This window comes from Mesorhizobium sp. 131-3-5 (assembly GCF_016756575.1).
GTDB lineage: Bacteria > Pseudomonadota > Alphaproteobacteria > Rhizobiales > Rhizobiaceae > Mesorhizobium > Mesorhizobium jarvisii.
In genome coordinates, this window is record NZ_AP023254.1 from 5,366,010 (window position 1) to 5,593,818 (window position 227,809).

Genomic DNA, 227,809 nt, shown 5'->3' on the forward strand with positions numbered 1-227,809 from the left:
GACGATGCGGGGGTCGGGTCCCTGGGTCGGGGCGGCATCCGTCTGCCCGGAATTCGTTTGCCCAGAATTTGTCTGACCAGAATTTGTCTGGAGGGACACCGGAACGGCGGCCTGCGTATCCGGGCGCGGCTGCGGTTTGGGCACGGAGGCAGTCTTCGGCGTTGCACCAAGCTGATCGAGCAACAGGGCATCGATCTCGCCGGAAGCGTTGAGGCCGACCTTCTGCTGGTAGGCCTGTATGGCCTTGCGCGTGTTGGGGCCGGAAATGCCGTCGACCGTGCCGGAATAGAAGTCGAGGTCCTTCAATATGCCTTGCACCTGCTCGACCACCGGATCACCCTTCATCGGTGCGGGGGCCGCATTGGGCCGCACGATGTTGATCGTCGTCTCCGGCTCGTCGGAGGCAGTGTGCGGAAAACCCTGGAAATTGCGGGTGGCGAAGAACGCCCCGGCATGCGGGAAAGGCTGATACCACAGCGCATTCGCCGAGACATAGAACAGCGTCACCAGGAATGCCGTCGACCCGCCGACCAGGACCGGATTGCGCGAAATCATCCCGCCGACGGCCATGGCGCCGTCCTGGAAGGCGTTGCTGCGGCGTTTGACCGCCTTAGGCTGTTTTGCGGAGCGAGCCATTTCTGTCCCCTTTCGCCCTCGTCACCGGCATCGTCAGCACCCCTGCCTCGTTCGCCGGACGCCCCTTCGGCCCGTTGACCGGCAGGCTGATGGTCACCGTGGTGCCCTCGCCCGGCATGCTTTCGATCGACATGGTGCCTTCGTGCAGCGCCACCAGCCCCTTCACCAGCGACAGGCCAAGGCCGGTCCCCTCGAAACGGCGCGTATAGTCGTTCTGGATCTGCGTGAAGGGCTTGCCGAGATTGGCGAAATCCTCCTCGGCAATGCCGATGCCGGTGTCCCTGACCCAGAAATGCAGGCGCGAACCGATCCGCTTGGCGCCAACGACGACATCGCCGCCGTCGGGCGTGAACTTGATCGCATTCGAGACGAGATTGATCAGCATCTGCTGCACGGCGCGGCGATCGGCATTTATGTCGCCGGCGTCGGGAGCGATCTGCGTCTGCAAATCGATGTTCTTGGCCTGCGCCTGCAGCCGCATCATCGACTGGCACATCTCGACGGCTTCCATGAACCGGAACGGCTCCGGGTCCGCCGTGTAGGCGCCCGATTCGATCCTCGACACGTCGAGTATGGACGTCACGACAGCCAGAAGATGCTGGCCCGAATCCCGCACCAGGGTGACATATTCCTTCTGGCGCGGATCCTTGAAGGCGCCGAACATCTCATGCAGCAGCATGTCCGAGAAGCCGATGATGGCGTTCAGCGGCGTGCGCAGTTCATGGCTGACCACCGCCAGGAACCGGCCCTTGGCCACTTCCGCGGCTGCCGCCGTCTCATTGGCCTGCGCCAGTTCCTCACGCAGGCGGGCAGTCTCGTCATTCTCGCGCAGCACCAGCGTGAAGACGTCGCTCTGCTCCTCGCCACGCAGCAGTTCGAGCAGGAATGGCCGGTAATTGTCGGCCATCAAGCGACTGTCACTTTGGCGCGTATCATTCTGGCCGTTGCCGTTCTGGGGCAGCCTGACGCGCAATTCGAGGCGGCGCGAGGCAGCACCATCGCGCATATCCGCCAGGGCGCTGAGATAGGAGACACGGTCCGACAGGTGGACACGGTCGAACAAGCCGGTTCCGGAAAGCAGTTCCGGCGGCAATTTCAAAAGCGTGCGTGCCTTGGCGGACGCATCGAGCACCTCGCCATGGCGGGCGACGCGCAGGATCACCGCGTCGATGATGTCTTCCAGCCGGTCGCCGGTATCGAGCGTATCGGCCGCACCGGCGCTATCGCGAAACGCCGACAGGCGCGGGATCAGCGTCAGCGCCCAGGCCAGCGGCACCAGCCAATGCCAGGCAGCGATCTGCGCGCCCGCGAAGGGCAAGAAGGCCGCAGCCAGAGGCTGAAGGGCGATGGCGGCAATGGCCGAGACCGCTCCCCACAGGACCGCACGCCGCGAAGCGCCGATCCACCAGGCTTCGAAGGGCAGCGCCACGGCAAGCACGGCGACGGGAGAACTCAACCCGCCGGCGGCGGCGATCAGACCGCCAAGCGCAACGGCCGCCATCGCCAGGGCAACCGGTGCCGCCACGGGCATCTTGCCGGTAGCCGCCACCAGCAAGGCGACGAACCAGCACAGACCGAAGGCGGCGAAGATAGCGGCCATGGTCACAGCGGCGCCCATGCCTGATGTGACCAGCGTGACCGCGGCACCCGCGGCGAAGAATGGCGCTGCCAGCATGACACCGATGAAACGGCGTTGGCGCTCGCGGCCGCTCTGCCCGAGAATGGAGGGATGGACCATACGTTCGCAACCGGCGGCAATCGCGCCAGGCAATTCAGCGTATCTGGCCTTGATCGGCATCAACTCAACGCACTCGCACTCGTCGTGAACAGCTCTGCTTTTGCAGATTGTTTTGATTGGCTCCGAAACTCTCATCCAGCGTTTAAGGAATGGATAAGGCAGGGCCGACCAAAGCCCGGCCCGTGGCAAATATCGGGATCGCAACGGTCGAAAACCCGGGCAAATGCCGCCATAGTAAATGGAGGGTTATCTGCGAACGCCTGCCGTCGCCGGATCATGGACGAGGTGAGAACCGACTGAATTCCAGAAAAATTCAATGGAAACAGCAGGATAAACGGTTATCAAGAGATAACGAAAATCGTCCCGATATGAAACAAATCCATGGCAAAACGCTTCGTTTCGAATTTGCCTAAAATTTGAGGAAAATTGTCGCTGTGCGCGCAAGCCGTCCTTTGTGCCTGTGTGCCAACATCCTGCCCATAAAAGAGGTCATGCCATATGATGCATGATCCGGTCACGACAAGAGGCAGGCATGTTCTTCCTGATAAGAATGGCTTTCTGGTTTTCACTGGTGCTGCTGGCGCTGCCGCTGGGTGTCGGTTCCGACGAGCCGGGGCAGGAAAGCGTCGGGCCGATCCAGGCCCTGTTCGCGGCACGCGACGCGGTGGGCGACATTGCCGGCATCTGCGAGCGCAAGCCCGACGTCTGTGAGACGGGCAAGTCGGCGATGCACACCATCACCGCGCGTGCCAAGGAAACCGCCAAGATCGCGGCCGCCATGCTGGACGACAAGTCCACCGGCCCCGATACCTCGACAATGACGGGCAGCGTGGCGGAAGAGATCGTCCTGCCCGAGACCGTCAACCTGCCGGTCAAGAATTAAGCCGTCTCGACGGCGCACCGCGGGCCGTCTGCCCTCTCGACGCCCGCGGTGTCCTTGTTTTTTCCGTGACGCGGGGCCGCCGCGTGACTATATCCGGGTCATGACGACCACGATCCAGACGATCCGCGACGACTTCTCCTTCCTTGACGAATGGGAGGACCGCTATCGTTACGTCATCGAGCTCGGCGAGGCGCTGCCTCCCTTTCCCGATGAAGAGCGCAATGCCGCCAACAAGGTCCCGGGTTGCGTCAGCCAGGTCTGGCTGACCACCGAACAGGGACCGGGCAGCGATCCGGTCATCACTTTCACGGGGGATTCGGACGCCCATATCGTGCGCGGTCTGGTCGCGGTCATGCTGGCGCTGTTTTCCGGACGGACCGCCAGCGAAATCCAGAAAACCGATGCGGAAGCCACGCTGAAGGCACTCGGCCTGGACGAGCACCTGTCGCCGCAGCGCGCCAATGGCCTTCGCTCGATGGTCAAGCGCATCAAGCGCGATGCCGAGATGGCACTCAAGCAGACCGCCTGACGCCCTCCGGCCAGCCTGTTCCCCAAAATCAAACGGCGCCCGAAGGCGCCGTCGATGTCGGGTCGACCTGAGGGAACAGCGACTACCGCGCCTTGCGCTTGCGGCCAAGGCCCATCTTCTTGGCGAGCTGAGAGCGGGCTGCCGCATAGTTCGGAGCAACCATCGGATAGCTCGGGTCGAGATTCCACTTTTCGCGATACTGCTCCGGCGTCAGATCATAGTGGGTCATCAGGTGACGCTTGAGCGACTTGAACTTCTTGCCGTCTTCAAGGCAGACAATGTAGTCGTCATGAACCGAGCGCTTCGGGTTGACAGCCGGCTTCTGCTTGTCGGCGGGGGGCTGTTCGGCGGTTCCGCCCACACGCCCGAGAGCGGCATGGACATCGGATATGAGGTTCGGCAATTCGCCGACCGGCACGGGGTTGTTGCTGACATAGGCGGCCACCACATCGGCGGTCAGCTCGATCAGCGCATCGTTGTTTCTGGAAGGTGTTTCGACAATATCCATGGTCTTCAGGCCCCAACAAGAGTTACGTCGATATGCGCCCTTTTTTACAGGCAGGGCATCGCACGAATTTTGAGCAGGTAGTGTTTCTACGATTCGTGTCGTGGGCACATCAATGCGACCATGGAGCAAGTAAGTCAATTCGCCCTTTGCATTATATTTAGGAAAGCTGATCAACTATTCGCCAGTCAGCTTCAATCTTTCGTGCATCATGTAATTTTTCGATATTTCGTTCGCCAAACCGGCACTGCCTGACGTTAGGTCAGCTGATCGTTACATTCGCGATAACTCACAAAGCAATTCTCAATGCTCTGGTTTGCTTTGTCAGGGCGCCGTCAATCTTGGTTGTTCACAACTGTGCACAAAACCATAGGTTGCCGCTCATCTTTTCGCAGACAACGAGGCGACCTGTCCCACCGGCCGCATCACAATCAATCGACGACCGTCAATCAATACGGGGTGATGTACTTCCCATAGGCCCAGCCGGTGACGAAAGCGCCGTTTTTGGCCGGGTCGTGCCAGACCTCACACCAGTGATAGCGAACCGTCTGGTGTTGCTTCCATGCCGGCTGATTGGCGATGTCGAGCAGGTTTACGCCGCCGGTGCATCGCCCGGTCATCTGCAGGACGGTGCCGTTCGGGTATGCGGCCTGCTTCTGGGAGGTGCCGGACGGATACTTGCGCACGTTGAGCGTGTCGCCGAACGGCACATTGGCCACTTGCCAAGCCGCGAATACGGTCGCATGAGACTGGCCGGCAAAGACCAGAGTCAGCGAAGCGACGGCGGAAGTCGCAGCGATCCGAGATCGAATGGTCATCATCTTCCTCCCGACCCACCTCATGGAGCCGACACCACCTCTAGGTTACGGCCCTTGAACCCACCCTGATCGGCGTGTTCACTCATCATTCAAGATATTCCCAAGCGAGACGCAATGACCAATACTTCCGGATTTCCGATCGTCAGCCCGCCGACACCGCAGAAGCGGCCGGTTTTCGACACGCATCACGGCATCACGCGAACCGATGAATATGCCTGGCTGCGGGCCGACAACTGGCAGGAGATGTTTCGGGACCCGTCCCTGCTCGATGCGGGCATCCGCGCCGAACTCGAAGCCGAGAATGCCTACCAGTCGAAGCTGATGGCCGACACTTCAGACCTGCGGAAGCAGCTTTTCAAGGAGATGAAGGGCCGCATCAAGGAAGACGATTCTTCCGTTCCGATGAAGGACGGGCTCTATGCCTATGGATCTTCTTTCAAGCTCGGCGGCGAGCAGCCGCGCTATTTCCGCATGCCGCGCGACGGCGGAACCGAGCAGATCCTGCTCGACGGCGACCTCGAGGCGGAAGGCAAGGCGTATTTCCGGCTCGGCGGTGTCGACCATTCGGCTGATCACCGCAGGCTGTTGTGGGCCTTCGACGACAAGGGGTCCGAGTTCTACACGTTGTGCGTGCGCGACCTTGCCGATGGCAAGGACCTGGCGGACCAGATTCCCGCGACAGGCGGCTCGGGCGTATGGGACGCGGGCAATGACGGATTCTTCTACACGCGTCTCGACCCCAACCACCGGCCCTCGAAAGTGCTGTTCCACGCGCTTGGACAAGACCATGGAACCGACCGCCTGATCTATGAGGAAACCGATCCCGGCTTCTTCATGAATGTCGACGGCACCCGCGACAACCAATGGATCATGATCGGCATCAACGACCACGAGACCTCGGAATATCGGCTGCTGAGCGCCAGCGATCCGTTTGCCGAACCCAGGCTGGTTTGTGCGCGCGAGACCGGCCTTCAATATGAGCTGGAGGAAGGCGGCGACATCTTCTTCATCCTGACCAATGCGGACGGCGCCAAGGACTTCAAGATCATGACGGCGCCGGCAAGCGATCCGGTCCGCGCCAACTGGCAGGAGCTGGTGCCGCATGAACCGGGCCGGCTGATCCTGTCGGTGATCGGCTTCAAGGACCATATGGTCCGGCTTGAGCGCAAGGAGGGGCTGCCGCGCATTGTCGTGCGCGACCGCACCAGTGGCGAAGAGCATCTTCTGTCTCTCGATGAGGAGGCTTTCTCGCTCGGCCTGTCGGGCTCCTATGAATACGACACCGAGATCATGCGCTTTTCCTATTCGTCGATGACGACGCCGGCGCAGGTGTTCGACTACAATATGCGCACTCGCGAACGTGTGCTGCTCAAGACCCAGGAAGTTCCGGCCGGTCATGATGCGGACCATTATGTCACCAGGCGGCTGATGGCGCCCGCCGCCGACGGCGAGCTGGTGCCGATCTCGCTTCTGCACCATCGCGACACGCCGCTCGATGGATCAGCACCTTGCCTGCTTTACGGCTACGGCTCGTACGGCATCACCGTGCCGGCGGCCTTCAACACTAACTGCCTGTCGCTGGTCGACCGCGGCTTCGTCTACGCCATCGCTCATGTGCGCGGCGGCAAGGACAAGGGCTACGGCTGGTACGATGACGGCAAGCGGGCGCACAAGATGAACACGTTTACGGATTTCATCGCCTGTGCGCGCCACCTCGTTGCCGAGCGCTATAGCGCGCATGACCGCATGGTCGCGCAAGGCGGCTCGGCCGGCGGCATGCTGATGGGCGCCATCGCCAATATGGCGCCGGACTGCTTTGGCGGCATCGTCGCCGAGGTTCCCTTCGTCGACGTGCTCACCACCATGCTCGACGCGACCTTGCCGCTGACACCGCCGGAATGGCCGGAATGGGGCAATCCGATCGCGTCGGCCGACGACTACCACACCATCGCCGCTTACTCGCCTTACGACAATGTCGCGGCCCTCGACTATCCGCCGATCCTGGCGCTCGCCGGCCTAACCGACCCGCGCGTCACCTATTGGGAGCCGGCCAAATGGGTCGCACGGCTGCGCGACCGCAAGATCGGCGACAATCCGGTGCTGTTCAAGATCAACATGGATTCCGGCCATGCCGGCGCCTCCGGCCGGTTTTCAAGGCTGGAGGAGATCGCCTATACATATTCCTTCGCGCTGAAGATTACAGGCAAGGCGCAGCTTATCGAGGAGACCCTCCGATGATCGATCTGTCGGCATTGATCGCCTACATCGCCGTCGTGCTCGGCTTTGTCTTTATTCCGGGTCCGGCCACGCTGCTGACGATCGCCCGGGCAACGAGTTCGGGAACGAAGGTCGGGATCGCGACCGGCGCCGGGATCGCGGCCGGCGACATTTTTCACACTGTCATGGCGATGCTCGGCATCTCGGCGATCATCGCCACCTCGGCGACGCTGTTCAGCATCGTAAAATATATCGGTGCGGCCTACCTCGTTTATCTCGGCATCCGCGCCATCATTGAGAAAACGCCGGCCGATCCCGCTGCCGGCGCGCTCGCGATCTCGGCTGACAAGGCGTTTCGGCAGGCCGTCCTGACCGAAGTGCTCAACCCCAAGACCGCACTGTTTTTCCTGGCATTCCTGCCTCAGTTCGTACGGCCCGAAAGCGGAACGGTGATGCTTCAATTGGCCGTGCTGGGAATTGTCTTCGTCGTGCTCGGCCTTTTCAGCACGATCGTCTTTGCCGTGAGCGCCGGTCGTCTGGGCTCTTTCCTGCGCCGAAATCCGACCGTGCTGAAATGGCAGGGCAAGGTTGTCGGCGGAATCTACTGTGCCTTGGGCGTGCGCCTGGCCTTGCAGCAACGCTGAGGCTCCGGACAGCACGTTCACTTTTGGGTTCAGCGATCATGACTTTTTGAATTCCGCATTGCTCATTTCCACTCGCAATTGCGATGGTCGCGCGTTACCCCTGCACGACTTTCCCGGGCGATGAAGCCCGCACGCGCACAAGGGTCCATTATGCTGCTCGTCGACGTCTATCTCGACAAATCGCCGATCCAGGGCATCGGCGTCTTCGCCAAGCACCACATCCCCAAGGGCACGCTGATCTGGAAGCTCGACCCCCGCTTCGACCGGATCATCGACGTCGAGACCTATGAGGGCGAGAGCGGGCCGGTGAAGAACTATCTCGACCGCTATTCCTACCCGGACCGGCGCGATCCGGCCTATATCGTCTTCGAAGCCGACGACGCCCGCTACATGAACCACGACGACGAGCCGAATTGCGATGTCTCGTCACCTGAGGAAACCTATGCCTTGCGCGACATCGCACCCGGCGAGGAACTGACCTGCAACTACAACCATTTCTTCGAGACGGGCTTCGATTTCCTCGGCGATCGGCACCTCTAGTCTGAAAATGGGCATGGCCCCTAGAAGCCGGGGCCGGAGACTTCGATTGCCCGGCCCCTGTCTGGGCTGCTAGTTTGGGTCCTGATAAATTAGAGCCCAAAAATGCTGCGGTCATTCGAGCAACTGCGCGACACGGCAAAGGCCGATCTTCTGATCGCGGCCGACGAGGAGCACGCGGCTTTGGCCGGCAGTGGCGCCTACGCGATGCCGTGGCACTGGCACGATTGCCTGATGTTCATCCTACCAAGCCATGGAACGGTCGAGCTCAAGCACGAAGACCAGCGCGAAGGGACGTGGCTGTCGCAGGACCGGTTCGCCGTTGTGCCGCAGAACAGAGCGCATGAGACCCGCGCCGGGATTGGCGCGCATCGCCATGTCGCCATCTATGTCACCGGCGCCATTCTGCGCCGGTGACATAGATGGCGATGCGCGGGTCTGCGATGTCCTCGACATGCGGGTGAGCCTGGATTTCGAGGAGATCTATCACGATCCGCGCGGCCCCTACGCGCGCTATCGCCGGGCCGGCCTGCTGGACCCCTCCGAACCCGGTGAGGAGCCCGAGACGGTCGTCGGCTTCATCGCCGGGCTGAAAAAAGGCCGGGGGACCACGGCGGCGTCTATCACTACGCCTCCCCCAACTCCGATGTTCTGGGCCTCGTCATCCAGGGCGCTTCCGGGCGGCGCTTTCCTGATCTTGCTTCGGAGCGCCTGTTTCAGCCGCTCGGCGCCAGGCAGGATGCCTATGTCACGGTCGATCGAGCCGGCACGCCGCGCACGGGCGGCGGCATCAACATGACGCCGCGCGATCTCGCGCGCATCGGCGAGATGATGCGGCAGGGCGGCGTCGCCAATGGACGCCGCATCGTCTCGCAGGCCTGGGTGAACGACACCACTACCGGCGGCTCTTCCAAGGCCTGGTCCGAAAGCACTTCCGCGAGCTGGCTGCCGAAAGGCCGTTACCACAACAAATGGTACCAGACAGGCAACGCCTTCTTCGCACTCGGCATTCATGGCCAGTGGCTCTATGTCGATCCGCGGGCAGAGATGGTTCTCGCAAAGTTTTCATCACAACCCGATGCCATCGTCGACGACGCCAAGGATTTCAATCTCACTCTGTTCGACGCACTGGCAAAGATCGTCTGAGCCTGAACGCTCAATTCGCAGCCTGCTTGCGCGCGGGATAGCCGTTCGGGTGCGGCGGCACAGCTTTGAGATAGGCGGCGATCGCAGCCCGGTCCCCTGCTGTCAGCTCGGCCATGTTGCGCTGGACGTCGACCATCGCGCCGCCAACGGAATCGAAATTGGGCGTGAAGCCGGTTTCGAGGTAGTTGGCGATGTCGGCTTCGGACCAGTTGGCGAGGCCGCCCTTGCCCGATGTGATGTTGGGCACGATGCCCGAGCCCTCGGCCGCCACGGCCCCCGCCAGCCATTCGCCTTTCTTCGTCCCCCCTGCGAAGTTACGCGGCGTGTGGCATTCGCCGCAGTGGCCCGGCCCCTCGACCAGATAGCGGCCGGACGCCACCGGATCGGGCGCGCCATCGGCCAAGGCAACAACAGGCTGGTCGCTGAGATAGAGGCGCTTCCACAAGCCGATGCCACGCCTGACGTTGAACGGGAACGCAAGCGAATTGCCCGGCGCCTTGCCGGCGACGGCGGGCAGCGTCTTCAGGAAGGCATAGAGATCGGCAACGTCCGACGGCTTCATGCGGGCGTAGGACGCGTAGGGAAAGGCCGGATAGAAATGCTCGCCGGACGGTGAAACGCCCTTGAGCATGGCGTTGGCAAGGTCCTCGACCGACCATGCACCGATGCCGTCCTTGGGGTCTTGCGAAATGTTGGGCGGGACAAAAGTGCCGAACGGCGTCTTGAGTTGAAGACCACCGACCAGTTGAAGCCGAGCATCGCCCTGCGAACCGGGCTTCGCGTGGCAGGAGGTGCAACCGCCGGCATAGAAAATGCGCTTGCCCTTGGTCGCGTCGCCCGGCCCGAGTTGCGCCAGGGCCGTCGCGTCCAGCTTGACCGGTGCCGACAGCAGCCAACCACCGGCCGCGCCGACGCTGCCCAGTATGAGGGCCGCGCCGACCAGCTTCTTCAGCCATGCCATGTCAGGCAATCAGCCCTTCTTGATCCTGTAACCCTGATGGCAGGCGCCGCAATCCGAACCGATGGCGCCGACTTGCGCTTTCAGCGCGTCGACATCGGCGGGAGCCGCCGCGACCGCGGCCTTGACGTTGGCGAGATACTTGTCCTCGGCGGCCTTGAAGCCGGCCGTGTCTTCCCAGATTTTCGGCCCCGCCGTGGTGTCGCCGGCATCGCTGCCTTTCGGGAACAAAGCGTCGACGTCGAACTTCTCGGCATTCACCTGCAGCGCCTGCAACTGCGTCAGCACGGCAGCGGCATCAAAGGAGTCCTCGCCCTTGGCAACTTTCGCCAAGCCGCCGACGATCTTTCCGCGTTCCTTCATCAGAGCCTGCCGGTCGATGATCGGATCGGCAAAGGCCGCCGAACCGGCGAAGGCGAGCATTGAGATGGCGATGACAAGCTTTCTCATTCATTTGGCTCCGTGATGAAGGTATTTGGGACACGACGTTAACGGATGCGGCGGACGGAATATTCCCTGTCCTCGGATGGTTTTTTCCGGGCCTTCGCAGCCACTGATATCGATACGGAAAAAGAAAGGCCCCGGGATTGCCGGGGCCTTTCTGACTGTCGATCACTTCGCCTTTTCGTAAAGTTTCAGCACATGATCCCAGTTGATCAGGCTGTCGACGAAGGCCTCGAGATATTTCGGGCGGGCGTTGCGGTAGTCGATGTAATAGGAGTGTTCCCAGACGTCGACACCGAGGATCGGCGAGGCGCCATGAACGAGCGGGTTTTCGCCGTTCGGGGTCTTCGAGATCGCCAGCTTGCCGTCCTTGACCGAAACCCAGGCCCAGCCCGAACCGAACTGCGTCGTGCCGGCGGCGACAAAATCAGCCTTGAACTTGTCGTAGCCGCCGAGATCGCTGTCGAAGGCCTTCTGCAGCGCGCCCGGCAGCTTGTTGCCGCCGCCGCCCTTCTTCATCCACTTCCAGAAATGGATGTGATTGTAGTGCTGCGCGGCATTGTTGAAGAGACCTGCATTCTTGCCGAACGACTGCTTGACCACCTCTTCGACCGACAGATCACCCATTCCGGCCTCGGCAGCCAGCTTGTTGCCATTGTCGACATAGGCCTTGTGATGCTTGTCGTGATGATATTCCAGCGTCTCTTTCGACATGTAAGGCTGCAAGGCCTCATAGTCGTAGGGCAGAGCGGGCAATTCAAAAGCCATGGGTAGTACTCCCTCGTGGAAAAAATCCGGTATGGATACCGGATTAAGATAGGACTGGATTGAGCTGGAACAACTCCGGAAGTGAAGCGCCGGTTCCCTTTCTAAGCGGGTTCCGGAAAACTGTCACACGGTTTTCCTGCGGCCAAGCGCGCAGCGACAAAAAGGCCGAAGCGGCGCGTCAGCCGGCCGACGCCGAATGCGCCCAATCCCAATAGAGCTCGCGCGCCTTCTTGGCCACAGGGCCGGGTTGCAGATCGCGATCCTCGATGCGCGTGATCGGCACCACCTTGGAGTGGTTGCCGGTCGAGAAGATTTCGTCCGCTTCGAGGAAATCGCGCACCGACAGCGTCTTTTCCGTCGTCTTGAATCCGTACTCGCCCAGCAGCGTCATCGTGCGCGAGCGTGTGATGCCGGACAGGAAGGTGCCGTTCGGCGCCGGCGTCAGCACGTGGCCATCCTTGACCAGGAAGATGTTGGAGCTTCCGGTCTCTGCGACGTTGCCCAGCATGTCCAACACCAAAGCATTATCGAAGCCGCGCATCTTGGCTTCGAGGATGGCGCGGCCATTGTTGGGATAGAGGCACCCGGCCTTGGCGTTGGTCGGCATGGTTTCGATCGTCGGGCGCCGGAACGGCGATACCGTCACCGAAAACCCGGTCGGCGAGATCATCGGCGATTCATAAAGGCAGAGGCAAAAACGGGTCGAAGCAGGATCGGCCGGCACGCCCATGTAGCCGCCATGCTCGGCCCAGTACATCGGCCTGATATAGACCGCCGTCTTGCCGTCGAATTTCTTCAATCCGTCCCAGGTCAGCCCGACGATCTGTTCGGGCGACATGTTCGGCTTGAGGCCGAGCGCGATCGCCGAGGCGTTCACCCGCCTGGCGTGCAGGTCGAGGTCGGGCGCCACGCCCTCGAACCAGCGCGCCCCGTCGAACACGCTGGTGCCGAGCCACATGGCGTGGCTGCGCGGGCCCAGAATGGCGATATTGCCCTCGTACCAGTCGCCGTCGACGAAAGTCCATGTCGCGGATTGCGCCGCTGCCGCCAGTGTCATCGCGTTATCCCATTCCGATCAATCTTGTGTGACAACATTGGATGATGCTTTGGCCGCTGCCGTCAACGGGCATCGGGGAGTTTTGTTGAGGCCAGCGGGGCCGCGATGCAATCAAGGCTTGCACCTTGCCCCGCCTCGCCTCAAAACTGTCGCCATGCAATACGCCGCCTATGTTTTCGACGCCTACGGCACATTGTTCGACGTGCACGCCGCCGTGCGCCGGCATGCCGACCGGATCGGCCCGGACGGCCAGTTGCTGTCCGAAATCTGGCGCGCCAAGCAGCTCGAATATTCCTGGGTGCGCTCGCTGATGGGCGCCTATGCCGATTTCTGGCAACTGACCGAACAGGCGCTCGACTTCGCCTTGCGCAAGGTCCCCTCCGCCGATCCCGGCCTCAGGACAAAACTGCTGGAAGCCTACTGGCGGCTGGACTGCTACCCGGAGGTACCGGCCGTGCTGAAGGCGCTCAAGGCCTCTGGAGCCAGGCTGGCGATCCTCTCCAACGGCTCGCCCGAAATGCTGGAAGCGGCGGTCAAATCGGCCGCGCTCGACCATGTTCTGGACGACATCTATTCGGTCGATACGGTGCGGCGCTTCAAGACCGATCCGGCGGTCTACGACATGGTCGCCACCGGCTGGCGCCTCTATCCCGGCGCGGTGTCCTTCCAGTCCTCCAATCGCTGGGACATAGCCGGCGCCACCAAATTCGGCTTTCGCACCGTGTGGATCAACCGCTCCAACCAGCCCGAGGAATACCGGGACTTTCCGCCGGCCTTGATCCTGCCGACCCTCGAAGCGCTGGTCACCGCCTGAGCTGTCCAGCTGTGACCCTGGCGCAACAGTGGCGGCGCAGTCACAGCTTCGCCTTTGTTTGTCCACGTTCGGGCCAGAATCGGAACCGCCTATCGCCTCAGGTGTTGTCAGGCACCCGCATAGCGGCAAGCGTATTCACGCTTTGTTGCAATTTGAGTCCTAAAGAAGGCAGCCATGTCCATAGCCGAAATCGAATCCTATCGCCTGAGCCGTCGCGGCTTCCTCAACGCCGCAGCATTGGGCGCCGCATCGATCGCGGTTTCCGCATGCGCCACCACCGGGCCAGGACCGGTCGAGCCTCCGCAGCCAACCTATGTCGAGCCGCCGCTCGCCGACTATGCGTCGATGTACGCGGCTGTCAGCGATGGCGGCTTCGACCTGCCGGCCATCCCATTCGACAGGATCGATCCACAGTTCCTACGCCAGATCGTTCCCGATCCGACCGGGCAGAAGCCCGGAACGATCGTCGTCGATACGACAGGCCATTTCCTCTATCTGGTTCGTCCGGGTGGCCAGGCCATCCGCTATGGCGTCGGCCTCGGCCGCGCCGGCTTCGAATGGTCAGGCGACGCCGTCGTCCAGTGGAAGCAGAAGTGGCCGAAATGGACGCCGCCGGATGAGATGATCGCCCGCCAGCCGGAATTGAAGCCATACAGCGCCGACAATGGCGGCATGCCCGGCGGGCTGAAGAACCCGCTCGGTGCCCGCGCGCTCTATCTCTTCCAGGGCAATGTGGACACGCTCTATCGCCTGCACGGCTCGCCGGAATGGAAGTCGATCGGCAAATCGGTGTCGTCGGGCTGCGTGCGCCTGATGAACCAGGACATCATCGACCTCTACGACCGCGTGCCGTCGAAAACCCCTGTCATCGTGACCAGCGACGCCAGCCAGCCGATGGCGGCGGCAGCGACGGCCAACCACAAGGCCATCCCGATCGACGCCGGCGTGCCGGACGGATCGGTGCTGCTCGGCCCAGTCAAGGCAGTGACGAACGCGATCTTCTGAGTTTGTCGAAGGAGCGGCGGACAGTCGCCGCTCCTTCCATGCATGTCGGTGCCGCAGCCTAAAACGATTTCAAGGGCGGTATCCGTCAGAGGCCAAGCGGGGCCCTGAAGGCCGCGAGTTCTTCGTCGGCGATCGAGACGACGTGCTGCGGCTCGGGATAAGTGCCGGTCTTCACATCGGAGATGAACTCGCGATAGGCGGCGATGCGCTCGCGCTGCAGTCGCTCATACTCGGCGGCGAAGTTGCGGTAGGTCTTGGCGTGGCGTGGCCTGTGGCCTGAGGTGTGGCCGAGTACGTCCTCGCTGAACAAATACTGCGCATCGGCATGCGGTCCGGCGCCCATGCCAAGCATGATCATCGGCGTGCTTCTGGTGATCAGTTCGGCAATCCGGTCCGGCACCACTTCCAGCTCGGCGCCGAAGCAGCCGATGGTTTCAAGGCGCTTGACGTGATCCCACACCGCACGCGCGCTCTCGGCCGTCCTGCCGACGGCCTTGAAACCGCCGGTCCAGGTGCATTGCGAAGGGATCAGGCCGACATGGGCGACGACCGGCACGGCGTTGTCGCACAGCGTCTTCTGGATATCGAGCGAGGCGGCGCAGTAGAAGCAGTCGCCGCCGATGCGCATGAAATGGTAGGCGGTTTTCAAATAGTCCTCCGCCGTAACCAGATTGCCGGCTGGGCCGTAGGGAAGCCCGACCTGCACGAAGCAGCGGCCGGCCGCCTCGCGCATCTCGGGCGAGAAGAAGCGGCCCTCGATCGAAAGCATGTCGACGCCGGCCGCGTCGGCCGCCGCCGCCTCTTCGAGCGAGGTGACGTAGAGCATGGAAATCTTCTGCCCGCGGCCCTTCATGGCGCGGATGTCGGCGACGGTGGGCCGGGTATTTTTGCTGACCATTTTGTTCCCTCAGATGGTGAAAGCTTCGCGGAAGGCTTGCAGGGCGGCCTCAGGATCGCCTGAGGCGAACGCCTCCATGCCCACCGGCCCGCGGTAGCCCATGTCCTTCAGCGCATGGGCGATACCCCGGTAATTGATCTCGCCGCTGCCGGGCTCCATGCGTCCGGGGACGTCGGCCACCTGGACCTCGCCGATCCAGGGCAGGCAGGCGCGGCACAGCTCGATCAAATTCCCTTCGCCAATCTGCGCATGGTAGAGGTCGAGGTTGAGACGCAGACCGGGCCGGTTGACATCAGACACTAGCGCTAACGTGTCTTCCGCTCGTCCAAACGGCACGCCGGGATGGTCGACCGGCAGGTTCAAATTCTCCAGCGTGAAGGTCACGCCTTCCGCCTCGGCGAGGTCGGCGATGCGGTTCAGCGTGTCGCGCGCCTTGAGCCACATGGCACCGGTGACAGCCTCGCAAGGAGTGACCGGCAGGCCGCCTTCGCCGAGCCCCGTGCCGTGCAGATTGAGCCGCGCGACGCCGAGACGCTTGCCGACCGCCACCGTCTCCTTCGCCGTCTTCAACAGTTCGGCAGCGCCCTCGTCATCGGAAAGCCTGCCGCTGAGGTAGCCGTTCATGATCGAGAAGGTCGCGCCGGATCTTTCCAGCATCGCTAGGTCATGGTCCGGCCAGTTCCAGAGGCCGACCTGGAAGCCCAACTCGGTGAGGCGCTCGACGCGCCATTCCATCGGCCGGTCGCGCCACAGCATCTCGACACAGGCCGCAAGGGTGAAGGTATCGGACATGTCAGACCTCGATGTACACGCGGCCATCCTCGACCTTCGTGTTGTAGGTTTTCAGGTTCACGCAGACCGGTGCGCGCAGCGCTTCGCCGGTCCGGTAATCGAACACGCCGCTGTGCTTCGGGCATTCGATCCTGTGTTCCATAACCAGCCCATCGCTCAGATGCACCTTTTCATGCGTACACAGCCCGTCGGTGCAAAAGAATGCATCGTCGGGGCTGTGGTAGATGGCGAATGTCCGGCCCTCGTGATCAAAGCGGATGACGTCCTCTTCGTCGATGTCATCGGTCGCGCACGCATCAATCCATTTTGCCATTGTCACTTTGCCGTCTGTTCTTTGGTTGGTCGAAAAGGCGGCCGGCGGGATCCCGCCGGCCGCACCGGAAGATGCCGGGGAGGAGGAGATGGGCACCTTCGCTGATCATACATGGGTCGCACCGCGCGGCGCATGCCCGTCATCAGCCGCCGAGAAGCTCTCGATCTCGGCTTCGAGCTCGGCCATTTGCTCGCCGCCCGCCATCAGGTCGGTGATCGCCTCGCGGCTTTTCTCGCCCTTACGGAAGTCGGCGGCCTTGGAGCCTCTGATGAGCACGGCGAAGTGATCGCCGACGGTCAGCGCATGGACGACATTGTGGGTGATGAAGATCACCGCGATGCCCTTGCGGCGCGCCTGGAGCACGATGCGCAGCACATGCGCCGCCTCCTTGACGCCGAGCGCCGCTGTCGGCTCATCGAGGATCAGCACGCTGGCGCCGAAATGCACGGCGCGTGCGATCGCCAGCGCCTGGCGCTCGCCCCCGGACAGCCCGCCGACGAGGCGATCGCCGTCGTCGATGCGGGTGATGCCGAGCTGACGCATCTCGGTGACGGCGATCTCGTTGGCCCGCTTGCGGTCGTAGATGGTGAGCGGCCCCCAGCGCCGCGTCGGCTCGGCGCCAACGAAGAAGGACCGACCGATGCTCATCAGCGGGAACGTGCCGCCGAACTGGTGGACGGTGGCGATGCCATGGTCACTGGCATCGCGGGGGGTGTCGAAGGCGACCGATCTGCCGTCCATTTCCATCGTGCCCGATGTCGGGCGGTGGACGCCGGAGAGAATCTTGATCAGCGTAGACTTGCCGGCGCCGTTGTCGCCAAGCAGGCAAAGCACCTCGCCTCTGTAGACCTCGAGCGAGATGTCGTGGAGCACGTCGATCGGGCCGAACGACTTGTTGATTCCAGTCAGCCTGAGCAGAGGCGTGGTCATCGGCGTGCACTCAGTTTGGTGCGCGGCGCGTAGGTCAGGGCCATGGTGCGGAAGGTGTTGTTCATCAGCACGGCCGCCAGCAGCAGGACACCGATGATCAGGCTCGCCCAGTTGGCGTCGAAGCCGGTGTAGAAAATACCCTGGTTGACGATGGCGAAGGTCAGGGTGCCGAGCACGATGCCGACCACCGAACCATAGCCACCGGTGAGCAGCACGCCGCCGATGACCACCGCGATGATCGAATTGAAAATGAAGGACTGCCCCGCGGCCACCTGGGCGCTGTTGTATAGGATGGCCTGCGACATGCCGACGAAGGAGGCGCACAGGCCGCTGCTCATGAACAGCGCTATGGTCACCCGGTCCGTCGGTATGCCGGCATTGCGAGCGCTGACGGCGTCACCGCCCATGGCCAGGATCCAGTTGCCGAACCGCGAGAAATTCAGGATGAAGCCGACGATCAGGATGGCGGCGATCCACCAGAACAGCGTCACCTCGAACTTGCCGCCGAGATAGTCGCCGAACAGGAGTTTGGCGATCGGCCCGCTCTTCAGCGCGACGCTGGTGCTGCCGGACAGGATGACCGAGAGGCCGAGTGTCAGGCCGGCCAACGCGAACAGCGTGGCCAAGGTGACGACGAAGGACGGCACCTTGGTGCGAATCACCAGCACGCCGTTGACGAAGCCGACGGCGAGCCCAAGGCCGAGCGCGGCGAGGATGCCAACGATGATCGGCAGGCCGTAATGGCCCGACAGGATGGCAATGGTCATCGAACTGGCGGGGACCATCGAACCGACGGAGAGATCGAGATGCCCGGCGATCATCAGCAACCCGATGGGAAGCGCGATGATGCCGAGTTCCGAGGCGACGTTGAGCCAGCTCGCGGCCCCCCCGGACGACATGAAGTTGGCGCCGCCGAAGATCGAGAAGAAAACCAGAACGGCGATCATGCCGATCAGCGAGCCGACTTCGGGCCGGCGTACGAGACTGCCGATCGAGGGCATCGAAGAGCGCTGAGAGAGCGGCGCGGTAGGTGCCGCGGCGAGTTGGTCGTGGGCTTGGGATGTCATCGAAATGTCCCTGGCTTGAACAATGGAGAGCCTGGCGCGGGGCAGAAGATGTCCGGCCCTCGGATGGGCCGGACAGCAATCCGCGCAAGCTAGCGAGCGCCGGCTGCGGCACCAGCCATTGTCGCGTCGACATTGGCAGCGTCGACGATCCCCGGTCCGGTCAGCACCGGCTTGGTCGGCAGGTCCAGCCCATAGTTGGCGAAGCCGTTCAGCAGCGAGACCGCGAGATAGCCCTGCAGATAAGGCTGCTGGTCGACCGCGAACATCTGCGTGCCGGCCTTGATGCGCTGCAGGCCGGTCTCATCCATGTCGAAGGAAGCGAGCTTCACCTTGTCGCCGGCATTGGCCTGGCTGATGGCGTTGGCTGCGCTGTTGGCATCGCCGGCGCTGATGGTGATGACGCCGTCGATGGTGTTGTCCTTCAGCACGGCCGCCTTGATCGCCTCGGCGACCGCGGTCGGGTTGCCGAAGCTGGACGAGGGCAGCGGCAATTGGGTCGATTTGCCGCCGCTCTTGGCAATGGCGTCGGCAATGCCCTTGCAGCGGTCTTCGGTGTTGGTGGCACCCGGCAAAGTATTGACGCACAGCACGTTCTTGGAACCATGGCTGCCGTAGTAGGTGCCGCCGCCTAGACCTGCGGCGTATTCTTCATTGCCGACATAGTTCATGGCGCCGAGCCGCTTGGCCGCGTCCATGCCACCGGAATTGTAGATGATGAGCGGAACTCCGGCGGCAACGACCTCCTTGAAGGCGTCGTCCATGGCCTCCGGCACCCAGTCGGGGCCGACAATGGCGCTCGGCTTCTGGCTGAGCGCGGTGCGGATCAGCTTGGCCGCGTCGGGGCCGAGATTGTCGTAGTTCTGCGGGCCGAGCCAGGTCACCGAGCCGCCGGTCAGTTCGGCGACCTTGCCGGCGTCGTCGGCGCCCTTCTTGACCTTCGACCAGAACGGATCGTCCGCCTTGCCGCCGATGACGAAGATCTTCGCCCCGTCTGCCATTGCCGACGTGGCCGATGTTGCCGCCACGCCCGCAAGCATGATCGCCGTCAGCAGTTTCGTGATCGTTTTCATTTCATTCCTCCCGGTTGCCGTCGTCAGACGGATTAGAAAAACAGCTGCTTCGTCGCTCCATGCGCGCCTCTCTCCCGATTGCGCGTCACGAATGCTTCGCCTCGGTGTTGCTCACACCCTGGCGTTCATGCGTTCTTTCTTTTTCTGGAAGCGGGCGTCCATCATGGCTTCACCCTCTCGGGTGCCGTCGTGCCAGGTGCCGAACCACTTATCGAGCGGGATCAACCCGTCGCCGCCATAGTTCACCTCGAAATATTTGTGGTGCAGGTAATGTGTGTAGGCATGGCTGTTGACGGCCGTGTCCTTAGTCACTTCCAGCTTGTCGAAGCCGAGATGGCCATTGACGGCGCCGAAGCCAGCAACATGCAGCTGGAACAGCGCGACGATCGGATTGGACGGGATAACGAGGTGCCAGAAGGCGACCGCGTGGTAGAGGAACCCTTCCACCGGATGCATCGACAGCGACGACCAGGGCGACGGGTTGATCGAATTGTGATGGACCGAATGGATCCAGCGATAGAGCGGTCCCCAGTGGATCAGCCGGTGAATAAAGAAGAAATGCACCTCGTGGATGGCCGGCGCGATGAGCACCAGTGCGGCGAGGTACACCGGATGATCCTGCCAGCCGACCCACGGCACGTAGCCATTGGCAAAGCACCAAAGGAAGATGACTTCGACCACGGTCCATAGCGGAATGGTGATGAAGAACGAGCGCAGGAAATTGTCGAGGTTCTGGCTCTGGAACCAGAAGACGTCGGAGGGCGCATCGGCTGGGAATTTGTGGTTGTACTTGAAGCGTGTCGCCTGGGCGCGCTTGATGTAGTAGCGCAGCTCGAAGATGCCGTAGAAGACGAGGATCGCCGCGGCGTTGACGGCATAGAGCCACAGTGCCCAGCCCCAGATGATCGTCTTCATCGTCTCTACGCTCGGCACGATATAGAACCAGTAGAGCAGCGCCGTAACCATGTGGAAGGCATTCCACGGCCAGATGTAGCCCGGCAACCACGCCAGGATCTTCGGCAGCCTGGGCGGCCAGTTCCATAACGGCGCGCCCTCGATGCGTCCGTTCGGCTTCCAGTCGCCGCGCTTGTCGCGCACGCCGTATTTGAGATCGTCCATGCAATTTCTCCACCCGCAATGCCGCACCCGCAACGCCTTGGAATGGGCCGCACGCTCGCGCTGCCTCGCACCGTTTGAGAGCGGTGGGCGAAAACCTGTCTGCGCTGTGCTGCTGCTATCCCTGGGCTGGCGGTGCGTCCGCCTTGCTTGCTTTTGACGAGATAAACATCTTGATCCAAAATGAATCAAGAATAGAATTTTTGTTCCAAATTGATTGTGTCATTCATATCAATCTCGCATGGACAATGATATTTTTGTATCAGATGCGACAGGCTGATGAGATAAAATGGATCAGGGCAAGCGGCCAACGATCAAGGATGTAGCCGCCGAGGCGAATGTTTCGGTGGCCACCGTCAACCGGGTGCTGAGCGGCTCGGGCGCCGTTCGCCAGGGCATGCGAGAGCGTGTCCGGCTGGCGGCCGAGCAAATCGGTTTCTACGGCATGGGCGCGCTGCGCAGCCGCGTGGCGGCCGCCCGGCCGCGCTACCGGTTCGGTTTCCTGCTGCACCAGCCCGGCCGCGCCTTCTACCGCAACATGGCCGAGGCGCTGCGCCTGGCAACCGAAGCGGTGCCCGATTGCGAGATCGAGCTGCGCACGGAGTTTCTGGACGATCTGTCACCGCAGAATGTCGCATCGCGGATGCTGGCGCTCGGCGCCGAATGCGACGCCGTTGGCGTCGTCGCCGCGGTTCATCCCCTCGTCACCCAGGCGGTGGACACATTGCATGCCCGCAACGTGCCGGTCTTTGCGCTGATCTCGCAGATTTCGGCGACCGGGCATGTGCGCTATATCGGACTGGACAATTGGAAAGTCGGGCGCACCGCGGCCTGGGTGTTCGAGCATGTCTGCCGCGCACCCGGCAAGCTCGGCATCCTTGTCGGCAACCACCGCTATCGCTGCCAGGAGATGAACGAGAGTGGCTTTCGCTCCTATTTTCGCGAGCACGCGCCTGGCTTCACGCTGCTCGAGCCGCTGCTGACTTTCGAATCCAGCGCCATTGCGCAGGAGATGACCGAAAAGCTGCTGAACGAAAATCCGGACCTGTCTGGGCTTTATGTCGCCGGGGGTGGCATCACCGGCACTATTGCGGCCCTACGCTCCACCGGCAGGGCCGGAAGCCTCGTTGTTGTCGGCTATGAACTGATGGAGTCGACCCGCCCGGCGCTGCTCGACGGCACCCTGACCTTCATCATCTCGCACCCCCTCGCCCGCATTGCGCAAGAGACCTTGGCCGGCATGATCCGCGCTGTCTCAACACCGAACGAAGGCGGGAATTTTACAAACATCCTGCCCTTCGAGATCTACACCCGCGAAAACATCTAGCAGGTTGCGCCCGACTTGCTACCGGCCCTGGCGCGGCTCAGCGGCCTCTCGACAGGCTCCCCAGGATCCCGCGCACGATGGCGCGTCCGACTGACGAGCCGACCGAGCGCACCACGGACTTGATCGCGGCCTCGGCCACAGTCTGGCGACTGGAAGGGCGCGGCGCCGGCGCGCGGCGGCCACCGGACGGCGGTGCGGGATCGTCATTGCCGAAGCCCGGTATGGTCCAGCGCGAGCCGCCTGTGCCTGCCTGCTGCGCCTGCTGCTCGGCGTCCTGTGCGTCCTTGGCCTTTTTCTGCAGCATCTCGAAAGCCGAATCGCGGTCGATGACCTGGTCGTACTGGCCAGTGACCGGACTTTCCGCGATCAGCATTTGCCGCTCGGCGGGGGTTATGGGTCCAAGCCGCGAGGATGGCGGCCGGATCAGCGTACGCTGCACCATGGACGGCACGCCCTTGGCCTCCAGCGTCGAGACCAGCGCCTCACCGGTGGCGAGCTGGGTGATGGTGGTGGCGCAGTCGAAATCGGGATTGGGGCGGAACGTTTCTGCCGCTGTCCGAACCGCCTGCTGCTCACGCGGCGTATAGGCGCGCAGCGCGTGCTGGACGCGGTTGCCGAGCTGGGCCAAGACCTTTTCCGGAATATCCAGGGGGTTCTGCGTGACGAAATAGACGCCGACGCCTTTCGAGCGGATCAGGCGGACCACCTGCTCGACGCGGTCGATCAGCACCTTCGGCGCCTCGTCAAACAGCAAATGCGCCTCGTCGAAGAAGAACACCAGCTTCGGCTGGTCGGGATCTCCGACCTCGGGCAGTTCCTCGAACAGCTCCGACATAAGCCAAAGCAGGAAGGTCGCGTAGAGGCGCGGATTCATCATCAGCTTGTCGGCGGCCAGCACGCTGACGGCGCCTCGGCCGTCACGCGTGGTGCGCATGATGTCGGAGATGCGCAGAGCCGGCTCGCCGAAGAAGTTGGCCGCGCCCTGTTGCTCCAGTACCAGCAGCGTGCGCTGGATGGCACCCACCGATGGCTTGGTGACATTGCCGTAGCGCGCGCTGATCTCCTCGGCGCGCTCGGCGATGTTGGCAAGCAAAGCCTGCAGGTCCTTGAGATCGAGAAGCAGCAGGCCCTCCTCGTCGGCAATGCGGAAGGCAATGTTCATGATGCCCTCCTGCGCGTCGGTCAGGTTCATCAGCCGCGACAGGAGAAGCGGTCCCATTTCAGAAATGGTCGCGCGGATGGGATGGCCCTGCTCTCCGAACAGGTCCCAGAAGATGACGGGGAATTCCTGGAAGTCGTAAGGGTCGAGCTTGACCTGCGCGGCCCGCTTGACCAGGAAATCCTGCGCCGTGCCCATCATCGCGATACCGGACAGGTCGCCCTTGATGTCGGCGCAAAACACCGGAACGCCGGCATTCGAAAAACCTTCAGCCAGGATCTGCAAGGTGACGGTCTTGCCGGTGCCGGTGGCACCGGTCACCAGGCCATGGCGATTCCCATATTGCAGCAGCAACTGCTCGGGGCGCTGATAGCTGTCGTCGGGCTTGCGGCTGGCGCCGATGAAAATACTGGTGTCGTCAGCCATATATCCGATCTCCGCAAACTGATAAGTCAAAAGCCAGCCTTTGCCCGAAGGTATAGTGAGGCTGTCGCACAGCGACAATGCCAATTGTCCAGAGCGGGGCCAATCGTCCCAATCAGGCCTGTCGTCGAAATCGGATTTTGGAACTTGCGGATTTTGCTGGTGTTTGGCAATCGTTCATGGTTCGTCCATTCAAGCCGACCTATATCTGATGGATCGAATTCAGGCTCGGGATGCGCATTGCGATAACCGACCGGGAACCGTAGAGTGAACCGCCCGGCTGGTGCGGCCATATGAACGAGGAAGATGGATGGGCGCCGGAGCCTTGACCAAGGATGTTGAACCAGTTGGCGCCGAGCGCCAGCGATGGCTGGCCCTGGCGGAAAAGGCACTGGCTGGCGCGTCCTTCGAGGAAAAGCTGGTTTCGCACACCGACGACGCCATCCGCATCGAGCCCCTTTATGACCGCGCGACCGGGGCCGAACCGCTCGTGCGCACGAATCCCCGATCGCCCTGGATCGTCAGCCAACGCGTCGACGACCCCAACGTCGATCGCGCCAAGGCCCAGGTTCTGGACGATATCGCGCAGGGTGCGACAGGACTGTCGCTCGTCTTCGAAGGCGCCCCGAACGCTTTCGGCTACGGTCTGCCGAGAACCGCTCAGGCGCTGGAAACGGTGCTGGAGGGCGTGCCTCTCAATCGGATCCAGATTCGCATCGACACGCACCCGTGGAGCCGCCCGATGGCCGACTGGCTGGTGGCGTTCCTGAGCAAGCGCCGCTCCGATCCGGCAAAGCTCAACCTGTCCTTCGGCATCGACCCGGCGGCGATCCTTGCCGGCACCGGCCGGCTGCGCATGTCGATCGAAGCGCTGCAGGAATCGATGCCCCAGTCGCTGGCGCACTTCTTCTCGATGGGCGTTCCCGGTGTGCTGCTGGAAGCGGACGGTCGCGTTTTCCACAATGCCGGCGCCACGGAAGCGCAGGAACTCGGCATCATGCTGGCTTCGGCGGTCTCGTATCTCAGAATGTTCGAGAAGGCGCGGCAGCCGCTTGTCTATGCCGCGCCGCATATCGGCTTTGCGCTCAGCGTCGACCAGGACCAGTTCCTCTCCATGGCCAAGGTGCGGGCCTTGCGCAGGCTGTGGGCACGCGTGCAGGAAACCTGCTCGATCCCCAACTCCACGGCCAACATCCATGCCGAAACGTCATTCCGCATGATGACGGCGCTGGATCCCGAAACCAACATCCTGCGCACGACGATCAGTTGCTTCGCCGCGGCGGCGGGTGGAGCCGATTCGATCTCCATCCTCCCGCATACGATCGCGCACGGCCTGCCGGCGCCTTTTGCCCGCCGCGTCGCGCGCAACGCCCAGCTGATCATGGCCAATGAAAGCCATGTCGATCATGTCGCCGATCCCGCCTATGGGTCCGGCGCGGTCGAAGCGCTGACGGCGGACCTTTGCGAAGCCGCGTGGGCGGAGCTGCAGGCGATCGAGGCCGAAGGAGGCGTATTGTCGAGCCTTCGGGACGGACACATCCAACAGCGCGTTCGCGCCGCCGCCGCCCGGCGCGACGCAGCCTTCAAGGCCGGTGAGCGGGCCATCATCGGCACCACACTCTATCCGCAGAAAGGTGAACGCCCGGTCGAGACGCTGGATGCGGAGCAGCGGCCTGCCTTCACCGAAGGCGTCGTGCTGTGCGAAGCGCTGTTCCCGGCCCGCATCGACCAATCCATCGAGGCTGCCTCTTGATCCCGGATTTCAGTCAGGTCGGCTGGGCGCCGCCGCGCCGCGCGTCGGTCGAGGTCAAGGGCCAGCGGGTGACGCCGGAAGGGCTTGTCGTCAAGCATCTGTACAATCAGGGCGACCTCAAGGGCCTGCCGTATCTCGACACCTATCCAGGCTTGCCGCCCTTCGTGCGCGGCCCCTACCCGACCATGTATGTCCAGCAGCCGTGGACGATCCGGCAATATGCTGGCTTCTCCACGGCCGAGGAGTCCAACGCCTTTTACCGGCGCAATCTTGCCGCCGGCCAGAAAGGATTGTCGGTCGCCTTCGATCTCGCCACGCATCGCGGCTACGACAGCGACCACCCGCGCGTAGCCGGCGATGTCGGCATGGCGGGTGTCGCCATCGATTCCATCCTCGACATGCGGCAGCTCTTCGACGGCATTCCGCTCGGCGACATGACGGTGTCGATGACGATGAACGGCGCGGTGCTGCCGATCATGGCGCTTTACATCGTCGCGGCGGAAGAACAGGGCGTCGCGCAGAAGGATCTGGCAGGCACCATTCAGAACGACATTCTGAAGGAGTTCATGGTCCGCAACACCTACATCTACCCGCCAAAACCCTCGATGCGGATCGTGTCGGACATCTTCTCCTACACCTCGAAGAACATGCCGAAGTTCAATTCGATATCGATCTCCGGCTATCACATGCAGGAAGCCGGTGCGACGGCCGACCTGGAGCTCGCCTATACGATCGCCGACGGCATCGAATATGCCCGCGCCGGCGTCGCGGCGGGCCTCGACATCGACCGCTTCGCGCCGCGCCTGTCCTTCTTCTGGGCGATCGGCATGAACTTCTTCATGGAAGTGGCCAAGCTCCGGGCCGCGCGGCTGCTGTGGGCGACGCTGATGAAGAAGAATTTTGCGCCGAAGGACGAACGCTCGCTGTCGCTGCGCACCCATTGCCAGACGTCCGGCTGGTCGCTGACGGCGCAGGATCCTTATAACAACATCATCCGCACCATGATCGAGGCGATGGCGGCGACCCAGGGGCATACCCAGTCGCTGCACACCAACTCCTTCGACGAGGCGATGGCGCTGCCGACCGATCATTCGGCGCGCATCGCCCGCAACACGCAGCTCATCCTGCAGAAGGAATCCGGCACCACGCGCATCATCGACCCGTGGGGCGGCTCGGCCTATCTTGAACGGCTGACGCATGATCTCGCGGCGCGCGCACTGAGCCATATCGAAGAGGTCGAGGCTCTCGGCGGCATGGCCGCCGCGACCGAACAAGGCATTCCCAAGCTGCGCATCGAGGAAGCGGCGGCGCGCACGCAGGCGCGCATCGATTCGGGCGAGCAGATGCTGGTCGGCGTCAATGCGCATCGCCCCGAGACCGACATCGAGGTCGACGTACTGAAGATTGACAATGCCGAGGTCAGGGCCCGGCAATTGTCCAAGCTGCAACGGCTGAAGGGCACGCGCGATGTCGCTGCGGTGGAAAGCGCGCTCGATGCGCTGACGCGCGCCGCGCAAGGCAATGAGAACCTTCTGGAGTTCGCCATCCGCGCCGCGCGTGCGAATGCGACCGTCGGCGAGATCTCGTTCGCGCTGGAACGGGCCTTTGGCCGCCACGTCGCTACGGTGCAGACCATTTCCGGCGTCTATCGCAAGGCGCTTGGCGACAGCCCCGTGGTCGACGGGCTGCAGGACAAGATTAGCGCTTTCGAGAAGAAAAACGGCGGCAAGCCGCGCATCCTCGTTGCCAAGATGGGACAGGATGGCCACGACCGTGGGCAAAAGGTGATCGCCACCGCCTTCGCCGATCTCGGCTTCGACGTCACCGTCGGCGCGATGTTCCAGACGCCGGAAGAGATCGCCAAATTGGCCGTCCAGCATGACGTCCATATCATCGGCGCCTCATCGCTGGCGGCGGGACACCTGACGCTGATCCCCGAATTGCGCGACGCGCTGAAGAAACTCGGTCGGGGCGACATGCTGATCGTGGCCGGCGGCGTCATCCCGCCGCAGGATTATGATGCGGTGCTGCAAGCCGGCGCGGCTGAAATCTTCCCGCCGGGCACGGTCATTCCGGAAGCGGCGGACCGGCTGATGGATAGGCTGCTGGCAGCCAACTAGGCTATGCTGCTCTAACTGTCCGACAGCTTGACGATTTCCCATTCCTTGCCGTTGACCGCGGCCACGTCGCCGACCTTCTTCCCGAACAGCGCGACCGCCATGGGCGAAACATGCGAAATGCTGCCCTTGGTGGGATCGGCCTCGTCCTCGCCGACGATCTTCCAATGCACCTTCTTGCCATCGTCGCCTTCCAGCGTGACGCCCATGCCGAAGCGGACGACGTCGCTGCCGGGCTCCGGCACGGACAGTTCGGCGTTTTCGCGCCGCGCCGTCCAGTAGCGCAGATCGCGTGACACCACCGCGATGCGCTCGCGGTCTGCCTTCCTCTCGGCTTTCGCCAGAACGTCGCGCAGATCGGCCAGATTCTCCTCGATCTGCGCCAGGCCGCGTTCCGTCACAAGGTTGCGGTGCGTGCTGATCGGCCGCTCGCCGACGCCGGCAATGGCATTCTCGCTGTCTTCTTCGCGGGTAAAAGCTCTGCTCATTGCCTGAACCTAGGCCTCGAGCGGCTGCTCGACAAGTCATTGTGAAAAGGAACGGAACGTTTGGCACGATTCCTGCGACGTCAGGTTGAACGCTGGGATTCTGTGCCGATGTTGAACAGACGAACGCTGCTAACCGGAACCGCCGGCTTTGCCGTTGTGGGCCTTGCGCTCGGCAAAGCGGCGGCCGCCGGCCTGACCGGTATCGAAAAAGCCTCGATGCGCGGTTCCATCAATGCCACCGAACTCGGCGTACAGCCCGGCACATTCGACGACCAGAGCAAGGCCTTCGCCAAGCTGCTGCGCGACGCGAACAGCCGGGACATGCCGGTGTTCCTGCCGGCGGGCACCTATGTGGTGTCCAATCTCTCGCTGCCCGGCCGCGTGCGCCTTTCCGGCGTGCCGGGCGCGACGCGGATCGTCTATGGCGGCGACGGCCATCTCTTCATGGCCGAACAGGCCGACCATATCGAACTGAGCGGGCTGGTCTTCGACGGTTCGAACCGCTCGATGGGCGACTATGCGCAAGGGCTGCTCGATCTGCGCCGGGTCGGCCATCTCGTCGTCGACAATTGCCAGATAACCGGCAGCGGCAAGAACGGGCTGGCGCTGGAACATGCGACAGGCCGCATCGAACGCTCCGACATATCGGGCGCGGCGGACGCCGGCATCTATTCGGTCGAGGCGGCCGGACTGACGATATCAGGCAACACGGTCTCCGACTGCGCCAATGGCGGCATCCTCGTGCATCGCTGGCAGGCGGCCGAAGACGGCACGATGGTGACCGGCAACCGTGTCGAACGCATCGGCGCGCGCAGCGGCGGGACCGGCCAGAACGGCAATGGCATCAACGCCTTCCGCGCCGGCAACGTCATCATTTCGGGGAATGTCGTCTCGGATTGCGCTTTTTCGGCGATCCGCGCCAACAGCTCCAGCAATCTGCAGATTTCCGGCAATACCTGTTCGCGCTCGGGCGAGACTGCGGTCTATTCCGAATTCTCGTTCGAGGGTGCGGTCATCAGCAACAACATCGTCGATGGCGCGGCCAACGGCATCTCGATCGTCAACTTCAACGAAGGCGGCCGCATGGGTGTCTGCTCCGGCAACATCGTGCGCAATCTGTCGACCAGCGGCCCCTACACAGCCGATCCGCCCGGCTTCGGCGTCGGCATCGGCGTCGAGGCAGACACCATCGCTTCCAACAACGTCATCGAGAACGCGCCGCTCTACGGCATGTCGATCGGCTGGGGACCGTATCTGCGCAATGTAGTGGCCACCGGCAACATCATCCGAAAGGCCGGCACAGGCATCGTCGTCAGCGTGGTCGAGGGTGCCGGCACGGCCGTCATCTCCGACAACGTCATCGACGGCGCGGTGAACGGCGCCGTCATCGGCCAGCGCTGGGCCGAGCCGGTAACAGCCGACCTGACCCAGTTAAGCAGCAGCGGTTTTGCGCATTTGACCGTTGAGCGCAACCGCGTCAGTTGAGGGCGGCAGTCGGCCTCACCGCGCCTACCTTGGCTCCGATCCGGCTTTGGATCGGCGCGTTTGCCAGTTCAATGAGCCTCGCCGCCAGGGCCTCGTCCGCACACAGCAGCTTGGCGAGGACGGCGGCGACCATGGCTTCACTGGCGCGGTGGGCGCCATCATCGCATTTGAGCGCGATACCGAGGCCAAGCTCCGGAATTGCGGCACAATGGACACCTTCGGCGCCGCCTTTCGCAAAGATCCGCCCAGGTGCTGCTTCCATCAGCGCGACGTCTTCGCGGCCGGTGCCGGCGACAAAGAACGGTTCCGCCATGCAGGCCGCCAGCAGCCGCTTTGCCGCCTTGGCCCGCTCGGGGCCGAAGCCATTTGTCGTGGCCATGCGGGCAAAGCCGAGCGCGAAGCTCCTGAGCGGCACCGCATAGGTCGGGATCGAGCAGCCGTCGGTCGCCCGCTCATCGGCACCATGGACAGCACCTGTGACCGACTGCATCGCGTCGCGCACCATCTCTTGCAGTGCGTGCCCCGCCTTGACGTAGCCACTGTGCGCAATGCCGGAATGGACGCAGGTGCAGAGGAAGCCGGAATGTTTTCCTGAACAGTTGTTGTGCAGCGCATTCGGAGAACCGCCGGCACGCGCGAGTGCGATCTCGGCGGCATGGTTCGAGGGCCAGTGTGCGCCGCATTCGAGCGCGGACCCGTCGAGCCCGGCCCTGGCCAGCATGGACCGCGCCAGTTCGACATGCTCCGGTTCGCCCGAATGGGAGGCGCAGGCCAGCGCCAGCTCACGGTTGCCGAAGCCATAGGCGTCGGCAGCACCGGTTTCCACCAGCGGCAAGGCCTGGATTGCCTTGACCGCCGAGCGCGGGAACACCGGCTTCGAGGTGTCGCCAATCTCCAGGACCGGTTTGCCGTCGGCATCGAAGACCGCGACAGCGCCGCGATGCGCGCTCTCGACGATCGCGCCGCGCAGAACCTCGATCAGAACCGGATTTGCCATGCCACCTCCCGCAGGGCATGACCTCGAAAATCGAAATCGATTCTCGAGGTCATGCGCAAAATCAAAGTGTTACAGCGTCCTTTGCGCACCCCAAAAGGCGCGCGGCGCTGTAATGTCGGGGCGGTTTACCTGATCCGGTCGAGAATGGAAACGTAGTTGGCGACCGCCGCGCCGCCCATGTTGAAGATGCCGCCAAGCTTCGCGCCCGGCACCTGGATGCCGCCGGCTTCGCCGACAAGCTGCATGGCGGTCAGGACATGCATGGAGACACCGGTGGCGCCGATCGGGTGGCCCTTGGCCTTGAGCCCGCCGGAGGGGTTGACCGGAAGGCGGCCGTCCTTGGCCGTTGTGCCATCCAGCGCCAGCTTCGCGCCCTCGCCGGGCCTAGCCAGGCCCATGGCCTCATATTCGATCAGTTCGGCAATGGTGAAGCAGTCATGCGTCTCGACAAAAGACAGGTCGTCGAGCGTCACGCCGGCGTTCTTCAGCGCGCGGGTCCAGGCCTGCTCGCAGCCCTCGAAAGCCAGGATATCGCGCTTCGACATCGGCAGGAAATCCTGCACATGCTCGTTGGCGCGGAAGGCGACGGCGCGGCGCATCTTCAGCGCGGTTGCCGTGTCGGCAAGGATAAGGGCGGCGGCGCCGTCTGAAACCAGCGAGCAGTCGGTGCGCTTGAGAGGACCGGCGACGAAGGGGTTCTTCTCGCTCTCCTGCCGGCAGAAATCATAGCCGAAATCCTTGCGCATCTGCGCATAGGGATTGTCGACGCCGTTCTTGTGGTTCTTGGCGGCGATCATGGCGAGCGCATCGGACTGGTCGCCATAACGCTGGAAATAGGCCTGTGCGATCTTGCCGAAGACACCGGCGAAGCCAGCGGGTGTCTCGCCGTCTTCAGGCAGATAGGACGCTTTCAGCAGGTTCTTGCCGATCTCGGGTCCGGGCGTCGTCGTCATCTGCTCGGCGCCGACCACCAGCACGATGCGGGCAGCGTTGGCGTCGATTGCACGGATGCCTTGCCGGACCGCCGCCGATCCCGTCGCGCAAGCATTCTCGACTCGCGTTGCCGGCTTGAAGCGCAGCCGGTCGTCGGCCTGCAGCACCAGGCTCGCGGTGAAATCCTGCGCCGAGAAGCCGGCGTTGAAATGGCCAAGCACGATTTCATCGACCTCGTCCGGGCCGATGCCGGCATGGTCGAGCGCATCCGTCGCGACCTTGACGATGAGGTTTTCGAGCGTCTCGCCCTCGAGCTTGCCGAAGCGCGAATGCGCCCAGCCAACGATGCATGCGGTCATGGCGGTCTCCATCCTTGACGCCAGCCTAGCATACCGGGCTCATGGCGCACTTCGCCTTTATTGTTCAAAGATAAACATTCTCGCCCAGACCGTGAAGGGCCGGAACAGGACAATCGCTTGGTGCAGGTCGCGCTCACGTCGATTTTTTGTTGATTGACCCGTCAATAAAAAATAATCTCCGCGCAAAAATCGGGAACAGCATGCCAAAAGTCGGAATGGAGCCACTGCGCCGCAAGGCGCTCATCGACGCGACGATCTCGGCGATCGGCGAGCGCGGCTCGCTTGACGTGACCATGTCCGAGATCGCCGGGCGCGCCGGTGTGTCCTCGGCCCTTGCCCACCACTATTTCGGCGCCAAGGACGAATTGCTGTTCGCGACGATGCGGCACATCCTCGCCGAACTGGCCATCGACATGCGCCGCGCCCTGCAATCCGCCAGGTCCCCGCGCGAACGCGTTTCCGCCGTGGTCGCCGTCAACTTCTCCGACATCCAGTTCCAGGCCGAAACCATCGCCGCCTGGCTTGCCTTCTATGTCGAGGCGCAGAAATCATCGGCGTTGCGCCGATTGCTCAAGATCTATGCGCGGCGGCTGCATTCGAACCTGATGAGCGGGCTGACGGGCATCCTGCCCAGGGCCGAGGCCGACCGCGCCGCCGAAGCGACAGCGGCGATGATCGACGGGCTCTACATCAGGCGTGCGCTGAAGGATGGCGTGCCCAACGCCGCGACCGCGATCGCGCTGGTCGAGGACTATCTCGAAACCAAACTCGGCGAGCGGCAAAAACAGTGACAGCGAAGCGACCCAATTTCCTGATCGTCATGGTCGATCAGCTCAACGGAACCTTTTTCCCCGATGGGCCCGCGGATTTCCTGCATGCGCCAAACCTCAAAGCGCTCGCGGCGCGGTCGGCACGTTTCAGGAACAATTACACCGCCTCGCCGCTCTGCGCGCCAGGCCGCGCCTCGTTCATGAGCGGCCAGTTGCCGTCGCGCACCGAGGTCTATGACAACGCCGCCGAATTCGCCTCGTCGATCCCGACCTTTGCCCATCATTTGCGCGCCGACGGCTATCACACCGTGCTGTCGGGCAAGATGCATTTCGTCGGACCGGACCAGTTGCACGGCTTCGAGGAGCGGCTGACCACCGACATCTATCCCGCCGATTTCGGCTGGACGCCGGACTACCGCAAGCCCGGCGAGCGCATCGACTGGTGGTATCACAATCTGGGCTCGGTGACCGGCGCCGGCGTCGCCGAAATCTCGAACCAGATGGAATACGACGACGAAGTCGCCTTCCACGCGGTGCAAAAACTCTACGATTTCGCGCGCATCTCCGACGATGCGGCGCACCGGCCCTGGTGCCTGACGGTTTCCTTCACCCATCCGCACGATCCCTATGTGGCGCGGCGGCAGTACTGGGATCTCTATGGGGATTGCCCGGCGCTGGAACCCGAAGTGGGTTTCATCCCCTATGACAGCCAGGACCCGCATTCGCAGCGGCTCTACAAGGCGTCCGACTACGACAGTTTCGACATCACGGCAGAACAAATCCGCCGCTCGCGGCGCGGCTATTTCGCCAACATCTCCTATCTCGACGACAAGGTCGGCGAACTGCTGTCGGTGCTGGAACGCACGCGCATGCTCGACGACACGATCATCCTGTTCTGCTCAGACCATGGCGACATGCTCGGCGAGCGCGGCCTGTGGTTCAAGATGTGCTTCTTCGAGGGCTCGGCGCGGGTGCCGCTGATGATCGCCGGCAAGGACATTCCCGCCGGCCTGATCGAGGCGCCGGTCTCCAATCTCGACGTGACGCCGACGCTGTGCGATCTCGCCGGCATCGACATGAGTGCGATCGCGCCATGGACCGACGGCCAGTCGCTGCTGCCGCTGCTGAATGGCAAGCCGCGCACCGCGCCGGTGCTGATGGAATACGCCGCCGAGGGCTCCAACGCACCGTTGGTGGCGATCCGCGAAGGCCGCTACAAGTTCGTCCATTGCGAGATCGATCCGCCGCAACTCTATGATATCGAAGCCGACCCGCATGAATTGAGCAATCTTGCCGCCGATCCGGCACATGCCGATCTGGTGACGGCTTTCCTGGAAAAGCTGCGCGCACGCTGGGACATGGCAGCTTTCGATGCCGCAGTGCGCGCCAGCCAGGCGCGGCGCTGGGTGGTCTACCCGGCGCTGCGCAACGGCACGCACTACCCCTGGGAGTTCCAGCCGCTGCAGAAGGCCTCGGAACGCTACATGCGCAACCACATGGATCTCAACGTGCTCGAAGAGCAAAAACGCTTTCCGCGAGGCGAATGATGACAGACCTTCTCGTCCCTTCGCTGGCCCATCTCAAGCAGGCCTATGCCGTCACCTCCAGGGCGACGCAGATCACGCCGCTGCTGGAATCGGCCGCACTGGCCAGGGAGACCAGTGCGGCCCGCGTCTTCGTCAAGCCGGAATCGCTGCAATGGGCCGGATCCTTCAAGATACGCGGCGCCTATTGGCGGCTGAAGCGGCTGTCGGCCGACGAGGCGAGGACCGGCGTCGTCGCCTATTCCTCCGGCAACTTCGCGCAAGGCCTGGCGGCCGCCGGCCAGGCGCTCGGCATTCCCGTCACCATCGTCATGCCGATCGATGCGCCGGCCGCCAAGCGTGACGCGTCGGCGGGCTATGGCGCGCGCGTGGTGCTGACCGATCACGGCGAGCGCGCGCGCGAAGAGGTCGCCGCCGCCAAGGCGCGCGAGATCGCGGAAACGGAAGGGCTGGCCCTGCTGCATCCCTTCGACGATCCGGAGATCGTCGCTGGCCAGGCTGGCGCCGGCCTTGAAGCGCTCGACCAGCTTGAGGCCAAGGACGCCAGCGCCGACCTGCTGTTCTGCTCGGTCGGCGGCGGCGGGCTGATCGGCGGCGTTTCGCTCGCCTTCCACTATCTGTCGCCGGCGACAGAGATCATCGGCGTCGAGCCCGAAGGTTTTGATGGCATGGGCTCATCGCTGGCGCATGGCAGCATCGAGACCATGCCGATAGGCCCGAAGTCGATCTGCGACGGGCTGATGTCGCGACGGCCGGGCGACGCGCCGTTCGCGGCGGTCAAGACCGCAGGTGTTCGCGGCATCACCGTCGACGATCAATCGGTGCGGCGTGCCATGCGGATCGCCTTCGAGCGGATGAAGCTGGTGCTGGAGCCGTCCGGGGCTGCGTCGCTGGCGGCGCTGCTCGGCGGCAAGGTGGACGTGGCGGGTAAGACCGTCCTTGTTGTGGCTACCGGCGGCAATGTCTCGCTCGCCGATTTTATGGCGCATATGAACCATGCTTGAAGCGGATTTCGTTATCATCGGCTCCGGCTCGGCCGGCTCGGCCATGGCCTATCGCCTGTCGGAAGACGGCAAGCATTCGGTCATCGTCATCGAATACGGCGGCAGCGATATCGGGCCGCTGATCCAGATGCCGTCGGCGCTGTCGATCCCGCTCAATATGAGCCTTTACGACTGGGGTTTTGCCAGCGAGCCGGAACCGCATCTCGGCGGCCGCGTGCTCGCGACGCCGCGCGGCAAGGTGATCGGCGGTTCGTCCTCGATCAACGGCATGGTCTATGTGCGCGGCCATGCCCGCGACTTCGATCATTGGGCCGAAGAGGGTGCAACGGGTTGGGGCTTCGCCGACGTGCTCCCCTACTTCAAGCGCATGGAGGACAATGACGGCGGCGAGGACGGCTGGCGCGGACATGGCGGGCCGCTGCATGTGCAGCGCGGTTCGCGTAAAAATCCGCTCTACGGCGCCTTCGTCGAAGCCGGCCGTCAGGCCGGGTTCGAGCTGACCGACGACTACAACGGCTCCAAGCAGGAAGGTTTCGGGCCGATGGAGCAGACCATAAGCGGTGGCCGCCGCTGGTCGGCTGCGTCAGCCTATCTGAAGCCGGCGCTCAAGCGGAAAAACGTGAGTCTGGTCAAGGGCTTTGCCCGTCGGGTGATCATCGAGAATCAACGCGCCATCGGCGTCGAGATCGAGGCTCACAAACAGATTCAGGTCGTTAAGGCGCGACGTGAAGTGATCGTCGCCGCCTCGTCGATCAATTCGCCCAAAATCCTGATGCTGTCCGGCATCGGACCGGCCGAACATTTGCGCGAAAACGGCATTGCCGTGGTCGCCGACCGGCCCGGCGTCGGCCGCAATCTACAGGACCATATGGAGCTTTATATCCAGCAGGAATCGACCAAGCCGATCACGCTGAATTCCGTGCTGAACCCGTTCTCCAAGGCACTGATCGGAGCACAGTGGCTGTTCTTCAAGTCCGGCCTCGGCGCCACCAACCATTTCGAGGCCGCCGCCTTCGTGCGCTCGCGCGCCGGCGTCGATTATCCAGACATCCAGTACCACTTCATCCCGGCGGCAGTGCGCTATGACGGCAAGGCGGCGGCGAAGTCGCACGGCTTCCAGGCCCATGTCGGGCCGATGCGGTCGAAGTCGCGCGGCGCGGTGACGCTGCGCTCGCCGGATCCGAAAGCGAAGCCGGTGATCCGCTTCAACTACATGTCGCACCCGGACGACTGGACCGAGTTCCGCCACTGCATCCGGCTGACCCGCGAAATCTTCGGCCAGTCGGCGTTCGACGCTTTTCGCGGCCAGGAAATCTCGCCGGGCAGCCATGTGCAGTCGGACGATGATCTTGACGTCTTCATCCGCGACCATGCCGAGAGCGCCTACCACCCCTGCGGCACCTGCAAGATGGGCCGCGCCGACGATGTGATGAGTGTTGTCGATCCGGAATGCCGGGTCATCGGCGTCGACGGGCTGCGGGTCGCCGATTCCTCGATTTTCCCGCGCGTCACCAACGGCAATCTCAATGCGCCGTCGATCATGACCGGCGAGAAGGCGTCCGACCACATCCTTGGCCGCACGCCGCTGGCGCCGTCCAACCAGGAGCCATGGATCAATCCGCGCTGGCAGGTGTCGGACAGATAGAGCATGATCCACCTGTCAGATTGAGCCGTCCCTAGATTGAGCCGTCCCTTTTGGGGCGCAGACATTCGGAGACTACCCATGCGCGCCCAGCCCACGGCATCGCACTATGTCAACGGACGCTACATCGACGACGAGCAAGGGGCGCCGTTGCCGGTCATCTATCCGGCCACAGGCGAGACCATCGCCATGCTGCGTTCGGCGACGCCGAATGTGCTGGAGCTCGCCATCGAGGCCGCACGCGCCGCGCAACCGGCATGGGCGCGGCTGAAGCCGGTCGAGCGCGGCCGCATCCTGCGCCGCGCAGCCGACATTCTGCGTGCCCGCAATGCCGATCTCGCCCGCATCGAGACGCTCGACACCGGCAAGGCCATCCAGGAAACGCTGGTGGCGGACGCACCGTCGGCCGCGGACTGCCTTGAATATTTCGGGGGCGCGGTCGCCGCCTATAATGGCGAGGCCGTCGATCTCGGCGGTCCCTTCGCCTACACACGGCGCGAGGCGCTTGGCGTCTGCGCCGGCATCGGCGCCTGGAACTATCCGATCCAGATCGCCGGCTGGAAATCCGCACCGGCGCTGGCCATGGGCAACGCCATGGTGTTCAAGCCGTCGGAAAACACGCCGCTGTCAGCACTGGCGCTGGCCGAAATCTACAGCGAGGCCGGCCTGCCCGACGGGCTGTTCAACGTCGTGCAGGGCTATGGCGATGTTGGCGCGGGCCTTGTCGGCCACGATGTCGTCGCCAAGGTTTCGGTCACCGGCTCGGTGCCGACCGGGCGCAAGGTGCTGTCGCTTGCCGGTTCGAAGATGAAGCACGCGACGATGGAGCTCGGCGGCAAGTCGCCGCTGATCGTCTTCGACGATGCCGACATCGAGAACGCTATCGGCGGCGCCATGCTCGGCAATTTTTACTCCACCGGCCAGATCTGCTCGAATGGCACGCGGGTCTTCGTGCAGAGCGGCATTCATGACCGCTTCGTCGAGCGATTGGTCGAGCGGACGAAGAAAATCCGCATAGGCGACCCGCTCGATCCCGAAACGCAGATGGGACCGCTGGTCTCCAAGGCACAGCATGAAAAGGTCGTCGGCTATATCGCGGTCGGCAAGCAGGATGGCGCTGTTCTGGCCTGTGGCGGCAACGTGCCTTCGCTACAGGGTTTCCAGGGCGGCTTCTTCGTCGAACCGACGGTGTTCACCGGTGTCACCGACACGATGCGCATCGCCCGCGAGGAGATTTTCGGACCTGTCATGAGCGTGCTGAAATTCGACGGCGAGGACGAGGTGATTGACCGCGCCAACGACACCGAATTCGGCCTCGCCGCCGGTGTCTTTACCCGCGACCTGCCGCGCGCCCACCGCGTTATCGCCGAGCTGCAGGCCGGCACCTGCTGGATCAATGCCTATAATCTGACGCCGGTGGAAATCCCCTTCGGCGGCTTCAAGCAGTCCGGTATCGGCCGCGAGAATTCGCTGGCGGCGCTGGCTCTCTATTCGCAGCTGAAGTCGATTTATGTCGAGACTGGGGACGTGGCGAGCCCTTATTGAGCCGAACCTAGACCGCCTTCTTCGCCGTCCCATCCAGATACTGCGTCAGGGCGGAGACCAGATGATAGAAGATGCTGGCCGGCACATCGGTCGCCAGCGAACGGCCGCGTTCGTCGATGCGATCGATCCAGAGGCCCAGCGGCGCCGGGTCGATGTGCCAGCGGAAAAGCCGGCCGACACGTGCTTCGATCTCGGGCTTCAGGTCGGGACCACCTGAGCCGTCCAACGCGATCGCCGCCTTGATGGCTTCGGCCTGCGGCCAGCTGCGCGAGATCAGGTCGAGCGGCAGGCCCTGCCTGGAGACGGCGCCATAGGCAAGGCCGGTGGCCCGGTTGAGGCCGTTGGCGATGGCCGAAGCGTAAAGTTTCCTGGCGAAGCCACTCAGTTCGGCCTGGCCGCTGCGTTCGGCGAAATCGACCAGGAGCGAAGCCCATTCGAAATGATGGCCTGGCTCGGTCCAGCCCCCTTTTTCGCCGGCGGCCGGTTTCCATTCGGCATCGAAGTATTCGCCGAGCGTCCAGCTCTCGGCGTCGAAGAAATGGCTGCGGAAGAGGTCGATGATGCGAGCCGCGCGGCGCAGATGGGCGCGCTCGCCGGTCGCCTGATACCAGGCGAGGAAGGCCTCCAGCAAATGCATGTGTGGGTTTGAGCGCCGCTCACCCTCTCCGTCCGACGTCTCGAGGAAGCCGGTCATGCGGCTGTCCTCGAGATGTGCGTCGAGGAAGGCGAAGGTTTCCTCACCGAGCCGCAAGGCATCGGGATTGCCCGACATATGCGCATGCGCCAGCGCCAAGAGCACGCAGGAATGATCGTAGGCGTCTTCCGTGGCGTCGGCGACAGCGCCGTCGACGTTCAGCGTGCGCACCCAACCGCCGCGTTCGGTGCGGCCCTTCCCTGCCATGAAGTCGATGCCATGCGCGATCAGACGCTCGGCCGGGCCAGTCCAGCCGCGCTCCTTGGCAACCGCAAAGGCATAGACCTGACGGGCCTGCGTGCGCATGCGCTTCGGCTTCATCAGCGGGGAGCCGTCGAAGCCAAGCGCTTCATGGAAGCCGCCATGGCGCTCGTCGACGCCCGAGGTCGACCACAGCGGCAAGGTTTCCTGGAACAGCCAGTGGTGCACGCGCCGCCGCCAGGCGCCGCTTTCGATGACGCGATTGTGCGCCGGGGTGAACCGGGTTTCCAGCCGGCCCGATTTCTCGAGCTGCTCGACCACCTTCTTGACATGCTGGCTGTGGCTGACCGGGGCGACGAAAGTGGCATCGGCCGTCGAAACGATGGCGACGTCCTTCATGCCGATCGCCGACAAGAGGCGCCCTTCGCTGCGGATGTAGGAGTTTTCGCAATCGATGGCGACGACATCGCCGACAATGACATTGCCCTGGTCGTCGGCAGGGCCGACATCGAGCAGCGACTGCCAGGAGCCGAGATCGTTCCAGCGGAAACCGGCGGGCACCATAGCGATGTCCCGCGCCCGCTCCATGATGGCATAGTCGATCGAATTGGACGGGATGGCCGCGTAGAGCTCGAGCGGCATATAGAGGCCGGACAGATCCGATGTCGCTGCGTTGTAAGCGGCTTCGGTCGCCTGCCAGATGTCCGGCTGGAACACAGCGAAAGCGTCGCGCATGGCAGCGGCGCGAAACAGGAAGATGCCGGTGTTCCAATAGAAGTTTCCGGCTTCGAGATAACCCTGCGCGGTCGCCAGGTCCGGCTTTTCAACGAAGCGCGAAACGTCTGATACCCCGCCCTTCTCGGCGGAGACCTCGATATAGCCATAGCCGGTTTCGGGTTGCGTCGGCTTGATGCCGAACACAACGAGCCGGCCGGCGCGCGCCGCCTCGGCGCCTGCCTCGACGCTCTGCCAGAATTGCCCTGCCGTCGATATTTCGTGATCCGACGGCACCACCAGCACTAGGCTGTCGCCGAATTCGGACAAGGTGCGCAGCGTTGCAAGGGCCACCGCCGCGGCGGTGTTGCGCCCTGTGGGCTCGAACAGCGGACCGCCGCCGGCAAGATCGAGGCCGGCGAGATCGGCATGGACGCGGTCGGCGTGACGCTCCGAAGCGATCAGGAAGATCGGAGTTTGACCGTCGGGCCTTGCCGCCAGGCGGCGCAAGGTCTTGGCCAGCATGGAGCCATCACCCGAAAAATCGTGAAACTGCTTCGGATTGTCCTCGCGCGACAATGGCCAGAGCCGCGAGCCGACGCCGCCGCTCATGACAAAACTGACGATGCGCTGACTCATTGGGGTCTCGCTGAGAAGTGGGTCGGAGGTAGCAGACATGCTTAAGCCGTGTTCGCCCGATTGGAAATCCGCTCGACCGCCAGGTCGATGAAGGCCTTGACCAGGGGTGAAAGGTGCCGGCTGCTGGGAAAGAGAACGTGCAGGCCGCCGGCCGGCGTCGTGTAGCCGTCGAGAACGCGCCGCAACCGCCCCTCGTTGATCAGCCCGTCGGCCATCGGCTGGGGCAATTGGGCGATGCCGAAACCCGCGAGCGCGGCCGCCACCACCGCCTGCATCTCATTGGCGGCGAATCGCCCGGCGACCACGACAGTTTCCTGGCCTTGTGGTCCATCCAGCACCCAATGAGCGCCTGAGACCGACGGGCCCGCGATGACGCATCGATGGCGGGCAAGATCGGCCGGGCCTTCCGGCATCCCGTAACGTGCGAGATAGTCATGGCTGGCGCAGAGCAGCCTGTGCGTGGAACCCAGCTTGCGAGCGATGAGCGTCGAATCCTCAAGCCTTCCGGTGCGGAAGGCGAGGTCGATGCCGTCTTCGATCAGGTTGAGCTTGTCGTCGGTGAGGCGCAGCTCGACATTGGTCTTCGGGTACAGGGTCAGAAAGTCGACCACGGCGCGGATGAGGAAGTGACCGCCAAAACCAACCGGGGCCGAAATGCGGATCGTGCCCGAAGGCTCCGCCCTCGCCTCCGCAAGACGCAGGTTCGCCTCCTCGATCGTCCGCAGCCCCTGGCTGCTTTGCTCATAGTAGAGACGCCCGGCATCCGTCAGGTTGAGGCTGCGTGTGGTGCGCTGCAGCAGCCGCACACCGACCTCACGCTCGAGCGCGGCGACACGGCGGCTGACGGTTGTCTTGGGCATGGCCAGCAGGCGAGCTGCAGCGGTGAAGCTGCCGGCTTCGACGACGCGGGCAAATACGACGACATCGTTGAGATCGACCATTGTATTCATTATCGAGACAACATTTCCCAATTATAGGCAATTACGCATCAATGAGATAGAACCTAATTTTGCTCCTGACAAACCGACAAGGAGCAAAATGAGATGACCAGCAAACGAAGCATTCTTGTGACCGGCGCCACAGGCCAGCAAGGCGGCGCCGTTGCGCGCGCCCTGCTGTCCAGGGGCCATCGCGTCAAGGCTCTGACGCGCAAGCCCGACAGCGATGCAGCACGGCAACTGGTCGGGGCGGGAGCCGAGGTCGTAGCCGGCGATCTTGCCGACGCAGCCTCCATCGTGCAGGCCGCAGAAGGCGTCGACACCATGTTCCTGATGGGTAACAGCTACGAGGCCGGACTTGAGGAGGAGACCCGTCAGGGGATCCTTGCCGCCGACGCAGCGAAGGCCGCCGGCATCGGACACCTGATCTATTCATCCGTCGCCGACGCCGACAAGCAGACCGGAATTCCGCATTTCGAAAGCAAGTATCTGGTGGAACAACATGTCAGGCAGCTTGGCATTCCCCATACGATCAGCGCGCCGGTCGCCTTCATGGAGAACGCCGTCGCACCATGGTCGACCGGTGCGCTCAGCCAAGGCACTCTTGCCTTCGCCATGCCGCCGAAGCGTGTCCTCCAACTGGTTGCGCTGGCGGATATCGGCGCCTTCGTCGCCGCGCTCGCAGAGCGGCGGGAACAGGTGTTCGGCAAGCGCTATGACTTCGCCGGGGACGAATTGTCCGGCGAGGAGCAGGCAAAAATCCTGACCGAGGCCATCGGCCGTCCGATCCGCTATCAGGAGATCCCGATCGCTGCAGCCCGCCAGCAGAGCGAGGACGCGGCACTGATGTTCGAATGGTTCGATCGCGTGGGTTACGACGTCGATATCGCTGCCTTGCGCAGGCAATTTCCCGAGGTGCGGTGGCACGGTTTTGCCGACTGGGCGCGCGCGTTCGACTGGAGCGCCAGCGGCCTGCGCAGCGAAAGCTGATGAAATGCGACAGAAGCGCTGCCATTGCCGCTTGCAGGAATGAAGTGTGGCGGCTATAAGCCCGCCGTCTGGTCACGGAGTGTAGCGCAGCCTGGTAGCGCACCTCGTTCGGGACGAGGGGGTCGCAGGTTCAAATCCTGCCACTCCGACCAGAAAAAACAGATACTTAAATATCTGTTTCTCCCGATACCCCACAGGTTGGTATCGCGTTTCGCGCCCAGCGGGAGCGTAACCCTATTTCCTTCCTGCTCTCTGCAATGCTGCTCTGCGGTGTGCCGATCGTTCTGGACGGCGACACGATCGTGCTCGATGGGACGCGTGTCCGAATCGCCAGTATCCACGCCGTGAGATCCATCACTTCCATTGCGATGCGGAGCTGCCGCTTGGGTCAACGTCATCGCCGCCACCGCCCGGCCTTACAGCCAATACCGTGCTGACGCATGATAGGTTGCGGGGCAGTTTGGTGCCGCAAGCTCATCTGCCGCGCTGGGTCTATTTGACCCGCATCAAAGCTGGCCGATCCCCGTTTGCACTACCATGGCCACGTCCTGCTGTTTTGGGGATCGACCATGGATCAGAAAATCAGAGACACAATTCTCAATCTGTTGAGCACGCACCGTATCATGACGGTTGCCACTTTACGGCCTGACGGCTGGCCCCAGGCCACCACCGTGGGATATGTGAACGATGGCTTGACCCTCTATTTCCTGTGCGGTCTTGAGAGTCAAAAGGCCAAGAATCTGGCGAGGGACAACCGGCTTTCCCTCACGATTGACCATGACACCGCCGATCTGATGGCGATCACTGGCCTGTCGATGGCAGCCCACGCCGAACCCGTGCTGGACCGTGCCGAAGCGGAGAAGGTTCTCAGCATGTTGCCGTTGAAATACCCGGACGCCCCGCCCTTGCCGATGAAGATGCCAGGCCCGGATGAGGTTCGGATATTTCGGGTGATGCCGACGATCGTTTCGGTGCTCGACTACACCAAGGGCTTTGGACACACGGACCTTGTCGCCTACTGACGCAACGCCTTCCTGCACAGTTTGGACATGAACATGCCATTCGGTGTCGAACAGTTCTTTGCGGTCTTCACCGCTTACAACAGGGCGATCTGGCCGACCCAGATTGTCGCCTATGCCTTGGGCGCGTTTGCCGTCGGTGCGATATTGAGCGGTCGTTCTCCTGCCCGCGAAAGGATCGTTTTCGCTGTCCTGTCATTTCTGTGGGCATGGAATGGGGTGGCTTATCAGTTGCTGTTCTTTTCGCCGGTCAATCCGGTGGCAAAAGTATTTGCCGGGCTGTTCATTGCCCAGGCCGCTCTCTTCGCTATGTATGCCGTCATCGGTCCTCCAGAACTCAGGTTCGAGCTTCGATCGGGCTGGCAATCAATTGCCGGCTTAGCGCTGATCCTATATTCGTCGCTCGTCTACGAAATTCTTGGGATAGCGGCCGGCCATGGCCTGATGAACGGACCGTTGTTCGGAGTGGCGCCGTGTCCAAGCACGATCTTCACGATCGGCTTGCTGTTGCTGCTTAGAGGTCGATCTGTGGTGCCGCTGTCGGTGATCCCTGTCATCTGGGCCCTGATAGGCACCGGTGCGGCGCTGATGCTTCAAGTCCGCGAAGATTTCGGCCTCGCAATAGCGGGCCTTATTCTAAGCGTCAGTCTCACTTCCGACTGGCTGCGATACCCACAATCGTGATGAGTGAAAGCTTCGCCGCCCAGCGCGCGAGCCGAGCGGAAACAAAACTGCCGCTGTGAACAACACATGGCGGCAACCAAGGAAGCCCGGAGCAGCGCCCTCCGGTTATCGCCCACGCATTGCGGCAGGTGGGGTTGTTGAAAACGCCGACGCATTAGGCCGCTGCAGTCTGTCGGTCATCGGGAATGAATTTTCATTCGCCGCGCGGCATTCAACAACGCCGCGCCATTTGCCTCGATCCTGTCTACGAGTTCGCTGGCAATAACCTCCTTGCCATCGTTTTGCTCTTCTGCCGATAGCCCGCGGCGCTTTCGCATTGTCCGCTTCGGCGACGGAGGGTCGATGGACATAGCTGACGTCGCGCTTATCGCAGGCCGAAGAAGCTCAATATCGCTATGACGATGACCACCGCTCCGACGAGCCAAATGATATTGTTCATGATCTTTCTCCGTTGCCTGGAAAAGCCCGCGCCTGTGGTGGAGGAGCGTTGGCCGACCAGCCGTTCCCGACTGATCTTCAGGAGACCCCAAGGGATGGTGTCTCCTGCAAGGGAGAACTATTAGGCAAGCCTAATGTTCCATCGCTTGGCAAGATCGAGAAATGGCCCTGCAATTGCTTTTATATTAGCTGCGTTGCATGTTTCTCTGAGGAATGCCAGAACGCCGGTGACATCGGAGCCGATATGAAAGGACTGGTTTTCGCAGCAGCGGTATTTGCATTTGCCTGCCATTGCGCGCCCTCTCGGGCGGACGATGAGCGGTCATGCCAGATCATGGCAGCCGCAGCCCTGCTTTCCGGGAAGACCAACTGCAGAGACGGCGACATCGCCACCATCTCCGGCGTCACCACCAAAGAGGTGCCGGAAGCGATAGCCAGGTATTGCGATTTTTGGGCACAGATCGTCGTGCTGCCCGGCGCGAGCGCGTCCGATGCATCGAGCCATTTCGTCCTTTGCAAGTACCGTCAGCGAGAGGCGGCCCCTTCCCAGCCTTAGCCCATACGCTTCGTCCACTCGGTCTGCCGCAGGCGGTTCGACGGTCCTGGGATACCCGGAACCAAAGGGCCTAGCAGCAGTTATCCAACGAAGGGCTAATCAAGGGAACGGAAAAATTGCAATGAAATCAATGATCATGTGCGCTTTGGCGCTTTCCATCGGGTTGCCGGCTGTCGCTTCGGCGGCCGAAGCCGACGTGATCATCAGGACTCACCATCGCCACCACAGCAACGTCAGGATCATCAACGAGGACGGTCAGCGACTGCATCACCGCCACCATGGTACGGTGGCTTTCTACGATCACGGCCGCCGGCATCATCGCCCCGACGCCGTCGTTGTTACGAGTTCGGTCTACAAGCACCATCACCGCCGCCCCGTGGTGATCCAAAACAACGATTACTGATCGACCCAAGGCCCGGCTCGTTATAGCCGGTCCTTCTGCATGAAATCTGACATGTCGCTGGTGACCTGGCGTGCCGACACACGGAATCATCAACGGACCGTCGTGTGAATACGATGCCATTCAGCCTCTCCGAAAAAAGGTCGAGGAATCTCGCCACGTAGGCTGGAATGCCGGCTACGGCGCCTGCAGATATTTAGGGTTCGCCCGCCTCGCGAACGTGGCGGGCGAACCCTATTGGCGCAGGAAGGGACGTAGCTGCGCCAATCTGCCAAATACTGTCGGATGGTCAGCCAAAGGCTATTCCAATCGCCATGAAGGTGATGGGCATGGCGAAGATCACCGCGAGCAACCAGCGCGCTTGGCCAACACTCTTGTCCATCAGCTTCCTCCCGAACGTGTAGCCGACAACGGCCACGAACGGTGGCTGTTCCAAGCAGCACCACAGGCAGGACCATTGCATTTTGCAGCCGGACCAAAGTCCGGCTCTCTATCGGACCGAAGCCCAGCTAGGGAACGTTTTCGCTGCGACCCTGTTTCAAGTGGTTGGGCGCGGGGACGATCAAACGAGGAAGCGAAACTGGATGAACGTCACCATGTCTGGCAGTGAGGCCATACAATCCGATGTCATGGGGGTGCGAGTAGCTGACCTCAAGGTCAGAATGCGGCAGGCCCGGATTACCATGAGCGAAATGAAGACCTTCCAAAAGGTCGCGGCCATGATGGTCGACGGACGAGGCAGCATTGACGGCGACGACTTGATCGCCGCGTCCTTCGTTGCGGACATGTCCCTGGACGAGAAAACGTTCTGAGACCATGCGGACAATCAGCAAGCTTTTTGATTCCCACGCCGAAGCCGCCCAGATTGCTGGAGAGCTGGTGGCGGTCGGTGTTCCTCGCGTTCAGGTTGCCATTATCGGGCCCTACCAGGACGAACTAACAGTCCTAAGGTCTCCAAGTGTCATCCTTTGTGCCGTCGGTGCGGCATTGGCTTGCCTGAGCGCCCTCGCGGTCTACGGCGTCAGTTCTGTTCCGGCCGGACTGCCGGCAACAGCACTGGTTTGCGCGGTCTGCGGCGGCGGCGCCGGCGGGCTGCTCGGTGCCTTCTTGACCACAGCGGCAAGGTCGGATGATCGGAGCGTTGCCGAGGGCATCGTCTTGGTGACGGCGCATGTCGATGAAAATGAAACCGGCATCGCCCAGGCTGTGCTGGGCGGTTGCGCTCCCACCGCATTCATCGCCGAAGCAGCCTGACTTTCAGGCAGGCTGAACGAACGGCGCGGCAGGACGGCCGGGCGCCACAGCAGCGCGAGCCGCTGAGATCGCGCCGGGGCAAGGATCGAGGAAAGGCCGCCCCGGCGTCAACCGGGGCCGACTCTCTTCGTTTCCAGTGATTGAAATTAGACACTCGACGGACACCAACTTCAGGTGGCCGAGAACGTTCCCACATCGGCTGGCCCGGTGGTCCCACGCCCGTAGGGCTCCTTTCGCGAGCCCAATCTTTGACGAAATAATCGTCGGCTCCAGATAGTTCGGTGGATATGATGAAGCCAGTGAAACGGTGAGCCGGGTGTGGATATGAACTTGATCGCGACGACGACCTCGACCCCGACTCTTATGCTTGCAGTGCTTCTCGTTACCGGCTGTTCGTCGATCGGCAGGACCGCCGATCCGGCGACGTACGATAAGATGAGCTGCGCCGAGCTCAACAGCGCGCTGGGTGAGAACGCCATCGAAATCTCACAAACCGCCATCACCCGCGGCAAGGTCGCCAACACCAGTGTTCCGCGCTGGCTGCTTGGTGGTTCGCGCGTGAAGACCGCCGTCGCCAATCGTGAGACCGCCAGGATCGATCGGCTGAAACAGCGGCAGGATGCCATTGGCGCCGTGCGGGCGCGCAAATGCTCCAGGTCAGCGGGCTGAGCGAACGGACGCCGCCGTGATGATTGCCCTCACCTGAAGCGACGTCTCAGGCGCTCAGCCGAAAGCGCGTCACATCGATCGCCGCATTCATCAGCGTCTGCGTGTAGGGCGCTTGCGGGTTGCTGAAGATTGCCTCGGTCGGCCCCTCCTCGACGATCTTGCCCTGCTTCATGACGATGATGTAGTCGGCCATGGCGCGCACCACGGCGAGGTCGTGGCTGATGAACAGGTAGGACAGTTCATGGTCCGCCTGCAGCTTGCGCAGGAGTTCGACGATCTGTTTCTGCACCGAGCGGTCGAGCGCCGAGGTCGGTTCGTCCAGCACGACCATTTTGGGCTTCAGGATCATGGCGCGGGCAATGGCGATGCGCTGCCGCTGGCCGCCGGAGAATTCGTGCGGATAACGGTTGCGGGCGTTGGGATCGAGGCCGACTTCAAGCAAGGCCTCGACCGCGCGCTGGTCGCGCTGCTTGCCTGAAAGGTTGGGCTCATGCACCAGCAGCCCTTCGGTGATGACTTGGCCGACGGTCATGCGCGGCGACAGTGAGCCGAACGGATCCTGGAAGACGAGTTGCATCTGGCGCCGCAGCGGCCGCATCGCCTGGCGGTCGGCGGTCGAAATGTCGCGATCGCCGAAACGGATCAAGCCATCGCTCGGCAGCAGCCGCAGCAGGGCGCGGCCAAGGGTCGATTTTCCCGAACCGGATTCGCCGACAATGCCGATGGTCTGGTTACGCTGCAGCCGGATCGAAATGTCGTCGACGGCGCGCAGCATCAGCGGCTCGCCGGCCAGAAACCCGCCGCCGATCCTGAATGTGACCTCGACATGCCTGCCTTCGAGCACCACGGGGGCATTGGCGGGCGGCGGCGCCTTGCTTCCCGTCGGCTCGGCCGCCAGCAGCATCTTGGTATAGGCGTGCTGCGGGTTGGCGAAGATCGCTCCCGCCTCGCCCTCCTCGACCACCTCGCCCTGGCGCATGACATAGACGCGGTCGGCGAAGCGCCGGACGATGCCGAGATCGTGGGTGATGAAGACGATGGCCATGCCGAGCTTGCGCTGCAATTCGGCGAGCAGCATCAGGATCTGCGCCTGAATGGTCACGTCGAGCGCCGTGGTCGGCTCGTCGGCAATCAGGATGTCGGGATCGTTGGCGAGCGCCATGGCGATCATTACCCGCTGGCGCTGGCCGCCGGACATTTCATGCGGGTAGGATTTCATCCGCCGCTCCGGATCGGGAATGTGCACCAGCCGCAAGAGCTTGAGCGCCTCTTGGCGCGCTTCGGCGGCATTCAAGCCGCGATGCCTGCGGATCGGTTCGATCAGCTGATTGCCGATCGAATAGAGCGGATCGAGCGAAGTCATCGGCTCCTGGAAGATCATGCTGATCTTGGCGCCGCGGACCTTATTCAGGTCGGATTTGCTCAGCGTCAGCAGGTTGCGGCCACGATAGTCGACGCTGCCCGTGGCCTCGCCGTTCGAGGCGAGCAGGCTCATCGCCGCCATCATGGTCTGGCTCTTGCCGGAACCGGACTCGCCGACCACGGCGACGGTCTCGCCCGCATTGACGTGGATGTTGATGCCCTTCACCGCTTCGACCGCGCCGTCGAGCGTGCGGAAGCGGACGCGCAGGTCCTTGACGCTGAGGATCGTTTCGGGAGTGGCCATGTCAGCGGTGCCCATCTTTATCGATCTCTCGGGTCGAGCGCGTCGCGCAGGCCATCGCCGACGAAGTTCAGCGCAAACAGCGTCGAAACGAGGAAGAAAGCAGGAAACAGGAGCAGCCAGTTGGCAGTGCCGATGTTCTTGGCGCCGACCGAAATCAGCACGCCCCAGCTGGTCATCGGCTCCTGGACGCCGAGGCCGAGGAACGACAGAAAACTCTCCAGGATGATGACCTGCGGCACCAGCAAGGTCATGTAGATGACGACCGGGCCGAGCAAATTGGGAATGACGTGGCGCAGCAGGATGCCGCGCTGGCCGACGCCCATGGCTTCCGCCGCCTGGACATATTCCTGGCGGCGGATCGACAGCGCTTGGCCGCGCACGATGCGCGCCATGTCCAGCCACAGCACCGCGCCAACCGCCAGGAACATCAGCACGAAGTTGCGGCCGAAGAACACCACCAGCATGATGACGAAGAAGATGAACGGCAAGGAATAGAGCACATCGACGATGCGCATCATCACCTCGTCGATCCTGCCGCCGGAGAAACCCGCGGCGGCGCCATAGATCACCCCGATCACTACCGCCACGACACCGGCGAGCAGGCCGATGGCCAGCGAGATGCGCCCGGCCATCAAAGTGCGCGACAGCAGATCGCGGCCGGTGTTGTCGGTGCCGAACAGGAAATATTGCTGCTTGACCGACGCGCTCATGGTCGCTTCGAGCCCGTCGGGCGACTTGCTCTCGATCTTGGTGTCGTCAAAGGCATCGGAGCGGTCGAGATAGCGGATATTGCGGTCATCGATCGGCTTGGTCGACTTGACCGTGACGAAGACGTGATCGCCCTCCTGGTGCCATTCCTTGATATCGACCCGCATGCGCTTGATCGCATCATTGAGCGCGGACTCGATCATGTCGGGCTTCGGATAGGCTGACAGGCTTGGCGGCATGCGTACATAGTCGGCATAGATGGTCGTGTACTGATGCGGCACGAACCAGGGGCCGAACACGCTGACGAGCCCGATCAAGGCGAGGTAGTAGAGGCTGAACATGGCGGCGCGGTTGGCCTTGAGGCGCGCCCAGGCATCGCCCCACAGCGAACGGCCGACGATAGCGGGAGCAGTGGCTGCGATGTCAGTCATAGCGCACCCTCGGGTCGACGACCGCGTACATGACGTCGACGATCAGGTTGAAGACGATGGTGAAGATGGCGATCACCACCACCGTTCCCATCACCAGCGTGTAGTCGCGGTTGAGCGCGGCATCGACGAAGTAGCGGCCGACGCCGGGAATGGAGAAGATCGTCTCGACGATGACGGAGCCGGTCAAAAGGGCCGCCGCCGCCGGGCCAGTGAACGAAACGATCGGCAGGATGGCGCCGCGCAAGGCGTGTTTGACCACAACTGACCAGTCGGAAAGGCCGAGCGCGCGGGCGGTGCGGATGTGATGGGAGCGCAGCGATTCGATCATCGAGCCGCGCATCAGGCGGGCGACGATGGCGATCTGCGGCAAGGCAAGCGTCAGCACCGGGCCGACCTTGTTGATGAAGGCGCCATCGCCCCAGCCGCCGATCGGCAGGAGCCTCCAGGTCAGCCCGAAGAGAAGCTGGATCACCGGCGCGATGACGAAGGTGGGGATGGTGCTGCCGGCCGTGGCCAGAGCGATCACCGTATAGTCACCAAGCTTGTTCTGGTTGAGCGCGGCAATGGTGCCGAGCACGGAACCGAGCAGCAGTGCCAGGATCAGCGCCGAGGCGCCGAGCTGCACCGAAATGGGCAGGCCCTTGGCGAACAGTTCGGTGACGGTGAAATCCGGCATGTTGTAGCTCGGGCCGAAATTGCCACGCAAGAGATTGCCGAGATAGTGGACATATTGCAGCCAGAGCGGATCGCTGAGGCCGAACTGGGCTTCAAGATTGGCCTTGATCTCGGGGCTTAGCCCCCGCTCCTGGTTGAACGGCCCGCCCGGCGCGACGCGCATCAGGAAGAACGCCATCGTCACGATGACGAACAGCGTCGGTATGGCGGTCAAAAGCCGCCGGAATACATATCGCAGCATAGGTGCCCCACTTGATCCGGAACACGCCTGTCCGATTGGACCATTGTGCTCCAGCCTTCAAATCTTCGCACCGGATTTTCCGAGAATCGATTGCGCTTCCCGGCCGATGCGATGGCAAACCAGCACCGCCGCGCACGAAGTGCGCGGCGGCTTGGCCAGGGATCAATCCTTGCTGACGAAACGCGACGGATGGACGTCCATTACATTGTCGACGAAGCCATGCAGCTTCGAGGACACGATGTCGTGGTAGCTGTAGTAGAGCAGCGGGATCTGGCCGACATCGTCGACGAGAATGCGCTCGGCCTCGGAGAGCTCCTTCATGCGCTCCTCGGGCTTGCCGCCGGCGGCGGCTGCCTTGTCCATAGCTGCTTCATAGGCCGGGCTGTTGTAGTTCGAGTAGTTGTTGCCGCTCGCCTTGCGGGAGATGCCAAGGAAGGTTTCCGGATCCTTGTAGTCGGCGATCCAGGCGGCACGCGCCACGTCATAGTCGCCCTTCTGCTCGAGGAAGGAGTAGTGCGTCTTGGTGTCGGTGTTGAGCAGCGTGACGTCGACGCCAAGCGGCTTCAGCTGTTCCTGGATGGCGACCGCGGTGTTCTTGTGGTTCTCCGAGGTGTTGTAGCGGATTTCCATCTTCAGTGGATGTTCGGGCGTGTAGCCGAGTTTCTCGAGGATTTTCTTGGCTGCGTCCTCGCGGTCTATCTGCGGCATGTCGGCATATTTGGCCATTGCGGGCGTGTACCCCTCGATGCCGGGAGGCACCATCGAATAGCCGGGCAGCATCGAGTTCTGCCAGACCTTTTCGGCAATGAAGTCGCGGTCGATCGCCATCGAGATGGCGGTGCGCAGTTCAGGATTGTTCCAGGGCGCCTTGTCGGTCTTGATCGCATAATAGTAGGTGCCGAGATACGGGCCGACATGGATCTGGTCGCCGAACTTGGTCTTGAGGTCGGCGAGCTGCTCGGTCGGCAGATCGTCATAGCTGTCGAGTTCGCCTGCCTCGAAGCGCTTCATCGCCGATGAGCGGTCTTCGGTCGGGATGTAGTTGACCACGTCGAACTTGACGGTCGCGGCGTCCCAGAATTTCGGATTCTTGACCAGCTTCATGTGGTCGTTGGGAACCCATTCGGCCAGCGTATAGGCGCCGTTCGAGACCAGCTTGCCGGGCTTTATCCAGTCGGCGCCGAGCTTTTCGATCGAGGCCTTGCTGACCGGATAGGTCGCCTGGTGAGTCAGCATCTCCAGGAAGTAAGGCGTCGGCGCTTTGAGCGTCACTTCCAGGGTGGTGGCGTCGATCGCCTTGACGCCCATGTCCTCGGGCTTGCCCTTCTTGGTGTTGACGTCCTCGGCACCCTTCACTGGATACAGCATCGAGGCATATTCGGCGCCGGTCGCCGGGTCTTCCAGCCGGTGGAAGGCGTAGACAAAGTCGTCCGCCGTTACCGGGCTGCCGTCCGACCACATGCCGTCCTTGCGCAGCTTGAAGGTGTAGACAGTGCCGTCATCCGACACCGTCCAGCTTTCGGCGGCGCCCGGAATGAGGTTGGCCTTCTGGTCCTGCATGACCAGGCCCTGGAACAGGTCACGCAGCACATTGGCTTCATAGACCGTCGAGGTCTTGTGCGGGTCGACCGATTCCGATTCGGCGGCGGTGCCCCTGTTGTAGACGCTCTCGGCGAACGCCGGCGAGTAGAATGCGCCGGCGGCTACCGCCATGGTGGTGGCGAATACCGTCGCCTTCAGCATGTTTTTCAGCATGAAGTTCTCCCTGTCGGCGCTGCCGTGGGCGCGCCTTTGAGTGTTGACGCCCCGGAACCGATGCCTGGTTCCTTTGAGCGCGCCGCCGGTTCCCCCCGGCAGCTGGTGGCAGGAGACTAGACAGGAGGTAAGCTCTTTTCAACCGAGTACTGATTGACCCTAAGTCAATCCTCAGAATCGAAGAAGCAACAGCTAAATTAGAGCGGCCTTTTCAATCGCACGCATCTGCAGGTTGCACCGAGAGTTTTCGCTTTCTGCATGCGAACTTTGGCATGTTGGTATCATGGTTCAGAAGCTCATTTCCATGCTCCGAAGACGCGCGTTCCGAACAGACAATTCGGGGACGTCGGCGGTCGAGTTCGCCCTGCTGTCGCCGATTTTTATCCTTCTTCTGCTCGGAATGGTTGCGTACGGTATTTATTTTGGTGCCGCCAACTCGATCCAGCAGATCGCGGCGGATGCCGCCCGGACGGCTATAGCCGGGCTGAACCAGACCGAGCGGCAGACGCTCGTGGCCGCCTTCCTCGCCAACAATGCCGGTGGATACCCCTTCGTGGACGCCAGCAAACTGACCTACCAGGCCAATGACAGCGTGGCCGACGGCAGCCAGTTCGTGGTGTTGATTTCGTACGATGCGCGCAACCTGCCGATCTGGAATCTCTTCCCGGGCATAGCCTTGCCGGGGACCACCATCAAGCGTCAGTCAACGATCAGGGTTGGGGGTATCTGAATGCTGCAGCGTGCCGGCAAGGGCATCGGCCGGCTTGCACGGTCGATGATGGGGGACAGGAGGGCGAACTTCGCAGTGATGACCGCGCTGAGCGCGCCGGTCGCGCTGGCTCTGGCGGCTGTGGCCATCGATGAGGCCTCCATATACTCCGAGCGCCGGCAGGCCCAGGCGATGGTCGATCTGGCGGCGATCACCGCCGCGTCGAACATCAACAATGTCAACACCGCGGTCGTCACCACGCTCACCGACAACGGCATGCCGGGTGTCGTCGTTCAAGCCTCTGGCCAGACCATTGCCCCGGCCGTCGGCAAGACGGTGGTGACGGTCACGCAAGGCCGATACGCCTCGACGACCACCAATGTCACCCAGCGCTTCCAGGCGGGCGTGACGCCCTACAATGCGGTGCGTGTCACGCTGGCGAAAGTGCCCGCCCGCTATTTCGCGAGCTCGCTGATCCCCACTCCGGTCATCGGCACCCAGGCCACGGCCAGCATGACGCCGCAGGCGGCATTCTCGGTGGGGTCGAGACTGCTCAGCGTCAATGGCGGGATCCTCAATGCTTTGCTGAGCGGGCTCCTCGGCGGCAACATCTCGCTCAGTGTCATGGACTATAACGGGCTGATCTCGGCCGATGTCAGCGTCTTGTCGTTCATCAGTGCGCTCGCCACACAATTGAACATCACCGCCGGCACCTATTCGGACGTACTGGCCTCGAAAGCGACTGTCGGCCAGATCGCCACCGCCATGGCCAACGTCCCTGGCCTTGGCAACACGGCCAAGGTTGCCCTGCAGACCATCGCCTCCAAGTCGACCAGCACGGTCAAGATCCCACTCTCCAGCCTTGTCGATCTCGGCTCCGTCGGCAGCCTGGGCCTCGGGCAACAGCCGTCCGGCTTCGGCGTCGATGCAAGCGCCATGGGAATGCTGACCGCCGCCGCTGTGCTCGCCAACGGCACCAACCAGGCCGCGGTCGATCTCGGCGCCACCATCCCGGGACTGCTCTCGACCAAGCTCAACATCGCCATCGGGCAGCCGCCGCAATCCTCGCCGTGGCTCGCGGTCGACGGCATCGGCACTGTCGTGCGCACCGCCCAGACGCGCATCAAACTGACGGCCTCCGTCGGTGTCGGCACGCCCGGCCTCGGCGGCGGCATCAGCCTGCTCGCCGTCAACCTGCCGCTCAATGTCGAAGTCGCCTACGCCGAAGCCAAGCTGACCGACATCACCTGTCCGGCAGGGCCTTCCAGCATCAGCGTTTCGATCGCGGCGCATCCGGGCGTTGCCCAACTGAACCTCGCCAACAGCAACAATCCCTCCGGCTTCGCCGATTTCAGCCAGCCGCAGACCTTCACCGATGCCGACATCGCGGATGTGAGCCTCCATCTGCTGCTGATCAACATCCCGCTGATCCAGGTGATGGGATCGGCCGCGACCGCGATCACCAACAACAGCCCACAGACCTTGACCTTCAACGCAACCGACATCGCCAACAAGACGGTGAAAACCGTTTCGACGCGCAACATCTCGCAGTCGCTCACCACGTCGCTGGTCAACAACCTGTCGCTTTCGGCCAATGTGCTTGGTCTCGGTATTGATCTCAGCTCCCTGCTCGGAACGGTCAAACCGGCAGTGGTGACCCTGCTCAACACCGTAACGGCGCCTGTCGACGACTTGCTCTACAATGTGCTGTCAGCGCTGGGAGTCGGCGTCGGCCAAGCCGACGTGCGCGTCACCGGCGCGACCTGCGGTCGGGCGGTGCTCGTTCAGTAAGGTTTTCGTGGCCAAGCGGGTCGCCTGGCCAAGGCGCGGTCGAGCGGCCAGTCAGTCGAGCCGGCCAAGGAAGCAACCGAGAGCCGGCAGCGAAAGCGCTTCCTCCTCGCCTGCAGCGGTGCCAGCCAGGACAGCAGCGACAGCGCCAATATCCGGTGGCAAGGGCCAATTCGCCGGCTCTCCAGCGAAATTGAAGACGCAGAGCAGTCTCTGCCCGCCGCCTTCCCGAATGAAGGCCAGCACGTCGCCTTCGGCGTCGAGAAAGCGGATCGAACCGCTGACCAGCGCCGGATGCCGCCTGCGCAAGGCAAGCGTGGAGCGGTAGGCGGACAGCACCGATTGCTCGTTGCCGTTCTGCACATCGGCGGCGCGGGCGCGATGGCTGGCTGGGACCGGCAGCCAGGGTTTTCCTGTCGAGAAACCCGCATTGTCGGCGCCGGCATCCCAGACCATCGGCGTGCGACAGCCATCCCTGCCCTTCACACCGGGCCAGAAACGGATACCGACGGGATCGCGCAGATCCTCATAGACAAGCTCCGCCTCCTCCAGGCCGAGTTCCTCGCCCTGGTAGAGGCAGATCGAACCGCGCAGGCAGGCGAGCAGCATGATCGCGAATCTGGCCACCGCGTCGGCATCGCCATCCGGCCCTGTCCAGCGACTGACATGGCGCACCACGTCATGATTGGAAAACGCCCAGCAGACCCAGCCGTCGGCAACCGCATGTTCGAAGGCCTCGACACAGCCGCGCACGTGCGCCGCCGAAAATTGCGGACCGAGCAGGTCGAAGGTGTAGGACATCTGCAGCTTGTCGCCGCCGGAGGTGTAGGCTGCCAGCGTCTGCAGCGAGCGGCCCTCATCGCCGATTTCGCCGACGGCGGCGCGGTCTGGATATTCGTCGAGCAGCGCGCGGAAACGCCTGAGGAAAGCCAGGTTCTCCGGTTGCGTCTTGTCGAACAAATGCTCCTGGTAAAGGTAGGTGTTGGTCTCGCCATTGGTGCCGGCGACGCTCGACGCCAGAGGTGGATTGCTGCGCAGCCAGCGGTCATGGACATAATAGTTGACCGTATCGAGCCGGAAACCGTCGACGCCACGCTCGAGCCAGAAGCGCACCGTGTCCAGCAGCGCGTCCTGGACCTCCGGATTGTGGAAATTCAGATCGGGCTGCGAGGCAAGGAAATTGTGCATGTAATATTGCCGGCGGGTCGAATCCCACTCCCAGGCCGGGCCGCCAAATACGGACAGCCAGTTGTTGGGGGCATTGCCGTCGGGTCTCGTATCGGCCCAGACGTACCAGTCGGCCTTGGGGTTGTCGCGGCTGGCGCGGCTTTCGATGAACCATTCGTGTTTGTCGGATGAGTGGGACAGCACCTGGTCGATGACGATTTTCAGGCCCAGCCGGTGCGCCTCGGCGACCAGAGCGTCGAAATCCTCCAGCGAACCGAACATCGGATCGACGTCGCGATAATCCGAAACGTCGTAGCCCATGTCAGCCATCGGCGACTTGAAGAAGGGCGACAGCCAGACGGCATCGACGCCGAGCGAGGCGATGTGGGCAAGCCGCGTGGTGATACCCTTGAGATCGCCGCTGCCATCGCCGGTCGTGTCCTGGAAGGAACGCGGATAGACCTGATAGATGACGCAGCCGCGCCACCAGTCGGCCCCCTGCCCCGCCCAAGGGTCGGCATTGTTGTCGGCCATCACGAACCCTTCCTGGCGCGGCTCTTTGTAGTACCGCGCTCAAGCATGAAATGGACGCTTCGGCCCGGCAGCGGCCGTGCAAGGTCGATCGCCTGCGTCTCGATCGCCGGCTGCCATTGGAAGCCGTCCCGCGCGGGCAAGGTGAAGACGCATTGCCGACGATCGCCGTTGATTATGATAGCAAGGCGGCCGCCTGCGTCACCCAACAGCATGACGAGGCGGTGCCGGGCGGGGTCGTTCCAGTCCGCCTCGGCAAGCAGCATGCCGGTCTCGGTCAGCCAGGCGACATCGGGGATGCCGGAAGCATCGGCCGGTTGTCCCGTCAGGAAATGCGTGTCCGACAGAGCGGGGACGGTACGGCGAAGGATGCCGAGCGCCGATGCGTGGCGCTCCAGCGCCTGGTCGCGGCCGGCCCAGTCGAGCCAGGTGATGGCATTGTCCTGCGCATAGGCGTTGTTGTTGCCCTTCTGCGAGCGGCCGAACTCGTCGCCCGCTGTCAGCATGATGGTGCCGCGCGAGGCAAACAGCGTCGCGAGCAGCGCGCACTGGTCGTCGAAGCGCGCCTTGGTGATCGCGGCGCTGTCCGTCTCGCCCTCGGCGCCATTGTTCCAGGACAGATTGTCGTTGTGGCCGTCGCGGTTCTGCTCGCCATTGGCCTGGTTGTGCTTGCGCTCATAGGCGACGAGATCGGCCAGCGTCATGCCGTCATGGGCGGCGATGAAATTGACCGTGCGGCTGGCCGGCTGGCCGGCCTTGCCAAAAACATCGGACGAACCGGCAAGCCGCGTCGCCAGCGCTCCTACCGCGCCGGCATCGCCACGCCAGAAGCGCCTGGCATCGTCGCGATAGCGATCGTTCCATTCGAGGAAGCGCGGCGGGAAGTTGCCGAGCTGGTAGCCGTCAGGACCGATATCCCAGGGTTCGGCGACCAACACGCGATCGGCCAGCATGGGATCGCCGGCGATCGCCGCGAGCAAGGGCGCCGCGGGATCGAACACGCCGTCGACGCGGCCCAGCACCGGCGCCAGGTCGAAGCGGAAGCCGTCGACGCCGGCATTGCAGACAAAATGCCGGAGCGTGTCGAGCACCATGTCCCGCACCGCCGGATGATCGCAGGCGACGGTGTTGCCGGTGCCGGTGTCATTGACCAGCCTGCCATCCGGTTGGTGCCGATAGTAGGCCTGGTTGTCGAGGCCGCGCAGCGACAGCGTCGGCCCCAGCCGGTCGCTTTCGCCCGTGTGGTTGAAGACGAGGTCGAGGATCGTGCCGATGCCGGCCTTGCGCAGCGCCGCCACGGTGTCGCGCAATTCCTTGAGGCCGCCGGGCGCGAGACGCGGGTCGAGCGCCATGAAGGTAACGGGATTGTAGCCCCAGGCGTTGCTCAGGCCCAGCGGCGGCAGGTGCTGCTCGTCGATCGACGCCGTCACCGGCATCAGTTCGACGGCCGACACGCCGAGCCTTTGCAGATGCTCGATGACGACAGGATGAGCAAGTGCCGCGATCGTACCGCGCTGCGCTTGCGGAATGTCGGGATGCAGCTTCGTGAAGGCGCGCACCGGCACCTCGTAGATCAGGCCGCCTGGGCGGAACAGCGGCGTCAGCACTGGCATCGCTTTGGGCAGTGCTTTCGCCACGGTCTTGGGCATCAGCGGCGCGGTGTCGGCGCCCTCGTTGCGCCGCGCGGCGAGCCGCCAGTGATAGGCATAGGGTCGGTCGATTTCGACGGCGTAGGGATCGGTGAGCAGCTTGTCCGGGTCGAACCACAACCCGCGCTCGGGCGCATAGTCGCCATCGGCGCGAAAGCCATACCGCGTGCCCGCGGCAAGGCCGGGAACGACGAGCGCATGCACCCCCGCGCCTTCCGGCTGCAGCTCCAGTCGGTCGAGTTCGCGGTTTCCCTGCCCGTCGAAGATCGAGACCCAGAGGCGACGGGCCGACGAGGACCAGGCGGCAAAGCGGATGCCTTCGCGGGTGACGGCTGCGCCGAGCTGGGTCATGCAGGCTCCCCCTTCTCCCCTTGTGGGAGAAGGTGTCGCCGAAGGCGACGGATGAGGGGTGCTCCAGCTTGGGAAAGACGGCGATCCGTCACGCACCCCTCATCCGTCTCGGCGCTGCGCGCCGATCCACCTTCTCCCACAGGGGGAGAAGGAAGAGCGCGCACCGCCACCCTCAAGTAATCACGCTCGGCTTGTTGCGGCCGGTGTGGCTCTTGATCCCGGCAATGTCGTCGGCGGCCGCGATGAGGTCGGCAAGGGCTGCCTGCGTGTCGAGGTCGTGCCTGGCCTTGTCCGGCTCGTAGCGCTCGATGTAGACGCGCAGTGTCGCTCCGGACGTGCCAGTGCCGGAAAGCCGGAAGACGACGCGCGAGCCGCCTTCGAACAGGATCCTAATGCCCTGGTGCTCGCTGGTCGAACCGTCGACCGGGTCGTGATAGGCGAAATCGTCGGCCTTGGCAATCTTCAGGCCGCGCACGCTGGTGCCGGGCAGCGAGCCGAGCTTGGCCCTGAGTTCGTCGACCAGAGCGTTGGCGCGGTCGCTCTCGACCTCCTCATAGTCGTGGCGCGAATAGTAGTTGCGCCCATAGGCCGCCCAGTGCTCGGTGACGACCTGCTTGCAGCTCTCGCCGCGCGCGGCAAGGATATTGAGCCACAACAGCACCGCCCACAGCCCGTCCTTTTCGCGCACATGGTTGGAGCCGGTGCCGGCGCTCTCCTCGCCACAGATCGTCGCCATGCCGGCATCGAGCAGATTACCGAAAAACTTCCAGCCGGTGGGCGTCTCATAGATACCGATGCCGAGTTTTTCGGCGACACGGTCGGCGGCGCCACTGGTCGGCATCGAACGGGCGATGCCCTTCAGCCCGTCCTTGTAGCCGGGCGCCAGACGGGCATTGGCGGCAAGCATCGCCACCGAATCCGACGGGGTGACGAAAATGCCCTTGCCGATGATCAGATTGCGGTCGCCGTCACCGTCGGAAGCGGCACCAAAATCCGGCGCGTCCGGTCCCATCATCTCGTCATAGAGATGCTTGGCGTGCACCAAGTTCGGATCCGGATGATGGCCGCCGAAATCCGGCAGCGGCTTGAAGTTGCGGCAGGTGCCGCTGGGCGCGCCGAGCCGGTTCTCGAGAATTTCCTTGGCATAGGGACCGGTCACCGCATGCATGGCGTCGAAGCGCATGCGGAAGCCCGATTTGAACAGTCTGCGCAGCGCGTCGAAATCGAACAGGCTTTCCATCAACTCGGCATAATCGGCCACAGGATCGATGATCTCGACCGTCATGCCGGCGGCAGTGACGGTGCCTGTTGTATCGATGTCGATCGGATCGATGTCCGATGTCTTGAAGCTCGAAATCGCCTTGGTCTTGGCGAAGATCGCGTCGGTCAGCTTTTCCGGCGCCGGGCCGCCATTGCCGGCATTGTACTTGATGCCGAAATCCTCATGCGGGCCGCCGGGATTGTGGCTGGCCGACAGGATGATGCCGCCGAAGGTCTTGTACTTGCGGATGACATGTGAGGCGGCCGGCGTCGACAATATACCGCCCTGCCCGACCATGACCTTGCCGAACCCGTTGGCGGCCGCCATGGCGATGGCCTTCTGGATGACCTCGCGGTTGTAGAAGCGGCCGTCGCCACCGATCACCAGCGTCTTGCCCTTGAAGCCGTCCAGCGCGTCGAAGATCGACTGGATGAAGTTCTCGGCATAGTGCTCCTGCTGGAACACGGGCACCTTCTTGCGCAGGCCCGACGTGCCGGGCTTCTGGTCTGAATAGGGCTTGGTGGGGACGGTCCGTATCATGCTTCAGGCAACCCTTTTCGAAAGCAGCAGGCGATAGAGTTCAAGATATTTTTCCGCGCTCTTGTGCCATGACACATCGGCCTTCATGCCTTGGCGCTGGATGGTCTCGAAGGCCGCGGGGTCGGCGTAGGCATCGACCAGGCGGCGTATGGCGTGCAGCATCGCGCTGCCATTGTTGGGAGCAAACTGGAACCCTGTCGCCACGCCGGCGGCCATAGCCGCTTCGTTGGCGTCGATGATGGTGTCGGCAAGGCCGCCGGTGCGGGCGACCACCGGCACGCAGCCGTAGCGCAGGCCGTAGAGCTGCGTCAGTCCGCAAGGTTCGAAGCGCGACGGGATGATGATGGCATCGCAGCCGCCCTGCATGGTGTGCGACAGCCCTTCGTCATAGCCGATGACCACGCCGATGCGGCCACGGTGGCGTGCGGCGGCGGCAAGCAGCGCGCCTTCGAGGCCGGCATCGCCCGAGCCCAGCATGGCCAGCCGCGCCCCGGTCGCGACGAGGCCGTCGATCACCGTCGCCAATATGTCCATGCCCTTCTGCCAGGTCAGCCGGCTGATGACGCAGACGATCGGGCTGTCGTCGCGGTCGAGGCCGAAACGCTCCTCCACGGCCGCCCTGTTCGGCGCCCGTGCCTTGAGCGTTGCGGCCGTATAGTTCGACACCAGATGCTTGTCCGTCTCCGGATCCCAGATGGCGGTGTCGATGCCGTTGACGATGCCATAGAGATCGCTGGAGCGCATGTTGATCAGGCCGTCGAGACCCATGCCGAATTCCGGCGAACGGATCTCCTGCGCATAGGTCGGGCTGACCGTGGTGATCGCCCAGGCCGCCTGCAGGCCGGCCTTGAGGAAGCCGACGCCACCATAATATTCGACGCCGTCGAGCGCCATCGCCACCGCCGGCAGGCCGAGTTCGCCGAAGATGCCGGCGCCGAACTGGCCCTGGAAGGCGAGATTGTGGACGGTCATCATCGACGGCGTGCCGACGGCCTTGCCGTAGCGCATATAGGCCAGCGTCATCGCCGACTGCCAGTCATGGGCATGGACGATGTCGGGCAAGTAGCCCGAGATGGCGCCGCCGGCGATATCGGCGCCGGCCTGGCTCAGTGCCGCAAAACGCCGCCAATTGTCCGGCCAGTCGGCGCCCGAAGCGTTGCCGTAGGGACCGCCCGGGCGGTCGAAGAGATGCGGCGCGTCGAGCACGAAAAGGTCGAGCCCGGCGATCTGGACAGCATGGATCGAAGCCTTGCCGCCCTGCAGCAGCGGGTATTGGTAAACAGCCTTCTTTTTCTTGAAGGCATCCATCACCACGGGAAAGCCTGGAATGAGCGTGCGCATGGCCACGCCCTTGGCCGCCAGCGCGACGGGCAGCGCACCGGTCACGTCGGCAAGCCCGCCGGTCTTGATCAGCGGAAAGATCTCGGGCGTGACCGACAGAACCTGCATGCGTCTATCCCGATCCTGTCCAATTCTTCGTTTCCAGGCAATTCCCGGATGGAAACCCGTTTCGCACTTTTCGCAGAATTGCTCTAGAGCCCGAGTTTGTTGATCATATCCTGTGTGATCAGGCAGATGCCCTTCTCCGAAACGCGGAAGCGCTTTGCGTCTAGCGCGGGATCCTCGCCGACGACCAACCCCTCCGGTATCCTAACACCATGGTCAATGACGACGCGCTTCAACTTTGCGTTCCGGCCGACATGAACGTCGGGCAGCATGACGACCTCTTCCAGCGTCGAATAGGAATTGATGCGCGCGCCGGTGAAGATCAGACTTTTCTTCAGTGAAGCGCCCGAGACGATGCAATCGCCCGAGACCAGCGAGGAAACGGCCGAGCCGCGCCGGCCATCCTCGTCATGGACGAATTTTGCCGGCGGTTTCAACTCGGCATACGTCCAGATCGGCCAGTCGCGGTCGTAAAGGTCAAGCTCCGGCGTGATATCGGTCAGGTCGATATTGGCTTCCCAATAGGCGTCGACCGTTCCGACATCGCGCCAATAGGCTTCGTTCTCGGCGGTCGAGCGCACGCAGGATTTGGTGAAACGGTGCGCGATCGCCTTACCGTGCTGGACGATATAGGGGATGATGTCCTTGCCGAAATCGCGGCTTGAGCCCGGCTCGGCGGCGTCGCGGCGCAACTGCTCCATCAGGAACTTGGTCCTGAAGACATAGATGCCCATCGAGGCCAAGGCGAAGTCCGGATTGCCCGGAATGCCGGGCGGATCGGCGGGCTTTTCGACGAAGGCGATGATGTTGTCCTTGGCATCGACATGCATGACGCCAAAGCCTGTCGCCTCCATGCGCGGCACTTCGAGGCAGCCGACGGTGACGTCGGCATTGGCGTCGACATGCTGACGCAGCATCATCTCGTAGTCCATCTTGTAGATGTGGTCGCCGGCCAGAATGACCATATATTCCGGGCCATAGGCCTCGATGATGTCGATGTTCTGGTAGACGGCGTCGGCCGTGCCTTCATACCACTGCGTTTCCGAGACGCGCTGGCTGGCCGGCAGGATGTCGAAGCTTTCGTTTCGTTCCGGCCGCAGGAAGTTCCAGCCGCGTTGCAGGTGGCGGATCAGCGAATGTGCCTTGTACTGCGTGGCGACGCCAAGGCGGCGAATGCCGGAATTGAGCGCATTGGAGAGCGCGAAATCGATGATGCGCGTCTTGCCGCCGAAATAGACCGCCGGCTTGGCGCGACGGTCGGTCAGTTCCTTGAGGCGGCTGCCACGGCCGCCGGCCAGTACATAGGCCATGGCATCGCGCGCCAGCGGCTGGGTCCGTTTCAAGTCTGCCATTTCTACCCTCCCAAGTTACTCAAGTCTCGCCCTGTTAGTCCGCCTCGGTCACGAGTTCGAGCATGATTGTCGACAGCGGCGGCAGAAGCATCGTTGCCGAGATGTTCTTGCCTTCCGCCCTTGCCTCGACCATGCCGCCATTGCCCATGCCGGAACCGCCATATTCGGATGCGTCGGTGTTGATGATCTCCCGCCACTTGCCGGCCTTTGGCAGCGGCACACGATAATTGTCGCGCGGCACCGGCGTGAAGTTGGAGATGACGGCCACCGGGCTGCCGCCCGGCGCGTTGCGCACCCAAGCGAAAACCGAATTCTGGCTGTCGTCGACGATCAGCCAGGAAAACCCTTCCGGTTCGCAGTCGCGGCCGTGCAGCGCCGGGCGCGACCGATAGAGATAGTTGAGATCGCGCACGGTCTGCCAGACGCCGCGATGCGGGCGGAAATCGAGCAGGTTCCAGTCGAGCGCGCGCGCCTCGCTCCATTCGCGGCGCTGCGCGAATTCCTGTCCCATGAACAAGAGCTTCTTGCCGGGATAGCCCCACATGAAGCCGTAATAGGCGCGCAAGGTCGCGAATTTCTGCCAGTCGTCGCCGGCCATCTTGCCCAGCAGCGTGCCTTTGCCGTGCACGACCTCGTCATGCGAGAGCGGCAGCACGAAATTCTCCGAGAAGGCGTAGGTCAGGCCGAACGTCAGGTCGTTGTGGTGGTGCTTGCGGAAAATCGGCTCCTTGGAGAAATACTCCAGCGTGTCATGCATGAAGCCCATGTTCCACTTGAAGCCGAAACCCAGCCCGCCTTCATGCACCGGCGCCGAAACCTTCGGCCATGAGGTCGATTCCTCGGCGATGGTCATGACGCCGGGATGGTGGCCGTAGACCTCCTTGTTCATCTTCTGCAGGAAAGAGACCGCCTCGAGGTTCTCGCGGCCGCCCTTCTCGTTGGGGATCCACTCGCCGGCCTTGCGCGAATAGTCGAGGTAGAGCATCGAGGCGACCGCATCGACGCGCAGACCGTCGACATGGTATTTCTCGGCCCAGAACAGCGCATTGTTGACCAGGAACGACACCACTTCGCGGCGGCCGAAATTGTAGATCGCGGTGTTCCAGTCGGGGTGAAAACCCTTGCGCGGATCGGCATGTTCATAGAGTGCGGTGCCGTCGAAATGAGCCAGGCCGTGCGCGTCGACCGGGAAGTGCGCCGGCACCCAGTCGAGGATGACGCCGACGCCGGCGCGATGCGCGCCATCGACGAAACGGGCAAAGCCGTCCGGATCGCCGAAACGGGCCGACGGCGCATAGAGGCCGGTCGTCTGATAGCCCCAGGACGGGTCATAGGGATGCTCGGAAATCGGCATGAACTCGATGTGGGTGAAGCCGGTCTCGACCACATAGGGGATCAGCCGGTCGGCCATTTCGTCCCATGACAGAAACGTGCCGTCGTCGTGAAGCTGCCAAGACCCAGCGTGGACTTCGTAGATCGAGACGGCTTCGCGCCGGGGATCGGCATTGCGCCAGTAGTTGCGATGCGCCTCGTCGCCCCACTCATGCGCCGGCGGCACGGCGACAACCGAAGCCGTGGCGGGACGCAGTTCGGATTTGAACGCAAACGGATCGGCCTTCAGCGGCAGCCTGACGCCATCGGGTCCAATGATCTCGTATTTGTAGGGTCGCCCGGCACCTATGTCGGGGATGAACACCTCCCATATGCCGGTGTCGCGGCGATCGCGCATCGTGTGGCGGCGGCCGTCCCAGTCGTTGAAATCGCCGACCACCGAGACGCGTCTTGCGTTGGGAGCCCAGACGGCGAAATGCACGCCGGTGGCGCCTTCGTGCTTGATGACGTGCGCGCCAAGCTTGTCGAACAGCCTGAGATGCGACCCTTCGGCGATATAGTAATCGTCCATCGGCCCGAGCACCGGGCCGAACGAATAAGGATCGGTCAGCCACCAGTCACCGCCGGCATTACGCGCGTGATAGCGCAGCGGCTGCCGCTTCCTGATCGACAGCTTGCCTTCGAAGAAGCCGGCATCGTCTCGCCTAGACAACGCACCGGCCTCGATGCCCGTCAGCGTATAGGCAGTGACGGTCTCGGCATGCGGAACGAAACAACGGGCAAACAGGCCTTTGCCGACCTCATGGACACCGAGGACCGCGAACGGATCTCCGTGCGTGCCGGCGACAATCGCCGCAACATCGCTGGCTGGCGCCAGTCCGTCCGGCCCGCTTGTCGCAGCGGTCACGCGTGGCTTCCTCATCAGGCAGTGTCCCTCCCAGGGCACCAGGTGTCTATTTCTGGTGATGTGAGTTGGCATTCAACCCAAATCACCGGGACCACATTGTTCGTGGCCTCATGCAATCACATCAGGCAGGCACGTTCCAGATTTCTTTCGCGTATTGGCGGATGGTGCGATCGGACGAGAACCAGCCGACGCGCGCGACGTTGCGGATTGCTCTGGCATACCAGTCCGGGCTGTTGCGCCAGACAGCGTCGACATCACGCTGGGCGGCGGCGTAGGCGTCGAAATCGGCGGCGACCATGAACCAGTCGCTGGTGTAGAGGCCGTTGATGAGGTCGCGGTAACGGTCCGGGTCATCAGGCGAAAAGACGCCCGAGGAAACGGCCGAGACCGCCTGCGACAGTTCGGGCGAGCCCTCGATCACGGCACGCGGGTTGTAGCCATTGTTGCGCCGCTCGGCGACTTCGGCCGTGGTCAGGCCGAAGATGAAGATGTTGTCGTCGCCGACACATTCCTTGATCTCGACATTGGCGCCGTCGAGCGTGCCGATGGTCAGCGCGCCGTTGAGCGCGAACTTCATGTTGCCGGTACCCGACGCTTCCATGCCCGCGGTCGAGATCTGCTCGGACAGGTCGGCCGCCGGCATCATGACTTCGGCGAGGCTGACATTGTAGTTCGGCACGAACACCACCTTCAGCAAGCCGCGCACCGCCGGGTCACGGTTGATGACCCTGGCGACGTCATTGGCGAGTTTGATGATCAGCTTGGCGTTGTGGTAGCTGGGCGCCGCCTTGCCGCCGAAGAATTTTACGCGCGGCATCCAGTCGCGCTCGGGATGCGAGCGGATCTGGTCGTAGAGCGCGATCGCCTCGAGGATGTTCAGAAGCTGGCGCTTGTATTCGTGGATGCGCTTGACCTGGATGTCGAACAGCGCCGACGGGTCGACCTTGATGCCGAGCCGGTCGGCGACGAGATTGGCCAGCCGCGCCTTGTTCTGGCGCTTGACGCCCGCGAACTTCTCCCGGAACGCGCTGTCATCGGCAAAGCCGTCGAGCCCTTTGATGGCGTCGATGTCGTCGAGAAAACGGTCACCGATCGCCTCGCGGGCGAGAGAGGTCAGGCCGGGGTTGCACTGGATCAGCCAGCGCCGCGGCGTGATGCCGTTGGTCTTGTTGTTGATGCGATCGGGATAGAGCTTGTGCAGGTCGGCAAACACCGTTTCCTTCATCAGCTCGGTATGCAGTGCCGAGACACCGTTGATCGAATGCGAGCCGACAAAGGCCAGATTGCCCATGCGCACGCGGCGGTCGCCATTTTCCTGGATCAGCGAAATGCGGCTGATCTGATCATCCGAGAACTGGTCGGTGGCGCGAGCCTCCAGAAGCACCTGCGCATTGATGGCGTAGACGATCTGCATATGGCGCGGCAAGAGCCGCTCGAACAGCGGCACCGGCCAGCTTTCCAGCGCTTCGGGAAGAAGCGTGTGGTTGGTGTAGCCGAAGGTGCGTTTGGTGATGTCCCATGCGAGATCGAAGTCCATGCCGTGGACATCCATCAACAGCCGCATCAGCTCCGGCACGGCAATCGCCGGATGGGTATCGTTCAAGTGGATCGCCGCCTTGTCGGGCAGCGACTTCAGGTCGCCATACTGGCTGAGATGGCGTTGCAAAATGTCCTGCAGCGAAGCGGTCGAAAAGAAATACTCCTGCCGCAACCTGAGCTCCTGCCCGGCCACGTGGGAATCTGCGGGGTAAAGCACGCGCGACAACGCGTCCGCCTTGTTGCTTTCGGCGAGCGCGCCGATGTGGTCGCCGGCATTGAACTTGTCGAGCAGGATCGGATCGACCGGCATGCCCGACCACAGCCGCAGCGTGTTGACGCGGTTACCCCGCCAGCCGACGACAGGCGTGTCGTAGGCGACAGCCAGGACATGTTCCGTCGGCTTCCAGACGTGACGCTCGAGCCGGCCGTCCTTTGACGTGATGGACTCCACCGAACCGCCGAAGCCGACTTCGAAGGAGCGTTCGCGCCGTTCGAACTCCCAGGGGTTGCCGTGATCGAGCCAGGTCTCGGGCAGTTCCACCTGCCAGCCGTCGTGAATCTCCTGGCGGAACATGCCATTGGCGTAGCGGATGCCGTAGCCATGCGCGGGAATGTCGACGGTCGCCATGCTTTCCATGAAGCAGGCGGCAAGCCGGCCAAGGCCGCCATTGCCGAGCGCCGCGTCGGGTTCCAGCGCCGCGATGAGATCGAGGTCGACGCCGAGCGACGACAGCGCCTCGCGCATATTGGCCATCAGGCCAAGATTGGAGAAGGCGTCGCGCATCAGGCGGCCGATGAGGAACTCCAGCGACAAGTAGTAGACGCGCTTTTCCTGCTGGTCATAGGCCTCTTTGGTTGCCTGCATCCAGCGATCGACGATGCGGTCACGCACGACCTTGATCGAGGCCGTCAGCCAGTCGTACTGGGTCGCGACGGTGGTGTCCTTGCCGACCCGGTATTTGAGGGCCACCAAGACTTCCCTTGCGAGCGTCTTCGGATCAGGATTTTCGAGCAGTGGCGGAAGGGTTTCGGATGTCATTGCGCGCGTCATGCTGCCTCTCGTGCGGTTGCAACGATCATACCGGCTTTCACCATTCATCCCAGCCCATGTTACCGCATCGCAACATATATTCAATCGATTTAGATGGACGTGCGCCGACTTACCCTGCGGCAATTTGACAATCAGGCGGCCAGTGCTGCCTCCGGAGGCGCCTTGGCGCCGGTCATGAAGGCGACGGCGTCGGACATCGTATATTGCTTGGGATCGATGACGGCGAGGCGACGGCCGAGGCGATGAATATGGACGCGGTCGGCCACCTCGAAGACATGCGGCATGTTGTGCGAGATCAGCACGATCGGCAGGCCGCGCTTCTTCACGTCGAGGATCAGTTCGAGCACACGGCGGCTCTCCTTGACGCCAAGGGCTGCCGTCGGCTCGTCCATGATCACCACGCGGCTGCCGAAGGCAGCGGCGCGCGCCACCGCGACACCCTGGCGCTGGCCGCCCGAGAGCGTTTCCACCGCCTGGCCGATGTTCTGGATGGTCATCAGGCCGAGTTCGGTGAGCTTGTCGCGAGCGCGCTTTTCCATCGCCGGACGGTCGAGCATACGCAGCCATTGGCCAAGGAAGCCGGGTTTGCGGATCTCGCGGCCGAGGAACATGTTGTCGGCGATCGACAGTGCCGGCGACAGAGCGAGATTCTGGTAGACGGTCTCGATACCGGCTTCGCGGGCCTCCATCGGCGACTTGAAGGCAACGGTCTTGCCTTCAAGCTGGATTTCGCCTTCGTCGGGCACGACTGCACCTGAAATCGCCTTGATGAGCGACGACTTGCCGGCGCCGTTGTCGCCGATGACGGCGAGGATTTCGCCCGGGTAGAGGTCGAAGTCGGCATTGTCGAGGGCGGTGACGCGGCCATAGCGCTTGACCAGGCCACGCGCGGTGAGAATGGGGTCCTGGGTCATGCGGAAACCTTTCTGATCCATTGGTCGACCGCCACGGCGCCGATGATCAACACACCGGTGAGCAGCACTTTCCACTGCGGGTCGGCGCCCAGCATGTTGAGGCCCATGGAGACGACGCCGACGATCATCGCGCCAAACAGCGTGCCCAGGATCGAGCCGCGCCCGCCGAACAGGGAAATACCGCCGATCACCGTCGCGGTGATCGCCTGCAGATTGTAGTCGGTGACGGCCGCCGACGGCGAGATCGAACCGTTGCGGCCGATGGAGACCCAGGCGGCGAAAGCGGCGATCAGCCCGGCAAGGGTGTAGACCGTCACCAGCAACTTTTTGGTCTGGATGCCCGACAGCTTGGCTGCCTCCTGGTCGTCGCCGACAGCGTAGACATGGCGGCCCCAGGCGGTGTGGTTGAGGACGTACCAAAGCAGCAGCACCAGCGCGACCATGGCGATGACGCCGAGCGTCAGCACCGCGGTGCCGACCTTGAAGCTCAGGGCGAACAGATGCAGCAGCGGCGCCTGGGTGTCGACGTCGGTGTCACGGATCGTTTCATTGGCCGAATAGATGAAGTTCGTGGCCATGACGATGTTCCACGTGCCCAGCGTCACGATGAAAGGCGGCAGCTTCATGTAGGCGACCAGCAACCCGTTGAGCAGCCCGCAGGCAGCACCGGCGGCAAGCCCGAGCGCCACGGCCACCACGCTCGGCAAGCCGTAGCTGACGGCGCAATTGCCCATGATCACGGCTGAGATCACCATGATGACGCCGATCGACAGGTCGATGCCGGCGGTCAGGATGACCAGTGTCTGCGCAGCACCCAGAATGCCGACGATGGCGATCTGCTGCAGGATCAGCGTCAGCGTGTAGGACGAGAAGAAGCGCCCCCCAATGGTGATGCCGAAGATGATGATCGACAGGACCAGCACGATCAGCGGCACCGCCGCCGGCGTCGAATGCAGGAAGTGCTGGACGCGCCTGACTGCGGATTTGTGTTCGTCGAACGCGGCAACGCTGGTGTCGCTGCCCGAGAGAACCTTCTCGAATTCCTGAGCTTGAGCCATGTTTCCTCCCCGTGAGGGGTCAGCCTAGCGCCGACGCCCGTCCACGCCTTTCCGGTCTGTCGCCGGGATTGTTCGCGGTCACGCGACCCATCGTCCACCCGAAGCGGCCGGGGATCAAGCCCCGACCGATCGAGTTCTGTAATTGCCGGTCAGACCAGCATCAGCCCCAGCACTTGGCGAGGCCTTCCTTGGTGTCGATGGACTTTACGCCCTTGGCCGGCTTGTCGGTCACCAGGTTGACGCCGGTGTCGAAGAAATTCTTGCCTTCGGTCGGCTTCGGCTTGGTTCCATCCTTGGCGAAGGCGGCGATCGCCTCGATGCCGAGCGCCGCCATCTGCAGCGGGTACTGCTGCGACGTCGCGCCGATGACACCTTCCGTCACCGACTTCACGCCGGGGCAGCCGCCGTCGACGGAGACGATCAGCACCTGCTTTTCAAGGCCGACAGCCTTGAGCGCCTGGTAGGCGCCGACTGCGGCGGGCTCGTTGATAGTGTGGATGACGTTGATGGTGTTGTCCTTCTGCAGAAGGTTCTCCATCGCCTTGCGGCCGCCCTCCTCGTTGCCGTTGGTGACGTCGTGGCCGACGATGCGCGGATCGGTTTCGTCGCCGATCTTGTTAGGATCCTTCACGTCGATGCCGTAGCCCATCATGAAGCCTTGGTCGCGCAGCACGTCCACGGTCGGCTGCGACGGCGTCAGGTCGAGGAAGCCGATCTTGGCGTCCTTGGCCTTGTCGCCGAGCGTCGCGGCGGCCCAGGCACCGATCAGCTTGCCGGCCTCGAGATTGTCGGTGGCGAAGGTCGCGTCGGCCGCGTCGATCGGGTCGAGCGGCGTGTCGAGCGCGATCACCAGCAGGCCGGCGTCACGCGCCTTCTTCACGGTCGGCACGATGCCCTTGGTGTCGGATGCAGTGATCAGGATGCCCTTGGCGCCGTCGGCAATGCAGCTTTCGATCGCCGCCACCTGGCTTTCGCTATCGCCGTCGATCTTGCCGGCATAGGTCTTGAGGTCGACGCCGAGTTCCTTGGCCTTTGCGGTCGCGCCTTCCTTCATCTTGACGAAGAACGGATTGGTGTCGGTCTTGGTGATCAAGCAAGCGCCGACGCCGGCCGCGGAGGCGGACGACGCAAACGCCATCAGACCCAGGGCAGCCGCGGCAAACACGGTCGATTTCAACAATTTTGTATTGGTCACGATCTTCCTCCCAGTGGAACCATTCCGGATGCCGACCAACCGGCATCTACGGCGCATCCTACGAAATTCTCCCAGCGTGGACGCCGCCTCAACAGACACCAGACCGCAGCCGCTGTCAATAATTAAATCACTCTTATTTATTATTGACAGCCTTGCGTCGTTCACTCATTCTGGCCCAAAAGCATTGAGGGGAAACGATGGGAGGAACAGGGTGGAGACCGCCACTGCGAGGCACGGTTCGCCCGAAGCGAATGACAGCCTGATTCACCGCGGCACCAACCAGAGCGGCATGCGCGATCACAACGAGCGGCTTGTACTCTCGCTGGTGCGCCAGCAAGGCAGCCTGGCGAAATCCGACATCGCCCGCATGACTGGACTTTCGGCGCAGACGGTTTCGGTCATTATGCGCGAACTCGAGGAAGAAGGCCTGCTCGTGCGCCAGGCGCCGCTGCGCGGCAAGATCGGCCAGCCCTCCATACCTATGGCGCTCAATCCGGAGGGCGCCTTCTTCATCGGCCTCAAGATCGGCCGCCGCAGCGCGGAACTGGTGCTGATCGATTTTCTTGGGCACGTGCGCTCTATGCTACAGCACTCCTATCGCTATCCGGCGCCGCGCGAGACGGTAGAATTCGTGACTTCAGGCATGAAAAAGATGCGCGGCGAACTGACACCGGCACAGGACAAGCGCATCGCCGGGCTCGGCATCGCCATGCCGTTCGAACTGTGGAACTGGGCCGACACCGCCGGTGCGCCGCGCGATGTCATGGACGAATGGCGCCACCGCGACATCAGGGCCGATATCCAGTCGCAATGCGATTTTCCAGTCTATCTGCAGAACGACGCCACCTCGGCCTGCGGCGCCGAGCTCGTCTTCGGCCAAGCAGGCGGCGCGCGTGACTTCGTCTATTTCTATATCGGCGCCTTCGCCGGCGGCGGCATCGTGCTCAACGGCCGGCTGTTTGGCGGGCCAACCGGCAATGCAGGCGCGCTCGGCTCCATGCCGGTGCCCGGACCAGACGGCAAACCTACCCAGCTGATCGACGTGGCGTCGATCGCCATGCTGGAAAAAGCGCTCAATGCCCGCGGCGTCGAGGCCTCGCATCTATGGACCTCGCCCGAGGACTGGGGCGAGATCGGTCCCGAACTCGCCGACTGGATCGCCAGCGCTTCACAGGCGCTCGCCTATGCCATCGTCGCGGCGTCCTCGGTCATCGATTTCGAGGCGGCGGTGGTCGACGGCTGGATGCCGCAGGCGGTGCGCCGCAGGCTGGTCGATGCCATCATCGCGGCCATTGCGACAATCGACGGCGAAGGTCTGAAACTTCCCGCCGTTCGCGAGGGGACCGTCGGCATTCATGCCCGGGCGCTCGGCGGCGCCAGCCTGCCGCTTTCCGAGCGCTTCCTGATCGGCTCGACGACCATTTCCAGGAGCGCCTGAATGCTTATCGGAATCCCGGCGCTGCTCGGTCCGGACCTTCTGGCGACACTGCGCGCCATGGGCCATGGCGATGAGATCGCCCTGGTCGACGGAAACTATCCGGCCGAGGAGCAGGCAAAGCGCCTGATCCGGGCCGATGGTCATCAGCTCATTCCCGTGCTCGATGCGATCCTGAGTGTGCTGCCGGTCGACGACGCCGTTCCGGAAGCCCTGTTTCGCGCCTCGGTCAAAGGCAATCCCTCGATTGCCGATCCAGTCCATCACGAGATCGAGGCGATCTGCGCCAAACACGCACCGGGCCGCAAGGTGGTTGCACTGGCCGGCGCCGACTTCTATGCACGGGTCAAGTCGGCGCATGCCATTGTCGCGACAAGCGAGCCCAGGCTTTACGCCAACATCATCATCCGCAAGGGCGTGATCTATCCGCCGGAGACCAAGACGCCATGATCCTCTGCTGCGGCGAAGCCCTCATCGACATGCTGCCGCGCGTCACGATGCAGGGCGAGCCGGCCTTTGCCCCCTATGTCGGCGGCGCGGTGTTCAACACGGCGATCGCGCTTGGCCGATTGGGCGCACCGGCCGGCTTCTTTTCGGGCCTGTCGTCGGATCTTTTCGGCGGCCAGTTCAGGGACGCGCTCGGAGCGAGCAAGGTCAGTTCCACCTATGCGCACACCTCGCCCAGGCCGACCACCCTCGCCTTCGTGCGGCTCACCAATGGCCAGGCGACCTACACGTTCTACGACGAGAACACCGCGGGACGCATGCTGACGATCGACGACCTGCCGTCGCTCGGCAACGAGATCGAGGCCATGCTGTTCGGCGCCATCAGCCTGATCTCGGAGCCCGCCGGCGGCGCCTATGAAGAGTTCATGCGGCGCGAGCATGCAAGCCGCGTCATGATGCTCGACCCCAACATCAGGCCGAACTTCATCCCGGACAAGGCCAAGCACCTCAGGCGCATCCGCGAGATGATGGCGATGGCCGACATCGTGAAACTGTCGGACGAAGACCTCCAATGGTTCGGCGAAGCCGGCTCGCACGAGGATGTCATCCGCAACTGGCTCGACCGCGGACCCAAGCTGATCGTCGTGACCCATGGCAGCGAAGGTGCCGTCGGTTACACCAAAGACCACACCGTCACCGTGATGCCGGAAAAGGTCGAGGTGGTCGACACGGTCGGCGCGGGCGATACGTTCAACGCCGGCATCCTTGCCTCGCTGCATGAACAGGGCCTGCTGACGAAGGCGGCCATCGGCGGCCTTCCGCAAGACGCCATTCGCAAGGCATTGGCGCTTGGTGCCAAGGCAGCGGCAGTGACCGTGTCGCGCGCGGGCGCCAATCCGCCATGGCGGCATGAAATCGCCTGAGTAACGCTCAATTTAAGTTGAGCCAGCCGATCACTTTATGTTTCGCGGGGCCGCCCAGCGGGACTATAAGGGTGCAAACGCGCCCGACGAAGCCCGGATTTCCGGCATCTTGTGAAGATACGCCGGAAATCGGAGGTAACAGACTGCGACACCCAGGCAATTGGCGGCTCTGGCTGTCCGGCTTTCTCGGTAAGCGCAACTCTGGTACCAGCGGGCCGTTATTTGGCCAGACCGCCCGGTTAAAAATCATTTTTGAGGCTGACATGCAGTTCATCGATCTTGGCGCACAGCGCGAACGCATCCGCGACCGGCTGAAGGCCGCGATCGACCATGTCGTCGAGGACGGCCGTTACATCCTGGGCCCGCAGGTCGCGGAGTTCGAGAAGAAGCTTGCTGCCTATATCGGCACCAAACATGTCGTGGCCTGCGCCAACGGCACCGATGCGCTGCTGCTGCCGCTGTTTGCCGCCGGGATCGGCCCGGGCGATGCCGTGTTCGTGCCGAGCTTCACTTTCGCCGCCACCGCCGAAGTGGTGGCACTGGCCAAGGCGGAACCTGTCTTCGTCGATGTCGATCCGGTGACCTACAACATCGACATCGCCAGCCTCGAGGCGGCCATCGCCATGATCAAGAAGGAAGGCCGGCTGAAGCCGAAGGCGATTATCCCGGTCGACCTGTTCGGCCTCGCCGCCGATTACGATGCGATCATGGCGATCGCCAACCGCGAAGGGCTGTTGGTGATCGAGGACGCCGCCCAGTCGATGGGTGGGTCGCTTGACGGCAAGATGTGCGGTGCGTTCGGCCATGTCGGCTCGACCAGCTTCTATCCCGCCAAGCCGCTTGGCTGCTATGGCGATGGCGGCGCGATGTTCACCAACGACGACGAGATGGCCGACAAGCTGCGTTCCTTTGCCTTCCACGGCAAGGGCGAGACGCAGTACGACAACATCCGCGTCGGCATCAATTCGCGGCTCGACACGCTGCAGGCGGCGATCCTCATCGAAAAGCTCGCCATTCTCGAAGACGAGATGGTGGCGCGCCAGGTGGTGGCAAACCGCTATGCCGAAGGGCTGGGCGACATGGTCACCGCAGCCCGCAACCTCGATGGCAGCCGTTCGGCCTGGGCGCAGTACGCCATCGAGACGCCCAAGCGCGACGGCCTGAAGGCGCATCTGAGCGAAAAGGGCATTCCGTCCGTCATCTACTACGTCAAGCCGCTGCATGCGCAGGTCGCCTATAGCGACTACCCACGTACGCCGACCGGTCTTGCCGTCTCGGAGGAGCTGCCGAAGCGCATCCTGTGCCTGCCGATGCACCCCTATCTCAGCGAAGCCGACCAGGACCGGATCATCGAGACGATCCGCAACTATATCGGCTCGAACTCGGCGCAGGCCGCAGCCGAGTAGTAGGCAGCGACTCTCAGGCGGGGCTCGCCCCTGCCCTGCCGCTGGCGATGAAATGCGGATTGGCGAAATCCTCGTCGTCGGCCTGGTCGCGTTTGCCGTAAGCCAAGGGCTTGCCGTCCAGCGTGCGTGTCGTACCGCCAGCCGCGCGCAGCACCGCGTCGCCCGCCGCGGTGTCCCATTCCATGGTGCGTCCAAAGCGCGGATAGACATCCGCCTCGGCGCTGGCAAGAAGGCAGAATTTCAAGGACGAGCCAACGGAAACGATCTCGGCGGCGCCGAGGTCGCGAATATAGGCTTCGGTTTCCGGCGTGTTGTGGGAGCGGCTGGCAACCACGGCCAGCGGTGACGCGGCCGCCCTCACCGAAATCGGCCGGCGGCCGATGATCTGATAGTCGTCATCGATTTCCAGGGCTTCCGCGCTGCCCGGCCGTCCCGAAAAGAAGCGGCCGGTGCAAGGCGCGAAGACGACGCCGACTTCCGGCACGCCATGGCGGACAAGCGCGATGTTGACGGTGAAGTCGGTGCGGCGATTGACGAATTCCTTGGTGCCGTCGAGCGGGTCAATAAGGAAAAAGGCCTCGCCGAGATCGGTCGGCATGATTCCAGCCGCCGCTTCCTCTTCGGCCACGCAGGGAATGTCGGGAAATGCCGCGCGCAGGCCGGAGAGGATGATCTTCTCGCTCTCGCGGTCCGCCTCAGTCACCGGCGAGGCGTCCGATTTCCGGTCGACGGCGCAGCCGGCGTGGAAGACGCGCATCACCTCACGTCCAGCCGCCAGGGCCAGCCGCTCGAAGATGTCGAGCATCGACCTATCGTCAGATACCGCCGCCACTTTCATATTGGTCTTCGGCAATGTCGCGCTCATTCAGCCAATGTTCCAGGGCATCTACCATCTCTTCCGCCGATTTGCCGAGCGTCTTCAGATGGATCTCCGGGTTTTCCGGTGCTTCGTAAGGTGAATCCACGCCGGTGAAATTCTTGATCTCGCCATTCAGCGCGCGCGCATAAAGCCCCTTCGGATCACGCCTGGCGCATTCCTCGAAGGGCGTGTCGACAAACACCTCGATGAACTCGCCATCGGCCATCAATTCGCGCGCCACGCGCCGTTCGGCGCTGAACGGCGAAATGAACGAGACAATGACGATCAACCCGGCATCGGCCATCAGCTTGGCCACTTCAGCGACCCGGCGGATGTTCTCGACGCGGTCGGCATCGGTGAAGCCGAGATCGCGGTTGAGACCGTGACGGACATTGTCGCCGTCCAGAATATAGGTGTGCCGGCCGGTGGCGAACAGCTTCTTCTCGAACAGGTTGGCGATGGTCGACTTGCCGGAGCCGGAAAGCCCGGTGAACCAGAACACGGCAGGGCGCTGGTTCTTCATGTCGGCGCGCACGCGCTTGCCGACATCGAGCGATTGCCAGTGGATGTTCTCGGCACGACGCAGCGAGTGCACGATCATGCCCGCGCCGACGGTGGCGTTCGAGATGCGGTCGATCAGGATGAAGGCGCCTGTGGTCCGGTTCTCGGCGAAGGGATCGAAGGCGATCGGCGCCCGTGTCGAGATGTTGCAGATGCCGACTTCGTTCATTTCAAGCGACTTGGCCGCCTCATGGGCGAAGTCGTTGACGTTGATGCGGTATTTCAGGTCGGTGACGGTGGCGCTGGTCTGGTCGGTTTCGGTGCGCAGGATGTAGGAGCGGCCCGGCAGCAGCGCATGCTCATCAAACCAGACGATGTTGGCTGCGAACTGATCGGCGACCTGCGGCCTGGCGGCCGGCGAAACCAGCATATTGCCTCTGGAGACCTCCACCTCGTCGTCGAGAACAAGCGTGATGGCCTGGCCGGCCACCGCCTGTTTGAGATCGCCGCCATGAGCGACAATGCGTTTGACATGCGAGGACTTGCCGGATTTGGCGACGACGACCTCGTCGCCTTGCACGATGGCGCCGGACGCGATCGTGCCGGCAAAGCCGCGGAAATCGAGATTTGGGCGATTGACGTACTGCACCGGAAAACGGAACGGCTGCTCGGCGGCAGCCTCTTCGACCGAAACGCTCTCGAGGTGCTCGATCAGCGTCGGGCCGGAATACCACTGCATGTTGTCGGAGCGGCCGCTGACATTGTCGCCGTAGCGGGCCGACATCGGGATCGGCACGATGGTCTGGAAGCCGAGATCGCGCGAGAATTGGCCGTAGTCTTTGACGATCCGGTCGAAGACCGCCTGGTCGAAATCGACGAGATCGATCTTGTTGACGGCCAGCACGATGTGGCGGATGCCGAGCAGCGAGGCGATGATCGAATGACGCCTCGTCTGGCGCAGCACCCCTTGCCTCGCATCGATCAGCACGATCGCCAGATCGGCGGTCGAGGCGCCTGTCGCCATGTTGCGCGTGTATTGTTCATGGCCGGGCGTGTCGGCGACGATGAACTTGCGCTTCGGCGTGGCGAAGAAGCGGTAGGCGACATCGATGGTGATGCCTTGCTCGCGCTCGGCCTCGAGACCATCGACCAGCAGCGCGAAATCGATGTCATCGCCGGTGGTGCCGTGCTTGCGCGAATCGCGTTCGAGCGCGGCAAGCTGATCCTCGAAAATCTGCTTGGTGTCGGACAAAAGGCGGCCGATCAGCGTCGACTTGCCGTCGTCGACCGAACCGCAGGTCAGGAAGCGCAGCAGCGACTTCTTTTCCTGCGCGGCCAGGTAGTCGCGGATGCTGTCGGTGGGGGCGAGGCTTTTTGCCATGATGTGACGCATGGTCAGAAATACCCCTCGCGCTTCTTCTTTTCCATCGAGCCGGCTTCGTCACGGTCGATCAGGCGGCCCTGCCGCTCGGATGTGCGCGCGGTCAGCATCTCGCCGACGATGGCTTCGAGCGTGTCGGCATCGGATTCGATGGCGCCGGTGAGCGGATAGCAGCCCAAAGTGCGGAACCGCACCAAGCGGTTCTCCACTGTCTCGCCGGGGCGCAGTTTCATGCGGTCGTCGTCCTTGAGGATCAGCATCCCGTCACGCTCCACCACCGGCCGTTCCTTGGCGAAATAGAGCGGCACGATCGGAATGTTCTCCTGCAGGATGTACTGCCAGATATCGAGCTCGGTCCAGTTCGACAGCGGGAAAACGCGGATCGATTCACCCGATGCGATGCGGGTGTTGAAGATCTTCCACATTTCGGGACGCTGGTTCTTCGGATCCCAGACATGTTGGGCATTGCGGAACGAGAATATGCGCTCCTTGGCGCGCGACTTCTCCTCGTCGCGGCGGGCGCCGCCAAAGGCGGCATCGAAACCGTATTTGTCGAGTGCCTGGCGCAGCGCCACCGTCTTCATCACGTGGGTGTGGGTGTTCGAGCCGTGGTCGAACGGATTGATGTTGTCGCGCACACCGTCTTCATTAACATGCACCAAAAGGTCGAAGCCGTGTTTTTGCGCCATCTGATCGCGGAAAGCGATCATCTCGCGGAACTTCCAGGTCGTGTCGACATGAAGAAACGGGAAAGGCGGCTTGGCGGGATAGAACGCCTTCATTGCCAGATGCATCAGCACGGATGAATCCTTGCCGACCGAATAGAGCATGACCGGCTTGGCAAAGGCGGCCGCAACCTCTCGGAAAATGTGGATGGACTCGGCTTCAAGCCGCTGCAGATGCGTAAGCGCTGTTATCATAGACTGTGAGCGTTCTCTCGTGCCTTGCGACAGAAGTCCTTGCGTCAAATCATCGAGCTTTGTGCCCGGTTCAAGCGTCGCTTCTGGACAAAGTGTTTCGTGCGGGCGTTCTAGCAGATCGGCGCACGGCAAAACAATGCAAGACGAGCCCGGCAGCAGTCAGTTCGGGAATGATTTTTCCATGCTTTCGCCAAAACCCGGAAATTTCTGTTCGCAATGCCTGCAGCCGGGAAAAGGCCGGGAAAAAATTGCTCGGCAGACCATGACGACAGACGCTGCTTGAGCCCATTCCCAATCGTCGGGCACCGGCCGCCGATTTTAGGTGACGACAAGCTCCACCGCACTATCGAAAAGACAGCCCAGCCGCTATACAACCTCCGGAAGCGGGCAAGATGCGTCATCAGGCATGGGCAAATTTCAACGCGAGCACATTCGGTTCCGCCGAACAGGATGTGCCGCATAGAGCTACTCGAGAATAGCGGGCCCGAAACTTGACCGGTCTTTCGTCTGCAAGACAGCAACTCACGCCTTCGCGGATCAATATCTACTTCTCCATTCTTTGCTTCTTTTTTCCACCGGTTTTGGGATCGGTGGTCAGCTTCGTGTTCAATGGCGGCGCTCTGTGGTCCGTCCTGTTGCTCGCTCTCAGGAAAAGGCGCTTCAATATCGACCCGGCGATGATGGCGATGACCATCGCGATCTATGCCTATTGCGCGGCCAATCTGGTGGCGTCCATCGTCAACCACGCGATCGCCAGGGATGCATTGCACCTGATCCCGCTTGTCACCTTCCTGTTTTTCCCCATCTCCTATTCGACCTGGAGCATTACGCAGAAGACAACGCTTGTCCGTATCATCGTGCTGAGCAGCATGGCGGCCTGTTTTGTCGCGCTGCTTCTGGCGGTCTTCCAACAACATTGGCTTGGTATCCGCGCCGAGGGTGGGGCCGGGAATGCAATTGTGTTCGCGGAGGTCCTCTGCCTTGCCGTGGTGGTCTGCGTGGCAGGCGCTCTGTCCGATACAGAGAGACACAGGATCGCCCTCATTTGTGCGGCACTTGGCGGGACGATCGCCATCATCTACTCCGGCACCCGAATTGTCTGGCTGGCACTGCTGATTGCCGGTATCGCCGTTCTGCTGATCAACCAGCATAGGCTCAAGGGAAGGAACGCCATTCGCCTGCTGGTGCTGTTGCTGGCGGCCGGCGCCGTGATCGCTGCTGTCGGCTTCCAGACCATATCCGGGCGTGTCGACTTTCTGCGTTCCGACTTGGACGCGCTCGCCCTCAAGGGTGACCACACGACGGCTATAGGATTGCGATTGGCCGTGTGGGACATTGGTCTGAAAGCGTTTCGTGAGATGCCGCTGTTCGGACATGGAGTGGGTGCCACCCAGGCCTTGATAAAACAGGGCTTCCACGATCAGTTCGGGATGGATGCAGGCTTCAATCATTTCCACAACGGCTTCCTGACCGCCCTGGTGCAGGCAGGACTTCTGGGCGCCTTGACGCTGGCGGCGATCTTCGTCGTTGCCGCCAGGAATGCAGCCGTGGTTTTGCGAAATAGCACCGATCCGATCGAGCGTTTTGGCGCTACGATGATTGTCATCGTGGTGATCACCTATCTCACGTCCGGGATGACAGGCATCCTGATTGGCCACGACATTCTGGACTCGGTGCTGATGGTCTTCCTGGTGTCGGGAACGTATCTCGCCTCGGGCCGTCAGGCTCCGTTGCCGCAAGACCAGGCGTTTCCGCCCGAGATGGAAGAGCGCGTGCTTCCGCCGGTGACGGAAGACGCCCTTCTTCCAGGGATGGAACATCGGGCGCTTCGCTTCACTCAATAGCCGTTCGGGGCAAGACCAATGAAAGTCCTGGTCACAGGCGCGACAGGCTTCATCGGTCGTCAGGTGGTGCATCGGCTTCGCGAGGCGGGCACCGAGCTCCGCCTCGCGTCCCGCTACCCGGAGAGGCTTGGTCCGCGACATGATGCCATGCAGATGCCCGATGTCGATGCGCCGGCGGCTGCCTTCCTGGCGCTTGCCAGGGGGGTTACCGATGTCGTTCATTGCGCGGGTCTGAACAATGATGAAGGCAACGCCACCGAAGCCGATTTTCGGGCGGCCAATGCGGAATTGAGCGCAAGGCTGGCGCAGGCTGTGGCCGAACAGGCAAGTGGACGGTTCATCCTGCTCTCCTCGATCCGGGCCGTGATCGGCGCGCGCGTCAGCGCAACGATCGACGAGGACACGATCCCCCATCCGCAATGCGCCTATGGGCGCTCGAAGCGCGAAGCAGAGATCGGGGTGCTGGACGCCTATGCGTCGCATGGCCGTTCCGACGCCACCGTATTGCGACTGCCCCCAGTCTACGGGGCCGGCATGAAAGGAAACTTGGCGGCGCTGATGCGCCTGGCCGATTCGGGCCTGCCGCTGCCGAGAGGTGCCCTGACGGGAACCCGCTCGCTGCTGTCATCGCAATCGACGGCAGGCGCGGTATGGCATCTTCTCAGCCTTTCGGGGCGGCTGCGATCGATCTATGTCGCCAGCGATGTGCCGCCGGTTTCGATCGCCGACATTGTCGGCGCCTTTCGCGACGGCTTCGGACGGCCGAGGCGCCTTGTGGCCATGCACGCCAAGCCGTTGCGTGCAGCCGCGATCCTCTTGGGCAAGCGGGCGTCCTGGGACAGCCTGACCGCGACACAGATATGCGACCCTTCCCTGCTCGTATCCGAAGGCTGGCTGCCGGAAACCGGGACGCTGGAGCGGCTGGCCGAAATAGCGCGGCTCGGAGACGCTCAATCGCCCCCGTGGCGATAGAGCGTTCCAAATAGGATGCGAAGGTCGAGCCAGAACGACGCCGTCCTGAGATAGGCGGCATCCGTTTTGGCCAGAAGCTGCGGGTTGGACATGTCGATGCCCCTGATCTGGGCCATGCCGGTAATGCCCGGTCGTGCCGCCAAAACCCCCAGCTGCCGGCGGCGCTCGATCAGTTCCGTCTGTGTCGGCAGGCAAGGGCGCGGCCCGACCAGGCTCATCTCGCCCCGAAGAACATTCCAGAATTGCGGCAGCTCATCGAGCTTGAACTTCCGCAAGGTCCTTCCGACCGCGGTCACGGCATTTGCTGGCGCCTCGTGCGAGGGCAAGGAGGGCGTTCCCTGATACATCGTCCGCAATTTGTGGCAGCGAAACAACACACCATCGCGGCCGACCCGCGTCTGTGAAAAAATCACCGGACCGGGCGACGATGCCCGCACCGCAAGCATGCAGAGCAATAGAACAGGGGATGTCACCAACAACAGCAAGACTGCCGCGACGAGATCGAAGGCGCGCTTCAGTCCCTTCACGGCCATCCCCTGATCACTAGAGCCATTCCAGGAAGAGTGTGAAACGGTTTCCCCAGCAAAAGCCAGAAGCGCTTTCCCGGCGGAAATTGCTCCGACACCGCCGGCCGCGGAATCGATATCCAGGCAAAATCCCGCCATTCAACCGTCAGCTGCAACGTATCTAACCTGCTTGCCCGACCGTTCTCGGACCAGTTTCCTGCCGCGTGTCGGGCGCTGGCGTCTCCGGCAGATGGAGTTGCGCCAACACGGCAAGGGCGGAAGCCTTGTCCTGGCTCTTCATTGCCGCCTGCAACGCGGCCAGCGAGGCCTGAACCCTAGGCCACGCCACCACATCGGTCCTGAGACCGAAGATCTTGGCGATGTCGAGCGTGATGATCTCTTCATTGGCGCCCTGGAGCGTCTCATGCAGCTTCTCGCCGGGTCTGATACCGGTGAAGCGGATCGGGATATCCGCATAGGGCGTCTTGCCGGCCATGCGGATCATGGTTTCCGCGACTTCGAGAATCGGCACGGGTTTGCCCATGTCCAGCATATAGATGGCATAGTCGTCCTTGCCGTTACGCGACTGGGCGTCGGCGGCCGCCATGATGACGAGGTCGACGGCTTCCGCCACCGTCATGAAATAACGGGTCATGCGTCGATCGGTAATCGTGACCGGGCCGCCGGCTTCGATCTGTGCCTGGAAGATGGTCGCCACCGAACCATTGGAGCCAAACACGTTGCCGAACCGCACGGCTATGAATTTGGTTCCGGAACGGCGCCCGTCCGGCGCGATTGCGTGGCTTTCGTGCAAGGAACTGACGAGTTGCTCGGCGGCTCTCTTTGTGATGCCAAGCACCGAGGTCGGATCCACGGCCTTGTCGCTCGATATGAGCAGGAACTGAGGAACACCGCATTTTGCGGCAACCTCAGCGCAGACAAGCGTACCGAAAACATTGGTCTGGATAGCTGATTCCCAGTTCTCCTCGAGCAGCGGAACGTGCTTCAGAGCCGCGGCATGAAAGATGATGTCCGGTTTGAATTCCGTGACGACACGAGTCATCTGACGCCGGTCCGCGACATCGACAATGCGCACCTTCAGGCGATCATGGTCCTTTTCGTCGACATACTGGCTCAACTGGAAGATGCCGAACTCGGAATTGTCGGCGACCAGCACCGCCCCTGCTCCCAGCTCCAGCGACCGCTTGACCAGCGTGCGGCCGATAGATCCGGCGCCTCCCGTCACCAGGACGCGCTTGCCGTCGACGAAGGCACCAATACGCGCGATATCGGACGGCACGGTCGGGCGGCGCAGGATCGTTTCCATCTCGACTTCGTCGAGAACGATCTTTCCCTCCTGCCCAAGCTGCGAAAGGCTCGAGAACTGCAAGACGGTTATGCCGCCATGCCGGGCGACACGCACAAGCTCGGAATATTCCTCGATCTCATGCTCGACACCGCTGCCGAAAATAAGCAGGTCGATGCTCCTGGTGCCGGCGGCGTAGTCCTCCAGGACATCGATCAGGCGTGGCCGGGACGCCACCACGGGAACACCTTGAATCCGTGTACCCAACGGTGCGCCACGCTCGGTCGCCATGATGCCGGCAATGGAATAATCAGTCGGCTCTGCCGTGCGCGTGAAGCGAATGATCAGGTCGGCCTCACCAAGCCGACCGACGAACAGCGCCCGCCTGGCCTGCACTTTGTCGACCCTGTGGGTAAGGATGCCCCAACTCGCGCCGTCGCGAAGAAATCGGTAGAACAGCCGCGGCGCCGATATGATGGTAAAGGAAACGAGGAAAAAGACGATGAATTGGCGTTCGTTGAGGCCAGCCACGGGCTGGATGAAACGAAACATCAACGAAAGAGCATAGAGCACGACCGTCAGAATCGCACAGCTCTTCAGAATGTTGAAAAAGTCCGGAGTCGAGGCAAAGCGCCAGATCGTGGTGTAGAGACCACAATATCTGAACAGCAGGTGACTGATGAGAACGATCCCGAGCCAGGTGACCAGGCCTTGGTAGGAGAATGCATCGAACGAAAGGTCTGACCGGGAGAGGACGAGACTAAGCGCCACCGCAACCAGGACCATGAGCAGGTCCTGGACCATGATGATGACGCGCCGTATCTTCGGTCGAAATCCGAACACGGCTTCTGCATAGGAAGTCATTGGCGAGTATTGAACTCCAGGCGTGAGAACTTCAACACTAATGCGGCGTCAGATCGAATACCATCCGTCACCGGCCACCTGTTCTCAGCGTCAAATCCTCGGCCCCCGCCGTCGCTACCGCATAGCGTGGACGTGAGGTCATCGCCAGAGATTTCTTCACAGACGGTTCGATCGGGATCAAGTGTCGACCAGGATATCGCGCAACCGGCGGGGAGGTTTAAGGTTCACGCTGTTGCCAGGAGCAGGTCAGGCGATGCGATTGGCTGCCGTCTGACGCACTTTCTACAGCGCTGCCGTTGCCCGTTCGTTCATCGCGACGCACTATTTTTCAAGCTCTCGAGGAAACCTCGGGTGGGCGGCAAAGCGCTTTTCGGTTAACAGGGGAACCTACCTCAATATGACAACCTTCCCTCTCATCAGCCAAAGCGAAGTGATGAAATTTGGATCGAGTGGCCTCAGAGGCCTGGCTTCGGAACTGGTCGGGAACCCAAGTGGGCTTTATACTGAGGCTTTCGCCTGGCGCCTGGCTGCCGGCGGGATTCAGCCAAATGCCATGGTGCTGGTGGGCCGTGACTTACGCGACAGCAGCCCCACCATTGCCGCCAACTGCATGGCGGCCCTGGCGGCAAGCGGGCTTCAACCGATCGATTGCGGCGCTATTCCAACACCGGCTTTGGCGCTGTACGGCCAGCAGCATGGCGCAGCGGCACTTATGGTGACGGGTTCGCATATTCCCGCTGACCGCAACGGCATCAAATTTTACGGCCCGCACGGCGAGATCAGCAAGGCCGATGAAGCCGCCATGGCACAATACGCCGCCGGAAGATCGGGAGCCTATCGCCCTCCGCCTCCGCCAGGAACGGCCTTGCCGACACGCCATGATCAGGCGATCGCCGCCTATCGCGCGCGCGCCGAGATCATATTGGAGCCCAGCTCCCTTTCCGGCATGAGGGTCGGCGTTTATCAGCACAGCTCGGTGGCGGCGGATCTGCTGGTCGAGATTCTCCAATCCCTTGGCGCTCATGTGACGCCTGTCGGGAAATCCGGGACCTTCGTGCCCGTTGACACCGAAGCCGTCAGCCCGACCACACTTGCCAAATTCAAGCGTTGGGCTGGGGAATTCGACCTCGATGCCATCGTGTCGACAGATGCCGATGCCGATCGTCCGCTTATCGCCGACGAAAATGGCGATCTCTTTCGCGGCGACCTGATCGGCCTCGCCACGGCCTTGTTCTTGCGGGCAGACGTCGTCGTGACGCCGGTGACCTCCAATTCGGGCATTTCGAAAGCTTTCGGTTTCGAGGTCGTGAGAACGAAGGTCGGATCTCCCTTTGTTATCGAAGGGATGGAAGCATCATACCATGCCGGTCGCATCGTCGTAGGCTTCGAGGCCAATGGCGGCGTTCTCCTGGGATCGGATTGTTCCCTGCGCGGAAAGACACTGACGGCATTGCCGACACGGGACTCCCTACTCCCGATCCTCGCCGTCCTGGGTCTGGTTGCATCGACGGGAAAAACGCTGTCGCAGCTGCGCGCGGTTTGGAAGCTTCCGGTTTGCGCAAGCGAGCGACTTGAAAACTTCCCGGTGGAAAGCTCGCACAGCTTGATGCGCCGCCTTGCGGATCGGGATGCATTGCAGCAATTCCTGGCGCCTTTCGGGACCGTTGCCGAAGTCGACGAGACCGACGGCTTAAGGATGCGAATGCAGACTGGTGAGATCATCCATTTGCGGCCCTCCGGCAACGCACCAGAACTTCGCTGCTATTCGGAGGCTGCAAACCCGGACAGAGCGGCGGCGATCGTGGCATTGACGCTTGAGAGGGCGCGGGCGATCACGTCCACGGATTAAACCGCGGGCGTCTCATGAAGATGGTTCTCGCACTGGCGCAAGCCCCTTCCGACGGCGGTCACTGCATTCGCTGGCCTCATGCGAGAACAGCTCGGCGTTCCTCGACGTATCGCCCTCAACTTGTAACAGCGAAGAAACGCTCGGGCCAATAGAGCACGAGGTCACCGCTCGACCACGCGCCTTGAAGCGATCCGATTTCAGATGCGACCCAGGACGAATGCGAGATAAAGCCCTAGGGTCCCGGCAAGAGTCTGCCGGTAGACACCGCTTGCGGGCAGAGTGCGCAAACGCTGGAAAAGACTGCCCTTCCGGCCGCTTGCGAACAGGTCGAGGCACGCCGCGGCATCCGGCGTAAGGAGGTCGCGATTGACCGCCAGACCGGCAAGGTTGAGATCGGTCCAGTCGGCAAACTCGCCCTTGAACAGGCGCCCAAGCCGCGAGACCCTTGCCCGCCACGACACGTTGGCGCCGACAAGGTTCGCCGCGTGCTGCCGGTAGTGCACCAGGGGCCGCGGGTCGTAGTGGACAACGCCGCCGGCGCCGGTGACAACCAGATAGGCCCACCAGTCGTGGCTCACGAAGCCCGTGCGTGCCGAAGCCCTTGCCAACAGATCGCGTGCCGTGCGGTTGAGCAGGATGGTGTTGCCGCCGGCGATGCTTTGCACGAGCGCGTTGCGGAAGGATGGCGGCCGCCGAAACAATGGCGACTGGCCGACAAGGCTTCCCGTTTCGGTCATGGTCGCGGTTCGCGAGCAGAACATCAACGGCGTTTCCGCGCCGAACGCCTGCATCCATTGGATGGCACTTTCCAGCCTGTCCGGCTCCCAGACATCGTCCTGATCGCTGAAGGCATAGAAGTCGGCATCGATACGCCGGTCGAGTATCATCGAGCGGAAATTGGCGGCGAACCCTCGGTGCGGCCCCTCCACCAACGTCACTCGACCCTTTGTCCAGCGGGACTTCCAGGCTTCGATGATGGGAACCGTGCCGTCGACGGAGCCATCGTCGGAGATCCAGAGGTCGATGAGCGGATGCGACTGTGCGAGCAGGGATTGCAACTGCTCATCAATGAACGCCGCGCCGTCTTTCGTGCCCATCAGCACCGCTATGCGCAGATCTGCCCTATCCACGAATGTCGAACACCTTACTTGAGTTCTTCATGAAGGCGAGGCGCATCCGTGGCCGAAGTCCGAATACAGATTCCAGCTTCATCGGATGGCACCAGGCTCCAGGCTCGTGGACGTGAACACCAGCAAAGTGCGAACACGAAAATCGCTCATGGCCGTTCAGTTTTCTCAAAGCGCGATTTCCGGCCCGTCGCTTTGTATCGCATACTGTGGGCTCGAAGTCATAGCCAGAGGTTTTTTCGGCAAGAGCGGACGGTCAATGGAGAAGCGTGGTGCATCATTCTTGGGTGATTGCCGCGAGCCTGATATTAGTCTCAGCTAACAAAGAAACCGCACGGTATCAGCACGTGCCCAGTTTTGCCGCAGTTGACTCTGCTCTTGACCTCGTTACGACGCAATGCGTTGCCATATGCCCGTCGAAATGGCTATTAGAGATGGGTGTGGTGGTTCGCCATGGCCAGCGAAGGACAATGCGCCAGAACAACGGATTGCGATATTCCCAGCTATGATTGCGGCACTAAACGGCGCTTTTGACGACATCTCAAAAGCCATGAGATTACACCGAGTCTGGATCGCGCTTGCCCATGAGGACATCGGCGACCAGCACAGACGCACGACGCTCGGCCCGCTTTGGATGCTGGTCAACTATTTCGCTTTCGTCGGCACATTTGCCTTTGTTTTCGTGACCAAGGACGCAAGCAACCCAAGCTATATAGCCTATGTGGCCATCGGCATGCTGGTGTGGTTCTATCTTACCGAGACCATCACCATGAGCGTGTCTCTCTTCCAACGCGAAGCGAGCTTCATTCAGGGCACGACGCTGCCGTTGTTCGTGTATGTGATGCGGTTGACGATGCAATGCATCATTCGAGCTGGTTATTCGCTGGCGGGTTGCGTTCTCATTCTGCTTTTGAGCGGTTACGGAATCAACACAAACTGGCTGCTGTCCTTGGTGGGATTGTTGCTCCTCATCCTGGCAACCCCTGCATTTGTAGTGGTTTTTGCGTTCCTGGGCGCATTCTTTCCCGATAGCGAATTCATCGTTGGCAACCTGATGCGGGTGGGCATGTTCTTCACGCCGGTCTTCTGGGTCTATAGTGGGCAAGAGGGCGTTCAAGAATATGCCTATCACTGGAACCCGTTCACCTATTTCCTGGAGGGCGTGCGCGAGCCGATCACGGCGGGCATATTTCCGGGGCATTCCTTGGCGGTGACAGGTTATTTCTGCCTCGGCCTCTGGGCTATTGCGCTGCTGCTGCTGGGCCTTTATCGCAAGCGCATCGTTTTCCTGATCTGAGTTCCATGACCTCCATCACACTGAACAATGTCAGCCTCGTCTATCGACTGTTTGAAAAGTTGACGCTTTCGGCGCCCGGCCGGCGTCGGAGCGCTCTCGGCGGCAATATAGCCAAGTCGGGCACCAAACAGGTCGTGCAGGCGCTCGACGGTGTCAGCTTCGAGCTCAAGGCGGGCGACCGGTTAGGGCTTGTCGGCCCGAATGGCGCCGGCAAGACCACCCTGCTCAAGGTTCTATACGGAATCTACCAGCCATCGGGTGGTACGATATCGATCACCGGCAAAGTCGATGCCCTGTTCAACATCCACATAGGGTTTCGTCCCGAGGCCACCGGGCGCAGAAACATCGTGCTGAGAGGGTTGATCAGTGGTTGGACGGCGGCCGAGATCGAAGAGAAAATGGAAGAAATAATCGATTTCAGCGAACTGGGCGACTTCATCGACCTGCCGTTCAAGGCGTACAGCCAAGGCATGGCGGCACGTTTGGCGTTTGCAGCAGCGACCACTCTCGAGCCTGAAATCCTGCTGATGGATGAATGGATTGGCGCCGGTGACGCGTCGTTCCAGGAAAAAGCCAAGCGACGCATGGACGAACTGGCGGAAAAGGCCGGCATCATCGTGTTGGCAAGCCACGACGATGCGCTCATCCGGCGGGTCTGCACGAAGAAACTCACACTTCGGGCTGGCCGGGTGGAGTCGCTGGCTTAAGGCGTCTCGCGATATTCGATATCGAGGTCGAGCGAGGGCACGATAGTCGTAGCATCCTCCTTTTCCGCAGGCCTTCAACGGTCCAAAACCACTGGCGAAGTCACGGCCGAACAACAGAGATCGGGTGCACCCTGTCAGCCCCGCATGCGATCTTCATAGAATTGACGCTTTGATAGAGCCTGGTCTAAGCGTACTGAACGTTGACCAACCGGACCGAAAAGCACCTTCAATGTGATAACCCCAACAGCCGGATTGCCACAGGGACCGAGGCGTCAAGCCATCTTAATCCTGGGAATGCACAGGAGCGGAACCTCGGCGCTTGGGGGTGTAATCAATGCACTGGGAGCAGCCGGCCCGAAGACCCCGCTGCCGTCGCACGCGGCCAATCCGCGCGGATTCTTCGAGAGCGCGCCCCTTGCCCTTGCCCACGACGAACTGCTCGCATTAGCAGGCTCGTCCTGGCTTGACTGGCGTCAACTCGATCAGCAAAGGATGAACTCAAAGGCAACAGAGCCGTGTCGTCAGAAAATAAAACAGCTGCTCATCGACGAGTTCGGTGACGAACCCTTGATCGTTATCAAAGACCCGCGGACATGCAGATTTGTTCCGTTCATGTCGTCGATCTTGGACGAAATGAATGTCAGCCCTGTCGCCCTTCTGCCGGTACGCAATCCTCTTGAGGTCGCATATTCGCTGCACCGGCGAGACAAAATCACACTGCCAGAGTCCCTGCTGTTGTGGCTCAGGCATGTGCTCGAAGCTGAATATCATTCACGACACATGCCGCGATATATTCTGTCATATGAAGGGTTCCTGGTCGACTGGCGAAAGCATATTGACCGCGCAGCTGAAAAAACAGGTGTCGTCTGGCCTGCTCAGCCCGACCAGTCGGACGTCAAGATCGAGCAGTTTCTGACGACAGACCTTTATCATGAAAGGTCCACGCTCGAAGATGTGCATAATCATCCGGATGTTACGTCGCTGGTCCGCGAGACCTATCAAATTCTGACCACAATCGCCGCCGGGGATGAAGACAATGGCTTGCTTGCTCAGCTGGATATTATGCGGACGAGATTCGACGAAGCATGCGAAACATTTTCGGTAGCCATGGCGACGGAGGAATTGGCGGTTGCGCAATTGCGTGGTGAACTCAGCGCGCGCAGCACCGAGACAGAGCAGGTCCGTCAAGAGAATTCGAGGCTTGCGAGCTTTCTGGAACAGCAATCCGTTGAAATCCGCGGCTTGGCGGACGAACGTGATGCCCTCGTCGGAACTCGCGACACTCTGATCGCTGAACGGGATGCCCTCGTAAACGCCCAAGCCAGCTTAATCGCTGAACGGGATGCCCTCGTAAATGCCCAAGCTAGCTTAATCGCCGAACGCGATGCTCTCCTGCGGGACATAATCGGCATCGCCAATGAGCGCGACGCGATACTCACGTCGCGCAGTTGGCGGCTGACCGCACCTTTGCGACTGATACGTGGTCTGTTCGCCCGTGGCTGATGCGGGCGCGGACGGTAACGCGCGAGGTACTTGGAGCCCCTCACGCGCGACTTTGCCCACGTAAGAGAGCTCAGTTTGCTGTATCGCGATCTGGCTAATCCCCGAACGCGATTATCCTTCGTAGGCCGCGATAGAGTGGCCTGAGAATCCTGAACGCTAATGGCGATCTGGCTACAATCGATCTCTTGATCGAGAAGATGAGGCCACGAAAGGATCTTACCACTCCATAGTTTCCAAATTCCGCCGGAGCTCCGTTCTCGCATAGGGCTTGCAATTTAGCCTCCAGCATTACGTAGTTGTGAGCAGCATGCCCGGCAGTCATCACGTGCCGGAAGGTATAGCCGGCGTCGATTGCAACATAGGCTATGATCCGCTCTATGGCGTGGACCAAACTTCCATCCCGATAATCCATATTGGCAAAATCGTTCCAGCCCCACTTTTCTTCGAAAAGCTTCCTTAGAGCTGCAGGACGAAACCAGTACATCCCACCGTAAGGCGCGACAGGTGTACTATCATCCAGATGCACGATCAAACCCAACTGTCGGGCAAGCTTCGCTACGTTGGCTTTGTTGCCAGCCCATGAATTTCCAATGGTCGGATACCCAATATGAACCAACGGCGGCATGACGAGACCAAGCACTGGATTGTTGGCAAAGAGTTCAAGCAAATTCGAGACATATCCAGGCGTATGAAGAAGGTTTTCAAAAGTGTGGAGTTTAAACAACTCTCCCCTCGGGCCGTCTTGGGGAGATCGCTTGGAATGGATCCGGCAGATCAAGTCGTACCGATCCTCGAGTACATAGTCCCGGCAACCGACAAGAAGGGCGGAAGTGTCCCTGCCATCGTTCCGGACGACCAGGACGACCGCATTCCTGGCGTTCGTCGCCTTCGCGACTGCTTGCTGAATCAATGCCTGCTTGTTGGCATTGTCGGTCGTGACGATCAGATCGTAGCCTTTCGGCACGTTTTCGGCATAGCCGAGAACCTCATCGATCATGTCAACGTGATACACATGCGCAAGAACTGCTATCCGATAATCGTCCCAATTCCTTTGCGCGCCAATATGGATGTCCGGCAGGACGGAGAGCAACGCGGCATTGCCATTTAGCGTACGAGGCGAGCCCAAGCGGCCAACGCTTTTCCATATCAGCGACAAATCATAATCAGATTGGTTTTCTACGATCTCCAAGGCACGCGGCAGGTTGATGGCCGCGCGCTCGAGGGACAGCGTGTCGTGAAAAAAGAGGCGACGCTTCAGTATCGGGCTCCGGTCCTCCAGCGTTTTGTCCGGCTCCATGAAAACCGGGTATGGCGTCCTGTATCGTTCCGGATCGAGCAATACCGAACAGGTGTAGCCCAAAGCCTGAAAATGCGCTGTGAACACCGTCTCGTGCTTCGCAACTGACTCCATATAGGAGTTGATGGACACCATCCGGGTCCAATAGTCACGAAACGACTTCGACTGATGCAAGGACCGCCGCACTGCGATGAAATGGGAATTGAGATGGAAGGGCAGTTCCGATTTTCTGACGTCGATCGGATTGGGCCTTATCGCCTTGTGGGCGGAGATTCCCCAAAAGTCACAGTGACGTTGGTCCATCTCCGAAAACATTTCGGAAAAGGGGAAGATCGGCCCGTAGAAAGTGTGGTTGAAAAACAATATCTCGTCGAAGTGTGAAAGCTCATCCCACCCGATATGTTCGAGGGCAGCCCGATAGGCCCAGACATCGAACCCCTTGTTTTCCCTGATTAGAAAGCTGTCGGTAGCGTCAGAAAGGCGAGATCGGGCCTCGTCGTCTACCGGACCGTTGCAAACGACCAGCAGTTTTTCAACAAAGGGCCTTATCGATGCAATCAGGTGAAAATAATACTCATCTATCTTGCCTTCTTGATCGTAATAAAATGCGATTGCCAGGCGCCTCATCGACCTAATCTCTCTCTGGTGCAGATGGCACTTAGAATTAGAACGCTCCGATATGGGATCGCCGGCGGCACCGAACCACATCCTGCCACGCAAACATCATCGAGAGGCGGTGTTTCCAGGTTGCGCCCTCGATGCCCGTGATAGCGTTGAAAAACAGGTATTCCAAGACCGCTGGTTGGAATGGCACCATCTGGCAGGACGTCGACCGCACCCATTAAACCATTCGGTGCCGCCAAAAAAGGCCGGCCACATGCGATCTTCTACACGACGCCGACATGCGGCTTGCCAAATGATGCCAGCCTTCCAGGAAAAAGCGCACAGCGTTTCGCCATGCCTGGAGTTTGATTTAGGGCTTGGCCACAGCTCGATAGATCGGTCTCAATATTTTGAACAGGGTAGGCGCTCTGAACCACAGAGAGTTTTTAATGGCCAAATTGAGTTTACCCAGAGAGCGCTTCACTGACGTTACCGACGTCTGCGACGATGACGCAGCGGGCGGTAGATGGTTTGCCACGGGATAACCGGCCTTCTTCCACTCAGACAACAAATGGCACTGCCACGGGAAGTCGCCCGACGGCATCAGGCTGGCAAGTTTTTGCAGCTTGAACTCCAGCATGGTGTAGTTGTGCGCCGCCTGATGCGCGCACATGATGTGCCGCGTGGTATATCCGGCATCCTGAGCCGCGTAGGCGATCAGCCGCTCCAGCACATGGGCCAAGCCGCCGTCAACATCATTTGGCTCGGCATTGAAGTCTTCCCATTTCCACTTGTGTTCGAAGATTTTGCGCAGGGCGCGTGGCCGGAACCAGAACATGGTGCCATAGGCAGCCACCGGGGTGTCCTGATCGAACTTGACCTTGATATTCAAAAGCCGTGCGGTTTCCTCAACCTTTGGCTTGTTGAACAACCATGCGTGCCCCATGGTCGGATAGGAAATATGAACGACAGGCGGAACGGCCAGTCCGACTGACGGATTGTCGTGAAACATGTCCAACACGTTGTGGACATAGCCACGCGTATTCAGCAAATTCTCAAGCATATGCCGCTTGAACAGGTTGCTTCTCGACGCCTGCACGTGAAGCGACTTTTTTGTATGCAGGCGGCAGACAAGATCATAGCCGTCATCGACAAGCAGATCGCGCAAGGAAATGAAAAGCGAGGACATGTCACGACCGCGATTTTTCTCGACGATGCGGACGATGACGTTCTTCACGCCAGGGCGTTTTGCCAGTGTGGCTTCAATCTCGGCCCTTTTTTCCGGCGTATCCGTGGTGGCAATGAAATCATAGGGCACCGGGATGTTGCCGGTCAGCGCCAGTATCTCTTCCAGCATATCGGTGTAGTAAATATGCGCGCAGACAGCGATCTTGCCGTAGTCGGAAGGAGCGTCGCCGTCTTTGGCTCGCTCATCGGGCAAAACGCTCATCAGTGCGGCATTGGTGTTTAGATTCCTCAATTCCGAAGTGCGCAGGACATTGCGCCAAATCAGATTGAGATCGTAGTCGGATGTCTCTTCAAGAACTCGCAAAGCGCGCGGCAAATCAATGCCTTGAGCATTCAAAAACGTCGGATCATGAAAAAACGGACGTCGCTTTAGCAAGGGAAAGCGATTGATGATCGTCTCATCAACGTTAATAAACGCCGGATATTGCGAACCATACTTATCCGGATCGACATACGCTTCCGCCGAGTAGCCAAGATCTGTAAAATGCTTGGTAAACTGCGACTCGTGAAGCATGATCGCATCGATGTAAGTTTTGATCGCCGGCAGATTTTCCCAATATGTTTTGAAGGCACGTGATTTCAGCATCTTCTCGCGGACAGCAATGAAGTTTGCTGTGAGGTGGCGGGGCAGATGGCCTGTTCCGGTAAACGGATTTGGCGTCACTTTCGAATGGGCAGCGCTGCCCCAGAAATCACAATTCCGGCGCTCCATTTCCGAAAACATCTCCGAAAACGGGAAAAGAGGCCCGTAGCAGGTGTCATTCAGCAGGATAAGTTCATCATACTCGGAAAGAGCGTCAAAGCCGACAGCGTCAATACCGGTCTTGTATCCCCATACATCAAATCCCACGTTCTCCCGGACCAGAAGCTGATCGCAGCTGGCTTTGATTGCTATTTCCGAAAGCTTGGAAAGATTTCCATTGGATACGACAACAATCCTCTCGACAAACTCGCGCAGCTTTTCGAGGAGGAAGATGACATAGTCATCGGCAATTCCATGCTCGTTGTAGAGAGAAAATACGGCAATACGACGCACCTTGATGCTCCTGACTAGACCGTGAACCTGTCTGATGCCCGCCATCATCCGCCACTACGCCGAGAGTTCGGTTTCAAAACCGCCCTCGTGCCGCGATAGATCGGTCTTAGTGCTTTGAACAGGATAGGCGCCCTGAACCTCAAAGAGCTTTTGACGGCCAAATTGAGTTCAGCCAGAGAATGCTTCACCGACGTCGGCATTGGTGCCGCAGTGGCCGATACATGGCTTCCCAAGGGATAGCCGGCCTTCTTCCACTCGGACAACAGATGACTCTGCCAAGGGAAGTCGCCTGATGGCATGAAGCTGGCGAGCTTTTGCAGCTTGAACTCCAGCATGGTGTAGTTGTGCTCCGCCTGATGCGCGCACATAATGTGCTGCGTTGTATATCCAGCATCCTGAACCGCGTAGGCGATCAGCCGCTCCAGCGCATGGGCGAAGCCGCCGTCGACATGATCCGGCTCGGCATTGAACTCCTCCCATTTCCACCTGTGTTCGAACATTTTGCGCAAGGCGCGTGGCCGGAACCAGAACATGGTGCCATAGGCAGCCACCGGAGTGCTCTCATCGAACTTGACGTCGATATTCAAAAGCCGCGCGGTTTCCTCAACCTTTGGCTTGTTGGCAAACCACGAGAACCCCATTGTCGGATAGGAGATATGAAAGATAGGCGGAATGGCCAGGCCGACCGAAGGATTGTCGAGAAACATATCCAACACGTTGTGCACGTAGCCACGGCTATGCAGCAGATTGTCAACCATATGCCGCTTGAACAGGTTACCCATCGACGACTGCACTTGAGGCGATTTTTTTGTATGCAGGCGACAAACAAGGTCATAGCGATCGTCGACAAGCAGATCTCGCAAGGAGATGAAAAGCGAGGACATGTCACGGCCGCGGTTCTGCTCGACCACGCGGACGATGACGTTCTTCACGCCAGGGCGTTTCGCCAAAACGGTTTCGATTTCGGCTTTTTTTTCCGGCGTATTCGTGGTGGCAATGAAATCATAGGGTACCGGGATATTGCCGGTCAGGCCCAGTATCTCGTCGAGCATATCGGTGTAGTAGATATGCGCGCAGACAGCGATCTTGCCATAGTCGGCAGCAGTACCGTCGCCTTTAATCCGCTTGTCCGGCAAGACACTCATCAGCGCCGCGTTGGTGTTGAGGATTCTCAATTCCGAAGAGCGCAGGACATTGCGCCAAATCAGATTGAGGTCGTAGTCCGATCTCTCTTTGAGCATCCGCAAAGCACGCGGCAAATCGATGCCATTCTGCTCCAAAAAAATCGGGTCATTAAAGAAAAGCCGCCTCTTTAAGATTGGATTCCTGTTGGCAACAGTCTCATCGACTTCAATGAATATCGGATATTTCGACGTGTATACATCCGATTCAACATATACCGAAGATGAATATCCAAGATCTTCAAAAAATCTGGTAAAACGTGACTCGTGAATCAACACCGAGTCTTTATAGTCTTTAATTGGCGGCATGCTTTCCCAATAATTCCGGAAAGCGATCGAGATAAGCATCGCCCTTCTTATCGCGATGAAATGAGAATTTAGATGGCCAGCCAAGCTCCCTTGCCCGGTGAAAGGATTGGGCGCCATTTCCCTGTGACCGGATATGCCCCAAAAATCGCAGTCCCGGCGTTCCATTTCCGAAAACATTTCCGAGAACGGAAAAACAGGTCCGTAGAATGTGTGGTTAAGCAAAAGGATTTCATCATAATCGCCGAGCTTGTCGTAACCGATGAACTCGAGCCCTTGGCGATACGCCCCAACGTCAAATCCTGTATTCTCGCGGATGATAGTTTCGTCAACCGTGGATCGCAGTGAGACTTCCGATGATTTTGAAATTGCCCCGTTTGAGACAAAAATAATCGTCTCCACGAATGGCCGCAATTGTTCTAGAAGGTAGAATATATAGTCATCAACCTGGCCGCGTTCGTCATAGAAGAAAAATATCGCCGCACGCCGCATCGCCAAGTCCCTGCAAATATCACATCCACGTGGTATAGGGACCACGTCTCCCATGGAAGCATTTTCGACGGCAGAACGCTTCCCTTGTCACGATCTCATAATTCTAGCCAATTTGTGAATCGATCCACTCGGAAAGCTGACCGATCCCCTCGTCTACGCTTTTCAAAGGTCGCCATTCCAGTTCGCGCACCGTCCTGTCGATGTTGGCGACAGCGCAGCGAACGTCGCCGTTGCGGAACATGCCGTTGACGTGCGGTTCCGGCGCCCCGTATCTTTTTGCGACGATCCTTGCCAGGTCAAGAACCGTGGTCTTGGACCCGGTGCCGACATCATAGGCGAGCGACTGTGACAGATCCGTGGCCGTGGCCTTGTCGAGAGCCGACGCCACATCATCGATGAAGACGAAGTCGCGTCCGATATCCCCGTCCTCATAGACCGGGATGCTCTTGCCTTCCTTCGCCATCCTGATGAACAACGACACGATTCCCGTGTAGCTGTTGGTCAGCGATTGGCCAGGACCATATACGTTCTGAAGCCGAAGCACGTTGACAGCTGTTCCGAACGAAAGGGCCCAAGCCCGCAATATCTGTTCCTGGGTTAGTTTCGTTGCTCCGTAGATGCTGGTTGGGTTCGGTATCGTTGTTACCGCGTCCATCGGCAGAGGTTCGAGCCCGGCAAAATCCCACTCCGCGCGTTCGAGCTGCTGTTTCGATCTCTGACCGGGATACGTTATCTCGCCTGTTTTCCTGGACCGCCATGCCCCTTCTCCATAGACCGCGCGGCTCGAAGCCAGGACAAAACGCTCAGGAACGTGCGATGCCGTGGCGAAAGCATCCAACATGCGGGTGGTGCCAAGAACATTTGCTATTGCGTGGCGAGAGGCCTCCGTGAGCGACTGACCCGTGCCCGTTTCGGCAGCTAGATGCACCACAACTTCAGGTCGGATGGTTTCCAGTGCCTGCGGCCAGGTCGAGGCCTCGGTCACATCGGCAACCACGAGTTCAACGCGCGGATCAAGGTCGGCGGGACGCTTTCGCTCTGCGTGGATCTGCGGATGCAAACTGTCGATGACAACCACGCGATCGAAACGGTTTGCCAATTTGGCGGACAACGCGCATCCAATGAATCCAGCTCCGCCCGTCACCACGCATGTTTTAGACATTCAGATAGCATTCCCGTTTCATTGACTTGGCCGTTCGTTATCAGCGTCGATCCCATTTGAATAGACAAAAGAGGTCCAGCTCCAGCTGGATCGGGATTCACACGTCAAGTTCGGCATCCGCTCTGGTGAGTGAATTTGAGGTTTTGAGCCCTGCTTTACGCAGGGCTGTTTCTCAAATGTCAAATTCAAACCTTCACCAGCGATGGATGGTGAATGGTGGCGACACTGTTGGCGGATAGGTACTGCGGTCGCACTAACGCAGGAAGTGGTGAGGGCAAAAATCAAAAGCTGTCCGCTATCTGCTCGTTTTAGGCGGCTTGTGGGCTAAAGACGTGCTGCCTTTTGCTGCGTTTCACGACATACTCGGCATGACAGTTGCATTGATTTGGTTCGCGTCGTCGCCAGCGTCATGGCTCTGCCGCCCCACAAATGTTCACATTTTGGCGACTGGGCGACGGCCTCCCAGCTTTCACGAACTATAGATACCCAACTTGGAACACGAATTGTTGCGCATCGTGTTGGGTGTAAACGCGGTAATTCTACCTGCCGGTTGGAATCCAGCGTTATTCAGTTAATCGGGAACCGGCTCGAAGACTGCCAGCTGATTGGCCCACAGCAAAAATCGCTCATAATGAGACAGACGCATGCCACAAGTTTTGCCCAACTTCGCTAGCGAAGTCCGATCGAACATTTCCTCATGCTCGTCGGCAGCGTCTGGGCTGAATAGACGAACTGCGGCCCCCAGATCGTGAACCCTCCGGAATGCTTTGTGCGGCGTTGTCAATACAATGCGACCGCCCGGAGCAAGAAGCGATCGCCACTCATTGAGATGATCTGCTGGATCCTCGAGATGCTCCAGCAATGCAAGAGCAATGACTGTGTCAAATCGCCGGCCTTCAGGAAGTACAGTGCCGAATTGGTGTTTTGGATAGGACTGGCGAGCCAACTCGACCGAATCCGCATCGTAGTCGTATCCGAAATATTGATCCACCTCAACGAACGAGGCGAGCGCTCCGCTTCCGCACCCGACGTCAAGTGTGTCGCCACGCAACCAAGGCCGAGCCTTGGTTATCCTCGCCAAACGAAGGGCGGGAGAAAATATTCCCTGCGACGCTTGATCCGCCAAAACCCAATTCCTCCTATATCGAGTGTCGCAAAACTTGCCCTGTTGTCATCAAACATTACCTGCTTCAGACAGTCCGGCAATGAACTGACATCACAAAAAACGTCAAGAGTCGCTGCTGCATATTCGGTTGGAATCGCGTCCCCGGCGGTGGTGTAATATCACTCACCAGGTCGTGGTTTAGACTAACGCCCTGAGCCAGGGGGGCGAAGCATATTCCGCCGCCCGTTAGTCCGATGCTCATTCAGCCGCATTCAAAGAACCCGTTTGGGACCCAGAGGTTCTGCGATTTACCACGATTAGGAGAATGACTGATGCTGCAAAACCAGCAATGCAAAGCTCCAGCGTTTTCAGCAAGTGACTGCTATCGTAATAGAAACGAATCTTGCTTCGTCCGCTCACCTCCACAGCGGGAAAAAACTCCAGAAACTTCTTCAATTCCACAGGCTTTCCATCCAGCGTGGCTCGCCAATCCTCATTGATGCGAATTGGGAAAACGACCCATCCATGGGTTGCGCCCGAATATTCCACCGTCAGGTCATCCGGTCGATATGTCGCAAGGTGCACAGGGCCAAAATCCGCGTCCGGTTGTCCGCTCAAATCATTCACATAATAGGCCGAACCTGAAACCGCATGATTTTCGATAACGCTAATGCCCGGCTCTACCGACGCCGTCGAGAAATTCCGTGGAGTACGAACCCTGTCGCCAATCTTAATCATTGGCATGCCGGGAAATACACTCGACCCAATTTGATAAGTTGCTCCTCCAGCGGTTTCGAAGGCCCATGCACTGAGCGGCTTCTCGCTATCCGGCTTGATCATTGAAATGACGTACCGATAGGTTCCGGCCGTAAGAGGGATATCTTGATTGAAACGAAAGGTGGCGAATTGGTTGTTGCGTATCGCCTCCGGGGGCAATTCAGCATGGGCTACGAGGAGTGCATCCCGGTAAAGATCAAGCGTCACTGCAGAAGGGGCGAAATCCTGATCATAGGTTGCGAGCAGCACCTGTACATTCGTAGCGTTCATGGACTTGTCGATTAACAAGTCACCGTTAAGGGCACCGCTGTTAAGAGGGAGAGTAGCTCGCTGACCCGTGCCAGCGGTTTCGTAATCCAAGTCGACACAGTTGTCTTTAATAAGGAGGAAACGGATCGCGGCGTAGGTAATGTCTCGGCTGGAGAAATTAATGTCGGAGCATTGAATGACTGATGCCGTGTATGTTGTCTGAAAGGAAGGCAATATGTCCGCGATTATCTTTCTTTGAGCATCGGTACGAAAGCCATGAGCAAATAACTCTGGCAATCCATAATTTGATAGAAAACCAGATACATGAAAGCTGTTATCCGCTACAACACTTTGACCCGGCAAAATCTTAGATAAAACATAGGATAAAGATGGAGTGATTGGAAAGAACGTATCGATATCAGGTCTCGCATTATACTGCCTGAACCAATATCCTAGATTAATTGCCTGCAATACACACAGAAATAGCACTGTATGCAATTTATAAGACGAATTAATTTTTAAAGGCGATACAGACTCCATAGAAGGTAATATGATTGAGAGTGAGTAAGACGACAATATAGCTGCCGACACTCCGAATAATATTGACCCTCTGCTCCATGCATTGAAGCCAAACCCCGGAATTGCCTCCACTAACTCGGCGGGCGCCGCCCCAAAAACAGTCGCCAGCATGAATATTGCCACGATTAGCCCAAAAAAAGCAAACCGATTAGGAAACTTAAAAATAAGACATAGTGCAAGAAGAGCAAGGAGAGCGGCAGGTGCTCCAGCCGAAAAGATGCGCTCAACGCGGAAATGATTCACAAAGTCGAAGCCGAACATATAAATGATATCGTAGGGCGTGAACCACGTTCCACCTGTTCGGCTCGATAGATCAGTTGAACCTAGAATGCCCTTGACTTGCAAGAGACCTGGAAGGGCGAGGAACGCACCGGCAATACCTGCGCATCCCAGCCCCATAGCTCGCCTGATCGCAAGCTGGTTGATGCCGGCGCTCCAGAGTTCGGTCCAGAGGAGTATGACCGCCAGTGTCAGAGATGAGAGGGTTCCAAGGAGGGCAACAAATGGAAAGCCGCCCAGGGCCATCAGGGCCACGCTGAAGGAGAACCCCAAGGCCCAACTCAAACGGCCTGTTTGCCAATATCGAAGTTGGGTAGCGAGCACCCATGGAATTAGAGCGCCGGTCGTCACGTGCGGCCAATGTGCCCAGGCGATGTTGAAACCGCAAAATGCAAATACCATGGCACCAAAAACCGCGGCCACACGATTTCCGAACATGAAAAACAACAGAAAATAGGCGCCGAAAGCAGCCAGGAGATAATTCGACAGAATTGCGAACGTGTAACCCATAGCCTCGTTCGGCGTGAGGGCATAAACTAAAAAAGGTATTGAAAGGCCTTCATAAATCGGTGCCTGGATGCCAGCCGCACCGAGTTGATGGAGGGGGTTCCATAGTGGGATATGCCCTTCCCGCAACTCTCGCCTGAACTCCCGCCAGTTTGGCAGCCGATGATCCAATGCGTCGGAACGCTCTATGTTGACAAGTGGAGTGTCGATCCCGGCATTGTCCCATCCTGGATAGGCCAACAGCAGATCCATCGGCGCCAGCGTTTGCCGAAAAGGATTCACGCCCACGATCCCCAGGACAAGAGCGAAAAGAAGCACCATCGAAATGATGTGTCGCAAAAGCGGAACCCGGTCCGGCATATGGGTGTCTTGCACGGATGTCGCCGTCATTTGCCGCGTCATGCGCTTTTCCCTTTTCGGATAGCCAACTCTACCAAGGCGACCAGGCAATCCCCAAGAACGGTGACAAGCCGGTTGCCGAGGGCAACCGCGGTGGCCGATGGGGCCGGCAGACCCGCGGCAGCAAGCCCCATGATCAGAACGGCCTCGCGCACGCCAAGCCCGCCTGGCGCGCCCGGAACGACAAAGCCAATGAGCCAGGCCACCGCTCCTATGCCGATCAACTCGGCCATATGGCTCGTATCGTTCAAGGTCCTAGAAAGCGCGACGATCAGCAGCCCATTGCCAATGAAAAACAGTGCATAAAGGAAAAACGCTTCAGCACATACCACAAGCGCTCTGCCACCGATGTCGGCCATCCTGAAGCGGAAAAATAGTCCCATCCCGATCGCAAGCGCCAAAAGACCGGCGGCGACCAATCCCAAAGTCAAAGTAGGATTGTGTGGACCATACTGTCGATACGCGCTTTGGAAAATCGGCCCCGCCAGCAATGCACCCAACGCCCCGGCAGCCAGAACGGTGATGGACAATTCACCTATTTGGGCAACGGCAAGCGCTCTGTTCGACGCCCCGGCGTTGCGGGCAAGGGCAAAACGACCAACCATATGCATCACATTGCTCGGCAGGTATTTGTAAACCTGTATCCGTCCAAAAATGGCAAGCGCACGACCCAATCCAAACGAAGCCCCATCGACGAGAACCAGGAACCGGTACCAGGCGATACCGACCAGTTGCAGAATGACTGCATAAGCGACAGCGCACCCCAATATGGCGATCAAGAAGAGCGGGGAAACGAACTGGCGTTGCACATCGCCGAAGGAGCGATGGATCGCCAGCCCCACGAAGACGAGCGCCGCGAGACTGACGGCCATCGCTCCAAGGCGAACTAAAGACTTTAGCCTGAGCCTGCTGCTTTTGGGTGGCTGTGCCGTCTGCGTTGGCTCAGTCACAGCGGCAAAGGACCATGGTCCAGGGAAAGGGCTTGCTGACTTTCACGACCTTTAGCGTCTTGCTCAACAGATCGATGAAAGACGCGGATGACCAGTGATTGATATGCCCTGGCGTGTTGCCAAACTGGGTTACATATTTTCCCCTGGCGACATTCAGGACCCGCCAGATCGGCTCTCGCGGCACGCTGACAAGGAGATACGGCTTGCCAAGCGATTTCAGGACCGAGAGCGCTTGTTGCGTATTTGGAACATGCTCGAGAACCTCACAGCATATTACCAATTCAGCGGAGTTCGCCTGCGGCGTCAGTTCGAAAAGCGAGCGCGTTTCAAACAACGGCGCTATCCCACGCTTGACGCATTGCTCATTGGCCTGCGAAACACTGACGCCTTCCAGATCGCTGCCGCGGACGTTCCACCCCCGATCATGAAGTCGAATGGACAAATTTCCTTCGCCACAGCCGACCTCGTAGGCATTGCGAACGCCTGTCTCGGCCGTCAACGCATCGAAGCTACTTAAAAAGCCATCCATCAAATATCGCGCAACCGGATTCCGGGTGTTGTACTTATCATAGTAATTACCTGGAACGTTATCGTAAGCGACCGGCGTATCATTCATCTTATATCGTTCCGCCTACACTTTCATTCTTGATTTTGCTCTCCATCGCAAACGACCGGACCCTGGCCCTTGCACCATACTCTTGCTGCAATTGCCTGATCCTTATTTCTTCAAGCAATTGCCTGTTGACCGCGATGAGCTCGGAAATGATGCCGCTCATCGCAAGAATGCCGGCAATCGCGAGCAAGGCGCTGGACAGAACGAGTGACTGGATGTTGCCACTGCCTTCGCCCATCAAATAGTGGACAAGGAACCGGATAACCCCGATCACCCCCGGCGCGGCGACGATTGCCGCACATGTCGAGAAGAAGCGCAGCGGGCTATAGACGACAAAAATCCTCACGACCGTTATCAACGAGCGCCGCACATAGCTCGGTATGCTCTTGACCAGCCGCGAGGGTCGAAGATCGCCGTTGACGCGGATCGGCACCGAGGTGATCGGGATGTTCCTGCGCCCCGCCTGGATGATCGTTTCCAGCGTATAGGTATAGCGGTTGAAGACATTGAGCTGTATCGCCGCGTCGCGATGAATGGCCCGGAAACCGCTCGGGGCGTCAGGGACCGTCGTGCCACTGGCAAGCTTGACAACGAAGCTGCCAAGCTTCTGCAGAAATTTCTTGACCGGTGAAAAATGCTCTATCTCGCTGATCGGCCTTGCGCCGATGACGATCTGAGCTTTTTTCTCCAGTATTGGCCGGACGAGATCGGGAATGCAGGAGGCATCGTACTGGTTGTCCGCATCGGTGTTGACGATGACGTCCGCGCCCAGTTTCAGCGCGGTTTCGATGCCGGTCATGAACGCTTTGGCAAGCCCCTGATTATGGGGCAGCGAGACCACGTGATCGACGCCGTTTTCCCGGGCGACCTCGACCGTGCGGTCGGTGGAGCCATCATCGATTACGAGCCATTCCACCGTGCTGAAACCCGCGACCTGACGCGGCAGATCGGCCAGTGTGACGGCGAGCGTCCCCTCCTCATTCAAGCATGGGATTTGAATAATAAGCTTTGACAATCCACCCTCTTCTTTCCGCAAGGCTGATAGGCTGCCGTATTCCATATGGACCTAAAGAACTTTGCTTCCGCGCGCTACCTGCTTTGGCAAAATATGCTGTTTTTGCGGCTGACAAAAACGGCGCGAGGAGCTCCGGGCGGCGCCGAGTTCATGGCGTTCAGGCGAACTCGCTCAGGGAGCCATTATGCATTGGTCACGAGCCGGATGGCGGGGGCCGCCGACATTGACCGACATCTGTTCTGAGCTTGCCGGTATTGCCCTGCGCCGGTGGCCGGTTTTGCCTTGCGCGGGTTCGCGTCTCTCAGGGCAGGACCCGACGCACCACTGCTTCCGTCGAAAGCCGCCAGTCCGGCGCAGACCAGCCGAAGGCGGAGGCGAACTTCGCGCTCGATAGCCGGGAATTGGCAGGGCGTCGTGCCTTGGTCGGGTAGTCCGTCGTCGTAATGTCGCGGACCCGCGCTGAAGGACCGCCAGACACGCGGCTCGTGTCGAGGATATGACGGGCAAAGCCGCTCCAGTTGGCCTCGCCGGTGCCGGCCAGGTGATAGATGCCGAACGCGGCGAAGTGCTTGTTGCGGTGCAGCGTGGCCGCGGCATGCAGGATCGCATCGGCGATATCCAGCGCTGAGGTGGGATTTCCCCATTGATCGGCCACCACTGAGATCTCGTCGCGGTCGGCCGCAAGCCGAAGCATGGTTTTGACGAAATTCTTGCCGAACGGACTGTAGACCCAGGCGGTACGCAGGATCAGGTTGCGCGGATTGGCGGCGGCCACCGCCTGTTCGCCGGCGAGCTTGGTAGCGCCGTATACGCTGGCTGGCGCGGTCGCATCGGTTTCGACATAGCTACCGGAAGCGCTGCCGTCGAAGACGTAGTCGGTCGAAAGGTGGATGACGGGAACGCCAAGCCGCGCCGCGGCTTGCGCCACCTTGCCGGCGCCGACGGCGTTCACCCTGAATGCCAGATCGGGCTCATCCTCGGCCTGATCCACGGCCGTGTAGGCGGCAGCCGAGACGACGACGTCAGGCCTGGCCGCAGCAATGGCTTCGATCACGGTGTCGGGGTTTGCCAGGTCGAGCTGCGGACGGCCAATGGCGATGACGTCTACACCGGCAAGCTGGCCGGCCTCCAGAAGGCTCGACACAACCTGGCCTTCGCGTCCGGTGACAACGAGCCTCATGCGGCCCCCTTGCGGGCTTCGCCCAGTCTTTCGCCGGCATAGTTCTGCTCGCGGATTGGCCCCCACCACCATTTGTTGTCGAGGTACCAGTCCACGGTTCTGGCCAGGCCGCTGTCGAAATTCTCGTTGGGCACCCAGCCGAGGTCCCGGCTTATCTTCGATGCGTCGATGGCGTAGCGGCGGTCATGGCCGGGGCGGTCGGTGACGAAGGAAATCAGGTCACGGTAGCTCTTGCCGCCGGCCCGGGGACGTCTGCTGTCGAGCAGGTCGCAGATCGTCTCGACGACGCTGAGGTTTGTCCGCTCCGAATTGCCGCCGACATTGTAGCTCTCGCCCGGCGTGCCCTTGGTGGCGACCAGTTCCAGGGCTCGGGCGTGATCCTCGACGAACAGCCAGTCGCGCACATTGGCACCGGCGCCATAGACCGGCAGCGGCTTTTCGTCGAGCGCGTTGAGGATGACGAGCGGGATCAGTTTTTCGGGAAAATGATAGGGGCCGTAATTGTTCGAACAGTTGGAGAGCACGACCGGCAGGCCGTAGGTCTCGTGCCAGGCGCGGACCAGATGGTCCGAGGCCGCCTTCGAGGCCGAATAGGGCGAGGACGGCGCGTAAGGCGTCTCCTCGACGAACATGCCGCCATCGAAAGGCAGGTCGCCGAACACTTCATCGGTCGACACGTGATGGAAGCGGAAGCGGCCCTTCCTGTCGTCGTCAAGGCCGCGCCAGTATTCGAGCGCCGCATTGAGGATGCGGTAGGTGCCGACGATGTTGGTCTCGATGAAGGCGCCAGGCCCATCGATCGAGCGGTCGACATGGCTCTCGGCGGCAAGGTTCATGACGATGTCGATATCGTCACGGCGCATTATGTCGAGCACCGCTTTCTCGTCGCATATATCGACCTGGGCGAAGCGATAATTGTGCGCGTTCTCGATTTGCCGCAGCGAGGCCAGGTTGCCGGCATAGGTGAGCTTGTCGAGATTGGTCACCCTATAGGCCGGATTGGCGCACAGATGCCGACACACCGCCGAACCGATGAAGCCAGCCCCGCCTGTCACCAGAAAATTCATGCCGCTATCCTCATGCCCATCAGGCAAACACTTCGGCCTCGGCGAGCACCGGCGCCTTGAGGTCCTTGTCCGAAAGCTGGAATCCGCCAGCCACTGAAGGCCATTCGATGCCGATGATGGGATCATCGAAGCGAACAGACCGATCGTGCTCGGGCGAATAGGTGTCGGTAACCTTATAGAGAACCTCGGTGTCGGGCACGAGCGTCACAAAGCCATGCGCGAAACCCTTCGGCACCAGAATCTGATTGCCCTTTTCGGCCGAAATCTCGCAGGCTACCCACTTCCCAAAGGTTTTCGAACCACGGCGGATATCGACTGCGACGTCGAGGATACTGCCGCGAATGACGCGCAGCAGCTTGTCCTGGGCCCGCGGCTCGAGCTGGTAGTGAAGCCCTCGCAAGACGCCTGCCGTAGCGGAATAGGAGTGGTTGTCCTGGACGAAAACCAAGTCGATGCCCGCCTGCGAAAACCGCTCGGCATTGTAGGTTTCCATGAAGAAGCCGCGTGCATCGCCATGTCGCTTGGGAACGATTTCCAGCACGCCATCGATGCCGAGGGACCTGATCTCCAAAGCTTAGCCCTCCAACAGATCGGCGACGCGCCGCCGCAGATAGGCGGCATATTCATTTTTGCCCAACCGAGTTGCGCGTTGCAGCACTTGCTCTGCCGTCAACCAGCCCTGCTCGAAGGCGATCTCCTCAGGGCAAGCAACCTTGATGCCCTGCCGATGTTCGATCGTGCGCACGAAAGAAGAGGCTTCGTGCAAACTGTCGTGCGTGCCGGTGTCGAGCCAGGCATAGCCACGTCCCAAACGGTGCACGTGCAGCTTGCCGCGCTCGAGATAGACATTGTTGACAGCCGTGATCTCGAGCTCGCCTCGCGCCGAGGGGCGGATCGTCGGGGCGATGTCGACCACGTCATTGTCGTAGAAATAGAGACCGGTGACTGCCCAGTTCGACTTCGGCTTCTGCGGCTTTTCCTCAATCGTCAGCGCGGTTCCGGTTGCCCTGTCGAAGGACACAACACCATAGCGCTCGGGATCCTCGACATGGTAGGCGAACACCGAAGCACCCGCTTCGCGCGCAGCGGCGGCGCGGCAAAGCTGCGACAGGCCGTCACCGAAATATATGTTGTCGCCAAGAATCATCGAGACACTGTCTTTGCCGATGAAATCACGGCCGATAATGAAAGCTTCCGCAAGACCATTGGGCTGCGGCTGCTCGGCGTAGGAGAACGCCAGCCCGAACTCCGATCCGTCGCCGAGTAAATCACGAAAAGCCGGCAGATCACGCGGCGTCGAAACAATCAGAATCTCACGGATTCCCGCGAGCATCAGTACGCTCAGCGGATAATAAATCATCGGCTTGTCGTATATCGGAAGGATTTGCTTAGAGACTGCTAATGTCAGTGGATAAAGACGCGTTCCACTGCCTCCAGCAAGGATAATTCCTTTCAAGAAGCTCTCCTTGACATGCTGAGCCCCCCGGCCCTGATCGACCGTGCTTAGGTTTCATTCAATGGCTTGTCAATGCGGCACCCGGCACAGGAGAGGTCTGTTTCGCACGCCAGGACATGACCTCCGCCACCCCTACCCAAAATACGCCTGGTACCACTCGACGAACCGCCCTACCCCGTCTGCCACGGACGTGCCGGGGCGGTAGCCAACAGCCTCCTGCAGCGCGGAAGTGTCGGCGAATGTGTCCGGCACGTCGCCGGCCTGCAGCGGCAAGAGTTCTATGACGGCCTTGCGGCCAAGCGCGCTTTCCAACGCCTCGACATAGGCGGTCAGCCTCACCGGATTGTTGTTGCCGATGTTGAAGATGCGCCAGGGCGCGCTGCTCGTTGCCGGATCCGGATGACCGGAATCCCAGGCGGGATTGCCGGCTGCAGGGCTGTCGCTGGTCCGGATCACACCTTCGGCGATGTCGTCGATATAGGTGAAATCGCGCGTGTGGTTGCCATTGTTGAACAGCTTGATCGGCTCGCCGGCCAGAATGCTCCTGGTGAACAGGAACAGCGCCATGTCGGGGCGCCCCCAGGGGCCATACACGGTGAAGAACCGCAGCCCGGTCGTCGGCAGCCCGAACAGATGGCTGTAGCTGTGCGCCATCAGCTCGTTGGCGCGCTTGGTCGCGGCGTAGAACTGCAGCGGATGATCGGCCGGGCGGTGCTCGGAAAACGGCATGTCGGTGTTGGCGCCGTAAACGCTCGAGGTGCTGGCATAGGTCAGGTGCGCTATGCCGGCATTGCGGCAGGCCTCCAGCATGTTGGTGAAAGCGACGATGTTGCTTTCGACATAGGCGCGCGGGTTTTCCAGGCTGTAGCGCACCCCTGCCTGGGCGGCGAGATGGATCACCCGATCAAAGCCGTGAGCGGCAAAGCAGCCGTCCACGATTTCGCTGTTTGCAAGATTGCCGTGGATGAAATGATAGCCGGCATTGGTGCGTTGGCTGGCTTCGGCCAGCAGCCGCAGCCGCGCCTGCTTGATCCGCGGGTCATAGTAGTCGTTGACGCTGTCGATGCCGACAACCTCGTCGCCACGCTCCAGAAGCCGCCTGGCGACATGATAGCCTATGAAGCCGGCGGCGCCGGTGACCAGAACCTTCATCGGAAGCGCCCATCCTCGGGAATGGATCCCTGACGTCTATGGCACGCCAATCTTCCTACAGACCTCAGGAGCGTTTCAGCAGCGACCAGACGGCCGGCACAAGGCTTGCCGCCAGCGCAACCTTGATGAGGTCGCCGACGATGAACGGCACGACGCCGAACTGCCAGGACTTTTCCGGGCCGATCAGCAACGCCAGCCAGGCAAAGCCCATCGCCATCATCACCACTTCGGCAACCAGCATAGCGTTGAAAAGCTTGATCGGGTGGCGATCCCAGCCGCGATCCGCGGCCCAGCCGACAATCGCCGCCATGACGACAAAGCCCGCGAGATAGCCACCCGTCGGGCCGACCATGTAGGCAAGGCCAATGCCCTTCTCAGGCGTGCCCTGGAAGACCGGGAAGCCCATGGCGCCTTCCGCCATGTAGAGCAGCAGCGTGGCGACGCCGAGGCGAAGGCCGAAGGCCGCGGCGATCAGCAAGACGGCGAGCGTCTGCATCGAGATGTCGACGGGCCCCAGCACAACCTTGGTCTTGGCCGACAGGGTCAGCAGCAGCGTTCCGGCAATCGCCAGGAAAAGCTGTGTTGCCAGTCGCGCCGCGCCTTCCTGCGGCAAAGCCAGAGAAACAAGCGGGCGCATCGTCGTTGCAGTTGCCATGGTCTTCCCCATTCGGTCTAGCGCGATCCTATAATCGCGGTCCTGCGTTTTCCTATATTGGCTTGCGTGCTATGCGGCAATCGGTTTTGCCGTTCCGGGAACAATGTGCCGACATGGCTCTCAAATTCGATACCAGCTTCGATCCGCACTACGGCCAGGGCGTGAACGTCGGCCCGGACGTGCAGCGCGTCACGGTCCGGAACCCCAGCCCCTTCACCTTTCATGGCACCAACAGCTATGTCATCGGGCGCGACACGCTGGCGGTCATCGATCCCGGGCCGGATGACGAGGCGCATCTTCAGACCTTGCTCGGTGTGATCGCCGGCAGGCCGGTCAGCCATATCTTCGTCAGCCACACGCATCGCGACCATTCCCCGCTGGCGGCCCGGCTGAAGGAGCGCACCGGTGCTTTGGTGATGGCGGAAGGGCCGCACCGGCCGGCGAGGCCACTGCATATCGGCGAGACCAATGCGCTCGACGCCAGCGCCGACACCGCTTTCATTCCCGACATCGCACTCCCGGACGGCGCGTTGGTCGCCGGCGACGGCTGGGCGATCCGTACGGTTCTGACCCCCGGCCACACCGCCAATCACGCGGTGTTCGCGCTGGAAGAAACCGGCATCCTGTTTTCGGCCGATCATGTCATGGCGTGGGCGACATCGATTGTCGCGCCGCCGGACGGGGCCATGGCCGATTACATGGCGTCGCTGGACCGCATGATCGAGCGCGACGACCGCCTGCTGCTGCCTGGGCACGGCGGGCCGGTGACGAAGCCGCGCGCTTTCATGCGGGGACTGAAGACCCATCGCAAGATGCGCGAGCGGGCCATATTGGAGCGGGTCAGAGCCGGCGACCGGACGATTCCCGACATGGTGAAGGCGATCTATCGCGACACCGATCCCCGGCTGCATGGTGCCGCCGGACTGTCGGTACTTGCCCATCTCGAGGACCTGGTGGCGCGCGGGATGGTATCGACAGACGCCGCCCCCGCTATCGACGGCATTTTCATCCCAACCCGATAGGGCCTGCCCCCGGGGGGCTCCCGAAGGCGCTGGATCCGTGGGAAAATGCCTATTCGGCCGGAGCCGCTCCGACCTGGCCGGCGACTTCCTGATCCAGTTCCGCCAGGAAATCGGTGATGCGCGCGGCATTGTCACCAAGGTCGTAGCGGCCGTAACGCGAGGCCGACCGCATGTCGACGATCACGCTATCGCCATCGTCCGTCACGCGGATCGCCACATCGGCCGGAAGGCCGAGCACGAAACCCTTGGCGACAGCGGTGATGGTCACGTCGCTTTGCCCGGCAAGGTCGGGATAGGGTTCGGAAAGATCCCAGCTGCGCCGGTCGAGCACGGTTTCGACGGCATTGACGATGGTCTCGAATGGCAGGTCGTAGCTGCGCGCGGTGACCAATGGATAGCTGTCGGCCTGCAGCCTCTGTTCGCCCGGCGTCGATGGGGACAGCACATTCATGTCCTTTGTCCGCTCGCTGACGTCGAGCGCGGGCGGCTCATCGAAATCGGTCGAAATGTCCCTGAGCGGCGGATAGATCGTCGCCCAGTAGGCGGCAACGCCATAGGGGCCCAGCACCAGCAGTGCCAGCAAGGCGCCGACGGTCAGGTCGCGGCCGCCGCGATCGCCGAATTTCCATAGTCTCGAAAAGGCAAAGGCGGCGAACAGCAGCGCCAGCGCCGCGAGCAGCGCGACGATGCCGAGCACCCACAGGAACACCGGCGTCTCGACGAGATCGAAGCGGTGGCCGGCAAAGTCGGTCAGCAAAAGCACCGCTGAAAACGCGGCCGTGCGCCGCGACCAGCCGGCAGCCTTCGACGTTCGCCGTTCGGGAATGCTAACCATGGTTCTCTGCGTTGCCCCAACCCGGACGGAGGTTTAGTGCCTTTTCGCGGCGGCTTGAAGCCGAAACACGCAACATCCCCTCAATCCGTCGGCAAGCGGTAGTCCCTGAACTGCTGGCGCAAGGTGATCTTCTGGATCTTGCCGGTGGCGGTATGCGGTATTTCGCCGACGAAGGCGACATCGTCGGGCATCCACCACTTGGCCACCTTGCCATCCATGAAGTGGAGAATATCCGCCTTGGTCGGCTCCTTGCCGGGCTTGGTAACGACGACCAGCAAGGGCCGCTCGCCCCATTTCGAATGATGGACGCCGATCGCCGCAGCTTCCGCCACGTCCGGGTGGCCGACGGCCAGATTCTCGAGATCGATGGTCGAAATCCATTCGCCGCCGGACTTGATGACGTCCTTGGCACGATCGGTGATCTGCATGTAGCCGCCGGCGTCGATGTGAGCGACATCTCCGGTATCGAACCAGCCGTCCTCATCGAATTGCTCCGCCCCGGCGCCACCATAATAGGCGCGAGCGACGGCCGGGCCGCGCACTTTCAGGCGGCCAAAGGTCTTGCCATCCCAGGGTTGCGCATTGTTCTCGTCATCGGTCACCTTCATTTCAACGCCGAAGGGCGGGTAGCCCTGCTTTTGCTTGATATCAAGCCGAGCCTCGCCCTGGAGAGCGGTATATTCCGGCTTCAAGGTGCACAGCGTGCCGAGCGGCGACATTTCAGTCATGCCCCAGGCATGGATGACCTCGACACCGTAATCGTCATGGAACTTCGTCATGATCGCGCGTGGACAGGCAGAACCGCCGATGACGACCTTGTTGAGATAGGGAAGCTTCTTGCCAGTCTCCTCCAGATATTGCAGCAGCATCATCCAGACGGTCGGTACGGCGGCGCTGAAGGTTACCTTCTCGGTGTCGAGCAACTCATAGATCGAGGCGCCATCCATCTTGCAGCCGGGCATGACCAGCTTGGCGCCGATCATCGGCCCGCTCTGGCCAAGGCCCCAGGCATTGGCGTGGAACATCGGCACAACCGGCAGGATCGTGTCGCGCGACGACAGCCCCATCGCGTCGGGCATGGCGGCGATCATGGCGTGCAGCACGTTCGAGCGGTGGCTGTAGACGACGCCCTTGGGATCGCCTGTGGTGCCTGATGTGTAGCACATGCCGGCGGCGGTGCCTTCGTCGAAGGCCTTCCAGGCGAAGTCACCATCGGCCTCGTCAAGCCAGTCCTCATAGGCGACGGCATTGGGCAAGGTCGTCTGTGGCATGTGCGCCTTGTCGGTCAGCACGATCACCTTCTTCAGCGATTTGACGGCACCGGCGATCTTTTCCAGCAAAGGAATGAAGGTGAGGTCGACGAAGACCGCCTTGTCCTCGGCATGGTTCATGATCCAGACGATCTGCTCGGGAAACAGGCGCGGATTGAGCGTGTGATAGATCGCGCCGACGCCCATGATGCCGTACCAGGCCTCGAGGTGGCGCGCCGTGTTCCAGGCCAGCGTGGCGATACGGTCGCCCAAGCCATAGCCGTCCCGCTCCAGCCGCTGGGCGACCTTGAGAGAACGACGATGGATGTCGGCGTAGGTGGTGCGCACGATGGGCCCCTCGATCGAGCGCGATACGATCTCGCGCACCCCATGCTGCCGTTCGGCGTTGTCGATAAGCTTGTGGCACAGCAGCGGCCATTCCTGCATCAGCCCCAGCATCCGGTTCCTCCTCCCTCGCGCATTTTGCGTCGTAGCTTTGGCGCATTGTGAAGCGAACCGGCGGATTGTCCAGTCACCCGCTCGCGCGGGACACGAATTTCAGGGTCCGTGCCGCAACGGCAAGCAGTTGATTTTTGACATGTTTTGGATTTTGGACTGCTGGGCATTCGTGCCACCGCGATGGCAGGACGGTCGAAAACACTGCAGGCGCTACGGTGTCCTATCCCACGAAATGACTGGGAAATCCGCCACAATCCGGCCATCGTCGGCGTTAAGCTTCGTTAACGGGTAAAGGGGGCGATTGGCGACTGAAAGAGGTTCGCATGGACACGCAGCTCGACGACAAAGCCCTTGAGAGCACACTTGCCGAAAGCCTGGCCGATCTGGTGCCGGACGAAAAGACTGTTTCCGAAGACGAATTTGTTGAAGTTGTCGGCGGCGCGCTCGAAGCGGTCGGCGGCACGCTCCTGTTCAAGATGTGCGTCCAGAACGAGGGGGAAGGCCAGCACGTCGCGGCCGCATCCGTCGGCGCTGGAGGCAATCGCCAGTTCCTGCTGCTCACCTTGCCGACCGGCGGCGGCTCGCTGAAGGTCGAGACCGTTTCCAGGAGCAGCAACCCGGTTGCGGGCATCGCGGCCGCCTATGCCGGACTGATGGACGCATTCAAGACCGCCGCCTGAGCCACGGCTGCCACTCGAAGCGCTGCAGCGCCACGCCTTGGTGATTGGCGCGCCTGTTTTCGTGATGTGAACCCACCTTGCGCAACAGCTGTGCCCGCCACACTTTAAGGGGCCACGCAAGGAGAACCAGCATGGACAAGATCGCCAACCCGGCACCCGGCTTCCAGCGCAACCCCGACAAGATCATCACCATCAAACCCTATGTCGGCGCCGTCACGGTGCGCGCTGGCGATACGGTCATCGCGTCGTCCACGAAGGCCAAGGTCCTGAGCGAAGCGCCCTATCCCGCCGTCTTCTACATTCCGTTCGCCGACATCGATTTCGACAGGCTGAGCGGCACCGAACACTCGACCCATTGCCCTTACAAGGGCGATGCCAGCTATTGGAGCGTGCTGCCTGCCGGCGAAGCCGGTCAGAACGCGATGTGGGCCTATGAGCGGCCTTTCGACGAAATGACCGAAATCCGCGACCACGGTGCTTTCTACGCCAGCAAGGTGACAATCGAAGCCACGCCGGGTTGAGTAGGGGTCAGTTCCAGCTCGTCCTGCGGAATTAGTCCGTGGTGCCGTGATTGCCTGTGCCGTCGGCATCGTCGAGGCGCACGAAGATCATGCCTTTGGCTTTCAGCGCCAGCAGGCCCTGCACCACGCCCTCGCCGGCGGCGTGGGTTGGCTGGTTGATGTGTGAGATGATGACGTCGCCGTCCTTGGCCGCGGCGATGCGCTTGGCGGTTTCCTTGGCGCCGAGCAGCGAACCGCCATCGCCATTGATCGAGAAGCCGGCAATCTTGAAGCCGAGCTTGCGGATCATCGCGATCGCCGAGGGGCTGTATTCGGCAGTTGCACCGCGGAACCATTTGGGCGTCGGCTCGCCGGTCCTGGCGAGCGCCGCGGCCCCCGACTCGACTTCGGCCAGCACGGCATCCGGGCTGCCGGCACTCTTTATGCCATAGATCTTCTGTGGCGTGTCGACCGCCGGAATGTGGCGGCCGCCGTGATTTTCCAGTTCGAAAAGGTCTGGATGCGCCCGCATGATCTCGACGGCCGCGGCATTGCGCCTCAGCCAGATGCCGGTGACGAAAATGGTGGCGGGGATCTTGTTTTCCACCAGGGCCGAGAGAATGCGTGTGTCGGTCCGTCCGTCGCAAGCATCGAACGTGAGCGCAACGCGGCCCGCTCCGCTCGCCGCAGGCTTGATGTGCAGCGTGGGCTCGACCAGCGTCGCGGCATGGGCGCTCGATACAGCCACCAACGACATGGCGATCATGCAGAGATGTCTTTGCAGCAGACGCATCAAACCGAATTCCTGATTGGCGATTTCAAGCCGGCATCCAAAGACCCGCATGAAGGCGGAAATCGGACGATGGATAGCAGAAAAATGCATGGCGCGGCAATTTGACTGCCCTGGTGCACGCGCCATTTCGGCAGCCTGACGAGCCGTTGCCCTTCAGACAGCGCGTTGCCGCTTCATCTCGGTGCGATTACGCAATGCCTGATCTCCCTATCCGCGCCCCGCTTTCGCCACCTTTACCGCGGCCTGCGCGGCCGCCAGCCTGGCGATCGGCACGCGATAGGGCGAGCACGACACATAGTCGAGCCCGACCTCCTCGCAGAAGCGGATCGATGCCGGGTCGCCGCCATGTTCGCCGCAGATGCCGAGCTTGATGTCGGGGCGCGTCGCCCTGCCCTTTTGCGCGGCCATGCGCACCAATTCCCCAACGCCGTCGATGTCGAGCGAGACGAATGGATCCTGCTCGATGATGCCTTTCTGGCGGTAGGTCTCCAGGAACGAGGCCGCATCGTCGCGCGAGATGCCGAACGTGGTCTGGGTGAGGTCATTGGTGCCGAAGGAGAAGAACTCGGCTGTAGCGGCGATGACATGGGCGCGGATCGCCGCGCGCGGCAGTTCGATCATCGTGCCGGTGAGGTAGTCGATCTTGACGCCGCTCTCCTCCATGACGCTCTTGGCGACCGCATCGATGCGCGCCTTCACATAGTCGAGCTCCTTCACCAGGCCGACCAGCGGCACCATGATTTCGGGGACGACCAGCGCGCCGGCCTTCTGGCCGGCCTCGACGGCGGCCTCGAAAATGGCGCGTGCCTGCATCTCGGCGATCTCGGGATAGGAGACGGCCAGCCGGCAGCCGCGATGGCCGAGCATCGGATTGAATTCGTGCAAGGCCTCGGTGCGCTGCCTGAGCTTGTCGGGCGACACATTCATGACGGCCGCGACCTCGGCGATTTCGGCCTCGGTCTTGGGCAGGAATTCATGCAGCGGCGGATCGAGCAAGCGTATTGTCACCGGCAGGCCGGCCATGATCTCGAACAATTCCAGGAAATCCGAGCGCTGCATGGGCAGAAGCTTGGCAAGGGCGGCGCGCCGATCCTTTTCGGTGTCGGCCAGGATCATCTCGCGCATGGCGACGATGCGGGCGCCGTCGAAGAACATGTGCTCGGTGCGGCAGAGACCGATGCCTTCAGCGCCGAAAGAACGCGCCATGCGGGCATCGAGCGGGGTTTCGGCATTGGTGCGCACCTTCATGCGGCGCACGGCGTCCGCCCATTCCATGATGGCGGCAAAATCGCCGGACAGTTCGGGCTGCAGCATCGCCACGGCGCCCTTCAGCACCTGGCCGTTGCCGCCGTCGATAGTGATGATGTCGCCCTTGCGGAAGGTCTGCCCCATCGAGAGCAGCGTGCCGGCCTTGTAGTCGACGCGCAGCGAGCCGGCGCCAGACACGCAAGGCTTGCCCATGCCGCGCGCGACGACGGCGGCATGGCTGGTCATGCCTCCGCGCGTGGTCAGGATACCTTCCGCGGCGTGCATGCCGTGGATGTCCTCGGGGCTGGTCTCGATGCGCACCAGGATCGCCTTGCGGCCCTGGGCCTTGAGATCCTCGGCATCGCCGGAGGAAAAGACGATCTCGCCGGTGGCAGCGCCCGGCGAGGCCGGCAGGCCGACGCCGATGACGTCGCGCGCGGCCTTCGGGTCGATGGTCGGGTGCAGCAATTGGTCGAGCGAGGCCGGATCGATGCGGGCGACGGCTTCCTCCTTCGTGATCAGGCCGTCCCTTGCCATTTCGACGGCAATCTTCAGCGCCGCCTTGGCGGTGCGCTTGCCCGAGCGGGTCTGCAACATCCACAACTTGCCGCGCTCGATGGTAAATTCGAGGTCCTGCATGTCGCGATAGTGCTTTTCCAGGCTGTCGGAGATGGTGACGAAGGATTGGAAGGCGTCCGGCATCAGCTTCTGCAGCGACGGCTTGTCGGAACCGGCTGCGATGCGGGCGGCTTCGGTGATGTTCTGCGGCGTGCGGATGCCGGCGACGACATCCTCGCCCTGTGCGTTCACCAGGAATTCGCCATAGAGCTGCTTTTCGCCGGTCGAAGGGTTGCGCGTGAAGGCGACGCCGGTGGCCGAGGTCTCGCCCATATTGCCGAACACCATGGCCTGGACGTTGACCGCCGTGCCCCAGCTTTCTGGGATGTCGTGCAGGCGACGATAGGTGATGGCGCGGTTGTTCATCCAGCTCGAGAACACCGCGCCGATGGCGCCCCAGAGCTGCTCCTGCGGATCCTGCGGGAACGGCCTGCCGAGCTCTTCCTCGACCTTGGCCTTGTAGAGCTCGATGACGCCTTGCCATTCGATGGCCGTCAGTTCGGTGTCGAGCTCATGGCCGAGGCTTGCCTTCTGGTCTTCGAGGATTTCCTCGAACACCTCGTGATCGAGGCCCATGACGACATCGGAATACATCTGGATGAAGCGGCGGTAGCTGTCATAGGCAAAGCGCGCATCGCCGGAATCGGTGGCCAGCGCCTCGACCGTTTCGTCGTTGAGGCCAAGATTGAGCACGGTATCCATCATGCCCGGCATCGAGGCGCGAGCTCCGGAGCGCACCGACACCAGCAGCAGCTTCGAAGGATCGCCGAACCGGCGGCCGGTCAGCCGGCCGATGTGATCGAGCGCGACCGCGACATCGCCTTCCAGCCCCGCCGGATAGGCGCGGCCATTGGCATAATAGGCATTGCAGACCTCGGTGGTTATGGTGAAGCCTGGCGGCACCGGCAGGCCCAGGCTGCACATCTCGGCCAGGTTGGCTCCCTTGCCGCCCAGCAGATTCTTGTCGCCGGCACGGCCTTCCGCCGCACCATCGCCAAAGGTGAAAACCCATTTGGTCATGCTTTGCTCTCCGGTTGCAGGAGATTGGAAAGATTGGCGAAACGGAAAGTTCCACCCTGGTCCGACTTTGGAGCGATATGATGCTGCAGTGCGAAAGGCAAGCGCCGGCAGAGCCGTCCCGCCGCTACAATCGATTAAGAAAAAGCCTCGCTTCGGCATGCGTCAAAAGGACTTGCCACCTCACCACTTGATGACTAGAACATAAAGGGAACAAAAAGGTGCCCCATGAAACTGACTGGAAAGCTCGACTATCTGGAAATGCCGGCGACCGGCGGCACGCTGGACCGGTTGAAGGCTTTCTACAGTGCCGCCTTTGCCTGGTCGTTCACCGACTACGGGCCGACCTATTCGGCCTTTGCCGAGGGTCTGGATGGCGGTTTTCAGGCGGATACCGCGGAAGCACCTGCCCAGCCACTGCCAGTGCTCTATAGCGACGACCTCGAGGAAACCCTGGGCGCCGTCGAAAGTGCAGGCGGCACGATCATCAAGCCGATCTTCCCGTTTCCCGGCGGCCGGCGCTTCCACTTCGTCGATCCGGCCGGCAACGAGCTGGCTGTCTGGGGGCAATAGCCTTCCCGAATGGGATCAGGTGGCATTTGTGGATTGCTCGATTTGGGCGTTCCTGCCATCGCTCATAACCATTGTGCTTTTCGGCTGCTCTGCTAATAACGCGCCGCACAAGCGACTCTGACGGCTATTGGGGCGTCGCCAAGTGGTAAGGCATCGGTTTTTGGTACCGACATTCCCAGGTTCGAATCCTGGCGCCCCAGCCATCCCATTGCCACCGGATGGTTGCGCCGAGGCCTGATCCGTGCTTGGCCTGGATCGTCCTGCGGCTCAAGGCCTCGGACCGATGTCAGCTCTCTTCGAAGATTGTTGGAGCAGATGAACTTTTGTTCGGTGGCCATATCGACCGCCTTTATCGTCACGCTCGTTGCGGTTCTGGTCCTCGCACTACTGCCAGTGCCCGAGCTTCAGGAATTCGGGTTCGATATCGGTTTCGAAAATGACAGGGTCAATCACGCCAGCGCATTCGCCACCCTGGCTGCTCTTGGAGCTCTTGGCTGGCCCAGGCGCATAGTCACGCTGGTCATTTTCCTGGCGCTGGTCGGGGCCGCCATCGAAGTCCTTCAGGGCACGACGCTGATAGACCGCGATCTCGACATGTTCGACTGGGTTGCCGATTGCATCGGCATTGCGGGCGGCCTCGTGGTCGCGCTGTGTGTAAATTGGGTCATGCGCCGCAAAGGCTGATAGCCAACCGCACCCTGCTCTGCTGGCCGGAGCCGCCAATCCGAACGCTTCAGCTCGCCTCGCGCATCGCCTCGGCGGCCTGAAGGTCGACCGAAACGAGCTGGCTGACGCCCTGCTCGGCCATGGTCACGCCAAACAGCCGGTCCATGCGTGCCATGGTGATCGGATTGTGGGTGATGATGACGAAGCGCGTCTCGGTGGTCTTGGCCATCTCGTCCATAAGATTGCAGAAGCGCTCGACATTGTGATCGTCGAGCGGCGCGTCGACTTCGTCGAGCACGCAGATCGGCGCCGGGTTGGTCAGGAAGACGGCGAAGATCAGCGACATCGCCGTCAGCGCCTGCTCGCCACCGGACAGCAGCGTCATGGTCTGCGGCTTCTTGCCGGGCGGGCGGGCAAGGATTTCAAGCCCTGCCTCGAGCGGATCGTCGGACTCGATCAGCTGCAATTCCGCCGTGCCGCCGCCGAACAGATGCGAGAACAGCCGCTGGAAGTGGCTGTTGACCACATCGAAGGCGGCGAGCAGCCGCTCGCGGCCTTCGCGGTTGAGGCTCTGGATCGCCTGCCGCAGCTTGCGGATCGCCTCGATGATATCCTCGCGCTCGGTAACGATCGCTTCGAGCCGGTCGGAGAGCTCCTTCTGCTCTTCCTCGGCGCGCAGATTGACGGCGCCGAGCCGTTCGCGCTCGATCTTCAACCGGTCAAGCTGGCGTTCTATCTCGGCCATTTCGGGGATCGGGTCGTCGGCTTCCAGGCCGGTATGGCGGATGACCAGATGCGGCGGCGTGTTCAGCGTTTCCTGGATACGCGCCTCGACCTCGAGCCGGCGCTCGTCGGCCGCCGTCAGCCTTTCCTCGGCGCGGGCACGGGTCTCACGCGCCTCGGCCAGCGACTGGATGGCCGATGTGGCTCCCTTGTCCAGTTCGGCCTGCCGGTTTTCCGCTTCCTGCAGCCGGTCGGCGGCCGCCTTGCGCAAGGTCTCGGCCTCGGTGAGCTGCGACAGCAGCGCGCGCCGCTTGGCATCGATCTCATCGGGCGCATCGGCCAGCCGTTCGCGCTCGGCCTCGGCCTCGGCCTTGCGCTCGCCGAGCGAGGCGATCTGGGTCGAGGCGTTTTCGGCGCGTACCAGCCAGTTGCTGCGCTCGGCACCGATGGCATCGAGCCGGCGCGTCCGCGCCTCGGCCTCGCGCCGCAGCCCTTCATGGACGGCCCGCGCGTCGGCAAGCGTGGCGCGGTCGCGGGAGACATTGGCCGAGGACTGTTCAAGCTGCAATTGCAGGTCGCCGAGATCGGGCGCGTCCTGCAGCAGCATTTCGGCCTCGACGAAGGCCGCCGAGGTTTCCTCATGGCTGTCGACGATGCGCGCGCGCGCCTCATCGAGTGCCGCGCGCCGGCTCGCCAGCTCGCCGCCGGCCTTTTCGGCCTCGGCCAGCGCATTGCGGGCCGCATCCAGCCGGTGCTGAGCGTCGCGTCCAGCCTGGCGCGTGTTGCGTTCGGCCTCGCTTGCCTGGCGAAGCGCCTGCTCGGCCCGTGCTAGCGCCTCCTCAGCCTGGCGCAGCACAAGTGTCGCTTGCACTGCTTCGGCATCAAGTTCGGCAAGCCGGTTCTTCTGCGCCAGCCTTTGTGCGGCGGCCGTCGGCGCATCGGCGCTGGCGGTCAGGCCGTCCCAGCGCCAGAGCGCGCCTTCACGGCTGACCAGTCGCTGGCCGGGCGCAAGCAGCGCCTGCAGCCGGCGGCCGTCAGCGGCCTCGACGATGCCGATCTGCGCCAGGCGGCGGGCAAGCTGCGCCGGGGCGCGAACCACGCTGGCCAGGCTCTTGATGCCTTCCGGCAGTGCCGCGTCGCCCGGCTGGATCTGGCTTTCGCCCCAATGCGCAGGCGCGCTGCGGTCGAGCGGCACGTCGAGGTCTTCGCCAAGGGCAGCACCCAGCGCCGTCTCGAAGCCGCGCTCGACGCTGATTTGCTCCAGTACCGAAGGGAAGAGATCGCCACTGGCGGCATTGAGGATCTTGGCCAGCGTGCGTGCTTCGGTCTCGATCCGCGCCAGTTCGGCCCTGGCGTCCTGAAGCGGCGGGCGGGCAGCGCTTTCGTCGGCTCGGGCATCGATGACCGATTGTTCGGCCTGCGCCACGGCGGCTTCGGATTCTTCCAGCAGCGCCATGGCCTGTTCGACCAGCACGCGCTTTTCGGCCGGATCCGGCAGGCCGGCGACCTTGGAGAGGATATCCGACAATTCGCGGTCGACCTCGGCGAGCTGGCGGGCGAAGCGGTCGCGGCGCTCGGCCGTTTCGCGCAGCGTGCGCTCGATCTGATGGCGCGAAGCGGCGGCCTCGGCCCGTTCGGCGGTCAGCGCGGCAAGCCTGGCTTCGCTTTGCGCCAGCGTCGATGCCGCCTGTTCGAAAGCCGCGCGGGTGGTGGCCTCGCGCTCCGCGGCGCCGGCGTTCTCGGAATTCAGCGTGGCTTCTTCGGTGCGCAGCCGTTCGAGGACATCGGCATTGTCGCGCACCATCCGCTCCTCGCGAGCGATGTCGCCGTCGAGCTGCTGCAGGCGGCGCTCGATTTCGGCCTGGCGGTTGCGAATGCGGCCGGCTTCCTCCTCGATCTGCGACCTGGCGATCGACAGGCGCTGGAAGGCGGCGGCAGCGGCGGCTTCCGCGTCGCGCAGATCGGGCAGGCGATGAGCGCTGATGCCCTGCTCCTTGGCCGCGTTCATCTGCGCGGCGGCGCGGTCGCCGACGAGTGCCGTGGCAACAGCCAGCGCGGAACGTGCCTCGCCTTCCTGTGTCTTGGCGAGCGTCCAGCGCAGATGCAGCAATGTCGCTTCGGCCTTGCGGATATCGGCCGACAGGTTCTTGAAGCGCGAGGCCTGGCGCGCCTGGCGCTTCAGGCTTTCGATCTGGCTTTCCAACTCGCCGACGACGTCGTCCAGGCGTTCCAAATTCTGTTCGGCCGCCTTCAGCCGCAGTTCCGCCTCGTGGCGGCGGGTGTGCAGGCCGGAAATGCCGGCGGCCTCTTCGAGCAGCGCGCGGCGCGCCTGCGGCTTGGCCTGGATCAGTTCACCGATGCGGCCCTGCCCGACCATCGACGGCGAGCGCGCGCCAGTCGACTGATCAGCGAACAGAAGCTGCACATCCTTGGCGCGCGCTTCCTTGCCATTGATGCGGTAGAGCGAGCCGGCCTCGCGCTCGATGCGGCGCGACACCTGCAACTCGTCGGCATCGTTGAACGCAGCGGGCGCCGAACGATCACTGTTGTCGAGGAAAAGCGTGACTTCGGCGGTGTTGCGGGCGGGCCGCGTGCCTGAACCGGAAAAGATGACGTCGTCCATGCCGGACGCGCGCATGTTTTTGTAGGAGCTTTCGCCCATCACCCAGCGCAACGCCTCGACAAGGTTCGACTTGCCGCAGCCGTTCGGCCCGACAATACCCGTGAGGCCGCGTTCGATGACGAACTCGCCGGGCTCGACGAAGGACTTGAAACCGAGGAGGCGAAGGCGCGAAAACTTCATTCGCGCCGCCCCGCAAGCGGGTTCCGCAAAAGTGTTCCGCGGTTTTGCGAATAGAGCCCGCGACAAGGCAAATGGATGGGCACGCCGAAGCGCTGCCGCTTCAGCGCTGCGCAAGCGTCAGAGCAGAGGGTCGATGATGGCCGACATTTCCTCAATCGACATCGCCCCTTTGTAGGTCTTACCGTTGATGAAGAAGGTCGGTGTCGAGTCGACCTTGAATTCATTGGCGCCGCGCTTCTGGACCGATCTCACATCGTCCAGAAGTTTCTGGTCCGTCAAGCAGGCCTCGAAGGACTCCTGTGTAAAACCGGCGAGCTTCGAGATTTGCAGCAGCGCATCCTTGGTGTTCGACACGCCAACCCAGTTCGCCTGCTGCCTGAACAGCACGTCCACCATCGGGAAATAGTTGTCCTTGGCGCAGCGCGCCAGCATGAAACCGGCTTCCGCGCTCGGGTCGAACGGGAATTCGCGCAGGATATAGCGTGCCTTGCCGGTGTCGATGTACTTCGTCTTCAGGTCCGGGAAGGTGGTTTCGGCGAAATGCGCGCAATGCGGGCAGGTCATCGAGGCGTATTCGACGATGGTGACCTTGGCGTCATCCTTGCCGAGCTGCTTGTCAGGCAGCGCGCCCGGCTTCAACAGTTCTGCCATATCGACATTGCCCTGGGATTCGGGAACCTTGGCGGCAGCCGGCGTGGCGGGCTTTGCGGGAGCGGCCGGATCCGCGGGCTTCACATCCGCCGCCTTGGCCTGCTCGCCGGAGTCGCTGCAGGCGGCAAGCAGGGCCACCGCCGGAATGGCGGCCAGCGAAGACAGGACGTTTCTGCGAGACAGACTTTTGCCGAACGGAAGACGGTTCATACGAATCACCTGACAAGGGTTGAATTTTGCAATGCAAAGGCACGAAAAGGCGAGAGTTGGCGCGAATTAAGGCATCTCCATCCCCAATCCAATCGTGAAACCTGACAAAGGCGATCACGAATGCGAGATGTTGACGACAAATCCATGACTGTCTTCAAGGGGTTTTTGACTTCCTTTCACCCAAAATGGTTGCGCCAAGCCTTTCCAGCGAGGCGCGCAGCCCGTCATCCTCGATCAGTTCGACCGTACTGGACAGTCTGGTCTGCTCCGCCGCCGTCAACGGCCTGAAGGTCGGTTTAGGCCGTCCCTTGTCCGTCGTCACCGGTTTTTGCACGATCCTGATGCGGCCTATTGCCGTAAAGCCGAGGAAAGCGTTGACCCGGTTGATGATCTCGCCGGTCTCGTGCTGCAGATGAAGTGCTGCCATGCCTTCACAGGCAATGACCAATACCGCCGGCTCGAACGGATCATCCTCATGCAGGCGGCGTGGCCATTGAATTTTCTCAGGCCGCGAGCGGCTGGCCAGGCGCGGCCCGGCGATCTCTTCCCAGGACTGGACGAGACCAATCGAGATGCCTGCCCGTTTGCGCAGCACCGGGTCGAGGATTTTGGTGGCAAGATCGCTCACCGGAACGGGATTGCCGTAGGGCGTTCTCCCTGCCATGTACGTTCTCCAGCCGCGACCCCAGCAGATTACCGGCAAGGCCAATACACGATCAATGGCACCAGCAGACCAGACCCGCAAGACCCAGGCACGCAAGGCAATGCCGGACGATACCGCGTCGCGCCTGCTCGCCTGGTACGACGTGCATCATCGCGAGCTGCCGTGGCGGGTGAGCCCGCGCGAGCATGCACGCGGCGTGCGGCCCGATCCCTACCGCATCTGGCTGTCCGAAGTCATGCTGCAGCAGACCACAGTCGAGGCGGTGAAATCCTATTTTCGAGCCTTTGTCGAGAAATGGCCCGATGTCGAGGCACTGGCCGCGGCGCCGACCGAGGACGTGATGAAGGCCTGGGCCGGGCTCGGCTATTACTCCCGCGCCCGCAACCTCAAGGCCTGCGCCGATCTGGTGGCGGCACGCGGCGGCCGGTTTCCCGACACCGAGGCCGGTTTGAGAGACCTGCCCGGCATCGGCGCCTACACTTCGGCGGCGATCACGGCGATCGCCTTCGACCGCCCCGCCGCCGTGGTCGACGGCAATGTCGAACGCGTCATATCGAGGCTGTTTTCGATCACGACGCCACTCAGCGAAGCCAAGACCGAGATACGCGCCCTTGTCGAGGCCATGGTGCCGGCGGCAAGGCCGGGCGATTTCGCCCAGGCGATGATGGATCTCGGTGCCACGATCTGCACCCCGCGCCGGCCGCGCTGCATGCTGTGCCCGCTGCGCGAGAGCTGTAGTGCCGTCGTTTCGGGCGACCCTGAAAACTTCCCGGTGCGGCTGCCAAAAGCCGACAAGCCGCAGCGACGCGGTGCTGCTTTCGTCGCCATGCGTGAGGATGGTGCCATACTTCTGCGCAAACGGCCGGAGAAAGGTTTGCTTGGCGGCATGACCGAGGTGCCGACAACGGGCTGGACGGCGCGGGTGGACGGTGCCACCACGCAGGCGGCGGCGCCCTTTCCCGGTGACTGGCGAAGCGCCGGCACAATCACGCATGTCTTCACCCATTTCGCCCTCGAGCTCGAAGTCTTTCACGCTCACATCAAAGGTGATGCGCCGGCTGGGCATTTCTGGTCGCACGCCCACGAGATTTCCGGGGAGGCCCTGCCCACTGTCATGAAAAAGGCAATCGAGGCTGCGATACCCGGCGCGACGAAAAAGCAACGCCCGCATTGAAAGAGGCTTCATGACCGAGATCCGCCACATCGTTTTCGACATCGGCCGCGTGCTGATCCACTACGATCCAGACATTCCGTTCAGCCGCCTCATCCCCGATGCCGAAGAAAGAAAGTGGTTCTTCGACAATGTCTGCACGCATGACTGGAACATCGAGCAGGATCGCGGCCGGAGCTGGGAAGAGGCCGAGGCGCTGCTGATTGCGGACTATCCCGACCATGCGGAAAACATCCGCAATTTCCGCCGCCACTGGCACGACATGGTGCCGCATGCCTATGACGACAGCGTCGCCATCATGCTTGGCCTGATCGAGAGCGGCCATGATGTGACCATGCTGACCAACTTCGCCTCCGACACTCTGGCGGAAGCCCGCGAACGCTTCGATTTCCTCAATCGGCCACGCGGCGTGACCATCTCCGGCGAGATCGGCAAGATCAAGCCGGATCGTGACATTTATGACCATCACGTGGCTGCGTTCGGGCTCGAACCCTCGGCGACGCTGTTCATCGACGACAGCCCGAAGAATGTCGACGGCGCCAAGGCCGCGGGCTGGCAAGCCGTGCTGTTCACCGATGCCAGGACGCTTCAAGCAGATCTTGAACGCTTGGGAATCAAGGCGCGATCTGAATCGCTTGCGGCGATGCGCTGAGATTTTGATCCAACGCAATACGCGATAATTCGGCAGGGGGTCAGCCCCCTGCCCGCTCCATGCCGAGACGGGCGATGCGGCGCAGTTCGTCGATCGGGGTCAGCCCGCCGCTGCGCTCATAATGCCAGAAGGTCCAGCCATTGCAGGCGTCCAGCCCCTGCACTTCGGCGCCGATCTTGTGGATCGAGCCGGCGCTGTCGCCGATCGCCACCGTGCCGTCGGCGCGCACCTTGGCCGCCCAGCGCTTCTTGGCGTCGTACAGCGTGACGCCCGGCTGCATCAGCCCGGTGTCGAGAAGGCTGACGAAGGCGACGCGCGGCTCGGCGCGCTTGCCGGTTAACACCGTCAGATCAGCATCCTCCAGCGGCCGCACCGCATCGATACGCTCGTTGGCGGCGTCGATATAGGCCTGCTCGCGCTCAATGCCGACGAAATGGCGACCAAGACGCTTGGCGACCGCACCTGTCGTGCCGGAGCCGAAGAAGGGGTCGAGCACGATGTCGCCGGGCTTGGTCGAGGCCATCATGATGCGGGCGAGCAGCGCTTCCGGCTTCTGCGTCGGGTGCAGCTTGTCGCCATTGTCGTTCTTCAGCCGCTCGCCGCCGGTGCAGATCGGGAACAGCCAGTCGGAGCGCATCTGGATGTCGTCGTTGGACGCCTTCAGCGCCTCGTAGTTGAACGTATAGCCCTTGCCCTTCTGGTCCCGGGAAGCCCAGATCATCGTCTCATGCGCGTTCTGAAAACGGCGGCCACGGAAATTCGGCATCGGATTGGTCTTGCGCCAGACCACGTCGTTGAGGATCCAGAAGCCCAGATCCTGCATCTTGGCGCCGACCCGGAAGATGTTGTGATAGGAGCCGATGACCCAGATGGTGCCGTTGGGCTTCAGCACGCGGCGCGCCGCCAAAAGCCAGGCGCGGGTGAAGGCGTCATAGGCCTCAAAATTCTCGAACTGGTCCCAATGATCGTCGACCGCGTCAACCTTGGACTGGTCGGGCCGGTGCAGATCGCCGTCGAGCTGCAGATTGTAGGGCGGATCGGCGAAGATGACGTCGATCGACTTTTCGGGCAGGCGGTCGAGAGCCGCGACGCAGTCGCCCTTGAGGATCGTGTCCAGCCATTCGGATTGCTGGGGAGCGTGGGACAACTCGTGGAGAAGACGCACGGCAGACATTTTTACACCCAAGGCACGCGTTACTGTTTACTCCCCGTTATGGTTACCGATCAGCGTAAATATTCGGTGAAGGCCGGCGCGATCGCCTGCCAGGTTTGCGAAGGCCGGGCCATTGGTGTATGCCGCGCCGCCTGAGGCCTTCCTGGCCGCTTCATCCTTTCTTTGTCCGGATCACCATGCCCCAGCCAGACCTTGTCATCTTCGATTGCGACGGCGTGCTCGTCGATTCCGAAATCATCGCCGCGCGGGTCGAGGCCGAGCTGATAACGCTCGCCGGATATGAAATCTCGGCCGAGGAGATTGCCGAAAGCTATGCGGGCCTGACGTTCAAGGACATACTGATGCGGATCGAGGAGAAGTCCAAGATTCCGTTCCAGGCGTCGCTGATCGACCGCGCCGAAGAGCTCGTCGACCGCAAACTGCGCAGCGATGTGCGTGCCATCGAGGGCGTGCGCGAGGCGGTCGCCTCGGTCACGGCGCAACGCTGCATCTGCTCCAACTCACGCTCGGAGCGGATAGAATTCATGCTGGAGAAAGTGCATCTGCTGACCTTCTTCGCCGGCCGCATCTTCTCGGCACTGGAAATACCGAGCAAAAAGACCAAACCCGCGCCGGACGTGTTCCTGTTCGCGGCGGAAAGACTCGGCGCGAACCCAGCCAACACTTTCGTCATCGAGGATTCCGTGCACGGCGTCGCCGGCGCCAAGGCAGCCGGCATGCGGGTGATCGGCTTCACCGGCGCCAGCCACAGCTACCCTGGCCATGCCGACGCGCTGACCGAGGCCGGCGCCGAAACGGTGATCCGCCGCTGGGCAGAGCTGAAAAGCGTGATCGCGGCGCTTTCGGAATGGTCGGCCGACGCCTGAGCACCGTGCGCCGCCACGCACGTTGCCCTTAAAGTATCAGGACTAGACCCCGACTAGTTTGTCGCCGCGGCCCTCTTCCTGTGGGTCTTCTTCGGCTTGTCCGTCGCCTTCGGCGCGGTTTCGTCATAGCCGGCATAGACCTGATAATCCTGCGCCGTCGGTGCCGGCACGACGACATTGGAATCGGTGAAGACGAACTGGGTGGCGACCGACGGATCGGTGACCTGGACCTGGTACTGGTGAATCTGCGAATAGAGCACGTCGGTGCCGTGCATCACCGCGGTGCGGATCGGCATGGTGATGGTGCCGGGCGTAAACTTCGCTCCCGGCACGATCTTGCCGGCAACCGCTATCTTCATCGTCAGCTGTCCGTCGGCACGGCTGCAATCGCGGGTCACGTCGGAAATCGACGCCTGGTAAATGATCCTCGCGGAATCATCAGGCGGTGTGGCAGCGGCGGCGTCAGCCGCGGCCTGCGCCGCGGCATCCGCGGCGGCGTCGCCGGTCTTCTTGAGCTTCGGCTTGGCCTTCTTGACCTCGTTGGCATAGGTGTTGAAAAAGGCCGTGCCGTCGCGCACCGTCACCCGCGGGCAATAGGCGTTCAGCTGGCTGGCCAGAATCTTGGGATCCTGCGGAGGCGGAGGCGCCGTCGGGTCCTTCTTGCCGAAACCGAGGTTAAGGATGCCATTGTCGCCCGATTGGCAGCCGGCGGCGGCGAGCATAAAGCCGGTGAGCGCAAGACCCGCCAAAAAGCGGCCACTTGATGTACGAAACGCCATGAAACTGCACTTCCCTCTCGTAAAGCTGGTGACGTATATCAACGGCGCGGCAAAAATGCGACTGGAGCCGGCACAGAAATTAACCACCTTGTGGTGAACGGAAAAGCCAAGCGGCAACGGGACTGAGATATGCAATATGTGAGTACGCGCGGGGAAGCACCCGCGCTTGGATTTTCCGATGCCGTGCTGGCGGGGCTGGCACGCGATGGCGGGCTTTACGTGCCGCGCGAGTGGCCGCAGTTTTCAGCTTCCGATATCCGTGCCATGCGTGGCCTTGCCTATCCCGATCTCGCGATCCGCGTGCTGTCGCCGTTCCTTGGCGGCGAAATTCCGGCGCCGGTCTTCGAGCGCCTGGTGCGCGAAGCCTATGCCACGTTCCGTCACGAGGCGGTCTGCCCGCTTGTCCAGACCGGCCCCAACACGTTTGTCCTCGAACTCTTCCATGGGCCGACGCTGGCATTCAAGGATGTGGCGATGCAGCTGCTCGCCCGGCTGATGGACCATGTGCTTGCCGAACGCGACCAGCATGCCACCATCGTCGGCGCCACGTCAGGCGACACCGGCGGCGCGGCGATCGACGCCTTTGCCGGGCGCAGCCGCACCGACATCTTCATCCTGTTCCCGCATGGCCGCGTTTCGCCGGTGCAGCAGCGGCAGATGACGACGTCGAAGGCCGAAAACGTCCATGCGCTAGCGATCGAAGGCAATTTCGACGACTGCCAGGGGCTGCTCAAGGACATGTTCAACGACCACGCCTTCCGTGACCGGGTGGCGCTGTCGGGGGTCAATTCGATCAACTGGGCGCGCATCATGGCCCAGATCGTCTACTATTTCTCCTCGGCCCTGTCGCTCGGCGCGCCGGACAGACCGGTGTCGTTCACCGTCCCGACCGGCAATTTCGGCGATATCTTCGCCGGCTATGCCGCCAAGAAGATGGGCCTGCCGATCGAACGGCTGGTCATCGCCACCAACGACAACGACATATTGGCGCGCACTTTCGCCACCGGCGAGTACCGCACCAAGGGTGTCTTTGCGACCACTTCGCCTTCGATGGACATCCAGGTTTCGTCGAATTTCGAACGCCTGCTGTTCGAAGCCTCCAACCGCGACGCGGCGACCGTGCGACGCTACATGGATGGCCTGAAGCAGTCCGGCGCCTTCACCATTGAGGCCCGTGAAATCAATGGGATGCGGTCCGAGTTCGATGCCGGCCGCGCCACCATGGACGAGGTCGCCGCCACCATCCGTGCGACGCTCGCGGCCAGCAATTACCTGCTCGACCCGCACACGGCGGCAGCCGTGCATGTCGCGGCGGGCAAGGCGGCAAGCGCCGTGCCGATGGTGGTGCTGGGCACGGCGCACCCGGCAAAATTCCCGGCCGCCGTCGAGGCCGCCAGCGGCGTCTCGCCGGCCCTGCCCGCATGGCTAGGGGGATTGATGACATTTGAGGAAAAATACACGGTACTTCCATCCGACCTGAAAATGGTGGAAGATTACGTCAGCCGCCGCGCGCGGGCGGCGCGTTAGGGAGTACGAACCATATGGGTGTTGAGGTAAGCCGTCTGTCGAACGGCCTGACAGTCGCCACCGAAACCCTTCCAAGTATCGAATCGGTTGCCTTGGGTGCCTGGGTCAAGTCCGGTGCCCGCAATGAACGTGACGAAGAGCATGGCATGGCCCATCTGCTCGAGCACATGGCGTTCAAGGGCACGAAGCGACGGACGGCCTTCGAAATCGCCTCGGAAATCGAGGATGTCGGCGGCGAGATCAATGCCGCCACCAGTGTCGAGACCACATCCTACTACGCCAGGGTGCTCAGCGACGACGTGCCGCTGGCCGTCGACATCCTCGCCGACATCCTGCAGGAGTCCGAATTCGACCCGCAGGAGCTCGAGCGCGAGCAGCACGTCATCCTGCAGGAGATCGGCGCCGCCCACGATACGCCAGACGATATCGTCTTCGACCGTTTCACCGAGACGGCCTTTCGCCACCAGACCATCGGCCGCTCGATCCTGGGCACGCCGGAAACCGTCAAATCCTTCACCTCCAAGCAGCTGCACGATTTCATCGAACGCCAATATGGCGCCGAACGGATGGTGATCGTGGCTGCCGGCGACATCAAGCACGACAATTTCGTGCGCGAGGTGGAGAAGCAACTCGGCGGCTTCCGCAGCAAGGCCGACAGCACCATCCCGCAATATGCGCAATATGTCGGCGGCGATTTCCGCGAGGACCGCGACCTGATGGACGCGCAGATCGTGCTGGGCTTCGAAGGCCGCGCCTACCATGTGCGCGACTTCTACGCCTCGCAGGTGCTGTCGATGATCCTCGGCGGCGGCATGTCGTCGCGCCTGTTCCAGGAAGTCCGCGAGAAACGCGGCCTGTGTTATTCGGTCTATGCCTTCCACTGGGGCTTTTCCGACACCGGCATTTTCGGCGTCCACGCCGCGACGGGCCAGAGCGACATCGCCGAACTCGTGCCTGTCATCATCGACGAGCTGCAGAAGGCCGGCGAGAACATCCTGCAGGAAGAACTCGACCGCGCGCGCGCGCAGTATCGCGCAGGGCTGATCATGTCCGCCGAAAGCCCGGCCAGCCGCGCCTCGCAGATCGCAAGGCAACTGCTTTTGTTCGGCAGGCCGATCGCCAAGGAGGAATTGATGGAGCGCCTGTCGGCGCTGACGGTGGAGCGGCTGACAGACCTGTCGTCGCGGATGTTCTCAACCAAGCCGACGCTCACCGCTGTCGGGCCCGTGGGTACGCTGGCACCATATGAGGCGATCCTCGATTCGCTTCCGGGCACGCAGACCACGGCCCGCAGGCTCGCCGTCTAAGTCCCCCAAGCGCCGTGTTCGCGCTCCCTTTCTTTCGCCGTGACCTGCCGGCGCTGAAGGGCAATCTCGTCACGTTGCGCGTGCCATACACCAATGACTATCGGGAATGGTCGACGCTGCGCGGCGAAAGCCGCGCCTTCCTGGAGCCGTGGGAGCCGCGCTGGACACCTGATGAACTCGACCGCACGGCATGGCGCCTGCGCATCAGCCGCTACCGCGAAGATTATGCGCAGGGAACCGCGATCGCCTTCTTCATCTTCGAGAAGTCGAGCGGCAAGCTGGCCGGCGGCATCACGCTCGGCAACATACGCCACGGTGTCTCGCAAAGCGGCCATGTCGGCTACTGGATCGGCGAGCGCTTCGGCGGCCGCGGCCTGATGACCGACGCGGTCAAGGTCGTGGCCCGGTTCGCCTTCGATACGCTGAGGTTGCACCGGATCGAAGCCGCCTGTATTCCCGACAACATCCGATCGATCCGCGTGCTTGAAAAAGCCGGATTCCGGCGCGAAGGACTGTTAAGATCCTATCTCAGGATCAACGGCATCTGGCAGGACCATTACCTCTACGCCCGGATTGCGGACGATCCGCTGGACGCAGGAACGAAGGACTGATTTTTGACGAATTTCCTGCGAAACGGGCCGCTGTTCGCCTTTGTCCTCGCGGCAATCCTGACGCTGTGCGCGGCTTCGTCGGCCTTTGCCGTCGAACCGATCAAGATTGCCCGCGACGACGTCGCGCTCGACCTGTCGCGCGCCTTCGAGATCTACCGCAACCAGGGTGAGAACTTCCAGGTATCGACCGCGCCCGGGCCTGACGGCATCGTGCGGCGCATCGAGGTCGAGGCCAATGACGCGCGTTCGACCGGCGACTGGGCGGTGTTTGCGCTGGCCAACACCACCGACCAGCAGCTCGACAGGCTGATCGTGGCGCCGCATTTCCGGCTGGTCAATTCCGGCATCTTCTGGCCCGATCTCGGCGCCACCCGCATTGCGGCGATCACGCCCAGCGAGGGCTTCGCGCTCGACCGCCAGACCAGCCCCGACGCCGATGTGTTCCGGGTGACGCTGAACCCGGGGACGGTGATCACCTTCATCGCCGAACTCGCCTCGCCCAAGCTGCCGCAGGTCTATCTGTGGGAGCCGGAAGCCTACAAGGACTCGGTCAACTCCTACACGCTGTTTCGCGGCATCGTCATCGGCATTGCGGGCCTTCTGGCGCTGTTCCTGACCATCCTTTTCGTGGTCAAGGGGACCTCGATGTTCCCGGCAACCGCGGCCCTTGCCTGGGCGGTGCTTGCCTATATCTGCGTCGATTTCGGTTTCCTCAACAAGGTCATCGAAATCTCGCCCGGCAACGAGCAGATGTGGCGAGCTGGAACGGAGGTGGCGCTTGCGGCGACCTTTGTGGTCTTCCTGTTCGCCTATCTCAACCTCAACCGCTGGCACGGTCACTTCAGCTATGGCGCGCTGGTCTGGATCCTCGGGCTGGTGCTGATTGCAGGCGTGGCCATCGTCGATCCGGCGGTCGCCGCAGGCATCGCCCGCATCTCCTTTGCCGCCACCGCATTGACCGGGCTCGGCCTGATCATCTTCCTCGGAATTCGTGGTTATGACCGCGCCATCATGCTGGTGCCCAGTTGGGTCATGGTGCTGTTGTGGCTATGCGGGTCGTGGATGGCGATCACCGGCATGCTCGACAATGACATCGCCCAGCCGGCGCTCGGCGGCGGGCTGATCCTGATCATCCTGTTGATCGGCTTCACCGTCATGCAGCATGCCTTCGCCGGCGGCGCGCTGCATCAGGGGCTGTTCTCCGACCTCGAACGCCAGGCGCTGGCGGTGGCCGGGTCGGGCGACACGGTGTGGGACTGGGACGTTCTGCGCGACCGCGTCGTCACCAAGCCTGATGTCAGCATCCAGCTCGGCCTGGCGCCCAACAGCCTTGGTGGTGCCGCGCGCAACTGGCTGCCGGTGCTGCATGCCGACGACCGCGACACGTTCCGCACGACGCTCGACGTGGTGCTGGAGCACCGGCGCGGCCGGGTGGCGCAGAATTTCCGCCTGCGCGGCGCCGACGGGCACTATCATTGGTTCGCCTTGCGGGCGCGGCCGGTCATAGGATCGGACGGCGAAGTCATCCGCTGCGTCGGCACCATGGTCGACGTCACCGAGCAGAAGAAGTCCGAGGAGCGGCTGCTGCACGATGCCGTGCACGACAATTTGACCGGCCTGCCGAACCGCGAACTGTTCATGAACCGGCTGGAAGCGATCATCTCGATCGCCCGCACCGAAGAGAAGGTGCGTCCGACAGTCTTCGTCATCGACATAGACCGCTTCAAGCAGGTCAATGACGGGCTCGGCATCTCGGCCGGCGACACCATCCTGCTGACCATCGCTCGGCGCCTGCACCGGCTGTTGAAGCCGAAGGATTCGCTGTCGCGCTTTGCCGGCGACCAGTTCGCGCTGATGCTTTTGTCCGAACAGGACCCCGCCCGCATCGCCGGCGTGGCGGACGCCATCAAGCATGCGATCAACAACCCGATCACCTTCGCCAAGCGCGAGATCGTGCTGACCGCCTCGATCGGCCTGATCACCTGGACCTCGGCGCAGACTTCGGCCGAGGACATGGTCAAGGACGCCGAACTTGCCATGCATCAGGCCAAGCGTTTCGGCGGCGACAGGATCGAGCCGTTCCGCCCGGCTTTCCGCACCGTCGGCACCGACCGGCTGCAGTTCGAATCCGATTTGCGGCGCGCCATCGAGCGGCGCGAATTCACCCTTGCCTACCAGCCGATCGTGCGGCTGGAGGACGGCAGCGTCGCCGGCTTCGAGGCCTTGCTGCGCTGGGACCATCCGCGCCGCGGCATGATTCCGCCGGCGGATTTCATTCCGGTCGCCGAAAGCTGCGGGCTGATCGTGCAGCTCGGGCTGTTCGCCATGCAGCAGGCGGCCGAGGACCTGGCCGGATGGCAAAAGCAGATCGGCGACGCGCCGCTGTCGGTCTCGGTCAATCTGTCCAGCCGCCAGCTCATCCGCCGCGACCTGGTCAGCGATGTCCGCTCGGTCATCGCGCGGGCCAATCTGAAGCCGCGCTGCTTCCGGCTCGAGCTCACCGAGTCCCTGGTGATGGACAATCCCGAGCAGACCGCCCATGTGCTGACCAAGCTGAAACAGCTCGGCATCGGCCTGTCGCTGGACGATTTCGGCACCGGCTATTCATCGCTCGCCTATTTGACGCGTTTCCCGTTCGACACGATCAAGATCGACAAGAGTTTCGTCGATGACAGCACGCCGAAGCGCGCTGTGCTGCTCAAATCCATGGTCAACATGGCGCATGAACTCGGCCTGTCGGTGGTCGCCGAGGGCATCTCGGACGAACGCGATGCGCTGGAATTGCGCCAGATGGGTTGCGAATATGTGCAGAGCTTCATGTTCGGCGCGCCGATGCCGGGCGACCAGGTGCTGAAGACGTTGAAGGAGCAGTATCCGCTGACGCAGGCTTAGAGGCTGCGTTAGCGTGACAGGTCAGGCGTGTCCGGCAGCCAGGCTGAGATGCGCCAGATCGATACCGATCGAGGCGAGGATGCGATCGTATTTGCGCTCGATGTCCGCGTCGAAGAGAAGTTCGGGACTGGCCGGACAGGTCAGCCAGCCATTCTCGGCGATCTCGGTTTCCAGTTGGCCGGCGCCCCATCCGGAATAGCCGAGCGCCATCAGCGCGTGACGCGGGCCGCGGCCCGACGATATAGCGCGCAATATATCGACCGTCGCGGTCAGGCAGATATCGTCGGAAACGGTCAGCGACGATTCCACGCGGTAGTCGCCCGAATGCAGGACGAAGCCTCGGCTGCGATCGACAGGCCCGCCATTGCGCACGACGAAATCGCGCGCCTGCGCCGGCAGGCGGATCGCTTCCTGCTCGTTCATGATGCCGAGCTGCACCAACAGATCCGGAAACAGCATCTGCTGTGTCTGGTTGATGATCAGGCCCATCGCGCCTTCATCGCTGTGGGCGCAGATGTAGATGACCGAGCGCGTGAAACGATCGTCCTTCATGCCGGGCATGGCAATCAGGAACTGATCGTCGAGAAAGCCGCGTCCAGCAGCCGTCTTTTTGTGGCGCAACAAATCCATGACAGGGAGGGTACCGTGTTTCCCCGGCGCCGAAAAGATGCGCCGCGCCGGATTCGACCAAAGCCCATGGCGCCAGGCCGCCATGGCTTGCCACCAGGGGTCACGCAAATATGATGCCGGCAGGGCCATGAAATCATTGCACCGCCACGAACGGACGATCAAATCACCGCCATGCAAAGCTTGAAAATCCTGTTGCTCGGCGCCGCCATCGGATCGGCGAGCGTTCTCCCTGCCTCGGCCTCCTCGTCCGCCTGGTACAACAGCGAAGGCGGCAAGGTGCGGCTGGTGACATCAGGCAAAGCCGACGAGGCCGGCCGCATCCAGGGCGTTCTCGACATCGCGCTCAAGCCGGGTTGGAAGACCTATTGGCGTGATCCGGGCGACGCCGGTGTGCCGCCACAGCTCGATGTTTCGGCCAGCACCAATATTGCCGATGCCACACTCTCGTTTCCGGCACCCCAACGCCACGACGACGGTTATGGCAAATGGGCAGGCTACAACTATCCGGTTTCGCTGCCGGTGGTGTTCAAATTGTCGGCAGCGAAGGATTCGGCCGTCATCGACGCCGACGTCTTCCTCGGCATTTGCGAAACGATCTGCATACCGGTGCAGACGCGGCTGACGGTCGACCCTGGTTCCGACCCCGACAATGCAGACGATGCAGCCCTGGTGAAGGCAAGTTTCGCGGCATTGCCGGCGCCCGCAAGATCGGATTTCGGCATCAATGTCCTGCCGGGCGATCACGAGACGCTGGTTGTCGAGGCGAATTTTCCCGGTGACCCCGACGCGGCGGATTTCTTCGTCGCCGGCGAGCGGGATTACATGTTCGGCGCCCCTTCCCGCAGCGAAAAGGACGGCAAGCTGATCTTCACCGTGCCGATCCTCGACCGCCCCTCGGCAACGCCAACGGATGGCGGACTTCACTACACGCTGACGAGCTCGGCGGGCGCCGTCGAAGGGCTGCTGCCTTTCCCTTGATCCAGCTCGCCCGAACGGTTGCAGGACGCCGCCGAGTTCGCTACGCAAGCATGCATCCTTCCTTCCCATTCCCCAAGCGAGGAACTCATGACCATTTCCGTCGGCGACAAGCTGCCCGAGGTAACCTTCAAGACGATGACCGACGACGGCGCCAAGACGATCACCTCAGCCGAGATTTTCCCGGGCAAGAAAGTGGTCCTGTTCGGTGTTCCCGGCGCCTTCACACCGACCTGCAGCAACAACCACCTGCCCGGCTATCTCGAGAACCATGATGCAATCCTGGCACGCGGCGTCGACACCATCGCCGTCGTTTCGGTCAACGACGTCCATGTCATGGGCGCCTGGGCACGCTTCACCGGCGGTGAGGGCAAGATCCTGTTCCTCGCCGACGGCAGCGGCGATTTCGCCAAGGCGGTCGGCCTCGACAACGACCTTTCCGCCGCCGGCATGGGCCTGCGCTCGAAGCGGTTTTCGATGATCGTCGACGACAGTAAGGTCACCGCGATCAACGTCGAGACCAAGCCGGGTGTCGACGAGTCCGGCGCGGCCCATATTCTCGGGCAGCTCTAGGCGTCAACGGTCGCGTCGGGCGACGCCGCAAGGCTGACCTCGCCCGACGACCGCTTGCACCCCAGAACTGCCGGCTTTCGGGGGGATCCCAACGATGTTTGACGTCTTCTGGCGTGCTGTCGTGATCGGCATCGGCGCCACGGTGCTGATGGATCTCTGGGCAATCCTGCTCCACAAGGCATTTGGCCAGCCACGGCCGAACTGGGGACCGGTCGGTCGCTGGGTCTGGCATCTCACCGACAAGGTCTTTCACGATGATATCGGCGACGCGGCACCCTACGCGCACGAAGTGGCGCTGGGCTGGGCATTTCACTATTTCGTCGGCATCGTCTACGGCATCATCCTGGTCGTGCTGACTGGAACGGGCTGGCTTGCCGCGCCGACCTTCCTGCCGGCCTTTATCCTCGGGATCGTCACCGTCGGCGCCGGTTGGTTCCTGTTGGCGCCCGGCATGGGTGCCGGATGGGCAGCCTCGAGGCGGCCCAATCCGATGCGGATCCGGGCGCTGAACCTGGTGGCGCACACGGTCTTCGCGCTCGGGCTTTGGGGCACAGCGCTGCTGATGCGCTAGCTAGACAGCTAGAACAGACGGTTCAGATCCCGCCGCCCGTCCACCACACGGACAACCCACTCGACAGGGCCGTCGTCGGTGTTGGAATCGTTTCGTAGAGCAGTACAAACGGCGCCTCCACCAGCATTCGTGCGGAAGGCCTGATGTCCGGTCGCCTAACACCCATGCGCGGCTGGTCTGCCAGTTGCATGGCCCGCGCTTCCAACCGATCATAGTAGCGATCGGCCGCCCGTATGTTTTCGCTGCCTATCGTCACGTAGATGTCGATGAGGTCCGTCCTGGCTGCGGGTGACCAAACCAGCCTAACGGCCATTCGACGAGGCTTCCGTCAGCTTTCGCCGGGCTTCCTTCCGCAACGCGTCGAAATCCACAGGCTCCGGTGGGCCGCTTGCCTTGCCTTCATCTCACCGTTGCCTCAGCCGGCGAATATTGTCATGCCGCAATTCACGCTTGGCCTGCCAATCCCGCACCGCTTCACGCACAATCTCGCTAGGGGTGGCATACTCGCCGGCTTCCACGGCCTCTCGCACGGCAGCTGCCTGTTGCGGCGTCACAGCCACGCTCATTTTTTCCACGTTAGCCATGCTGAGTCCTTATGGCATTGCTCTATGGTAGGAAATTTTACTCCCATCCATGTACTTGAGCAACCGCGACGGTGCCTGACTGTCCTAGCCTATGCGTACTTGGTCAAGGTAGCCTGTCGATCGGCCGCCACCCATGGATGACGCGGCGGGCGCCGATATCGTAGGTAAAATAGTTGCCGCCGCCGGCCGGTTGGTCCGCCTTGCGGCTGATCTCCCGCCCGTTAAGCGACAGCAATAGGAGCGTTCCAACGCCTCCATGGCCCACAAAAGCAATGTCATCAGCGTCGTTGCCGTCGAGTACGACTGCGACCTCGCTCACGATACGGTGCTGAGCATCGATGGCCCGCTCCCACCCGCGAATGCTTTCGTGCGGGTTGGCGAAGAACTGGTCGGCGACTGCTTCGAACTCCGGCGGCGGCAGGAAGCCGGTCGCGGACCGGTCATTCTCATGCATCCGCTCCCTGACCTCGACCGCAAGGCGGAGATGACTTGCCAGGATTTCGGCCGTTTCTATTGCCTTGCGTTCGCCCGACGACACGATGCGCCGGATTGCACCGACCCATGGCTGATCGAGCATGGCAACAGCTGTCGCCCGCCCGACATCGGACAGCCCCCATTCCGGCACGGGAATGGCGGCATCGATCTGAACCTGGGGATGCGTGACATAGTAGAGGATCGGCACGATCGAGGTTCCTGCCTGAAAGTGGACCGGCCGCCGGAACTCAATAGCTCTGGGTCGAACGACGCGCTTTCGTGGCCACCGGCTGCTTGGGCTGGGCATCCGGCTTCGGCGCTGATACCGCCGGCTTGAAAGAGCCCTTCTTGAACGGCGCCATGCCTTCCCGCGCGAGCTCGTCGGCACGCTCGTTCTCGGTGTGGCCGGCATGGCCCTTCACCCAGTTCCAGGTGACCTTGTGGCGTCGGTTGGCTTCATCCAGCGCCTGCCACAGTTCGCCGTTCTTGACCCGCTTCTTGTCGGCGGTCTTCCAGCCGTTCTTCTTCCAGCCATGGATCCATTTGGAAATGCCGTCCATGACATATTTGCTGTCGGTGTGAAGCTCGACCGTGCACGGCTCCTTCAGCGCATTCAGCGCCGATATGGCCGCCAGCAACTCCATGCGGTTGTTGGTCGTTTCGGCCTCGCCACCGGAAAGTTCCTTGGTGGTGCCGTTGAAGCGCAGGATGGCACCCCAGCCGCCAGGGCCGGGATTGCCCGAACAGGCGCCGTCGGTGAAGATTTCAACCTGTTTGCTCATGATACCCCATATCAGGCCAATCCATATTCCGAAGCAGATTTGATCGCCCGATGGAACCGCATCCGCCTGATATATTCGGTGGGGTCGCGTTTCATGACCAGGCCGCCATCGGGAACGGTCAGCCAGTCGTAGAGCCGGGTCAGCATGAAACGCAGCGCCGAACCGCGAGCCAGGATGGGCAGTGCCGCCTTTTCCTCTTCGCTCAGCGGGCGCACGCTCTGATAGCCGGCGAGCAGTGCCTTGCCCTTGGTGAGGTTGAAGGAGAAATCCTTCTCGAAACACCAGGCGTTGAGGCAGGTCGCGACGTCGTAGGCATAGAGGTCGTCACAGGCGAAATAGAAATCGATCAGGCCCGACAGCTTCTCGCCCAGGAAGAAGACGTTGTCCGGAAACAGATCGGCATGGATGATGCCCGCCGGAAGGCCCTTCGGCCAGTTGCGCGCGAAATCGGCGAAGTCGGCGTCGACCTCCGCCGCCAGGCCTGGCTCGACCTCGTCCGCCCGGTCGCGGGCTGCGTTCCAAAGCTTGCGCCAACCGTCGATGGCGAGCGCATTCGGGCGGGTCATCGGAAAATCGGCACCGGCCAGGTGCAAGGCGGCCAGCGCTTTGCCGACCTCGGCGCAGTGCGTCGCCGTCGGGCGCCGCAGCGAAAGCCCTTCGAGAAAGGTGATGATGACGGCCGGCCGGCCGGCCAGCGTGCCGATGACGCTGCCATCATGCGCGGTCACCGGCAGCGGGCAGGACACGCCCTTGTTGGCGAGATGGCCCATCAGCCCGAGGAAAAACGGCAAATCCGCCTTCTCGACCCGCTTTTCATAGAGCGTCAGTATGTAGGAGCCGCTGGAGGTGTGCAGCAGGAAGTTGGAGTTTTCCGTGCCTTCGGCGATGCCCTTGTAGGACAGGAGATCGCCAACAGGATAGTGCTTCAGGAAAGCGCCGAGTTCGCCCTCCGCAACGTCGGTATAGACCGCCATCTGCCTTACGCGGCCCCATTGACGAAGGCCATATCGGCCGGCGTCAGTTCGACATCGCGCAGTACCCGCATGACCGGAAAATCCTCTGTTTCGGTGGCCGTGATGGCGAGGTCGATGGTGACATCGAAGCGCTGGCGAAACGCGTCGATGATCTCGTCGACGATGATCTCCGGCGCCGATGCCCCAGCCGACAGGCCGAGCGTCGAAATGTTGCCGATGTCATTCCACGGAATCTCGGCTGCGCGCTGCACGAGAAGCGACATTGTGGCGCCGGCACGCTCGGCCACTTCGACAAGGCGCCGCGAATTGGAGGAATTGGGAGCGCCGACGATCAGGTAGAGATCTGCGCCAGGGGCGGTGTCCTTGACCGCTTCCTGGCGGTTGGTGGTTGCGTAGCAGATTGATTCCGCCGCCGGCGCATACAGATCGGGAAAGCGCTCCCGCAGCGCACGGATAATGCCGGCGGTGTCCTCGACTGATAGTGTGGTCTGGGTGACGAAGCCAAGCGCCTTCGGATCGGCGGTCACGAGCCTGGCGGCATCGGCCTCGGTCTCGACCAGCGTGACTGCGCCGTCCGGCAACTGGCCCATGGTGCCGATAACCTCGGGGTGCCCGGCGTGGCCGATCAACAGCACATGGCGGCCAAGCCGCTGATGGCGCATCGCCTGTTTGTGGACCTTGGAGACCAGCGGGCAGGTAGCGTCGAGATAGAACAGGTTGCGCGCCTGCGCGTCCGCCGGCACCGATTTCGGCACGCCGTGCGCCGAGAAGACGACCGGCGACTGCCGGTGTTCGGCCGGGATCTCGGAAAGTTCTTCAATGAAGACGGCGCCGAGGCTTTGCAGCCCTTCGACAACGTAACGGTTGTGCACGATCTCGTGGCGGACATAGACCGGCGCGCCGTATTTCTTCAGCGCCAGCACGACGATCTGGATGGCACGGTCGACGCCGGCGCAGAAACCGCGCGGCTGGCAGAGCCGGATCGTCAGCGGAGGCTTGTTGGTTGTCTGATGCATTAAATCCTGGCCGGTTCGTCAGCGCCGAAATGAGGTGCCTAGCCCTGCCCTGTCAAGGGCGTCGGTAGAAAGGGGCGTCGCGCGCGGTCATTCTTCTTTCGCGGGACGGCGAAGCCGCAGGATGAGCACTGCGGCCAGTGCCGCGGCAAGCCCATACCAGGTCATCGCATACTGCAGATGGCTGTTCGGCAGGTCGATGATGGTGACACCGCCGATCGGCAGACCGCCGGGATTCGGCGTCTTGTCGGCATCGATGAAGATCGGCACCAGCGTGAACCCGGCCGGCAGGCCGGCGCTCGCCGCCATGGCGTCGCGGTCCTTCCAGTAGAAGATGTTCTTTGCCACGTCATTGTCGGGAAGCATCATCGACGGCTTTGCCGGCAACGGATTGCGGGCAAGCCCGGTGATGGTCACCTTGCCTGGGATCTGCCCCTTGGCGCGCTTGGCCGGGTCTTTCAGATCATAGGGTATGAAACCACGATTGATCAGCACGAAGCGGCCATCATCGAGGGCAAGCGGCGTGTAGACGTTGAAGCCGGCATCACCTTCCCAGGTCGCGTAGAAATGCCGTTCGCCCGAATGCAGGAACGTGCCGGAGACCGTGACCGGCGTGTAGTCGACGTCGCCGGTGGAGGCGAATTCCTTCTCGACTTCGGCCAGCGGCAGCGGCGCAGAATGCGTGCGCTGGTCGATGGTCTGCAGGAGACCTTCCTTCCAGTGCAGGCGCTGGACCTGCCAGGTGCCGAGCGCCAGCAGGATCAAAAGCAGCACCAGGCCAAGGCCGAGCAGCAATGCCGATCGTGGCCGCGAACGGCCGGCACCTTTGATGGCTGCCTCGCTCATTCGCCGCGGTCCAGCCGGCCTTCGGCCGCCTTGTTGGCATATTGGAGAGTGAGCAGCACGCCCTTGATCAGCCGCAGCGCCGTCAGGCACAGCACCAGGGCCAGCGGGATCCAGACCAGCAGATGCAGCCACAGCGGCGGGCTCAGCGTCACCTCGACCCAGAGCGCCAGGCCGACGATGATGAAGCCGATGATCAGGATGACGAAGACCGCCGGTCCATCGCCCGCATCGGCGAAGGAATAATCGAGGCCGCAATTGACGCAGCGTTTGCCGACGGTGAGGAAGCCGGAAAACAGCCGCCCTTCGCCGCAGCGCGGGCAGCGGCCGTGCAGGCCGGCCGAAATCGGATCGATCGGAGGCCAGATCGCCTTGTCTTCACTCATCGCTACTGCTCGATCTCTATCGGTGTCCCATCGGCCACCATTGCCCAGATTTCGTCCATGTCGGAGTCCGTAACGGCAATGCAGCCATCAGTCCAGTCGACCAATTGAAGCAGCCAGCCCCACCAGCCGAAACCATTGGGTTGGCCGTGGATCATGATCATGCCACCGACGTCGACATTGCGCGCCTTTGCCGCCACCAGATCGTCGGCACTGGGATAGGAGATGTGGATCGATCTGTGCGCGATGCTGTTGGGGTTGCGCCAATCGAGCATATAGCGCCCCTCGGGCGTGCGCTGGTCGCCCTCCTGTTGCTTATGGCCGACGGGATCCCCGCCAAGCGCAATGCCGTAGCGGCGCACGACCTTGCCGTCGCCGATCAGTTCCAGTAGCCGCTCCGCCTTGTGGACACGCACCAGATCGACCTGCTCAGCCGCAAAGGCCGGAAATGCCAGGAGGATGAACGCGCAAATCGCCCAGGGAATTGTCTGCCGCATTGGCAACCGATCGGCGATCATTTCGCCGAAAAGAAGAAGGCGGCCACGTCGCCGCGGCCGCCTTCTTGAAATCAAAATCCCAAAGGCCGGATCAGTGGCCTTCGATCACCGCACCAGCCGATCCCCAGACATAGATCGCCGAGAACAGGAACAGCCAGACCACATCGACGAAGTGCCAGTACCAGGCGGCCGCCTCGAAGCCGAAATGCTGCTTGGGGGTGAAATCACCCTTCATCGCGCGGATCAGGCAAACCAGCAGGAAGATGGTGCCGATGATGACATGGAACCCGTGGAAGCCGGTCGCCATGAAGAAGGTGGCGCCGTAGATGGAATCCTTGAAGCCGAACGGAGCGTGTATGTACTCGTAGGCCTGCACCATGGTGAACAGCATGCCGAGGCCGACGGTCAGCACCAGGCCGTTGATCAGGCCCTTGCGATCGCCATGGATAAGCGAATGGTGCGCCCAGGTGACCGTGGTGCCCGACAGCAGCAGGATGATGGTGTTGTAGAGCGGCAGGTGGAAGGGGTCGAGAACCTCCATGCCCTTCGGCGGCCAGACACCACCGGTAAATGTGTGGCGCGCATAGTTCTGCACCTCACCGGCAAAAAGGCTGGCGTCGAAATAGGCCCAGAACCAGGCGACGAAGAACATCACCTCAGACGCGATGAACATGATCATGCCGTAGCGCAGATGCAGCGACACGACACGCGTGTGATGGCCCTCATGCGCTTCCTTGATCGTGTCCGACCACCAGGCGAACATGGTGTAGAGGACGATCACCAGGCCGATGAAGAACAGCCACGGATTGGCGATGTTGTGGCCGAAGATCGGGAAGGAGCCGCCCTTCAAATACTCCATGAGGCAGACGCCGCCAAAGGCGGTGACGAGTGCGCCTACCGATCCCAGGAAAGGCCATGGGCTCGGATTGACCAGATGATAGTCATGCTGTGGTTTTGCGTGCGCGTCTGCCATATCAACCCCCGAGATTTGCTTCGGTATCTGAAACTGTCTTGCTGGTGCCTTGTACCGGCTCCGAAGAGGCAACCGGCTTGTTCTTCTCGGCCGGGAACATCGTGTAGGACAGCGTGATCGTCTTCACGTCCTTCAGTTCCGGCACATTCACGATATCGGGGTCCACGTAGAACAGGACCGGCATGTCCAGCGTCTCGTCAGGCTTCAGCGACGTATCGGTGAAGCAGAAACACTCGACCTTGTTGAAATACGGGCCCGCCAGTTCCGGCTGCACGTTGAAGGTGGCGCGGCCGGTGACGGGGCGATCGAACTTGTTGGTCGCCTGATAATGCGCCTGCACGGTCTCGCCTATCTTCATGGTCATTGAGCGCTGGACCGGCTGGAATTCCCACGGCACACCGGCAACATTGGCGTCGAAACGCACGGTGATCTCACGGTCGAGCACACGGCCGGCATACTGCTTCTCGACACGTTGCGTCGTGCCGCCATAGCCGGTCGCCTGGCAGAACATTTTGTAGAGAGGCACGGCGGCATAGGCCATGCCGATCATGCCCGTGAAGAAGGCAAGGCACACCGCAGCGACGATGCGGTTGCTGTTCTTGCCGGCCGGTTTTTTGGACGTCTCGACGCTCATCACATCGTGCCCAGATTGTGGCCGAACTTGATGATCGTGGCGATGTAGAAAATGACCACAAGCACCGCCAGCGCCACGCCGATCGCAATGGATCGGCTTCGCTGGGCCTTCCTCTGACGCTCGGTCAAGGTGACCGTCTCAAGCTTTTCCTCGACCATGATCATGTCCAACCCATGGCAAGCGCGCGTTCGACAACGCTGTCGGCCAGGTAGGCAGCGAAGATGACGAAGAGATAAAGCAACGAATAGGCGAACAGCGCCTTGGCCGGCTTCATGGCGCGGTCGTCGTCGGCCATACCGAGCACTTTCCACGCATACCAGACAAAGCCAACCCCAAGCAGCATGGCGGCCACGCCATAGAAAGGCGTCGTGTAGCCAAGCAGCCACGGCGCCACGCCGACCGGGGCCAGCACCAGTGCATAAGCGAAAATCTGACGGCGGGTCGACGCGTGGCCGGCGACATTGGGCATCATCGGGATGCCCGCACGCTCATAGTCCCCCGACTTGAACAGCGCGAGCGCCCAGAAATGCGGCGGCGTCCACAGGAAGATGATCAGGAACAGGACGATGCTTTCGAGGCTGACCGATCCGGTCACCGCGGCCCAGCCGATCACCGGCGGAATGGCGCCGGCCGCGCCGCCGATGACGATGTTCTGCGGCGTCCAGCGCTTCAGCCACATCGTGTAGACGACGGCATAGAAGAAGATGGTGAAGGCCAGCAGCGTTGCCGACAGCCAGTTGACCAGCACGCCGAGCGTCATCACCGACAACACCGACAGCACCAGGCCGAAGCTGAGCGCCTCGTGCGGCTGGATGCGGCCGGACGGCACCGGACGGCTTGCGGTTCTGGTCATCACCGCGTCGATGTCGGCGTCGTACCACATGTTGAGCGCGCCCGAGGCGCCGGCGCCAATGGCGATGGACAGGATGGCGATCACAGCCAGCAGCGGGTTGATGGTCACCGGGGCGGCGACAAGCCCGACAAAGGCCGTGAACACTACCAGCGACATGACGCGCGGCTTCAGCAGGGCGAAGAAATCGCCCGCCGTCGCTTCCGACATGCGGAAGCCCGCTTCGTCAATGCTGGTTTCGTCGACTAGGGCCATGCGTACTCAGTCCATCATTCCGTTGGCCAAAACCGCCGGCGGACCGGCGGTTTTGTATTCGGGCGGGAGCCGCCTTACTTGATCTTCGGCAGCTGCTCCCACTGGTGGAACGGCGGCGGCGAAGGCAGCTGCCATTCGAGCGTGGTGGCACCCTCGCCCCATGGGTTGGCGCCGGCGATCCGCTTCTTCTGGAAGGCTTCGAACACGCCGTAGAGGAAGATCACCACGCCGACGGCCGAGATATAGGAGCCGATCGACGACACGTAGTTCCAGCCGGCAAACGCGTCCGGATAGTCGATGGTGCGGCGCGGCATGCCGGCCAGGCCAAGGAAGTGCTGCGGGAAGAAGATCAGGTTGACGCCGACGAAGGTGACCCAGAAGTGGGTGTTGGCGATCACGGGCGAATACATGTAGCCGGTCATCTTGGGGAACCAGTAGTACCAGCCGGCGAAGATGGCGAACACCGCGCCCAGCGACAGCACGTAGTGGAAGTGGGCGATGACGAAATAGGTGTCGTGCAGCGAGCGGTCGAGGCCGGCATTGGCCAGCTGGACGCCGGTGACGCCGCCGATGGTGAACAGGAAGATGAAGCCCAGCGCCCACAGCATCGGCGTCTTGAACGAGATCGACCCGCCCCACATCGTCGCGATCCAAGAGAAGATCTTCACGCCCGTCGGCACCGCGATGACCATGGTGGCAAAAACGAAGTAGCGCTGCGTGTCGAGCGACAGGCCGGTCGTATACATGTGGTGCGCCCAGACGATGAAGCCGACGGCGCCGATCGCGACCATGGCGTATGCCATGCCGAGATAACCGAACACCGGCTTCTTCGAGAAGGTCGAGACGATATGGCTGATGATGCCGAAGCCCGGCAGGATCAGGATGTACACTTCCGGATGGCCGAAGAACCAGAACAGGTGCTGGAACAGCAGCGGATCGCCGCCGCCATCGGGGGCAAAGAAGGTGGTGCCGAAATTGCGGTCGGTGAGCAGCATGGTGATGCCACCGGCCAGGACCGGCAGGGACAGCAGCAGCAGGAAGGCAGTGACCAGCACCGACCAGGCGAACAGCGGCATCTTGTGCAGCGTCATGCCCGGAGCGCGCATGTTGAAGATGGTGGTGATGAAGTTGATGGCGCCGAGGATCGACGAGGCACCGGCGATGTGGATCGACAGGATCGCCAGATCCATGGCCGGGCCCGGCTGACCCGAGGTCGACAGCGGCGGATAGAGCGTCCAGCCGCCGCCGACACCGTAGGCGCCCGGCGCACTCGGCACGAACATCGAGGTGAGCAGCAGGATGAAGGCCGGCGGCAGCAGCCAGAAGGAGATGTTGTTCATGCGCGGGAACGCCATGTCGGGCGCACCGATCATGATCGGCACCATCCAGTTGGCGAAGCCGCCGATCAGCGCCGGCATGACCATGAAGAAGATCATGATCAGCGCATGCGCGGTGGCGAAGGCATTGTACATGCTCTTGCCGCCGTCGACCGCCGCGTCACCGTTCATGCCGTAGACCATCTGCGCCAGACCGCTGAAGATCTGGATGCCAGGCTCCTGCAGCTCCATGCGGATGGCGACCGACAGCGCGCCGCCGATGATGCCAGCCATGATCGCGAAGATCAGGTAGAGCGTGCCGATGTCCTTGTGGTTGGTCGAATAGACCCAGCGCACCCAGCCATGATAAGGCTTGTGGTCGTGGCTGTCGTGAGCTGCAGCGTCTGCCATGTTCCGCTCCGTTCCCTAAATCTTGCTAACCCGCGGCATCAATTGCCGGCGGCCGCTACCTTGTTCTGGCCATCGACCTCGGCCATCAGCGTCTTGTTGGCGCCGGGCAGATCGGTCTTGGCCGCAGCCAGCCAGGTCTTGAACTGCGCGTCGGAGACGACACGAATGGCGATCGGCATGAAGGCATGGTCCTTGCCGCAAAGCTGCGAGCACTGACCATAATAGAGGCCTTCCTTCTCCGCCTTGAACCAGGTCTCGTTGGTGCGCCCCGGAATGGCGTCGATCTTGATGCCGAAGGACGGCATGGCGAAGGAGTGGATCACGTCGGTCGCGGTGACGAGCACGCGCGTCATAGTGTTGACCGGCACCACCAGCTCATTGTCGACGGCGAGCAGGCGCGGATAGACCTTGCGATCCTCCTTGCCAGCCTTGGCGCGGTCGCCATCCTGAAGGATGGCCGAATTGAAGGAGAGCGTGTTGTCGGTCTGGTATTCATAGTCCCAGTTCCACTGGTTGCCGGTCGCCTTGACGGTCAGCTTGGCTTCCTCCGGCGGAGTGTACTGCGCGGTCAGGAGCTGGAATGAGGGGATGGCGAGACAGAGCAGGATCACGACCGGGCCGACGGTCCAGATCACCTCGATCAGCGTGTTGTGGCTGGTCTTGGAGGGAACCGGGTTTGCGCTCGCGCGGAACCTGACGATGCAGTAGGCGAGGAGAAGTAGCACCAGAATGGTGATCGGGACGATGAACCACATCGTGTAGTTCCCGAACCATTCGATCTGCCGCATCATGTCGGTCGCCGGCGCCTGGAAGGTCGTCTCCCACGCCACGGGCTGGTCTGCATGGGCGGACGTGACCGCGAAAAGCGCGGTGGCAGCCCCAGCACTGGCTAGAAACTTGGCGTCTGCTAGGAAATTTCTCATCGCCCTCTTCGTCTCCCAGTTCCTCGCGGCGGTGCCAACGAGAATAACGAACAATGCCGGGACGGGAATCCCGACAGTCTCAAACTGGTTCAAACCATACTCTTTTTCCCTCCGCAAGAAAGGAGCGGAGGAAACTGTGCGGCATTTTTGCGCGCAAGGTGAGACGGCTCTTCCGGGGCAGCGGCGATGGCGGCGAATCGCGTATGTCCGGCAGGCTGCTCGCCTCATGTTGGCGAGGTGCGCGATGCGTCGTAATTCAGGCGAATTTGACAGAGAAAAGCGCTGTATTGCCTGTTTCGGGACAGTTCGGCAGCGGTCTCGTCCTTTACTTGGCATTGGCGCGGCTTAAAGTGCCGTGATTCGCAATGGAGCCGTCATGAACTCTTGGCTTTCGAGACTGGGGCATACGAGACCGGAGCTTTCGAGCACCTTGGTCAAGGCCATGTTTCTTGCCGCTTTGTCCGCGGCCGGTCTGTTCGTGGCCGGTCAGGCCAATGCCGCCCAGCCGAGCGGCACGGTGCGCTCGACGCATGGTGCCTGGTCGATCATCTGCGACACGCCGGCGGGCGCCACCTCCGAACAATGCGTGATGATGCAAAATGTCGTCGCCGAGGACCGTCCGGAGATGGGGCTGTCGGTGGTCGTGCTGCGCACCGCCGACAACAAGGCCGAGATCCTGCGCGTGCTGGCGCCGCTCGGCGTGCTTTTGCCGAACGGGCTCGGCCTCAATGTCGACGGCAAGGACATTGGCCGCGCCTATTTCGTGCGCTGCTTCCAGGACGGCTGCTATGCCGAGGTCATCCTCGAAAAGCCGTTGCTCGACACGCTGAAGACCGGCACGTCGGCGACGTTCATCGTCTTCCAGACGCCGGAAGAAGGCATCGGCATCCCTGTCGACCTCAAGGGTTTTGCCGACGGCTTCGCCGCCCTTCCCTGATCCCGAGCTTGGGCAGAACCAGGTTCTGACGCAGCTCTCCTGAATGCCGCATCTGAATGCCGCATCGGCTGGCCGTCGTCATTCGCCGACGCCGATCGTCATTGCCGATTGTGCGAGCGCGGCTTCGCGCCTACATCGGGGGAAAGCAATCTTCCCACGGACGGACGCGCCATGAACAGCCTGATCGGCCAATTCGATATTTCCGACGATCGCATAAAGCAGATCGTCGCCGACACCATCAACGGCGCCGACGACGGCGAACTGTTTCTCGAATACAGCGAGAGCGAGGCGCTGATGTTCGACAATGGCCGGCTGAAGACCGCCAATTTCAACACCGACCAGGGCTTTGGCCTGCGTGCCGTCGCGGGTGAAGCCAGCGGCTACGCCCATTCGAGCGACCTCTCCGAAGCCTCGCTGCTGCGCGCGGCCGCTGCGGTCTCGACCGTCAAGGGCGGCTATTCCGGAACGCTTGCCGCTGCCCCTGCCCGCACCAACCGCCATCTCTACGGCGACGAGAACCCGATCCCCTCGCCCTCCTTCGAGGCCAAAGCGAAGCTGCTGCAAGAAATCGACGCCTGGCTGCGCGCCGAGGATCCACGCGTGCGCCAGGTGACGGCCTCGCTCGCCGCGTCCTGGCAGCATGTCGAGATCGTGCGCGCCGACGGCCAGATGGTGCGCGATATCAGGCCGCTGGTCCGCATCAACGTCTCGGTCGTCGTCGGCGACGGCGACCGCCAGGAAAGCGGCTCCTACGGCATGGGCGGACGCAAGGCATTCGGCGACTTCCTGATCGAGGACAGCTGGAAGCATGCCGCCAAGGAAGCGCTGAGGCAGGCGCTGGTCAATCTCGAGGCCATCCCAGCTCCGGCCGGCACATTCGACATCGTGCTGTCCAGCGGCTGGCCGGGCGTCATGCTGCACGAGGCCGTCGGGCACGGGCTGGAAGGCGATTTCAACCGCAAGAAGACCTCGGCCTTCGCCGGCCTGCTGGGCCAGCAGGTCGCCGCCAAGGGCGTCACCGTCGTCGACGACGGCACCATCCCGGAGCGGCGCGGCTCGCTCACCGTCGACGATGAAGGCACGCCCTCGGCCCGCAACGTGCTGATCCAGGACGGCAAACTGGTCGGCTACATGCAGGACCGGCAGAACGCACGACTGATGGGCATGAGAGCCACCGGCAACGGAAGGCGCGAAGGCTACGCGCACCAACCGATGCCGCGCATGACCAACACCTACATGACGTCAGGCGACATGGAACCGGACGAGATCATCGCCTCGGTCAAGAACGGCATCTACGCCGTCTCCTTCGGCGGCGGCCAGGTCGACATCACCTCAGGCAAATTCGTGTTCGGCTGCACCGAGGCCTACATGATCGAGAACGGCAAGGTGACGCAGCCGATCAAGGGCGCCATGCTGATCGGCAACGGGCCCGACGCCATGCACCGCGTCTCGATGGTCGGCAACGACATGAAGCTCGACAATGGCATCGGCATGTGCGGCAAGGCCGGACAGGGCGTGCCGGTCGGCGTCGGCCAGCCGCATCTCAGGATGAACCAGATGACGGTGGGCGGCACCAGGGTTTGAGGCTCGGGCCGTTCCGGTAACATCGCCCGCCAAAGTGATGTTTCCGAGTTGGGGCGGCCTGACAATGTCCCGATCCAAGATCGTCATCCTGACGGGCGCCGGCCTTTCGGCGGAATCGGGCGTCGCGACCTTTCGCGATCCCGATGGCGTCTGGGCCAAATTCAACCTTGAGGACGTTGCGACGCCCGAAGGCTTTGCTCGCGACCCCGCCAAGGTGCAGGATTTCTACAACATGCGGCGGCGGCAGATGGACAGTGTCGGGCCGAACGCCGCCGAGGAGGCGCGCGCCGCCGGCGCCGTGACGATCGAACTCAACCTAAAGTGCGCCGGCTGGGCCTCCCGCTTCGACGAACAGTTGGAAGGACCGGCGACACAAGTGGTGCCGGCTTTCGTGGGGCGGATTCTTTCGGGCGTCGGCTGACAGCCCGTGTCGCCTCGGAAATCGGGGCGATCAATATCCGCGTATGTCGAGAGAGGAACCATGATGGTCAACGGAAAAAAGCTCAAAGCCGTCAGTGCATCCGATGATCAAGTCACACAAGCTGCTCCGGTCCTTCCTTTAACGCGGCCTGAGGACGTGTTCGCGTCCCTGCCCCGGAGGGCCAAACCGAAGACGCTGGGAGAAATGGATGCGGGGGGCTCGCCGAAGCACCCCGACGCCGCGTTAGCGATTGATGCCAATCAGATCGTCCGCGATCATCACCTTGAAGTGAACACAATTCGCATTAGGAAATTAGTAACTGTTAAACTGCCTGGGCTGCCTTTTTGCGCACGACGCAGCACCAGTTCCTCGTTGCGATGGTGGTTTCGGCAATGCGGCATTCTTCGGTCCTGACTTCGTCAATCCTGCTTGGCTTGGTTTCGTTGATCGGCGCGACAGCGCTGCAAGCCGCTCCGGCATCAGCACAGTCGACGTGGTTCAAAGTACGATCGACGCAATCTTCTGCCGTCACGGTCGGTGGTCCTACCAGCGTCCCCTACGGCTGGGTCGATTTCTGCCATCGCCGGCCAAAAGAGTGCAAGGTGCCCGCTCTGCCGGCCACAAACGTCAAGCTGACCGCGCAGAACCTGCGCACTCTGAAGCGGATAAATCAAAAGGCGAACAGTTCCATCAAGCCCGTCAGCAATTTCGACCACTGGGGCACGATGGCGGACCACTGGGATTACCCGGTTGACGGTAAGGGTGACTGCAAGATCTACGCACTCTACAAGCGCAAGCTTCTTCAGGAGGCCGGGTTCCCCCGGCAGGCGCTGCTGATGACCGTGGTGCACGACCTCGACAATGAAGGCCACACCATCCTGACGGTGAAAACCGACAAGGGCGATCTGGTCCTGGACAATCTGGTCGACGAAATCAGGCCGTGGAACGCGACCGGCTACTACTTCGTGAAACGCCAGTCGCAGCAGAACCCGAATATCTGGGTGTCGATCAACCAGCGGGGCGGCACGCCGCAGACCCTCACGAACGTTGCCAAGCTCGTAGATTGAGCAACCTTTATGGCCGTAGCAGTCCAGGCGCCACCGACGTCCGATGAGTTTCAGCGCTCGGGATGAAGGAATTGCCGCCAGCCTAGGCTGGCGGCAATAGCCGAAATCAGCTGTTGATCAGGTGGCCTTGCCACCGTTCTTCTTGCAATCGGCCCGGAACTTCTCGCGCGCCTTGCCGTGGAGCTTCTTGGCGTCCGCGAGTGCGGAACATTGCTTGGAAATCGCGGTCTTCTCCGGCGTCATGGCAGAGGCCGCCGATTTCTTCGCCGGGGCGGCCGTGGTGGCGGCCGGGGCAGCCGTGGTCGTGGTCGCTGCTGTCGTCGCTGCCGCGGCGACTCCCGTCGCTATGAACCCGGCCAGGGCGATGGACGTCAGAAGGTTTGCAATCCTCATTGTGCTCACTCCGTTGAGACCCCCCGGCGCCGACTGGGTACCAGCGGGCCGAGGCACTGCGCAATCTTGGTCGTGGCCAACCACGCAGTTGTGATCTGATCGCGGTTAACCGCCACGGCCCGCCATGTTTTGTCGCCGGCCGACACGGCCGGTTACCTCACACAACGCGACCAGCGACGCGTTTCAAGCCTTTGTCTCATGCATGTCCCGACCCAGGCCGAACCACCTCTGGCCGACATGCGCTATTTCTTGCAAGCGGGCTCATTGGGGTGCCCGCAAGACGGCTTCTTGACGGCCGGCGGCTGCGGCGGCCTTGGCTGTGCCTGCCGCTGCACCTGCTGCTGCATTTGCTGCTTCGGCTGGGCGTGGAACTCCGGCCTCTGCGGCCTGGGCTGACCCTGCACCTTCAGCTGCGGGTTGCCGTTGTTGACCTTGAATTTCTGCTGGACATTGCCACCTCCATTTCCGTTGGCAGGCAAACTGTGGAATTTGGGACCGTTGCCATTGCCCTGTGCCCCATTGCCTTGCCCATTGGCCTGACCGTTCGTCTGGCCGCCGCCCTGATTGTGAAGCTTCTTGAACTTGCCGCTGGGCGGGTTCTGGCCTGAATTCTGGCCAATAAGCGCTGGTGGGTTGTTCACCCCATTCGCCGCGGACGTGCCGTTGACGCCCGGGATCTTGCGCAACTTGGCATCCTTGCCGGTCTTGCCGGTACCATTCTGGCCTTGCCCATTGCCCTGGCCATTGGCCCCGTTTTGCCCATTAACCACCGGGTTGCCGGTCACGGCGTTTCCACCTGCCGTGGCCTGATTGTTCAGGAGCTTCCTGGACTTGTTCTTCGGCAGGTTCTGTCCATTGAGCACCGGCTTGCCATTGACGAGCGGCAGCGTGTTGCCGTCGGCGCCGGGCAAGGCATGACCCGTCCGCTTGTCGGCAGGCAATGTCTTCGACAGCGGCGTGACACCGCCCGGCTGCTGCCCACCCTGCCCCGGCTTCGGCGGGAGGCCGCCCGGGTTCTGCTTCGGCAGATTCGGGTTGTTGGGCAGGTTCTGCCCATTCAGCACCGGCTTGCCATTGACGAGCGGCAGCGTGTTGCCGTCGGCGCCGGGCAAGGCATGACCCGTCAGTTTGTTGGCAGGCAATGTCTTCGACAGCGGCGTGACACCGCCCGGCTGCTGGCCACCCTGCCCCGGCTTCAACGGGAGGCCACCGGGACTCTGCTTGGACAGCACGGTTTCCTTTTTCTGCAGGAAGGCCGGCAACGCGACCTTCGTTGCCAGCGCCGCCGCACCCAGGCCCACGGCGCCAGCAGTCAGTTTCTGGCCGGTGGTGAGGCCACCGCCCTGGTTGTTGTTCTCGTTGATCGTCGTGTTGTTGATGATCGTTGTGTTGTGGATGTTGTTGAAGATGACGTCGTTCGGCGGCGGGGAGATATCACGCGGCGGGTTCACCCAGGCAGGCACCGGCACGAAAACAGGCGTCGGCAGAAGGAAGATTCCGACTGGCGGCGGCGGCGGTGCCAGTTCAATGAAGTCGCGCGGCCGCGGCGGCAGGAAGATGACCGCCACGGGTGGCGGTGGCGCGAAATCGAATTCCGGGTCGTCGAAATAGAGCACGGGCCGGTCGACATAGACGATCTCATCGGGCGGTGGCGGCGGCACGTCGTAGGCGTAGACGGTAAAGCCCTGCGGCGGTTCAAGCGCGGCGTCGAAATGCTCGAGCCTGCGCCTTGCGTCCCAGGCGTGCGGACCGTGCGGATAGCGATCGAGATAGGACCAGTAGGCTTCGGGCGTGTCCCTCAGCCAGGTCTGGCGCCAGGTGATCGCCTCGCGCCGCGCCGCCAGGATCGCGCGCACGCGCCTGGCCATCGGATCGTGGGGATAGGCGACCAGAAAATCCTCGTAGCCACGCATCGTGTCGCGATCGACAGCCGCGATATAGGCATCATGCGCATCGAAGTCGCGGATTTCCTTGGTCCGCATGGCGCCGACCTCGGCTGACGACACCTGCTGCGGCGGGGCATCCGGCCCGCGGTCGAAGAAGACGAAAGGCTCCGTGATCTTGGAGGCGTTCCAGGGCAACTCCGCACCCTGCGTCACCTCGTTGACGCGCAGGCGCGTGCGGTCGAAAACATCACCAAGCTGCAGGCCGCCATCCCTGATCATCTCGGCAAGCGCCTGCGCATAGGCGCCGTAAGGTCCTTTGCCTTCCGGCGCGACCGTGCCCGGGGCGGCGTTGAAGGCGATCAGCATGTTCGGGTCGGGATCGACCAGTGCAAGGCCGCCAGCCAGCGGCTGGTTCGATTTGGCGAAGGAGTTTGGCCGCGCCGCATCGAGCACGACGATGTTGACCTTGGTCGGCAGCGCTGCAAGCGGCTTGGTGAGGTCGGAGATCCGCACCGCGGCCATCGGCACGTCAGCGGCGTTGGCGATCTGGGCATCGACGGGCGCGAAATAGTTCTCGCCCTCGAACTGCAGGCCCTGGCCGGCCAGATAGACAAACACCACGGCGTCGGGACCGGCTGCCGTCACCTTGGCGAGGAAATCGCGATAGGCGCCGCGCAGCGATTCCTGGTCGACGTCGCGCGCGCCGACCACGTCGAACCCCGCCGCTTGCAATGTCTGGGCAATCAGGCCGGCATCGTTGGCCGGCGTCGCCAGCGCGCCCGCCGGATAGGCGGCGTTGCCGATGACGAAGGCAAGGCGCTTCTGGCTTTGCGCCAGCGCCAGGGCTGTCGACCCGAACGCGAAAATGGAGAGGGCGAGGAAGAAAGCGAGAAGTTTCGAGACCGTCCGCATTACGATCATCCGTCAGTGAGAGTGCCGAATCTTCCGCCCCAACCGGACTAGGCTGGCACAAGAAGGCGGCTTTGCGGCGTCAATCCGGCCGCTTTGGGCCGGGAGAGGCCGAAGTGCCCAGTCTCAACGAAACGTGATCACGTGCCGGTCTCAGCCGCGCCTTCTCCTGGGCTTTTCCAGCAGGGCGACCGCCTCGACATGGGGCGACCACAGGAACTGGTCGATCGGCGTCACGCTCTTCAGTTGATAGCCGCCGTCGATGAGGATGCGCAGGTCGCGAGCCAGCGTCACCGGATTGCAGGACACCGCGGCAACGAAGGGAACATCCGAGCGGGCGATCTGCTTCGACTGGTCTTCGGCACCCGCGCGCGGCGGATCGAAGACAAGGCCGTCGAAGGCGTTCAACTCCTTGAATGTCAGCGGCCGGCGGAACAGGTCGCGGCGCTCGCCCGTCACCCGCTTCACGCCGGTCGCGAATCGTGCCCCCCGATCGAGCGCCGAGAGAGCCGCCGCATCGCCTTCCACCGCATGGACTTCCGACTTCGCGGCCAACCGCAAGGCAAAGCTGCCGCAACCGGCGAAAAGGTCGGCGACCTTCTTGGCGCGTTTCAGATGCGTGCCTACGATCTCGGCCATGGCCTGCTCGGCTGCCTCGGTCGCCTGCAGGAAGGCGCCGGGCGGCACGGCGACAGCGACGCTGCCGAACATCACCACGGGCTTCCTCGGCTCGATGACGATCTCGTCATCGATGGACAGCCTGGCAAAGCCTTGCGCCAGGACAAAATTGGAGGCGATGCGGCGCTGGTGTTCGCCGAGCTTGCCGGACTCATGCACCGCGACGTCGAGGCCGGAACCCGTCACCGTGACCGCCATCCGGAACGATTTGGTGGTGGCGCATATCAAGTCGGCGAGCGCCCTCAACCGGTCGAGTGCTGCGACGATCTCGGGCAGCGAGATCGGACATTCCGATATGGAAATGATTTCCGGTGACAAATGGCGATTGAAGCCGAGCAGCATGCCCGTCTCGCTGCGTCGGGCGGCAAGCACGACGCGGCGGCGCGTGTGCGGCGCGCAGGCGACCAGTTCGTCAATGCCGCAATCGATGCCCTTCAGGGCGTGCACCACCTTCTCGCGCTTCCACTGGCGATAGGCTTCGGCCTCGAAATGCTGGAGGGCGCAGCCGCCGCATTCGGTGAAATGGCGGCAGGCGGGTTCGATGCGCAGCGGCGAGGCTGCCAGCACCGCCATCAGCGCTGCACGATCCCGTTCGCGCGCGGCGGTAACGGTCTCGCCGGGCAGCGTGAAGGGGATGAACAGATCGCCGCTTTCGGTTTCGGCAATGCCGTCACCCTTGGCGCCAAGCTTTTTGATGGTGAAGCGCGCGCTCATCGATCCTTGATCCCACCAAGCAGGAATTCGCGATTGCCGTCGCCGCCTTCGATCGGCGACAGATGCAGGCCGAGCGAACGCCAGCCCGGAACGGCGTCCAGCCAATCCTGCAGCAGGCCAGCGACGCGGGCGGCATCGAAGGGGTCCTTCAACAGGCCGCCCTTGCCGATCGCCTCGCGACCCGCCTCGAATTGCGGCTTGACCAGAAAGACTGCGGCAGCCCCAGGTTCGGCAATCGCAAGCGCCGGCGGCAGCGCCAGTCTCAGCGAGATGAAGCTGACGTCGGAGACGATGAAATCCGGAATGCGGCCGGCAAGATCCGCGGCGGTGAGGTCACGGGCATTCAGTCCCTCGATAACCGTCACGCGCGGGTCCTTGCCGACATCGGGATGCATCTGGCCGTGCCCGACGTCGATCGCGGTGACATGGGAGGCACCACGCTCCAGCAGCACCTGGGTGAAGCCACCGGTCGAGGCGCCGATGTCGAGGGCCTCGCGGCCGGCCGGATCGAGGCTGAAGTGATCGAGCCCGCCGATGAGCTTCAGCGCCGCGCGCGAGACATAGCCTTGCGCCGGATCATCGATGGCAACAAGGCATTGCGGCGAGACGTTCTGACCGGGTTTACGGGCAATGGTGCCGTCAACCGTCACCGTGCCACGCTCGACCGCGTCGCGGGCACGCGAACGGCTGGCAAACAGGCCGCGCTGGACGAGCAGGTCGTCGAGCCGCTGGCGTGTGCTGGCTGGCAGAGGCGAGTTCATCGGCCTTCATGGCGAAAGCCGGCAGCGAAGGCAAGGACATTGGGACGGACGAAGAACATCCTCGCACGCAGGCGAATGGGTCAAGCCGCTCCGCGGCTTGCTGGAATCGCTTTGGGTCCGGCACAATGTTAGGGAGGAGAGCCGTTTGCTGTCAGAACTCGGAGGAGGAACGAATGCTGACGGGAACCTGCCATTGTGGCGCAACCCACTGGACCCTGGAAGGCGATCCCGGGCCGGTGACGGCCTGCAACTGCACGCTCTGCCGTCGCTATGGCGTGCTCTGGGCCTACGACTATGTCGACGAACGCATTCGCGTTTCGGGACCGACGGACAGCTATACGCGCGCCGGAAAGGCCACACCGTCGCTCGAAATCCTGTTCTGCCCGACCTGCGCCTGCGTGCTCGCCTGGCGTGGTTTGCGCGCCGAGGAATCTGGTCGCACACGCATCGCCGTCAATGTAAGGCTGGCGCCACCCGCGGCGGTCGCCGATCTGCCTATCGACCATTTCGATGGCCTCGACACATATGACGACCTGCCCCGCGACGGGCGTTGCGTGCGCGACATGTGGTTCTAGAAGATGGTGCGGGACACTTGGCGCTCGACGGCCGGAGACAAACCGTCGTCGCGACCCCCCGATGCCTGCACAGCAGGATGCTCGGTGGCATTGGCAGGCGGCGGAACAGGATCCGGCAAGACCACAAGCTGCGGCACCTGCTTGTAGGAAAAGCCGCCGCGGATATCACCCATCTTGCTGGCAACGATGCCCAGCGCCGCCTTTTCGAGATTGCGATCATAGCGCGTCTCGGCGGCGGCCGGCGCGACTATGGTGGCCACGAGGGCCACGCCGCACAGAAGCGTCTTCATTGTTCTTGTCTCCCTGCCTGACGCCGATCTAGCAGGGCGCCGTTGAAAAACGGCCAAGGGACACGGTAAGCAAAACGCCAAACGGCAGTGTTAACAATGCGTTACGAAATAAAGCCGGCAAACTGATTCAAGCGCTTCAGATTTCGAGTCAGGCGCGCTGGGCGCGGGCCGTATGATCGAGCGCGGTGAAAACGGTGCGCACGATGCCGGTGGCATCGAGCCCGGCATCGGCATACATTTTTTCCGGCTTGGCGTGATCAGTGAACACGTCAGGCAGCACCAGCGGGCGCACCTTCAGGCCGCTTTCCAGCAATCCCTCATGGGCAAGGAACTGCAGCACATGGCTGGCGAAGCCGCCAATGGCGCCCTCCTCCACCGTGACCAGAACCTCGTGCGAGCGGGCCAGCCGGCGGATCAGATCCTCGTCGAGCGGCTTGGCGAAGCGGGCATCGGCAACGGTGGTGGAAAGCCCGGCCGCGCCGAGTTCCTCGGCAGCTATCAGGCAATCCTGCAGGCGCGTGCCGAAGGACAACAGAGCCACCTTTGTGCCTTCCCTGACGATGCGGCCCTTGCCGAGTTCGAGAACCGAGCCGCGCTCCGGCATGTCGACGCCGACGCCATTGCCGCGCGGATAGCGGAAGGCGATCGGGCCGTCATCATAGCTTGCGGCGGTGCGCACCATATGGCGCAGTTCCGCCTCGTCAGCCGCCGCCATCACGACAAAGCCCGGCAGGCTTGCCAGGAAGGTGGTGTCGAAGGCGCCGCAATGGGTGGCGCCATCGGCGCCGACGAAGCCGGCGCGGTCGATCGGGAAGCGCACCGGCAGTTTCTGGATCGCGACGTCATGGACGACCTGGTCATAGGCGCGTTGCAGGAAGGTCGAATAGATCGCCGCGAACGGCTTGTAGCCTTCGGTCGCGAGACCGGCAGCGAAGGTCACAGCATGCTGTTCGGCAATGCCGACATCGAAGGTCCGTGACGGGAACACTTCGCCGAACAGATCAAGCCCTGTGCCGCTCGGCATGGCGGCAGTGACAGCGACGATGCGGTCGTCCTCGCGGGCTTCCTGGATCAGGCTCTCGGCGAACACCTTGGTGTAGGCCGGTGCGTTGGCCGGCGCCTTGGCCTGCGCGCCGGTGATGACGTCGAACTTGTTGACGCCGTGATACTTGTCCGCGGCGGCTTCCGCCGGCGCATAGCCCTTGCCCTTCTGGGTGACGACATGGATCAGCACCGGGCCTTCGCCATTGTCGCGGACATTCTTCAGCACAGGGATCAGATGCTCGAGATTGTGACCGTCGATCGGGCCGATGTGGTAGAAGCCGAGCTCCTCGAACAGCGTGCCGCCGGTGACGTAGCCGCGCGCATGCTCAACCGCCCTTGTGATCGCACGATCGGCGCGCTTACCGAGATAGGATGTCAGCTTCTTGCCGAAGTCGCGCAGGCCGGCATAAGCCTTGCCCGAGGCGAGCCGCGCCAGATAGGCGCTCATCGCGCCGGTCGGCGGCGCGATCGACATGTCATTGTCGTTGAGGATGACGATGAGTCGGGCATCGAGCGCGCCGGCATTGTTCATCGCCTCATAGGCCATGCCGGCCGACATGGCGCCGTCGCCGATGACGGCGATGACGTTGTTGCGGCCGCCGGAGAGGTCGCGGGCGGCGGCCATGCCGAGGCCGGCAGAGATCGATGTCGAGGAGTGGGCGGCGCCGAAGGGATCGTATTCGCTTTCGGCGCGGCGGGTGAAGCCGGACAGGCCGCCCTCCTGGCGCAAGGTGCGGATGCGGTCGCGGCGGCCGGTCAGGATCTTGTGCGGATAGGCCTGGTGGCCGACATCCCAGATCAGCCGATCGTCCGGCGTGTTGAAGACGTAATGCAGCGCCACCGTCAGTTCGACCACGCCGAGGCCGGCGCCGAGATGGCCGCCGGTGCGCGACACCGCGTCGACCAGTTCGAGGCGAAGCTCGGACGCCAGTTGCGGCAATTCGCTCTCGTCAAGCGCGCGCAGATCCGCCGGAATGCGGACCTTGTCGAGAAGCGGCGTATGCGGCGTTGCGTTCACGGGTGCTCAGGCTTTCTGTTCAACGGCGGGATAAGCCGCCGGCCGGCGAAAGTAAATGCGTGTCGGTGACGCGGATCAATCAGATCCCCTCGCCGATTTCCTCAGCTTTCCGGAAGCGGGATGAACTCTTTCTCATCTCCAGGAACGATATCGAAGCGTCCCGTCTTCCATTCCTGCTTGGCCTGTTCGATGCGCTCCTTCGACGAGGAGACGAAATTCCACCAGATGTAGCGCTGCGAGCCAAGCGAGGCTCCGCCGAAAAGCATGAAATGCGCACCGGTTTGCGACGAGATGATGATCTCGTCACCGGGCCGGAACACCAGCAACCGCTCTGCCGGAAAGACGTCGCCCGAAATCGCGATCTCGCCTTCCAGCGTGTAGATGGCGCGCTCTTCCGCGTCGGCGGGAATCTTTATACTGGCGCCCGGCGCCAGCCTAAGGTCGGCGTAAAGTGTCTCGGAATCGGCTCTCACGGGGGAGCGCAACCCTTGAAAATCGCCTATGACGACGCGGCCGCGGACGCCTTCGGCATCGATCTCGGGCAGCCGCAAGGCAGCGGTGTTCTCGAAGACCGGGGCCACTTCCTCCTTGCCATCGGGCAAGGCGAGCCATGTTTGCAGGCCGGAGATCGACATCGGCGCTCCACGCAATTCCTCCGGCGTGCGCTCGGAGTGGACGATGCCGCTGCCGGCGGTCATCAAATTCACGTCGCCCGGCTGGATCACCATTTCGGTGCCCAGGGAATCGCGATGACGGATCTTGCCGTCGAACAGATAAGTCACCGTCGACAGGCCGATATGCGGGTGAGGACGGACATCGAGAGCCTGGCCTGCCCGCAGGATCGCCGGACCCATGCGATCGAAGAAGATGAACGGCCCGACCAGCCGCCGCCTGGCGGTCGGCAGAGCGCGGCGCACCTCGAAGCCGCCAATGTCCTTGGCATTCGGGATGACCATCAGTTCGATCTGGTCGCTGGCAAAGGCGTCGCCGGCTTCAGGGTCATTTCCGGGAAAGAAGCTCATGGGCTCTCCTTGTCAGCGGTCGAGGACCGCTCTGGCCGCATCAGGCAAAGCGGATCGCCGCTTTTGCCCGCAGTTTGGCCGCCACCTCTTCGCGGTTGCGCGGGTGCTGATTGGTTTCGAGCGAATCGAGAAGTTCGCGCGCCGATGCCGCAATGGCTTCGACGGCGTGATCGAACGCATGCTGGTTCTGTTTCGAGGGCCGTGTCGTTCCGCTCAGCTTGCGAACGAACTGAAGGGCCGCGTCGCGCACTTCGTCATTGGTTGCCGGCGGGTCAAAATTGAACAGGGTCTTGATGTTTCTGCACATCGCTTCCGTATCTCCTCTTGTCCTGGAGCCGTTTCAATCGGGACGAGCTTAATCCTCAACCTTGATCGTGTCCAAAAACCGGTAAGGCTACTCCGCGCCTCAATCCGCGTCGAGCGGCTCGGTTCCGACCGGCTTGCCGTCGCGCGACAGCCTGATCTTCTCGACCTTGTCTTCGGCGGCCTTCAGCAGCCGGTCGCAATGCGCCTTCAGCGCCTCGCCGCGCTCGTAGATCTTGATCGACTGGTCGAGCGGCACGTCGCCACGCTCCAGATCATCGACGATCTTCTCCAACGCGTCGAGTGCCTGTTCGAAGCTCATCGCCTTGACGTCTTCGTTGGTTTCACCAGCCATCATTCATCCTTTCATCAGTCGCCCGACATGGGCGGCGACCGAAAATGCCAGTCCCTGCAGATCGTAGCCGCCCTCGAGCAGGCTGACGAGCCGGTTGCCGCTGTGGCGCGCGGCGCGCTGCATCAGCTGGCCGGTCGCCCAGTCGAAATCGTCCTCGGTCAGATTGATCTCGGCCAGCGGATCGCGGTGATGCGCGTCGAAACCGGCCGAAATGATGATCAGATCGGGCGCGAAATTGTCGAGCGACGGCAGCACCCGCGACAGGAAGGCATCGCGAAACACCTCACTGCCGGTCTGCGGCGCCAAGGGTGCATTGACGATGTTGCCGGCGCCGGTCTCGGTCTTCGCGCCAGTGCCGGGATAAAGCGGCATCTGGTGCGTCGAGCAATAGAGAACCGAGGGATCGTCCCAGAAAATATCCTGCGTGCCGTTGCCGTGATGGACATCCCAGTCGACGACGGCGACACGCTCGGCGCCATGCTTCTTCTGCGCATAGCGCGCCGCAATCGCCGCCGTGTTGAAGAAGCAGAAGCCCATTGCGGTGGTCTTTTCGGCATGGTGGCCGGGCGGCCTTGCGGCGACGAAGACGTTGTCGGCGCGGCCTGCAAAGACGTCGTCAACAGCGGCGTTGGCCGCGCCGATCGCGGCGATCACCGCCTGCCAGCTCTTCGGGCTGGCGGTGGTGTCGGCATCGATGCGGGCAATACCCTCTTCGGGAATGGCGGCACGCACACGGGCGACGAAATCGGCGGGATGGGCGTAGAGGATGGTGGCCTCGTCGCCCTCCGGCGCTTTGACACGATCGAGCGCGGCAAAAGCCTCGTCGTCGAGCACGCGCTCGATGGCGCGCAGGCGGTCCGGCCGCTCGGGGTGACCGGGCGGTGTGATGTGTTCGAGGAAGATCGGATGCGTGTAGAGACGGGTTGTCATGCTCCCTATCTAGTGCCCCGGCGCCGCGATGGCCATGCATTGCAGCTTGATGGCTGGGGAAAATCGCGCCTGCGTCCATTGGCGTCGCTGCGGGGATTGGCGCGGCCGAGCCTTCGGCGTAAGGTCGCCGCTACTGCCTGGTGCCCGTCGCAAGCGGGAGAATCGGGAACACGGTTGAATTCCGTGGCGTGCCCAACGCTGTGAGGGGGACCGCGCCGGTAAATGCCACTGTCGATGACGGGAAGGCACCGGACGCGGGTTGATCCCAAGCCAGAAGACCGGCCTGGCAGGCATCGTCATCCGCATGGTCAGGCGGACGGCATCAGAGCGACGTGCGTCCGCTTGGATGCACAAAGTGCGCTCTGACGGTGTGGAGCTATTGCAATCGCAAGGGGACGAGCGATGCCGGAACACATGACCGCTGCTATGGGTGATGGATTTGACCAGATGGCGCGCGACGCGGTTTACCGCGCCATGTTCACGCGGCGCGACGTGCGCAGCCATTTCCTGCCCACCGGGCTCGACGACGCGGTGCTGGCGCGGCTTCTGCTTGCCGCCCACCATGCACCGTCGGTCGGCTTCATGCAGCCGTGGAATTTCATCGTCATCCGCGACGCCGCGCGACGGGCTGATGTGCGCGACCTGTTCCTGGCCGCGCGCGAGCAGGAATTGCCTGAAATCGAAGTGGAAAGACAGGCGCTCTACCGCAAGCTCAAGCTTGAAGGCATCTGCGAAAGCGCCCTCAACATCTGCATCACCTGCGACCGCGAGCGCTCAAAAAACTCGCCGCTGGGACGTTGGCACAATCCGGAGATGGATCTCTACAGCACGGTCTGCGCGGTGCAGAATTTCTGGCTGGCCGCGCGTGCCGAAGGCGTCGGCGTCGGCTGGGTCAGCATCATCGAGCCGCAAGCGTTGAAGAGCCTGCTGTCCATTCCCGAGCACGTGACGCCGATCGCATATCTCTGCGTCGGCCGGGTTTCCGAGTTCGCATCCAAACCGGACCTGGAAACGCATGGCTGGGGCCGGCGGCTGCCGCTGCCCGATCTGATCATGAGCGAGACTTTTTGCGGGCAAGGAGAGACGCCACTCAAGTCAGCGGTGGCGCACCTCAACACGGTTGCTGCTGCGCAGGCGAATCCCGCCGATCAGTGCGTCGCGCCGGCCGTGCCCCAGCGCGAGCCGCCAAAGGAGGCCAGCGCCTTGTCCTTCAACTCTCGGAACTTCGACGACGCCTCGGCCAGCCGGGCATCCCAGGCCGGATCAGGCACCTGGCCGGCGATGGTCTTGAAATAGACCTGCATCAGGCAGGCGATGGCGAAGGGCTCGATGAAGGCCGCCTTGAAGGCCCAGGCAAAGACGATGGCGAGCACGAAAGCCCAGCCGGCGAGTTGCCCTGGCATGAGGAAAAGAATGGCGGCGGCCGGGGCCAGCATCAGCAGGAAGATGACGAAGGAGACACCCCACATGATGACCGCCAGCCAGACGGCGTTCTTGATCATGGTCTTGCCGTTCTGGGCGTAGAGCACCACGCCTTGCCGAGCGGTTTCGAACGGTGAGGACGAATTGATGCGGATGTTGTAGCCGAGGATGATCTCGTCGACATAGGTGAGTGACAGGCGGATCACCGTGTTGATGAAGGAGACCAGGCCGCTAAGCCCCGGAATGGGCAGGAAGGCGGCGATGCCGCCGAGCAGGCCGGTGATGGCGCGGATGGCGCCCTTGACCAGCTGGTCGACGACGAAAAGGATGTTGGCCTCGGCGAAGCGCTCGGTCACGACCTGCCTGGCATAGGCGATCTGGTTCTGGCCGTCGGGAACATCCCGGCCATCAATCAGATGGACCATCACGGCGATATGGCCGGCCTTGACGACATAGAGGATGTATTCGCGGATCCAATAGACGGCGATCGAAACCACGCCGAAGCCGACCACCCCGCCCCACAGGGCAAAGGACATCGGCCCGTCAGGATCGGTGGAGATATGGCCGACGCCATAGCCGACGGAAGCGCCGGTGCCGGTCGCCATGATGTAGGCCAGCGTGATGCCGAAATAGACGATCATGCGGAAGACAATGAAAGGCCAGGTCCGCACCATGATGGACACCGACCTGCCGATATCGAAATCCCACATGCCCGAATCTCCCCTCAGAGATGGCTGGAAAGGATGCGCTCACCCCGAGGATTGTCAATCATGAGCGGTGGACAGCGGTGCGCCCAACGAGGATTTAGTTCTGTTGCGAACCCGGTTTTCTGAGCAGTCCCTCGAGCAGTTGCTTGAACGCCGCAACCACTATCTTCGACGTCGCTTCGGGGTCGTTAGAATTGGCGATCCGCTGCGCCGCCTGGCTGCTCGCCCCGTTGATCAGCCGTGCGGCGGTCTCGGGGTCGACGCCCGGGACGACCACCCCCTCCCCTTGCAGCGCGGTCAGATGATCGGTCATTGAGCCGACGCAGGCATTGGCATTCGACCATTGCGCCGGATCGCCCAAGACGGCCGGACCGTCGCGGAACATGATGCGCTGGATTTCCGGCTCCAGCGCCATTTCGATATAGGTCGTGCATTCGTCGACGAAATGCTGCCAGCGGGTCGGCGCTCTCGACGCCACCTCATTCACCCGGGCCGCCATCTCGCCGTCGATTTCGGCGATAACCGCCTCCAGCAGTCCCTTCTTGTCGCCGAAATGGTGATAGAGGGCGCCGCGCGTCAGCCCGGCCGATGCCGTGAAATCATCCATCGACGCTTCGGCATATCCGATCGTGCCAAAGGCCTGGCGGGCCGCAGCAATCAGCTTGGCGCGCGTTTCGGCGATCATTTCCTTGCGGGGTCTGTGCATTTCCGTCTGGTCCTATTCACATACGTTCCGTATGCCAATTGACATACGTCGCGTATGCTCTATCTAATCCTCATACGCTTCGTATGTAATTGTCGAACCGCCCTTTGTCGAGGAACCCCATGCAAAACCCCTATTCAGAAATCTTCCGCGCCCCTGGAGCGAGGGGCTTTGCGGCCGCCGGCTTCATGGCGCGCCTGCCGATCGCCATGGCGCCGATCGGCATCGTGGCAATGCTGTCGCAGACGCGTGGCGAATACTGGTTGGCGGGTGCCGTCTCGGCGACATTCGCTCTGGCCAACGCATTCCTGGCGCCGCAAATATCAAGACTGGTCGATCGCCTTGGCCAGACGCGGATCGTCGTGCCCACGACAATCATCTCCGTGCTCGCCTTCATCACTCTCATTGCGGCCGCCAATCAGGACTGGCCGGTTTGGACGCTGTTCGTGTCGGCGCTGCTGGCGGCGGCCATGCCCAGTATGCCTGCCATGGTGCGCGCGCGCTGGACGGAGCTTTTCCGGGGCCGGCCCGAGATGAACACCGCTTTCGCCTTCGAATCGGCGGCGGATGAACTGGTCTACATCGCCGGCGCATCGCTGTCGGTCGGCCTCAGCGCCGCCCTGTTTCCGGAAGCGGGCATGCTGGCGAGCACACTGTTCCTCGCCTTGGGGTCGACCGCGTTCATCCTGCAGAGATCGACCGAGCCGCAAGTGCGCCCGGTGGACCACGGCTCGAGCGGCTCGGCGATCCGCCTGCGGCCAGTGCAGATCATCACCTTTGCCCTGATCTTCATTGGCGCCACCTTCGCGACGACGGAAGTGAGCACGGTGGCCATCACAAAAGAGCTCGGCCAGCCCGGCGCCGCCAGCCTCGTCATCGGCGTCTACGCGCTGGGGTCGTTCGTGCTCGGCATCATTGTCGGCGCGCTCAACCTGAAGGCTCCACTGCAACGCCAGCTTGCCATCGCGGTCGCCCTGGTCACGCTCGGCACGCTACTGCCGCTCACCGCCAGCAGCGTGCCGCTTCTAGCGTTGACCGTCTTCATCAGCGGCGTGGCGATCTCGCCGACCTTCATCACGGCCTTCGGCCTGATCGAACGGCATGTGCCGGAAGCGATGCTGACCGAAGGCATCACCTGGGTGACCACCGGGATCGGCATCGGCATGGCACTGGGCTCCTTCGCCGCCGGCGCCGTGGTGGATGCGTTCGGCGCCCAGAACGGGTTCTGGGTTTCGGTGGCATCAGGCACGATTGCGCTCGCCACCGTGCTGCTCGGCCAGCGCATCCTGGCCACGCAAAAATGCGAACTGGACGGATGCGACGCTGCGGTCGTTCCCGCGGAGTGACACGGCCGGAATGGCTTGGGCCAGTGTGACTTCGTCATCCACGGGCGGAGCGACGCGAAGCGGAGCGCAGACCCGAGGATGACGACATCGCGGAGGTTTCAGGTAGCTAGAGGATCTCTGTCTTGGCGATGTGGATGCCAAACCCTTCGAGGCCGACATAATGACGCTCGCGCGAGGCGATTAGGTTGATCGAGGAAATGCCGAGATCCTTCAGGATCTGCGCGCCGAGGCCGATCTCGCGCCATTCGTTTTCGCGGCGGCGCGCCTCTTCGTGATCCTCGCGGTCGCCGCTCAGCGGACGCTTGCGCTCCTGGTGCGCGACGCCGACGGAGCCCTCTCTGAGATAGACGATGACGCCGCGCTTGCGCTCGCCCATCGCTTTCATGATGCCGTCCAGGCGATGGCTGGTGCCGAAGACATCGGTCACCACATCCTCGGAATGCAGCCGCACCGGCACGTCCTCGCCATCGCGTATATCGCCAAAAACGACAGCGACGTGATGCATCGTGTCCCAGGGCAGCGTGTAGGTGAAGACCTGCGCCTTGCCGCCAAGCGTGTCGATATCGGAGCAGGCGACACGCTCGACCAGCGTTTCCTTGCGCTGGCGGTAGGCGATGAGGTCGGCGACCGACACCTGCTTCAGGCCGTGCTCTTCGGCGAAAGCCTGCACTTGCGGGCCGCGCTTGACGGTGCCGTCGTCGTTGACCAGTTCGGAAATGACGCCGATCGGCGGCAGGCCGGCGAGCTTGCAGAGATCGACCGCCGCTTCGGTATGACCCGAACGCATCAGGACGCCGCCTTCGCGGGCGATCAGCGGGAAGATGTGGCCGGGGCGGACGAAATCGGAGGCGCCGACATTGCCGTTGGCAAGGTTGCGCACGGTCAGCGTGCGGTCTTCGGCCGAAATGCCTGTCGTCGTGCCATGCTTGAAATCGACGCTGACGGTGAAGGCGGTGGTGTGGGCGGAATCATTGTCGGCGACCATCGGCTGCAGGTTGAGCCGCTTGGCTTCCTCACGCGGCATCGGCGTGCAGACGATGCCCGAGGTGTTGCGCACGATGAAGGCCATCTTTTCCGGCGTGCAGTGAACGGCGGCGACGATCAGGTCACCCTCGTTCTCGCGCCCGTCATCATCCATGACGACGACGATCTCGCCGCGTTCGAATGCGCGGATGGCTTCGACAATCTTCTTCTGATCGTAAGGCATGGGATGCTCGCTTCGCTCGCAGGGATTCGGCAGTAGGCAGAAGGGAAGAAAAAGGCTGTTTCGGGCGGCCTACTGCCTATTCCCTACTGCCTATTCCCTTCCCCGTCTGTCCCCTGTGCCGCAGATAGTGATCGGCAATCGCGCAGGCAACCATTGCCTCGCCGATCGGCACGGCGCGGATGCCGACGCAGGGGTCGTGCCGGCCCTTGGTCATCACCTCGACGTCGTTGCCGTCCTTGTCGATCGACTTTCGCGGCGTCAGGATCGACGAGGTCGGCTTGACGGCGAAACGGGCCACGATCGCCTGACCAGTCGAGATGCCGCCAAGGATGCCGCCGGCATTGTTGGACAGGAACACCGGCTTGCCGTCATTGCCGATCCGCATCTCGTCGGCATTCTGTTCGCCGGTGATGCGCGCGGCCTCGAAACCATTGCCGATCTCGACGCCCTTGACGGCGTTGATCGACATTAGGCCCGACGCAATGTCCTGGTCGAGCTTGGCATAGATCGGCGCGCCAAGCCCTGGCGGCACGCCGTCGGCGACAATCTCGATCACAGCGCCGACCGAGGATCCGGCCTTGCGGATACCGTCGAGATACTGCGTGAAGACGGGAACGGAAGCAGGGTCGGGCGTGAAGAACGGATTCTCCGCGTCGCCGATGAAATTCCAGTTCCAGTTGGCGCGGTCGATCGATTTTTCGCCCATCGAAACCAGGGCGCCGCGCACCACCATGCCGGGCACCACCTTACGGGCGAGCGCGCCTGCGGCGACCCTGGCAGCGGTCTCGCGGGCCGAGGAGCGGCCGCCGCCGCGATAGTCGCGTATGCCGTATTTGACGTCATAAGTGTAGTCGGCATGGCCGGGCCGGTACTGGCGGGCGATCTCGCCATAGTCCTTCGATCGCTGGTCGACATTCTCGATCAGCATGGAGACCGGCGTGCCGGTGGTGATCATCGTCTCGCCGTCCTCGTCGAGGACGAAACCGGACAGCACCTTCACCTCGTCGGGTTCGCGGCGCTGGGTGACGAAGCGCGACTGGCCCGGCCGGCGCTTGTCGAGTTCGGCCTGGATTTCGTTGCGCGTAAAGCGGATGCCGGGCGGGCAGCCATCGACCACGCAGCCAAGCGCTGCGCCATGGCTTTCGCCCCAAGTGGTGACGCGGAAAAGATGGCCGAACGTGTTGTGAGACATGGAAAAGTGCCCTGCCCGGCAGCGGAGCCGGTTGAAGCCTGCCTTCTATTGGCGTTTTTTGCGGTGGTCAAACTGTCATCCCTGCCGTTTAAGTTTTGACACATTCGGCTGGTTTCTGCTTTCTTCCATCCGCCGTTGAGGATCCGCCGCCACAGTGCCGGCGCAATGACCAAAGAGGACGATCATGCGTACCCTGATTGGCGCTGTTGCCGCCACCCTGCTCTATTCCACCGCCGCCTTCGCCGGACAGACCGAAGGCCTGATCAAGAAGGTCGACAAGGACGCGCTGACCCTGACGCTGGACGACGGTAAATCCTACAAGCTGAACGCCGAAACCGATCTCGACTCGCTGAAGCCGGGCATGGACATCGTCATCGCCTACGACGTGACCAATGGCGAGAATGTCGTGACCGATATGCAGTTGCCGGACAGCGACACGAACTAGGTCAGGCGGCTTAAAGCCACTCCAGGCTCTTGCCTTCGAGTTTGAGCACGCGATCCTGTGGTATTTCGAGGTTCGCGGCCTCGTCCTCGGCCATATCTAGCACGAAACGGAACAGGGTGCGCATGACGCCGCCATGCGTCACGCAAACCGTCTTGCGGTCGATCTCGTCGAAGCAGGGTTTCACCCGTTCGAGCAGCATCTGGTAGCTTTCCGCCCCCTCGCCCGGCGGCTGAAAATTCCATTTGTCCAATGCGCGGAACCGGCTTGCTCCGGGAAACTGTGTCTCGAGCTCGGCAAAGGTAAAACTCTGCCAGTCGCCGAAATTGACCTCGACCAGCCTGACATCGGTTCGATAGGCGAGCGGATCGAGTTTCATCGCGGCGCGGATGCGTTCCATCGTTTCGCGCGTCCGCCGCATCGGGCTGGCGACGAAGTCGAACTCCCCGGGATCGCCGACAAGGTCGGCCAGCCGACGCCCGTTTCCGGTCGCCTGCTCGCGGCCAAGGGCATTGAGATCGGTGTCGGCCTGGCCCTGAAGCCGGAATTCGGCGTTCCACGCGGTCTGGCCGTGGCGCACGATATAAACCAGCGGGTACATCAGGTCTTCCGGAGGTCGGGCCAGGGCCTGGGCGGAGGATGGGCGGAGGGCGTTATTCCTTGACCGTCGAAATATCAGGCGCGTCGACCGCCTTCATGCCCACCACGTGATAGCCGGAATCGACATGGTGCACCTCACCGGTGACGCCACGCGACAGGTCGGACAGGAAATAGACGCCGGAATCGCCGACCTCCTCCTGCGTGACCGTCTGCTTCAGCGGCGAATTGTATTCGTTCCACTTCAGTATGTAGCGGAAGTCGCCTATGCCCGAGGCGGCCAGCGTCTTGATCGGGCCGGCCGAGATCGCGTTGACGCGGATCTTCTTGCCGCCGAGATCGACGGCAAGGTAACGCACGCTGGCTTCGAGCGCGGCCTTGGCGACGCCCATGACGTTGTAGTGCGGCATCACCTTCTCGGCGCCGTAGTAGGTCAGCGTGAGCAGTGAACCGCCCTCGGTCATCAGCGCCTCGGCGCGCTTGGCGATGGTCGTGAAGGAGAACACCGAAATGTCCATGGTGCGCAGGAAATTGTCGCGCGTCGTCTCGACATAGCGGCCGGTCAGCTCGTCCTTGTCGGAGAAGGCGATGGCATGGACGAGAAAATCGAGCTTGCCCCAATGCTTGGCGACATTGGCGAAAACCTCGTCGAGGCTCGCCGGATCGGTGACGTCGCAATGGCCGGCGACAAAGGCGCCCAGTTCCGCCGCCAACGGCTCGACACGCTTCTTGAACGCCTCGCCCTGATAGGTCAGCGCGATCTCGGCGCCATGGTCGACGCATGCCTTGGCGATGCCGTAGGCTATCGACCTGTTGTTCGCGACGCCAAGAATAAGGCCGCGCTTGCCGGCCATCAGGCCCTGTCCACCCGCCATGTGAGCGCTCTCCGCAAGGTTTGTGCTTTGTGGAGTGCCTATCGCACAGGCACACAGCCCCTTCAAGCGCTCAAACCGGACAGTTCGGGGGACAAGAGCGCTGGATCAGCCTTTTTGACCACGCAGCAACGCTTCGAGAGCGCTGTCGCCGCCCTCCGGCAGCATGATGCGGACATGCGCGTAGAGATCGCCGTGGCCGCCGGCCTTTTCCGGCAGGCCCCTGCCCTTGAGCCGCAGGACCTTGTCCGAGCTCGACCAGGCGGGGACGTTGACCGCCAGCCTGCCGGTCGGCGTCTCGACCGGCACCTTGGCGCCGAGCACCGCATCCGCCAGCGACACCGGCAGATCGGCATGCAGGTCGCGGCCCTCGATGCGGTAGCGCGGATGCCGGCGGATATGGATCTTGACCAGCGCGTCGCCGGGCTGGCCCGGCCCCTGCTCGCCCTGTCCCTTCAGCCGGATGGTCTGGCCATCCTCGACAAAGGCCGGCAGTTTGACCGCCACCTTGCGGCCATCCGGGAACATCGCCGTCACCTTTTCGGCGGTCGCCGCTTCCTCGATGGTGACGTCGAGCGTGACGTTCAGATCAGCCGCCGTCGCCGGCTGGCGGCGGTCGCCCATGCCGGCACCGCGCGCGCCGGAAAAGGCGTCGCCGAAGATCTGGCTGAAAATATCGCTGTTGCCGTCGAACGGATCACCGCCCGGGCGCCCCGAACGGAATTCGAAGCGCGAACCGCCGGCGCCTTGCTGGCGGCGAAACCCGGCAAAGGGGTCGCCGCCACCGGCGGCGCCCTCAAAACCCTGGAAGCGCGGCTTGCCGTCGGCGTCGATCTCGCCACGATCGAAAGCGGCACGGTTCTTCTCGTCGCCGACGATCTCATAGGCCTGATTGGCCGCGGCAAAACGGTCCTTCGCCTTGGGATCATTCGGATTCTGGTCCGGATGATGTTTCTTGGCGAGTTTCCGGTACGCCGATTTTATGTCCTTGGCCGATGCGTTCTTTGCAACGCCCAGGACCTCATACGGGTCGCGCATGCTTCCTGCCCTGGAAATGAGTTGAGTCCATACTTGCCCCCTATATGCGCTCGGATAGGAAGAAATTCCAGTAGCGGGTGGCCATATTGAAGGCGGAAAATCAGAGCCTGATCCGAAAGTCGGCGGCTGAGGCTTGGCGAGGGATTTTTGCCGATCCGGAAGGAGCCGATCGCAGCCGATATCGGGATATCGGCAAGATCGGCGACGCGCTGGGCGGCGAAAAGACCCGCCAAGCCGACCCGATCGACTTTCGGATCAGGCTCAGAGCGCCTTGAAGCCTTGCATGCGCCAGCCGCCGGCGCTGGCCAGGCAGAGCTCGCCCTCGAACATGGCAACGCCGTCAAAGCTTTCGCGCGAAGCCTTGAAGCGGCGGCAGGTCTGGCCCCGGTCCTTCAATTCCGCGAGTTCGGTGATGGAGCCGCGTGAACCGGTGCCGGCATTGGCCCACGGCACGGCCTGGCCGCCGAGCTGCTCGATGTCGGCGGAGGACACCGCATTGCCGATCGTCGTCTGGTCAGAGTCGCGATCCGAATCGGCAGGCGCCGATTGAGGCTGCGTGCTGCTGGTCAGGATCGAGCGGTCGACTTCGGCTTTTTCCAGGCTGAAGCCACCCGCGCCGCAGGCGGCAAGCGGCAAGGCGGCCGCCACGATCGCCGCTTTCGCGCTGGCCGAAGCGATAACGCTCCATTGCCTGCTGTCAAAAGCTTGCGCGATACGCGACAATCGGCAACCTCCCTGATTTCGTGACAATTTGAGAAAAACTATGAGTGACACAGAGTTAACAACCAGTGACTTTACCGAAGCGGCCGAGCCGTTTCGCCTCTTTGCCGCATGGCTTGACGACGCCACCAAGAGCGAAATCAACGATGCCAACGGCGTGGCGCTGGCGACCGTCGACGCCGAAGGCATGCCGGATGTGCGGATGGTGCTGCTGAAGGGGTTCGATGAAGGCGGGTTTGTTTTCTACACGAATTTCGAGAGCGCGAAGGGCCAGGAGATTCTTGGCAGCATGAAGGCGGCGATGTGTTTCCACTGGAAATCGCTGCGCCGCCAGGTGCGCATTCGCGGCCCGGTGGAGATCGTCAGCGATGCCGAGGCCGACGCCTACTACGCGACGCGCCCACGCGGCAGCCGCATCGGCGCCTGGGCGTCGAAGCAGTCACGGCCGCTGGAAAGCCGCTTCGCACTGGAGAAAGCTGTCGCCGAATACACGGCGCGCTACGCCATCGGCGAGATTCCGCGCCCGAAGCACTGGTCGGGTTTCCGCATCGTGCCGAAGACGATCGAGTTCTGGCACGACCGTCCATTCCGGCTGCATGACCGGGTGGTCTTTACCCGCAACGCCCAAGGCGATTGGGACAAGACGCGGCTCTATCCCTGAAAGGGCAAGGCCTCAGCTCTTCTTCCTGGTCATGAACGCGGTGAGCGCGGCGCGCGCCTCATCCGACTTCAGCCGATCGCGAAAATGCTGGCTTTCCTCGCCGATGCGGGCAACGAGGTCGTCGCGCGAGCCGCGCATGAGATCGCGCGCGATCTTCAGCGCCTGCGGCGGCTTAGTGGCGATCTGGCTGGCGGCCGCAAGGACCGAGGCCTCCAGCGCGGCCTCCTCGACCACATCGTAGATCAAGCCGGCGGCCTTCGCGCGCTCGGCGGAAAAACCTTCGCCTAGGCCGAGCAGCGCGAAAGCGCCTTGCTGACCAAGGATGCGTGGCGCCAGCAAACTGGAGCCAGCCTCGGGCACCAGGCCAAGATCGACGAAAGGCGTCCTGAAGACGGTGCGCGGCGTGGCGAAGGTCAGGTCGCAATGCAGGTTGATCGTCGTGCCGATGCCGACCGCGATGCCGTCGACGCCGGAGACGATGGGTTTTTCGACCCTGGCCAGCGCCATCAGGAAATCCCAGACTTCCGTGCCGCCGTCACCGCCGGTGGCGACAACCATGAAATCGGCAAGATCGTTGCCGGAGGAGAAGGCGCCGGGCACGCCGAGGAAGACATGGACGCGGATCGCCGGATCGGCGTCACCCTCGGCAAGCGCCGCCGACATCTTTGCGTACATGGCACGCGTCAGCGCGTTCTTCTTGTCCGGGCGGTTCATGCGGATGATCTGGATGGCGCCCTGGCGCTCGACGAGGATATGGTCTGTCACGGTCTTCTTCCCTGGTGAGCGCTAAGAGAATTCAAGCTGATATCAGCGCCTTGCCGGCGGCAGCGAGGCTCTCCGCGCCGTCGATGACACGCTCCTTCAAGGCGCGTGCCTCGCCGAGCAGGTTTTCGGCGAAGAAGCGGCACAGGGCGATGCGATCCTGATCGGCAAGAGCGCCGCGCGCCAGATAGGCGCCGCCGGCGGCAAGCGAGATCAGCCTGAGATACGGCGTCGCTCCCGCCAGCACCTCTTCCATCCGGCCGTCGGCCGACGGTTTCTGCAGGAAGCGCGTCGCTTGCGTCAGGTCGCTAAGGGCTGCGTCGAGAGCATCGGCGGTGCGGCCGAAACCTTGCAGGTTTGAGGTCCGCACGGCGTTGGCGACGGCGGCCAGTTCGCCGATGAAGCCATGCACATGTTCGCCGCCGCCGAGCGGCAGCTTGCGGGTGACCAGATCGATCGCCTGGATGCCGTTGGTGCCCTCGTAGATCGGTGCGATGCGCGCGTCGCGGTAGAAGGCTGCCGCACCGGTTTCCTCGATGAAGCCCATGCCGCCATGCACCTGCACGCCGAGCGAAGCCACCTCGACGCCGACATCGGTCGAAAACGCCTTGGCCAGCGGCGTGAGCAGGTTGGCGCGATCACGCCAATGCGCAGCCTGATCACCATCCGAGACGCGCGCCATATCGATGGCGTGGGCGCAGGAATAACTGATCGCCCGCGCCGTCTGCGTCAGCGCCTTCATGGTCAGGAGATTGCGCTGCACGTCGGGGTGATGGACGATCGGCCCCATGCCGGCGCCGGCATAATCCGCCGCCTTGCCCTGGCGGCGCTCATTGGCATAGGCGATCGCCTTCTGGGTGGCGGCTTCCGCGACCGCGACACCCTGCATGCCGACGGCCAGGCGGGCATTGTTCATCATGGTGAACATGCAGGCGAGACCCTTGTTTTCCTCGCCGATCAGCCAGCCGATGGCGCCGGGTCCGGCGCCCTGGAAACCGTCGCCATAAATCATGGTGCAGGTCGGCGAAGCATGGATGCCGAGCTTGTGCTCGAGGCCGGAACAGAAGACGTCGTTGCGGGTGCCAAGCGAGCCATCATCGTTGACGAAAAATTTCGGCACCAGGAACAGCGAGATGCCGCGTGTGCCGGCGGGCGCATCGGGCAGCCGAGCCAGCACCAGATGGATGATGTTGTCGGTGAAATCGTGCTCGCCATAGGTGATGAAGATCTTCTGGCCGAAGATGCGGTAGGTGCCGTCGCCAGCGGGCTCGGCGCGGGCGCGCAAGGCGGCGAGATCGGAGCCCGCCTGAGGCTCGGTCAGGTTCATCGTGCCCATCCATTCGCCGGAGACGAGCCTTTCGAGATATTTCGCCTTGAGCGCTTCGGAAGCGTGCTTGTCGAGCGCTTCGACCGCGCCCATGGTCAGCGTCGGGCCGATGCCGAAGGCCATGGCGGCCGAGTTCCACATTTCGAGCGCGGCGAGGCCCAGCATGGTCGGCAGCGCCTGGCCGCCATACTCTTCCGGCCCCGACAATGCGTTCCAGCCGCCATCGATCCAGCGGCGATAAAGCTCCTTCCAGCCGCGCGGCATGGTGACGGCGGCATCCCTAAGCACCGCACCTTGCTCGTCGCCGATCTTGTAGAGCGGTGCCACCTCCTCGGTGGCGAAACGGCCGGCCTCGCCAAGGACGGCGTCGACCAGGTCCTCGCCGAGATCGCCGAACCTACCGGCATCAAGGGCGGATTTCATGCCGGCAACATGCTTCAGCGTGAACGCGATATCCTCGACCGGTGCCCGATACATGCCGCTCGATCCTCCTGATGCACCGGCCTCGCCAATCCTAGAGCCGGCGCGGCTGCAAAACCATCCGTCTTTGGGCGGTCTCCCCGTTTCTTTTTACGTAAACGTCAAACTTTGTCACGTGGATTTTGCAATCGCGCCGGCCTGTATTAAATTCGATAGGCGCCGCATCAAGCCGACCGGCGACTGACCAGAACCAGCCGACCGGAACAAGCCCATGCTCGCCAGACCCGACGCCTATCGCTGCATCGAATGCGGCTTGCCTTACCGCGCGACAGGGTTTTGGCATCATGGCGGCCAGTTGGAGCACGGTGCGGCCTACTGGTCGGATCGCGGCATATTGTGCTCGCCGCAATGTTCTCTTGCCCACCACCGCAAGCGCGCCGCCGAAGGCACGCTGCAGCAGGAGCCCGCGCCCGATCCGTTTGAATTTCAGCCCTTCAGCCGGCGCTAGCTTCCCAACGGCCTCTGCATCGAGAAGCATTTCCTTAACCATAGCGGTTCACCATCGGTGTTTGATCAACGGGGACCCCCTGTTTGAAAACGCCGGCGCACCTTCTTCGCCGCTCAGCGATCGCTCTTGCGGCGATGATGGCGCTGATATCGGCGTCAAAGGCTTCGGATTTCTCCGAGCCGTGGAAGAACGCCGACCGCGCGCTGGTGATCGACGCCTACGAATACAATTCCATCGACTGGGCGCAGTTGGCCACCGACAAGCGCATCGCCGCCTTCATCAACAAGGCGTCGGACGGCATGCCGCCGCCCTATTTTTGTTTCGGCAGCGACACCGACGTGAAGCTCTGCAAGGCGCTGTGGAAACGCCATGCGGTGACGCGCGAACTGTTTCAGACGCGCCGGGTCGTGGCCAAAGCGCTGGGACTGAAATGGGGCGCCTATCATCTCGCCCGCCCCGGCAATCCGGTCGAGCAGGCCAATAATTTCCTCGATTTCGCCGATCCGGCACCGGACGATCTCATGGCGCTCGACATCGAGGGCATCGATCCCTCGCAATGGATGTCGCTCGACGATGCGGAGGAGTTCGTGCGCCAGGTGCATCGGCGCATCGGCCGCTTCCCGGTACTCTACACCAACGGCAAGACCGCGCAGTACATCGCCGACAACCGCTACAAGTACCGGCTCTTGTCGCGGCTGCCGCTTTGGTACGCACGCTACAAGCCTGATATCGACGTGCATTTTCCGATGGGCAACTGGCAGGGCTACGCGCTCTGGCAATTTTCCGCGCAAGCCAATTGCGGCCGCTTCCGCTGCCCCTACAGGGTGGCCGGCACGCCCAATGACATCGACGTCAACGTCGTGCCGGCGGATGCCGCCATGCTGCGCCAGCAATGGCCCTTTGGCGGGCTCATCGACGTGCCATCCGACTATCTTGCCAGCGTGCCGGTGCCGCTGTCGCGCGAAGCAGCGCTCGCCGGCAAGACCACCCTCATCTATGCGGATGTGGCAACGCCGCCGACCTTCGAGGAAATGGTCGCGGTGCTCGGTTCGCGCTGGTCCAAATTCCGCGACGGGTTCCGCATGCCCGTTGTGAAGACGGTGCCGCGCAGGCCGGGCTTCGGCATCGTGCAATATGTCGGCTGGAAGCGGACCGGGCAACGCTCACCCGAGCAGTTGGACGCCGCCCTTGCCGCGGCCGACCCCGTCAGCACCGGTTCGACTGAAATCGATCGCGGTCAGCCGTAGGCCGCCGCTCCGAAATCTCAGCTCGCCCGCTCGCGCGCCACGGCCTGCCAGCCGATGTCGCGGCGGCAAAATCCGTCCGGCCAATCGATCCGGTCGAGCGCGGCATAGGCCCGCTTCTGCGCCTCGCCGACCGTGGCGCCGGTGGCGGTGACATTGAGGACGCGGCCGCCATTGGCGACCAGCGCGCCGCCGTTGATGGCGGTGCCGGCATGGAAGATCTGGACGCCTTCGCCCGCCGCTTCCCCGACGCCGCGGATGACCGAGCCTTTTTCCGGCGTGCCGGGATAGCCCCGCGCCGCCATCACCACGGTGAGTGCTGCCTCATCGCGCCAGCGTATGGACGTGTGCGCCAGCTGACCGTCGACGGCGGCATTGAGCAGCACCAGCAGGTCGTCCTTGAGCCGCATCATCAGCACCTGGCATTCCGGATCGCCGAAGCGGGTGTTGTATTCGATCAGCTTCGGCCCCTTGTCTGATATCATCAGCCCGGCAAAGAGAATGCCGGCGAAGGGCGCGCCAAGCTCGGCCATGCCGCGCATCGTCGGCTCGATGATCTCGCGCATGGTGCGCTCAATCATTTCCGGCGTCATCACCGGCGCCGGGGAATAGGCGCCCATACCGCCGGTGTTGGGGCCGACATCGCCGTCGCCGACACGCTTGTGGTCCTGTGCCGTGCCGAAAGGCAGCGCGGTCGTGCCGTCGCAGAGGCAGAAGAAGCTCGCCTCCTCGCCGGTCATGAATTCCTCGACCACCACCTCCGCACCGGCTGCGCCGAAGGAGCCCTCGAAGCAGGCATCGAGGGCCGCCCGCGCCTCGTCCAGCGTCATGGCGACCGTGACACCCTTGCCGGCGGCGAGCCCATCGGCCTTGATGACGATCGGCGCACCCGTCTTTTCGACATAGGCCTTGGCCGAGGCAAGATCGTTGAAACGGCCATAGGCGGCGGTGGGGATGTCGTATCGGGCGCAGAGGTCCTTGGTGAAACCCTTGGAGCCTTCCAGCCGCGCGGCGGCCTTCGAAGGCCCGAAGACGCGGATGTTTTCGGCGCGCAAATCGTCCGCGATACCGGCGACAAGCGGCCCTTCCGGACCGACGACGACGAGGTCGATCTTCTTCTCCCGGCAGAAGGAGGCGACAGCGGCGTGGTCGGTGATATCCATCTTCACCAGTTCGGCCTCAGCGCCGATGCCGGGATTACCGGGGGCCGCGTAAAGCTTGGTCAGCAGCGGCGAGGCGGCGATCTTCCAGGCAAGCGCATGTTCGCGGCCGCCGGAGCCCAGAAGAAGAACGTTCATGGCCACCTCTTGATGCTAACCCTGGAGAGCACCCGCTATTGCTCTCCGGGCGACGGGTCAAGGCATCAGGGTGTTTTGATCCGAATTGCGCACGGGAACGTTATCCCCGGCCGAATATGGGCGCCGAATTCCGGCGCCCATATTCTGGCCCGCTTCAGCCGGGAAAGACCACCGGGAACCAGTCTTCGCGCAATTTCTGCCCCGGCCGCATGCCATGGCCGTGATAGGGCGGCGAGGTACGACCCGGCCGCTCGACATAGTGGGCATCGTCGCCGACCCAGCGCAGCGACAGCGCCCGGCGCCGCGCCGCGGTTAGATTGCCGCGCGCGCCATGCGCGGTGCGGAAGTCGAACAGGATGGCGTCGCCCGGCTCCATCTCCCATTCGAGCACTTTCATCGACGGGTCGTTGTCGGGATCCGGCACCGGCAAATAGTCGCCTTCGCCGGCATAAAAATTGCTGTCGTCGAGCCAGCGCACGGGCAGGATCATCTTGTCCCATTTGTGCGAGCCGGCGATCAGGCGCAGCGTTGCCTCCTTCACCGGATCGATGGGGATCCAGAAGCTGACCGTCTGCTGGCCATCGACGAAGTAATAGGGGATATCCTGATGCCAGGGCGTCGGCTTCTGCGTGCCGGGCTCCTTGACCAGAACGTGATCGTGGAAGAACTGCGCGGTGCGCGACTGCATCACCGCCGCCGCCAGTTCGGCGGCCGGCGACTTCCGCACCAACTCGACGAATTCGGGAATGCGCTCCCAGTTGCAGTAATCGTCGAAGAAACTGCCGCGGCCATTGGCGATGTCGGACGCGGTGGCGCTGCGGTTTTGCATGTTGCGCTCGATGCCGGCGGCAATCGTGTCGACCCAGCCCTTGAACGCGCCGCGGATACAAACCGCGCCGTCACGCTGGTAGTAGGCAATCGTCTCCGCATCGATCAGGCTGGTGTCGATGGCGCGGGCAGCAGTCTGGGGAGCCATGGTGTCCTCCTTTCAGGATCGGGACGACTATCGCAACCCGCATTCATTCAGTAAAATAATAACTTCTCATCAGATACATAGAATCAGACTATGAGAATCAGCCTCACCCAATTGCGTTATCTGGTCGCTGTCGCCCGCCACGGCAGCGTCACCGGCGCGGCCAGGGCGTTGAACATTTCGCAGCCCTCGATTTCGGTGGCGATCGACGCGATCGAAAAGGATTTCGGGCAAAAACTGTTCGTGCGCCAGCGCGGCAGCGGCGTCTCGCTGACCTCCTTCGGCCGCGTCGTCGTGGCCAAGGCAAAACAGGTTCTTGCCGAGACCGACGAACTGATGAGCCTGGGGGCGGGCAATTCGGCCGTCGGCGGCGAGTTGGTGCTTGGATGTTTCGAGGATCTTGCGCCCTATTTCGCGCCGGGTCTGATCCGCGCTTTTTCCGAACGCCACCCAGACGTCACGGTGATCGTTCGCGACGAAACGTTCGAGACGCTCGGGCGGCGTCTGACGGATGCCGCCATCGATCTCGGCCTCAGCTATGATCTTGGCCTGCCCGCGCATTTCGCCCGCATCCTGCTGCACGAGCTGCGGCCGCATGCATTGCTGCCGGCAGGTCATGCGCTGGTGGACTATCCCGAGGTCAGCCTGGCGGATCTGGCGGCCTATCCGCTGATCACGACGGACCAGCCGCACAGCTGGCAGCACATGCTCGACCTGTTCCGTGGCCGTGGCCTCTCGCCGGTGGCCGACAGGGCGACAAGCTCGTTCGAACTCCAGCGCAGCATGGTAGCGAACGGATTTGGCGTCGCCGTCAGCTACACCCGCCCGCACGGCGACCGCAGCTATGATGGACTACCCCTGATCCGCAAGCCGCTGTCGGATCCTCTGCCGATGCAACGCATCATCCTCACCTATGACACGCATCAGCGCGTGTCGAACGCGGCACTGGCATTTGTCGAGACGGCGAAGGCCTGGTTTTCCACGCGCGACATCTTCGCGTCGTGACGGGTCGGCGGCCATCCCTCGCCCGCTTGCCGCTTGACGGTTTCCGCGGCTGCTGCCACTCCATGGACATGGAACCTATCCAGTCGAAAGCGGCCCAGGGCCGTGTTGCCGATGCACCGAACGGCCATTGGGTCTATCGCGTGCTGCCGCGCGCGGTTTGGCCCTATGCGCAGCTCGCGCGATGGGACAGGCCGATCGGCTGGCAATTGCTTTTGTGGCCGTGCTGGTGGTCGGCGGCGCTCGCGGCAAGCGCCTATCCCCGCCCCGGCGACCCGCTGCTCTCGCTGCTGCCGGCGCCATTGTATCTCGTGCTGTTCCTGGTCGGCGCCATCGCCATGCGCGGCGCCGGCTGCACCTATAACGACATCGTCGACGAAGGCATCGACAACCAGGTCGAACGCACCCGCTCGCGTCCGCTGCCATCGGGCCAGACCACACGCCGTCGGGCCTGGCTGTTTCTTGTCCTGCAGGCCCTGGTCGGCCTTGCCGTGCTTCTGCAGTTCAACAGCTTCGCCATCCTGCTCGGCATCTGCTCGCTGGTGATCGTCGCCATCTACCCATTCATGAAGCGGATAACCAACTGGCCGCAATTGTTTCTCGGCCTTGCCTTTTCCTGGGGCGCGCTGATGGGATGGGCGGTCGAGTTCGGCGATCTCGATGGCCCCGCCATCATGCTCTATATCGGCTCGATCCTGTGGGTGATCGGCTACGACACGATCTATGCGCACCAGGACAAGGAAGACGATGCCATTGTCGGCGTGCGCTCGACGGCGCGGCTGTTCGGCGACAACACCAAGGCGTGGCTGGCCGGGCTTTATGGCGGCACCCTGATCTGCTTCGCCATCGCCTTCGCCTCGGCGCAGGCGCCCGTTGTAGCGCTCGCCGGACTGATCGCCGCCGGCGCCCACATGGCGCGGCAGATCGTGGTTCTGGATATCAACGATCCGGACCAATGCCTGCGGCTGTTCCGGTCGAACAACCAGGTCGGCTGGCTGATCTTCCTCGGCCTGATCGGCGGCGCATTGTGGGTGGCGCTGAAGCCGCTGGTGTAGTCTTCCTTCTCGCCGTCACTATACGGGGAGAAGGTGGCGGCAGCCGGATGAGGGGCAGCGCCAACCTTCAAGGTGAGAGGTTCAGCGGCGACACAACTCAACTAAGTCTTAAGGTAGTGACCAAACACTCAGGTCGGCGCTGCCCCTCATCGCCCTGCCGGGCACTTCGCCCCGTATAGTGACGGGGAGAAGAAGGCTAGTCGCGTGAAATGATCTCCTGGCCGTCGATGACCAGCCTGAGACCGAGGTTGCCGGCCCTGCGGCGGGCAAGGAAGCGCGGGCGGCGCGTGTTGGAAACGCGGCCCTTGCGGCGATCCTGCGGCGGCAGCGTCTTGATGGCGGCGCCGAGCGATTCTTCCAGGGTGCGGGCGACGCCGTCCGATTCGATCAACAGCATCGGCAGGCGGTAGGCATCGGCCCAGGCGCGCCAGTCGGCGGCGACATCGTCGAGATCGTCGGCCACCAGCAGCGGCACCGACAGCATCGGATCATTGTGCAGGAGTTCCAGGGTCACCGTGACATTGCCTTCCGGATCCTCCATCGCGCGGGCGGCGACGCCGCGGAACGCATTGGCCGGCAGGGCGATGATCGCCGGCAAGCCGCTCATCTCGAGCATGCGGCGGATCACGGCGCCACGGTGGTCGATGGTGAACGTCACGTCGCCATAATCGTCGCGCGTGGCGTAGCTGACCATCTGGGGCAGTCGGAATGGGTCGAGGCGCATGTTGCGTCCCGCCCAGACTGGCTTCAGTCCGGTGTTCATAGAGTGCCTTCCTGTCTGTCTCCTGAGAGCCGGTGTCCGGTTCTCTCCGGGCCAGTTTTCCCGGCCTCGTTATGGGGAAACAGTAGCGCGGGCTCCTTACCGCCGCGCTTAAGAAAGTCGGTTAAATTTTGCTGATCTCAGGGATGGTTATCGGAATGCCACCGGCCACAAGATGTTGAAAGGATCAGATAACCTTACCGGGATTCATGATGCCGGCGGGATCAAAGGCAGCCTTTACCCGGCGCATCAGATCGATGGCCATCGGCGGCGCCGTGGCGATCAGTTCGTCGCGCTTCAACTGGCCGATGCCGTGCTCGGCCGAGATCGAACCGTGAAAGGAGCGCACGACATCGTGCACCGCCTTGTTCATAGGATGGTAGAGGGCGAGAAACGCCTCGTCGTCGCCATCGACGGGCCGCGAGATGTTATAGTGAAGATTGCCGTCGCCCATGTGGCCGAAGCAGACCACGCGGGCGCCGGCACTGACCGACGCCACCGCGCCGGCCGCCTCTTCGATGAAGCGCGGGATCGATGCGATCGGCACCGAAATATCGTGCTTGATCGAGGCACCCTCCGGCTTCTGGCATTCGGGCAGCGTCTCGCGGAAATTCCAGAAAGCGTCGCCCTGGGCAAGGCTGGCCGCGACCACCGCATCTCCAACGATGCCTTGCTCGAGACCATCCGCCAGCACCTCCTCGATCAGTTCCCGGCCATCGGCTTCCGAGCGGCCGGAGGAAACCTGCATCAAGACATACCAGGGCCAGTCGTCGGCCAGCGGCCGCACGACACCTTGACCATGCCTGAGTGTGAAATCGTAAGGTCTCTTACCGATCAATTCGAAGGCGGTGAGCGAAGCGCCGGCGCGGTCCATCGCCAGGCTGAACAGCGACAGTGCCGCTTCGGCAGACGACAGGCCGACGAATGCGACCTCACGCCCCTTCGGCTTCGGGAACAGCTTCAGCACGGCGGCGGTGATGATGCCGAGCGTGCCTTCGGCACCGACGAACAGGTCCTTCAAATCGTAGCCGGTGTTGTCCTTCTTCAGCTTGCGCAGATCGTCGAAGACCTCGCCTGTCGGCAGCACCACCTCGACACCGAGGCAGAGTTCACGCGCATTGCCGTAGGCAAGCACACCGGTGCCGCCGGCGTTGGAGGAGAGGTTGCCGCCGATCTGGCAGGAGCCTTGCGCGGCGAGCGACAGCGGAAACAGCCGGTCGGCGGCGTCGGCCGCTTCCTGCAGCGTCTGCAGGATGACGCCGGCCTCCGCCGTCACCGTATTGGACAGGACGTCGATCTCGCGGATGCGGTTCAGCCGCGACAGCGACAGGATGATCTCGCGGCCGGATCTGTCCGGCACCTGGGCGCCGACCAGCCCGGTGTTGCCGCTTTGCGGCACGATGGGCGTTCCTGTCTCGGTCGCCAGCCGCATGATGCGGCTGACCTCGTCGACACTGCCCGGCCGCAGCACCAGCGACGTCGCGCCATGCCAGAGCCCGCGCCGCTCGATAAGATAGGGCGCGATGTCCTGCTCATCGCGCAGCGCGTATTTGTCACCGACGATCGCCGCAAAGCGGTCGATGAGAGCGGGATCGAGTTTTTGCAAAATTTCGGTCATGCGGCAAAACTATGTTGTGGGGTGTGCGTTGTCACCGGGGGGCGGCTGCACGCGAGAGCCGGTCGTTGATGGCCTCGCCGAGCCCACCGAAGGGAATCGTCTCCACAGCGATGGTACGCGCGCCGCTGCGATCGAGTGCCTGCATATAGGCGAAAAGATTGCTCGCCGCCTCGCGCAGGTCCCCTGATACGGACAGGTTGAGGAAGGCTGTAGCATTGCGCCAGCCTTCGGCCCGGTTGCCGCCGAAGCCGAGCAACGCTTCGCCCTCGCCGACCATTCCGGCATTGAGCCGCATGGCAGCACCTGGCGCATAGTGCGAGGCGAGCATGCCTGGCGCCTCGATGCCCGCCCCTCCACCGCGCAACAGCTCCATGCCGATGGCCGCCTCGATCTCCTCGGCGGCAATGCCGCCGGGCCGGAGCAGGCGCACTCCTGCCCCTTCGGCCTTGACGATGGTCGATTCCAGCCCGACCGGCGTCGCGCCGCCATCGACGACCAGCTTGATGCGGGCGCCGAGATCGGCCGCCACCGCTTGTGCCGTCGTCGCGCTGATCCTGCCGGAAGAATTGGCGCTGGGCGCGGCAAGCGGCCGGCCGAGCTTTGCGATCAGGTTGCCGCCAAAGCCCCTCGGCATGCGCAAGGCGATCGTGTCGAGCCCGGCCGTGACCAGCGGATGGATGCCGTTGCCAGGCCGCTGCGGCAGCACCAGCGTCAGTGGACCCGGCCAGAACGCCTGCGCGAGTTTCTTCGACAGCGGATCGAACAGGGCGATGCGCTCGGCCATGGCCATGTCGGCGACATGGGCAATCAGCGGATTGAAGCGCGGCCGCCCCTTGGCCTCGAAGATGCGCGCCACGCCGATGCCGTTGGTGGCATCGCCGGCAAGCCCGTAGACGGTTTCGGTCGGGATGGCGACGACATCGCCGCCCTCAAGCAAAGCCAGCGCCCGCTCCAACGCCTCGCCGACGGCAAGTATCTCAGCCACTCTCGTCACCTCGCAGATGCCGGCTGCGTAGTACGATGGCGGCTGTTGGGCAAGCCGGCTGTTCGGCAAGAGAAGGTCTTGGCGATTTATCAATCCCTAAAATGCTATGTTTGTGCGAAAGCCGGCATCAATTCCGGCCTGCTATTGAGCAGCTTCTGGGCAAGTGGAGCTATATCAGTGTCTGTGCGCGTATTGCTGGGAATAACTCTGGCCACGATGGCCAGCGGAGCTCAGGCCTCGTCCCTGGTCTTTCCCGGCGCCCCGGCCGCGACGCCCTCCATCCTGGTGCTGAAGGCGGCTGATATCAAGGCAAGCGATGTGGTGTCCGTCGTCGCGCTCGGCGAGCCCGACGTCACCTATGAGAAGGTTGCGGCGATCCCCAACGCGCGCGAGGCACGGCACGGCTTCATGCCAAGCCCGATGATCATCCGCGGCGGCATCGTCGGCGGCGATTTCTCGACGCCGACGCAAGCCAAGGCACCAGCAGCGACCACCGCCGCGGCTCCTGCCCCGGCCCAGGCGACCGCCTCGGCGGCTCCGGCGTCGGGCACGCAGAAGAAGCCGGCCGCACCGGCAGCCGCACCGAAGCCCGTTCCCGGGGTCGGCAAGGTCAAGTAGCGGCCACGAATTGCTGGACTAGTCAGCTCGTTGACAGCTTGATGGTGCCCTGCGCACCATTGTCGCGCGAGTTCGTGCCGGCATATCTGGCTGCTCGAAGCCGCCGCCTGAATTTGGTCAAGCGATTCAGGAAAAGGGGTGGCTCTGGCAGACGAGCTTCGTCGTTTCAAAGGGGGTTGATCATGAGACTATCCAAGACCGTTACCGTGGCCGGGCTTCTGCTGGCATCGCTGCTGGGCGCCGGTACAGCGCAAGCCGATGACATGCTGGGGTCCTATGTCGCGCGCATTTCCGATCGGGATCATCAGGCGAGCGACGGCTATGCGCTGGACAGCGCCGCGCAGATGGTGCGGCAGGACCGCGCCAACTGGCACAAATTCCATCGCCGCGACAGCGACGATGAGGGTGATGCCTGGTTCAGGACCAACGACCAGCGCGCCGATCTGCAGCGCATGCTGGAACGTCCCGGCGCGATGAGTTCGTCGACCAAGCGCGCCATCGTCAATGGCGAACCGCTGATCCAGGTCGACGTCTACGAGGACAGCGTGCGCGTCAGCATCCTGGAGAACTGACAAGCGCCCGGGAAGACGGATAAAAAAGGGCGGCGCCGATGCGCCGCCCTTCTTCTCGACAGAGCCGGATTGAAATCTCAGGCCGCTTCTTCCTTGTCGTCCTCGTCTTCCTCGGACGCGCTGTCTTCGGATTCTTCGTCGCCTTCGGCCTTCACGGCGTCGTCAGCGTCGTCCTCGTCTTCGTCGTCATCGCCCGAGAGCTTGGCGGCTTCAGCGCCGTCTTCGTCAGACTCTTCGCCGTCTTCGTCTTCTTCTTCGTCGTCGCCATCTTCTTCGTCGCCATCCTCCTCGTCGTCAGAGTGATCGGCGGACATCGACCGCCGTGGCAGCGGCATGGTCGAGGACGGTTTCGGAAGCGGATTCAAGCGCCTCGGCGGCGGCCGAGGTTTCTTCAGTCACTTCGATGTCGTGATCGGAATTCATGGAAGCCTCCGTTGGGTTGGGGAACATGTCCCTTTTGCCACGGAGAGATCATCGTCATATGACTGTAAGCCGGCTCGAACGGCCGGCTCGCAGATATTTTTCTCAGGCCTGCGACCTTTTTATCTGAGCATGATCGCCGGACAAACGAAAACCGTTTGTCCGAGAAAACCGGCACCAACTTTTTTGGATCATGCTACTCAGCCGGCGATTTTCGCGAAGTCCGCGACCTGACCGGTGGCCGCACGGATGCGAGCGAGCAGCGCCAGACGATTGGCACGTACGGACAAGTCCTCATCATTCACGAGAACATGCTCAAAGAATGAATCAACAGGTTCGCGCAACGCGCTAAGCGCCAGCATGGCGGCGGAAAAGTCTTCGTTTTGAATCGCTTCGCCGGCTTGCTTCTCGGCCTGATTCACCGCCGAAAACAGCAATTTCTCCGCATTCTCCTTGAACAGAGCCGGCTCAACGGTTTCGGCGACAGCCGTTTTCTTCTTCTCCTCGGCGGCCAGGATGTTGGCCGCGCGCTTGGTGCCGGCAAGCAGGTTCTTGCCGTCCTCGGTGTCGAGGAAGGAGCCGAGCGCTTCGACGCGGCGGACGATCTGCAAGAGATCGTCGGACTGTGGGGTGATGACGGCGTCAATGAGGTCGTGTCGGGCGCCCTGGTCGCGGAGGTAGACTTTCAGGCGGTCGTGGAAGAAGGCAACGAGGTCGGCGATGAATGGCGACAGCGATGTATTCAGCTCCATCAGACGCTGGCCATCGAAGAACTCTCGCTCCTGATCGGCGGAGCCAAAAGTTTCTGCACTTGCGTTGGCCAGCCCGCCTTTCAACAAGTTGGAAATCAGGCCTGCTTCCGACAACAGCTGGCTTGTCCCCTTGTAATCGCGAATGCGGGAATCGAGCATCGCGACCACGCCACGGCTGTCTGCGCCCTCGCCTTTTTGTTCGTATACAGCGAGGGCCGACGAGACCGCGGCCGCAATGGCAACGCCCAGCGAAAGCTTGAGCTTGTTTTCCAGAATGGTCCTCACCACGCCCAGCGCCGCACGACGCAGAGCATACGGGTCCTTCGACCCCGTCGGCTTTTCGTCGATGGCCCAGAAGCCGACCAGCGTATCGAGCTTGTCGGCAAGCGCGACGGCGACCGACACCGGATCGCTCGGCACGTAGTCGGACGGGCCTTGCGGCTTGTAATGTTCCTCGATGGCCGCGGCCACGGACGGGTGCTCGCCTTGGAGCAGCGCATATTTGCGGCCTATGGCGCCCTGCAATTCGGGGAATTCGCCGACGACTTCAGTGGTGAGATCGGCCTTGGCGAGAACCGCCGCGCGAGCGGCGAGAGCTGGGTCAGCACCGACGGTCGGCGCCAGTTCTTCGGCGAGCCGCCTGATCCGCTCCACCCGCTCGCCTTGTGTGCCGAGCTTGGCGTGGAACGTCACATTGAGATGGTCGAGCCGGGCCATGCGCTGGTCGAGCGGCTTTTTCAGGTCGAGGTCAAACTTTTTCGCCGAGGCTTCGAGCCGGCCCAGATCAGGCAGATCGCCCTGGTCGGTCGTCCAGAAATAGAGCGCGTCGGAGAGGCGGGCGCGCACCACCTTGCCGTTGCCGTGCGCGATCTCCTTGCCACCGTCCCTGGCCTCGATGTTGGCGGTGAGGATGAAGCGGTTGGACAGCGCTTCGCCTTCACCTTGCGGTCGGGTGACAAAGCACTTCTGGTTGGCGCGGATGGTCAGCCGGATCACCTCGGCCGGAATGGCGAGGAAATCCTCTTCGAACTCGCCCATCAGCACGACAGGCCATTCGACGAGACCGGACACTTCCTCCAACAGCCCTTCATCCTCGACCAAATCGAGCCCATTGGCGAAAGCGAGGTTGCGGGCGTCGGCAAGGATGATCTCCTTGCGCCGGTCGGCGTCGAGCACGACCTTTGCCGCTTCCAGCTTGCTCACATAATCGTCGAAGCGGCGTACGGTGATTTCGCCCGGTGCCAGGAAGCGGTGGCCGTAGGTGATGTTGCCGGAGCGGATGCCGTCGATCTCGAAATCGACCACGACCGGCTCCTCGGTTTCCGGGCCGAAGGTGCACAGGATCGATTGCAGCGGCCGCACCCAGCGCAGCGAGCCCGGCTTGGCCGAGGCCGGTCCCCAGCGCATCGATTTCGGCCAGGGGAAATTGCGAATAATGCCCGGGACCAGTTCCGCGATGATCTCTTCGGCCGCCCTGCCCGGCTTCGAAATGTGGGCGACATAGAAGTCGCCCTTCTTCGGGTCGGAATGGACATGCGCCTCGGCGACCGAGGACAGCCCCGCCTTGCGCAGGAACCCCTGGACCGCCTGCTCGGGCGCCGTCGTCGATGGTCCCTTGATCTCTTCGCGGATGTCCTTCGAGCGCGCCGTCAGGCCCCTGATGTCGAGCGTCAGGCGCCGCGGCGTCCAGTATTCGCGCGCCGCCTCATAGGTCAGCCCCGCCTCGACCAGACCGTCGGTCAGCATCTTCTTGAGATCACCCGCCGCCTTGCGCTGCATGCGGGCGGGGATTTCCTCGGAGCGAAGTTCTAGAAGCAGGTCGGGCATAGGGTCAACTCATGCGGGAGAGTGGTCCGGGCGGGGCATAGCAACTCGGCTGGCCGCTGTCACCCTTTCCGGAAATTTTGGCTGCCCTGTCGGGACGCGGCACCCCAGTCCGTCCTTGGATCAAAGATTTCCATGAACCGAACGCAGCGCTGAAGCGACCCACGCTCAGGCAGGGAACTATTGGCTGAACGACCATGAAAACAGCATCCAGACTTCTGCAGATCCTCGCGCTCAGCGCCTGCTTCACCGCGCAGGTCCATGGCGCCTTCTCGATGCCGGGTGTTCGGCAGGCATTGCGGACAATGGCTGGCCCGAGCGGCCAGATCCTGTCACCGATCAACGCTTCCCTCGAAACGATGAGGTCTGCCTGAAGCTCAGGCAGCCAATCCACCCGCCTGCGTCTTCAAAAACGCCTCGCCGCAGGCCTTCGCCAGATTGCGCACCCGCAGGATGTAGCTCTGCCGCTCGGTGACCGAGATCACGCCGCGCGCGTCGAGCAGGTTGAAGACATGGCTGGCCTTGATGCACTGGTCGTAGGCCGGAAAGACCATCTTGTGCATCGGCAGATTGTCGTTCGACGCCGGCGCTCCGGCCTCGAGCAGTGCCTTGCACTCAGCCTCGGCGTCTTCGAAATGCCTAAGCAGCATCGCCGTGTTGGCGTATTCGAAATTGTGGCGCGAATATTCCTGCTCGGCCTGCAGGAAGACATCGCCATAGGTCACCTTGTCGGCACCCTCACGGCCGTTGAAGTTGAGATCGTAGACATTGTCGACGCCCTGCACGTACATGGCCAGCCGCTCCAGCCCGTAGGTCAGTTCGCCCGCCACCGGCGCGCATTCGATGCCGCAGACCTGCTGGAAATAGGTGAACTGCGAGACTTCCATGCCGTCGCACCAGCATTCCCAGCCAAGCCCCCAGGCGCCCAACGTCGGGCTCTCCCAGTCGTCCTCGACAAAGCGGATGTCATGCAGCAGCGGATCGACGCCGATCGCCGCCAGTGAGCCGAGATAGAGCTCCTGCAGGTTCGGCGGGTTCGGCTTCAGGATCACCTGGTACTGGTAATAATGCTGCAGCCGGTTCGGGTTCTCGCCATAGCGGCCATCCTTGGGGCGGCGCGAGGGCTGGACATAGGCGGCGTTCCAGCGACGCGGCCCGAGCGCGCGCAGCGTCGTTGCCGGATGAAACGTGCCGGCGCCGACCTCCATGTCGTAGGGCTGGAGGATGACGCAACCATAGGCCGCCCAGTAATTGTGCAAGGTCAGGATCAGCCCCTGGAACGAGCGGCTGGGGTGCACATGGGCAGGGATTTCAATCGTCACGGGTGGCCTCGACAGCAAAGGCTAGCTTGCCGGCACGTCCTAGAGACACGGCGGCGAAGCGTCAAGCAAGGGCACGCCGGATGCGAGCCTCCATGGGTATGCCGCGCGGTGTTGAAGGTTTGCCGAGGGCTGGCCCATTGCCGACCTCGGGGGCCTGAGGTCTGTTCGTTCCTACAGTCCACATCAACGACGATAGGTCCAGCCATGCCGAGTTCCATCATCGTCCGCCTGGTCACGCGACAGGATTTCGATCGGTGGCTGCCGCTGTGGGACGGCTACAACGCATTTTATGGCCGCTACGGCGAGACGGCGCTGGCGAGCGAAATCACGGCGATGACATGGTCGCGCTTCTTCGATGCCTATGAACCGGTCCATGCGCTGGTGGCCGAAAGCGAGGGAAAGCTCCTCGGCCTTGTGCACTATCTCTTTCACCGCAGCACGACGGCGATCGCCCCGAACTGTTATCTGCAGGATCTTTTCACCACGGAGGCTTCGCGTGGCAAAGGCATAGGCCGGGCGCTGATCGAAGGCGTCTATGAGCGGGCGCAGGCCGCCGGCTCCGGACGGGTGTATTGGCTGACGCACGAAACCAACCAGACCGCGATGAAGCTCTACGACAAGGTCGGCGAGCGCTCCGGCTTCGTCGTCTACCGGAGGCTATTCTAGGGTCTGCTGATATTCAGGTGATGCCGGCCTGACCTGAATCTCAACAGCCCTAGACTGGAAACGAAAACGGGGCTCCTAAAGAAGCCCCGTTCGCATTCAAACATCCGATCTCAGCCCTTCGGGACAGGCACCGGCTCGGGCTTGACCTTGGGTGTCTCCTGCGCCGTGTTGGATTCGATCGGCGGCAGGCCCTTCATCAGCTTCTGCTGCAAGGTGGCCAGCACGTCGGGATCGGGCTTGAGGTCGCGGGCCTGATTCCACTGGAAGGTGGCTTCCAGCTTGCGGCCGACGCGCCAGTAGGCGTCGCCGAGATGGTCGTTGAGAACCGGATCTTCCGGCTTCAGCGATACGGCGCGTTCCATCTCGCGCACCGCGTCATCGAAGCGGCCGAGGCGGAAATAGGCCCAGCCCAGGGAATCCACGATGTAACCGTCGCTCGGTCTGAGGTCGACGGCCTTCTGGATCATCGCCAGGCCTTCCTTCAGGTTGGTGTTCATGTCGACCCAGGAATAGCCGAGATAGTTCAGCACCTGCGGCTGGTCCGGCTGCAATTCCAGCGCCTTGCGGAAGTTCGGTTCGGCCTTCGGCCATTCCTTCAGCCGCTCATAGGCGATACCGCGCTGGTAGAAGATGTTCCAGTTGGCAGCGGTCGGCGTCTTCAGCGCCTCGACGGCCTTGTCGTAGAGGTTGGCGGCCGAGCGGAAATCCTCCTTCGAGGAATAGACCCCGCCAAGCGCCAGATAGGCGCGCATGTCGTTGGGATGAGCCTCGACGAAGGCCTTCAGATGAGTGATCGCCTCGTCATGGCGGTCGAGATCGGCAAGGTTGAGGCCAAGCTGCAGGTCCGAAAGCTCCTTCAGCGGCGAAGAATCGGGAATCCGCCGATAGAGCGCTATGGCACCCTCGCCGTCCTTCAGCTGCTCGGCGACGGCAGCGAGTTGCACGAGAGCCGCGTCGCTGTCGGGCCGCAGGGCGAGCGCATATTGCAGATAAAGGCGAACGAACGGCTCGCCGCCGCCCCGGTTGAGCGCGGTGGCAAGGTCGAGCAGGATTTCGGAAGCACCGTCGGACGGACCGGAAACGAAGGGCGCGATCTTGTCGCCCTTGCTGATCCTGTCGCGCAAGGCGACGATTTCGAGCTTGCCCGGCGAAAACGCCTCGGCCTGGTCGAGCACCGAGATCGCCTTGGCCTTGTCGCCCTTGCGGGCCAGGAACGAAGCATAAGCCTGCGCGTTGCGCATCCAGGTTTCGGGCGCGGCACCGCCGGCGGCGGTATCCTGCATCGTCGCGGCGTAGATCGCCTCGGCCTTTTCGGGCATGTTGGAGGCATCGGCGATCAGGGCGCGGTGGAAGGATTTGAACAGGCCGAACCAGTCCGGGCCCTGAAGCTTGTCGATCGAAGCCATCGCGTCGCCGGCTTGGCCAGCACCCTGTTCGGCCCAGCCGGACATCACGCCGGAGATCAGCCGGTCGAGGTCGGATTCCAGTGACAGCTTCAGCCAGTACTGTGCCTTGGTGAAATCCTTCTTGTGGAAAGAATCGACGGCCAGCGCCAGGCGCGAGAAGCGCTCGACATCGGGCACTTCCTTGAGCTTGTCGGCATAGACCAGGGATTCGTCGAAGCGGCCTTGCGCGATCAGCGACAGCATCAGGCTCTGCTGCAGGCCGGTGTCGCTCGGATCGAAGGCCAGGGCCTGCTTGTAGTAAGCGATGGCGCTGTCGAGGTCGTTGTCGCCTTCGGCGATCCGGGCTGCCAGATAGGCGCCCGAGAACGACGAGATCTTGACCGGTTCGGTGGATTGCTTGGCATAGGCCGGCAAAGCCGAAATCGCCATGCCCGTCACAATTGCCAGCCTTGTCAGCCAGCGCGCACGTCCTTGCTGCATCGTATCCCTTTCAGCCAGGCGCCATCTCCGCGTCAGCGGGATCGACGTAGACTCGATCTTTCCGGGCAAAGCATGGCCTTTTTGGGGTCGCGCTTCAATCCGCCTGAAATTCACAATCGAGGCAGCCGATTAACAAACCATAGCTGGAGGTGATTTTCGACTGGGGAAAAGCCGGCGTCAAGGTCAGTCCTGCACGATGGGCCGCCGCACCTTCGTCTCGGCAAAGCCGCCGGCCGCAATCGCGCCGCACAGCTCGCTCCACTCGCAGCCGCCGCAAGCCTTGCGCACGCCACCAACGGAGAACGCCTGTCGCAGCCGCGCCAGGATTGCCTCGTCGAGATCGAGGCGGACGCCGGGCTGGATTGGCAGGGCCAGAACATCCCCGACATCGCGTGCGGCAAGCCGGTCCCGTTCGACGACGCTCTCGTTGCGGCAATGCGGCTCCGGCCCGTCGAGCAAAGGCGCGCAGATGTCGTCAGGACCGGAAACGAGGAGGATATCCTCGCCCCCGCTCAGGCGCTCCGCGATCACGTCATAATTAACGGTGAAGGCGGGGCTGTATCCCTTGCCCACATAGGTGAGCAGGCAAAGGAGATGATGGGCGCGCAGCCTGATCGTCACGGATTGGCCGGCTTCGCCTTGCCGCCGCGAAGTGCCATCAGAGTCGCCGCACCAAGCGCCGACTTCAGCAAGCCGCCGACAATAAAGGGCAGGAAGCCGAAGGTGATGGCCTTCTCAGTGCCGATCATGACGGCAAGCCATGCGGTACCGAGCACCAGGCAGGCAAGATTGCCGAGCAGCATGGCGGCAAAGGCAAGCACCACCCTGTTGCCGTTCCAGCCGCGTTCGGCCAGCCAGCCGACCAGGGCGCCGGTGATCGGGAAGGCGAAGAGATAGCCGCCGGTCGGCCCGACGAAATGCGCGACGCCGGCGGCACCTCCAGCCAGCACCGGAAAGCCGGCAGCGCCCTCGACAAGCCATGCCGCGATAGTGACCGCGCCAAGCCGCCAGCCATAGAGCGCACCGATCAGCGTCACCGCGAAGGTCTGCATGGTTACGGGAACCGGCACCATCGGCACTTCGATGTAGGAAGACAGCGCCAGGAACAGCGTGCCAAGCACGACGGCTCCGACCTGCCAGGCGAGCGAGCGGTCCTGAAGCCGAAGCGGGCTGAAGGACGGCTTGCGGGGCGTGAATGCGATGTCTGTCATGAGGGTCCCTTCGGTCGATTTGAAATTATAGATAATTTCTATTTTCGATCTATTATCGAATCCACATTTCTCGCGACATAGCAAGCCTTCCCACGACAAAGAGCGTCTGAACTGCGTCGCGATGTGCTTCAGGCCATTGCTTTGTGGATGTCGCCCCAAATTGAGGGCCACTTTTGGGTGACAGGCATCAACCAACGATCGCGAAGGCTTCACGCGTCGCGCCGGACGCCGTCTTGACTGGCTTGCGGCCAATCCACTGGACATGCCGACCCAATGTCGCCGCGGCCGATTCGGTATTTCCCTGCCGCAAGGCGGTCAGGATCGCCCGATGGTCCTGGTCGGTACGCGTTTCCCACTCCGATCGCCATGCCGCGAAAAGGAAGCGGGCGCTGGCCGCATGCAGATCGTCGATGGTGGCGAGCAGGCGCGGCATGCCGCACGGCGCCAGGATCAGCCGGTGAAAGTCGCGGTTGGCTTCCTCCCAGGATCGGACGTCGCGGGACTTGTCGCCTGCCTTGGTCGCCTCCTCGGCGAGATCGAGAATGGCTGACGTCAGATGCGGCGCGGCGTGGCGCAGTGCCAGCACTTCGAGGGCGGCCCGCATTTCGGCGACCTCCTTGACCTCGCCGAGATCAAAAGCCGCGACGCGCACGCCGCGGCGCGGTTCGCTGACGGCCAGGCCTTGCGCCTCCAGACGGCGGAAGGCCTCGCGCACCGGAACATGGCTGGTGTTGAATTCCTCGGCGACATGATCCTGGCGCAGCCGCGCTCCAGGCTCGATCGCGCCCGAGATGATGCGGTCCGCCAGCGCCTTGCTGATGCGCACCGCGATGGTGTCGTCCGTGCCCTTTGCCATGTTTTATAGATAATTTGCGGCAAGGCACCTTGTCGAGACGGCGAAGCCGTGTTCGCCAAGGTTCTCCCCAGTACAAAGCGAGGGGAAATTCGGCGAAAGGTCGGCCTTCTCAGTTCACCCGGCTGATGCAGAAATCGATGACGTCGATCAGCGCCGATTTCTGCGGCGTTTCTTCGAGCGGCGCCAGAGCGTCGCGGGCGATCTCGCCGAAATGACGGGCGCGGCCGATCGTGTCGGCGATGGCGCCGTGACGAGTCATCAGGCCGATCGCCTTTTCCAGACCCGCGTCGTCGACGACATTGTCCTCGATGGCGCGCTTCCAGAAGGTGCGCTCGGCCTTGGTGCCGCGCCGGTAGGCGAGGATGACCGGCAGGGTCACCTTGCCCTCCCGGAAATCGTCGCCGACATTCTTGCCCAAATCCTTGCTGGTGCCGCCATAATCCAGCGCATCGTCGATGAGCTGGAAGGCGAGCCCGAGATTCATGCCGTAAGAGCGCAGTGCAGCGCGATCATTACGCGTTGCCTGGGCGATGACCGGTCCAACTTCGGCGGCGGCCGAAAACAGCGCGGCTGTCTTGGCCTTGATGACGGCGAAGTGCTCGTCCTCGGTGGTTTCAAGGTTCTTGGCGGCGGCGAGCTGCATGACCTCGCCCTCGGCGATGATCGAGGCGGCGCTCGACAGGATGTCGAGCGCTTCGAGCGAGCCGACATCGACCATCATGCGGAAGGCCTGGCCAAGCAGGAAATCGCCGACCAGCACGCTTGCCTGGTTGCCCCAGATCATGCGGGCGGTCTTCTTGCCACGGCGCATGCCGCTCTCGTCGACGACGTCGTCGTGCAGCAAAGTCGCGGTGTGCATGAACTCGACCGAGGTGGCGAGTTTAACATGGCCTTCGCCGGCATAGCCGAACATCTGCGCGGCGGCGAGCGTCAGCATCGGCCTGAGCCGCTTGCCACCGGACGAGATCAGATGGTTGGCGACCTCCGGAATCATCTCGACGTCGGAGCCGGCCTTGGACAGGATCAATTCGTTGACGCGTCCCATATCGGCCGCCGTCAGATCGATCAGATCCTTGATGGAGGCGGGCTCCCGCTTCCCGTTTTCGATGTTGAGAACGACACCCACGACAATCACTCCCGTCTTGTTGTAACGCGTGCGACGGCACCCTTAATCCCTATCCAGACTCTAGGGCGGCGGACACGGCCACGGCAAGTGGCGAATTGGCGCGGCGCCGGCGACAGCCTGTCAACCGGCACGGGAGGGAGCGAGGCTCCGCCACGGAATCCCCTGCCCGTTTACATCAATGACGCAAACTGCGAGTTTCATATGATGATAGAACTTGTCCGTACCAACGATGCTGTGATCATCTCCTTCGTCGAATCGCTGATGCGCGACGCCGGTATCGCCTGCTTTGTCGCCGATCAGAATATGAGCATTCTCGAAGGGTCGATCGGTCTTTTGCAGAAGCGCGTCATGGTCGACGCCGACCAGGCCGATGCCGCACGTCGCATCCTCAGGGATGCCGGCATCGCCAACGAGATCCGCACAAAATAATGTCGGCCGCGCCAGCCGCCCCTGCCCTTGACACCCTTGGCCCGGACACGCCGGCCCATACGGTCGATGCCTTCCATCGCGGCCGGTTCTGGCTGGTGCAGCCCAAGCATGGCGGCCATCGCGCCGGCATGGATGCGATGATGCTTGCGGCGTCGGTGCCGTCCGTCTTTGGCGGACGTCTCGCCGATTTCGGCGCCGGCGCCGGCGCTGCCGGCCTGGCGGTGCTGTCGCGCTGCCCGGCTGCCCAGGCCGTTCTGGTCGAACGCGCGCCGGAAATGGCCGCCTTCGCATCGGCCACCCTTGCTCACCCCGGCAATGCGCATCTCAGCGATCGCGCATCCGTGCTCGTCGCCGACGTCACGGTTTCAGGCCAGGCCCGGGTGGCGGTCGGTCTGGCCGACAATGATTTCGACTTCGTCATCATGAACCCGCCTTTCAACGCCGCCCGGGACCGCGCCACGCCGGACCGGCTGCGAAAGGAAGCCCATGTCATGGAGGACGGGCTGTTCGAAAGCTGGATCCGCAGTGCGGCGGCGGTGGTCAGGCCGCGCGGCGGGCTTGCCGTCATCGCGCGTCCCGAACAGCTCGGCGCCATTCTCGACGCGATGTCGGGCCGTTTCGGCGATGCCGAGATGCTGGCCGTGCACCCTCGCCCCGACGCAGCGGCGATCCGTATCATCGTGCGGGCAGCGCTCGGTGCGCGGGGAAAGCTCGCCATCCGTCCGCCTTTGATGCTGCACGCGCAATCGGGCAACGGCCCCGACGAGCGAAGCGAAATGATTGCCAACGGTCTCGCCTCGCTGTTTGGAGATTGAGCTATTCTTGGCCGCCGCATTGCCGTTGGCCGGGAAATCCCTACATGCCTGCAACCCATCGACCGGAGACCACGCCCTCGTGAAACGCCTTTTCAACCGCCTGCTGCCGAAATCCTGGCGCTCCACCGTCGTCACCATTCCGGTCATCCGGCTGCATGGCACGATCATGGCCGGCGGTCAGTTCCGGCAGAATCTGTCGCTGGCCTCGACGGCCGGCCTCATCGAAAAGGCGTTTTCCTTCGATGCGCCGGCGGTCGCCATCTCGATCAATTCGCCCGGCGGCTCGCCGGTGCAGTCGCGGCTGATCTTCAAGCGCATCCGCGACCTGGCGGTTGAAAAGAACAAAAAGGTGCTGATCTTCGTCGAGGATGTCGCGGCCTCGGGCGGCTACATGATCGCGGTCGCCGGCGACGAGATTTTTGCCGATCCTTCCTCCATCGTCGGCTCCATCGGCGTGGTCTCGGCCTCGTTCGGCTTTCCCGAACTGATGAAGAAGATCGGCGTCGAACGCCGTGTCCACACCGCCGGCCAGAACAAGGCGGTGCTCGATCCGTTCAAGCCCGAGAAGAAGGAGGACGTCGAGCGGCTGAAGGCGCTGCAGCTGGAGGTGCATGAAACCTTCATCGATCTGGTCAAGGAGCGGCGCGGCACGAAGCTGAAGGACGATCCAGATCTGTTCACCGGCCTGTTCTGGACCGGCAAGAAGGGTCTGGAGCTCGGCCTCGTCGATGCGCTCGGCGACATGCGCACGGTGCTGAAGACCCGGTTCGGCGCGAAGACCCAGCTCAGGCTGATCACCGCGCCGCGCGGTTTCCTCGGCCGTTTCGGCCTGTTCGGCTCGAGCAAGGGCTTTTCAGCGCCCGATATCGCCGCCGCTGCCGCCAGCGGCGTCATCGATGCGGCGGAAGAGCGCGCATTGTGGGCTCGCTTCGGGCTTTGAAAACCGCGCAAAAGCGTCTAGCATGAAGGTTTGAAGTCCTATGCATGCCGTTTTCCCAACACCGGACACAGTTTTGGGCGACATGCATCAACCGACCCGACCGGCCGCCTTCGCCGGCCCAGCGTGGTAGGAGTTGTGACATGCCGCAGATCATCTTCTTCGCCGTCGTTGGCGCCGCCGCCTATTTCGGCTACCGCACCTTCATCCGGGAAGCGGAGCGTGTGACGGCCAAGGTACGGCGCACCGAAAAGCAGGCGGCCAATGGCGCGATGGGAACGCTGGTCAAGGACCCGAAGACCGGCGAATACCGGCTGGCCAAGGACTGAGCATCATCCCCCATACGACTGACGCCGTGGACACCGAGATCGGTTCGCGCACCTGGCACGCGCACGCCAAGATCAATCTGGCGCTGCATGTCACCGGCAGGCGTGCTGACGGCTATCACCTGATCGAAAGCCTGGCGGTGTTCACGCGCTTCGGCGACAGGGTCGAGATCGCGCTCGCCGATAGCGACGATTTCGCCGTGTCCGGCCGCTACGCGCCAGCGGTTCCCCTCGACGCCAGCAATCTTGTGCTCAAGGCGCGCGATGCCTTGCGGCGAGAGGTTGGCTCCGGGCGAACTCCGCCCGTCTCGATAAAGCTGGAAAAGAACCTGCCGGTTGCCTCCGGCGTCGGCGGCGGGTCGAGCGATGCGGCGGCCGTGTTGCGCGGACTGGCGCAGGCATGGGCCCCGGACATGGACGACGCCGGCCTGGCGCGGATCGGCCTTTCGCTTGGCGCCGACGTGCCGATGTGTCTGGCGGCAAAGCCGCTGGTGGCGCGCGGCATTGGTGACGAGTTGTCGATGGTGCCGGACTTTTCGGCGCTGGGACTGGTGCTGGTCAATCCGGGCACGCCGGTCTCGACGGCGGATGTCTTCGCGGCCCTGTCCCGCCGCTACAACGAGCCCCTGCCGCCGCTGCCGCGCAGCATCGATTTCCATAGCCTGCGCAACTGGCTGGAGATTACCCGCAATGATCTGGAGCCAGCTGCGCTTGCGCTGCAGCCCGCCATAGGCCGCGCGCTGTCATGGCTTGATAAGGCCGGATCAGGCTTTTCACGCATGTCGGGATCAGGCGCGACCTGTTTCGGCCTGTTCGAGACCGGCAATGTCGCCAAGCGCGCGGCGGCCGAAATCCGCAGCCGCCAGCCCGACTGGTTCGTCGCGGCGACGCGCAGCATGTCATCGGAGGCTGAGTGAAATGGCTGGGATCAACGAGAGCCGTTCGTTCGTTCCGGTGCGTATCGCGGTGCTGACGGTTTCGGACACGCGCAGCCTTGCCGACGACAAATCCGGCCAGACGCTGGCCAACCGCATCACCGAGGCCGGCCACATACTGGCCGCCCGCGATATCGTCACCGACGACCGCGACAAAATCCGCCATACGGTGCTGGCGTGGTCGCGCGACAAGGCCATCGATGTCGTCATCACCACCGGCGGCACCGGCTTTACCGGGCGCGACGTGACGCCGGAGGCGCTGGAGCCGATCTTCGAAAAGCGCATGGATGGCTTTTCCGAAGTGTTCCACCGCATTTCCTACGACAAGATCGGCACGTCGACGATCCAGAGCCGGGCAACCGGCGGCGTCGTCAACGCCACTTTCGTCTTCGTGCTGCCGGGCTCGCCCGGCGCCTGCAAGGATGCCTGGGACGGCATCCTCAAGGCGCAGCTCGACTACCGCCACACGCCCTGCAACTTCGTCGAGATCATGCCGCGCCTGGACGAGCATCTGCGGCGCGGAAAGTAATACGCGAAATTGCACTTCCAACAGTCAGCCTTCAGCGGATCACCGGCTCGCCATGAAAGCGCCGGCGCGAGGGGCGTGAAACGCCGAAGCCGACTTCCATCATCAGCCGCGGCGTGCGCGCCGGCACGGTGCCCATGTGGAAGCCGAAAGGGTCCTCGACGAAGCCGAGGCCGGCTTCGCCGGTCAGCGTTACCGGACTTTGCTCGCCATAGACGCCCAGCACCTCCTGGGCGGGATGGCCGACCAACAGGGTGAGCTGGTGCTTGATGGCGCGGCGCCTGTGGCTGCCCCTGACATAGACATGCGGCCCGGTGTCGGCGTCGACCGGCTTGAGGTAGAAGAAGAACTTCAGCATGCGCCAGTCGTCGAGGTCGAAGTGATACTTGCCGAGCGAGGCAAGGTTCTTGTCGGCGTCCGAGGCTTCGCCGGTCGGAAAGCTCCACCAGACGCGCGTCGTGATCAGTTTCGCCTGAGCGCCGAGATAGTGCGCGGCAATGTCGAGAAGCAGCGGATCGCGCTGTACGGCGAGTGCGGCCGGGCAGTCGAGGATGCGCTCGAAATAGTGCCCGCTGAGCAGAGAGCGGCCGAGGCGTTTTTTGGCCTGCGCATGGTCGCCCGGCATGAATTCGAGGCGGCGGTCGAAATTGCCGAAGCAAGGCGTGCGCGCCGCGAAATCCGCGATCTCTTCATGGATCGCCGGCGGCAGGACCAGGCCTGAAAACAGGCCGTCGGAACGCAAAGCATCGACCACCGCCGCCCGCGCGACACCGGAAAACATCGTATCCCCGACATTGTCGGCAGGACGCGCGCGCTTTGCGCCCAGCCAATGCATCCGGCGCCCAGGCATGGTGCGCGCGAGCATGAACATCGGCAACCAGGCAGGGTTTTCGCGCAGGTCCGTGAGATAGGTCGGAATGCGCACGGCAATGCGCCGCAGCAGGCTGCCGTTGCGCGCAATCGCCTCGAGACTGGCGGCTCCGGATTCGTCAGGCGTTGAAAGGGTCATCGGGTCCTCTTCCATGAGGGTGACACCGATGCCGCATCGGTGCCCACCACTCGCATGACCCAAACCCAATTCACCCACCTCGGGGAAGGCTAACCTCGCGTCAGATTTTGTGCAATGCACAATAAACAGAGCAGGTGCAAAAAATCACTTCGGCGCCCGGGGCTGCTGCTTGGGCGGCGCCACCCAGATCTCGGCTTCGAGCTTCTTCGTCGCCAGGCCACGCGCCAGCGCCTCGGCGCTGCCGGCGTTTTTCGACAGGGACGCCGCCTGGCGCTTGCTGATCACCAGCCCGTCGGCGAGCGCGCGGTTTCCCGAAAAGACCCGGGCGAGGAACGGCGCGCGGCTGCCGCGCGCGCGAGAAAACCGTGCCGCCATGGTTTGCCTCGCCGTGTGGGCGACGACCGCGTCGATCCAGCCCTCCACCAGCCGCGCGCCCGGCTCCAGTAACAGCAGCCAATCGCCCTTGGCCTGCCTTATCCCGGCGGCGATGCCGCCGCTTGCTACGTAGTGGCAGCCAGCATGCTCGGCGACATGATGCGTCTGGTCGGTGGAGCCGGTGTCGCAGACGATGACGTCGCGCACCACGCCCTCCACCGCGCCGCCGATCAGCGAGCCGAGCGTACGGGCGAGAGCCTCCTCGTCATTGCGGGTTTCGATGAGAACACTGAGCATATTTAGCCGAATAGCGGAAAGCCGCGCATAGCGCCAGTTTTTGCGGCGCAGCATAAAAAGTTCTTGCTTTGTTCTCATCGGCAAAATAGGAATAATTTCATGAACAGAGCGATTCGAAACAACATGGACAGTCCCTGGGAGCGGGCCAAGATGGAACCGATCGTGCGCGCCGACATTGCAGCCTTCGGGGCAGGGCGAGCCGAAATGGCCAATGCGATGATCGAGCAGAGTGGCATGCGCATCCGTCCGGACCGCAACCGCGGACGGTCGGCGGGCATCAATCCGTCCGGCCGCTTCGAACCGGTCAGCCGGCATGTGTTCGACGATGGCTGGAGTTCGCTGGAGGAACTGCCGCCGTTCAAGACCGAGGTGCAGGTGGAGAAGCCGCGCACCATCATCACCCGCAACGAATCGCCCGACATCTCCTTCGACCGGTCGATCAACCCCTATCGCGGCTGTGAACATGGCTGCGTCTATTGTTTCGCGCGGCCGACGCATGCGTTCATGGGCCTGTCGCCGGGGCTGGATTTCGAATCCAAGCTGTTCGCCAAGCCGGATGCGGCGCGGCTGCTCGACAAGGAACTATCCAAGGATGGCTACCAGCCGCGCACCATCGCCATCGGCACCAACACCGATCCCTACCAGCCGATCGAGAAACAGTACCGGATCATGCGCGAGATCCTGGAAGTGCTGGAAGCGCGCGGCCATCCGGTCGGCATCGTCACCAAATCCGCTCTGGTGACGCGCGACATCGACATATTGTCGCGCATGGCCGAACGCGGGCTGGCCAAGGTGGCGCTGTCGGTGACGACAATGGACCGCATACTGGCCAGGACGATGGAGCCCCGCGCGTCGACGCCGACCAAGCGGCTCGAAGCGATCCGGCAGCTTTCTGACGCCGGCATTCCGGCTTCGGTCATGGTGGCGCCGATCATCCCCGGCCTCACCGACCAGGAGATGGAGCGGATCCTCGATTCGGCGTACGCCGCCGGTGCGCGCGAGGCAGGTTACGTCGTGCTGCGTCTGCCGCTGGAGGTCAGCCCGATCTTCAAGGACTGGCTGCTGCGCCACTATCCCGACCGTTACCGCCACGTGATGTCGCTGATCCGCTCGATGCGCGACGGCAAGGATTACGATTCGGAATGGGGCAAGCGCATGAAGGGCGCTGGACCCTACGCCTGGCAGATCGGCCGCCGCTTCGAAATCACCGCCAAGCGGCTTGGCCTCAACACCGAACGGCGCACGCTGCGCACCGACCAGTTCGTCGCCGCCGGAAAGGACCAGGAGCAGCTGATGCTGCTGTGAGACTGCAATTCGCCGCGGCGGTTTGAGCTGCCACGGCGCACAAAATCCCGTCCGGCCTGCCCCGGCCTGCAGACGGTGCCCTCCCGGTCCGGCGCCCCACCCGACCCGGAGGGACTTGCGGAGAATCGGAGCCGATGCGAACCTCGCCGCAACATGGCTCGCGCGCGTTCCGATTCTCCGCTTCTCTTCGAAATCGTCGAGAAACCCGATTTCTCCTTCGAGACGAAGGCGATGGCTGATGGGCTTTGGCCAGTCGCGGGGATGGACGAGGCTGGCCGCGGTCCTCTGGCCGGGCCGGTGGTCGCCGCGGCTGTGGTGCTCGATCCTGCCAACATCCCCGAAGGCCTCGACGATTCCAAACGGCTCAGCCATTTGCAGCGCGAAGCACTGTTCCTGCGCATCCTCGGCTCCGCGCAAGCGGTCTCGATGGCCTCGATCAGCGCCGAGGGCATCGACGGCAGCAATATCCTCAAGGCCAGCCTCGAGGCGATGCGCCGCGCTCTGGTCGGGCTGTCGGTTCGACCGAAGCTCGCGCTTGCCGACGGACGCGACGTGCCGCCTGGATTACCCTGCGACGGCCGCGCCTTGATCAAGGGCGACCAGCGCTCGCAATCGATCGCCGCCGCCTCCATCGTCGCCAAGGTGATGCGCGACCGCATGATGTGCGGCTGCGGCAGCTACCACGACCGCTACGGCTTCGAGGTCCATATGGGCTATGCCACGGCCCGCCACCGCACGGCGATCGAGGCGCATGGCGCGGTTGCACGGCTGCACCGCGTGTCGTTCGCGCCGTTCAGGCTGGGCGGGGCGGAAGTGACCGAAGAAGAGAGCTTCGCAGAGCTCGATTGAGCAAACTGGCCGAGTGGGCGATCTCCGCTCTCGTTCGGAGATCGATAGCGTTGACCTCAGCGCTGAAACAAAAAAGCCGCCAGGTTGCCCCGGCGGCTTTCTGATTTCCAAATGTTGTCAGCCTAGTTCAGCTTGGCCTTCACATCCGCGAGCGAAGCCTTGAACAGGTCGGCTCCGGCCTTGACGTCGACCTTCGCGGCGAGCAGCGCGCGGGCGGCTTCGACGGCGATGTCGACGGCACTGGCGCGCACCTCGGCGACCGCATCACGCTCTGCCTGACCGATCTTCTGCTCGGCAAGTGCCGTGCGCCGGGCAACATAGTCTTCGGTCTTCTTGTGCGCTTCGGTGGCGAGCATTTCGGCCTCGCGCTTGGCGGCCGCGACGATGTCGGCAGCCTCCTGCTCGGCTTCCTTGCGCTTCTTCTTGTACTGGCCGAGCAGTTGCTGGGCCTCGTCGCGCAGTTTGCGGGCCTCATCGAGTTCGCTGCTGATCCTGGCAGCGCGGGCGTCGAGCGCCTTGGCGATCAGGCCGGGCACCTTGATGTAGATGGCGACGCCCAGGAAGATGATAAGGGCAATCGTGGCCCAAAGCGTTGCGAGAGATGTAGCGTCCATGATGCGCTCCTCACCGGCCCACGGATTTGACCGCGGCCGCGATCTCGGCCTTGCTGGCCTTGCCGCCGACCAGGGCCTCGACGATCGCCGAAGCAGTGTCCTCGGCAATGCTGCCGACTTCCTTCATGGCGTTGGCCTTGATGGAAGAAATGCGCGCCTCGGCTTCGCCAAGCTTCTCGTCGAGCGCGGCCTCGATCTTCTTGCGTGCGGTCTCGGCTTCCGCCTTGGCAGCATCGGCGGCCTGCTGGCCGATCGAGCTGGCGTTCTTCTTGGCTTCCGCCAGTTCCTGCTCGTAGGCAGCAACGGCGGCGTCGGCCTCGCCCTTCAACTTCGCTGCCTGATCGAGGTCCTGGCTGATGCGATCGTTGCGGACATCGATGATGCCGCCGACGCGCGGCACCACGACCCGCTTCAGGAAGAGGTAGAACAGCCCAAAAGTGATCGCCAGCCATAGAAGCTGCGACGGGAAAGTCGCAGGATCGAAGGGCGGAAATGCGCCATGCGCTTCGGCAGGCACGCTGGTACCGGAGTGCGTATCGGCTCCGGTCGCGGCGTGGCTGGTATCGGCTGATGGCGCGGACTCTTGCGCGAAGGCAGATGTCACGAACATGGACTATCCCCAGATATCAGGCCCGCCGCTCGCGCGGCCGGCCTGTCCAATCTTCCCAAAGCCTGGCTCAGCCGAACAGGGCCAGCAGCGCAATGAGAAGCGAGAAGATGCCCAGAGCTTCGGTCACGGCGAAGCCGAAGATCAGGCGGCCGAACTGGCCATCAGCAGCCGACGGGTTGCGCAGCGCGCCCGACAGGTAGCTGCCGAAGATGTTGCCCAGGCCAATGCCTGCGCCACCCATGCCCAGGCAAGCGATGCCGGCGCCGATGTACTTTGCTGCTTCTGCGTCCATTTGTTCAACTCCTTTGGATCTGAAATTCCGTTGCGTTTCCATCCGGCGCCGACGTCGTTGGGCCGGAAACTTTTCCTCAATGCCCGGGATGCAGGGCGTCGTTGAGATACATGCAGGTCAACACCGCGAAGACGTAGGCCTGCAGGAAGGCGACCAGCAATTCAAGCGCCGTCAGCGCCACCGCCATGGCCAGCGGCAGGACCGAGCCCGCGACGCCGACCGCGCCGAGAGCGGAGAGGCTGACGACGAAGCCCGAAAACACCTTCAGCGTGATGTGACCGGCAAGCATGTTGGCGAACAGACGAACCGAGAGGCTGACCGGCCGCGAGACGAAGGAGATGACTTCGATCAGCACCACCAGCGGCAGCAGGAACACCGGCACGCCATGCGGCACGAAGAGTTTCAGGAAGCCGAGACCGTGCTTCATGAAGCCATAAACCACCACGGTTCCGATCACCAAGGCGGCGAGGCCGAAGGTGACGATGATGTGGCTGGTGACGGTGAAGAAATAGGGGAACAGGCCGAGCAGATTGGCGACCAGCACGAACATGAACAGCGAGAACACGAAGGGGAAGAACTTCATGCCCTGCGTGCCGGCGGCATCGCGCAGCATGTTGCCGACGAATTCATAGGCCATCTCGGAGATCGACTGCAGGCGGCCGGGAACCAGGCTGCGGCTCGATGTCGTGAGGAACAGGAACGCGGCGGCGACGACCACGGTCGCGACCATGAACAATGCCGAATTCGTAAAGGACAGGTCGTAGCCGCCGATGTTAATCGGAACCAGCTTGATGATATGGAACTGGTGGATCGGATCGACCTTGTCAGCTGCCACGTTCTAACCCCGTCAATGCCGCGTACGGCCAAATTACCATTGCCGCACGAGGGCGGCTATTTCCGAATGCCGCCTGAAGGGCGGTCATTTGCTGTCGTCCCGGCCAGAGCGCGATTTATCGCCCTGTCCGAATTCTGCCACAACGCCTGCCGAACGCATGACATTGAGCACGCCGGCGCCAAAACCAAGCAGCAGGAAAACGATCAGACCCCACGGCGATGTCCCCGCCATACGGTCGATGATCCAGCCGATGCCGGCGCCCACCACCACACCAGCGATAAATTCACTGGAGAGTTTGACCGCCTGGCCATATCCGGCCGCACTGCCCGCTTTCGCGTCGTCTTTCCCCTCGAGCCGGTTCGGCAGCCTTGTCGCAAGCGATGCTTCAAGTTCACGCCGACGTCGCTCAAGATCGTCGTCGCGGATGTCAGGTTCATGCTGCTTGCCGCGGCCGGTTTCTCCGGTTCCGTCTGGCCTGCTTTTATCGGCCATCGCAACCCCCCTGCCCGGTCAGACCGTCACCGTCCGTCCGCTTCTAAAGTCGCCGGCAACATAGTTAGAGGGTTTGCGCCCGTCAAGCCACGGGCGGAAGATCATTGCCATGTATTTTAAGCAATAAAATCAATTAATTAGTGAGGTGCGACATCGTGCCCGTCGCGATGATGGGGATGTGCCGTGCGAATCCTCCCGGCAATGGCTCCCTGATCGAGCCTGTGGCCGATGGAAAAGACCATCGGCCGGCGAGCTCTCAACTCCAGCCGCCGCCATAGGTGCGGTAGAAGATATGCAGGCCGATCTTGGTCATCTTCTGCATGGTGCGCGCCCAGCCCGGATGGACATATTGGGCATAGTAGTGGGTCGACGATCCGACCTCGGGAATGAATATCTTGCCGGCGGTGACGGCCATGGCGATGTCCTGCGCGGTCTTGTAGGCGGCCGGGCTTTCGATGCGCTTCTTTCGGCCGTCGCAGGCGAAGGAGAACTGGCAGCGGTTGAACCAGCTGTCATTCTGGTAGACCACGCCGCAGATCGAATTGGGATAGGCCGGGTTGCGCACGCGGTTGAGGATGACCTGGGCAACGGCGGCCTGGCCGCGCACGGATTCGCTCCGCGCCTCGAAATAGATGCCATTGGCCAGGCACTTTTGCTCAGGCTTGGAGAAGACGCTGGCCGGAAGCGGGTTCTGGATCCATGAATGGTCGCCCTTGGCCATCGGCGGAATAAAGCGGCCGCTATTGGGCTGCTCATCCTGCAGCAGAGCTTCGAAGGGCGAGGCCTTGGCATAGTCCGGCTCGGATTGCGCGTAGGCCGTCGCCAGAACATCCGGATGATCGTTGTTGACCAAAGCGGCAAGCATGGCCGGCACGCCGGGATCCGGCTTCTTGTCCTCACGCGCGTGGAATTCCGCGGCGATCTGGATTTCCTTGCCTTTGATCTGCGGCTTGGCGAAAGCCATCTTCAGGCCGCCGTCCATGCTCGGCCGCATCAAGGAAGAGGTCCGCTGGAAGATCGAACCGGCGTTGAAGTTTTTCGGCGGCGCAACGGGAGACACCTGGACGATGCGGCCTTTCTTGTCGGCGCGCACCACGCGGTCCTCGTCGGGCGAGCCACTGACCTTGCCGCCCTTGCCGCGAAACGACACGTTGCCGACGCCAGCCAGATGAATGCCCGATCCGGAGATCGAGCCGGTGACGCCGGAATCGACAAAGGGCATCTCGGCGGCATGGGTCGAACCGGCGACGGATCTCTCGACATAGGAATTCCAGCGCGCGGTCGGCGATTCGAGGCCGGAGACGAGACTGGTCATGTCCTGATAGGCGGCAACGGTCGGGAAGCCGATCCAGATGCCGAGGCCGATGATGAAAGGAGACACAAAATTGCGTTTCTTCTCACCGGCGGCGGCGACAAGCCGCTTCAAGACGCGTCGATGCACGGAACTCTCTCCAGGAACGCTACTGACCCCACTGGAGAGCAAAATGATGCATTAACCTTGATGGGACGTTAACGGGATCGATCGGGTTTTCTCAGTCGGCTCAAGGTCGTGGTTTCGAAGTCGGGCGGTTTTACGGCCGGAGCGTTCAGGCGGGTCGCAGGAAGACCGGCCAGGCGATCAGCGCGCAGACGGCAGCCGACAGCCAGACACCGGACCAGGACCAGAGGTGCAGCAACCCCGGAATGGCCACCGGCACAAGGAAGAAGCCAACGAAGACAAAGGTGTTAGCCAGGCTGAGCGCGGTTCCGACATGGCCGGCGCCGGCAAGCGTGGCAAGCTCGGTATAGGCGACACCATGCCAGGCGGAGACCGAGATGCCCGCGACAATCAACACCAAGGGAAGGACGGCGATCAGAAAGGACTGGCCGCCCGGCAATGCGGGGCTGGTCAGGACCATCAGCCAAAGCACAGAGAAGGCCAACCCGCTGAGCGCACCGCACGAGCGCAGAAACTGGCGACGGTTGCCATGGCGGTCGGTGAAGCGGCCGCTCCAGACGCGCATGACCATGGCGCCGATCTGCACGGCTGCGAGGCTCGCGCTGATCGCCGCTGTCCCCAGCCCGACGAAGTCGTGCAGGAACACCGATGCGAAAGTAAGCACCGCCACTTGCGGGAAGCAGAGCAGGCCGATGGCGGTGGCGATGCGCCAGACCTTGATGTTGCGCAGCGGCGCCGGTCCGGCCACGGCGGACGTAACGACGTGACCCGTCGTTGGCGGTTCGTGCAGCCAGCGCCAGGCAAACAGCGCGGAGAGAGCGGAGGCGCCGGCCAGCAGCGCGAACACCGCGGAAAAGCCGAAAGCAAGCGCAAGCGACGGCAGGACAAGCGCGCCGAGACCGCCGCCGAGTGGCACCGCCGTCTGCCTTATGCTCATGGCGAAACCGCGCTCGTTTTCCCGGAACCAGCCCATGATGGCGCGGCCGCTCGAGCCGTTGACGCTGCCGCCGAGCAGTCCGGTGAGGAGCAGGCCTGCCGACAGCAGCATGACATCGGGAACGCCCGACCTTGTCGGCACGACGAGCATGGCCATGGCAAGGAGCCAGGCCGCCGTCGCGCCAAGCCCGATCAGGAGCACGCGGCGATCGCCCCAGCGATCCGTGAGCAAGCCCCAGGGCAATTCGCTGAGCGCAACGCCCAAGCCGAGAAGGCCGAGTGCCAGGCCAAGTTCGGCATTGCTTAGGTGGTAGCCCTGACGCAGCACGACCGCCGTTGCCGGTATGCCGGAGAAGGTGGCCGAGAAACTGGCGTTGGCGGCGACACCGATGCCCAGGACCTTCCAGCGGTGGCCGGGGCTGAACACCCTTCCGGCAGGGCCGGCAGCACTGCCTCCCAGCAATTTCTGCGTGTCTTTGTCGGTGCAGTCGAGGATGGCGGACATGGTTTCATTCCCGTGACGGCCCAGTCGCCTGGACCTTGACGGCATTTCTCTAACGCCATAGGTTTATCCTTAAAATCAGGAAGTTTTTGACTATCAATCCTGAAAAGCAGGACGTTTCCATGCAACGCGTGACCTTCGACCTCGACGTTCTCCGCAGTTTTGTCACCGGCATGGAGCTGGGCAGCTTTGCCAAGGCCGCCGACCGGCTTGGCCGGTCGACCTCGGCGGTCAGCGCGCAATTGAAGAAACTGGAAGAGCAGGCTGCGACGCCGATCTTCCGCAAATCGGGGCGTGGGCTGGCCTTGACCGAGGCCGGTGAGACTATGCTCGGCTATGCGCGGCGGCTGCTCGAACTAAATGACGAGGCGGCGGCGGCCATCCACGATGTCGAACTGGAGGGCTGGGTGCGGCTCGGCCTGCAGGAGGATTTCGGCGAGGCGGTGCTGCCGGACGTGCTCGGCCGCTTCGCCCGCGCCCACCCCAAGGTCAAGATCGAGGCAAGGATCGCGCGCAGCCACGAGCTTGCCGAAAGGGTGATGTCAGGCAACCTCGACATCGCTCTCGCCTGGCACAGCGGCCAGACGCTGCCCTACAGCGAGCATGTCGCCGATGTTCCAATGCGCTGGATCGGCCCGGCAAAGCGCATCGAGACCAGTTTGCGCGACGGAGAACCGCTGCCGCTGGTGGCGCTCGAGGCGCCATGCCTGTTGCGCACGGTGGCGACGGAAACGCTCGACCGCGCCGGGCTGCCCTGGCGCATGGCCTTCTCCAGCCCGAGCCTTGGCGGCATATGGGCGGCTGTCGCGGCGGGGCTGGGGCTGACGATCCGTACCGATATCGGCCTGCCGGCCAGCGTCAGTGCGATGACGCCAGAGATTGCCGGTCTGCCGGCGCTGCCCAAGATGGCGTTGTTCCTGCACCGCCGGGATGCCGAACCCGAGCCGGTGGCGGCCCGCCTCGGAGACATATTGCTGGAGGCAGCGCGGCAGGCATTGCCGGGCAATGCGCGGATTGTGGGCTTGCGTGCGGTCGCCTGATCGGACGAGTACTGACGCTCAGCCGCGTTTCTTGGCCCGGCCGGCGAACGGATTGTCCGAGGTGCGCAGCGCGATGCGGATCGGCACGCCCGGCATGTCGAAGGCTTCGCGCAGGCTGTTGGAGAGATAGCGCACATAGGATTGCGGCATCGCATCCGGCCGCGAGCACTGGACCACAAAGCCCGGCGGCCGCGTCTTGGCCTGGGTGACGTACTTGACCTTCAGCCGGCGCCCGGCAACGGCGGGCGGCGGGTGATGCGCCAGTATGGCTTCCAGCCAGCGGTTGAGCTTGCCGGTTGAGACGCGGCTGTTCCAGACCTTGTGGGTCCGCAATACCGCATCCATCAGCTTGTCGAGGCCGCGCCCGGTCTCGGCCGAGACCGGCACCGCCTGGATGCCGCGCACCTGCGGCAGCAGCCGCTCGGTCTTCTCGCGCAGTTCCGCCAGAAGCTCCTGCGGATGATCGATCAGGTCCCATTTGTTGAAGGCGATCACCGGCGCCCTGCCCTCGCGGATGATCAAATCGGCGATCTGCAGATCCTGCTTCTCGAAGGGAATGGTGGCATCGAGCACGATGATAACGATCTCGGCGAAACGAATGGCGCGCAAGCCGTCCTGCACCGACATCACTTCCAGCTTTTCGTGGATCCTGGCCTTGCGGCGCATGCCGGCCGTGTCGAACAGCTTCAGCCGACGGCCATGCCAATCCCAGTCGACGGAGATCGAATCGCGGGTGATGCCGGCTTCCGGTCCGGTCAAAAGCCGCTCCTCGCCGATCAGCGCATTGATCAGCGTCGACTTGCCGGCATTCGGGCGGCCGACGACAGCGATGCGCATCGGCTTGGTGTCGTCGTAGGTGTGCACATCCTCGGCGTCAGGGTCGGCAATGTCCTCGCCGATCAGCACCTCGGTGGCGGCGATCTCGTCGTCTTCGCCCTCTTCGTCTTCGCCGAAGGCGCGCGCCTCGCCGATCGCCGCGATCACAGCATCGCGCAGATCGGGCATGCCCTGGCCATGTTCGGCCGAAACCGGGATCGGTTCTCCCAGCCCGAGTTCCCAGGCCTCCAGCATGCCGCCCTGCGCGCCCTTGGCCTCGGCCTTGTTGGCGACCAGCACCACCGGCTTGCCGGACTTGCGCACGATCTCGGCGAAGGTCCTGTCGTCGGGCAGCAGGCCGGACTTGGCGTCGATGGTGAAGAAGATCAGGTCGGCTTCGTGGATAGCGATCTCGGTCTGCGCGCGCATGCGGCCGGGCAAGGTCGATGCGCCGGCGTCCTCGAAACCAGCTGTGTCGATGACATCGAAATGCAGATCGTAAAGCTTGGCGGCATGGACGCGACGGTCGCGGGTGACGCCCGGCGTGTCGTCGACAAGCGCCAGCTTCCTTCCCACCAGCCGATTGAAAAGGGTCGATTTGCCGACGTTAGGTCTGCCGATGATGGCGACTTTGAAGGTCATACGGTCCTACAATCATGCATGTCGTTGTCCCAAAACCGCTGCACACTTTTGGGCGACATGCACTTACGAGGCATTGCCCGAGCCGCGGATCAGCTCGGACATCAGCGTTGCCCGCTCGCGGGTGTTGCGCGGGGCTCCGTCATCGGCCGCGATCTGGTCGAACAGTTTCAGCGCATCCTGGGTCTTGCCTTCCTTCCAGGCGGCAAGGCCGAGCGCCTCGCGCGCCGTGTGGCGCAGCGTGTTGGTGTCCGATGTCAGCGCCTCGACGCGGCTGGAGACGTCGGCGAAGGAACCGTGGTCGACGAGCAGCAGCGCTGCCCTGAGCCGCGCCATGTCGCGAATGCCCTGGGGAATGGCGGTGTCGGCGGCGACATCGTCGAAATCCTTGACGGCGGCAGCAGTGTCGCCCTTGCTCGCCTTGACGGTGGCGGCACGCATGCGAGCAAGCAGCGGATAGGCGCCGTAGCCATCCTTTTCCAGCTGGTCGAGCGCGGCCAGCGCCTCGTCGTTCTTGCCGTCATTGGCCAGCTTCAGCGCCTGCGAAAAGGCATCGCCGGAGCGGTTGGCGCGCGTCTCGTCCCAATAGCGATAGCCAACGAAGGCAGCGGTGCCGAGCACCACGAGGATCGCGATGACGAGCAAAGCCGGGCCGAAACGGTCCCACAGCTTCTGCGCCTGCTCGCGACGCATCTCGTCGTTGACTTCACGGATAAAACTGTCGTCGGACATCAATCAAAACCACTTTTGCCCCGGGCCGGGGCGGTTCATGAGCCCGCGTTTTAGCGAAATTTTGTCGGCATGGAAGGGGTTCGGCCGGAAAATCGCCTATTCCCCAGGGGCAAACGGATGTTTGCCCGGCCAAACCGCCCAAAAAGCCCAATCGCACCCACGCCACAATTCGGGGATAGCCGGCTTGTGACCGCCCGGAGCCTGTAAGTTTGCCGATGCCCAGTTTGTCCCGCGTTGCTGCGTTCGCGCTTGCCTCCCTCGCCTGTGCCGGCGCCGCTCTAGCCGATCCGCCCGCACCGCCAATGCCGGCAAAGCCGAAGCAGGTGGTCATCATCTCGTTCGACAGCGCCCGCGACATCTCGCAGTGGAAGCGCAGCCGCGCTCTGGCGCAGCGCACCGGCGCGCATTTCACCTATTTTCTCTCCTGCGTCTTCCTGCTGTCGCCGGAGACACGCAACGAATACACCGCACCGGGCAAAACAGCAGGTAAATCCAATATCGGCTTTGCCGCTTCCAAACAGGAGGTGGCCGAGCGGCTGGAACAGATCGGCCTCGCCGCGCATGAAGGCCACGATATCGCCAGCCACGCCTGCGGCCATTTCGACGGCAAGGACTGGAGCAAGGCCGACTGGCTGAAGGAATTCGCCTCGTTCGCACACATTCTCGAGAACGCCTATGCAATCAACGGCATCGCACCTGAACCCGCCGGCTGGCGCGATTTCGCCCGGCATTCCGTGGTCGGTTTCCGCGCGCCCTATCTGTCGGGCAGCAAGGCGCTTTACGAGGCGCTGCCCGCCGCCGGCTACGAGTTTGACGCCAGCGGCGTCTCGCAAGGGCCTGCCCAGCCGCCGACCATCGGCGGCATCACCCGCTTTTCACTGCCGCAGATCCCGGAAGGTCCGAATTCCAGGCCGGTGATCGCCATGGATTACAATCTCTATGTCAGGCATTCCGGCGGCTTCGAAAAGCCGAGCAAGTCGGACGAGTTCGCCGAGCGGACCTATCAGGCGTTTCGCGCCGCCTTCGACGCGCAATATCAGGGCAAGCGCATTCCGCTGGAACTCGGCTTCCACTTCACGCTGATGAATGACGGCGCCTACTGGAACGCGCTGGAGCGCTTCGCCGGCGAGGTCTGCGTCAAATCCGACGTCGAATGCATCAGTTTTCACGACTATATCGCGCGGCAGGCTGCCGGCCAGAAGCAAGCCTCGGTTGGCGGCTGAGCCGCCAACCCGGTTTACGTCAAACCCTCACTATGCCGGATCTTCGGCGCCCTGCCTTGCCAGATAGCGCTGATCGATATCGGGCAGCGGCTCGCCCAGCAGCGTCGCCTCGAAGGCGCGCAGGCGCTTATGGACCGATTGCAGCTCGACAATGGTCGACCACGAGGTGAGGAGGAACTGCAGCGAACCCGTCACCTTGCCGAAGGCGTTCGAGATCTGGTTCAGCGCACCGAACGTTATCTTGTGCGCGACCAGTGACGGACCCAGGATCAGCAGCGAGAAGATGTTGTCGGCCTGCAGGTAGGTGTACCGGACGACGTTGAAATAGATGTAGTGGAAATAGAGCCTGAAATAATTGTGGCGGACATTGGCAAACAGCTCGGCGGTGGTGGCAGGCTGTGCACGATCCACATGATCCTCGCCGTAAACCAGTTCCTTGCGGTAGGCGGCTTCGACGCGCTGGTTGCGGAACTGCAACCCCGGAAGTTTCAGGCCGGCAATCATCACCGAGATCGTTCCGAACAGACACCAGGCAAGCGCCGCGACCACCAGGGGCTGCGGGATCGCGCCGATGATCGGCAATTCGCTGATATGGGCCTGCAGCTGGATCATCACCGGCAGGAAGGCGATCAAGGTCATGATCGACTGGACGAAGCTGGAGCCGAGATCTTCCATGATCTGCGAAAACCGCATCGTGTCTTCCTGGATGCGCTGCGAAGCACCCTCGATATGGCGCAGCCTAGCCCAGTTCTCGATGAAGTAGTTGTTCATCGCCGTGCGCCAGCGGAAGATCCAGTGGCTGACGATAAAGGCATTGACCACCTGCACATTCATGCCGACCAGCGCCAGCCAGGAAAAGTCGGCCAGCCCGGTATAAAATTCACCGTTGGTCGATTTTCCGGTCCCTGACATCAGCCCCTGCACATAGTCGAAGAAAGGCCCGTACCAGGCGTTGACGGCGACGCTGACCTGCACATTGAAATAGATGAAGAACAGGATGACCGCCGTCATCAGGATCGACCAGCGCTGCCACGGATGCGGCGAATACCAGCTCCAGAATGCGTAGAAGATGGCGACGCAGGCCACGAAGTAGATGTAGAACCAGAGGAACGGCTTCGACACGAGAACGGCGATACCGATGATGGGCGGCGCGTCGGCGGCGGCTGCCGGCAGGCCAAAAATCGCGCCCAATTGCTCACCGCCGAAAAACCAGAACAGGATCGCCGCAAGGCTCCAGATGGCGGCCGAAGAGAAGAAGAGCTTCGGCTGCGGGAAGAAGGATACGAACACTGTGGCGAATTCCTTGCTTGATGGGCAAATCAGCTGACTTCGGCGGGCATAAAGTCACACATTAGGGGGAAAGAAAATGCCTGCCCGATGCCCGGCGCAGAGCAAGACCACAAATCATGGCGATTTTGGCACGGCCGACCACGTGATGACGCCGGAGACCACCAGCATGGCCGCAGCGACAATCGAAGCGAGGAAGAAATTGCCTGACATCTGCGCCAAAAGGCCGGCGGCGATCGGGCCGACGATCTGGCCAAGGCCGAACGACGCCGTCATCAAGGCAAAGATGCGCCGGGGCGCCTGTGGCGCCTGCTGGCGGGCGACCTGCAGGCCAAGCGCGGTGATGGCGATGAAGGTGCCGCCAAGCAGCAGACCGCCAAGCAGCGGCCCGGAATATCCGCCAAGCGCCACGCTGGCGGTGACGCCGATCACTTCTATGAAACATGCCAACGCATAGGCTGCATTGAGCCCGACCCGTCCGGCTATCTTCTGCCACAACCAGGTCGAGGGAAAACCGGCGAGGCCGGCGACCAGCCAGACCATGGCCTCGAAGACGCGGCTGCCGCCGCCCTGGCGGACGATGGCGACCAGGAACGTCGCCGTCACCACATAGCCAAACCCAAACAGGCCGTAGGCGACGATCATCTTCATCAGCGACCGGTCTTTCGGCAGGGCCGGCTCACGGACGGCTTGGCCGTTGGCCAGCGGGCCTTCGTTCGCCAGCAGCGTCACGACCACGAAGCCGCAAGCTGAAATTGCCGCCGACCACAACCAGCCCGCAGCCCAGCCGGCATGCTCGGTGACCAGCACCGCCATCATCACCGCGGAGATCGCGATGCCGAGGCCGACACCGCCGAAATGCCAGGCCTGCAGGTCGCCACGACCGGCGGCATTGATGTGGCTGAAAACGATGCTGGCCATGAACACCATGACGAAGGCGCTGGCCAGACCGGCCAGAAAGCGGATGAGGAGAAAGGCGACCATGGCGTCGGTCAGCCCCATCAGCGCCGCCAGGACGGTGCTGGCGCCAAGACTGCCCAGCATCAGCAGACGCTCGCGGCCATGCGCCCAGCCGCCCGCCGCCACAAACGCGCCGATGAGGTAGCCGAGATAATTGGCCGAGGCGATCCACCCGGCATTGGCCGGCGACAGATGCAGCTCATCCATCATGCCGGGCAGGATCGGTGTATAGACGAAGCGGCCGATGCCCATGGCCATCGCCATCGCGATCATGCCGGCGACGGTGAAGCGCAGCGCTGTTGAGGTGGCCGATCTCATTGCAGCGCACAATAAATGCAGGGATCGCTGAAACAATCCACCATCCGTTGGGCCAGTGCGCGCGCAGAGAGGCGCGACGGGTTCGACTCCTAATTGAGCTGAAGGCGCGTCATCGGCTTAGCTGCGCCCACCCAAACCGGCATGCAACGAAGCGGTCTCGTGCACCGTTCGCCGGGCCGTCAGCCTGAACGGCACGTCACCCAATTCACGCTCCGACATGGTGTTCAGCACGGGATGCGACAGCGGATCGGTCAGCCATGTCTGCGTGTCGTTCTGCGCGCGCGACCCGGACGGCGTGCCCATGGCGAACAGAACCTTCAGCGACGACAACAGCCTTGACATTTCCGGCTCCTCGGATCTGGCTCCCATCGATAAAGTCTGCCGTTCCCTCTCGTCATTCAATTGAGATTTCAGCCGGAACGGTTTAGAAAATCTCAAATGGCCATGCTCAACCGCGTTCATCTCAACGGCCTTCGCGCCGTCGAAACCGTAGCCCGTCTCGGCTCGCTTGCTGCGGCCGCCGGCGAGCTCAACGTTTCCGTCAGCGCCGTCAGCCAGCAGATAAGCCGCACCGAAAAGCAGGTCGGCCAGGCGCTGTTCGAGCGCACGGCAAGTGGTCTGGTGCTGACCGAGTTCGGCGCCGTCTTCGCGACCCGCCTCGGGGCTGGATTTCGCGAGCTTGCGCAGGCCGTGGCGCTGGCCGACGAAGCGAGCCAATGCACATTGGTCGTCTCGGCGGCACCGGCCTTCGCTTCGAAATGGCTGCTGCCCAGGCTGTCGCGTCACTTCGACCGCCATCCCAATGTGCTGTTGCGCATCGACGCGTCGGTGCGGCTGGCCAATCTCGACCATTCCGACGTCGACATCGCCATCCGGCTTGGCGACGGCAAATGGTCCGGCGGCCAAGCCGAACTGCTCCTGGCGCAGGAAGTGTTCCCGGTCTGCGCACCTGACATCGCCCGGAAACTGAAGTCGATCGAGGACCTTGCTCAGACCTGCGCCATTACCGACGAGCGGGCGATGATCAACTGGGAGAGCTGGTTCGCGGCAGCCGGTGTTGCGCCCGTCACCTTCCAGAAAGGCGCGCGCTTCACAGACCCGATGCTGTGCCTGGAATCGGCGATTGCCGGCCATGGCGTGATGCTGGGCTGGCAATTGCTGACAGCGGATGCGCTGGCCGACGGGCGGCTGGTGGCGCCGTTCGGCATCCGCGCCCAGAGCGGGCTCGGCTACTGGATGGTGACCGCGTCGGCCAAGACGGAGAGCCGCAAGGTCCGGGATTTCAAGGCCTGGATCAAGGAAGAGATCGAGGCGACGATGGCGCAGTTCGGATCACTCGAAAGCGCTGCTTAAGCTTGGCCCACCGCAAACCTGATGGAAAGGATCATGGCAGCGGTCTATGTATGGGTCAGATTCCCACATCACGGCAGGCAGGATCATGACCACACATTCGCGCGGCGTTTCCGCAACGATCGACCCGGTGAAGCTCGACAGGCTGGCGGAAGTCGCCATCAAGGTCGGCCTGCAATTGCAGCCTGGCCAGGATCTCGTACTGACCTCGTCGATCGCGGCCCTGCCGCTGACCAGGCGCATCGTCGAGCATGCCTACAAGGCCGGTGCCGGTCTGGTGACACCGATCTTCAATGACGACGAGATGACGCTGGCGCGCTACCGCTTCGGCGCCGACGCCAGCTTCGATCGCGCCGCCGGCTGGCTCTATGAAGGCATGGCGAAGGCTTTTTCCAACAATACCGCCAGGCTTGCCGTGCGCGGCGAGGATCCGTCGCTCCTGTCGGCGCAGGACCCGGCAAAAGTGGCGCGCGCCAACAAGGCCAATTCCATGGCGTACCAGCCGGCGCTGGAAAAGATCACCGGCTTCGACATCAACTGGAACATCGTCGCATACCCGGATCTCGCCTGGGCCAAGCAGGTGTTTCCCGGAGATGCCGACGATGTCGCGGTGGCGAAACTCGCCGACGCGATCTTCGCGGCGTCGCGGGTCGACGTGGAAGACCCGATCGGCGATTGGAAGGCGCACAATGCCGCGCTGCGCGGCCGCACCGAGTGGCTCAACGGCCATAATTTCCATGCGCTGCATTTCACCGGACCGGGCACCGACCTGACGGTCGGGCTGGCGGACGGCCATGAATGGATGGGCGGTGCCTCGACCGCCAAGAACGGCATCACCTGCAATCCCAACATCCCGACCGAGGAGGTCTTCACCACGCCGCATGCCAGGCGCGTCGAGGGCCATGTCTCCTCGACCAAGCCGCTGTCCTACCAAGGCACGCTGATCGACGAGATCTCCGTGCGTTTCGAAGAAGGCGGGATCGTCGAGGCCAAGGCGTCGAAAGGCGAAGATGTCTTGAAGAAAGTGCTCGACACCGACGAGGGCGCCCGCCGTCTCGGCGAGGTCGCGCTGGTGCCGCATTCCTCGCCGATCTCGGCCAGCGGCCTGTTGTTCTTCAACACGCTGTTCGACGAAAATGCCGCCTGCCACATCGCGCTCGGCCAGTGTTATTCCAAATGCTTCGTCGACGGCGCCTCGCTCAGCCAAGACGAGATCACCGCGCGCGGCGGCAACAAGAGCTTTATTCACATCGACTGGATGATCGGCTCGGACAAGATCGACATTGACGGCGTCCACAAGGACGGCAGCCGCGTGCCGGTGATGCGCAAGGGCGAGTGGGCCTGAGGGTTCGGCGTAGGGAGGTCGAATGGCTTTCGACCTGATGGTCAAGCGGATTTACGAGCCGCCCGCTGCCGATGACGGGCAGCGGGTGCTGGTCGATCGCATCTGGCCGCGCGGCGTCAGCAAGGAGCATGCCGCGCTGGCCCTGTGGCTGAAGGAGATCGCGCCGAGCGACGCGTTGCGGAAGTGGTTCGGGCACGAGCCGCAGCGCTGGGCGGAGTTTCGGAAGCGGTACGGGGCCGAACTGGATGGGAATGGTGAGGCGGTGGCGACGCTGCGCGGCTTGCTCCGCGAGGGCAAGGTGACGCTGCTCTACGGCGCGCATGATGGGGCCCACAACCATGCGGTGGCGCTGGCGGAGTATTTTACGCGGGAGGGCTGAGGCGGCCAACCTCCGAGGCTGGAGGGAGCGCCCCCCTCTGTCCTGCCTGACATCTCCCCCACGAGGGGGGAGATCGGACGTCGCAATGCTTTCGCCTACTTCCCGACCGCCTGCTCATAAACTTCCGGCTTGAAGCCGACCAGAACCCGGTCCCCGACTTCCAGCACCGGGCGCTTGACCATCGTCGGCTTGGCCAGCATCAGCGCCTTCGCCTTCTTTTCGTCGAGACCTTGCTTGTCCTTATCCGCCAATTCACGAAATGTGGTGCTGGCCTTGTTGAGCAGCTTTTCCCAGCCAACCTTGCCGACCCAGCCATCCAGCCGCTTCGCGTCCAGCCCCTCCGCACGAAAATCGTGAAAGCGATAGGCCACGTCATGGCTCTCCAGCCAGACGCGCGCCTTCTTGACCGTGTCGCAGGTGGTGATGCCGTAAATCGCAGTCGTCAAGGCGCGTCCCTCAAGCTGACAGTCGAATCCGTCCCACAGCCTAAAACCGCCCTTCCCGCTTTGCCAGCGCCCAGGCCCGCATCGTCGGAATTTTTGGACTTGCCAGTACTAAGGATTTTCTTCCACCGCGACGACGCGACCCGCAAAAACCATGAGGAAATGGGTTTCTTCAACGGCTGGGGTACGGTGGCCGACCAGTTTGCCAAGTATGTGAAGACCATTTGAATTTGCATGGCGGCCAGGGGATTGCCCCGGACGCCATGCTCATTTTTCAAACTTGCAACGAAGAGAGCAAAGGTCGGAAAGCCTGACTCCCGGCCTCAGTAGTAAAAGCGCTCTTCGGTGATCTTGCCGTTCTTGACCGTGTAGAGGCCAACCTCATCCATCGTGACGCGCTGGCCGGTGGCCTTGGGCGTAATGTCGAACGTGAAGCGCACCGCGAACTGGTCGCCGTTGACATAAGGGCCTTCGACCGAACCACCGTGGACTTCGTGGTTTTCCTGCCACCATTGGCTTTTCTGCCCGAGGGCCTCCTTGCCGTGGCTGACGGCCATCGGCCCGTCCGTGGCTTCGTAACTGGCGATATCGTCGGCATTGTATTTTTCAGCAGCGCCATTGTGATCGCCCTGCTTGAGGAGCCCGGTGAAATCCTTGGCAATTTCCGCGATGGTCATGTGTATTCCTCCTGTTCAGACGCACTGCAATTAGGGAAGAGCCAGCCCGTCTGCCACCTGTGCCCACATGACAGCTGACAAGGCGTGTCAGGACGATCGATATAACGCGGCTCTGTGACACGAATTGCAGGAGCGCGGGCAGCGGCCTCGGTTGCAGACACAAGCCAATTCCGCAATGCTAGGTGCGTGTGCAACCTCTACAACATCACCACAACGCAAGAGGCGATCCGCCAATGGACGCGCGCATTACGCGATATCAGCGGCAACCTTGAACCTTCCGTTGACATCTATCCCAATCAACCCGGCCCGGTCGTCCGCAACACGGCAGACGGGAAGCGTGAGCTGGCGAACCTGCTTTGGGGGTTGCCGACGCCTCAAGAGCGTATGAAGGGTAAGGCCGACTACGGCACGACCAACGTTCGCAATCCACAATATTCGCACTGGCAACAGTTTGTCGGGGTCGAGCATAGATGCGTCGTACCGGTCACCAGTTTTGCCGAACCCAGCCCGACACCGAGCGACAAGGACCCGGAAACAGGCATCCAACGCAATTACTGGTTTGCCCGTGACGAAAGCCGGCCTCTGTTCTTCTTCGCCGGCTTCTGGACCCGTTGGCAGGGTGTTCGAAAGGTCAAGGACGGACCCGGCGACTTCGAGTTATTTGCCTTCATGACAACCAAGCCTAACGCCCTCATCGCGCCGATCCATGAGAAGGCTATGCCCGTAATACTGACCACTTCGGAAGAGACCGAGGCCTGGCTGACAGCACCCTGGGCAGAAGCACGGCATTTGCAGCGAACAGCGCCAGACAACGCGTTGGTCATCGTTGAGAAGCCAGCCACACAAATCAAGTTTCCGCAGCAGGCACCAGCCCAAGGGTCTCTGTTCTAGGCTGAAGGGATGGCCGCGCTCCTCATTCCTCGTCTCGCCATATCACACGGCGAACCATGCGGATTTCGACAAGGCGTCTCACACGAATTTTCAAGCGCTCAGCAGCACTCGGCAAAATTATGTCGGCATCAAGCTCGCGAAGCTTGCAGCGCTCGCACCGCATATGCCCTTCGACATCCCAAAAGGGAATGTCACCAACAAGCTTTGCAAGGTCGCCGGGCAGATAGTGCCGGGTGATGTTGCAGTGCCGGCATCGGACACGAATGAGTTGCCCCACTTCGTGCGCGAGGCATAGGGTTTGCACATTTCGGCGCGGTCGGGTGCTCAATTCCGGCATCAACTAATTTAGGAATGTCTTCCTAGCTTAGTCAATTCCTACTTAATTCCATGGTCGTTTGTTCACATGTCGATCAGACCTGCCCCGCCCGTAACTGTGCGGCGACCTTGCGAATGTGGGTGCAACTAACTCGGCAGCATGGGGCAGTTGGCGCCACGGCGCAGGCTGACATGCGCCACGTCGCCGACGCTGAATTGAAAACCCTCTGCCTGGCGCGGCGCATCGATCACCACCGGCAACCCCTGACCCAGTTCAGCATGCAGCCGCAAGGTACGGCCGTGGAAAACGATGCTGTTGACGCGGGCCGGCGCGGTGCCGGGCATGGCCTCGGTGGCCGCCAGCAAATCCTCCGGACGCACGCCGATGGTGCGCATTTCGCCTTCGCCGGGTGACTGGCCGGTTTCAGAAATTGCCTCCAGCGGCAAGGTGCCGGCGGTGAAACGGAGGCGCTCGCCATCGCGGCCGACAAAGCGCGACTGCAGCAGGTTCATGGTGCCGATGAAGCTCGCTACGAACTTCGTCGCAGGCTGGTCATAGAGCGTCGCCGGCGGCGCGATCTGCTCGATGCGGCCCTTGTTCATGACGACGATGCGATCGGAGATCGACAGCGCCTCGGTCTGGTCATGGGTGACCATGACAAAGGTCGTGCCGAGCCGCGATTGCAGCCGCTTCAACTCGACCTGCATCTGTTCGCGCAGATGCGCATCGAGCGCCGACAGCGGCTCGTCGAGCAAGAGCACGCGCGGCTCGCAGACGATGGCGCGAGCAAGTGCCACGCGCTGGCGCTGGCCGCCCGACAATTCGGAGACACGGGCGCGAAACTTGTCGGCGAGACCGACCATGTCCAGCGCTTCGCCGACCCGCTTTGCCTGCTCGATTCCCGACAACTTGCGCAATGACAGGCCGAAGCCGACATTCTCGGCGACATCCATATGCGGAAACAGCGCGTAGTCCTGGAACACGGTGTTGACAGGCCGGTCGAAGGGCCGAAGCGCCGTGATGTCGCGGCCGTCGAGTAAGACCTTTCCGCTCGACGGGCTTTCGAAGCCGGCGATGACGCGCAGGCTGGTGGTCTTGCCGCAGCCGGACGGCCCGAGCAGCGTGATGAACTCGCCGCTGATAATGTCGAGATCGACGGCATCGAGCCCGACGATGCCGCCCGGGAAAACCTTGGAGACCGCCTGCAGCCGGACGAGTGGATCAGGCGCCATCGCGAACCTCGGAAGGCTTCGTGGTGTTGACCCACAGGATCTGGCATTGCTCGGCGCCGGGATTGCGGAAGGCATGCAACAGCGTGCTCTTGAAGGCAAAGCTGTCGCCGGTCTTCAGCCCGTATTTTGTCGAGTCCACCACCAGTTCGACCTCGCCCGAAAGCACATAGCCGAATTCATGGCCGGCATGGGCATAGGCTTCCGCCGTGCCGCCTCCGGCCTCCACCGTCACCAGCATGCCGGTGAGCGTCGCACCCGGCGGCGATAGCAGCGCCTTGGCGATGCCTTCCGACTTGACGGGAATGGAGCGCCGCTTGTCGGCGCGCACGCAATAGAGATCGTTGACGGCCTCGTCGCCATCGGCGATCAGCGCCGAAGGCTCGATGTCGAGGGCGGCGGCGAGCGGCCAGATCACCTTGACGCGCAGCGAGGACATGCCGCGCTCGATCTGGCTCAGCGCGCCGATCGACACGCCGGCTTTTGCCGCCAGTTCGGCCAGCGACAGGCGCCGCTCCAGCCGCAGCGCCCGCACACGGCGCCCGACGCGAACATCGGCATCGTCCTTGGGTTTCTCGGCGGCCTCGTCGACTATGTCCATTCGTCGATCCTTGTTGCGTCTAAGGCCAGCACCAGACAACGGCCGGCCTCGGGATTGAATTCGTACTTTACCGGGCGTTGGCGCCGCCCCTCATCGCCTGCCGGCATCCTCTCCCCGTATAGTGACAGGGAGAGGGACGCTCTTATCGCCGGTTTCGCCAATCACCAGCGTCGCAAGGGACTCGCCGGCATTGCGCCCGGCTCCTTCTCCCCGTCACTATACGGGGAGAAGTGCCCGGCAGGGCGATGAGGGACAGCGCCAGCTTCCGAAATTAACCACCGATCACCCGCCAGCCTTCACCTTCTCGAACATCTTGGCCACATCGTCGTTCTGCTTCATCGGCCCTGTGAAGATGGTGCTCTTCAGCATCACCTCGGGATCGGACGGCAGCTGCAGTTTCTCCAGTTCCTCCTTCGTGACGCCGGCGAAGGCGGTGCTCAGCGAACTGCCATAGCCATAGGACTGAATGAGATATTTGCCCGAATCGGCATCCAGCCGGCTGTTGATGAAATCATAGGCGAGATCGACATTCTTGGCGTCCTTCAGCATCACGAAGCCGCAGGCCCAGGTCAGCATGCCTTCCTTCGGATTCATGAATTCGACCGGCACGCCCTGCTTCTTGAGCGAGGTGGCCGAGGCGTT

217 protein-coding genes, 2 tRNA genes, 2 pseudogenes and 1 riboswitch (2 of these 222 only partly in view) are annotated in these 227,809 nt (G+C 62.4%); of the genes and pseudogenes, 87 read left to right on the plus strand and 134 right to left on the minus strand.

Annotation, left to right across the window (positions count from 1 at the left end; translation table 11 throughout):
- Both JG747_RS26435 and JG747_RS26440 read right to left on the minus strand, forming a co-directional pair.
- Positions 1–636: the 5' portion of a peptidoglycan-binding domain-containing protein gene (locus JG747_RS26435; RefSeq protein WP_064982929.1), read on the minus strand. The gene continues 177 nt to the left of window position 1, outside the view; only the first 636 of its 813 coding nucleotides appear in the window; the start codon lies at positions 634–636; its stop codon lies off the left edge, out of view.
- Positions 611–2,374, minus strand: a complete 1,764-nt coding sequence (locus JG747_RS26440; RefSeq protein ID WP_038652361.1) for a sensor histidine kinase — start codon at positions 2,372–2,374, stop codon at positions 611–613. The genes JG747_RS26435 and JG747_RS26440 overlap by 26 nt, the downstream gene beginning before the upstream one ends.
- A gap of 532 nt (positions 2,375–2,906) precedes the next feature.
- Between JG747_RS26440 and JG747_RS26445 the strand changes: the two genes are divergently transcribed.
- Together JG747_RS26445 and JG747_RS26450 are read left to right on the plus strand one after the other, a co-directional pair.
- Positions 2,907–3,257 (plus strand): DUF5330 domain-containing protein, encoded by a 351-nt coding sequence (locus JG747_RS26445; RefSeq protein ID WP_019857116.1) that lies wholly within the window; start codon positions 2,907–2,909, stop codon positions 3,255–3,257.
- A gap of 100 nt (positions 3,258–3,357) precedes the next feature.
- Positions 3,358–3,786 carry a SufE family protein gene (locus tag JG747_RS26450; protein ID WP_038645561.1) on the plus strand — a complete coding sequence of 143 codons (429 nt, stop codon included), beginning with the start codon at positions 3,358–3,360 and terminating at the stop codon, positions 3,784–3,786.
- An 82-nt stretch (positions 3,787–3,868) separates the two neighbouring features.
- Here JG747_RS26450 and JG747_RS26455 read toward each other — a convergent pair whose 3' ends face one another.
- Together JG747_RS26455 and JG747_RS26460 are read right to left on the minus strand one after the other, a co-directional pair.
- Positions 3,869–4,294: a MucR family transcriptional regulator gene (locus JG747_RS26455; protein WP_019857114.1), complete on the minus strand. Its 426-nt coding sequence runs from the start codon at positions 4,292–4,294 to the stop codon at positions 3,869–3,871.
- Positions 4,295–4,740: 446 nt separating this feature from the next.
- Positions 4,741–5,109 carry an SH3 domain-containing protein gene (locus tag JG747_RS26460; protein WP_202362357.1) on the minus strand — a complete coding sequence of 123 codons (369 nt, stop codon included), beginning with the start codon at positions 5,107–5,109 and terminating at the stop codon, positions 4,741–4,743.
- 114 nt (positions 5,110–5,223) lie between these two features.
- On the opposite strand from JG747_RS26460, the gene JG747_RS26465 reads away from it, so the two are divergent.
- The 5 genes from JG747_RS26465 (at position 5,224) to JG747_RS26485 (ending at position 9,653) form a co-directional block, all read left to right on the plus strand.
- Entirely contained in the window at positions 5,224–7,347 is a 2,124-nt protein-coding gene (locus JG747_RS26465; protein WP_202360358.1) for a S9 family peptidase, read from the plus strand.
- Positions 7,344–7,970, plus strand: a complete 627-nt coding sequence (locus JG747_RS26470) for a LysE family translocator (protein WP_202360359.1) — start codon at positions 7,344–7,346, stop codon at positions 7,968–7,970. Before JG747_RS26465 ends, JG747_RS26470 begins: the two co-directional genes overlap by 4 nt.
- A gap of 150 nt (positions 7,971–8,120) precedes the next feature.
- Complete coding sequence (locus JG747_RS26475) at positions 8,121–8,510, plus strand: SET domain-containing protein (protein ID WP_027046644.1); 390 nt, start codon at positions 8,121–8,123, stop codon at positions 8,508–8,510.
- A gap of 102 nt (positions 8,511–8,612) precedes the next feature.
- Positions 8,613–8,924, plus strand: coding sequence for a hypothetical protein (locus tag JG747_RS26480; RefSeq protein ID WP_019857110.1), 312 nt, complete (start codon positions 8,613–8,615; stop codon positions 8,922–8,924).
- A gap of 234 nt (positions 8,925–9,158) precedes the next feature.
- Positions 9,159–9,653, plus strand: coding sequence for a serine hydrolase domain-containing protein (locus JG747_RS26485; protein ID WP_244748445.1), 495 nt, complete (start codon positions 9,159–9,161; stop codon positions 9,651–9,653).
- A gap of 10 nt (positions 9,654–9,663) precedes the next feature.
- Here the strand turns inward: JG747_RS26485 and JG747_RS26490 are convergent, their stop codons facing one another.
- The 4 genes from JG747_RS26490 to JG747_RS26505 form a co-directional block, all read right to left on the minus strand.
- Positions 9,664–10,614 carry a cytochrome c gene (locus JG747_RS26490; protein WP_038645550.1) on the minus strand — a complete coding sequence of 317 codons (951 nt, stop codon included), beginning with the start codon at positions 10,612–10,614 and terminating at the stop codon, positions 9,664–9,666.
- A 9-nt stretch (positions 10,615–10,623) separates the two neighbouring features.
- On the minus strand, positions 10,624–11,061 hold the full coding sequence (locus JG747_RS26495) for a c-type cytochrome (RefSeq protein WP_038645548.1): 438 nt from the start codon (positions 11,059–11,061) through the stop codon (positions 10,624–10,626).
- 162 nt (positions 11,062–11,223) lie between these two features.
- Complete coding sequence (locus JG747_RS26500; protein WP_202360360.1) at positions 11,224–11,823, minus strand: superoxide dismutase; 600 nt, start codon at positions 11,821–11,823, stop codon at positions 11,224–11,226.
- A 178-nt stretch (positions 11,824–12,001) separates the two neighbouring features.
- Entirely contained in the window at positions 12,002–12,880 is an 879-nt protein-coding gene (locus JG747_RS26505) for a branched-chain amino acid aminotransferase (protein ID WP_019857105.1), read from the minus strand.
- Positions 12,881–13,034: 154 nt separating this feature from the next.
- On the opposite strand from JG747_RS26505, the gene JG747_RS26510 reads away from it, so the two are divergent.
- Positions 13,035–13,694, plus strand: a complete 660-nt coding sequence (locus JG747_RS26510; protein ID WP_019857104.1) for a haloacid dehalogenase type II — start codon at positions 13,035–13,037, stop codon at positions 13,692–13,694.
- Positions 13,695–13,868: 174 nt separating this feature from the next.
- A complete protein-coding gene (locus JG747_RS26515; RefSeq protein WP_019857103.1) occupies positions 13,869–14,699 on the plus strand; it encodes a L,D-transpeptidase in 831 nt (276 codons plus the stop codon).
- An 85-nt stretch (positions 14,700–14,784) separates the two neighbouring features.
- Here the strand turns inward: JG747_RS26515 and JG747_RS26520 are convergent, their stop codons facing one another.
- From JG747_RS26520 to JG747_RS26550, 7 genes are all read right to left on the minus strand, one after another.
- On the minus strand, positions 14,785–15,597 hold the full coding sequence (locus JG747_RS26520; protein ID WP_038645545.1) for a 3-methyl-2-oxobutanoate hydroxymethyltransferase: 813 nt from the start codon (positions 15,595–15,597) through the stop codon (positions 14,785–14,787).
- 9 nt (positions 15,598–15,606) lie between these two features.
- On the minus strand, positions 15,607–16,389 hold the full coding sequence (locus JG747_RS26525) for a hydroxypyruvate isomerase family protein (RefSeq protein WP_038645542.1): 783 nt from the start codon (positions 16,387–16,389) through the stop codon (positions 15,607–15,609).
- A 1-nt stretch (position 16,390) separates the two neighbouring features.
- Positions 16,391–16,702, minus strand: a complete 312-nt coding sequence (locus tag JG747_RS26530) for a MocE family 2Fe-2S type ferredoxin (RefSeq protein ID WP_019857100.1) — start codon at positions 16,700–16,702, stop codon at positions 16,391–16,393.
- A gap of 105 nt (positions 16,703–16,807) precedes the next feature.
- Positions 16,808–17,632, minus strand: a complete 825-nt coding sequence (locus JG747_RS26535) for an ATP-binding cassette domain-containing protein (RefSeq protein ID WP_202360361.1) — start codon at positions 17,630–17,632, stop codon at positions 16,808–16,810.
- Complete coding sequence (locus JG747_RS26540; RefSeq protein ID WP_202362358.1) at positions 17,629–18,633, minus strand: ABC transporter permease; 1,005 nt, start codon at positions 18,631–18,633, stop codon at positions 17,629–17,631. The genes JG747_RS26535 and JG747_RS26540 overlap by 4 nt, the downstream gene beginning before the upstream one ends.
- A gap of 155 nt (positions 18,634–18,788) precedes the next feature.
- Positions 18,789–19,769 (minus strand): sugar ABC transporter substrate-binding protein, encoded by a 981-nt coding sequence (locus JG747_RS26545; RefSeq protein ID WP_019857097.1) that lies wholly within the window; start codon positions 19,767–19,769, stop codon positions 18,789–18,791.
- Positions 19,770–19,880: 111 nt separating this feature from the next.
- On the minus strand, positions 19,881–20,888 hold the full coding sequence (locus JG747_RS26550) for a sterol desaturase family protein (RefSeq protein ID WP_202360362.1): 1,008 nt from the start codon (positions 20,886–20,888) through the stop codon (positions 19,881–19,883).
- A 286-nt stretch (positions 20,889–21,174) separates the two neighbouring features.
- On the opposite strand from JG747_RS26550, the gene JG747_RS26555 reads away from it, so the two are divergent.
- On the plus strand, positions 21,175–22,212 hold the full coding sequence (locus JG747_RS26555; protein ID WP_038645533.1) for a LacI family DNA-binding transcriptional regulator: 1,038 nt from the start codon (positions 21,175–21,177) through the stop codon (positions 22,210–22,212).
- 37 nt (positions 22,213–22,249) lie between these two features.
- Here JG747_RS26555 and JG747_RS26560 read toward each other — a convergent pair whose 3' ends face one another.
- Positions 22,250–23,797 carry a helicase HerA-like C-terminal domain-containing protein gene (locus JG747_RS26560; RefSeq protein WP_202360363.1) on the minus strand — a complete coding sequence of 516 codons (1,548 nt, stop codon included), beginning with the start codon at positions 23,795–23,797 and terminating at the stop codon, positions 22,250–22,252.
- 307 nt (positions 23,798–24,104) lie between these two features.
- Between JG747_RS26560 and JG747_RS26565 the strand changes: the two genes are divergently transcribed.
- Entirely contained in the window at positions 24,105–25,547 is a 1,443-nt protein-coding gene (locus tag JG747_RS26565) for a methylmalonyl-CoA mutase subunit beta (RefSeq protein WP_027046642.1), read from the plus strand.
- Complete coding sequence (scpA, locus tag JG747_RS26570; protein ID WP_202360364.1) at positions 25,544–27,667, plus strand: methylmalonyl-CoA mutase; 2,124 nt, start codon at positions 25,544–25,546, stop codon at positions 27,665–27,667. The genes JG747_RS26565 and scpA overlap by 4 nt, the downstream gene beginning before the upstream one ends.
- Before the next feature lie 11 nt (positions 27,668–27,678).
- On the opposite strand, the gene greA is transcribed toward scpA, so the two are convergent.
- Positions 27,679–28,152, minus strand: a complete 474-nt coding sequence (gene greA / locus JG747_RS26575; RefSeq protein WP_202360365.1) for a transcription elongation factor GreA — start codon at positions 28,150–28,152, stop codon at positions 27,679–27,681.
- A gap of 108 nt (positions 28,153–28,260) precedes the next feature.
- On the opposite strand from greA, the gene JG747_RS26580 reads away from it, so the two are divergent.
- Positions 28,261–29,637, plus strand: a complete 1,377-nt coding sequence (locus JG747_RS26580; protein ID WP_202360366.1) for a TIGR03808 family TAT-translocated repetitive protein — start codon at positions 28,261–28,263, stop codon at positions 29,635–29,637.
- On the opposite strand, the gene JG747_RS26585 is transcribed toward JG747_RS26580, so the two are convergent.
- The gene (locus JG747_RS26585; RefSeq protein ID WP_202360367.1) at positions 29,630–30,634 is read right to left on the minus strand and encodes an asparaginase; all 1,005 of its coding nucleotides are present in this window, start codon (positions 30,632–30,634) and stop codon (positions 29,630–29,632) included. The genes JG747_RS26580 and JG747_RS26585 overlap by 8 nt on opposite strands.
- 125 nt (positions 30,635–30,759) lie before the next feature.
- Positions 30,760–31,926, minus strand: coding sequence for an acetyl-CoA acetyltransferase (locus JG747_RS26590; RefSeq protein ID WP_044551555.1), 1,167 nt, complete (start codon positions 31,924–31,926; stop codon positions 30,760–30,762).
- A 200-nt stretch (positions 31,927–32,126) separates the two neighbouring features.
- On the opposite strand from JG747_RS26590, the gene betI reads away from it, so the two are divergent.
- The 5 genes from betI (at position 32,127) to betB (ending at position 38,431) form a co-directional block, all read left to right on the plus strand.
- Positions 32,127–32,717, plus strand: a complete 591-nt coding sequence (gene betI, locus JG747_RS26595) for a choline-binding transcriptional repressor BetI (RefSeq protein WP_019857087.1) — start codon at positions 32,127–32,129, stop codon at positions 32,715–32,717.
- Entirely contained in the window at positions 32,714–34,243 is a 1,530-nt protein-coding gene (gene betC / locus JG747_RS26600; RefSeq protein WP_202360368.1) for a choline-sulfatase, read from the plus strand. The genes betI and betC overlap by 4 nt, the downstream gene beginning before the upstream one ends.
- The gene (locus tag JG747_RS26605) at positions 34,243–35,244 is read left to right on the plus strand and encodes a threonine/serine dehydratase (protein WP_446720599.1); all 1,002 of its coding nucleotides are present in this window, start codon (positions 34,243–34,245) and stop codon (positions 35,242–35,244) included. The genes betC and JG747_RS26605 overlap by 1 nt, the downstream gene beginning before the upstream one ends.
- Positions 35,237–36,889 carry a choline dehydrogenase gene (betA, locus tag JG747_RS26610; protein WP_019857084.1) on the plus strand — a complete coding sequence of 551 codons (1,653 nt, stop codon included), beginning with the start codon at positions 35,237–35,239 and terminating at the stop codon, positions 36,887–36,889. Before JG747_RS26605 ends, betA begins: the two co-directional genes overlap by 8 nt.
- Positions 36,890–36,967: 78 nt before the next feature.
- Entirely contained in the window at positions 36,968–38,431 is a 1,464-nt protein-coding gene (betB, locus tag JG747_RS26615) for a betaine-aldehyde dehydrogenase (RefSeq protein WP_202360370.1), read from the plus strand.
- 7 nt (positions 38,432–38,438) lie between these two features.
- Here the strand turns inward: betB and JG747_RS26620 are convergent, their stop codons facing one another.
- Both JG747_RS26620 and JG747_RS26625 read right to left on the minus strand, forming a co-directional pair.
- On the minus strand, positions 38,439–40,679 hold the full coding sequence (locus JG747_RS26620; RefSeq protein ID WP_202360371.1) for a mannose-1-phosphate guanylyltransferase/mannose-6-phosphate isomerase: 2,241 nt from the start codon (positions 40,677–40,679) through the stop codon (positions 38,439–38,441).
- A 41-nt stretch (positions 40,680–40,720) separates the two neighbouring features.
- Positions 40,721–41,620 carry a LysR family transcriptional regulator gene (locus JG747_RS26625; protein WP_202362359.1) on the minus strand — a complete coding sequence of 300 codons (900 nt, stop codon included), beginning with the start codon at positions 41,618–41,620 and terminating at the stop codon, positions 40,721–40,723.
- Between the two features lie 102 nt (positions 41,621–41,722).
- Here JG747_RS26625 and JG747_RS26630 point away from each other — a divergent pair, with 102 nt between their 5' ends.
- The 9 genes from JG747_RS26630 (at position 41,723) to JG747_RS26670 (ending at position 47,627) form a co-directional block, all read left to right on the plus strand.
- Positions 41,723–42,607, plus strand: coding sequence for an NmrA/HSCARG family protein (locus JG747_RS26630; protein WP_202360372.1), 885 nt, complete (start codon positions 41,723–41,725; stop codon positions 42,605–42,607).
- A 75-nt stretch (positions 42,608–42,682) separates the two neighbouring features.
- Positions 42,683–42,759, plus strand: a tRNA-Pro gene (locus tag JG747_RS26635).
- A gap of 417 nt (positions 42,760–43,176) precedes the next feature.
- Complete coding sequence (locus tag JG747_RS26640; RefSeq protein ID WP_019857079.1) at positions 43,177–43,629, plus strand: pyridoxamine 5'-phosphate oxidase family protein; 453 nt, start codon at positions 43,177–43,179, stop codon at positions 43,627–43,629.
- A 27-nt stretch (positions 43,630–43,656) separates the two neighbouring features.
- Positions 43,657–44,310, plus strand: coding sequence for a DUF6064 family protein (locus JG747_RS26645; RefSeq protein WP_038645505.1), 654 nt, complete (start codon positions 43,657–43,659; stop codon positions 44,308–44,310).
- A 487-nt stretch (positions 44,311–44,797) separates the two neighbouring features.
- Positions 44,798–45,304, plus strand: a complete 507-nt coding sequence (locus JG747_RS26650) for a hypothetical protein (RefSeq protein ID WP_147377437.1) — start codon at positions 44,798–44,800, stop codon at positions 45,302–45,304.
- Positions 45,305–45,425: 121 nt separating this feature from the next.
- On the plus strand, positions 45,426–45,707 hold the full coding sequence (locus tag JG747_RS26655) for a hypothetical protein (protein WP_019857076.1): 282 nt from the start codon (positions 45,426–45,428) through the stop codon (positions 45,705–45,707).
- Between the two features lie 593 nt (positions 45,708–46,300).
- The gene (locus tag JG747_RS26660; protein WP_202362360.1) at positions 46,301–46,516 is read left to right on the plus strand and encodes a hypothetical protein; all 216 of its coding nucleotides are present in this window, start codon (positions 46,301–46,303) and stop codon (positions 46,514–46,516) included.
- Between the two features lie 4 nt (positions 46,517–46,520).
- A complete protein-coding gene (locus JG747_RS26665; protein WP_064982967.1) occupies positions 46,521–46,958 on the plus strand; it encodes a hypothetical protein in 438 nt (145 codons plus the stop codon).
- 324 nt (positions 46,959–47,282) lie between these two features.
- Positions 47,283–47,627, plus strand: coding sequence for a hypothetical protein (locus JG747_RS26670; RefSeq protein ID WP_064982969.1), 345 nt, complete (start codon positions 47,283–47,285; stop codon positions 47,625–47,627).
- A gap of 46 nt (positions 47,628–47,673) precedes the next feature.
- Here JG747_RS26670 and JG747_RS26675 read toward each other — a convergent pair whose 3' ends face one another.
- From JG747_RS26675 to JG747_RS26690, 4 genes are all read right to left on the minus strand, one after another.
- Complete coding sequence (locus JG747_RS26675; protein WP_202360373.1) at positions 47,674–49,293, minus strand: ABC transporter ATP-binding protein; 1,620 nt, start codon at positions 49,291–49,293, stop codon at positions 47,674–47,676.
- Positions 49,294–49,310: 17 nt separating this feature from the next.
- Entirely contained in the window at positions 49,311–50,432 is a 1,122-nt protein-coding gene (locus JG747_RS26680) for an ABC transporter permease (protein WP_019857070.1), read from the minus strand.
- Positions 50,425–51,348, minus strand: a complete 924-nt coding sequence (locus tag JG747_RS26685; protein WP_202360374.1) for an ABC transporter permease subunit — start codon at positions 51,346–51,348, stop codon at positions 50,425–50,427. The genes JG747_RS26680 and JG747_RS26685 overlap by 8 nt, the downstream gene beginning before the upstream one ends.
- Before the next feature lie 162 nt (positions 51,349–51,510).
- Positions 51,511–53,103 (minus strand): peptide ABC transporter substrate-binding protein, encoded by a 1,593-nt coding sequence (locus JG747_RS26690; RefSeq protein WP_019857068.1) that lies wholly within the window; start codon positions 53,101–53,103, stop codon positions 51,511–51,513.
- Between the two features lie 283 nt (positions 53,104–53,386).
- On the opposite strand from JG747_RS26690, the gene JG747_RS26695 reads away from it, so the two are divergent.
- Positions 53,387–53,833: a TadE/TadG family type IV pilus assembly protein gene (locus JG747_RS26695; protein ID WP_019857067.1), complete on the plus strand. Its 447-nt coding sequence runs from the start codon at positions 53,387–53,389 to the stop codon at positions 53,831–53,833.
- Positions 53,834–55,603, plus strand: coding sequence for a TadG family pilus assembly protein (locus JG747_RS26700; protein ID WP_019857066.1), 1,770 nt, complete (start codon positions 53,834–53,836; stop codon positions 55,601–55,603). It abuts the gene before it with no gap.
- A 51-nt stretch (positions 55,604–55,654) separates the two neighbouring features.
- Here the strand turns inward: JG747_RS26700 and bglA are convergent, their stop codons facing one another.
- The 10 genes from bglA to JG747_RS26750 all read right to left on the minus strand — a co-directional run bounded on the left by bglA (position 55,655) and on the right by JG747_RS26750 (position 71,836).
- Positions 55,655–57,301: a beta-galactosidase BglA gene (gene bglA / locus JG747_RS26705; protein WP_202360375.1), complete on the minus strand. Its 1,647-nt coding sequence runs from the start codon at positions 57,299–57,301 to the stop codon at positions 55,655–55,657.
- Positions 57,301–59,298, minus strand: coding sequence for a glycogen debranching protein GlgX (glgX, locus tag JG747_RS26710; RefSeq protein WP_202360376.1), 1,998 nt, complete (start codon positions 59,296–59,298; stop codon positions 57,301–57,303). Before glgX ends, bglA begins: the two co-directional genes overlap by 1 nt.
- A gap of 172 nt (positions 59,299–59,470) precedes the next feature.
- Positions 59,471–61,099, minus strand: coding sequence for an alpha-D-glucose phosphate-specific phosphoglucomutase (locus JG747_RS26715; RefSeq protein WP_202360377.1), 1,629 nt, complete (start codon positions 61,097–61,099; stop codon positions 59,471–59,473).
- Positions 61,100–61,102: 3 nt separating this feature from the next.
- Entirely contained in the window at positions 61,103–62,548 is a 1,446-nt protein-coding gene (glgA, locus tag JG747_RS26720) for a glycogen synthase GlgA (RefSeq protein ID WP_202360378.1), read from the minus strand.
- Between the two features lie 83 nt (positions 62,549–62,631).
- Positions 62,632–63,897, minus strand: coding sequence for a glucose-1-phosphate adenylyltransferase (gene glgC / locus JG747_RS26725; RefSeq protein ID WP_019857060.1), 1,266 nt, complete (start codon positions 63,895–63,897; stop codon positions 62,632–62,634).
- A gap of 34 nt (positions 63,898–63,931) precedes the next feature.
- Positions 63,932–66,151, minus strand: a complete 2,220-nt coding sequence (gene glgB / locus JG747_RS26730) for a 1,4-alpha-glucan branching protein GlgB (protein WP_019857059.1) — start codon at positions 66,149–66,151, stop codon at positions 63,932–63,934.
- 106 nt (positions 66,152–66,257) lie between these two features.
- Positions 66,258–68,726, minus strand: coding sequence for a glycogen/starch/alpha-glucan phosphorylase (locus JG747_RS26735; RefSeq protein WP_027046634.1), 2,469 nt, complete (start codon positions 68,724–68,726; stop codon positions 66,258–66,260).
- 131 nt (positions 68,727–68,857) lie between these two features.
- A complete protein-coding gene (locus JG747_RS26740) occupies positions 68,858–69,640 on the minus strand; it encodes an ATP-binding cassette domain-containing protein (protein WP_019857057.1) in 783 nt (260 codons plus the stop codon).
- The gene (locus JG747_RS26745; RefSeq protein WP_202360379.1) at positions 69,637–70,698 is read right to left on the minus strand and encodes an ABC transporter permease; all 1,062 of its coding nucleotides are present in this window, start codon (positions 70,696–70,698) and stop codon (positions 69,637–69,639) included. Before JG747_RS26745 ends, JG747_RS26740 begins: the two co-directional genes overlap by 4 nt.
- A gap of 160 nt (positions 70,699–70,858) precedes the next feature.
- Entirely contained in the window at positions 70,859–71,836 is a 978-nt protein-coding gene (locus tag JG747_RS26750; RefSeq protein ID WP_394811859.1) for a sugar ABC transporter substrate-binding protein, read from the minus strand.
- A gap of 268 nt (positions 71,837–72,104) precedes the next feature.
- On the opposite strand from JG747_RS26750, the gene JG747_RS26755 reads away from it, so the two are divergent.
- From JG747_RS26755 to JG747_RS26770, 4 genes are all read left to right on the plus strand, one after another.
- A complete protein-coding gene (locus JG747_RS26755) occupies positions 72,105–73,331 on the plus strand; it encodes an ROK family transcriptional regulator (protein WP_019857053.1) in 1,227 nt (408 codons plus the stop codon).
- A complete protein-coding gene (locus JG747_RS26760) occupies positions 73,332–73,778 on the plus strand; it encodes an RbsD/FucU family protein (RefSeq protein WP_019857052.1) in 447 nt (148 codons plus the stop codon).
- Positions 73,775–74,698 (plus strand): carbohydrate kinase family protein, encoded by a 924-nt coding sequence (locus JG747_RS26765; RefSeq protein ID WP_019857051.1) that lies wholly within the window; start codon positions 73,775–73,777, stop codon positions 74,696–74,698. The genes JG747_RS26760 and JG747_RS26765 overlap by 4 nt, the downstream gene beginning before the upstream one ends.
- Before the next feature lie 263 nt (positions 74,699–74,961).
- Positions 74,962–76,104 carry a DegT/DnrJ/EryC1/StrS family aminotransferase gene (locus JG747_RS26770; RefSeq protein WP_202360380.1) on the plus strand — a complete coding sequence of 381 codons (1,143 nt, stop codon included), beginning with the start codon at positions 74,962–74,964 and terminating at the stop codon, positions 76,102–76,104.
- 13 nt (positions 76,105–76,117) lie between these two features.
- Here JG747_RS26770 and cysQ read toward each other — a convergent pair whose 3' ends face one another.
- Genes cysQ through cysD form a run of 3 tightly spaced genes read right to left on the minus strand, consistent with a single transcriptional unit; the run spans position 76,118 to position 79,765 of the window.
- The gene (gene cysQ / locus JG747_RS26775; protein WP_019857049.1) at positions 76,118–76,909 is read right to left on the minus strand and encodes a 3'(2'),5'-bisphosphate nucleotidase CysQ; all 792 of its coding nucleotides are present in this window, start codon (positions 76,907–76,909) and stop codon (positions 76,118–76,120) included.
- A gap of 10 nt (positions 76,910–76,919) precedes the next feature.
- Positions 76,920–78,857, minus strand: coding sequence for a sulfate adenylyltransferase subunit CysN (gene cysN / locus JG747_RS26780; RefSeq protein WP_019857048.1), 1,938 nt, complete (start codon positions 78,855–78,857; stop codon positions 76,920–76,922).
- Between the two features lie 2 nt (positions 78,858–78,859).
- Complete coding sequence (cysD, locus tag JG747_RS26785; RefSeq protein ID WP_019857047.1) at positions 78,860–79,765, minus strand: sulfate adenylyltransferase subunit CysD; 906 nt, start codon at positions 79,763–79,765, stop codon at positions 78,860–78,862.
- Between the two features lie 590 nt (positions 79,766–80,355).
- Here cysD and JG747_RS26790 point away from each other — a divergent pair.
- Complete coding sequence (locus JG747_RS26790) at positions 80,356–81,609, plus strand: O-antigen ligase family protein (protein ID WP_202362361.1); 1,254 nt, start codon at positions 80,356–80,358, stop codon at positions 81,607–81,609.
- 18 nt (positions 81,610–81,627) lie between these two features.
- Positions 81,628–82,581: an NAD-dependent epimerase/dehydratase family protein gene (locus JG747_RS26795; protein WP_202360381.1), complete on the plus strand. Its 954-nt coding sequence runs from the start codon at positions 81,628–81,630 to the stop codon at positions 82,579–82,581.
- Here the strand turns inward: JG747_RS26795 and JG747_RS26800 are convergent.
- Both JG747_RS26800 and JG747_RS26805 read right to left on the minus strand, forming a co-directional pair.
- Positions 82,560–83,114, minus strand: a complete 555-nt coding sequence (locus JG747_RS26800) for a sugar transferase (protein ID WP_202360382.1) — start codon at positions 83,112–83,114, stop codon at positions 82,560–82,562. The genes JG747_RS26795 and JG747_RS26800 overlap by 22 nt on opposite strands.
- Before the next feature lie 154 nt (positions 83,115–83,268).
- Complete coding sequence (locus JG747_RS26805; protein WP_019857043.1) at positions 83,269–85,257, minus strand: nucleoside-diphosphate sugar epimerase/dehydratase; 1,989 nt, start codon at positions 85,255–85,257, stop codon at positions 83,269–83,271.
- A gap of 397 nt (positions 85,258–85,654) precedes the next feature.
- Here JG747_RS26805 and JG747_RS26810 point away from each other — a divergent pair, with 397 nt between their 5' ends.
- Positions 85,655–87,106 (plus strand): phosphomannomutase, encoded by a 1,452-nt coding sequence (locus JG747_RS26810; protein WP_244748233.1) that lies wholly within the window; start codon positions 85,655–85,657, stop codon positions 87,104–87,106.
- Positions 87,107–87,303: 197 nt separating this feature from the next.
- Here the strand turns inward: JG747_RS26810 and JG747_RS26815 are convergent, their stop codons facing one another.
- Positions 87,304–88,236, minus strand: coding sequence for a glycosyltransferase family 2 protein (locus JG747_RS26815; protein WP_019857041.1), 933 nt, complete (start codon positions 88,234–88,236; stop codon positions 87,304–87,306).
- A gap of 406 nt (positions 88,237–88,642) precedes the next feature.
- Here JG747_RS26815 and JG747_RS26820 point away from each other — a divergent pair, with 406 nt between their 5' ends.
- From JG747_RS26820 to JG747_RS26830, 3 genes are all read left to right on the plus strand, one after another.
- Complete coding sequence (locus JG747_RS26820; RefSeq protein ID WP_236952106.1) at positions 88,643–89,530, plus strand: ABC transporter permease; 888 nt, start codon at positions 88,643–88,645, stop codon at positions 89,528–89,530.
- A gap of 5 nt (positions 89,531–89,535) precedes the next feature.
- Positions 89,536–90,237, plus strand: coding sequence for an ABC transporter ATP-binding protein (locus JG747_RS26825; protein WP_010914947.1), 702 nt, complete (start codon positions 89,536–89,538; stop codon positions 90,235–90,237).
- Between the two features lie 294 nt (positions 90,238–90,531).
- Positions 90,532–91,740: a sulfotransferase family protein gene (locus JG747_RS26830; RefSeq protein ID WP_019857039.1), complete on the plus strand. Its 1,209-nt coding sequence runs from the start codon at positions 90,532–90,534 to the stop codon at positions 91,738–91,740.
- A 94-nt stretch (positions 91,741–91,834) separates the two neighbouring features.
- Here the strand turns inward: JG747_RS26830 and JG747_RS26835 are convergent, their stop codons facing one another.
- The 15 genes from JG747_RS26835 to JG747_RS26905 all read right to left on the minus strand — a co-directional run bounded on the left by JG747_RS26835 (position 91,835) and on the right by JG747_RS26905 (position 111,048).
- Positions 91,835–93,664: a rhamnan synthesis F family protein gene (locus JG747_RS26835; protein ID WP_202360383.1), complete on the minus strand. Its 1,830-nt coding sequence runs from the start codon at positions 93,662–93,664 to the stop codon at positions 91,835–91,837.
- Between the two features lie 346 nt (positions 93,665–94,010).
- A complete protein-coding gene (locus JG747_RS26840; RefSeq protein ID WP_244748234.1) occupies positions 94,011–95,924 on the minus strand; it encodes a rhamnan synthesis F family protein in 1,914 nt (637 codons plus the stop codon).
- A 44-nt stretch (positions 95,925–95,968) separates the two neighbouring features.
- Entirely contained in the window at positions 95,969–97,903 is a 1,935-nt protein-coding gene (locus JG747_RS26845; RefSeq protein ID WP_202360384.1) for a rhamnan synthesis F family protein, read from the minus strand.
- Between the two features lie 103 nt (positions 97,904–98,006).
- Positions 98,007–99,014: an NAD-dependent epimerase/dehydratase family protein gene (locus JG747_RS26850; RefSeq protein WP_446720600.1), complete on the minus strand. Its 1,008-nt coding sequence runs from the start codon at positions 99,012–99,014 to the stop codon at positions 98,007–98,009.
- 622 nt (positions 99,015–99,636) lie between these two features.
- The gene (locus JG747_RS26855; protein WP_084791438.1) at positions 99,637–100,191 is read right to left on the minus strand and encodes a class I SAM-dependent methyltransferase; all 555 of its coding nucleotides are present in this window, start codon (positions 100,189–100,191) and stop codon (positions 99,637–99,639) included.
- A gap of 237 nt (positions 100,192–100,428) precedes the next feature.
- A complete protein-coding gene (locus JG747_RS26860) occupies positions 100,429–102,963 on the minus strand; it encodes a hypothetical protein (protein WP_202360385.1) in 2,535 nt (844 codons plus the stop codon).
- Positions 102,960–103,832, minus strand: coding sequence for a lysylphosphatidylglycerol synthase domain-containing protein (locus tag JG747_RS26865; protein WP_202360386.1), 873 nt, complete (start codon positions 103,830–103,832; stop codon positions 102,960–102,962). The genes JG747_RS26860 and JG747_RS26865 overlap by 4 nt, the downstream gene beginning before the upstream one ends.
- A gap of 70 nt (positions 103,833–103,902) precedes the next feature.
- On the minus strand, positions 103,903–104,526 hold the full coding sequence (locus JG747_RS26870) for a class I SAM-dependent methyltransferase (protein ID WP_038645467.1): 624 nt from the start codon (positions 104,524–104,526) through the stop codon (positions 103,903–103,905).
- 1 nt (position 104,527) lies between these two features.
- Complete coding sequence (locus JG747_RS26875) at positions 104,528–105,538, minus strand: glycosyltransferase family 2 protein (protein ID WP_244748236.1); 1,011 nt, start codon at positions 105,536–105,538, stop codon at positions 104,528–104,530.
- Between the two features lie 301 nt (positions 105,539–105,839).
- Positions 105,840–106,718, minus strand: coding sequence for a dTDP-4-dehydrorhamnose reductase (gene rfbD / locus JG747_RS26880; protein ID WP_202360387.1), 879 nt, complete (start codon positions 106,716–106,718; stop codon positions 105,840–105,842).
- A complete protein-coding gene (rfbB, locus tag JG747_RS26885; RefSeq protein WP_202360388.1) occupies positions 106,715–107,785 on the minus strand; it encodes a dTDP-glucose 4,6-dehydratase in 1,071 nt (356 codons plus the stop codon). The genes rfbD and rfbB overlap by 4 nt, the downstream gene beginning before the upstream one ends.
- 19 nt (positions 107,786–107,804) lie before the next feature.
- Positions 107,805–108,356 (minus strand): dTDP-4-dehydrorhamnose 3,5-epimerase, encoded by a 552-nt coding sequence (gene rfbC, locus JG747_RS26890; RefSeq protein WP_019857026.1) that lies wholly within the window; start codon positions 108,354–108,356, stop codon positions 107,805–107,807.
- 3 nt (positions 108,357–108,359) lie between these two features.
- Positions 108,360–109,241: a glucose-1-phosphate thymidylyltransferase RfbA gene (gene rfbA / locus JG747_RS26895; RefSeq protein ID WP_038645459.1), complete on the minus strand. Its 882-nt coding sequence runs from the start codon at positions 109,239–109,241 to the stop codon at positions 108,360–108,362.
- A 132-nt stretch (positions 109,242–109,373) separates the two neighbouring features.
- Entirely contained in the window at positions 109,374–110,393 is a 1,020-nt protein-coding gene (locus JG747_RS26900; protein WP_038645458.1) for an NAD-dependent epimerase, read from the minus strand.
- Between the two features lie 64 nt (positions 110,394–110,457).
- Complete coding sequence (locus JG747_RS26905; protein WP_027046626.1) at positions 110,458–111,048, minus strand: biotin transporter BioY; 591 nt, start codon at positions 111,046–111,048, stop codon at positions 110,458–110,460.
- A 113-nt stretch (positions 111,049–111,161) separates the two neighbouring features.
- Here JG747_RS26905 and JG747_RS26910 point away from each other — a divergent pair, with 113 nt between their 5' ends.
- Positions 111,162–112,070 (plus strand): MBL fold metallo-hydrolase, encoded by a 909-nt coding sequence (locus tag JG747_RS26910; protein ID WP_064983003.1) that lies wholly within the window; start codon positions 111,162–111,164, stop codon positions 112,068–112,070.
- A 49-nt stretch (positions 112,071–112,119) separates the two neighbouring features.
- Here the strand turns inward: JG747_RS26910 and JG747_RS26915 are convergent, their stop codons facing one another.
- Both JG747_RS26915 and JG747_RS26920 read right to left on the minus strand, forming a co-directional pair.
- Complete coding sequence (locus JG747_RS26915) at positions 112,120–112,905, minus strand: DUF1499 domain-containing protein (RefSeq protein ID WP_202360389.1); 786 nt, start codon at positions 112,903–112,905, stop codon at positions 112,120–112,122.
- An 80-nt stretch (positions 112,906–112,985) separates the two neighbouring features.
- Positions 112,986–114,614 (minus strand): fatty-acid--CoA ligase, encoded by a 1,629-nt coding sequence (locus tag JG747_RS26920; protein ID WP_202360390.1) that lies wholly within the window; start codon positions 114,612–114,614, stop codon positions 112,986–112,988.
- Between the two features lie 323 nt (positions 114,615–114,937).
- Here JG747_RS26920 and JG747_RS26925 point away from each other — a divergent pair, with 323 nt between their 5' ends.
- Together JG747_RS26925 and JG747_RS26930 are read left to right on the plus strand one after the other, a co-directional pair.
- The gene (locus tag JG747_RS26925) at positions 114,938–115,294 is read left to right on the plus strand and encodes a hypothetical protein (RefSeq protein WP_010914922.1); all 357 of its coding nucleotides are present in this window, start codon (positions 114,938–114,940) and stop codon (positions 115,292–115,294) included.
- Positions 115,295–115,425: 131 nt separating this feature from the next.
- Positions 115,426–115,815, plus strand: a complete 390-nt coding sequence (locus JG747_RS26930; RefSeq protein WP_202360391.1) for a DUF427 domain-containing protein — start codon at positions 115,426–115,428, stop codon at positions 115,813–115,815.
- Between the two features lie 31 nt (positions 115,816–115,846).
- Here the strand turns inward: JG747_RS26930 and JG747_RS26935 are convergent, their stop codons facing one another.
- Together JG747_RS26935 and ppdK are read right to left on the minus strand one after the other, a co-directional pair.
- Positions 115,847–116,587 carry a polysaccharide deacetylase family protein gene (locus JG747_RS26935; RefSeq protein ID WP_202360392.1) on the minus strand — a complete coding sequence of 247 codons (741 nt, stop codon included), beginning with the start codon at positions 116,585–116,587 and terminating at the stop codon, positions 115,847–115,849.
- Positions 116,588–116,794: 207 nt separating this feature from the next.
- On the minus strand, positions 116,795–119,473 hold the full coding sequence (gene ppdK / locus JG747_RS26940) for a pyruvate, phosphate dikinase (protein ID WP_202360393.1): 2,679 nt from the start codon (positions 119,471–119,473) through the stop codon (positions 116,795–116,797).
- 225 nt (positions 119,474–119,698) lie between these two features.
- On the opposite strand from ppdK, the gene JG747_RS26945 reads away from it, so the two are divergent.
- The 3 genes from JG747_RS26945 to JG747_RS26955 all read left to right on the plus strand — a co-directional run bounded on the left by JG747_RS26945 (position 119,699) and on the right by JG747_RS26955 (position 120,727).
- Positions 119,699–120,043: a VOC family protein gene (locus tag JG747_RS26945; protein WP_202360394.1), complete on the plus strand. Its 345-nt coding sequence runs from the start codon at positions 119,699–119,701 to the stop codon at positions 120,041–120,043.
- A gap of 128 nt (positions 120,044–120,171) precedes the next feature.
- Positions 120,172–120,246, plus strand: a tRNA-Gln gene (locus tag JG747_RS26950).
- A 112-nt stretch (positions 120,247–120,358) separates the two neighbouring features.
- Positions 120,359–120,727, plus strand: a complete 369-nt coding sequence (locus JG747_RS26955; protein WP_027046624.1) for a hypothetical protein — start codon at positions 120,359–120,361, stop codon at positions 120,725–120,727.
- A gap of 49 nt (positions 120,728–120,776) precedes the next feature.
- On the opposite strand, the gene smc is transcribed toward JG747_RS26955, so the two are convergent.
- From smc to JG747_RS26970, 3 genes are all read right to left on the minus strand, one after another.
- On the minus strand, positions 120,777–124,235 hold the full coding sequence (smc, locus tag JG747_RS26960) for a chromosome segregation protein SMC (protein WP_019857014.1): 3,459 nt from the start codon (positions 124,233–124,235) through the stop codon (positions 120,777–120,779).
- A 117-nt stretch (positions 124,236–124,352) separates the two neighbouring features.
- The gene (locus tag JG747_RS26965) at positions 124,353–125,096 is read right to left on the minus strand and encodes a DsbA family protein (RefSeq protein WP_202360395.1); all 744 of its coding nucleotides are present in this window, start codon (positions 125,094–125,096) and stop codon (positions 124,353–124,355) included.
- Between the two features lie 154 nt (positions 125,097–125,250).
- The gene (locus tag JG747_RS26970; RefSeq protein WP_019857012.1) at positions 125,251–125,760 is read right to left on the minus strand and encodes a DUF721 domain-containing protein; all 510 of its coding nucleotides are present in this window, start codon (positions 125,758–125,760) and stop codon (positions 125,251–125,253) included.
- A gap of 55 nt (positions 125,761–125,815) precedes the next feature.
- Between JG747_RS26970 and mutY the strand changes: the two genes are divergently transcribed.
- Both mutY and JG747_RS26980 read left to right on the plus strand, forming a co-directional pair.
- The gene (gene mutY, locus JG747_RS26975) at positions 125,816–126,934 is read left to right on the plus strand and encodes an A/G-specific adenine glycosylase (RefSeq protein ID WP_202360396.1); all 1,119 of its coding nucleotides are present in this window, start codon (positions 125,816–125,818) and stop codon (positions 126,932–126,934) included.
- Between the two features lie 10 nt (positions 126,935–126,944).
- The gene (locus JG747_RS26980) at positions 126,945–127,583 is read left to right on the plus strand and encodes an HAD family hydrolase (protein ID WP_202360397.1); all 639 of its coding nucleotides are present in this window, start codon (positions 126,945–126,947) and stop codon (positions 127,581–127,583) included.
- Between the two features lie 40 nt (positions 127,584–127,623).
- On the opposite strand, the gene JG747_RS26985 is transcribed toward JG747_RS26980, so the two are convergent.
- Entirely contained in the window at positions 127,624–128,757 is a 1,134-nt protein-coding gene (locus JG747_RS26985; protein ID WP_019857009.1) for a site-specific DNA-methyltransferase, read from the minus strand.
- 176 nt (positions 128,758–128,933) lie between these two features.
- Between JG747_RS26985 and JG747_RS26990 the strand changes: the two genes are divergently transcribed.
- Positions 128,934–129,623, plus strand: a complete 690-nt coding sequence (locus tag JG747_RS26990) for an HAD family hydrolase (protein WP_027046621.1) — start codon at positions 128,934–128,936, stop codon at positions 129,621–129,623.
- Positions 129,624–129,676: 53 nt separating this feature from the next.
- On the opposite strand, the gene JG747_RS26995 is transcribed toward JG747_RS26990, so the two are convergent.
- A complete protein-coding gene (locus tag JG747_RS26995) occupies positions 129,677–130,402 on the minus strand; it encodes a hypothetical protein (RefSeq protein ID WP_027046620.1) in 726 nt (241 codons plus the stop codon).
- 129 nt (positions 130,403–130,531) lie between these two features.
- On the opposite strand from JG747_RS26995, the gene thrC reads away from it, so the two are divergent.
- Genes thrC through JG747_RS27015 form a run of 4 tightly spaced genes read left to right on the plus strand, consistent with a single transcriptional unit; the run spans position 130,532 to position 136,739 of the window.
- Positions 130,532–131,929, plus strand: a complete 1,398-nt coding sequence (gene thrC / locus JG747_RS27000) for a threonine synthase (protein ID WP_202360398.1) — start codon at positions 130,532–130,534, stop codon at positions 131,927–131,929.
- A gap of 14 nt (positions 131,930–131,943) precedes the next feature.
- The gene (locus JG747_RS27005; RefSeq protein ID WP_095198663.1) at positions 131,944–133,236 is read left to right on the plus strand and encodes a M16 family metallopeptidase; all 1,293 of its coding nucleotides are present in this window, start codon (positions 131,944–131,946) and stop codon (positions 133,234–133,236) included.
- A 14-nt stretch (positions 133,237–133,250) separates the two neighbouring features.
- A complete protein-coding gene (locus tag JG747_RS27010; protein ID WP_010914906.1) occupies positions 133,251–133,847 on the plus strand; it encodes a GNAT family N-acetyltransferase in 597 nt (198 codons plus the stop codon).
- Positions 133,848–133,850: 3 nt separating this feature from the next.
- Positions 133,851–136,739 carry an EAL domain-containing protein gene (locus JG747_RS27015; RefSeq protein ID WP_019857005.1) on the plus strand — a complete coding sequence of 963 codons (2,889 nt, stop codon included), beginning with the start codon at positions 133,851–133,853 and terminating at the stop codon, positions 136,737–136,739.
- Positions 136,740–136,760: 21 nt separating this feature from the next.
- On the opposite strand, the gene JG747_RS27020 is transcribed toward JG747_RS27015, so the two are convergent.
- Positions 136,761–137,369 (minus strand): YqgE/AlgH family protein, encoded by a 609-nt coding sequence (locus JG747_RS27020; RefSeq protein WP_027046619.1) that lies wholly within the window; start codon positions 137,367–137,369, stop codon positions 136,761–136,763.
- Between the two features lie 171 nt (positions 137,370–137,540).
- On the opposite strand from JG747_RS27020, the gene JG747_RS27025 reads away from it, so the two are divergent.
- From JG747_RS27025 to JG747_RS27035, 3 genes are all read left to right on the plus strand, one after another.
- Positions 137,541–138,347 (plus strand): protein-disulfide reductase DsbD domain-containing protein, encoded by an 807-nt coding sequence (locus tag JG747_RS27025; protein WP_019857003.1) that lies wholly within the window; start codon positions 137,541–137,543, stop codon positions 138,345–138,347.
- A gap of 87 nt (positions 138,348–138,434) precedes the next feature.
- Positions 138,435–138,917, plus strand: coding sequence for a peroxiredoxin (locus JG747_RS27030; RefSeq protein ID WP_019857002.1), 483 nt, complete (start codon positions 138,435–138,437; stop codon positions 138,915–138,917).
- A gap of 94 nt (positions 138,918–139,011) precedes the next feature.
- The gene (locus tag JG747_RS27035; protein ID WP_202360399.1) at positions 139,012–139,488 is read left to right on the plus strand and encodes a DUF2938 domain-containing protein; all 477 of its coding nucleotides are present in this window, start codon (positions 139,012–139,014) and stop codon (positions 139,486–139,488) included.
- A gap of 8 nt (positions 139,489–139,496) precedes the next feature.
- Here JG747_RS27035 and JG747_RS27040 read toward each other — a convergent pair.
- From JG747_RS27040 to coxB, 15 genes and pseudogenes are all read right to left on the minus strand, one after another.
- A pseudogene (locus JG747_RS27040) lies at positions 139,497–139,801 on the minus strand (type II toxin-antitoxin system RelE/ParE family toxin).
- A gap of 91 nt (positions 139,802–139,892) precedes the next feature.
- Entirely contained in the window at positions 139,893–140,072 is a 180-nt protein-coding gene (locus JG747_RS37885; protein WP_446720601.1) for a ribbon-helix-helix domain-containing protein, read from the minus strand.
- Positions 140,073–140,175: 103 nt separating this feature from the next.
- Positions 140,176–140,754, minus strand: coding sequence for a histidine phosphatase family protein (locus JG747_RS27050; RefSeq protein ID WP_202360400.1), 579 nt, complete (start codon positions 140,752–140,754; stop codon positions 140,176–140,178).
- 40 nt (positions 140,755–140,794) lie between these two features.
- Positions 140,795–141,328, minus strand: a complete 534-nt coding sequence (gene rnhA / locus JG747_RS27055) for a ribonuclease HI (RefSeq protein WP_202360401.1) — start codon at positions 141,326–141,328, stop codon at positions 140,795–140,797.
- An 11-nt stretch (positions 141,329–141,339) separates the two neighbouring features.
- Positions 141,340–142,302 carry a homoserine kinase gene (locus tag JG747_RS27060; RefSeq protein WP_202360402.1) on the minus strand — a complete coding sequence of 321 codons (963 nt, stop codon included), beginning with the start codon at positions 142,300–142,302 and terminating at the stop codon, positions 141,340–141,342.
- 5 nt (positions 142,303–142,307) lie between these two features.
- On the minus strand, positions 142,308–143,318 hold the full coding sequence (gene ispH / locus JG747_RS27065; RefSeq protein WP_202360403.1) for a 4-hydroxy-3-methylbut-2-enyl diphosphate reductase: 1,011 nt from the start codon (positions 143,316–143,318) through the stop codon (positions 142,308–142,310).
- A gap of 87 nt (positions 143,319–143,405) precedes the next feature.
- Positions 143,406–144,161 carry an SURF1 family protein gene (locus tag JG747_RS27070; RefSeq protein WP_064983022.1) on the minus strand — a complete coding sequence of 252 codons (756 nt, stop codon included), beginning with the start codon at positions 144,159–144,161 and terminating at the stop codon, positions 143,406–143,408.
- Positions 144,158–144,544: a DUF983 domain-containing protein gene (locus tag JG747_RS27075; protein ID WP_019856995.1), complete on the minus strand. Its 387-nt coding sequence runs from the start codon at positions 144,542–144,544 to the stop codon at positions 144,158–144,160. The genes JG747_RS27070 and JG747_RS27075 overlap by 4 nt, the downstream gene beginning before the upstream one ends.
- A gap of 2 nt (positions 144,545–144,546) precedes the next feature.
- Positions 144,547–145,038 carry a L,D-transpeptidase family protein gene (locus JG747_RS27080; protein ID WP_202360404.1) on the minus strand — a complete coding sequence of 164 codons (492 nt, stop codon included), beginning with the start codon at positions 145,036–145,038 and terminating at the stop codon, positions 144,547–144,549.
- A 91-nt stretch (positions 145,039–145,129) separates the two neighbouring features.
- Positions 145,130–146,011 (minus strand): cytochrome c oxidase subunit 3, encoded by an 882-nt coding sequence (locus JG747_RS27085; protein ID WP_019856993.1) that lies wholly within the window; start codon positions 146,009–146,011, stop codon positions 145,130–145,132.
- A gap of 1 nt (position 146,012) precedes the next feature.
- The gene (locus JG747_RS27090) at positions 146,013–146,645 is read right to left on the minus strand and encodes a cytochrome c oxidase assembly protein (RefSeq protein WP_202360405.1); all 633 of its coding nucleotides are present in this window, start codon (positions 146,643–146,645) and stop codon (positions 146,013–146,015) included.
- Positions 146,645–146,803, minus strand: coding sequence for a hypothetical protein (locus JG747_RS27095; protein WP_080512128.1), 159 nt, complete (start codon positions 146,801–146,803; stop codon positions 146,645–146,647). The genes JG747_RS27090 and JG747_RS27095 overlap by 1 nt, the downstream gene beginning before the upstream one ends.
- A 2-nt stretch (positions 146,804–146,805) precedes the next feature.
- A complete protein-coding gene (locus JG747_RS27100; RefSeq protein WP_202360406.1) occupies positions 146,806–147,750 on the minus strand; it encodes a heme o synthase in 945 nt (314 codons plus the stop codon).
- 74 nt (positions 147,751–147,824) lie between these two features.
- Positions 147,825–149,477, minus strand: coding sequence for a cytochrome c oxidase subunit I (gene ctaD / locus JG747_RS27105; protein ID WP_019856990.1), 1,653 nt, complete (start codon positions 149,475–149,477; stop codon positions 147,825–147,827).
- Between the two features lie 38 nt (positions 149,478–149,515).
- Positions 149,516–150,400: a cytochrome c oxidase subunit II gene (coxB, locus tag JG747_RS27110; RefSeq protein WP_027046617.1), complete on the minus strand. Its 885-nt coding sequence runs from the start codon at positions 150,398–150,400 to the stop codon at positions 149,516–149,518.
- Between the two features lie 376 nt (positions 150,401–150,776).
- On the opposite strand from coxB, the gene JG747_RS27115 reads away from it, so the two are divergent.
- The 4 genes from JG747_RS27115 (at position 150,777) to JG747_RS27130 (ending at position 154,409) form a co-directional block, all read left to right on the plus strand.
- Entirely contained in the window at positions 150,777–151,337 is a 561-nt protein-coding gene (locus tag JG747_RS27115; RefSeq protein ID WP_027046616.1) for an invasion associated locus B family protein, read from the plus strand.
- A 171-nt stretch (positions 151,338–151,508) separates the two neighbouring features.
- Positions 151,509–152,921, plus strand: a complete 1,413-nt coding sequence (gene tldD / locus JG747_RS27120; RefSeq protein WP_202360407.1) for a metalloprotease TldD — start codon at positions 151,509–151,511, stop codon at positions 152,919–152,921.
- Positions 152,922–152,985: 64 nt separating this feature from the next.
- Complete coding sequence (locus JG747_RS27125) at positions 152,986–153,342, plus strand: SIR2 family NAD-dependent protein deacylase (RefSeq protein WP_019856986.1); 357 nt, start codon at positions 152,986–152,988, stop codon at positions 153,340–153,342.
- A gap of 392 nt (positions 153,343–153,734) precedes the next feature.
- Positions 153,735–154,409 carry a transglutaminase-like cysteine peptidase gene (locus JG747_RS27130; protein ID WP_171903324.1) on the plus strand — a complete coding sequence of 225 codons (675 nt, stop codon included), beginning with the start codon at positions 153,735–153,737 and terminating at the stop codon, positions 154,407–154,409.
- A gap of 117 nt (positions 154,410–154,526) precedes the next feature.
- On the opposite strand, the gene JG747_RS27135 is transcribed toward JG747_RS27130, so the two are convergent.
- The 4 genes from JG747_RS27135 to JG747_RS27150 form a co-directional block, all read right to left on the minus strand.
- Entirely contained in the window at positions 154,527–154,802 is a 276-nt protein-coding gene (locus tag JG747_RS27135) for a hypothetical protein (protein ID WP_202360408.1), read from the minus strand.
- A 242-nt stretch (positions 154,803–155,044) separates the two neighbouring features.
- Positions 155,045–157,609, minus strand: a complete 2,565-nt coding sequence (locus JG747_RS27140) for a caspase family protein (protein ID WP_202360409.1) — start codon at positions 157,607–157,609, stop codon at positions 155,045–155,047.
- A gap of 141 nt (positions 157,610–157,750) precedes the next feature.
- Positions 157,751–158,989 (minus strand): class I SAM-dependent RNA methyltransferase, encoded by a 1,239-nt coding sequence (locus JG747_RS27145; RefSeq protein ID WP_202360410.1) that lies wholly within the window; start codon positions 158,987–158,989, stop codon positions 157,751–157,753.
- Complete coding sequence (locus JG747_RS27150) at positions 158,986–159,750, minus strand: TlyA family RNA methyltransferase (RefSeq protein WP_019856979.1); 765 nt, start codon at positions 159,748–159,750, stop codon at positions 158,986–158,988. Before JG747_RS27150 ends, JG747_RS27145 begins: the two co-directional genes overlap by 4 nt.
- Before the next feature lie 173 nt (positions 159,751–159,923).
- Between JG747_RS27150 and JG747_RS27155 the strand changes: the two genes are divergently transcribed.
- On the plus strand, positions 159,924–160,325 hold the full coding sequence (locus JG747_RS27155) for a GFA family protein (RefSeq protein WP_202360411.1): 402 nt from the start codon (positions 159,924–159,926) through the stop codon (positions 160,323–160,325).
- Here the strand turns inward: JG747_RS27155 and JG747_RS27160 are convergent.
- From JG747_RS27160 to JG747_RS27185, 6 genes are all read right to left on the minus strand, one after another.
- Complete coding sequence (locus tag JG747_RS27160; protein WP_202360412.1) at positions 160,322–160,615, minus strand: hypothetical protein; 294 nt, start codon at positions 160,613–160,615, stop codon at positions 160,322–160,324. The genes JG747_RS27155 and JG747_RS27160 overlap by 4 nt on opposite strands.
- Before the next feature lie 148 nt (positions 160,616–160,763).
- Positions 160,764–162,677 carry a 1-deoxy-D-xylulose-5-phosphate synthase gene (dxs, locus tag JG747_RS27165; protein ID WP_019856976.1) on the minus strand — a complete coding sequence of 638 codons (1,914 nt, stop codon included), beginning with the start codon at positions 162,675–162,677 and terminating at the stop codon, positions 160,764–160,766.
- 101 nt (positions 162,678–162,778) lie between these two features.
- Positions 162,779–163,699: a pirin family protein gene (locus JG747_RS27170; RefSeq protein ID WP_202360413.1), complete on the minus strand. Its 921-nt coding sequence runs from the start codon at positions 163,697–163,699 to the stop codon at positions 162,779–162,781.
- Between the two features lie 40 nt (positions 163,700–163,739).
- Positions 163,740–164,006, minus strand: coding sequence for a DUF2277 domain-containing protein (locus JG747_RS27175; protein WP_010914875.1), 267 nt, complete (start codon positions 164,004–164,006; stop codon positions 163,740–163,742).
- Between the two features lie 99 nt (positions 164,007–164,105).
- Positions 164,106–164,357: an exodeoxyribonuclease VII small subunit gene (locus JG747_RS27180; protein ID WP_027046614.1), complete on the minus strand. Its 252-nt coding sequence runs from the start codon at positions 164,355–164,357 to the stop codon at positions 164,106–164,108.
- Between the two features lie 3 nt (positions 164,358–164,360).
- Positions 164,361–165,287, minus strand: coding sequence for a histone deacetylase family protein (locus JG747_RS27185; RefSeq protein ID WP_019856973.1), 927 nt, complete (start codon positions 165,285–165,287; stop codon positions 164,361–164,363).
- A 121-nt stretch (positions 165,288–165,408) separates the two neighbouring features.
- Positions 165,409–165,588, plus strand: a riboswitch (cobalamin riboswitch).
- Positions 165,589–165,761: 173 nt separating this feature from the next.
- On the opposite strand from JG747_RS27185, the pseudogene bluB reads away from it, so the two are divergent.
- Positions 165,762–166,268, plus strand: a pseudogene (gene bluB, locus JG747_RS37165) (5,6-dimethylbenzimidazole synthase); the annotation flags it as partial.
- 167 nt (positions 166,269–166,435) lie between these two features.
- On the opposite strand, the gene JG747_RS27195 reads toward bluB, so the two are convergent.
- Entirely contained in the window at positions 166,436–167,419 is a 984-nt protein-coding gene (locus tag JG747_RS27195; protein WP_019856970.1) for a hypothetical protein, read from the minus strand.
- A 94-nt stretch (positions 167,420–167,513) separates the two neighbouring features.
- The gene (locus tag JG747_RS27200; protein ID WP_019856969.1) at positions 167,514–168,122 is read right to left on the minus strand and encodes a TetR/AcrR family transcriptional regulator; all 609 of its coding nucleotides are present in this window, start codon (positions 168,120–168,122) and stop codon (positions 167,514–167,516) included.
- Between the two features lie 119 nt (positions 168,123–168,241).
- Here JG747_RS27200 and JG747_RS27205 point away from each other — a divergent pair, with 119 nt between their 5' ends.
- On the plus strand, positions 168,242–169,465 hold the full coding sequence (locus JG747_RS27205) for an MFS transporter (RefSeq protein ID WP_202360414.1): 1,224 nt from the start codon (positions 168,242–168,244) through the stop codon (positions 169,463–169,465).
- A gap of 106 nt (positions 169,466–169,571) precedes the next feature.
- Here JG747_RS27205 and ribB read toward each other — a convergent pair whose 3' ends face one another.
- Together ribB and aroC are read right to left on the minus strand one after the other, a co-directional pair.
- Positions 169,572–170,672, minus strand: coding sequence for a 3,4-dihydroxy-2-butanone-4-phosphate synthase (gene ribB, locus JG747_RS27210; protein WP_069091670.1), 1,101 nt, complete (start codon positions 170,670–170,672; stop codon positions 169,572–169,574).
- Between the two features lie 76 nt (positions 170,673–170,748).
- Complete coding sequence (gene aroC, locus JG747_RS27215; protein ID WP_019856965.1) at positions 170,749–171,864, minus strand: chorismate synthase; 1,116 nt, start codon at positions 171,862–171,864, stop codon at positions 170,749–170,751.
- Between the two features lie 184 nt (positions 171,865–172,048).
- On the opposite strand from aroC, the gene JG747_RS27220 reads away from it, so the two are divergent.
- Complete coding sequence (locus JG747_RS27220) at positions 172,049–172,309, plus strand: DUF1344 domain-containing protein (protein ID WP_019856964.1); 261 nt, start codon at positions 172,049–172,051, stop codon at positions 172,307–172,309.
- Positions 172,310–172,319: 10 nt separating this feature from the next.
- On the opposite strand, the gene JG747_RS27225 is transcribed toward JG747_RS27220, so the two are convergent.
- From JG747_RS27225 to JG747_RS27240, 4 genes are all read right to left on the minus strand, one after another.
- Positions 172,320–172,907: a histidine phosphatase family protein gene (locus JG747_RS27225; protein WP_202360415.1), complete on the minus strand. Its 588-nt coding sequence runs from the start codon at positions 172,905–172,907 to the stop codon at positions 172,320–172,322.
- Positions 172,908–172,959: 52 nt separating this feature from the next.
- Entirely contained in the window at positions 172,960–173,778 is an 819-nt protein-coding gene (fabI, locus tag JG747_RS27230; RefSeq protein ID WP_019856962.1) for an enoyl-ACP reductase FabI, read from the minus strand.
- A gap of 105 nt (positions 173,779–173,883) precedes the next feature.
- Complete coding sequence (locus JG747_RS27235) at positions 173,884–174,813, minus strand: DnaJ C-terminal domain-containing protein (protein ID WP_019856961.1); 930 nt, start codon at positions 174,811–174,813, stop codon at positions 173,884–173,886.
- 261 nt (positions 174,814–175,074) lie between these two features.
- Positions 175,075–175,536, minus strand: a complete 462-nt coding sequence (locus JG747_RS27240) for an RT0821/Lpp0805 family surface protein (protein WP_027046613.1) — start codon at positions 175,534–175,536, stop codon at positions 175,075–175,077.
- 40 nt (positions 175,537–175,576) lie between these two features.
- On the opposite strand from JG747_RS27240, the gene pdxH reads away from it, so the two are divergent.
- Positions 175,577–176,194: a pyridoxamine 5'-phosphate oxidase gene (gene pdxH, locus JG747_RS27245; RefSeq protein WP_019856958.1), complete on the plus strand. Its 618-nt coding sequence runs from the start codon at positions 175,577–175,579 to the stop codon at positions 176,192–176,194.
- Between the two features lie 12 nt (positions 176,195–176,206).
- On the opposite strand, the gene JG747_RS27250 is transcribed toward pdxH, so the two are convergent.
- Both JG747_RS27250 and JG747_RS27255 read right to left on the minus strand, forming a co-directional pair.
- Positions 176,207–176,959 carry a crotonase/enoyl-CoA hydratase family protein gene (locus JG747_RS27250; protein ID WP_038645383.1) on the minus strand — a complete coding sequence of 251 codons (753 nt, stop codon included), beginning with the start codon at positions 176,957–176,959 and terminating at the stop codon, positions 176,207–176,209.
- A 31-nt stretch (positions 176,960–176,990) separates the two neighbouring features.
- The gene (locus JG747_RS27255; RefSeq protein ID WP_202360416.1) at positions 176,991–178,760 is read right to left on the minus strand and encodes an acyl-CoA dehydrogenase; all 1,770 of its coding nucleotides are present in this window, start codon (positions 178,758–178,760) and stop codon (positions 176,991–176,993) included.
- Between the two features lie 214 nt (positions 178,761–178,974).
- Here JG747_RS27255 and JG747_RS27260 point away from each other — a divergent pair, with 214 nt between their 5' ends.
- Positions 178,975–179,211, plus strand: a complete 237-nt coding sequence (locus tag JG747_RS27260; protein WP_064983566.1) for a hypothetical protein — start codon at positions 178,975–178,977, stop codon at positions 179,209–179,211.
- A 134-nt stretch (positions 179,212–179,345) separates the two neighbouring features.
- Positions 179,346–180,458, plus strand: a complete 1,113-nt coding sequence (locus tag JG747_RS27265) for a glycoside hydrolase family 25 protein (RefSeq protein WP_202362365.1) — start codon at positions 179,346–179,348, stop codon at positions 180,456–180,458.
- Between the two features lie 17 nt (positions 180,459–180,475).
- Here the strand turns inward: JG747_RS27265 and purD are convergent, their stop codons facing one another.
- Both purD and JG747_RS27275 read right to left on the minus strand, forming a co-directional pair.
- Positions 180,476–181,753, minus strand: coding sequence for a phosphoribosylamine--glycine ligase (gene purD / locus JG747_RS27270; protein WP_019856953.1), 1,278 nt, complete (start codon positions 181,751–181,753; stop codon positions 180,476–180,478).
- A 154-nt stretch (positions 181,754–181,907) separates the two neighbouring features.
- Complete coding sequence (locus tag JG747_RS27275; protein ID WP_202360417.1) at positions 181,908–182,729, minus strand: phytanoyl-CoA dioxygenase family protein; 822 nt, start codon at positions 182,727–182,729, stop codon at positions 181,908–181,910.
- 90 nt (positions 182,730–182,819) lie between these two features.
- Here JG747_RS27275 and JG747_RS27280 point away from each other — a divergent pair, with 90 nt between their 5' ends.
- Both JG747_RS27280 and ubiA read left to right on the plus strand, forming a co-directional pair.
- The gene (locus tag JG747_RS27280; protein ID WP_202360418.1) at positions 182,820–183,731 is read left to right on the plus strand and encodes a LysR family transcriptional regulator; all 912 of its coding nucleotides are present in this window, start codon (positions 182,820–182,822) and stop codon (positions 183,729–183,731) included.
- Positions 183,732–183,799: 68 nt separating this feature from the next.
- Positions 183,800–184,783: a 4-hydroxybenzoate octaprenyltransferase gene (gene ubiA, locus JG747_RS27285; RefSeq protein WP_202362366.1), complete on the plus strand. Its 984-nt coding sequence runs from the start codon at positions 183,800–183,802 to the stop codon at positions 184,781–184,783.
- Between the two features lie 196 nt (positions 184,784–184,979).
- Here ubiA and JG747_RS27290 read toward each other — a convergent pair whose 3' ends face one another.
- The 3 genes from JG747_RS27290 to JG747_RS27300 form a co-directional block, all read right to left on the minus strand.
- Positions 184,980–185,546 (minus strand): DUF6101 family protein, encoded by a 567-nt coding sequence (locus JG747_RS27290; protein WP_019856949.1) that lies wholly within the window; start codon positions 185,544–185,546, stop codon positions 184,980–184,982.
- 184 nt (positions 185,547–185,730) lie between these two features.
- Positions 185,731–187,161, minus strand: coding sequence for an FAD-binding oxidoreductase (locus JG747_RS27295; RefSeq protein ID WP_202360419.1), 1,431 nt, complete (start codon positions 187,159–187,161; stop codon positions 185,731–185,733).
- Positions 187,162–187,192: 31 nt separating this feature from the next.
- The gene (locus JG747_RS27300) at positions 187,193–188,146 is read right to left on the minus strand and encodes an L-threonylcarbamoyladenylate synthase (RefSeq protein ID WP_038645368.1); all 954 of its coding nucleotides are present in this window, start codon (positions 188,144–188,146) and stop codon (positions 187,193–187,195) included.
- 177 nt (positions 188,147–188,323) lie between these two features.
- On the opposite strand from JG747_RS27300, the gene JG747_RS27305 reads away from it, so the two are divergent.
- Entirely contained in the window at positions 188,324–188,764 is a 441-nt protein-coding gene (locus JG747_RS27305; protein WP_244748239.1) for a hypothetical protein, read from the plus strand.
- 182 nt (positions 188,765–188,946) lie between these two features.
- Complete coding sequence (locus JG747_RS27310) at positions 188,947–189,336, plus strand: hypothetical protein (protein WP_027046609.1); 390 nt, start codon at positions 188,947–188,949, stop codon at positions 189,334–189,336.
- 77 nt (positions 189,337–189,413) lie between these two features.
- On the opposite strand, the gene JG747_RS27315 is transcribed toward JG747_RS27310, so the two are convergent.
- The 3 genes from JG747_RS27315 to glyS form a co-directional block, all read right to left on the minus strand.
- Positions 189,414–189,650, minus strand: coding sequence for a hypothetical protein (locus tag JG747_RS27315; protein ID WP_446720602.1), 237 nt, complete (start codon positions 189,648–189,650; stop codon positions 189,414–189,416).
- Entirely contained in the window at positions 189,631–189,759 is a 129-nt protein-coding gene (locus JG747_RS37890) for a hypothetical protein (RefSeq protein ID WP_446720603.1), read from the minus strand. Before JG747_RS37890 ends, JG747_RS27315 begins: the two co-directional genes overlap by 20 nt.
- A gap of 197 nt (positions 189,760–189,956) precedes the next feature.
- Positions 189,957–192,335, minus strand: a complete 2,379-nt coding sequence (gene glyS, locus JG747_RS27320) for a glycine--tRNA ligase subunit beta (protein WP_064983050.1) — start codon at positions 192,333–192,335, stop codon at positions 189,957–189,959.
- 194 nt (positions 192,336–192,529) lie between these two features.
- Between glyS and JG747_RS27325 the strand changes: the two genes are divergently transcribed.
- Entirely contained in the window at positions 192,530–192,706 is a 177-nt protein-coding gene (locus tag JG747_RS27325; RefSeq protein ID WP_019856943.1) for a hypothetical protein, read from the plus strand.
- A 3-nt stretch (positions 192,707–192,709) separates the two neighbouring features.
- On the opposite strand, the gene JG747_RS27330 is transcribed toward JG747_RS27325, so the two are convergent.
- Entirely contained in the window at positions 192,710–193,654 is a 945-nt protein-coding gene (locus JG747_RS27330) for a glycine--tRNA ligase subunit alpha (protein ID WP_019856942.1), read from the minus strand.
- Between the two features lie 204 nt (positions 193,655–193,858).
- Between JG747_RS27330 and JG747_RS27335 the strand changes: the two genes are divergently transcribed.
- Positions 193,859–194,320, plus strand: a complete 462-nt coding sequence (locus tag JG747_RS27335; protein WP_064983052.1) for a GNAT family N-acetyltransferase — start codon at positions 193,859–193,861, stop codon at positions 194,318–194,320.
- Positions 194,321–194,430: 110 nt separating this feature from the next.
- On the opposite strand, the gene JG747_RS27340 is transcribed toward JG747_RS27335, so the two are convergent.
- The 5 genes from JG747_RS27340 to JG747_RS27360 all read right to left on the minus strand — a co-directional run bounded on the left by JG747_RS27340 (position 194,431) and on the right by JG747_RS27360 (position 199,399).
- The gene (locus JG747_RS27340) at positions 194,431–196,206 is read right to left on the minus strand and encodes a tetratricopeptide repeat protein (protein WP_027046608.1); all 1,776 of its coding nucleotides are present in this window, start codon (positions 196,204–196,206) and stop codon (positions 194,431–194,433) included.
- A gap of 183 nt (positions 196,207–196,389) precedes the next feature.
- Positions 196,390–196,827 (minus strand): DUF1284 domain-containing protein, encoded by a 438-nt coding sequence (locus tag JG747_RS27345; protein WP_019856940.1) that lies wholly within the window; start codon positions 196,825–196,827, stop codon positions 196,390–196,392.
- A complete protein-coding gene (locus JG747_RS27350) occupies positions 196,824–197,417 on the minus strand; it encodes a biotin transporter BioY (RefSeq protein ID WP_027046607.1) in 594 nt (197 codons plus the stop codon). The genes JG747_RS27345 and JG747_RS27350 overlap by 4 nt, the downstream gene beginning before the upstream one ends.
- A gap of 187 nt (positions 197,418–197,604) precedes the next feature.
- Positions 197,605–198,273, minus strand: coding sequence for a GntR family transcriptional regulator (locus JG747_RS27355; RefSeq protein ID WP_019856938.1), 669 nt, complete (start codon positions 198,271–198,273; stop codon positions 197,605–197,607).
- A 109-nt stretch (positions 198,274–198,382) separates the two neighbouring features.
- On the minus strand, positions 198,383–199,399 hold the full coding sequence (locus JG747_RS27360) for a polyprenyl synthetase family protein (RefSeq protein WP_019856937.1): 1,017 nt from the start codon (positions 199,397–199,399) through the stop codon (positions 198,383–198,385).
- Between the two features lie 204 nt (positions 199,400–199,603).
- On the opposite strand from JG747_RS27360, the gene JG747_RS27365 reads away from it, so the two are divergent.
- The 6 genes from JG747_RS27365 (at position 199,604) to moaB (ending at position 203,370) form a co-directional block, all read left to right on the plus strand.
- Positions 199,604–199,828, plus strand: a complete 225-nt coding sequence (locus tag JG747_RS27365; protein ID WP_027041409.1) for a putative signal transducing protein — start codon at positions 199,604–199,606, stop codon at positions 199,826–199,828.
- Positions 199,828–200,643, plus strand: coding sequence for a tRNA1(Val) (adenine(37)-N6)-methyltransferase (locus JG747_RS27370; RefSeq protein ID WP_019856935.1), 816 nt, complete (start codon positions 199,828–199,830; stop codon positions 200,641–200,643). The genes JG747_RS27365 and JG747_RS27370 overlap by 1 nt, the downstream gene beginning before the upstream one ends.
- A gap of 79 nt (positions 200,644–200,722) precedes the next feature.
- A complete protein-coding gene (locus JG747_RS27375) occupies positions 200,723–201,583 on the plus strand; it encodes a S49 family peptidase (protein WP_019856934.1) in 861 nt (286 codons plus the stop codon).
- 140 nt (positions 201,584–201,723) lie between these two features.
- Positions 201,724–201,909, plus strand: a complete 186-nt coding sequence (locus JG747_RS27380) for a membrane protein (RefSeq protein WP_019856933.1) — start codon at positions 201,724–201,726, stop codon at positions 201,907–201,909.
- 26 nt (positions 201,910–201,935) lie between these two features.
- Positions 201,936–202,823 (plus strand): 4-(cytidine 5'-diphospho)-2-C-methyl-D-erythritol kinase, encoded by an 888-nt coding sequence (locus tag JG747_RS27385; protein ID WP_019856932.1) that lies wholly within the window; start codon positions 201,936–201,938, stop codon positions 202,821–202,823.
- A gap of 1 nt (position 202,824) precedes the next feature.
- Entirely contained in the window at positions 202,825–203,370 is a 546-nt protein-coding gene (gene moaB, locus JG747_RS27390; protein ID WP_019856931.1) for a molybdenum cofactor biosynthesis protein B, read from the plus strand.
- A gap of 31 nt (positions 203,371–203,401) precedes the next feature.
- Here moaB and JG747_RS27395 read toward each other — a convergent pair whose 3' ends face one another.
- A complete protein-coding gene (locus tag JG747_RS27395) occupies positions 203,402–204,376 on the minus strand; it encodes a hypothetical protein (protein ID WP_038652318.1) in 975 nt (324 codons plus the stop codon).
- Between the two features lie 144 nt (positions 204,377–204,520).
- Entirely contained in the window at positions 204,521–205,048 is a 528-nt protein-coding gene (locus JG747_RS27400) for a glycosyltransferase (RefSeq protein ID WP_019856929.1), read from the minus strand.
- A 150-nt stretch (positions 205,049–205,198) separates the two neighbouring features.
- On the opposite strand from JG747_RS27400, the gene JG747_RS27405 reads away from it, so the two are divergent.
- A complete protein-coding gene (locus JG747_RS27405; RefSeq protein ID WP_027046604.1) occupies positions 205,199–206,353 on the plus strand; it encodes a PA0069 family radical SAM protein in 1,155 nt (384 codons plus the stop codon).
- 153 nt (positions 206,354–206,506) lie between these two features.
- A complete protein-coding gene (locus JG747_RS27410) occupies positions 206,507–207,202 on the plus strand; it encodes a ribonuclease HII (protein ID WP_202360420.1) in 696 nt (231 codons plus the stop codon).
- A 122-nt stretch (positions 207,203–207,324) separates the two neighbouring features.
- Here JG747_RS27410 and JG747_RS27415 read toward each other — a convergent pair whose 3' ends face one another.
- The 7 genes from JG747_RS27415 to JG747_RS27445 all read right to left on the minus strand — a co-directional run bounded on the left by JG747_RS27415 (position 207,325) and on the right by JG747_RS27445 (position 212,924).
- A complete protein-coding gene (locus JG747_RS27415) occupies positions 207,325–207,816 on the minus strand; it encodes a F0F1 ATP synthase subunit B (protein ID WP_019856926.1) in 492 nt (163 codons plus the stop codon).
- A gap of 10 nt (positions 207,817–207,826) precedes the next feature.
- Entirely contained in the window at positions 207,827–208,426 is a 600-nt protein-coding gene (locus JG747_RS27420) for a F0F1 ATP synthase subunit B (RefSeq protein ID WP_038645349.1), read from the minus strand.
- A gap of 67 nt (positions 208,427–208,493) precedes the next feature.
- Positions 208,494–208,718, minus strand: a complete 225-nt coding sequence (locus JG747_RS27425) for a F0F1 ATP synthase subunit C (protein WP_013896722.1) — start codon at positions 208,716–208,718, stop codon at positions 208,494–208,496.
- A 76-nt stretch (positions 208,719–208,794) separates the two neighbouring features.
- Positions 208,795–209,553: a F0F1 ATP synthase subunit A gene (locus tag JG747_RS27430; RefSeq protein WP_019856924.1), complete on the minus strand. Its 759-nt coding sequence runs from the start codon at positions 209,551–209,553 to the stop codon at positions 208,795–208,797.
- Between the two features lie 84 nt (positions 209,554–209,637).
- Positions 209,638–210,045 carry an AtpZ/AtpI family protein gene (locus tag JG747_RS27435; RefSeq protein WP_010914825.1) on the minus strand — a complete coding sequence of 136 codons (408 nt, stop codon included), beginning with the start codon at positions 210,043–210,045 and terminating at the stop codon, positions 209,638–209,640.
- 256 nt (positions 210,046–210,301) lie between these two features.
- The gene (locus JG747_RS27440; protein ID WP_202360421.1) at positions 210,302–211,486 is read right to left on the minus strand and encodes a cell wall hydrolase; all 1,185 of its coding nucleotides are present in this window, start codon (positions 211,484–211,486) and stop codon (positions 210,302–210,304) included.
- A 145-nt stretch (positions 211,487–211,631) separates the two neighbouring features.
- Entirely contained in the window at positions 211,632–212,924 is a 1,293-nt protein-coding gene (locus tag JG747_RS27445) for an MFS transporter (protein WP_202360422.1), read from the minus strand.
- 119 nt (positions 212,925–213,043) lie between these two features.
- On the opposite strand from JG747_RS27445, the gene JG747_RS27450 reads away from it, so the two are divergent.
- The gene (locus tag JG747_RS27450) at positions 213,044–213,961 is read left to right on the plus strand and encodes a LysR substrate-binding domain-containing protein (protein ID WP_202360423.1); all 918 of its coding nucleotides are present in this window, start codon (positions 213,044–213,046) and stop codon (positions 213,959–213,961) included.
- 18 nt (positions 213,962–213,979) lie between these two features.
- Here JG747_RS27450 and der read toward each other — a convergent pair whose 3' ends face one another.
- Together der and JG747_RS27460 are read right to left on the minus strand one after the other, a co-directional pair.
- On the minus strand, positions 213,980–215,419 hold the full coding sequence (gene der, locus JG747_RS27455) for a ribosome biogenesis GTPase Der (protein ID WP_202360424.1): 1,440 nt from the start codon (positions 215,417–215,419) through the stop codon (positions 213,980–213,982).
- Between the two features lie 63 nt (positions 215,420–215,482).
- Positions 215,483–216,148 (minus strand): tetratricopeptide repeat protein, encoded by a 666-nt coding sequence (locus JG747_RS27460; protein ID WP_019856919.1) that lies wholly within the window; start codon positions 216,146–216,148, stop codon positions 215,483–215,485.
- A gap of 215 nt (positions 216,149–216,363) precedes the next feature.
- Here JG747_RS27460 and JG747_RS27465 point away from each other — a divergent pair, with 215 nt between their 5' ends.
- Complete coding sequence (locus tag JG747_RS27465) at positions 216,364–217,371, plus strand: polysaccharide deacetylase family protein (protein ID WP_202360425.1); 1,008 nt, start codon at positions 216,364–216,366, stop codon at positions 217,369–217,371.
- Positions 217,372–217,401: 30 nt separating this feature from the next.
- Here the strand turns inward: JG747_RS27465 and sbmA are convergent, their stop codons facing one another.
- From sbmA to JG747_RS27480, 3 genes are all read right to left on the minus strand, one after another.
- A complete protein-coding gene (sbmA, locus tag JG747_RS27470) occupies positions 217,402–218,661 on the minus strand; it encodes a peptide antibiotic transporter SbmA (protein WP_019856917.1) in 1,260 nt (419 codons plus the stop codon).
- Positions 218,662–218,775: 114 nt separating this feature from the next.
- Positions 218,776–219,936 (minus strand): YbfB/YjiJ family MFS transporter, encoded by a 1,161-nt coding sequence (locus JG747_RS27475; RefSeq protein ID WP_202360426.1) that lies wholly within the window; start codon positions 219,934–219,936, stop codon positions 218,776–218,778.
- Positions 219,937–220,053: 117 nt separating this feature from the next.
- Positions 220,054–220,278: a hypothetical protein gene (locus JG747_RS27480; RefSeq protein ID WP_019856916.1), complete on the minus strand. Its 225-nt coding sequence runs from the start codon at positions 220,276–220,278 to the stop codon at positions 220,054–220,056.
- 96 nt (positions 220,279–220,374) lie between these two features.
- Here JG747_RS27480 and JG747_RS27485 point away from each other — a divergent pair, with 96 nt between their 5' ends.
- The 3 genes from JG747_RS27485 to JG747_RS27495 all read left to right on the plus strand — a co-directional run bounded on the left by JG747_RS27485 (position 220,375) and on the right by JG747_RS27495 (position 223,010).
- A complete protein-coding gene (locus tag JG747_RS27485) occupies positions 220,375–221,289 on the plus strand; it encodes a LysR substrate-binding domain-containing protein (RefSeq protein ID WP_064983174.1) in 915 nt (304 codons plus the stop codon).
- Positions 221,290–221,374: 85 nt separating this feature from the next.
- Positions 221,375–222,631 carry an aminopeptidase gene (locus tag JG747_RS27490; RefSeq protein ID WP_202360427.1) on the plus strand — a complete coding sequence of 419 codons (1,257 nt, stop codon included), beginning with the start codon at positions 221,375–221,377 and terminating at the stop codon, positions 222,629–222,631.
- A 22-nt stretch (positions 222,632–222,653) separates the two neighbouring features.
- Entirely contained in the window at positions 222,654–223,010 is a 357-nt protein-coding gene (locus tag JG747_RS27495) for a DUF488 domain-containing protein (RefSeq protein WP_202360428.1), read from the plus strand.
- A 95-nt stretch (positions 223,011–223,105) separates the two neighbouring features.
- On the opposite strand, the gene JG747_RS27500 is transcribed toward JG747_RS27495, so the two are convergent.
- A complete protein-coding gene (locus JG747_RS27500; RefSeq protein ID WP_038645325.1) occupies positions 223,106–223,456 on the minus strand; it encodes an ArsC family reductase in 351 nt (116 codons plus the stop codon).
- 99 nt (positions 223,457–223,555) lie between these two features.
- Here JG747_RS27500 and JG747_RS37585 point away from each other — a divergent pair, with 99 nt between their 5' ends.
- Positions 223,556–223,681, plus strand: coding sequence for a hypothetical protein (locus JG747_RS37585; protein WP_274609655.1), 126 nt, complete (start codon positions 223,556–223,558; stop codon positions 223,679–223,681).
- Between the two features lie 95 nt (positions 223,682–223,776).
- Here JG747_RS37585 and JG747_RS27510 read toward each other — a convergent pair whose 3' ends face one another.
- Complete coding sequence (locus JG747_RS27510) at positions 223,777–224,130, minus strand: SnoaL-like domain-containing protein (RefSeq protein ID WP_202360429.1); 354 nt, start codon at positions 224,128–224,130, stop codon at positions 223,777–223,779.
- 186 nt (positions 224,131–224,316) lie between these two features.
- Between JG747_RS27510 and JG747_RS27515 the strand changes: the two genes are divergently transcribed.
- Positions 224,317–225,021, plus strand: coding sequence for an SOS response-associated peptidase (locus JG747_RS27515; RefSeq protein ID WP_019856910.1), 705 nt, complete (start codon positions 224,317–224,319; stop codon positions 225,019–225,021).
- Positions 225,022–225,483: 462 nt separating this feature from the next.
- Here JG747_RS27515 and JG747_RS27520 read toward each other — a convergent pair whose 3' ends face one another.
- The 3 genes from JG747_RS27520 to JG747_RS27530 all read right to left on the minus strand — a co-directional run.
- Positions 225,484–226,569 (minus strand): ABC transporter ATP-binding protein, encoded by a 1,086-nt coding sequence (locus JG747_RS27520; protein WP_064983182.1) that lies wholly within the window; start codon positions 226,567–226,569, stop codon positions 225,484–225,486.
- Positions 226,559–227,167 carry a cupin domain-containing protein gene (locus JG747_RS27525; protein WP_019856907.1) on the minus strand — a complete coding sequence of 203 codons (609 nt, stop codon included), beginning with the start codon at positions 227,165–227,167 and terminating at the stop codon, positions 226,559–226,561. Before JG747_RS27525 ends, JG747_RS27520 begins: the two co-directional genes overlap by 11 nt.
- A 282-nt stretch (positions 227,168–227,449) precedes the next feature.
- On the minus strand, positions 227,450–227,809 hold the final stretch of the coding sequence (locus JG747_RS27530; RefSeq protein ID WP_038645319.1) for an ABC transporter substrate-binding protein. Its footprint extends 711 nt past the window's final position; only the last 360 of its 1,071 coding nucleotides appear in the window; its start codon lies beyond the right edge, outside the window; it ends in the stop codon at positions 227,450–227,452.

Excerpts from the sequence above, each read along its gene's own strand:
- JG747_RS26440 (WP_038652361.1), bottom strand. The coding sequence starts at position 2,374 with ATGGTCCATCCCTCCATTCTCGGGCAGAGCGGCCGCGAGCGCCAACGC.
- JG747_RS26445 (WP_019857116.1), top strand. The coding sequence starts at position 2,907 with ATGTTCTTCCTGATAAGAATGGCTTTCTGGTTTTCACTGGTGCTGCTG.
- JG747_RS26450 (WP_038645561.1), top strand. The coding sequence starts at position 3,358 with ATGACGACCACGATCCAGACGATCCGCGACGACTTCTCCTTCCTTGAC.
- JG747_RS26455 (WP_019857114.1), bottom strand. The coding sequence starts at position 4,294 with ATGGATATTGTCGAAACACCTTCCAGAAACAACGATGCGCTGATCGAG.
- JG747_RS26460 (WP_202362357.1), bottom strand. The coding sequence starts at position 5,109 with ATGACCATTCGATCTCGGATCGCTGCGACTTCCGCCGTCGCTTCGCTG.
- JG747_RS26465 (WP_202360358.1), top strand. The coding sequence starts at position 5,224 with ATGACCAATACTTCCGGATTTCCGATCGTCAGCCCGCCGACACCGCAG.
- JG747_RS26470 (WP_202360359.1), top strand. The coding sequence starts at position 7,344 with ATGATCGATCTGTCGGCATTGATCGCCTACATCGCCGTCGTGCTCGGC.
- JG747_RS26475 (WP_027046644.1), top strand. The coding sequence starts at position 8,121 with ATGCTGCTCGTCGACGTCTATCTCGACAAATCGCCGATCCAGGGCATC.
- JG747_RS26480 (WP_019857110.1), top strand. The coding sequence starts at position 8,613 with ATGCTGCGGTCATTCGAGCAACTGCGCGACACGGCAAAGGCCGATCTT.
- JG747_RS26490 (WP_038645550.1), bottom strand. The coding sequence starts at position 10,614 with ATGGCATGGCTGAAGAAGCTGGTCGGCGCGGCCCTCATACTGGGCAGC.
- JG747_RS26495 (WP_038645548.1), bottom strand. The coding sequence starts at position 11,061 with ATGAGAAAGCTTGTCATCGCCATCTCAATGCTCGCCTTCGCCGGTTCG.
- JG747_RS26500 (WP_202360360.1), bottom strand. The coding sequence starts at position 11,823 with ATGGCTTTTGAATTGCCCGCTCTGCCCTACGACTATGAGGCCTTGCAG.
- JG747_RS26505 (WP_019857105.1), bottom strand. The coding sequence starts at position 12,880 with ATGACACTGGCGGCAGCGGCGCAATCCGCGACATGGACTTTCGTCGAC.
- JG747_RS26510 (WP_019857104.1), top strand. The coding sequence starts at position 13,035 with ATGCAATACGCCGCCTATGTTTTCGACGCCTACGGCACATTGTTCGAC.
- JG747_RS26515 (WP_019857103.1), top strand. The coding sequence starts at position 13,869 with ATGTCCATAGCCGAAATCGAATCCTATCGCCTGAGCCGTCGCGGCTTC.
- JG747_RS26520 (WP_038645545.1), bottom strand. The coding sequence starts at position 15,597 with ATGGTCAGCAAAAATACCCGGCCCACCGTCGCCGACATCCGCGCCATG.
- JG747_RS26525 (WP_038645542.1), bottom strand. The coding sequence starts at position 16,389 with ATGTCCGATACCTTCACCCTTGCGGCCTGTGTCGAGATGCTGTGGCGC.
- JG747_RS26530 (WP_019857100.1), bottom strand. The coding sequence starts at position 16,702 with ATGGCAAAATGGATTGATGCGTGCGCGACCGATGACATCGACGAAGAG.
- JG747_RS26535 (WP_202360361.1), bottom strand. The coding sequence starts at position 17,632 with ATGACCACGCCTCTGCTCAGGCTGACTGGAATCAACAAGTCGTTCGGC.
- JG747_RS26540 (WP_202362358.1), bottom strand. The coding sequence starts at position 18,633 with ATGCCCTCGATCGGCAGTCTCGTACGCCGGCCCGAAGTCGGCTCGCTG.
- JG747_RS26545 (WP_019857097.1), bottom strand. The coding sequence starts at position 19,769 with ATGAAAACGATCACGAAACTGCTGACGGCGATCATGCTTGCGGGCGTG.
- JG747_RS26550 (WP_202360362.1), bottom strand. The coding sequence starts at position 20,888 with ATGGACGATCTCAAATACGGCGTGCGCGACAAGCGCGGCGACTGGAAG.
- JG747_RS26555 (WP_038645533.1), top strand. The coding sequence starts at position 21,175 with ATGGATCAGGGCAAGCGGCCAACGATCAAGGATGTAGCCGCCGAGGCG.
- JG747_RS26560 (WP_202360363.1), bottom strand. The coding sequence starts at position 23,797 with ATGGCTGACGACACCAGTATTTTCATCGGCGCCAGCCGCAAGCCCGAC.
- JG747_RS26565 (WP_027046642.1), top strand. The coding sequence starts at position 24,105 with ATGGGCGCCGGAGCCTTGACCAAGGATGTTGAACCAGTTGGCGCCGAG.
- greA (WP_202360365.1), bottom strand. The coding sequence starts at position 28,152 with ATGAGCAGAGCTTTTACCCGCGAAGAAGACAGCGAGAATGCCATTGCC.
- JG747_RS26580 (WP_202360366.1), top strand. The coding sequence starts at position 28,261 with ATGTTGAACAGACGAACGCTGCTAACCGGAACCGCCGGCTTTGCCGTT.
- JG747_RS26585 (WP_202360367.1), bottom strand. The coding sequence starts at position 30,634 with ATGGCAAATCCGGTTCTGATCGAGGTTCTGCGCGGCGCGATCGTCGAG.
- JG747_RS26590 (WP_044551555.1), bottom strand. The coding sequence starts at position 31,926 with ATGACCGCATGCATCGTTGGCTGGGCGCATTCGCGCTTCGGCAAGCTC.
- betI (WP_019857087.1), top strand. The coding sequence starts at position 32,127 with ATGCCAAAAGTCGGAATGGAGCCACTGCGCCGCAAGGCGCTCATCGAC.
- JG747_RS26605 (WP_446720599.1), top strand. The coding sequence starts at position 34,243 with ATGACAGACCTTCTCGTCCCTTCGCTGGCCCATCTCAAGCAGGCCTAT.
- betA (WP_019857084.1), top strand. The coding sequence starts at position 35,237 with ATGCTTGAAGCGGATTTCGTTATCATCGGCTCCGGCTCGGCCGGCTCG.
- betB (WP_202360370.1), top strand. The coding sequence starts at position 36,968 with ATGCGCGCCCAGCCCACGGCATCGCACTATGTCAACGGACGCTACATC.
- JG747_RS26620 (WP_202360371.1), bottom strand. The coding sequence starts at position 40,679 with ATGAGTCAGCGCATCGTCAGTTTTGTCATGAGCGGCGGCGTCGGCTCG.
- JG747_RS26625 (WP_202362359.1), bottom strand. The coding sequence starts at position 41,620 with ATGGTCGATCTCAACGATGTCGTCGTATTTGCCCGCGTCGTCGAAGCC.
- JG747_RS26630 (WP_202360372.1), top strand. The coding sequence starts at position 41,723 with ATGACCAGCAAACGAAGCATTCTTGTGACCGGCGCCACAGGCCAGCAA.
- JG747_RS26640 (WP_019857079.1), top strand. The coding sequence starts at position 43,177 with ATGGATCAGAAAATCAGAGACACAATTCTCAATCTGTTGAGCACGCAC.
- JG747_RS26645 (WP_038645505.1), top strand. The coding sequence starts at position 43,657 with ATGAACATGCCATTCGGTGTCGAACAGTTCTTTGCGGTCTTCACCGCT.
- JG747_RS26655 (WP_019857076.1), top strand. The coding sequence starts at position 45,426 with ATGAAATCAATGATCATGTGCGCTTTGGCGCTTTCCATCGGGTTGCCG.
- JG747_RS26660 (WP_202362360.1), top strand. The coding sequence starts at position 46,301 with ATGTCTGGCAGTGAGGCCATACAATCCGATGTCATGGGGGTGCGAGTA.
- JG747_RS26665 (WP_064982967.1), top strand. The coding sequence starts at position 46,521 with ATGCGGACAATCAGCAAGCTTTTTGATTCCCACGCCGAAGCCGCCCAG.
- JG747_RS26670 (WP_064982969.1), top strand. The coding sequence starts at position 47,283 with ATGAACTTGATCGCGACGACGACCTCGACCCCGACTCTTATGCTTGCA.
- JG747_RS26675 (WP_202360373.1), bottom strand. The coding sequence starts at position 49,293 with ATGGCCACTCCCGAAACGATCCTCAGCGTCAAGGACCTGCGCGTCCGC.
- JG747_RS26680 (WP_019857070.1), bottom strand. The coding sequence starts at position 50,432 with ATGACTGACATCGCAGCCACTGCTCCCGCTATCGTCGGCCGTTCGCTG.
- JG747_RS26685 (WP_202360374.1), bottom strand. The coding sequence starts at position 51,348 with ATGCTGCGATATGTATTCCGGCGGCTTTTGACCGCCATACCGACGCTG.
- JG747_RS26690 (WP_019857068.1), bottom strand. The coding sequence starts at position 53,103 with ATGCTGAAAAACATGCTGAAGGCGACGGTATTCGCCACCACCATGGCG.
- JG747_RS26695 (WP_019857067.1), top strand. The coding sequence starts at position 53,387 with ATGGTTCAGAAGCTCATTTCCATGCTCCGAAGACGCGCGTTCCGAACA.
- JG747_RS26700 (WP_019857066.1), top strand. The coding sequence starts at position 53,834 with ATGCTGCAGCGTGCCGGCAAGGGCATCGGCCGGCTTGCACGGTCGATG.
- bglA (WP_202360375.1), bottom strand. The coding sequence starts at position 57,301 with ATGGCCGACAACAATGCCGACCCTTGGGCGGGGCAGGGGGCCGACTGG.
- glgX (WP_202360376.1), bottom strand. The coding sequence starts at position 59,298 with ATGACCCAGCTCGGCGCAGCCGTCACCCGCGAAGGCATCCGCTTTGCC.
- JG747_RS26715 (WP_202360377.1), bottom strand. The coding sequence starts at position 61,099 with ATGATACGGACCGTCCCCACCAAGCCCTATTCAGACCAGAAGCCCGGC.
- glgA (WP_202360378.1), bottom strand. The coding sequence starts at position 62,548 with ATGCAGGTTCTGTCGGTCACGCCCGAGATCTTTCCGCTGATCAAGACC.
- glgC (WP_019857060.1), bottom strand. The coding sequence starts at position 63,897 with ATGGCAGACTTGAAACGGACCCAGCCGCTGGCGCGCGATGCCATGGCC.
- glgB (WP_019857059.1), bottom strand. The coding sequence starts at position 66,151 with ATGAGGAAGCCACGCGTGACCGCTGCGACAAGCGGGCCGGACGGACTG.
- JG747_RS26735 (WP_027046634.1), bottom strand. The coding sequence starts at position 68,726 with ATGACGCGCGCAATGACATCCGAAACCCTTCCGCCACTGCTCGAAAAT.
- JG747_RS26740 (WP_019857057.1), bottom strand. The coding sequence starts at position 69,640 with ATGACCCAGGACCCCATTCTCACCGCGCGTGGCCTGGTCAAGCGCTAT.
- JG747_RS26745 (WP_202360379.1), bottom strand. The coding sequence starts at position 70,698 with ATGGCTCAAGCTCAGGAATTCGAGAAGGTTCTCTCGGGCAGCGACACC.
- JG747_RS26750 (WP_394811859.1), bottom strand. The coding sequence starts at position 71,836 with ATGGCGTTTGCGTCGTCCGCCTCCGCGGCCGGCGTCGGCGCTTGCTTG.
- JG747_RS26760 (WP_019857052.1), top strand. The coding sequence starts at position 73,332 with ATGCTTATCGGAATCCCGGCGCTGCTCGGTCCGGACCTTCTGGCGACA.
- JG747_RS26765 (WP_019857051.1), top strand. The coding sequence starts at position 73,775 with ATGATCCTCTGCTGCGGCGAAGCCCTCATCGACATGCTGCCGCGCGTC.
- JG747_RS26770 (WP_202360380.1), top strand. The coding sequence starts at position 74,962 with ATGCAGTTCATCGATCTTGGCGCACAGCGCGAACGCATCCGCGACCGG.
- cysQ (WP_019857049.1), bottom strand. The coding sequence starts at position 76,909 with ATGCTCGACATCTTCGAGCGGCTGGCCCTGGCGGCTGGACGTGAGGTG.
- cysN (WP_019857048.1), bottom strand. The coding sequence starts at position 78,857 with ATGCGTCACATCATGGCAAAAAGCCTCGCCCCCACCGACAGCATCCGC.
- cysD (WP_019857047.1), bottom strand. The coding sequence starts at position 79,765 with ATGATAACAGCGCTTACGCATCTGCAGCGGCTTGAAGCCGAGTCCATC.
- JG747_RS26795 (WP_202360381.1), top strand. The coding sequence starts at position 81,628 with ATGAAAGTCCTGGTCACAGGCGCGACAGGCTTCATCGGTCGTCAGGTG.
- JG747_RS26800 (WP_202360382.1), bottom strand. The coding sequence starts at position 83,114 with ATGGCCGTGAAGGGACTGAAGCGCGCCTTCGATCTCGTCGCGGCAGTC.
- JG747_RS26805 (WP_019857043.1), bottom strand. The coding sequence starts at position 85,257 with ATGACTTCCTATGCAGAAGCCGTGTTCGGATTTCGACCGAAGATACGG.
- JG747_RS26810 (WP_244748233.1), top strand. The coding sequence starts at position 85,655 with ATGACAACCTTCCCTCTCATCAGCCAAAGCGAAGTGATGAAATTTGGA.
- JG747_RS26820 (WP_236952106.1), top strand. The coding sequence starts at position 88,643 with ATGCCCGTCGAAATGGCTATTAGAGATGGGTGTGGTGGTTCGCCATGG.
- JG747_RS26825 (WP_010914947.1), top strand. The coding sequence starts at position 89,536 with ATGACCTCCATCACACTGAACAATGTCAGCCTCGTCTATCGACTGTTT.
- JG747_RS26830 (WP_019857039.1), top strand. The coding sequence starts at position 90,532 with ATGCACAGGAGCGGAACCTCGGCGCTTGGGGGTGTAATCAATGCACTG.
- JG747_RS26835 (WP_202360383.1), bottom strand. The coding sequence starts at position 93,664 with ATGAGGCGCCTGGCAATCGCATTTTATTACGATCAAGAAGGCAAGATA.
- JG747_RS26845 (WP_202360384.1), bottom strand. The coding sequence starts at position 97,903 with ATGCGGCGTGCGGCGATATTTTTCTTCTATGACGAACGCGGCCAGGTT.
- JG747_RS26860 (WP_202360385.1), bottom strand. The coding sequence starts at position 102,963 with ATGACGCGGCAAATGACGGCGACATCCGTGCAAGACACCCATATGCCG.
- JG747_RS26865 (WP_202360386.1), bottom strand. The coding sequence starts at position 103,832 with ATGGCCGTCAGTCTCGCGGCGCTCGTCTTCGTGGGGCTGGCGATCCAT.
- JG747_RS26870 (WP_038645467.1), bottom strand. The coding sequence starts at position 104,526 with ATGAATGATACGCCGGTCGCTTACGATAACGTTCCAGGTAATTACTAT.
- rfbD (WP_202360387.1), bottom strand. The coding sequence starts at position 106,718 with ATGAGGCTCGTTGTCACCGGACGCGAAGGCCAGGTTGTGTCGAGCCTT.
- rfbB (WP_202360388.1), bottom strand. The coding sequence starts at position 107,785 with ATGAATTTTCTGGTGACAGGCGGGGCTGGCTTCATCGGTTCGGCGGTG.
- JG747_RS26900 (WP_038645458.1), bottom strand. The coding sequence starts at position 110,393 with ATGAAGGTTCTGGTCACCGGCGCCGCCGGCTTCATAGGCTATCATGTC.
- JG747_RS26905 (WP_027046626.1), bottom strand. The coding sequence starts at position 111,048 with ATGGCAACTGCAACGACGATGCGCCCGCTTGTTTCTCTGGCTTTGCCG.
- JG747_RS26910 (WP_064983003.1), top strand. The coding sequence starts at position 111,162 with ATGGCTCTCAAATTCGATACCAGCTTCGATCCGCACTACGGCCAGGGC.
- JG747_RS26915 (WP_202360389.1), bottom strand. The coding sequence starts at position 112,905 with ATGGTTAGCATTCCCGAACGGCGAACGTCGAAGGCTGCCGGCTGGTCG.
- JG747_RS26920 (WP_202360390.1), bottom strand. The coding sequence starts at position 114,614 with ATGCTGGGGCTGATGCAGGAATGGCCGCTGCTGTGCCACAAGCTTATC.
- JG747_RS26925 (WP_010914922.1), top strand. The coding sequence starts at position 114,938 with ATGGACACGCAGCTCGACGACAAAGCCCTTGAGAGCACACTTGCCGAA.
- JG747_RS26930 (WP_202360391.1), top strand. The coding sequence starts at position 115,426 with ATGGACAAGATCGCCAACCCGGCACCCGGCTTCCAGCGCAACCCCGAC.
- JG747_RS26935 (WP_202360392.1), bottom strand. The coding sequence starts at position 116,587 with ATGCGTCTGCTGCAAAGACATCTCTGCATGATCGCCATGTCGTTGGTG.
- ppdK (WP_202360393.1), bottom strand. The coding sequence starts at position 119,473 with ATGACCAAATGGGTTTTCACCTTTGGCGATGGTGCGGCGGAAGGCCGT.
- JG747_RS26945 (WP_202360394.1), top strand. The coding sequence starts at position 119,699 with ATGAAACTGACTGGAAAGCTCGACTATCTGGAAATGCCGGCGACCGGC.
- JG747_RS26955 (WP_027046624.1), top strand. The coding sequence starts at position 120,359 with ATGAACTTTTGTTCGGTGGCCATATCGACCGCCTTTATCGTCACGCTC.
- smc (WP_019857014.1), bottom strand. The coding sequence starts at position 124,235 with ATGAAGTTTTCGCGCCTTCGCCTCCTCGGTTTCAAGTCCTTCGTCGAG.
- JG747_RS26965 (WP_202360395.1), bottom strand. The coding sequence starts at position 125,096 with ATGAACCGTCTTCCGTTCGGCAAAAGTCTGTCTCGCAGAAACGTCCTG.
- JG747_RS26970 (WP_019857012.1), bottom strand. The coding sequence starts at position 125,760 with ATGGCAGGGAGAACGCCCTACGGCAATCCCGTTCCGGTGAGCGATCTT.
- mutY (WP_202360396.1), top strand. The coding sequence starts at position 125,816 with ATGGCACCAGCAGACCAGACCCGCAAGACCCAGGCACGCAAGGCAATG.
- JG747_RS26980 (WP_202360397.1), top strand. The coding sequence starts at position 126,945 with ATGACCGAGATCCGCCACATCGTTTTCGACATCGGCCGCGTGCTGATC.
- JG747_RS26985 (WP_019857009.1), bottom strand. The coding sequence starts at position 128,757 with ATGTCTGCCGTGCGTCTTCTCCACGAGTTGTCCCACGCTCCCCAGCAA.
- JG747_RS26990 (WP_027046621.1), top strand. The coding sequence starts at position 128,934 with ATGCCCCAGCCAGACCTTGTCATCTTCGATTGCGACGGCGTGCTCGTC.
- JG747_RS26995 (WP_027046620.1), bottom strand. The coding sequence starts at position 130,402 with ATGGCGTTTCGTACATCAAGTGGCCGCTTTTTGGCGGGTCTTGCGCTC.
- thrC (WP_202360398.1), top strand. The coding sequence starts at position 130,532 with ATGCAATATGTGAGTACGCGCGGGGAAGCACCCGCGCTTGGATTTTCC.
- JG747_RS27005 (WP_095198663.1), top strand. The coding sequence starts at position 131,944 with ATGGGTGTTGAGGTAAGCCGTCTGTCGAACGGCCTGACAGTCGCCACC.
- JG747_RS27020 (WP_027046619.1), bottom strand. The coding sequence starts at position 137,369 with ATGGATTTGTTGCGCCACAAAAAGACGGCTGCTGGACGCGGCTTTCTC.
- JG747_RS27025 (WP_019857003.1), top strand. The coding sequence starts at position 137,541 with ATGCAAAGCTTGAAAATCCTGTTGCTCGGCGCCGCCATCGGATCGGCG.
- JG747_RS27030 (WP_019857002.1), top strand. The coding sequence starts at position 138,435 with ATGACCATTTCCGTCGGCGACAAGCTGCCCGAGGTAACCTTCAAGACG.
- JG747_RS27035 (WP_202360399.1), top strand. The coding sequence starts at position 139,012 with ATGTTTGACGTCTTCTGGCGTGCTGTCGTGATCGGCATCGGCGCCACG.
- JG747_RS37885 (WP_446720601.1), bottom strand. The coding sequence starts at position 140,072 with ATGGCTAACGTGGAAAAAATGAGCGTGGCTGTGACGCCGCAACAGGCA.
- rnhA (WP_202360401.1), bottom strand. The coding sequence starts at position 141,328 with ATGAGCAAACAGGTTGAAATCTTCACCGACGGCGCCTGTTCGGGCAAT.
- JG747_RS27060 (WP_202360402.1), bottom strand. The coding sequence starts at position 142,302 with ATGGCGGTCTATACCGACGTTGCGGAGGGCGAACTCGGCGCTTTCCTG.
- ispH (WP_202360403.1), bottom strand. The coding sequence starts at position 143,318 with ATGCATCAGACAACCAACAAGCCTCCGCTGACGATCCGGCTCTGCCAG.
- JG747_RS27070 (WP_064983022.1), bottom strand. The coding sequence starts at position 144,161 with ATGAGCGAGGCAGCCATCAAAGGTGCCGGCCGTTCGCGGCCACGATCG.
- JG747_RS27075 (WP_019856995.1), bottom strand. The coding sequence starts at position 144,544 with ATGAGTGAAGACAAGGCGATCTGGCCTCCGATCGATCCGATTTCGGCC.
- JG747_RS27080 (WP_202360404.1), bottom strand. The coding sequence starts at position 145,038 with ATGCGGCAGACAATTCCCTGGGCGATTTGCGCGTTCATCCTCCTGGCA.
- JG747_RS27085 (WP_019856993.1), bottom strand. The coding sequence starts at position 146,011 with ATGGCAGACGCGCACGCAAAACCACAGCATGACTATCATCTGGTCAAT.
- JG747_RS27090 (WP_202360405.1), bottom strand. The coding sequence starts at position 146,645 with ATGAGCGTCGAGACGTCCAAAAAACCGGCCGGCAAGAACAGCAACCGC.
- JG747_RS27095 (WP_080512128.1), bottom strand. The coding sequence starts at position 146,803 with ATGGTCGAGGAAAAGCTTGAGACGGTCACCTTGACCGAGCGTCAGAGG.
- JG747_RS27100 (WP_202360406.1), bottom strand. The coding sequence starts at position 147,750 with ATGGCCCTAGTCGACGAAACCAGCATTGACGAAGCGGGCTTCCGCATG.
- ctaD (WP_019856990.1), bottom strand. The coding sequence starts at position 149,477 with ATGGCAGACGCTGCAGCTCACGACAGCCACGACCACAAGCCTTATCAT.
- coxB (WP_027046617.1), bottom strand. The coding sequence starts at position 150,400 with ATGAGAAATTTCCTAGCAGACGCCAAGTTTCTAGCCAGTGCTGGGGCT.
- JG747_RS27115 (WP_027046616.1), top strand. The coding sequence starts at position 150,777 with ATGAACTCTTGGCTTTCGAGACTGGGGCATACGAGACCGGAGCTTTCG.
- tldD (WP_202360407.1), top strand. The coding sequence starts at position 151,509 with ATGAACAGCCTGATCGGCCAATTCGATATTTCCGACGATCGCATAAAG.
- JG747_RS27125 (WP_019856986.1), top strand. The coding sequence starts at position 152,986 with ATGTCCCGATCCAAGATCGTCATCCTGACGGGCGCCGGCCTTTCGGCG.
- JG747_RS27130 (WP_171903324.1), top strand. The coding sequence starts at position 153,735 with ATGCGGCATTCTTCGGTCCTGACTTCGTCAATCCTGCTTGGCTTGGTT.
- JG747_RS27135 (WP_202360408.1), bottom strand. The coding sequence starts at position 154,802 with ATGAGGATTGCAAACCTTCTGACGTCCATCGCCCTGGCCGGGTTCATA.
- JG747_RS27140 (WP_202360409.1), bottom strand. The coding sequence starts at position 157,609 with ATGATCGTAATGCGGACGGTCTCGAAACTTCTCGCTTTCTTCCTCGCC.
- JG747_RS27145 (WP_202360410.1), bottom strand. The coding sequence starts at position 158,989 with ATGAGCGCGCGCTTCACCATCAAAAAGCTTGGCGCCAAGGGTGACGGC.
- JG747_RS27150 (WP_019856979.1), bottom strand. The coding sequence starts at position 159,750 with ATGAACTCGCCTCTGCCAGCCAGCACACGCCAGCGGCTCGACGACCTG.
- JG747_RS27155 (WP_202360411.1), top strand. The coding sequence starts at position 159,924 with ATGCTGACGGGAACCTGCCATTGTGGCGCAACCCACTGGACCCTGGAA.
- JG747_RS27160 (WP_202360412.1), bottom strand. The coding sequence starts at position 160,615 with ATGAAGACGCTTCTGTGCGGCGTGGCCCTCGTGGCCACCATAGTCGCG.
- JG747_RS27170 (WP_202360413.1), bottom strand. The coding sequence starts at position 163,699 with ATGAGCTTCTTTCCCGGAAATGACCCTGAAGCCGGCGACGCCTTTGCC.
- JG747_RS27175 (WP_010914875.1), bottom strand. The coding sequence starts at position 164,006 with ATGTGCAGAAACATCAAGACCCTGTTCAATTTTGACCCGCCGGCAACC.
- JG747_RS27180 (WP_027046614.1), bottom strand. The coding sequence starts at position 164,357 with ATGGCTGGTGAAACCAACGAAGACGTCAAGGCGATGAGCTTCGAACAG.
- JG747_RS27185 (WP_019856973.1), bottom strand. The coding sequence starts at position 165,287 with ATGACAACCCGTCTCTACACGCATCCGATCTTCCTCGAACACATCACA.
- JG747_RS27195 (WP_019856970.1), bottom strand. The coding sequence starts at position 167,419 with ATGTGGGATTTCGATATCGGCAGGTCGGTGTCCATCATGGTGCGGACC.
- JG747_RS27200 (WP_019856969.1), bottom strand. The coding sequence starts at position 168,122 with ATGCACAGACCCCGCAAGGAAATGATCGCCGAAACGCGCGCCAAGCTG.
- JG747_RS27205 (WP_202360414.1), top strand. The coding sequence starts at position 168,242 with ATGCAAAACCCCTATTCAGAAATCTTCCGCGCCCCTGGAGCGAGGGGC.
- ribB (WP_069091670.1), bottom strand. The coding sequence starts at position 170,672 with ATGCCTTACGATCAGAAGAAGATTGTCGAAGCCATCCGCGCATTCGAA.
- aroC (WP_019856965.1), bottom strand. The coding sequence starts at position 171,864 with ATGTCTCACAACACGTTCGGCCATCTTTTCCGCGTCACCACTTGGGGC.
- JG747_RS27220 (WP_019856964.1), top strand. The coding sequence starts at position 172,049 with ATGCGTACCCTGATTGGCGCTGTTGCCGCCACCCTGCTCTATTCCACC.
- JG747_RS27225 (WP_202360415.1), bottom strand. The coding sequence starts at position 172,907 with ATGTACCCGCTGGTTTATATCGTGCGCCACGGCCAGACCGCGTGGAAC.
- fabI (WP_019856962.1), bottom strand. The coding sequence starts at position 173,778 with ATGGCGGGTGGACAGGGCCTGATGGCCGGCAAGCGCGGCCTTATTCTT.
- JG747_RS27235 (WP_019856961.1), bottom strand. The coding sequence starts at position 174,813 with ATGCGCGACCCGTATGAGGTCCTGGGCGTTGCAAAGAACGCATCGGCC.
- pdxH (WP_019856958.1), top strand. The coding sequence starts at position 175,577 with ATGAGTGACACAGAGTTAACAACCAGTGACTTTACCGAAGCGGCCGAG.
- JG747_RS27255 (WP_202360416.1), bottom strand. The coding sequence starts at position 178,760 with ATGTATCGGGCACCGGTCGAGGATATCGCGTTCACGCTGAAGCATGTT.
- JG747_RS27260 (WP_064983566.1), top strand. The coding sequence starts at position 178,975 with ATGCTCGCCAGACCCGACGCCTATCGCTGCATCGAATGCGGCTTGCCT.
- JG747_RS27265 (WP_202362365.1), top strand. The coding sequence starts at position 179,346 with ATGATGGCGCTGATATCGGCGTCAAAGGCTTCGGATTTCTCCGAGCCG.
- purD (WP_019856953.1), bottom strand. The coding sequence starts at position 181,753 with ATGAACGTTCTTCTTCTGGGCTCCGGCGGCCGCGAACATGCGCTTGCC.
- JG747_RS27275 (WP_202360417.1), bottom strand. The coding sequence starts at position 182,729 with ATGGCTCCCCAGACTGCTGCCCGCGCCATCGACACCAGCCTGATCGAT.
- JG747_RS27280 (WP_202360418.1), top strand. The coding sequence starts at position 182,820 with ATGAGAATCAGCCTCACCCAATTGCGTTATCTGGTCGCTGTCGCCCGC.
- ubiA (WP_202362366.1), top strand. The coding sequence starts at position 183,800 with ATGGAACCTATCCAGTCGAAAGCGGCCCAGGGCCGTGTTGCCGATGCA.
- JG747_RS27290 (WP_019856949.1), bottom strand. The coding sequence starts at position 185,546 with ATGAACACCGGACTGAAGCCAGTCTGGGCGGGACGCAACATGCGCCTC.
- JG747_RS27295 (WP_202360419.1), bottom strand. The coding sequence starts at position 187,161 with ATGACCGAAATTTTGCAAAAACTCGATCCCGCTCTCATCGACCGCTTT.
- JG747_RS27310 (WP_027046609.1), top strand. The coding sequence starts at position 188,947 with ATGAGACTATCCAAGACCGTTACCGTGGCCGGGCTTCTGCTGGCATCG.
- JG747_RS27315 (WP_446720602.1), bottom strand. The coding sequence starts at position 189,650 with ATGTCCGCCGATCACTCTGACGACGAGGAGGATGGCGACGAAGAAGAT.
- JG747_RS37890 (WP_446720603.1), bottom strand. The coding sequence starts at position 189,759 with ATGAATTCCGATCACGACATCGAAGTGACTGAAGAAACCTCGGCCGCC.
- glyS (WP_064983050.1), bottom strand. The coding sequence starts at position 192,335 with ATGCCCGACCTGCTTCTAGAACTTCGCTCCGAGGAAATCCCCGCCCGC.
- JG747_RS27325 (WP_019856943.1), top strand. The coding sequence starts at position 192,530 with ATGAAAACAGCATCCAGACTTCTGCAGATCCTCGCGCTCAGCGCCTGC.
- JG747_RS27335 (WP_064983052.1), top strand. The coding sequence starts at position 193,859 with ATGCCGAGTTCCATCATCGTCCGCCTGGTCACGCGACAGGATTTCGAT.
- JG747_RS27340 (WP_027046608.1), bottom strand. The coding sequence starts at position 196,206 with ATGCAGCAAGGACGTGCGCGCTGGCTGACAAGGCTGGCAATTGTGACG.
- JG747_RS27350 (WP_027046607.1), bottom strand. The coding sequence starts at position 197,417 with ATGACAGACATCGCATTCACGCCCCGCAAGCCGTCCTTCAGCCCGCTT.
- JG747_RS27355 (WP_019856938.1), bottom strand. The coding sequence starts at position 198,273 with ATGGCAAAGGGCACGGACGACACCATCGCGGTGCGCATCAGCAAGGCG.
- JG747_RS27365 (WP_027041409.1), top strand. The coding sequence starts at position 199,604 with ATGATAGAACTTGTCCGTACCAACGATGCTGTGATCATCTCCTTCGTC.
- JG747_RS27370 (WP_019856935.1), top strand. The coding sequence starts at position 199,828 with ATGTCGGCCGCGCCAGCCGCCCCTGCCCTTGACACCCTTGGCCCGGAC.
- JG747_RS27380 (WP_019856933.1), top strand. The coding sequence starts at position 201,724 with ATGCCGCAGATCATCTTCTTCGCCGTCGTTGGCGCCGCCGCCTATTTC.
- moaB (WP_019856931.1), top strand. The coding sequence starts at position 202,825 with ATGGCTGGGATCAACGAGAGCCGTTCGTTCGTTCCGGTGCGTATCGCG.
- JG747_RS27395 (WP_038652318.1), bottom strand. The coding sequence starts at position 204,376 with ATGACCCTTTCAACGCCTGACGAATCCGGAGCCGCCAGTCTCGAGGCG.
- JG747_RS27400 (WP_019856929.1), bottom strand. The coding sequence starts at position 205,048 with ATGCTCAGTGTTCTCATCGAAACCCGCAATGACGAGGAGGCTCTCGCC.
- JG747_RS27405 (WP_027046604.1), top strand. The coding sequence starts at position 205,199 with ATGGAACCGATCGTGCGCGCCGACATTGCAGCCTTCGGGGCAGGGCGA.
- JG747_RS27410 (WP_202360420.1), top strand. The coding sequence starts at position 206,507 with ATGGCTCGCGCGCGTTCCGATTCTCCGCTTCTCTTCGAAATCGTCGAG.
- JG747_RS27415 (WP_019856926.1), bottom strand. The coding sequence starts at position 207,816 with ATGGACGCTACATCTCTCGCAACGCTTTGGGCCACGATTGCCCTTATC.
- JG747_RS27420 (WP_038645349.1), bottom strand. The coding sequence starts at position 208,426 with ATGTTCGTGACATCTGCCTTCGCGCAAGAGTCCGCGCCATCAGCCGAT.
- JG747_RS27425 (WP_013896722.1), bottom strand. The coding sequence starts at position 208,718 with ATGGACGCAGAAGCAGCAAAGTACATCGGCGCCGGCATCGCTTGCCTG.
- JG747_RS27435 (WP_010914825.1), bottom strand. The coding sequence starts at position 210,045 with ATGGCCGATAAAAGCAGGCCAGACGGAACCGGAGAAACCGGCCGCGGC.
- JG747_RS27445 (WP_202360422.1), bottom strand. The coding sequence starts at position 212,924 with ATGTCCGCCATCCTCGACTGCACCGACAAAGACACGCAGAAATTGCTG.
- JG747_RS27450 (WP_202360423.1), top strand. The coding sequence starts at position 213,044 with ATGCAACGCGTGACCTTCGACCTCGACGTTCTCCGCAGTTTTGTCACC.
- der (WP_202360424.1), bottom strand. The coding sequence starts at position 215,419 with ATGACCTTCAAAGTCGCCATCATCGGCAGACCTAACGTCGGCAAATCG.
- JG747_RS27460 (WP_019856919.1), bottom strand. The coding sequence starts at position 216,148 with ATGTCCGACGACAGTTTTATCCGTGAAGTCAACGACGAGATGCGTCGC.
- JG747_RS27465 (WP_202360425.1), top strand. The coding sequence starts at position 216,364 with ATGCCCAGTTTGTCCCGCGTTGCTGCGTTCGCGCTTGCCTCCCTCGCC.
- JG747_RS27475 (WP_202360426.1), bottom strand. The coding sequence starts at position 219,936 with ATGAGATCGGCCACCTCAACAGCGCTGCGCTTCACCGTCGCCGGCATG.
- JG747_RS27480 (WP_019856916.1), bottom strand. The coding sequence starts at position 220,278 with ATGTCAAGGCTGTTGTCGTCGCTGAAGGTTCTGTTCGCCATGGGCACG.
- JG747_RS27485 (WP_064983174.1), top strand. The coding sequence starts at position 220,375 with ATGGCCATGCTCAACCGCGTTCATCTCAACGGCCTTCGCGCCGTCGAA.
- JG747_RS27490 (WP_202360427.1), top strand. The coding sequence starts at position 221,375 with ATGACCACACATTCGCGCGGCGTTTCCGCAACGATCGACCCGGTGAAG.
- JG747_RS27495 (WP_202360428.1), top strand. The coding sequence starts at position 222,654 with ATGGCTTTCGACCTGATGGTCAAGCGGATTTACGAGCCGCCCGCTGCC.
- JG747_RS27510 (WP_202360429.1), bottom strand. The coding sequence starts at position 224,130 with ATGACCATCGCGGAAATTGCCAAGGATTTCACCGGGCTCCTCAAGCAG.
- JG747_RS27520 (WP_064983182.1), bottom strand. The coding sequence starts at position 226,569 with ATGGCGCCTGATCCACTCGTCCGGCTGCAGGCGGTCTCCAAGGTTTTC.
- JG747_RS27525 (WP_019856907.1), bottom strand. The coding sequence starts at position 227,167 with ATGGACATAGTCGACGAGGCCGCCGAGAAACCCAAGGACGATGCCGAT.